The organism is Neptunicoccus cionae, assembly GCF_014643735.1.
GTDB lineage: Bacteria > Pseudomonadota > Alphaproteobacteria > Rhodobacterales > Rhodobacteraceae > Amylibacter > Amylibacter cionae.
Genome location: NZ_BMKA01000002.1, coordinates 113,832 through 339,589 on the forward strand (window position 1 = coordinate 113,832; position 225,758 = coordinate 339,589).

Genomic DNA, 225,758 nt, shown 5'->3' on the forward strand with positions numbered 1-225,758 from the left:
CCTCGCCCATATCTTCCGCAGCGCGGCGCAGCTCATCAACGCAGAGATTCGAAAGATCCGCCACATCAGAGCCGCTGGTGCCCGCATAGATGGTTAACGCACCGGTATCGGCATAAGCCCCTGCCTGCGCATAAATCGTGTAACACAACCCGCGTTTTTCGCGGACCTCTTGGAACAGCCGGCTCGACATGCCCCCACCCAGCGCGAGCGAAAACACCTGTGCTGTGTAGATTTCATCATCCTTGTAACTGGCCGTTTCAAAGGCCAGCGCAAAATGGGCCTGCTCCAGATCCTTCACCACACGGTGTTCGCCACCCCGATAAAGTGCGGGTTGCAACAGCGTAGGCGCCCCGCCCCGTTCCATATGGCCAAAAGCCTCTTCCGCCAGTTTCACCAGTTGGTCGTGATCCACAGCACCCGCCGCTGACAGCACCATCTGTTCGGGGCGGTATTGTTCTTTTACGAAAGCTTGCAGATCCGCACGGGTAAAGGAACGCACCCGTTCCTCAGGCCCAAGGATCGTGCGACCGATGGGCTGGTCTGGGTAAGACACCTCTTGCAGCCAGTCAAAGATCACATCGTCCGGCGTGTCGAGCGACTGGCCGATTTCCTGCAGGATCACACCCCGTTCGATCTCTACCTCGGCCGGATCAAAGACCGAATTCAACACAATGTCGCTGATCACATCCATCGCGAGCGTAACATCGTTTTCCAGAACACGCACGTAATAGGCCGTCATCTCGCGGCTGGTATAGGCGTTGATGTACCCGCCCACGTCCTCAATCGCCTCGGCAATTTGGAGGGAGTTACGCTTTTTCGTGCCCTTAAAGGCCATGTGCTCCAGAAAATGGGCGATGCCATTTTGCTCGGGCCGTTCATGCCGCCCGCCTGCGCCAACCCAAATCCCCAAAGACGCTGATTTCAGCCCTGGCATATGTTCGGTAACAACGCGGAATCCGTTGGAGAGTGTGTGTATTTCTACGGTCAACCCGCAATCCTTTCTCGAATAACAGCCTCAACAGCTGCCAAATCGCCTGCGACCCGAGTGACACGTTCATCACGTTCAAACAGGTCTGCCATACGTGGTGGCAATGCCGGATGCTCACCGCAAGCCGCCTCAACCGCTGCCGGAAACTTGGCCGGATGGGCTGTGGCAAGGGTGATCATTGGCACGTCGCCTTGCATTTCATCCCCGATCTTGGCGCCAATGGCCGAATGGGGGCACAGAACTTCGCCTGTGCGTTCGTAATAATCCTTGATCGCCGCAGAGGTTTCGTCTTCCGAAACACGGCCTGAATCAAACTCGTCTGCCATCCGGCCGAGCGCACCTTGTGACAGCTTGAAGGACCCAACGTCTTTGAGCGCCTCAAACAACTGTGCGACGGCCTCTCCTTCGCGATCATACAGATCAAATACTAACCGTTCGTAATTAGAACTGACCTGAATATCCATCGAAGGGCTGATCGATGGCACAACACCCGTCTTGGAATGATCGCCCGATTGCAGCGTGCGGTGCAGGATGTCGTTCTGGTTCGTCGCAATCACCAGACGATCAATCGGCAGGCCCATGCGTTTGGCCACATAGCCCGCAAAGATATCGCCGAAGTTGCCCGTAGGCACCGTGAAGGACACTTTGCGATGGGGCGCACCCAGCGACACAGCGGAGGTAAAGTAATAAACCACCTGCGCCAGAACCCGCGCCCAGTTGATGCTGTTCACACCGGCGAGTTGCACGGAATCGCGGAAATCAAAATCGTTGAACATGTCTTTCAGCAGCGCCTGACAGGTATCGAAATCCCCGTCCACCGCCAGCGCATGAACGTTGTCTTCTACCGGCGTGGTCATCTGACGGCGCTGAACCTCAGAAACGCGACCGTGAGGGTACATGATAAACACATCCACCGCGTCCAAACCGCGAAATGCCTCAATCGCCGCCGATCCGGTGTCGCCACTGGTCGCACCAACAATCGTCACCCGATTGCCAGAGCGTTTCAGCGCGGCCTCGAACATCTGTCCGATCAGCTGCATCGCCACGTCTTTGAACGCCAGCGTCGGGCCGTGGAACAGCTCCAGCAGATAGTGGTTGCTGTCCAGTTGTACCAAGGGGCAGCGGGCATCGTGGCCAAAGCTGCTGTAGGCTTTGGCAATGATCTCGCGGAATTCTGCGTCACCGAAGGTGTCACCCACAAAAGGCTTCATCACTTCAAAGGCCACGTCCTCATAAGACTTGCCTGCAAACCCAGCGATCTGGTCTTCGCTCAGCGTTGGCCAGCTTTCAGGCACATACAAGCCGCCATCGCGCGCCAGTCCTGTCAGCATCGCTTCTTCAAATGTCAGCTCGGGTGCTTGCCCGCGTGTAGAGATATATTTCATGCCAGCCTTGCCTAAACCGTTTTCTGCCTGATGCGCCACAACAGGTAAGCTGTCATCCCGAACCAGACAACCGCTAATGAAAACCATGTGATCGCGTATTCGCGGTGATCATTAGGGATATTCACCGAAACGGGCAACGGGGTTACCGCATCATAAGCCACCCAAGCCCCGTCTTTGCGGTATTCCGCCGTCTCAACCACCACCATAAAAGGCAATACATCCAGCTTTTCCGCCAGCATCGGCAGATAGCGGGCGAACCAGATGTTCTTGTCGAGGTCGGGATCAGGGGTAAACGACTCATCATAATCGTCAGGATTAAGGATGTTCCCCACCACCCGAACCGGCCCCACAGGGCGTGGCGCATCCTTTTGCGCTTCTGGCACAAACCCGAGATCAAGCATGAAAGGTTTGCCGTTCCAGATCACTTCCTGCAGAATGCGGAACCCTGCCCCCGTGAATTTCAAAGACGTCAGCACATGGGCCTGCTTCTCCGTCAGCTCCCCCTCAAAGGTCACGCGGCGGTAATTGTCTTCTTCCAGCGGACCGCTTTCATGGAAGTAAGGCTCCAATGGTGCCGCCGCAGCAGACTTGCGCGCTTCTATCTGACCAATACGGTCCTCTTTCCACGCCAATCGGTCCAGTTGCCAGAACCCCAGCCACAACAAGGTCGCAACACCTGCGATACCGAACAGCAGGGGCAAAATCATCCGCGCGCTCATGCTTCAATGTTCTCCAAATACTCGGTTCAAACCGTCCGGCATTCCCAAACGGCAAAGGCGCGAACCTTACAGCCCGCGCCCTTTGTATCTCGCGCCCGTCCCCCTGTTTAGCGTTAAGCCTACAGGGCAACGGGGATAAGCCTCTGGTTACTGGCCCCAGATGTAGATTGCGGCAAACAGGAACAGCCAGACCACATCCACAAAGTGCCAGTACCAAGCTGCGGCCTCAAAGCCGACGTGGCGCTCTTGCGTGAAGTGACCTTTATAGGCCCGCACCAGACAAACAGCGAGGAAGATGGTCCCGATCACAACGTGGAAGCCGTGGAAGCCGGTCGCCATGAAGAAGTTCGCGCCGTAGATGTTGCCAGAGAAGCCAAAGGCTGCGTGGCTGTATTCATAGGCTTGGAAGATCGTGAACAGGATACCCAGCAGAACTGCGCCCCAGAGACCTTTTTTCAGACCGTCACGGTCGTTCTCATGGGCAATCGCGTGGTGCGCCCAAGTGGCCAGACACCCCGAACACAGCAGGATCAGCGTGTTGATCAGTGGCAGGTGCCAAGGGTCGAATGTCTCGATTCCCGCAGGCGGCCAGACGCCGTCCACAATCGGGGACATCGGACCCATCGGATACAGTGCGTGTTTGAAAAAGGACCAGAACCACGCCACGAAGAACATGACTTCGGACATGATGAACATGATCACGCCGTAACGCAGACCAATCACCACAACCGGTGTGTGATCTCCGACATGAGATTCATCCACAACTTCGGACCACCATGCGAACATCACATAAAGCACCATCACAAGGCCGATCAGGAAAACCCAAGGGAATGTGTGGTCGTTCATGTAGAACACAGCGCCAGCCAGCATGACAAAGGCGCCAAACGCGCCGGCCAGTGGCCAGATACTCGGGTTCAGAATGTGGTAGTCGTGGTTTTTTTCATGCGCCATGGTGGTTCGTCCCTATATTCGCATCTTGGGCTTTCCCGACTGGGCTGCGCTGCGGCCCTTCCGGAAATGCCGTTTTCAGGCATTGGTGTTGCTGGATAACGTGTTTGTGAAAGTGGTTCAACACAACAGGCTATCCCTAGTTAACTGTTTTCGCTTCATCCACCGCAAGAGCGGCTTGTTCTTGTTCGGGCAGATCGGCTACGTGGAATGTGTAGCTGAGCGTGATTGTCTTTGCGTATTTCGCTTCGCTGTCGTCCAGCATCTCGGGATCGACGTAGAAAGTCACTGGCATCATAACGGTTTCACCCGGTTGCAGGACTTGCATGGTGAAGCAGAAACATTCGATTTTGTTGAAGTAGTTACCGGTCGCATAGGGATAGACGTTATAGCTCGCACGGCCAGCAACAGGTTTGTCTGTGGGGTTATGCGCCTCATAAAATGCCAGTCCGGTTTCGCCGATCCGAACTTCCATTTCGTTTACGACAGGCTTGAAAGTCCAGGGCATGCCCCGCTCCAGAGAGCCGTCGAAACGGATTTTTACGGTTTTATCGAGAATGACATCGCTGTCAGCAGTGGCCACATTGGTCACGCCGCCCCAGCCTGTCACGCGGCAGAACCAGTCATAGAGCGGCACAGATGCAAACGACAGGCCGAGCATAAGAGCAACGATAGTGACCAGATTGAAGACCACTTTTTTGTTTTTTCCAGCGGGTTTTACCGGTTCGTCGCTCATTGATCTGCCTCCGTTTTGTTTATCTCGGGATCGATACTGTAGCGGATTGTATGGTCGTAGCCTTCCATACTCCCACCGCCAGCCATTTTCACGATGGTAATCGCAAACACCAGCGCGACAAAGCCGCCCAGAACGGCGCCCAGCAGCAAATTGGACCGCTTGCGGCGTCCGTGGAGGGGATGTTCCTTACCCAGCGCCATATCAGAAAACCACCGGAAGTTGGGGCATAAAGGCAAAGCCGCGCAGGGCTGCATCCACCAGAAGAGCTGCGAAATGCACGAAAAGATAGACCAGCGACAGCCGGAAGAACTTGCGTTCGTCGGCGTATTTATCAGACTCCGCAGCGGCGTCTTCACGGCGCCACAAACCGAACGCGCCCCGCAGGAACATAGCGTTCAGTACCAGCGCCACAGCTAGATAGACCGGCCCACCAATGGACGTGAACGCGGTGCCCAGCGCCACCAGCGCCAGAACGACTGTGTAGCCCAAGATATTGTTGCGGGTCACGCGGGTGCCGTGGGTCACGGTCAGCATTGGCACGCCAGCCTTGGTGTAATCGTCGTTCATAAACAGCGACAGCGCCCAGAAATGCGGCGGCGTCCACACAAAGATCAGCGCGAACATCATGATGCTTTCGATGGAAACACCACCGGTCGCCACGGCCCAGCCCACCATCGGAGGGAAAGCGCCAGCCGCGCCGCCAATCACGATGTTCTGCGGCGTCGAACGCTTCAAGAACATGGTGTAGACCACAGCGTAAAAGAAGATCGTGAAAGCAAGCAGACCCGCTGCGAAGAAATTCGCGGTCAGCGCCAGCATCCCGACGGCCAGAACCGACAGCCACAGCCCCATGATCATGGCATTCTTCGGGGTCACACGCCCGTCAGGGACGGGACGTTTAACGGTGCGTTTCATCACCGCATCAATATCCGCGTCCCACCACATGTTCAGCGCACCCGAGGCCCCTGCCCCCAGCGCAATAAACAGAATGGACGCAAAACCGATAATCGGGTTCACCCCAACTGGGGCGACCAGCAGGCCGACAGCCGCAGTGAAGACCACCAGCGACATCACGCGCGGCTTCAGCAGCGCGAAGTAATCGTCGAACTGGGCATCCTGGCCAAAATCATTCACGGTTGCATCGCTCATGGGGTTTCCACCGGCTTTGAGTTAAACGGGACTTGCGGATGCAAGCGGCTTATTCAGCCGCCTGCGCATCCTGAACCATTTTCATGTTCAGGTCCGCTACTGTTACAGCGCTCGGGGTGCCGGCGTATTCTTCAATCGCGCCTTCCAGCCAGGCATCGTAATCCGCTTGGGACACAGCCTTAACCGTGATGGGCATGTAAGAGTGGTCTTTACCGCAGAGTTCGGAACACTGGCCGAAGTACACGCCTTCTTTGCCTTCATCCACTTCGAACCACAACTGCGCCAGACGACCAGGCACCGCATCCTGCTTCACACCGAAGGCCGGAATGGTCCAGGAGTGGATCACATCCGCGCCGGTAACTTGAACAACAACGGTTTTGCCTGTCGGGATCACAACAGATGTGTCTGTTGCCAGCAGGTATTCGTCGTCTTCAAAACCGTTTTCTGCCAATTCTTCACGAGGCAGCATGAAGCTGTCAAAGCCGAAATCGTGGTCTACATATTCATGGGTCCAGTACCACTGGTTGCCTGTAGCCTTGATGGTGATGTCCGCTTCGGGAATTTCCTGTTGCTTGAAAAGCAGTGTCAGGGATGGCGGGATGATCGCAATCAGAACGAGGATCGGCACCACGGTCCAGGCAACTTCCAGAAGGGAGTTATGGGTAAAGGTCGCAGGAACCTTGTTCCGCTTTTCGTTATAACGAAACAGGCAGTACAGCAGAAGAGCTGTCACAAACACGGAGATGATTGTGATGATCCAAAGCAGGAATGTGTCCATCCAGATCACATCACGCATAAGCTCTGTGGCCGGTTGTTGAAAGTTCAAGCCATCCTGTTCCGGCTTGCCAAGTGTTGGCAGGTCCGGCAGTGCATTTTGCGCCATCGCAGCGCCGGAGGCCATCAGACCGCCAAGAGTTACACCGATTTTCTTCAATGTGGCCACAGTTTGCATATGATCCAGTCCTATTCTGATCGGCCCAATCGCCGGTCGGGATTCGCACACCAATAGGCATAGCAGAATCCCCTGTTGTCTCCTGCGCCCTAAAAACAATATTACAGTCTAAAGGACAAGCGCTCTCTTTGCGGCATACCGCCGCTTGGGAACCTGACCAAAACATAGAAGGAAAACCCGCTTTGGCCAAGGATCACGCCCCGTTTCGCCCGTTCGAGACGCAAATTGACGAAAATGCCGCACTCGCTGTGTTGAAATCTGCAACTGACGGGGCCGATGACGGCGAGATTTTTCTGGAGCGTATGCGCTCGGAAAATCTGGTGTTTGATGACAACCGCCTGAAAAATGCCAGTTACGATGCCTCTGAGGGCTTTGGACTGCGCGCGGTAAAAGGGGAAACCACCGGGTACGCCCATTCCACGCAAATGACCGAGGCAGCCCTGAAGCGTGCCGCTGAGACCGTGCGGCTGGCTGTTGGCACCGGCGGCGCGACATTGGCAGCCGCGCCACAGGCCACCAACCAGCGGCTTTATACGGACAGTGATCCGATGGGCGATGCGGAATTTTCACTGAAGGTTGAAACCCTGAGAGAGATCGACGCCTTCACGCGGGATCTCGACCCTCGTGTGGTTCAGGTTTCGGCGTCTATGTCAGCAAGTCTGCAAGAAGTGGAAATTCTGCGCCCCGAGGGCATCCGCCTGCGCGATGTGCGCCCCATGACAAGGCTGAACGTCTCGGTGATCGTTGATCAGAACGGGCGGCGCGAAAGCGGTTCGGCTGGCGGTGGCGGTCGCTATGGCCTGTCAGCCTTGATGGACCCAACCAGCTGGAAGGCCACCGCAAAAGAGGCGCTGCGCATCGCGCTGGTCAACCTAGAGGCCGAGGCCGCCCCAGCGGGTAAATTCGATGTTGTGCTTGGGCCGGGCTGGCCCGGTATCCTGTTACACGAAGCGATTGGCCACGGGTTGGAAGGGGATTTCAACCGCAAGAAATCCTCGGCCTTTGCAGGATTGATGGGGCAGCGGATCGCGGCCAAAGGCGTGACGGTACTGGACGATGGCACCCTGCCCGACCGCCGCGGCTCTATCAGTTTTGACGATGAGGGCACCCAAAGCGGGCGCAATGTTCTGATCGAAGATGGTATTCTGGTCGGCTACATGCAGGACCGCCAGAACGCACGGCTGATGGGTGTGGAACCAACGGGTAACGGTCGCCGCCAAAGCTATGCCCACGCGCCAATGCCGCGCATGACCAACACCTATATGTTAGGCGGCACGATCAAACCCGGTGATATCGTGGCCGATCTGAAAGATGGTATCCACGCTGTCGGCTTTGGCGGTGGGCAAGTAGACATCACCAACGGCAAGTTCGTTTTCTCCTGCACCGAAGCCTATCGCGTGAAAAACGGTGTTGTCGGTGCGCCTGTTAAGGGGGCCACGCTGATCGGCGACGGGGCGACTGCGTTGCAGCAAATCCGTGCCATTGGCGATGATATGGCGCTTGATCCGGGCATGGGCAATTGCGGGAAAGCCGGTCAATGGGTGCCTGTTGGCGTCGGCCAGCCGAGCCTGCTGATCGGTGGCCTGACCGTTGGGGGGAGTGCCGTTTAAAGACGGCCGAGAGAATTACGGCTAAGGGGGCTGCCGCCCCCTCGGCTGCGCCTCACCCCGCGGATATTTTAAGAAAATGGAAATGGGGTCGCGTTGCTTCATGGGTTGTTAACTTTCGGGTGGCAGCCTGAAGCCATGAATAACCCCCGTGTGATTCCGTTAGAACAGACTGACAGGCTCGACTGGTTGCGCCTGATCCGTAGCAGGCGGGTCGGTCCGGTGACGTTTTATCGACTACTGGGTGAACACGGGACCGCCGCTGCCGCCCTTGAAGCCCTACCCGGCATCGCGGCAGAGGCCGGTGTGCGGGACTATATCCCCTTCAGTCACAAAGCGGCCTATGACGAGATGGCCGCGGGCAGTGCGATGGGCCTGCGGATGGTGTGCTTTAACGAAACGGACTATCCGCAAGCCCTGCGCCAGATGCCCGATCCACCGCCGGTTCTTTGGCTGCGGGGGAATATCGCGCTGTGTCAAACGCCTGCAATTGCCATCGTCGGCGCGCGAAATGCGTCCAGCCTTGGCACCCGTATGGCGCGTTTGCTGGCGCGGGATCTGGGGGAAGCGGGTTATACCATTGTGTCCGGCATGGCGCGGGGGATTGATGCGGCGGCCCATGATGCAGCCCTGCCGACGGGAACACTCGCGGTTCAGGCGGGCGGGATTGATGTGATTTACCCAAAGGAAAACACCAGTCTGTTTGAAGAGATCGCGAAGGTTGGGCTGTGCCTGTCAGAACATCCCTTGGGGTTGGTGCCACAAGCACGGCATTTCCCGCAGCGCAACCGGATAATTGCCGGACTGGCCGAGGCAACGCTGGTGGTTGAAGGCGCGCTGCGCTCCGGATCGTTGATCACGGCACGGGATGCGGGAGATTTGGGGCGCGAGGTCATGGCCGTTCCGGGCAGCCCGATGGACGCCCGCGCTGCTGGCTGCAACGCGCTGATCCGTGACGGCGCCTGTCTGATCCGATCCGCGCAGGATGTGATCGATGCGCTGCAGCGGCCAACCCCGCCGGATACGGCATCGCGCGGCGAAGCCGTATCGCCAGCGCCCCCGCCGGAGCAAATCGGCAAGCGCATTCTTGATTTGCTGGGGCCAAATGCCGTGGCAGAGGATTGCCTGATCCGCGATCTCGGCCTGTCAGCGGCGCACCTTACCCCCGTCCTGACCCGACTTGAGCTGGAAGGTAAGATATTGCGACATGCAGGCGGGTTTGTGGCCCTCGCGGGGTGAATGGCGCCACCCGCTATTTGACAAGCCTGAAGCGTTCAAAACCACAAACCGCAAACCAAATGCGCGACCCCCATTGACAACACTGCCCCCCGCAACACATTTTCCGCACGCCTCAGATCGGGCAGCACCTATACTGATTCACAGGAAATAATATGCCAGTTGTCGTCGTCGAATCTCCGGCTAAGGCCAAGACAATAAACAAATATCTGGGCGATAACTTTACCGTTCTGGCGTCTTACGGACACGTGCGCGACCTGCCTCCGAAGGATGGTTCTGTCGACACTGACAACGATTTTGAGATGAAATGGGAAGTCGCGAGCGACAGCCAGAAGCATATTCGTGCCATCGCAGAAGCCCTGAAGGGTGACGACGAACTGATCCTCGCGACCGACCCCGATCGCGAAGGAGAAGCGATCAGCTGGCATCTGGAAGAGGCGTTGAAGAAGCGCAAGGCAATCAAGAAGTCCACCAAGGTAGAGCGGGTTGTTTTCAACGCGATCACCAAAGATGCGGTGACGACTGCGATGAAAAATCCCCGTCAGGTGGATATGGAACTGGTGGAGGCTTACCTCGCCCGTCGTGCTCTGGATTATCTGGTCGGTTTTAACCTGTCGCCGGTGCTGTGGCGCAAACTTCCCGGCGCGAAATCGGCAGGCCGCGTGCAATCGGTATGCCTGCGTCTGATTGTTGAGCGTGAGATGGAAATCGAGGCGTTTAAGGCGCGCGAATACTGGACAGTGAAGGCGATCCTATCCACCCCGCGCGGTCAGGAATTTGAAGCTCGGCTAACGGTTCTGGGCGGCAAGAAGCTTGACAAATTCGACATTGAAACCTCTGAAGCTGCTGAAATCGCGGTCGCGGCGATCAATTCCCGCGATCTGTCGGTCGCCAGTGTTGAGGCGAAACCCGCCAGCCGTAATCCTTCACCGCCCTTCATGACATCCACCCTGCAACAGGAAGCCAGCCGCAAGTTCGGCATGGGCGCACGGGCCGCAATGTCCACGGCGCAGCGGCTTTATGAAGCGGGTTACATCACCTATATGCGTACCGACGGGATCGACATGGCCCCCGAAGCCGTGACTGCCGCGCGCAAGACCATCGGCAGCCTGTTCGGGGACAAATACGTTCCCGAAAAACCCCGTGTTTACAAGAACAAAGCCAAGAATGCGCAGGAGGCCCACGAATGTATTCGCCCCACGGATATGGACGTGACGCCGGAAAGCCTGTCCCGTCTTGAGGCGGACCAGCGCAAGCTTTATGACCTGATTTGGAAGCGCACCATCGCCAGCCAGATGGAAGCGGCGCGGATGGAACGCACTGTGGTGGAAATCGCCTCGCAGGACGGTCAGGTCGGGCTGCGCGCTAATGGTCAGGTTGTGCTGTTTGACGGCTTTCTTAAGGTTTACGAAGAAGGCCGCGATGATGTCGCCGACGGTCAGGTGGTGGATGATGACGACAAGCGTCTGCCCCAGATTGCCCAAGGGGATGAGACCAAGAAATCCTCCGTCACACCGGAACGGCACCACACGCAACCACCGCCCCGCTATACAGAGGCTACGCTGGTCAAGCGGATGGAGGAACTGGGCATCGGGCGGCCGTCTACCTACGCCAGTATCGTGACCACGATCCAGACCCGCGAATATGTGCGGAAAGACAAGAACCGCCTGATTCCAGAGGATAAAGGCCGTCTTGTGATCGCCTTTCTTGAAAACTATTTCCGTCAGTATGTGGGGTACAACTTTACCGCGCAACTGGAAGACGAGCTGGATGATATCTCTGGCGGGCGCGAGGATTACAAAGCCGTGCTGTCCCGTTTCTGGCGTGATTTCTCGGCAGCGGTGGCAGAAACGGCGGATCTGCGGATCACCGAAGTCCTGGAAAAAATCAACGAGGTGCTCGCTCCGCATTTGTTCCCCGCGAATGAAGACGGTTCCGATCCCCGCATTTGTAAGGCCTGCGGTAACGGCAAGCTTTCAATGCGCACGGCCCGTTCCGGCGGCGCTTTTATCGGGTGTTCGAACTATCCCGAATGCCGCTACACCCGTCCGATTTCCGGCGAGGTTGAAGGTGGCGACATTGCAGGGCCGGACGGCAAGCAGCTTGGTTTTGACGATGACGGAGAGCCGATCACCCTGCGCTCCGGCCGTTTTGGCCCCTATGTGCAGCGCGGCGAAGCGACGGAAGAAGTTCCTAAGCCGCCACGGTCCTCTATCCCTAAAGGTACGGATCTGAGCGCAGTTGACCTCAAACTCGCGCTTGACCTGCTGTCCTTGCCCCGCTTTGTCGGAACCCATCCGGATGGTGGCGATATTACAGCGGCCATCGGGCGGTTTGGTCCTTATGTGATGTGGCAGATGCCGCTGGAAGAGGGCAAGAAAACCGCGCGCAAAATCTATGCCAACATGAAAGACCCCACCGAGGTGTTTACCATCGGCATGAACCGCGCTGTTGAGCTTATCGCCGAAAAGGCGGCCAAAGGCGGGCGCGGTGCGGCGGCTGAACCCCTTAAAGAGTTGGGCGAACACCCTGAACACGGCGGCGCAATCAACGTGATGGACGGGCGTTACGGCCCTTATGTGAAATGGGAAAAGGTTAACGCTACGCTGCCAAAAGAGATGGAGCCTACCCAGATCACCTTGGAAGAGGCTGTCGCGCTGGTGGATGCCAAGGCAGCGACCAAAGGTAAGAAAAAAGCTGCGCCGAAGAAGAAGGCAGCTGCGAAAAAAACGGCGGCCAAGAAGCCGGCAGCCAAAAAGGCAGCGGCGAAAAAGCCTGCGGCTAAGAAAACGGCAGCTAAAAAGGCCCCAGCCAAGAAAGCTGCTGAAGACAAGCCAGCGGAATAACTAAAAAGCCCTGCGCCGATGGTGCAGGGCTTTGCAATTCTTGGTGACACTGCTTGATCAAGAACCGCAGAGCGTCTCCTCCGATCTAAGGTTTCTATGGTTCGCCTGTCTTAGCGAACGGGCCGCATGTCATGGGCAGAAGCCAAGTAAGGGTTAAAATCTGCCCAAAATAGAAATCTGCCCAGTCATGGCGTTGTCAAGACATCGTATGTCGCCGCCGCAGCTATTTCGTCGCCCGATCCATTCCCGCTGCGAGGCGCGCACGCTATCCTTTTGACTGCTTCGAGCGAGAGCAGCGGCATAGGATTTGGCCACATCCCGGTCGCGCCGTGACAACCTAGCATCAGAGCAGATACCTTTTTCGGCGGGAGAAGACGCTCTGTCGCAATCGAAACTTGGCCCTGTCGCTAAAACTTTACCTCGATCCCAACCGTGCCCATGCAATCGGCGAAGCTGAACAATAAGTTCAGCAGAGGGTTGGCCCGTCACCCTTTTACCCATATCGCGTTGGAAGGCGCTGATAGCGGTCGACGTTCCCGGCCCCATTACGCCGTCAACAGAACCGACTTCCGCACGGTATCCCATATCAGCCAGTAAACCTTGAACTTGTATGATTTCACTCTGCGTCACCGACTGGGCTGTGATTGGTGTTGAAAGCGCAAGGAATAGGAACATCGCAATCGCACGCATCTTTAACCTCTATAGAAAATCCATTCGGAGCCTGATAATCCTAGGGTACCACAAAAACTTAACCGCGCCAAACAACTGAACGGTTCCGAGGGAACTTGATGGTCTAGCACCCTGCCCTCAATGCCGGAAATTTGGAAATTCGACGGCTCGAAGCGTGCATCTAGCGCCGCTAAATGGCTCGTCACCTTGCCAACAGCGGGTTGGCCGGAAAATGCACCACGACTTAAAAAGCCCTGCGTCGATGGTGCAGGGCTTTTTTACAGGTGGTTTACCAAATTCAGCGCGGTTGCCGCTAATCGTTGAGACTGTTCACCGCTGCGACGAACGCGTCGCCTCGCTTCTCGAAACTGGAGTATTGGTCAAAACTGGCGCAGGCTGGTGCCAGTAGCACCACATCGCCGGCCTCGGCATCTGCGGCGGCACGGGCGACGGCCTGTTCCATGGTTCCGCAGATTTCAAAGGGATAACCGTCGAGCTGTTCCGCGAATTCTTCAGCCGCGTCTCCGATCAGATAGGCTTTGCGCAAGCGATCGAATTGGGGTTTCAGGGCCGCAATGCCGCCGTCTTTCGCCTGCCCGCCTGCAATCCAGCGGATGTTTTTGAACGCCAGAAGCGCCTTTTCAGCCGCATCCGTATTTGTGGCTTTACTGTCATTCACATAAAGCGCGCCGCCTTTTTCCGCGATGATCTGGCAGCGGTGCGGCAAGCCGCCGTAACTGGCCAGATGGGTTTCCACCACACGCGGTGCCAGACCGATGGACCGGCAGGCCGCATAGGCGGCACAGGCGTTCTGGTGGTTGTGCGCACCGGGAAGACCGCGCATGTTACGCAGATCAATCGACGCCACCTGTCGGCCCTTGCGCCATTCCGCAAGAAAGCCTTTGCGCGCGAAGACAGACCAGTCGTCCCCTTGTAGTTTGCGCCCCGATGATATGCGGATCACAGGTTCTCCGCTGTTCTGCGTCTCGCGCAATTGGGCGGCAAGATAGCGGCCCTCGACTTCGTCCACACCGATGATGGACCGATCCGGTCCGCCAGCGGTGAACAACCGTGACTTGGCGGCGAAATAGCCCCCCGGACCGCCGTGACGGTCCAAGTGATCGGGGCTGAGATTCATGAAAATTGCGATATCCGGCGCCAGAGAACGGGCCAATTCGGTCTGATAGCTAGACAATTCCAACACTGTGATCTGTCCGTCCGATGCCGGTTCCAAATCCAGAACTCCGCGCCCGATATTGCCGCCCATTTGCACGTCGCGGCCCGCTTCCTGCAAAATATGGTGGATCAGCGCCGTGGTTGTGGACTTGCCGTTAGATCCTGTCACGCAGATCACGCGGGGCAGAATGTCAAAGCCGTCCCACTCCGGCGTGCCATAGCTGCGAAAGAACAGGCCCACGTCATTGTCCACCACAGCGCCCATGTCCCACGCCTTCGCGATCACCGGATGGGGGGCGGGATAGAGATGCGGGATGCCGGGCGATGTGATCAGGCAGCCGATCCCGTCCCAATTGCGATCCTTGCTGAGGTCCGCCACCAGAAAGCCCTCGACGCGGGCGCGGTCCTGCGCATCCTCGTTATCGTCCCAACAAACCGGCACCGCACCACCCGCCGCGAGCGCCCGCGCTGTGGCCAAACCGGAGCGTCCCAAGCCCAGAACACCGACCGAATGGCCTTCATACCCACGAACTGGAATCATGTCTTGGTCCTCTTACGCAGCGCTTTGGCGGCGGTTCATTTATTGTTTATTTGGCGGGCATTTCGCCCCCTACCAGCCGGAATCTTAGCGGATTTTCAGCGTTGCCAGCCCGATCAGTGCAAGGATCAGGGAAATGATCCAGAAGCGGATTACGATTTGCGGCTCGGCCCAGCCCCGTTTTTCAAAATGGTGGTGGATCGGTGCCATCAGGAACACCCGTTTACCGGTCTTTTTGAAGTATAATACTTGAATAATTACGGACATTGCTTCGACCACGAACAAGCCACCGACAATCCCAAGGACGATTTCGTGCTTGATGCTGACCGCAATCGCGCCCAGCGCGCCGCCCAAAGCCAGCGATCCCGTATCGCCCATAAACACCGCCGCAGGGGGCGCGTTATACCACAAAAAGCCGAGCCCGCCGCCAATCAACGCCGAGGTAAAGATCAACAGTTCGCCAGTGCCCGGAACGTAATGTACGTCCAGATATTCGGTGAAATCCGTGCGCCCCACCACATAGGCGATCACGCCCAAAGTGGCTGCGCAGATCATCACCGGCATAATCGCCAACCCGTCGAGCCCGTCCGTCAGGTTCACCGCGTTTGCCGCACCGACAATCGTAATCATAGCGAAAGGGAAGTAGAACAGCCCCGCCCCGATCAGCGCATCCTTAAACACCGGCAGCGCGATCTGCCCTGACAGGTCTTGCGGGTGCAGCGTGGCCACATAAACCGAAGCGATCAATGCAATCACAAACCCAAGCGCCAGTCGCGCCTTGCTGGAAAAGCCCGCAACCGTTTGTTTTGTAACCTTTAAGTAGTCGTCCATGAACCCGATCAGCGCAAAGCCGATGGTCACAAGCAGAACCGCCCAGACATAGCCGTTGTCACTGCGCGCCCAAAGCAGCGTGCTAAGCGTCATGGTGCCAAGGATCAGCACTCCGCCCATTGTCGGCGTTCCCGCTTTTTCCAGAAGATGGCTTTCAGGACCGTCCTCACGGATCGGCTGCCCCTTCTTTTGACGCAGCTTCAGATAGTTGATCAGCGGCTGCCCGAACAGAAAGCTGAGAATCAGTGCAGTGAAAAAGGCACCCCCTGCCCGGAAGGTGATATACCGGAACAGGTTAAAAAAGTCGCCACCATCACTGTACTGGCTTAGAAAATACAACATTAAACGCTACCGCCTTATTTTTCTGTTGTCTGGCCCAGCGCTTTGATCGCTGTTACAACCTGCCCCACTTTGGACCCTAGCGAGCCCTTTACCATAGCTACGTCGCCGGAATCCAGCAGCCTATTAACCCGTGCTGCCATAAGGTCTGCGGTGGCAAAATGCTGCCCGCGTTTGTGATCCGGCAGGGTTTCGTGGAGCGCTGCCATAAGCGGGCCGCTGGTGTGAACCGTGTCGATCCGCGCAACTGCGGGATGATCGGCCAGATCGCTGTGCAACTGCTGCTCTTGCGGGCCGAGTTCCAGCATATCGCCGAGCATGGCGATCCGCCGCCCGCCTTCAGGTTGACTGTCAGCCAGAACAGACAGCGCTGCCGCCACGGAGGTCGGATTGGCGTTGTAACTCTCGTCGATCAGTTCCATCACGCCGCCCGTGTCGCTGCGGGTCACGGTGAAACGCTGGCCCCGCCCGCTGGGCGCGTGCCACTGGGCGAGTGCAAGCATAGACTGTGCGGGATCGGCGCCGACCGCTTGCACAGCCCCCAAAACCGCCAGCGCGTTCATTGCCAGATGGTGACCGGGCGCGCCGAGTTTGAACAGGATTTCCTGCCCGTCGAGCAGTGCTTCCACCGTTGTCACAGTTTCCGTCGTGCGGGCCGCAACCAGCCGCAGATCCGCCTGATCGCTTTCGCCAAACAGCCGCACACGCGCACCCTTAGCCGCGTTCAGCAGGATCGGAAGCGTGGGAATGTCCCCGTTCAACACCGCCACCCCAGATGCGCCAAGCCCTTCAAAAATCTCGGCTTTTGCCTGTGCGATTTGTTCAACGCTGTCAAACGCCGCCATATGAACGGCTGCCACCGTGGTGATCACCGCGACATCAAGCTGCGCCATGCGGGACAGCGGGCCGATTTCGCCCGGATGGTTCATGCCGATTTCGATCACGGCGAAATCCGTATCCTGCGGCATCCGCGCGAGCGTCAGCGGCACGCCCCAGTGGTTGTTGAAACTGCGCACCGCGGCGTGTACCCTACCCTGTGGCGCAAGCGCGCTGCGCAACATTTCCTTGGTGCCGGTTTTACCAACCGAACCGGTCACGCCGATCACTTTGGCGGCGGTGCGGGCGCGTGCCGCCTGCCCCAAATCCTCAAGCGCTTGCAAAACATCCGGCACGATCAGAAGTGGCGCATCTTCGGGGACGTTTTCGGGGCGATGCGTCACCAGCGCCGCTGCTGCACCGGTTTTCAGGGCTTGCGCGACAAAGTCATGGCCGTCCCGCACGTCTTTCAGGGCGACGAACAGATCACCCTGTTCCAACTCGCGCGTATCAATAGACACTCCCCCCACGACCCAATCGCGGGTGGTTTGCCCCCCTGTTGCGGCGGCGGCATCCTGACTGGTCCACAAGGTTTTCATGCGCCCAACCCGTCCAAAGCGTGGACTGCCACGCTGGCCTGTTCCACATCGTCAAAGGGCAACACATCATCGCCGATGGTCTGTCCGGTTTCATGGCCCTTACCGGCAATCAAAAGCGCATCACCCGGTTGCAGCGCATCGACGCCTGCGAGGATAGCATGGGCGCGGTCGCCGATCTCGGTCGCCTCGGGGCATTCCGCTAGCACCATGCGCCGGATCAGGGCGGGATCTTCGCTGCGGGGGTTGTCGTCAGTGACAAAGACAACATCAGCGTTGTCCCGTGCCGCTGCCCCCATCAAGGGCCGTTTGGCTGTGTCGCGATCCCCTCCTGCGCCAAAGACCACAATCAACCGCCCAAGAACATGGGGCCGCAGTGCCTTTAGCGCGGTTTTTAGAGCATCCGGAGTGTGGGCGTAATCCACAAAAACCGACGCGCCGTTGTCCCGCGTCGCGGCAAGTTGCATCCGCCCTGGCACAGTTTGCAGTTCCGGCAGGCAGCGGAAGACTTCTGCACTTTGCGCGCCGCAAGCAATGGCAAGAGCCGCCGCTGTCAGCACATTTTGCGCCTGAAATCCGCCAATCAGGTTAAGCCGCGCGGTATGAACCTCGCCGTTCCACGAAAAACGAACCTCTTGTCCGGTGGCATCAAAACGCCCCGCAAGGATCTGCATATCCCCCTGCCCCGTGCCGAGGGTCACAACATCCTGCCCGCGCGCTGTGGCTATATCTACAAGTGCCGCGCCCTTAGGATCGTCGATATTGATAACGGCAGAGCCTTCGGGTGGCAGCACCCGCGCAAACAGTCCAGCCTTGGCGTTGAAATACGCCTCAAAGGTTTCGTGATAGTCCAGATGATCCTGCGTGAAATTTGTGAAAGCAGCCGCCGTGAGCCAGACCCCGTCAAGGCGGCGCTGGTCGAGCCCGTGGCTCGACGCTTCCATCGCAGCATGGGTGATGCATTCGGATTCCAGTGTCTTCAGCAGTTTGTGCAGGGTCACAGGTTCAGGGGTGGTGTGGCTCATCGCGGCGGTGTAAGCGCCCTCTACCCCTGTGGTGCCAAAGTTAACGCCCTGGAGACCAAGAAGCTCCCAAATCTGGCGCGTGAAGTTCGCAACGGAGGTCTTGCCGTTGGTCCCCGTAACAGCCACCATCGTTGCTGGCTGTGCGCCGTAAAAGCGGGCCGCTGACAGCGCAAGTGCGCGGCGGGGATCGTCAGAGACAACCACCGGAATGCTAATTTCACCCACGTCGTCCAAAGCAATTTCATAGCCTTCTGCATCCGTCAGGATCGCAGCAGCCCCCATGCGCAGAGCGTATTGCACAAAAGCCCCGCCATGAACCGCAGATCCCGGCATCGCGGCGAACAGATCACCCGGCTTGCAGTTGCGGCTGTCCACACAGATGCCGCTGATCTGTGCATCCGTTTTCGTACCGTGTGTCGCTGTCAGGCCCAGTTTTTGCAGGGGTATTGCGGTCATGACAGCGTCTCCTTTTGCGTGGTCAGTTTCCTGACGCGGTGTATTGAAGATTTCCCGCCGACGCAACATTAGGGCGCAGACCCAATACCGGCATAATCCGCGCAACGAGTTCGGCTGCGACCGGCACAACAGTCCACCCCGCCGTGCGACGTTCTTCGCCGTGGGCCTTGATCGAGGGTTCGTCGAGCGTCACCACCATCACATATTGCGGATCACTTGCAGGGAAAACGCTGGCGAAGGTAGAGATCACCTTCTTTTTGTAATAACCGCCGCCCGGTTTGGGTTTGTCCGCACTGCCGGTTTTACCAGCGACCTCGTATCCTTTCACCTCCCCGAAAGAGGCAGTACCCCGTGTCACCACAGCGCGTAGCATCTTAACCAGCTTGGCCGAAGTGTCTTCGGAAATCACCTGCTCGCGGCTGGGGGGCACGCCGTCCCGCTTCAGTAGGGTCGGTGTAATCATGTAACCGCCGTTACCCATAGCCGCATAAGCCGCCGCCAGATGCAGCGGCGTTGCCGCGATACCGTGACCATAAGAAATCGTCATGGTCGACAGCTCTGACCAGCGGGGCGGCAGCAGCGGTTTCGCGTTGCGTGCTTCTGGCAATTCGACAGTCGCAACATCGAAGAAACCCAGCTTTTGCAGCATTTGTTGCTGTGCCTGTGTGCCAGCTGCCATTGCCATCCGCGCCGTGCCGATGTTGGACGATTTCACAATAATATCCGTCACTGACAGTTGCTTGCCATAATCGTGAAAGTCGCGAATGCGGAATTTCCCCCAGCGCAGCGGGCCACGGGTGTCGATCATGGTATTTTCATTGGCTAGACCGTTCTCTAGACTGATCCCTGCCGCAAAAATCTTGAAGGTGGAGCCGAGTTCATAAACGCCCTGACTGGCACGGTTGAACAGCGGGCTGTCGGATTGGTCGCCCTTGGTCAGAACGCGGGGGCGGTTGTTGGGGTCAAAATCAGGCAGGGACGCCATCGAGAGGATTTCCCCTGTGTGGATGTCCATCAGGATCGCCGCAGCGCCTTTGGCCCCCATCAGGTTCATCCCGCCCGCCAGCACTTCGCGCATGGCGGATTGGGCGGTCAGGTCGATGGACAGCGCAAGTGGCTGGCCTTCCCGCGCCGGATCGCGCAGGGTTTCATCGAAATAACGCTCCACTCCGGCAACACCGATCACTTCGGCGGCGTTTACGCCTTCCTTGCCAAAACTTGCACCGCCCAAGATGTGGGCAGCCAGCTTACCGTTGGGGTATAGTCGCATCTCACGTGGGCCGAACAGAAGGCCCGGCTCGCCCAGATCATGCACTGCCTGCTGTTGTTCCGGGCTGATTTTCTTCTTTATCCACAAGAACTTACGCTTTCCAGTGAAATCCTTGGTCAGACGTTCCAGATCAAGATCGGGGAAGACGCTGACCAGACCTTTGGCCGCTTCCACAGGATCCACCATCAACGGCGGCTGGGCGTAAAGCGCAGTGGTGGCCAGATTGGTGGCAAGCACCTCTCCGTTGCGATCAACGATATCGGCGCGCTGGTTCGCGATCTGGGGAATGGATGCGGTGGACACCGGCTCGGACGGTTCAGAGGCCGAAAGCGTGCCCATGCGAATACCCACGGTCATAAAAGACACAAAGAAAAAGATGCCAAGGATCAACAGACGGCTTTCCGCACGGCGGCGCATCTTCATCTGGGTTTTGACATTGCGAAGGGCCCGTTCGTGGGCCTCGATCATATCGGGATCTTCACCCTTTTCACGGGCGTCGAGGACTCGGGCGAGCGGGCGTAGGGGCGTTCTCATTACGGGAATTCCTTGTCCGGTCCGGGAGTCGGCACGCTGCTTGTTGAAATCGGGTTCACCAGTTCATTTGCTTCGATCTCAACTTGTGGATAGGCCACCAGTTCAACTTCGGCGAAATGCTCTGGCAACAGCGGCACCAACCCCAGTTCACCAAAGTTCAAATCCACCAGATCGCGCAGACGGTTGGGGCGGTTCAGATAGGCCCATTCCGCCTTTAGCACTGAAATCGTTTCCCGCTCATGGGCAATCTGGCGCTGCAATTCGGCGACACGGCGCAGGCTGGCCTGTGTGCGGTAATTTTCCTTGTAGGCCCAATAAGCGACGCTAATCACCACGCCACAACAGATCATATAGAGAAATGTCTTCATCGACTTACACTCTTTAAACTTAACCTTGGCAGGCCGAGACCTGCAAAATCCACATCCCCCACAGGGGCATCGGTACGCCGCGCCAGACGCAGTTTGGCAGAACGGGATCGCGGATTTTCGGCCAATTCGTCTTTGTCTGCAGTCACTGCTTTACGGCCCATCACCTCAAAACGGGGCGCGTCAGTTTCCGCCTCTGGTGCCCAGCGGTTGCCCTTGGGGTTCAGACCACCGCGCGCAGCCAAAAACCGCTTCACAATCCGGTCTTCAAGGGAATGGAAGGTCACGACCGCCAGAACACCACCCTCGGCCAAAACCGACTCTGCCGCATACAGTCCGCGCACCAGCTGACCCAGCTCGTCATTCACGGCGATGCGCAACGCCTGAAAGGTGCGCGTGGCGGGATGGGCCTGACCGGGTTTGCCCTTGGGTAAGGTGGATTCGATAACAGCCACAAGCTGAAAGGTTGTTTTGATCGGTGCCGTCTTACGTGCAGCCACAACCGCTTTGGCGATCCGGCGCGAAGCGCGTTCTTCGCCGTATTGAAAGAAAATATCGGCCAATTCTGCCTCGGAAGCGGTGTTAACCACATCGGCGGCGGTTTCTCCAGACTGGCTCATCCGCATGTCGAGCGGGCCGTCCTTCTGGAAAGAAAAGCCACGTTCCGCCTGATCGATCTGCATGGAAGAAACGCCAATATCCAGCACAACACCGTCCATATCAGCGGGGACCAGACTGTCCATCTCGCCGAAGGTGCCTTCCACCAGCTGCAACCGGTCGCCATAGGTGCCCGCCCAAGCTGCCGCCCGCTCAAACACTTCGGGATCGCGGTCAATCGCATAGACCTGATCTGCACCGGCATCGAGAAACGCGCGGGTGTAACCGCCAGCCCCGAAGGTGCCATCGACCCAGCGCCCCTGCATTGGCGCGACCGCTTTCAAAATAGGGGTCAGCAACACGGGAATATGCGGGGAAGCAGTAGGCTCGTCCTGTTCCATCTCCGCGATTACCCCTCTGCCGTTTCCATATCCAACAGGATCAGAGGATCAAAGTCCTCGTCCTCGTCGTCCATCCAGTCTTCCAACGACGCTGCATGCGCGTCATAGGCAGAAGGCTCCCAAATCTGGAAGGTATCGCCCGTAGCCACAAAAGTCGCTTCCTTGGTAATGCCGATTTTGGAACGCAGCTTTGGGGACAAAACCAACCGTCCCGTTTCATCCACGCTCAGCTGCACGGACTGGCCCGAAAACATATGCTCCAACGCGCGTCGGCGTTTTGACCCGCGAGGCAGTGCAGCGATCTTGTCGTCCACTTCCTCCATAGAGGTCATCGTATAGCCTTCGATAAAATTGCGGGCTTTGCCGCCGTAGACCAGAACCAGATTGGGATGCAATCCCTCGGTCCAGTCCGGATCACCTTCTTCAAGCACACGACGAAAGGCCGCAGGGATCGAAACCCTGCCCTTGGCGTCCACTTTATGGACACTCTCGCCTCTGAACCGTCGTGCCACGAAGGGCGCTCCTTCTGTCCGTTGCCCTTGAAAATCAGGGGCTTAAAATGATAACGGCGAACCAAGCTGCTGCCACTGCTTGATCCGCCGCCCTCGTCCCGATTATGGGCCGCCCGACTGTGGTGCCACCTTTGGGGGGTGTCTGCTCGCATTCCACGTCGGATCTCATGTTCGATGTAGCTGGGCGCCTGTATGAAACCTGGTTTGGTCTAGCGGGATCTTAATGTCCCTTTTTCGTTCCCAACCTCATCTTGCAGTTAGGTATTACATGGGAATTTATGGAAACCAAGCCCTTTTTATGGGAACACTTGGTCGCCGCGAGGCTGCACCAGCAAATTTCGCCTTATTCCCGCCAAGATTCATCACAATTTTAGCCTTATTAGTTTCAGTCGAACTTTTGGACACAAGATGTGGTATGTGAAAAAACTTTGTTTTTCTGACGAATTGAAGCGAAAGCGCCACAGCACAAAATAGAACATACTGAGAACATTAGAAAACAGGCCGGAAATTGCGATTCGAAACGGCGAGTCTGCGAGATTTTTCCATCATATATATGGATCAGACCAATTCGGACCATAAAGTCCCATGAACGGGTCATTTCAAAGCAGGATAATATCGCGGATGGCCTGTAAGCCGGATTTTGTCCCGGGGTTGCCCCCTTAGACGACCATTCATCTGGGCCTGCTGTTGCCAACAGGCTCTTGCAACCAACCCGAACCTGCTAGGGCAAAAGCGGCCCCGGATGTTGCCATCCACGCGGTCCCTATTTGGTTTTGCTCCAGGCGGGGCTTGCCATGCCAGTGATGTTACCACCACCGCGGTGGGCTCTTACCCCACCGTTTCACCGTTACCCGTGCAAGCACGGGCAGTCTTTTCTCTGTGGCGCTTTCCCTCGGGTTTCCCCGGGCGGGCGTTACCCGCCGCCTTTGCTTTTTGGAGTCCGGACTTTCCTCACTAACGTGCAGCCGTCCAGCCATCCGCGAAACCTTTCTCTAGCGCCCCATGCCCCCCGAGGTCAACGGCCTGACACGGCCATTCTTGCGCCAGCCGTACCATCAAACCCACATCAAGCGCATCGAGCGGACCAGAGTGGAACGGGCGGAACCGCAGGCGAAAGGCCGACAGGATGATTTCCCAGCTTTGCGGCGTATCATCTGCCGCACGGTATCCAAAGTAAAACGCCGCCGCGCGAAAGGTTGACCAATCCGCAGAGCACTGTGCCGGATAGGGCCAGACCGACAGCCCCCGCTGCGCCAGATCCTGCCAGTCAAAATAGGGACCTGGATCAATTTTGCGACCCGGTGCAAGATCAGAATGGCCGATCACCCGTTCTGGCGGGATGTTGTGCCGGTGAAGTATGGAGGACAGAAGCTCCCGCAGTGCAACCATCTGCGGTTCGGGGAAATGCGGGGTGTCGCTGTCCGGGCCGCGATTAACGATTTCGATACCTATGGAATGGGAATTAACGTCCTTGACCCAGCCCCACTGCCCTGCCCCTGCATGCCAGGCGCGGTCCGTTTCAGCCACAAGCTGTGTCACCGCCCCCGCTTCATCTATGACATAATGGGCCGAAACCTCGGCCTGTGGATCGCACAGCCGGTCAATTGCCGCCTGTGCTGTTTCCATGCCGGTATAATGGAGAACCACCGTATCCGGCCCGAGCCCGTGCCGCCGCGCGCTAAAATTCGCGGAGCTGCGGGTCGCGTAAGGCATTAGCTTGGCAGCAGGTTGCGATAGAGATCGGGGTTCCAGCTACAGGCAAACCCGTCACCATCAGGGTCAAGATTGCTGCGGTCCCGTTCCGGGCCACCTGCTTCCAAGAACCGGCGCTGTGCTGCATCGGGATCATTCCGGTAACGGCTACAACTCGACATGCTGCTGCTGGAGCGTTTGTAGGTGCGCGCGCCAACGGCTTGCTTTTGCGAAATCGCATAAGCTGCCAGATTCACATCCGTGCGCCGTTGGGGCAGCGGTTCTGGGTCAACGACAGTATAGGACTGGCGCAGGGCGGCCAGTTTGGCGGCATCCGATGCAATCGATTCCTGCTCTACCACCGCCTGAAAGTCCTGCGTGTTTGAAATGCCGCTGGGCCGGTTTTCTGGCGCGGAGGGCGTTGAGCCATCGCTTCCAGGAAGTTGCACCGCATCACCACCGTTTTCGGCTGCTGTCAAACGCTCACGTTCGGTTTGAAGCGCGATAGGATCGGGGGTGATATTGTCGAAATACTGGTCCTGATCATTGGGGGATTGCGTCGTACACCCCGCCACAAGACCTGCCGCCAAAACCGTAACTACAAAACTGCGCATCTTACTTCCTTTGTGTGTAGCCTTGAAAACTTACCACCATTTATCCGCCTTGGAAACAAAACCCGCGGATTGCTCCAGCGCGTAAGCGGTGTTCAGCATATCCGCTTCTTCCCACGGCTTCCCGATCAGTTGCAGCCCGAGCGGCAACCCCTGAGAGTCCAGACCTGTTGGCACTGAAACGCCCGGCAGGCCGGCAAGGTTCACCGTCACGGTGAAGACATCGTTCAGGTACATTTTCACCGGATCCGCATCCGCCATTTCGCCCAGCCCGAAAGCTGCTGAAGGGGTAGCAGGCGTCAGGATCGCATCCACACCGCTGGCGTAAACATCCTCAAAGTCTTTCTTGATCAAGGTGCGCACACGCTGTGCACGGCGGTAATATGCGTCATAAAAACCGGCTGACAATACATAGGCCCCGATCATGATACGGCGCTGCACCTCGGGGCCAAAGCCCTCGGCGCGGGTGCGGGCGTACATTTCGTGGATGCCTTCGCCTTTTTGCAACTTGGCGCGGTGCCCGTAGCGCACGCCGTCATAGCGGGCGAGGTTGGAAGAAGCTTCAGCAGGTGCCAGCACGTAGTAGGCTGGCAGCGCGTATTTGGTGTGGGGCAGGGACACATCGACGATTTCCGCGCCTGCATCGCGCAGCATGTCCGCGCCGTCATTCCAAAGTTTTTCGATTTCAGCGGGCATCCCGTCCAGACGGTATTCTTTCGGAATGCCGATCTTTTTACCGCGAATATCCCCTGTCAGGGCAGCCTCAAAGTCCGGCACGGCAAGATCCGCGCTGGTGCTGTCTTTGGCGTCATGTCCGGCAATCGCATTCAGGAAAATCGCGCTGTCGCGCACGGTTTTCGTCATCGGACCCGCCTGATCCAGCGAGGAGGCAAAAGCAATGATACCCCAGCGGGACACACGGCCATAGGTGGGTTTCACACCAACAATACCGGTAAAGGCCGCTGGCTGGCGGATCGAACCGCCAGTGTCCGTGCCGGTCGCAGCCAGACACAAATCGCCAGACACAGCCGCCGCCGAACCGCCCGAGGACCCACCCGGTGTCAGCGCCGCATCGGACCCCTGGCGGCGCCAAGGATTAACCGCCGCACCATAGGCACTGGTTTCATTCGACGAACCCATGGCGAATTCGTCCATGTTCAGCTTGCCCAGCATCACCGCACCGGACTCCCACAGTTTAGTGGTCACGGTGCTTTCGTATTCCGGTTTGAACCCTGCAAGAATGTTCGACGCCGCCTGACTTTCTACACCTTTGGTGCAGAACAAATCCTTAATGCCAAGCGGAATGCCACACAGGTCAGGTGCTTCGCCCTGCCCCAGACGTTCATCTGCCGCTTTGGCCTGTTCCAGCGCCATATCCGGTGTTTTCACAGAATAGGCGTTCAGCGCGTCGCCACCCGCAACAGCGGCGTTACAGGCTTCGGTCAGTTCAACGGCAGAAATTTCCTTGCTGCGCAGCTTGTCGCGTGCGTCCGCAATGGTCAGGGTGTTCAATCCGCTCATGTCTTACTCCACAACCTTGGGCACTGCAAAAAAGCCCTCGCGCGCATCTGGCGCATTGGCCAGAATTTTATCCTGCTGGCTGCCGTCTGTCACCACATCGGTGCGGCGCTTCAAGCGCATTGGTGTCACGGATGTCATCGGCTCCACACCGTCAACGTCCACTTCGTTCAATTGTTCCATAAAGCCGAGGATACCGTTCAGCTCTCCGGCCAGCGCATCAAGCTGGTCTTCGGGAACTTCGATACGGGCCAGATGCGCCACTTTGCGCGCGGTGTCTTTATCAATGGACATTGGGGTCATCCACTTTCTGTGTCACGGATATTTCAGGGCGAACCTTTATCCCCGCATCAGGTTCAAGACAACCCGTCAATCCAAAGGACACGGGTTCTTTGCGCCATATGCCTTATAATAATGCAGGCTGTGCTCCCCCTAGCCCCGCCGCCCCGCGAAAAAGCCGCGCAAAAGCGCAGCGGAGGCCGCTTCCTGAAGGCCATCATAAACGTCGGGGCTGTGGTGGCACTGGGGGTGGTCAAAGATGCGCGGACCCTGCGCCACACCACCGGATTTCGGATCCGCCGCACCGTAGTAAAGCCGCGCGATCCGTGCGTTTGAAATGGCTGCTGCGCACATAGGACAGGGTTCCAACGTGACATAAAGGTCCGCCCCCGACAGACGTTCGCTCGACTCGGCGGAGCAAGCCTCGCGGATCACCAGCATTTCGGCATGGGCGGTCGGATCGTTAAGCTCCCTCGTGCGGTTGCCCGCACGGGCCAGCACCACGCCCCCCCGCACCAGAACCGCGCCGACCGGGACCTCGCCGCGGGCGGCTGCCGCCTGCGCCTCTGCCAGCGCGACATCCATATAAGACGTAAACTCCATTCCCCTGCCATAGCGTGGCGGGTTCCCTTGGACAAGCACGCCGATCCGCCCTATAGCGGGGCCATGAGCAATGAAATCACAGCCGAAGGCGAGCGTATCGCCAAATTCCTGTCCCGTGCAGGCGTCGCCTCCCGTCGGGAAATCGAACGGATGATCGAGGCCGGTCGCATCACCCTAAACGGTGAACCGCTGACCACACCTGCGATCAAGGTCACGGAAAAGGACCGGATTACCGTGGACGGCAAGCCCGTGGCCGAAAGAGAACCTGCGCGTTTGTGGCTTTATAACAAGCCCACAGGTCTGGTTACTTCGGCGCGGGATGAAAAAGGGCGCAAGACCGTTTTTGACGACCTGCCAGAGTCCCTGCCCCGCGTCATGTCTGTTGGACGGCTTGATCTCAATTCCGAGGGTCTGTTGCTGCTGACCAATGACGGAGAGGTCAAACGCAAGCTGGAGTTGCCATCCACCGGATGGGTGCGCAAGTATCGCGTGCGGGTGAAAGGCGCGCCAACGCCCGAGTTGCTTGAACCGCTGCGCAAAGGCGTGACGGTGGACGGCGAACGCTTCCAGCCGATGGAAATTAACATCGACAAACAGCAGGGCGCGAATGCGTGGCTTACGATTGCCTTGCGCGAAGGCAAGAACCGCGAAATTCGTCGCGCGGTGGAAACCGTTGGTCTTACGGTGAACCGGCTGATCCGCATTTCCTACGGGCCATTCCAGCTGAAAACGCTGGGCAGCGGCGAGGTCGAGGAAGTGCGCGCCAAGGTTTTGCGCGACCAACTCGGGATGGAAACGCCCGAAACCTTTGCCAAGAAGAAAGAGACACGGCGCGTTTCGCGCAACGTGAAGTCCGGTCTCAAACCAGCAGGTGGCAAACCCTCCGGCCCGCGACAAGGCACCCCCAAATCAGGCGGTAAAAACGTGTCGCGCAAACCGCGTCGTTAACCGGTATCAAAGCTTAACTTCACCACTACGCGCCGGTTACAAAGCACTGGGCCCGCTTCCCGCAGCGTGGTGGTCGTCTTATTCGCTAAGCGAGATATTTCCGGCCATTTGCCGGCCATCCACACCGTCTACCATCTCAAATTCGATTGGCTGGTTGTTCTCTAAGGTTTGCAATCCAGACGCCTGAACCTGCGAAATATGTACAAAAATGTCCTTACCGCCGCCTTCAGGTTCGATAAATCCGTACCCTTTATCGGCGTTGAACCACTTGACCATTCCTTTGGCCATTGCTGTATTCCCTTCATATTCACCCGCAACACTTTGCTGCGGTTCCCCCGCAGCGCCTGCAAAAGGCGCGTCTGAACATAAATTGCAGCCCATGAGCGCTATTTTATGACGCTACGTCATAACAGCTTAGCCCAAGCTGCGATTTCTGCAAAACATAAAAGAACAGGCAAATTCAGGCGGTTAATCAGGGCATTCTCGCAGCGCACGCCCGTCCACCCTGTCCGCCCCCCGAAAGAGTGTTGCAAAACCTTTCGGGGAACCAACCGTTATCAGGATCGTTATAGTTAGGATGCGCGACTGCTTGCCCTGCGCGGGCGGGTTGCGTTAAATGCAGATAAAAATCATTTTACCTTCAGGGGGACATACCGCGATGGCAGAACTGCTGACCTTTGAGAATCTGGCAAATCTGGGGGTGCTTATCTTCCTTCAGGCCGTGCTTGGTTTTGACAACCTTCTTTACATCTCGATTGAAAGCCAGCGGGCGCCGAAAGAGCATCAGAAATCCGTGCGGTTCTGGGGTATTATCATTGCGGTGGTGCTGCGTGTTATCCTTCTGTTTACCATGATCCAGCTGATCGATGCGCTGAAAGACCCGTTCTATATTTTCGATTATCCGGGCATCATTACCGGCGGCGTGAACTTCTCTACGGTGGTGTTCATCTTTGGAGGCGTGTTCATCATGTATACCGCCTTCAAGGAAATCACCCACATGCTTTCGGTCCACGAGCTGGGCCATGAGGGGGGCAAGAAAGATGCAAAATCGGCGCGTCAGGTTGTGATGCTGATCGTTATGATGAACCTGATATTCAGCTTTGATTCCATCCTGTCGGCTCTCGCCATCACTGACGTTTTCCCTGTGCTGGCAATTGCGATTCTCAGCTCCGGTCTGGCCATGTTGTTGCTGGCGGACGGCGTAACTACATTTTTGCAGAAGAACCGTATGTACGAAGTGCTCGGTCTGTTTATCCTGCTGATTGTCGGGGTCGTTCTGTTGGGTGAAGCCGGTCCCGCCGCAGCCCACGCGATGCACAACGACGATCTGCAAATCCGCGTGTTTGGTTATGCTTTGTTGCCTATGTCCAAGACTACATTCTACTTTTCTGTTGTGGTGTTGGTTCTGGTTGAAATCGTGCAAACCGGATACCAACGCAAACTGGCAACAGAGCGTCAGAAGGGCGGCCATTAAATCAAACCCTGATCCGGCATATCAGTGCCGGCTTTAGCGGCAACAGGGGCAGTTTTCCGCCGATAAAGCGGGGCTGCCCCTGCTATCTAACGGAAAAACCAGCGCAAAAGCCTAGTAACCGCAGCCCTGCCCTCATATATTGGACACACACAGAGATATGAGCGGGACCAACACCGTCTTAACGGGGGAAACATGTCTGCACCAACCTTGCAGTGGCTATCATATATCGTACTTTGTTTCGCGATCCTGACGGTGTCCCTCGGCAGTTTGGGAAGCCTGTCCTGATGGCGCAGAAATTTGGTGGCACCCACAGCCCCGCAGGAAGCCCGAACAATGCTGACCCTGCGTCCCCCCCCTCAAACAAATTCCGTGGCCGAAAGGTTCACAAGTCGGACATGCGCTCCAAGCTGCTGTTCGTTCTTCCCCTGCCCTTGCTGTTCTCGGGCATCGGTGAGATGCGTGCCCAAAATGCTGGCGGGATGCTGGCCGAACTTGGTGCGCTGGTAATTCTGCTGTTGGCTGCTTGGCTGTTGCGGGACGGCCTGCGGGCGCAAGAGGCTTACAACAGCCGCAAAATTGCCCGCCCCCCCGCCATTCCACGCAAAATTTTCGCCAGCGGCCTGACCGGCATCGGCGTTTTCATCGCTGCCGCTTTTGGCATGAACGCTGGCCTGCCCGCAGCGCTGGTTTATGCGATCATCGCAACAGGTGCCCATGTGTTCAGCTTTGGCATTGATCCCCTGCGCAAAAAGGGCATGGAGGGCATGTCCGATTTCGAAACAGAGCGGGTCGCCAAAGCCGTCGACAAGGCCGAAATTCTGCTGTCCGAGACCATTGCCGCCGCGCGGCGCATCGGGGATCGTGGGATCGAACGGCGGGTGGACACACTCGCGGCATCCGTGCGCGATATGTTCCGCACTGTCGAAGACGATCCCCGTGATCTGTCCGGCGCACGCAAGTTTCTTGGCGTCTATTTGCGCGGCGCACGGGACGCGACCCTGAAATATGCAGACCTCGCCAGCAAAACCAGCGATGCGGACGCCAAAGCAAAATACGAATCCTTGCTTAGCGATCTGGAAGCCAGCTTTAATACCCAACGTGAAACGATGATGTTGGACAACCGCACCGACCTTGATGTGGAAATCGAAGTTCTGCGCGACCGACTGAAACAAGAAGGCCTGAAGGCCAGTTAACAGGAGACCCCCTATGTCCAACATCCGCGATAAGGCTGAAAGCTCGTTGAAAGATGTAGAAGAAGTCAACGCCGTGGTCCTGCCCGAACCAAGCAACGAACTGATCGTTGTGTCCGACGTGGCACCGGACCTGCAAAAATCCATCAAGTCGCGGATGGATGAAATCAACATGGACAACACCCAGTCTATTATTGAATTTGGCACCAAAGCGCAGGCGGAACTCCAAGAGATCAGTCAGGAAATGCTGTCGGGCGTGCGCAACAAGGACGTTGGTCCTGCCGGTGAATCCCTGCGCAACATGGTCTCTTCCATTCGCGGTTTCTCTATCGACGAACTGAACCCCAACCGCAAACTGTCGTGGTGGGAAAAGCTGTTGGGCCGCACCGCGCCTATCGCAAAGTTCATGGCAAAATACGAAGACGTTCAAGGCCAGATCGACAGGATCACGGATGAGCTTCTCGACCACGAACATGTGCTGCTTAAGGACATCAAATCGCTCGACAAGTTGTATGGCAAAACGCTCGCCTTTTATGACGAACTGGCGCTTTATATCGCTGCGGGTGAAGAAAAGCTGAAGGAACTGGACGGTAAAATCATTCCAGCCAAAGAAAAAGAGGTTGAAAAAGCCTCTAAGGATAAGGGCGTTTTGCGCGCACAGGAGCTGCGCGATCTGCGCTCCGCACGGGACGATCTGGAACGTCGTGTGCATGATCTGAAACTGACCCGTCAGGTGACAATGCAGTCCCTGCCCTCTATCCGGCTGGTGCAGGAAAACGACAAATCACTGGTAACAAAGATCAATTCCACGCTGGTGAACACGGTTCCGCTCTGGGAAACGCAACTGGCGCAGGCGGTGACGATCCACCGCTCCCGCGAGGCTGCGGAAACCGTGCGGCAGGCCAATGATCTGACCAACGAATTGCTGGAAAGCAACGCCGCCAATCTGCAACAGGCCAATCGCGAGGTGCGCAAGCAGATGGAGCGGGGCGTGTTTGACATTGAAAGCATCAAGAAGGCCAATCAGTACCTGATCGACACCATCGAAGAAAGCCTGACCATTGCCGATGAAGGCAAGGCCAAACGGGCCGAAGCAGAAAAGGAATTGGTCACAATGGAAGCGGAGCTGAAAAGCACCCTTGCCGCGGCCAAGGCGAAATCCACCGGAACCGGCGATACCATCGGCACCAGCACCGATTCATAATCGCAGGACAGGGTAAGCCATTCAGATATGAAACTATCGCGATTCTTCCTACTGGCCACCCTTTTCGGGGCAGGGTGTGACGTGGCAACAGCCCCGCCGCCACCCGAACCTGCGCCTGCTCCAAAGCCCAAACCGGCCGAACCGGCAGTGTCTGAAGAAAGCAAACGCATCGCTGCCTATTACGCATCCGTTCAGGCGCGATTGCTGGCACAGGGCAAACTGCGACAGGATTTCAATCCGCCTGATGCGCCATTCAACGCCGATACGCTTGTGCGCAACTTTGAAAAAGTGGCGCTTTACGATGAATACACCAATCAAGAGGGCGTGTTTATCGAAGAGCAAACGTCCTCCTACCTGCGTCGTTGGCAAAAACCTGTGCGGGTCGGTCTGCATTTTGGCAAGTCCGTCACGTCCGCCCAACGCCGTGAAGACCGCAAGTTTGTCAGCGCCTACGCCGCCCGTCTGGCCGGTCTGACCGGGCTGAACATTCGGCTGACCAGCCTGAAGAACGCGAACTTCGTGATGCTGTTCTTGAACCGCGACGAACAAAAAGTCGAACCGGCCATGCTCGCCCCGGATGTGCCCCAGCTTTTGCCTTCGATTGTGCGGGAAATCGAAACCAGCCCGCGCAATATTTTCTGTGTCGCCTATGCGCTGTCCAATGCAGACAATCCGACAGATTATTCCGGCGCGGTCATTCTGGTGAAGGCTGAACACAGCGACGTTATGCGCAAATCCTGCATCGAAGAAGAAATGACCCAAGCACTGGGACTGGCCAATGACGACCCCACCGTGCGCCCGTCAATCTTTAACGACGACGAGGAATTTGCCCTGTTAACGCGCCATGATGAAATTTTGCTGAAAATGCTATACGATCCCCGACTGCGGGTTGGAATGACACCGGAACGGGCCCGCCCGCTGCTGCATTCCGTGGCCGAGGACGCATTGAAGCAAAGCCATATTTAACTGGAGACTGACCTATGGGTATTTTTGACTTTCTGACCGGCGAATTTATCGACGTTATCCACTGGACCGACGACACTCGGGACACGATGGTCTGGCGGTTTGAGCGGGAAGGCCATGAAATCAAATATGGCGCAAAGCTGACGGTGCGCGAAGGTCAGGCGGCGGTGATGGTCCATGAAGGGCAGCTGGCAGATGTGTTCCAGCCCGGTCTTTACATGTTGGAAACCAACAACATGCCGATCATGACGACCCTGCAATACTGGGATCACGGCTTTGAAAGCCCGTTCAAATCGGAAATCTACTTTGTTAACACAACCCGCTTTACCGATCTGAAATGGGGCACCAAAAACCCGATCATCTGCCGCGATCCGGAATTTGGTCCGGTGCGTCTGCGCGCCTATGGCACCTATGAAATCAAAGTCTCTGATCCGGCGCGGTTTATGTCCGAAATTGTCGGCACTGACGGCGAATTTACCATGGACGAAATCAGTTACCAGATTCGCAATATCATCACTTCTGAATTTTCCGCAGCGATTGCCGGTTCCGGTATTCCCGTGCTCGACATGGCGGCAAATACGCTTGATCTGGGCAAACTGCTGGCAAAGAAAATCGCCCCTGCACTGGCCGAATACGGGCTGGAACTGCCCGGTCTTTACATCGAAAACATCTCCCTCCCCCCCAAAGTGGAAGAAGCACTCGACAAGCGGACCTCTATGGGGCTGGCGGGTGATTTGGACCAGTTCATGAAATACTCCGCCGCCGAAGCCATGAGCAATCCGGCATCTGCGGCTGGCGGGTCAATGGCCGCTGGTATGGGGGCCGGCATGGGTATGGCTATGGCGCAGCAGATGCAGGCGCAACAGGCAGCAGCCGGCCCTTGGGGCGCACGCCCTGCCGCGGCCGCCCCCGCTGCCCCACCACCCCCACCTGTGGAAAAGGTCTGGCATACCGCTACCAACGGAGAAACCAGCGGGCCTTACTCGCGCGCAACACTGGGCCGGATGGCCGCTGATGGCAGCCTAAGCCGCGACACACATGTTTGGACTGCGGGGCAAGACGGGTGGAAACGCGCCTCAGAGGTTATGGAACTGGCCCAACTGTTCACCATCATGCCTCCGCCACCGCCTCCCGCAGACTGATCCGCTAAGACAGAGGCATCATGGACCCTGCATCCCCCGCACCAACAGAACACCGCTTTCCCTGCCATACCTGTGGCTCGGACATGCGGTTTGCGCCCGGAACCGGACAGTTGATCTGCGACCATTGCGGCGCAACAGAGGAGATAACCCCGCCCCAGTCCGGCTTAGCGATCAATGAACAGGATTTCCAACAGGCACTGCGCGCGCAACTGCCCGCCGCCGAGACCGAGGAAATCCGCACCGTCACCTGCGAAAACTGCGGGGCACAGGTCGAGTTTGACAGCAAGACCCACGCCGCAGAATGCCTTTTCTGCGCCACGCCCATCGTCACAGACACTGGATCACAGCGCCAGATCAAACCCCGTGCTCTGGTGCCCTTCGCCCTGACAGAACCACAGGCAAGGGAACGGATGACAGAATGGCTCGGCTCTTTGTGGTTTGCACCGAACGGCCTGCAGGAATACGCCCGCAAAGGGCGCGCAATGCAGGGGATTTACATTCCTTACTGGACCTATGACGCCGACACCAAATCGAACTACAGCGGGGCGCGAGGCGATGTTTACTATGTGACCCAACGGGTTCAGGTGAAACGCAACGGCAAGATGGTGACGGAAACGCGGCAGGTTCCCAAAACCCGCTGGACGCCAACGGCAGGTCGGGTGGCCCGCTTCTTTGACGATGTGTTGGTGCTCGGCTCTAAATCCTTACCAAAAACCTACACGGATGCGCTCGCCCCGTGGGATCTGTCTGCGCTAGAACCTTACGACCCGCAATTCCTTGCGGGTTTTCGGGCCGAAAGCTACACTGTCAAGCTCGATGAAGGCTATGCTGAAGCCCGCACCTATATGGACCGGATGATCCTGCGGGATGTGAAATTTGATATCGGCGGCGACAAGCAGCGGGTGACAAGCGTGGATACGTCGGTCAGCGATGTGACCTTCAAACATGTGCTCCTGCCGATTTGGATGGCGGCCTATAAATACCGCGGGAACACTTATCGCTTTGTTGTGAATGGCCAGACCGGAACAGTGCGCGGAGAGCGGCCCTACTCCAAGATCAAGATTGCCATTGCAGTGATCATCGGGCTGATTATCGCGGCGGCAGCTGGCGCTTATTTCGCGGCAAACGGCTGATCCATGTTTCCAATTCGCGATCACAATCCGTCCCGCCGCTCACCATTTGTCACCTATATTCTTCTGGCTACAAATATCCTTATCTTCCTCGCTTATTATCCAGCCGCCAGTGGAGATGACTACGCGCTTGCTGCGGTCTGGCAGGATTGGGCCACGATCCCGCGCAATGTCAGTTCTGGGGCTGATCTGCACACAATCTTTACATCTATGTTTCTGCACGGCGGCTGGATGCATCTGGCGGGCAATATGCTGTTCCTTTGGATCTTCGGCGACAATATGGAAGATGCATTCGGCCATTTGAAGTTTCTTGGATTTTACCTGCTTTGTGGCGTTGCCGCTGATTTGTTGCAGGTGGTTGCCGATCCCTATTCCCCCGTTCCGGTTGTCGGAGCGTCCGGAGCGATCGCCGGGGTGCTTGGCGGATACCTTTTGCTGTATCCCCGTGCGCGGGTCGATGTGGTGGTGATCTTTATTATCTTCTTCAAAACCTTTGCACTGCGCGCATGGATCGTGCTGGGCGCGTGGCTGGCATTTCAACTGTTCGGCGGGCTCTCGACCCCGGCAGATGGCGGTGGTGTGGCTTATTGGGCACATGCGGGCGGCTTCGTTGCGGGGGTTGCACTTAGCCTGCCCTATTGGCTGTCCCGAGGCGGACCGCAGTTTTGGTCCGCCACACAAGGGCACCCGCCCCACCCGCCGACACCGACACCTCTGGTGCGCTCTCGCGTGCCTGTAGTGCGCCGCAAAGGGCGATAGACGCAGCGCGCATAACCTAATGGGTCAACCACCAGCGATCCGACGCGGTTTAGAGAGTCCCGACATGAAGACACCAGTCAGGCACGAAAAAACGCCCTGCGCAATACAGGGCGTTTTTCAATAAAGTCAAAAGCTTACGCTAGGTCAGCTTAGGCTGCTTTCGCAGCTTGCTGGCGCTCGCTTTCTTCACGGCTCAGCGCGACAGAGGTGCGCACACCCCGATCCACGAACTCCATCATGCCTTTGACGCAGCGCTCTGTCGGTTCGATACCGGCGCACATCAGCACTTCACGGCCATCGCGAGAGCGGGCCCAACGGGCGATGGAATCCACGCCGTTTCCGTATTTCTTATCGTCCGCAATGGCATCATCCAGAGCGGCGAGTACAACAGCAGCGAAAAGCTTCTGCGAGCGTTTTCCCTGGTCGTTATTGATAGCAGTCTCATCAACGTAATCGAACATCACGTCCTCTTTACTTTTTTGTTTTACCGGCTGTTAACGCAATATGGCGTTTCTGTGACGATTCGATAGGCCCGCAAACGCAAGAGAGCCATGCAGTAGGCACATACCTATCGAAGCACCCGTATCGCACCAATCACCACCGTACTGCGGGTTGAATTGCGCATTGGCACAATATATAGGCTTGGGGGTCCAAAAATCAACCGCGCAAAGGGTAAAATGCATGCCAAAAATCAATGGCAACGAGATCAAGCCGGGAAATATCCTGGAACACAACGGCGGCCTGTGGATCGCGGTCAAAGTGGACCATGTGAAACCCGGCAAGGGTGGCGCGTTTGCCCAGGTTGAAATGAAGAACCTGCGCAACGGCTCCAAACTGAACGAACGGTTCCGCTCTGCCGACAAAGTAGAGAAAGTCCGGCTGGATCAGAAAGACCAGCAGTTTCTTTATGAAACCGATGGAATGTTGGTGTTCATGGATATGGAAACCTACGAGCAGATCGAACTGCCCGCAGATATTCTGGGCGACCGCCGCCCGTTCCTGCAAGACGGCATGACGATCCAGATCGAATACTACGAAGCCGAGGCGATTTCTGCGGCCCTGCCCCAAAAAGTGACCTGCACTGTGGTTGAGACCGAGCCTGCAGTCAAAGGCCAGACAGCGGCAAACAGCTTTAAACCGGCAGTGCTCGACAATGGCGTGCGCGTTATGGTGCCACCATTTGTGGGGCAGGACGAAGCCATCGTAGTTAACACAGAAACTATGGAATATGCCGAGCGGGCTTAACCAGGCAGCAATATCGGGAATCTGCAATTTATAGTAGAGTAAAGGGTCCGAAATTCGGGCCCTTTTACATGCTCATTCTTGGAAATGTATAGAAACGTTAAAAACTTCGCAGTTTTTTGACGAACTATTCACGGGATAGTTAACAAGATATAAGTTACCTTAAGTTAACGACGCGGTGTCGTTGTATTTGAGTACCTATACCTTTTCAAAGATAGGGGCGGCTCTCCCGGAGCTGCCCCTATTCTTTTGTGCCCGCAGACGAGCAGACGCAGTTTCGCTGCGCGCCTTCACAAAACGAAAAAAGCCACGACGGATCGCGGCTTTTTCACAAAAGAAGGTCCGATCAATTACTTGATCTTGCCTTCTTTATACTCGACGTGCTTGCGCGCGACGGGGTCATATTTTTTCACGACCATCTTTTCAGTCATAGTGCGCGAATTTTTCTTGGTCACGTAGAAGTGGCCGGTGTCCGCTGTGGAATTCAGGCGGATTTTGATCGTGGTTGGCTTAGCCATCTGATATCTCCTCGGCAGGCAGCGCTGCGAAATCTCGAATTGGCCTTCTACACCACTCCCACCCCCTGTCAACCCAAACAGAGGCAACAAGAGAGGGGAAATCTGGTTTTCTGTATCTTAGGTTAAGTTCAGACCTGAAATTGGCTCTTTTACCCACCTAACACTGTAGAAACCGGAGGCTGGTCCGACGCTTGAAGGGGCATAAACTTTAAGCGGAGATGAGTACTCCGGCGGTAGAATCGGATATTTATCTGCCAGAAGAAATTGCGAGCAGAAAAAAGAAACGCCCTGATCCGCGAGAACCAAAGCGCCTTCTATTTTGCGGCCATCGGCCTGTGAAACTAAACCGCGCCCGTACTATTACCGAGTGTGGTTAATTTACCTTTAAGCCATCCCGCCAGCCACAAGACGGGCGGCGATCGTTGCATATGCTTCGGCCTGAGGCGAATCCGTAGCCGCAATAGGCGTGCCACCGTCACCAGCCAAACGGATGTCGATATTGAGAGGGATCTCCCCCAGGAATGGCAGACCAAGCCGCTCTGCCTCGGAGGCTGCGCCGCCGTGACCAAAGAGGTGTTCTTCATGGCCGCAGTTGGGACAGATATAGGTCGACATATTCTCGATCATGCCAAGCACGGGCGTTTTCGTCTTTTCGAACATGTTCAGCGCCTTGCGCGCGTCCAGCAGCGCCACGTCTTGTGGGGTGGACACCACGATCGCGCCCGTCACCTTGGCCTTTTGCGCAAGCGTCAGTTGCACATCCCCTGTACCGGGCGGCAGATCGACGATCAGCACGTCGAGTTCGCCCCACTCCACCTGCCCCAGCATCTGTTGCAGCGCCCCCATAAGCATCGGCCCGCGCCAGACCACGGCTTGATCCTCTTCCAGCATCAGGCCGATGGACATGATTGTTACGCCGTGATTCTTCAGCGGGATGATGGTTTTGCCGTCAGGCGAGCTGGGCCGTTTGTTCACCCCCATCATGCGGGGTTGGGACGGCCCGTAGATATCTGCATCAAGCAGCCCCACACGCCGCCCCTGCCGCGCCAGTGCCACGGCGAGATTGCTGGACACTGTGGATTTCCCGACACCGCCCTTGCCCGAGGCAATCGCCAGAATGCGGTCCACCCCTGCCACCGGCGCCTGATCTGCGCTTGGCTTCGGGTGGCCACCGATTTTCAGCTGTGGCGGTTCTTTGGATTGGGGCGCTGATTGCGCGGGGCCGTGGGCTGTCAGCAGCACAGAGGCCTTTTCTACGCCATCAAGCCCCGCCACGATCTTTTCCGCAGCCTGACGCAGCGGTTCCATCGTCGGGCCCAGTTCCGGTGGAACCTCCAGCACAAAACGGACCGTTGTGCCTTCGATCGACAGCGCGCGCACATAATCGGCGCTGACAACATCGCGCCCGTCCTGAAGCTTCAGGGCCTTCAGCGCCTCGAGAATTTCTGCTTGTGTCGCGGCCATAGTGCTATTCCTCTGTTCTGCGGTTGCGCTTGTGCGCCATTCGACCTTAACTTGTCCATCACAGACAAAAGGGCAAGAGGCATCCGTCAAAAGCGGTGTTTGAAACGGCATGGATATACTTTCTACCGCAATGTCGTTAATCTTGTCCGCCGACCGCGACCTGTTTGCGATTATTACGTTGTCTCTACAGGTGAGCTTCACAGCAACGTTGATTGCATCACTGGTTGCCATTCCCGCCGGAGCCGCGCTTGCCATTCTGCGATTTCCGGGGCGGCGGCTGTTGCTGGTCGTCTCAACCGCTTTTATGGCGCTGCCCCCAGTGGTTGTCGGACTGGCGGTTTATCTGCTGTTGTCTCGTTCCGGCCCGCTTGGTCCGCTTGGGCTGTTGTTCACACCCACGGCAATGATCGTAGCGCAAAGCATTCTGATCCTGCCGATTGTACTGTCCCTGACCCATCAGGCGGTTGAACCCCTGTTGCGGGATTACGGCGGGCTGTTTGCTGCGCTCGACACGCCGCGACGCTTACAGGTGCGTACGCTGATCTGGGACGCGCGTTTTGCGGTGGCGGTGGCAGTGCTGGCGGGGTTTGGCCGTGCACTGGCCGAAGTGGGGGCTGTGATTGTTGTCGGGGGTAACATCAACGGGCTGACCCGCGTGATGACCACGACGATTGCGCTGGAGACATCCAAGGGGAACTTGACGCTGGCGCTGGCGCTGGGGTTGGTGCTGATCACTATCGCCTTTGGAATTAACCTGTTGATACACGCGGTTGCCCGACGGGGTGAAGTCTATCAGATGGTGCGCAAATGATCCGGTTGCAGATTGATCAGGCGAGCCTGACGTTTAAAGGCACGCGCAGGCTTGGCCCCCTTGATCTGGATCTGGAACTGTCAGGGATCACTGCGGTGCTTGGGCCGAATGGCGCGGGCAAGTCGTTGTTCTTGTCGCTGTGTCACGGCACATTGCTGCCGGATCGCGGTGCGGTGCGCTGGCAGGGGCAACCTGCACGGGACAGCCGTGCGGCGCGGGGGGTCATGTTGCAATCCCCTGTGGTGCTGCGCCGATCCGTGGCGGGCAATATCGAGTTCGCCTTGCAATCGCGCGGGCTGCCCCGGCAGGTGCGGCGCGAGCGGGTGGAACATGCGCTGATCGCTGCAAGGCTGGAGGATCGCGCCCACGCCCCCGCCGCCACCTTGTCAGGGGGGGAGCTGCGGCGGATGAGCTTTGCCCGCGCCCTTGTCACCGCACCCCGCGCCTTGGTGTTGGACGAGCCCTTTGCGGGGCTTGATCCTGCGGCCAGTCAGGTGATGGAAGCGATGATTATCGAGGCCGCTGCCGCCACGCCGGTTCTGCTGTCCAACCACGATCTGGTCCAGACCCGCCGGATTGCACGACAGGTTCTGTTCTTTTCCAAAGGGCAGATGCTGGAGCACGCAAGTACTGTTGCGTTCTTCGCCGACCCGCAAAGCGGCGTGGCACAAGCCTTTCTTCAAAGCCAGTTGCTTTAGCTTTCGTATGCTATTTTCGGCCCCGCCAAAAGCCATGCAAAAACTGCATAGCGGGGTTGAACAAACGGGTCTTTCCCATCGGCCATTCAAACCCTAGATAAGCCTCAACGCTTCGGTGAGCTTTGAAAACTTGCAGTTCCTCCCAATCCACGAAAGTGGGCAGTTTTTACAAAGTTCCCAAGCTGTCAGCCGGTATCGGCTGAACCAACGGATCGCCTTTTCCTCCCTGTTGGGGCGGTCCGAAGAATAACGGCGGTGCGCCCTCCCTCGCACCGCCGTTTATTTTTTGAAAAGACATCCATGCGTTCAACGCATAGCGGTTTTGACCAAATGCGGTCTACTCCGAGGGGCCTGAATGATTAGGTTCCGCTTAAGAACATAAACGATAGACACACAACGCCGGAAAGGATCTTCCAATGGCTTCGATCACTACGAACACAACCACACGTGACACATTCTTCGCAAACCTGCGCGCATCTGTTGCAGACGCTTTCCGCTCTGCTGTTCAAATGCGTCAGTACCGTGCGACTGTGACACAATTGTCCGCTCTGTCCACACGTGAACTGGACGATCTGGGCATCGCCCGTTGCGAAATCAAATCGGTTTCCCGCACAGCGGTTTACGGCATATAAGAACGCTCCCTTCCGAGGGAAATGAAAAAAGGCGCTGCGGTCGATCCGCAGCGCCTTTTTGTTTGTCCGCCAGATTGATCGGCGCGTTTAAAACGGGATGTCATCTGCACTGGTGACAAAGCTAGCGACAACCTTTTTCACGCCGGCCTTCTCAAAGGCGACCTCCAGTTTGTCCCCTTCAATACCTGTCACAGCACCATAGCCGAACTTTTGATGGAACACGCGGTCTCCAAGATTGTGAAGCGGGATCGCCTTGCTGTCGATCACCAGCCCCTTGGCCTCGCGCGGTTGAGACGTGCCACGCTGGGCAGAGCGCGCCTGCATCCGCTTCCAGCCCGGTGAATTATAGGCATCCGCACGGCCTGCCTTCTCCATCAGATCAGAGCCTTTGCTGACCCCGTCAAACGTCTGACTGCTGGCCGCAGCCCCGAATCCGCCACCGTACAGGCCGGGCGGTGTCAGCACATCCACGTGCTGTTCCGGCAATTCGTCAATAAAGCGGCTCGGCAGTGACGATTGCCACTGGCCGAACACACGCCGGTTTGCGGCAAAGCTGATGGTGCAAAATGCCTCGGCGCGGGTGATTCCCACATAGGCAAGTCGGCGTTCTTCTTCGACCCCTTTGAGGCCGGTTTCATCCATAGAGCGTTGGGACGGGAACAGGCCGTCTTCCCAGCCCGGTAGGAACACCACTGGAAATTCCAGCCCTTTGGCCGCGTGAAGGGTCATGATGCTGACCTTTTCCACGTCGTCTTCCTGTTCGTTTTCCATAATCAGGCTCACGTGTTCCAGAAAGCCTTGCAGGTTTTCGAACTCTTCCAGCGCCTTCACCAGCTCTTTGAGGTTTTCCAGACGACCCGGTGCTTCGGGAGTTTTGTCGTTGCGCCAGTGGTCGGTGTATCCCGATTCTTCGAGCATCTGCTCGGCGATTTCGATGTGGCTGGTCTTATCCTCGCGGATCAGGGCGGACCAGCGGTCAAACCCTTCGGCCAGTTCACGCAAAGCGGCGCGGGCTTTGGCGGACAATCCCCCTTGGGACACGACGATTCGCGCCCCTTCCAGCAAGCTGACACCGTTTTCACGGGCGGCCATCTGGATGGTTTGTTGGGCCTTGTCGCCGATCCCCCGCTTAGGCGTGTTCACAATCCGCTCAAACGCGAGCGCGTCGTCAGGGCTGACCGCCACGCGGAAATAGGCCATCGCATCGCGGATTTCCATGCGTTCATAGAATCGCGGTCCGCCAATGACGCGGTAGGGCAGACCGATGGTCAGGAAACGGTCTTCAAAGGCGCGCATCTGATGGGAGGCACGCACAAGGATCGCCATGCGTTCGGGGCTGATCGGGTCATGCCCCCGCGTGCCACGCTGGAAATTCTCGATCTCTTCACCGATCCAGCGGGCCTCTTCCTCACCGTCCCAATGACCGATGAGGCGGACTTTCTCGCCCTCGGGCTGGTCGGTCCAAAGCGTTTTCCCAAGGCGATTTTCATTGCCTTTGATGACGCCCGAAGCCGCCCCCAAAATATGGGGCGTCGAGCGGTAGTTTTGTTCCAGCCGGACAGTTTTCGCGCCCGGAAAATCCTTTTCAAACCGCAAAATGTTGCCAACTTCGGCCCCGCGCCAGCCATAGATCGACTGGTCGTCATCCCCGACACAGCAAATGTTCTTATGCTCTGCCGCCAGTAGACGCAGCCACAGGTATTGGGCCACGTTGGTATCCTGATACTCGTCCACCAGAATATAGCGGAACCAGTGCTGGTATTTGGCCAGAACATCGGGGTATTTCTGGAAGATCACCACCATATGCAGCAGCAGATCGCCAAAATCACAGGCATTCAGCACCTTCAGGCGATTCTGATACGCCTCATAAAGATCGCTGCCCTTGTTGTTGAAGGCCCCTGCTTCGGCGCCTGGAACCTTGTCCGGTGTCAAAGCACGGTTTTTCCAGCCGTCAATCAACCCTGCCAGCATCCGCGCGGGCCAGCGTTTGTCGTCAATGTGTTCGGCCTGAATAAGCTGTTTTAACAGACGTATCTGGTCGTCCGTATCCAGAATGGTGAAGTTGCTTTTCAGCCCCACCAGTTCGGCATGGCGGCGCAGCAGTTTGACGCAAAGACTGTGGAAGGTGCCAAGCCACGGCATGCCTTCGACCATTTCCCCCAGCAATCCGCCGACGCGGTTCTTCATTTCCCTCGCGGCCTTGTTGGTGAAGGTCACTGCCAGAATCTGGTTCGGCTGTGCCCGTCCCGTGTGCATCAGATAGGCAATCCGCGCTGTCAGCGCCTTGGTCTTGCCCGTTCCGGCACCGGCCAGCATCAAAACCGGCCCGTCCAGCGTTTCAACAGCGTCCCTTTGGGCCGGATTTAACCCGTCCAGATAGGGCGCAGGACGCGCTGCCATAGCACGCTGCGACAAAGGAACGGCGGCGGCTGCCTCAAAGGCGTCTGATTCTTCCCAATTGCTCATGTCTGTATTCTAGCCCCATCCACGCCCGAGTTAAAGCGCGTGTTCTCAAAATGTTCCAACCACTTGAAGTTCGCTTCAAAATGTCTCCGCAAACTAAATTACCGCTTTTGTTGCACCGCAGCATTTTCCACGCTACGCATTTGTCACAAAAAGCCGGATATGATCCAGGCCAGCCCCAACAAGGACCAAGCCCAGATGAAAAACTTCTCCAAGATCCTGATTGCCAACCGCGGTGAAATTGCCATTCGCATCATGCGTGCTGCAAATGAAATGGGAAAGCGGACGGTGGCCGTTTATGCGGAGGAAGATAAGCTGGGGTTGCACAGGTTCAAGGCGGATGAAGCCTATAAAATCGGGGAAGGTCTTGGCCCTGTTGCCGCCTATCTGTCGATTGAGGAAATCATCCGCGTCGCCAAGATGTGCGGCGCTGACGCGATCCATCCGGGCTATGGGCTGCTGTCAGAGAACCCTGATTTTGTTGATGCCTGCACAGATGCGGGAATTACCTTTATCGGCCCCAAGGCGAAAACCATGCGCCAGCTTGGGGATAAAGCCAGCGCGCGGCGGGTTGCGATCGAGGCCGACGTGCCGGTGGTTCCGGCCACTGACGTCCTGCCTGACGATATGGACGAGGTCCACCGCATGGCCGCAGAAGTGGGCTATCCCTTTATGCTGAAGGCAAGCTGGGGTGGCGGCGGTCGCGGGATGCGCCCGATCATGTCACCGGACGAACTGGAAGAAAAAGTGCTGGAAGGCAGGCGCGAGGCTGAAGCCGCTTTCGGCAACGGTGAGGGCTATCTTGAACGCCTTGTGCAGCGCGCGCGCCACGTAGAGGTTCAAATCCTTGGCGACCAGCACGGTGAGATTTATCACTTGTGGGAGCGGGATTGTTCGGTCCAGCGGCGCAACCAGAAGGTCGTCGAACGCGCCCCTGCCCCTTATCTGTCCCAAGAACAGCGCGAGCAGCTTTGTGCCTTGGGCCGCAAAATCTGCGCCCATGTGGGGTATGAATGTGCTGGTACTGTCGAATTCCTGATGGATATGGACACGCAGGAGTTCTTCTTCATCGAGGTAAACCCCCGCGTTCAGGTGGAACACACCGTCACCGAGGAAGTCACCGGCATTGATATTGTGCGCAGCCAGATCAAGATTGCCGAGGGCGCTACATTGGCCGAAGCCACCGGTGTTGCCAGTCAAGTGGACGTGCAACTGCGCGGCCATGCCATGCAGTGCCGTGTGACAACCGAAGACCCGCAGAACAACTTTATCCCCGATTACGGCCGCATCACCGCCTATCGCGGCGCGACCGGCATGGGGATTCGTCTGGATGGCGGCACCGCCTACTCCGGAGCGGTGATCACGCGCTATTACGATTCTCTGCTGGAAAAAGTCACCGCATGGGCGCCGACCCCGACCGAGACGATCGCCCGTATGGACCGCGCCCTGCGGGAGTTCCGTATTCGCGGTGTGTCCACAAACATTGCTTTCGTGGAAAACCTGCTGAAACACCCGACGTTTCTGGACAACAGCTATACCACTAAATTCATCGACTCCACGCCCGAGCTGTTCCGCTTCAAAAAACGCCGTGATCGCGCGACGAAAATCCTGACCTATGTGGCCGACATTACCGTAAACGGTCATCCCGATGTCGAAGGCCGCCCTAAACCTGCCGCCACCGCCAAGGCACCTAAACCACCGGCGAACCGCGCCGATGCGCCTGCCTATGGCACCCGCAACCTGCTCGAAGACAAAGGTGCGCAGGCTGTTGTGGACTGGCTGGGTGAACAAAAACAACTGCTGCTGACCGACACCACAATGCGTGACGGGCACCAGTCCTTGTTGGCGACGCGGATGCGGTCCCACGATATGATCGCCGTGGCCGAAGCCTATTCCCACAACCTGCCCCAATTGTTCAGCATGGAGTGCTGGGGCGGTGCGACCTTTGATGTGGCCTACCGCTTTTTACAGGAATGCCCGTGGCAGCGGCTGCGCGACCTGCGCGCCCGTATGCCTAACCTGATGACGCAGATGCTGCTTCGGGCCAGCAACGGTGTGGGCTACACCAACTATCCTGACAATGTGGTGCAGGAATTTGTCCGTCAGGCCGCAGAAACCGGCGTTGATGTGTTCCGCGTGTTTGACAGCCTGAACTGGGTGGAAAACATGCGCGTTGCAATGGACGCTGTGGTGGAAAGCGGCAAGATTTGCGAAGGCACCATCTGTTATACTGGCGATATTCTGGATGCGGACCGCGCCAAATACGACCTGAATTACTACGTCAACATGGGCAAGGACCTGAAAGCTGCGGGCGCGCACTTGATTGGCCTGAAAGATATGGCTGGTCTGTTAAAACCTGCTGCAGCCCGTGTTCTGGTCAAGGCCCTGAAGGAAGAAGTTGGCCTGCCGATCCATTTCCACACGCACGATACCTCGGGCATTGCGGGGGCGACAGTGCTCGCCGCCGCCGAAGCCGGTGTCGATGCGGTTGATGCGGCAATGGATGCATTTTCCGGTGGCACCTCTCAGCCCTGTCTCGGGTCCATCGTCGAGGCTTTGCGCCACACCGACCGCGACACCGGACTGGACATCAAGGCCGTACGTGAGATTTCGGATTACTGGGAAGGGGTTCGCGGCCAATATGCGGCGTTTGAATCCGGTCTTATGTCCCCTGCGTCTGAAGTGTACCTGCATGAAATGCCCGGTGGTCAGTTTACCAACCTTAAAGCGCAAGCGCGTTCCCTCGGGCTGGAGGACCGCTGGCACGAGGTCGCCCAGACCTACGCGGATGTGAACCAGATGTTCGGGGATATCGTGAAAGTCACGCCGAGCTCCAAGGTGGTTGGCGATATGGCGTTGATGATGGTCAGCCAGAACCTGACCCGCGCCGAGGTGGAAAGCCCGAAAACAGATGTGGCCTTCCCTGACAGCGTTGTCGATATGATGCGCGGCAATCTTGGCCAGCCTCCGGGGGGCTTCCCGCCAAAACTGCAGGCCAAGATCCTGAAAGGCGACACCCCTGCCACCACTCGTCCGGGGGCGCATATGCCGCCCGTAGATCTGGACGAAGCCCGTACAGAACTGTCCTCTGAACTGGAAGGCTATGGGGTGGATGGTGAAGACCTGAACGGCTATCTGATGTACCCCAAGGTCTTCCTTGATTACATGGGACGGCACCGCACCTATGGTCCTGTGCGCACCTTGCCCACCAAAACCTTTTTCTACGGGATGGAACCGGGAGAACAGATCAGCGCCGAGATTGATCCGGGCAAGACGCTGGAAATCCGTCTGCAGGCTGTCGGGGAAACCGATGAAGGCGGCGAGGCCCGTGTGTTCTTTGAACTCAACGGCCAGCCCCGCACCGTGCGTGTCACCGACCGCAAAGCGGCTGCAACGTCCGCGAAACGGGCCAAAGCCGAGGCCGGAAACCCCGCCCATATCGGCGCACCGATGCCCGGTGTGATCTCTTCTGTGGTGGTCAGTACTGGACAGAAGGTGAAATCGGGCGATATGTTACTGACTATTGAAGCCATGAAAATGGAAACTGGTATTTACGCCGAAATGGACGGCACCATCAAAGCCATTCACGCGCCGGCCGGATCACAGGTTGACGCAAAAGACCTTTTGATCGAATTCGAGACCTGACCTTATGCAAAAACTTCTGGCCTTCACAGACATTCACATGAAATCCGAAGGCCAGAAGATTATCGGGCTAGATCCGTTCGCACAGTTTGAACGGGCGCTGGCTCACGGCTTGCGTCACCACCCCGAAGCAGAGCGGATTATCCTGATGGGTGATCTCGCCGATACCGGCGCCCCAGAAGAATACGACCGTGTGCAGGAAATTCTGCAAGACATAGAAACACCCGTCACCCTGATGGCAGGCAATCACGATGTGCGCGATACGCTTGTGCAAAAGATGCCACAGGCTGTTTGTGACGCCGCGGGCTTCCTTCAAACAAGCCACAGCTATGGCACCGTGCGGGTGTTGACGCTCGACACGCTGTTCGGGCCTCCTGCGGTCTCCTACGCCCATTTCGGGGCCTATTGTGACCAGCGGTTTGCGTGGCTGACAGAGCAACTGTCAGAGGCGAAGCAAGCAGGGCAGTGGGTCGCGCTGTTCTCCCATCATCCGCCGTTTCGGGTGGGCTTTAAGGGCATGGACCAGATCCGTATGCGTGACGATGCACGGATGCTGAAAGTGCTGAAAGGATCGGGCGTTTCTGTGCATCTGATCTGCGGCCATATCCACCGCACCATTTCCGGAAACTGGGACGGATTCGGCTTTTCCATGTTGAAAAGCACCTGCCACCAGATGCCTTTGGCAATTGATACTACCGAGATGACGCTTGGCACAACGGAACCCGCGGCCTACGGGGTGATCCTGCTGACAGATGATGGAATCATCGTACACTCCGAAGACTTCGATCTGGTGCAAGAGACCCTGAACACTCACACCGAAACCCCTGTCGCCTAGCGTTTTCACCTAAATGGTTTTTTTTCGTTTTTTGTTCACTTTCCCCTTGTGCAGACTCGCTGTTTCTCGTTATACGCTGCCACACGAAAAGGACGCGGGCGTAGCTCAGGGGTAGAGCATAACCTTGCCAAGGTTAGGGTCGAGAGTTCGAATCTCTTCGCCCGCTCCAATTCGTTTCCTGCCTCGGCAGGATGAGACAAAGGCCACCTTCGGGTGGCCTTTTGTGTTTCTGAACTTCAGTTTTTTCCTCTTGTGCAGGGTCACGGTTTCTCGTTATACGCTGCCACACGAATAGGATGCGGGCGTAGCTCAGGGGTAGAGCATAACCTTGCCAAGGTTAGGGTCGAGAGTTCGAATCTCTTCGCCCGCTCCAATTCGTTTCCTGTTTCGGCAGGATGAAACAAAGGCCACCTTCGGGTGGCCTTTTGTGTTTCCGGCATCCGGTGGTCTCGCATGTAAACAACAAAGGCCGCCTGCGGGATCACAGGCGGCCTTGGCGCGTGTTTAGCGGTGCGGTGGGCAGGTCAGCCCGAAATCACCTTAGGCAGCCATGTCACGATCTGGGGGAACAGGAACAGGCAGGCAATCGCCACGATCTGTAAGAAAACAAACGGCAGGATGCCTTTGTAAATCGCCGAGGTCGGTAGACCGTCCGGCGCCACTCCGCGCAAGTAGAACAACGCAAAGCCGAAGGGCGGGGTCAGGAAGGAGGTTTGCAGATTAACCCCCACCAGCACGCCCAACCAGATCGGGTCCACATCCAGCGCCAGCAGGATCGGCGCGGTGATCGGGATCACGATAAAGATGATCTCAAACGTGTCGAGGATGAAGCCGAGCACAAACATGATCGCCATTACCACAGCCACCGCCATCAGCGTACCACCGGGCAGGTTTGACAGGAATTCGTGCACCAGATCATCCCCGCCCATCAGGCGGAAGACGATAGAAAACACCGAAGCCCCAAGCAGAATCACAAACACCATACTGGTGATTGTTGCCGCAGAAACAACCGTATCGCGCAGCACCGCAAAGGACAGTCGCCAGCGCAGTGCCGCCAGCACCATCGCGCCCACAGCCCCGACAGAGGCCGCTTCCGTCGGGGTGGCAATACCGCCCAGAATGGAACCGAGCACCGCCATAATCAGCAGGAACGGCGGCACCAGCGCGACGAACACCTCGCGCATCAAACCACGTTTTTCCTCCTCGGACACTGGCATTGCCGGACAGCTTTTCGGGTCAGTGAACGCCTTGAACGCCACATACCCCATATACAGCCCAACCAACAGCATACCGGGCAGCAGTGCGCCGGCAAACAGATCCCCGACAGACACAGGCGTGGGCGCGAAATTGCCCTTGGCCATCTGCACCTGACTGTTGATGCCAGACAGCATATCGCCCATGAAAATCAACACGGTAGAGGGCGGGATAATCTGGCCGAGCGTACCGCTCGCACAGATCACACCGGTGGCGAGTTTCGGATCGTACCCCGCACGCAACATAGCTGGTAACGAGATCAGACCCATTGTCACCACGGTCGCCCCCACAACCCCTGTGGACGCCGCCAGCATCGCGCCGACGATCACCACCGAAAAGCCAAGCCCGCCGCGCAGGGAACCAAACAGCTTGCCCATGGTCAGAAGCAATTGCTCTGCGATATTGGACCGCTCCAGCATGACGCCCATAAAGATGAACAGCGGCACCGCCACCAGAACCTCATTCGTCATGAAACCGATATAGCGGTTGGGCAAAGAGCCAAAGTTGCTGGGGTCGAACACCCCGAACATCATCCCCGCAAGCCCGAACAGCAAAGAGACCCCTGCCAGAGTAAAAGCCACGGGAAACCCGAGCAGCAGGAAGCCGATAATGCCAAAGAACATCAACCCCGAGAGGAGCTCGCCGATAAGTACTGGATCCATTGGAAGTCTTTCTTACACGTCTGGGGTTTCGGCTGTGGCTGCACCATAGCGGATCTGGGGAGGCACAAGTTCGGGCCGCCCGCCAAGCACGAGTATCGAGCGCACAGCCATTGCCACACCCTGAAGCGCAAGCAAGACCGCGAACCCGATGATAAAGCTTTTAAGGATGAACAAACCGGGCATACCACCCACATTGGCCGAGGATTCGTGATACCCCCATGACCGGGTGACAAAAGGCATGCTGTAAGCGTAAACGACCCAAGTGAAGGGCAGCAGGAACAACACGACGCCGATCAAATCAACAAGCGCTTTGGTGCGGATTTTTGCAGGGCGGTAGAATATATCCACCCGTACGTGGTCATTCCGAAGCAAGGCGAATCCTGCAACCGCTGTGAACATTGCGCCGTTCAGCCAGATATACAGATCCTGCAACCAGACATAGCTGACCGCGAAAACATACCGCTGGACCACGACCGTGAAACAGACCACAACAATGCCAAGGGATAGCCAGGAGAATACTTTCCCCAAACCGTTGTTTATATGGCAGATGATGCCGGCACATAGCGCTAAGAATTGCATGTTTGACGCCTCCTCTTTCGCTGCCTTTTCCATGCTGACGCGGGGTGATGCAAGACTGCAATCGACAGGAAAATCCGTTTTCGCCCGAAAAATGCAGCATCCACGCGCAGAAAAATGCGTTTTTGACAGGTTTTGACCGGCCTTCCCGCCTGTCTGCCCCCGTTATAAAAAACACCCGCCAGCGGAAACCGGCGGGTGTCGGTTTAAAACCGGATGTACGGGGCGGAATTTTGGCAACGCCCGCCCCGATTTGATCATCAGATTTTGAAGTATTTTTCCCGTGCGTTTACGAAAGCACCATCTGTGGTCTTGGAGCGCTGACGAAGGATGTTGAGCGATTCAATGAAGCTCTCGGCGGTCTTTTTCACCAGCGCATCATCAGAATCCCGCAAACCGGCCATGATCTCGCTTGCCGCTTCAGCACCGGCCTCAAGGATTTCCTCGGGGAACTGGCGAATGTTTACGTCGTGCTCGTTGCCCAGAGTCTGCAGCGCACGTGGATCATTGGCGTAGAAATCAGAAGCAACCTGATCGTATTCTGCCTGACAGACATCGCGTACGATGGCTTGCAGGTCTTCGGGCAGCGCCTGATATTTTTTCTTGTCCACAACCAGTTCGGTGGCCAGACCCGGTTCTACGAAGCTTGGGAAATAGTAGTTTTTGGCGACCTGATGGAACCCAAGCGCGAGATCGTTGTAAGGGCCAACAAATTCAGCCGCATCCAGCGTACCCGATTGCAGCGCCTGAAAGATTTCGCCAGCCGCCATGTTCGTCACAGTCGCGCCGAGTTTTTCCCAAACACGCCCGCCAAGCCCCGGTGTGCGGAAGCGCAGGCCGGATACGGAATCAACGCCGGTCAGTTCGTTCTTGAACCAGCCGCCAGCCTGTGTACCGGTGTCGCCGGACAGGAAACCCTGAACGCCGAACTGGTCATAAATTTCGTCCCAGATTTCCTGACCGCCCATGTAACGGACCCAAGCTGTCAGTTCGCGGGAAGTCATGCCGTAAGGCACGCCGGTGAAGAAAGACAGCGCAGGAGATTTGTTCTGCCAGTAGTAAGCAGCGCCGTGGCTCATCTCTGCGGCACCGTCGATTACGGCATCAAGGCTTTGAAGTGGTGGGACCAGTTCACCTGCAGAATAGACTTTGATCGTCAGACGACCACCAGAAGCTGCGGTAATCCGGTCTGCAAGACGCTGCGCGCCCACACCCAGCCCCGGAAAGTTTTTAGGCCATGTTGTGACCATGCGCCATGTGATGTTGCCGTCAGCAACCGCAGGTGCAGCCAGAGTAGAGGCCGCAGCACCCACGCCCAGCACACCGGCTTTAGAAATAAAAGAACGACGATCCATAAGAGATCTCCTTTGGTATTGGTTACGCACTCCACAGCACCCGACACGCGGCCCGACCCTGCGACTTACCGAATTTCGGGGTATTGGCAAAATTGGCAGGTATTGTCCATGCCAATAGTCAAGCCACACCATGGGGTTTGATGCAGATAACATGTTACGTATAATACAGCGTCTTTTCCAACGCTTAGCACCAAAAAAACCGCACCCCAATCGAGTTCGGAGCAGTCCTAGCTGTGCGAAGTTACCGGTGCCGGACCTGGTTTGCCTGCCGCGTCAAACCGACCGGATCGGCTTCAGCGCTGGCAGCATCATGGCCAAAATCACGAGAAAGTTTGCGTGTGAAAGCCAGAAGTTTGGTGGTTGTTTCGCCCTTGGGTTCAAGATCAACCATCCCCGTCGGCCCAATAGCCGTTACACATAATTGCAAAGCACCGGTGTGATCAAAAACCGGTGCTGCTATGGCGGAAACGCCGGGAATTGGCATGTCTTGCGTGATCGCATAGCCTGCCGCTTTTGTTTCAGCCACTGCTTTTTCATAGGCTGCCTCATCAATCTCAAACAGGGCGCGGCGGCGAAAATCCTCGTCTGCCATTTCCCGTTCGATCACAGGGGCCGTCACAGAGGACGGCAGAAAGGCGGCAAACGCGCGCCCGGTGGCTGTGACTGTCATATTATAGACGCCGCCCACCTGCACGTTCGCATGTATCCGCGCCGCGTATTCCTGAACGTAGGTAATTGTCGGACCTTGCGCGCCCCACACAGCAACGGACACCATCAGCCCAAGGCTGTCGACCAGATCAGCAACCCGTGCAATCGTGTCGCGATAGGCATTCTGTCCGCGCAACCGTGCCAGCCCGATATGAAGCGCGAACGGACCGAGTTGATAGGTCCCCCGAGCTGTCTGTTCGACCATCTCCATCGCTCGAAAGCTGACCAGATAAGGGTGAAGCTGCGCTGGCGCCACTCCCATCAGTTCTGCGAGATCCCGCAACTTGATCGGTCCCTGCGCATTGGCCAGTTCCCGCAGAATACGCCCTCCCGTTTCAATAGATTGCACACCCCGTGAGGCAGGTCCGGATTGGGTGGGTTTGGGCATGATCAGGCCTTGTTTAGCAGGGCCGATCTCATCCGGCCAATTGAGCCTTATTATACATAAAAAACATGGCGTCCAAAAGAATTGGTAGCACATTCAAATACATGACGAAGCGTTCCACGGCCCGTACCGCCCAACTGCGCAATCTGATCTGGCAGCGGCCCCGATTTAACGGTCCCGCGGCCTTAAATCAGAGAATTCGTGCAGCAGATCCAGCAATTGTTCCATCTTTTCCGGCTTGAAGCGCTGTTCGATCTCTCCGTAAATCTGGTTCGAGGCCTCTACGCATTCTGCCATCAGATCGTGAGCCTTTTGCGTTGCCCGCACCCAAGACCGGCGCGAATCACGCAGATCACGCTTGCGCTCGACCATGCCGCTCTCTTCCAGAACTTGCAAAATCCGGGTGACACTTGGCATGTGCATGGCCGTTGCTTCGGTCAAGCTACTGATATCAATACGATCATTCTCTGCAACGACCCGCATCACGCGCCATTGCTGTTCGGTGAACCCGATTTCAGTCAACTTTGGCCGCCAGTAATACAGCAAAGTTTCCCGCGCGCGGGCCAGAAGGATTGGCAGTGTTCTATTCATAGGCTTCAACCCAGCCAAGGCATTTCGATCCTGCATGATCGTCAAACCTTCTATGAAGGCGCCAGCATCATTCGTATTCAACAAATCGACGCAATTAGCCTTTTCGTATCAATGACTTGCTTCGTGAGGGATATTAAAATTCAATTGAACAAAAAGGTAAGTAATGCTTCACATGATAACAAACAGTTGAAAAAACGCAAACTTTTTCGCGCCAGAACCTTATTTTATTAGCCCTACTGCACGTTCCCACACGGGGGACCAGAAACCACACCCGCCAGAAAACGGCGGTAAATGATTTACAAATAGCCCCCGCCAGCTAGATTCCCCCTATCAGTAAAGGGAACACTATGAAACGACGTGAATTTATAGCTGGTACAATTGCCGTTGGGGCCTACGCCGCAAGCCCGGCTTTTGCCTATGACAATACGATTGCCAACGAGCCTCCGATTCCAGATGTGCTTGCTCCGCGGGTAGTGAACATCAAAGGCGGTGCGCCAGGGGAAGTCCACGTGGTGCCGGACCATTACTCGCTTTATCTTATGTTAGAGGACAACAAGGCGATCCGCTACTATGTCGGAGTTGGCCGCGATGCCCTTTACGAAAGCGGCAGCTTTTTCGTGGGGGCCAAGAAGAAATGGCCAAGCTGGACGCCAACCCCCGACATGATCAAGCGCGATCCAAAGTCCTACAAACGGTTTGAAGACGGAATGCCAGGCGGACCGAGCAATCCCTTGGGCGCGCGCGCGCTTTATCTGTTTTATCCGGGTCGTGGTGACAGCTTCCTGCGCATCCACGGCACCAACAAACCCAAGACTATCGGACTGGATGTTTCAAACGGCTGCGCCCGTCTGGTGAACGCGCATATGGTTGATCTTTACCAGCGTGTGCAGATGAAATCCAAAGTGGTGTTGCACCCCAAGGGGCTTTATCCAAAGAAACCCATCGGTTCTGACGTGACCAGCTAAATAGCGACTTCAACACGAAAAAAGGCGCGCGAGGATGTCTCCCCGCGCGCCTTTTTCTTTGCGTGATACAGATTAGCTCTCTTGGGGCAGTACCCGCAGGCCCAGCTCGCGCAGTTGTTCGTTAGTCGGCTCGGATGGTCCGCCCAGCATCAGGTCTTCGGCCCGCTGGTTCATCGGGAACATGATGACCTGACGAATGTTGCTTTCGTCCGCCAGCAGCATCACCAGACGGTCGATCCCTGTGGCGCAACCACCGTGGGGCGGGGCACCGTAGGTGAAGGCGTTGACCATACCGCCGAAACGCTTGTCCACTTCTTCCGCAGGATAACCGGCGATTTCAAAGGCTTTGTACATGATTTCCGGTTTGTGGTTCCGGATCGCGCCCGAGATAAGCTCGTATCCGTTACAGGCCAGATCGTACTGGTAGCCGAGAATATCGAGCGGGTCTTTGTTCTCAAAATCCGCCATTCCGCCTTGTGGCATGGAGAACGGGTTGTGCGAGAAATCAAGTTCGCCGGTTTCTTCGTCTTTTTCATACATCGGGAAATCGACGATCCAGCAGAACTCGAACTTGTCTTTGTCGGTCAGGCCCAGTTCTTCGCCGATCACGTTACGCGCACGACCTGCAACACCTTCAAAGGCGCTAGGCTTGCCGCCAAGGAAGAAGGCCGCATCGCCCACGCCAAGGCCAAGCTGCTCGCGAATGGCTTCAGTGCGTTCGGGGCCGATGTTTTTGGCTAGTGGCCCTGCGGCCTCCATGCCTTCGCCCTGATCGCGCCAGAAGATGTAGCCCATACCCGGCAGGCCCTCTTGCTGGGCGAATTTGTTCATCCGGTCGCAGAACTTGCGGCTGCCGCCCGTGGGGGCAGGAATAGCGCGGACTTCTGTGCCTTCGTTTTCCAACAGGGACGCGAAAATCTTGAAACCGGAACCGGCGAAATGTTCAGACACAACTTGCATCTTGATCGGGTTCCGCAGGTCCGGCTTGTCAGAGCCATACCACAGCGCAGCATCCTTATAGCTGATCTGCGGCCACTCCTGATTGACGGGACGGCCTTTGCCGAATTCTTCCATCACACCTTTCAGAACGGGTTCGATCGTGTCGAATACATCCTGTTGGCTGACAAAGGACATTTCCATATCCAACTGGTAAAAGTCGGTTGGCGAGCGGTCGGCGCGGGGGTCTTCGTCGCGGAAACACGGTGCGATCTGGAAGTATTTATCAAATCCCGCAACCATGATCAGTTGTTTGAACTGCTGGGGCGCCTGGGGCAATGCGTAGAATTTACCCGGATGCAGACGGCTTGGCACGAGAAAGTCACGCGCGCCTTCGGGGCTGCTGGCGGTGATGATCGGGGTCTGAAATTCGTTGAACCCCTGCCCTTCCATACGCTTGCGGATCGAAGACACCACGTTGGAGCGCAGCATGATGTTGTCATGGAGGCTTTCGCGGCGCAGGTCGATGAAGCGGTATTTCAGACGGGTTTCTTCGGGGTATTCCTGATCGCCAAACACCGGCAGCGGCAGTTCGGCTGCTTCGCCCAAAACCTCCATATCGCGGATGAACACTTCGACTTCACCGGTCGGCAGCTTGGGGTTCACCAGCTCGGGAGAGCGTGCCATGACGGTGCCGTCGATACGGATCACCCATTCGGAGCGTACTTTTTCGATGTCTTTGAACACGGGGCTGTCGGGATCGGCCAGAACCTGTGTTATGCCGTAATGGTCCCGCAGATCGATGAACAGGATGCCGCCGTGATCGCGCACACGGTGGACCCACCCCGAGAGCCGCACGGTATCACCCACGTTCGACGCGTTTAATTCGGAACAGGTGTGGCTGCGATAGGCGTGCATTTGGATATCCTTCAGGCGTCTTTGTACAGGGGTTTAATCACTCTGCGCATTGACCGTGTCAAAGCCCAGTTGTCAAGGGAACCTTGGGGTTTTGCCCTGAAATCCCCGCAAAACCTTGCAATTCCCGTCCAATCTGGCGATCCTGCCCCTATGTCACAAAAACGAACCCCGACCGAGTTGTTGGAAGGCGCCTATAAGATCGAAACCCCGCAGGATTCTGTCGAGTATTATCAGGATTTTGCCGATCACTATGACGCAGAATTTGCACAGAAGCTTGGCTACGTGTACCCGCGGATCATCGCTGATCATTACCGCAAGGCAGCAACGCCATTTGACCGTCCGGTGGCAGACATCGGCTGTGGCACAGGATTGGTCGCTGAGGCCATAAACCTGCCCCGCGCTGAAATTGAAGGTTTTGATATTTCACCCGAAATGCTGGAACGGGCACGGCAAAAGGGGCTTTATGGCGGTTTGCATCGGGTGGATCTAACACAGCCTCTGATCCCGCCGCAGACCCTATTCGGGGCGGTGGTCTCGGCGGGGGCATTCACCCACGGACATCTTGGGCCGGAACCATTGGAAAACCTGTTGGCATTGGCACAAACGGACGCATTATTCTGCATTGGCGTGAACGCGCAGCACTATAGGGACAAAGGGTTCGCAGCGGTTCTTGCACGTTTGCGAAAACAAGGCCGGATCAGTGCGCCGAAGCTGAAAAACGTGCCGATCTATTCTGACCCCGACAGCGCCCATGGTGCGGATACGGCACAGGTCCTGCTGTATCGAAAGCGCTAGGCGCTACACCAATACGGCAGGGATTAATCCGCGCAGGGAGTTGCCCACAAAGATCTCTGCCCCTTGCAAATCTTGCGGTGTAAGCAGCGCCTCTTGCGCGCGCCCAGTGTCGAGCAATTCCTGCCGCAACACGCCTGCCAGCAGACCGCTGGAAAGGGGTGGCGTCAGCAGCACCCCGTCCCGCCCCACAAACAGATTGGTGATGGTCCCTTCGCACAGATGCCCGTTTTCGTTCAAGAAAATCAGCTCCTCCACATCGTCGGGCATCTTGGCTCGCACCCTGTCATAGACCGCCCTGTTAGAAGTTTTCACCTGCAACCAAGGATCATCCGAACGCAGCACCACATCGCTGATCCCGACCCGCCAGACCTGTGGCGGTGTGGTCAGCTCGCTGGTGCTGACCCCGATGCGCCCGTCCAGATCAATCGTCATACGCACCCGTGCAGGCAGCATATCGACCGCGGTGCCAAGACTGTGCAGCGCCTCCCCCCGATCGAAAGGTATATCTAGCCGCGCACAGGTGGCTTCGGCGCGATCCATATGCAGACCGAGACGTGCAAATCCGTCTTTTGGCGAATAGCCGAGCGTTTCGATGACTACCAAACCGGCGGGAGCAAGGTCGCGTAACGTGCCTTCCATAGGGCCTCCTCATATTCTGACGGGGCGGTGCTGTCGTAAACGACGCCGCCCCCTACATTCAGGCGCGCCGTGCCGTCTTCGGCCAGCGACAGGGTGCGGATGGCCACGTTGAACGCCGCCGCGCCATCCGGTGCGATCCAGCCGATAGAGCCGCAATAAATATCGCGGGGGCTGTGCTCCAGATCGTTAATCACTTCCATCGCGCGGATTTTCGGCGCGCCGGTGATTGATCCACAGGGAAACAGGGCCGTGAAAAGATCAAACAGCCCCACATCGCGGCGCATCTGCGCGGTTACGAGTGATGTCATTTGATGGACGGTGGCATAGCTTTCGACGGTAAACAGCTCTGGCACCTTGACCGTGCCAAGCTCGGCTACGCGGCTGATATCATTGCGCAAAAGATCAACGATCATCAGGTTTTCAGCGCGGTTCTTTGCGTCATTCGCCAAAAACGCCTTCAACTCTGCGTCCTCGGCCTCGGTCTTGCCGCGCGGCACTGTGCCTTTCATCGGGCGGGTGGAAATCCGGCCCGTATCATCCACGCGGAAGAACAGTTCGGGGGAGCGTGAAACAATCGCATCCCCGACGCCGAGGTTAACAATCCCGCCGTAATTCACCGGCTGCACCCGTGCGAGCGCGCCGTACAACCCTTCGGGTGTGCCAGACCATTTCGCCCGCATCGGAAAGGTCAGGTTGGTCTGATAAAAATCACCCGAACGGATGTATTCTGCCACCTGATCAAACGCACGAGCATAGGTGTCCCCGTCCCACAACGGCTCAGGCGCGCTGAGCCTTGCGCGGGGTTCATCCGTAAGCGCTTTTTCAAGAACCGCAGCAGTTGCGGCTTCATCTGGTCCGTCGAACACCCCGAAACACAGCAAGGGCGCGCGGCGGGTGTCTGGCAGGCGTGCGGCGAGTTTGGGTTCCAGCACATAGCCCAGTTCATAACTTGCAAATCCCGCGAGCCAGCGCCCCGCGTCTTTGGCCGCCTGAAGCGCTGCGAAAGCGGCTGGCACCTCTTCTGGCGTATAAGCCACAATCAGTTCTTCAGGACACGCAAAAGCCTGCGCCCTGTTGTCAGGGCCGAAATCCACCAGAATGTAGGGCGTCTCAGTCATTCCATTGCCATAGCGCAGGCATCAGGGTTTGGGAACAGGCACAAGCGACCGGTCAGGACACCAATCCGGTCTCTTTCAACATGCCGCGCCGTTTGGCTTCGTAATAGTAGCCGCGCGAATACCATTTCACCGCTGTTGCGTGATCCCCGTCAGACAGCAACCAAGCGCCGCGCAGGTATTTGACCGCATATTGCAGATTGGTATCTGCATCCAGCAAATCGGACGGTTTCCCCCGAAACCCCATAGTGCGCGCAGTTGCGGGCAGGATTTGCATCAGCCCGTAGTAAGGACCATTGCGGGCATAAGGGCGGTGGGTGCTTTCGCGAATGATCTGACGTTGGACCAGCGCCACAGGCACATCGTAATAGTTCGCCCATTTCACGATCAGCTTGCGCAACGCGGGGGTTTCGTTCGGGTATAGCGGTCTGGTGTTCGCGGTAGATACCTGTGCCCGCGCCGTCTTTGCTTCACGCCCCCGGCCACAACCTGCCAAGCCCACAGCTATAAGCCCGATAGCCGTTCTTCTGGAAAACTTATCCAATGTCGCCCCCATGTGCAGCGTTTTACGTTTTTTGCTGTGTATCATCACAGGGGCGGTGGGACAGAACTAAATCAAAGTACGAGCACGAACCCGCTCAGGCGAATCCAGATGGGGGGTCGCGCAGAATTGCAGAAGGTGCAGATCATCCCCGACCATCTCAAATTTATGTACAGAAGTATGGGCAATGCGCAGGAACACCTCGGATTTGCGCCGGATGTCCAGATCCAGTGCCACCGCCATCAGGGTTGCAATCACGCCGGTAGAGCTGACCACTATCACGCGATCCTCGGCCTGTGCAATATTGCGCACCGCGCCAAGTATCCGCCCGCGAAAATCCGCATAGCTTTCCAGATCGTCACCCACTTCGGCGCGGGACCACGCGCCAAGCACCTCTGCCACATGGGTCTGGAATTCTTCCTGACTGGTGGGGGTGGCCAACCCGTGCGAGGTTTCAAGCACACCCGCGAGACCGAAATAATCCATCTCGTTCAGGCGTGCGTCGGTCTGGTAATCCACACCGTCCAACCCCATCGACAGGCCGGTCTGCATTTGCCGGCGCATGGTGCCGGTTACAACGCGATCAAAGGCATGATCCGCGTCCAGATGTTCCCCCAGCCAGCGGGCCTGCTGGTGTCCCAAATCCGACAGGTTGTCGTAACTCGCTTCGTCTTTCGCACCCGTCTGCGCCTGTCCGTGGCGCACCATTATAATCTCTGCCATTCTACCCTGCCTTTTACTTATGCAGCTTCTTGCCAAATTAGCAGCGACACCACAACCAATTCCCCTTGAACCGCCTGCCTTGTGGACTATAACCACGACAATTTGCAATCGCCCCCCGAATCCACAGTGCAAGGCTGCGCCGTGATGACGGGCGGGCCAAGCCTTGGGGCCGTCCATGCCAAAAAGAACCGATATCGACACCGTAATGATCATCGGAGCCGGGCCTATTATTATTGGTCAGGCCTGCGAGTTCGACTATTCCGGCGCACAAGCCTGTAAAGCCCTGCGCGAGGAAGGCTACCGCGTTGTGCTCGTCAACTCCAACCCCGCAACCATCATGACCGACCCGAATATGGCAGATGCCACTTATATCGAGCCGATCACACCGGACGTTGTGGCCAAAATCATCGAACGTGAAACGACTGCGCGTCCGGATGAAAAGCTGGTGCTGCTGCCGACGATGGGCGGACAGACCGGCCTGAACACGGCGCTGGCGCTGGACGAGGACGGCACGCTGGAGAAATTCGGGATCGAGCTGATCGGCGCGGACCGCAAAGCGATCGAGATGGCCGAGGACCGCAAACTGTTCCGCGAAGCGATGGACCGGCTTGGCATTGAAAACCCCCGCGCCACCATCGCCGAAAGCATGGAAGAAGCCATGGCGGCGATTGACGATGTGGGCCTGCCCGCGATCATCCGTCCTGCCTTTACCATGGGCGGCACTGGCGGTGGCATTGCTTACAATCGCAAGGACTACGAAGAAATCTGCGCCAGCGGGCTGGATGCCTCCCCGACCAGCCAGATCCTGATCGACGAGAGCCTGCTGGGCTGGAAGGAATTTGAAATGGAAGTGGTCCGCGACAAAGCGGATAACGCCATTATCGTTTGTGCCATTGAAAACGTGGACCCGATGGGGGTTCACACCGGGGATTCCATCACTGTGGCCCCTGCCCTGACCTTGACCGACAAGGAATACCAGATGATGCGGACCCACAGCATTAACGTGCTGCGGGAAATCGGCGTGGAAACCGGCGGATCGAACGTGCAGTGGTCGGTGAACCCTGCGGATGGCCGTATGGTTGTGATTGAAATGAATCCGCGTGTGTCCCGCTCTTCGGCGCTGGCGTCCAAGGCGACAGGTTTTCCGATTGCCAAGGTCGCTGCCAAACTGGCCGTAGGCTACACGCTGGACGAGCTGGACAATGACATCACCAAGGTGACTCCCGCTTCGTTTGAGCCTTCTATCGATTATGTTGTCACCAAGATCCCACGCTTTGCCTTTGAAAAATTTCCGGGCGCCGAAGCAACTCTGACCACAGCGATGAAATCCGTCGGAGAGGTCATGTCCATTGGCCGCTCCATCCACGAGAGCATGCAAAAAGCGCTGACCTCTATGGAAACCGGTCTGACCGGCTTTGATGATCTGGCGATTGACGGCTGCCCGCCGCTTGACACTTGTGTGCGTGAAGACGACCCCGACCAAAGCCTGCCTTTCATCCTGCGCGGTGCCAATGCAGACGACCAGACCGCAATCGACAAATCCGTGACCCGCGCGCTGGCGCTGCAAACGCCTGACCGGATGCGCACCATTGCCCAAGCCATGCGTTATGGTTTTTCCGACGATGAAATAAACGAAATCACCAGCTTTGACCCGTGGTTTCTGGAACGCATTCGCGAAATCATTGCCATTGAAAAGGACATCCTTGTCAACGGCTTGCCAGAAACGGCCAAGGGCCTGCGCCGCCTGAAGATGTTCGGCTTTACGGATGCACGCCTTGCCAAACTTTCAGGGCAGAGCGAACGGGACGTTCGGATCAACCGCACCACACTCGGTGTGACGGCTGTGTTCAAACGCATCGACACCTGCGCTGCCGAGTTTGAGGCGCAAACCCCCTATATGTACTCCACCTACGAAATGGACGCGATGGGAGAGGTCGAATGCGAAGCCCGCCCGACCAACCGCAAGAAAGTGGTCATTCTGGGGGGCGGTCCGAACCGGATCGGCCAAGGTATCGAGTTCGATTACTGCTGCTGTCACGCCTGTTACGCGCTAACGGATGCGGGCTATGAAACCATTATGGTGAACTGTAACCCTGAAACGGTTTCCACGGACTATGACACATCGGATCGTCTGTATTTCGAACCGCTGACGCTGGAACATGTTCTGGAAATCCTGCGGGTTGAACAGGAAAACGGCACCCTTCACGGTGTGATTGTGCAGTTCGGCGGGCAGACCCCACTGAAACTGGCCAATGCCCTGGAAGAGGAAGGCATCCCGATCCTTGGCACCACACCGGACGCGATTGATCTGGCCGAAGACCGTGAACGCTTCCAGAAACTGTTGGAAGACCTGAAGCTGAAGCAACCCCATAACGGCATCGCCAGCACCGCTGAGCAAGCCTTCGAGATTGCCAAGGATGTCGGCTTTCCGCTTGTGATCCGGCCTTCCTATGTTCTGGGCGGACGCGGCATGGAAATCGTGCGTGATACGGCCCATCTGGAACGCTACATCAACGAAGCGGTGGAAGTATCCGGCGACAGCCCTGTGCTGCTCGACAGCTACCTCTCCGGCGCGGTTGAGGTGGACGTAGATGCACTGTGCGACGGCGAGACTGTCCATGTGGCGGGCATCATGCAGCACATCGAGGAAGCGGGCGTACACTCCGGTGACAGCGCCTGTTCGCTGCCGCCCTACTCGCTTGGGCAGGGCATCATCGACGAATTGAAACGCCAGTCCACAGATATGGCACTTGCGTTGAATGTTGTGGGCCTGATGAACGTGCAATTCGCGATCAAAAACGGTGAGATCTTCATTCTGGAAGTGAACCCCCGCGCCTCGCGCACCGTGCCGTTTGTGGCCAAAGCGGTGAATTCCCCCATTGCCGCAATCGCTGCGCGGGTGATGGCCGGCGAGAAACTGGGTAACTTCGATCTGAAAGACCCACAAACCAAACACTTCGCGGTGAAAGAGGCCGTGCTGCCCTTCGCCCGCTTCCCGGGTGTGGACACGCTGCTTGGCCCAGAAATGCGCTCTACCGGTGAGGTAATGGGCTTGGATAAATCGTTTGATCGTGCCTTCCTGAAAGCACAGATGGGCGCTGGTCACACGCTGCCTTCGGACGGGACCGTGTTCATCTCGATCAAAGACGAGGATAAGACCCCGCAAATGATCGAAGCCGCGCAAATCCTGAAAGAAGCCGGCTTTGACATCGTCGCGACGCGGGGAACTGCGGCGTTTCTGGAGGAGGCTGGGATTGCGGCCGAGGTTGTTAACAAAGTCTATGAAGGCCGCCCCAACGTGGTGGACCGCCTCAGCAACGGCGATATTAATCTTGTGTTCAATACAACCGAAGGTGCTGACTCCATTCAGGACAGTCGCGCGATTCGATCCGAAGCGCTTTATGGCAAAATTGTGTACAACACGACCGCAGCCGCCAGTTACGCAGCCGCCCGCGCCATCCGCAATATCCGCGAAGGTGATCTGGAAGTCTCTCCACTCCAGAACTACTAAACACCTGTAAATAAAAGACATTCACGCCTCGCGACACTCTCGCGGGGCGTGTTTTTTTGTGCGGTTACCCAACCCCAAATCATTTTCCTTGCAATATTTCTGCCACATTTCGAACAAAATACGCGCACATTTCAAAATTTGCAGGTAGTTTTACGTATATAGAACCGCTCAACGTAGGAGAGTATCATGCAAACCTCAGAAACCAGTGTTTCGATGATCAAAGATCTGTCGGAAATGCAAATAGCCCATGACATCCGCAGACAAGTCTTTGTGATTGAAGGAGAAGAATCCGAAGACGTGGAGTTCGACGGCAACGATTTCTGCGCCGCACATCTGTTGGCATACTGGAAAGGCGAACCCGTCGGCACCATGCGTCTGAGAATTGTATCAGGCAGCGAAGGCGGCACCATAATTTGGGAACGTATGGCTATTCTGAAAGACGCCCGCGAGCGTAATCCCTGGATTTTTAGAGCCTTGATGAACAGCGCGCGCCACTATACTGATATTATGGGGCTGAAAAATGTAATCGGAATCGTCGAGAACCCGAAACTTATGCGATTCTGGCAGATTTACGGTGGCAAAGAAACCGGAGAAGAACCGTTGGAATTCCGCGGGCACACCTATCGCCCAATCCGCCTGACCATCCAGCGGGACGAACCGCAGGAAGAACTGACATTGCGTCAGGCGATTATGGCGGTTCCCGAGGTCTTTGATGAGACAAGGAAGAATACGTGACAGTAAGCTTCGCCCTATTGATGGAGCGGCTCTGGCAGTCGGACAGTCCCGAGACCACTCGGGACATTATCCTCAGCCTCGGCTTTAACGGACTGGTTTTCCAGCGCTGGTCGCCCGACTATATAGAGAACTGGGAAGGCCGGATTGCCGGGGGTTTTCTAGAGCACTACTACGGCGCCCAGCTTGACCAACACTGCCCTATCGCCAAAGCCATCCACACGTGGTCTCGCAGCTATACCTTCGGGGAGGCCCGCAGCCAGCCCGGAGCGGATACAGAGAACGCACAGCGAGTGGAACGGCTGTTCCAACAGTTCGGGATGAATGACGGGGTTGTGCTGCTTACAGGGCAAAACCACCTGCGCTCCTCGGTTATTCTGACGAACGCTAACAGTGTGGAGGAAGACTTTGAAAAGCTCGGCGGCATGTTGTATTTCGCAGCTGATAAGTTGACCCGTCAACTGCGCCCTGGCCACCCCCTGCTGACCCACGTGCCACGGGAAAACCCGACCCTGTCGGACATGCAGACGAAAATCCTGCAAATGCAGATCGACCATCCAGAGCTTAGCAAAAACGAGATGGCACTTGCCTTGGGGCTTTCCCCTAAGACGCTTCATGCGCACCACAAGAAGATCGCCAAGAAGAATGGCGTGACGACTTTTGCCGGTGCAGTAATCAAGAAATTGAAAGAGTCCTGACACCTCCCGACCTACGCGGGAGGTGTGGACGCAAAAACCCCGGCTGACTTTGCGGGCAGCCGGGGTTTTAATACTCGCACACTCGCTACAAACCGGATCACGCTCAGCGACAAACGCGATGGAGCGGCGTTATCGGCCGCCCGAAAACTGGATCAGGTGCAGGCTTTGATCAGACCTACGATTTGATTCTTAACCGCCTCGTTCGGGATCTGGTTAATCTGTGTGGCCAATTCGATGGTGCGTGTAGAGATCTCTTCGATTTCCTGCCCCTCACCACCGTCAGCGCCATCAAAGAAGTAGGAAATCTGAACGCCAAGCGCTTGGGACACTTCCCAAAGACGGCTGGCGCTGATGCGGTTAATCCCGCGCTCGTACTTCTGAAGCTGCTGAAAGCTGATACCTAGCATTTCGCTGAGCTTTTGCTGGCTGATACCACGGGATGCCCGTGTCAGGCGGATCTTCGTACCAACGTGAACGTCTACTGGATGAGGCATATTCGGCTCCTAAAACTGCGATTACCCCTGTGGGGATCACACAAACTGTTAAAGATTAGCCGAGGGTCGCTGCCGACGGAGCGCCGTTGTGATTGAGTTCACTTGGCGGTGTATAACGACAGGTTTAAACTGAGCGCTCTCAAAAATCAATAATTAATATGAAAATTATGCAACCCAAGATAGCTTATCCATTAAGTTGTTACAAAGCAGGGTTAAGCAATGCTCCGGTTGCATACGTCGAACAGCTCAACCATTCCGCTTCCCTACGCCCCCCCATCGGACCTGCCCGCGCTGTGCGATCCGAAGAAAGGCATACGTGTCAATACTCTCAAAAGTATAGGACGCGAAATAATCAAAAACCCTTTAATAACATGACGTAACTCGAAAAATCACACTTACTCAATAGGTTGAATACGTTAACCCCTGCGCAACCGGAATTTCACTAACCTCCCGTGATGCAAAAGCTGCCAGGTCTCGCAAACTCGATTCCGAACGGGTGCGATCCCGATAAAAAGGCACCCGAATCTTGCCGATGCCGTGGAAGGATTATGGCGGCAGTGCGGCGGAAAATTACTACCTTAAGGGGTCATTGGACACAGTATGGACACAGTTCCGCTTCCGCTTTGGAAACAAAGCCAGAAGAAATTAATTTGAAAGAATTTTTTTTTGACGCGCGGCCGGTCCTCACGCGGAAAAAAATCAGGCCAAACGAATCTCTTGAACCGCCCCTGTCTGCGGGTAAAAGTCCGGTCATGGCAAAACTATACTTCCACTATTCGACCATGAATGCCGGCAAATCCACGGCGCTTTTGCAGGCATCACATAATTACCGCGAACGGGGGATGGAGACCTATCTTTTAACCGCCCGCTTTGATGATCGCAGCGGTGCCGGTGAGATCGGTTCGCGCATCGGGATTTCCGCCAAAGCGGACGGGTTTGACGGCAACAGTGATCTGTTTGACATGATCGAAAAGCGGATGAAGAGCAGCACGCTTTCCTGCGTATTCATCGACGAGTCGCAGTTCCTGTCTTACGATCAGGTCTGGCAACTGGCCCGCGCGGTGGATGATTTGAACATTCCGGTGATGTGCTACGGGTTACGGGTGGATTTTCTGGGCAAACTCTTCCCCGGCTCTGCCGCGTTGCTGGCGATGGCCGATGAAATGCGCGAAGTGCGCACCATTTGTTACTGCGGGAAGAAAGCGACGATGGTTGTGCGGCAGGATGGCGATGGCAATGTCATCACCGAAGGCGCGCAGGTGCAGATCGGCGGGAACGAAACCTACGTTTCCCTGTGCCGTCGTCACTGGCGCGAAGCCACCGGAGAGCGTTTCCCCCTGTAAACCGGCCTATCAGAGACATAACCCCGTCATCCAGCGCAAATTCACACCAATCAAACGCAAAAAAACGGCCCCGATCCGTCGGAGCCGTCTGATTACTTAATCGCGCGGGCAGATGCCCTTAAGCGGCAGCAGTTGCCTTGGCGATTTCTTTCTTTACTTTCAGCGCAGCGTCCGAAAGTTCCACGTCTTTGGCTTTGGCCATGAACGCATCCAGACCACCACGGTGATCAACAGTGCGCAGGGCAGCCGCAGAGATACGGAATTTGAAAGACCGGCCCAATGTATCGCTGGTCAGCGTCACATCGTTCAGGTTTGGCAAAAACCGGCGACGGGTTCTGTTTTTGGCGTGGCTGACATTGTTGCCAGACATTGGGCCTTTGCTTGTAAACTCACAACGACGAGACATCGCGTATATCCTTACTCTCTTGTCGCGCGCCCCGAGTGGCCTGCGCTGACATTTGAAATTCGAGCCGCTTCTTTAGGCGCGATTGTCCGCCCCGTCAAGGGCAGCACGCGATCTAACAGCAGTTGGGTTCGTTTGGGGCTTTTGCGCCCGAAATACAACCTTTATCCGACCTGATTTGAAGATTTTAATGCCAAAAGCACTTCTGCTGCCGCTGCATCAGGGCTAAGGCTGCCATTCGTAACCTTTTCGCGCAGTTCTGACTGTAGTTTTTGCAAGGCTTCGTCCTGATCGAGCTGCGCCAGAATACCCCTACGAATCTCATCCTGAAACCAGATCTCTGCCTGACGCGCGCGATTCGCGTCAAATGCGCCGTCTTCCTTGCGCCAGTCGGTCAGCGTCCGGATCTCGCTCCAGACCTGCTCCAGCCCCTCCTCTTCCAGCGCGGAAACCGTCATCGCCTTGGGAAAGCCTTTGGGGTCTTGCGGGCGTTTGCGCAGCAGACGCAGGGCACCGGCGTAATCGGCACAGGTGCGCACGGCGGTTGGTTTCAGATCACCGTCCGCCTTGTTCACCAGAATAAGGTCGGCAATCTCCATAATGCCCCGCTTCACGCCTTGTAGCTCATCCCCCCCCGCAGGGGCGAGCAGCAGCAAAAACAGATCAGTCATATCCGCGACCATCACTTCGGACTGGCCAACCCCCACGGTTTCCACCAGCACCACGTCAAAACCGGCGGCTTCGCACAGGGTGATCGCCTCGCGGGTGCGCCGCGCCACGCCGCCCAGCGCAGCGCTTGACGGAGAGGGGCGGATGAAAGCGTTCGGGTGGCGGGACAGGTTATCCATACGGGTTTTATCCCCCAAGATCGAACCGCCGGAGCGTTTGGAGGAGGGATCAACGGCCAGCACCGCAACCTTCAACCCCTGCTCTACCAGCATCATGCCGAAGCTTTCGGTGAAAGTGGATTTCCCCACGCCCGGTGTGCCAGACAGCCCGATGCGCAGCGCAGAGCGGCCCTTTTGTGTCAACCGGTCAATCAGTTCCACCGCCTGTGCGCGGTGATCCGCCCGTGTGCTCTCAACCAGAGTGATCGCACGGGCCAAAATCCGCCGATCCCCGTTAAGGATCGACTCTACCATTGCGGCATCGACTTGCATCACGTTGAAAACACTCCATCTTATCGGCGTCGCGCCTATTCTGGCAGAATTTTGCGCATTCCGCCGCCCCCAGTTTCCACAAGTCTTAGTCAATCTTAAACCTGTGGGAAAGCCAGCCACCGAAAAAAACGGGATCTCTTTATGCGTCTGCTCCTTACGACCCTCGCCCTGCTGAACAGCACAGGATTTACCTATGCGGGGGATATTGACCAGACGTTCGGGTTTTATGTGGCGGGATTAAAAGCTGGCACCATACGGCTTATTGGAACCGAACCGGCGCTGGGGGAGGACGGGCCTTACACACTGCACGGCACGCTGACACCGACCAGTATCATGCGGCGGTTCCATGATGTCGGGTATGACGGGCGCGTCGACGGTGCGGTTTCGGATGGCCAGTTTGTGCCGCAAAATTACGAAGGGCAGAGCCGTTCTGAAAGCAGGCAGACCGACGTTCAGCTTACCTACAAAGACAGCCGACCGCAGGTGGTGCGCTATGCGCCGGAACGCGGATCCCACCCCTACGATATTGATCCTGCTGCGCAAAACGACGCGGTTGATCCGCTGACCGCCGCCCATATGCTGCTGCGGGACCAGCGCGGGGCTGATCTGTGTGACCGGACTCTGGACCTGTTTGACGGGCGCAGACTGTCCCGTTTGGAGGTGGATGCCCCCATCCACAATGGCGCAAAGGCCATTTGTGAAGGCCGTTACACGCGGGTTGCGGGATTTTCGCCAGAAGATATGCAAGAACAGGTGAACTTTCCGATTACACTTGTATACATCAAGGGCGATGCAGACCTTTATACTCTCTCCTTCTTTAAAACCGACACCACTTTCGGCCCGGCCGAGGCTGCCCGAAGGTAGCACGCCATGACCCGTCTACCGATTGAAGACGCCCTGCCGGAACTGGCAGAGGCGCTGGAAGCACGCGGGCTGGCAGTGTTACAGGCCCCCCCCGGTGCGGGGAAAACCACGCGGGTGCCGTTGTTTCTGCTGGAACGAGGGCTGGTAGAGGGACGTGTCCTGATGCTGGAACCCCGCCGCCTTGCCGCCCGCGCTGCTGCTGAACGGATGGCGCAAACGCTGGGCGAGCCTGTCGGGCAGAGCGTTGGCTACCGGATGCGGGGCGACAGCAAGGTCGGGCCACAGACCCGAATCGAGGTGATCACCGAGGGCATTTTGATGCGGGTGATCCAGAATGACCCCGAACTGTCCGGCGTCGGTTGCATCATCTTTGACGAATTTCACGAACGCAGCTTGCAGGCAGACACCGGACTGGCCTTTGCTTTGGAAATCCGCGAGGCACTGCGCCCCGATCTGGTATTGATCGCCATGTCAGCAACGCTGGATGCGGCCCCCGTGGCGACCCTGATGGGGAATGCGCCGCTGGTCACATCTGAAGGGCGCGGCTATCCGGTGGAAACCCGCCATCTGGCGGAGCCGTGGAACCGACCAAACCGGCGCGGGCCACGGTTTGAAGAGGCCGCCGCAGATCTGATCCGTCAGGCCGCTGGCGAGACCGCCGGCGGTATACTGGCCTTCCTTCCGGGCGAAGGGGAAATCCGCCGTGTGCAAAGCCTGCTTCAGGGCAAACTGCCAGCGGGGAGCAACCTGCGCCCACTGTATGGTGCCCTGCCCTTTGCCGAACAACGCCGCGCCGTTCTGCCCGATCAAGAGGGCTGCAAAATTGTGCTGGCGACCTCAATCGCGGAAACCTCGCTGACCATTCAGGATGTCTCGGTCGTGGTAGATGGCGGACGGGCGCGGCGCGCGCGGTTTGATGCAGGGTCCGGCATGTCGCGGCTGGTGACAGAGCGTGTGACCAAGGCGGAAGCCACACAGCGGCAGGGCCGCGCCGGACGGGTTGCGGCTGGTATTTGCTACAAGCTTTGGACCAAAGGGGAAGAAGGCGGCTTTGCGCCCTTCCCGCTGCCTGAAATCCTGTCCGCCGATATTACCAATCTGGTGCTGGAACTGGCGGCATGGGGCACCAGCACCCCGACAGAGCTGCCGTTTCTGGATCAACCGCGCAGCAGTGACGTGGAGCGATCACAAGAGCTGTTACGCGGGCTCGGCGCGCTTGATCCTGCGAACAGGATCACGGATCACGGCCGCGCCCTGCTGCGCCATCCGCTGCATGTGCGTCTGGCCCATATGCTGGAGCAAGGCGGGCCGGATGCGGCGATACTGGCCGCGCTTCTGGAAAACCGCGACCCCCTGCCCCGCACCGCACCAAGCGACCTGTCGTTGCGCCTTGAAGCCATCCGCGATCCGCGCCGGTTTGCGGACAGCCACCCCTATCAGGCCAATACGGCGGCGGTGAAGACCATCAAAGCCGAGGCGAAACGCCTGCGCGGCGGAACCGCTCCGCTGTCGGCGACAGAAACGCTCGCACTCGCGTATCCCGACCGGATCGGACTGCGGCGCAAAGGCGATGCGCCGCGTTTTGTGCTGTCTGGCGGCAAGGGTGCTGTGTTCAGCGAGGATGATTCAACCGGCGCGACCCGTCTTGCGGTGATCCCGTCACTGGACGGCGACGGACGCGAGGCCCGCGTGCGCATGGCGCTGCCCCTGACACAGGGCGAGCTTGCCACTGTTTATGGCGAGCAGTTCGAGACACGCCACCTGTGTGAATGGTCCAAGCGGGAACGGCGCGTGCTTGCCCGCAAGCATCTGTGTTTCGGGGCGTTGGTTCTGGAAGATCAAAACTGGAAGGATTGTCCGGCGGATGCCTCAAGCGCGGCGATGTGTGAGGGGGTTGGAGATCTCGGGCTTGGCTGCCTGCCCTGGAGCCAGCCCGCGACCCTGTTCCGCGCCCGTGCCGAATGGCTGCGCGGTCAGGGCCACGAGATGCCGGACCTGTCGGATGCAGGGCTGCTGGCGGGGTTGAACGACTGGCTCGAACCGCACCTTGGCGGGATTCGCACCCCTGATGGTCTGCGCGGGCTGGACCTGCATATGATCCTGCGCAACCAACTGGATTGGGGGGCTTTGCAGATGCTCGACCAGCTTGCACCGGCGAGCATTACGGCACCGACCGGCACCAAACTGCCAATCGATTACGGCGCGCCCCAACCCAAGGTATCCGTGCGATTACAAGAACTGTTCGGGATGACGACTCACCCCACCGCAGGCCCCAAGCGCATCCCCCTGCTGATCGAACTGCTGTCACCGGCGCGGCGTGCTGTTCAGACCACAGCGGATCTGCCCGGCTTCTGGAAAAGTTCTTATGCCGATGTGCGCAAAGATATGCGCGGGCGGTATCCAAGACACCCGTGGCCAGAAGACCCGACACAAGCAGAGCCGACACGGCGAGTGAAACCACGGGGCTAAGGCGCGCTGCGGGCCGGCATCATCAGGCACTTATCGTGTTGTTATTTAAGCCGGAAATGAATTAACATACTGCATATATGAAGCTTCATTTAAGAAGCTTCATATATGACGCGTCTTGTATGACGCTTCATATTTGCAGGGTGATAACACCACAGACAGGCCGCCTCCGCCCGAGCCGCAATCCCGTCCTGCGGCGCTGTACGACTTGCCAGCCCCCTCTACGGCGCACCCTCCTTACTGGGGCGAAGTTGCAACAACCCTGTGCTTTCAGGGCACCTACCCTTCGCGAATCTCTTTCCCTCTCCGTGTCTGTGCTATCACTTGGTCAAAAAACGATACGGAGCAGTACCGTGACTCATATTGACCGCAAATTCTTGCGCCTGCGCAGAACGCCCTTGCCGCCTGCACGTTTTACTCTTGTGGCAACGGCCAAGAACGAAGGCCCCTATCTATTAGAATGGGTCGCCTACCACCGCTCGATCGGCTTTAACGACATTATCATCTTTCAGAACGACTCCGAAGATTATACCGGCAAGATTCTCACCTGCCTCGATGAAATCGGCGCCGTGCGCTATCGTTACAATCAGGCCAAGCGCGGTGGCCACCAGATTGCGGCTTACAATCGCAGCGTCCGGCACACCGAATACCAGTCTGCTGACTGGGCGATGGCGCTTGATCTGGACGAATTTCTTGTAATCAAAACCGGTGACGGCACCCTGCCCGCACTGCTGTCCGCCGCGCCGAATTTCCACCGGATGCTGATTAACTGGAAACTGTTCGGCAGTTCGGGCATCGACACCATCCAGAGTGGCCTCATTACCGACCGGTATTCGCTGGCCGAGAAGGACAGTTTTATCAACAAATACGTCCAGCCCTACAAGACCTTGTTCAAGCGGGATGCTTTCCTGCGGCCCGGCGTTCACAAGCCAAGCAAGTTTCTGCTGGATGAAGAGATGATCACCGTGAACGGCTCGGGCCTTGGCGATGACGCTTTTGAAATCCGCAACTTTCAGTCCAATGATCCTGGTCTGCGCAGCCTTGCGCAGGTGAACCATTATATCGTGAAGGACCCGCAAAGTTTTGTCCTGAAATCGGCGAAGGGCAGCGCCCATCAGGCCAACCGTGATGTTGGTGAAGCCTATTGGGCAAAGCGTAACAAGAACCACGAACCCGACCACAGCATTCGCGCCAACCGCCCTCGTTTGATCCGTGAGATGAAGCGCCTTAACAACCTCTCCGGCGGTCGTCTGCGCGCCCTGACCGATCAGGCGGTGGCCTATCACCGCGAAAAATTCGACACGGTGCGCAGCGATCCGGATTTCGCCAAGCTCTACGATTTTTGCACCACCCGTAGCGGAGTAAAGCCCCCTGAACCTCGCCGAATTACCAACTTCCCAATCAAAGGCGTGCAACTGACCACCGGTTTGAAGAAAACCGATTACGGCGGGTTTCGGATACTCAACATCAAAGGCCGTCGCGCCTGCTGATCCGGCCTTAGGCAGCTTTCGCCCTGCTCGTCCCATCGGGAAGGCTGGCTAGCGGGCGGTTTGCCCGCTGGCCGGCCCAAACCGCCCCTAGCACAATCGCGGCACCTGCGAACTGCACCGGCGAGAGCGACTGGCCGAGCCACACCCAACCGAGCACAACAGCGGTCAAAGGGCTCATCATCCCGAGCATGGAGACAGCCGCCGGTTCCAGCCGCGCAACCCCGCGGAACCACAGCGCATAGGTCGCCGCAGCCCCCACCAGTCCAAGCCACGCCAGTCCTGCGAGGTTCGTTGCGCTCAACGGTGGCAGCGGCGGTTCAACCAGCACAGCAATCGGCAGCAAGATCAGCCCGCCCGCCGTCAGTTGCCATGCTGTAAAGCTTAGCGCGGTCACCGGTGGCTGCCATCTCCGGCTGAGTACCGTACCCGCCGCCATCGACGCAGCGCCACCCAGCCCGGCGGCAACGCCGATCGGGTCCAGACGCGCTTCTGGGCCGATCAACAACAGTGCAACGCCCACAGCCCCCACCGCCGCAGCAGCAACCGCGCCGCTTTGAATTGGCGTCCCAAGCCACCCCCGCGCCATCAGGATGACCATCATCGCTTGAAGCGCCCCGAGCGTGGCCGCGACGCCGCCTGGCAACCGGTAGGCCGCAACGAACAAAAGCACCCAGAAAACCGAGAAGTTCAAACTTCCCAACAGAAAGCTCCGCGCGAGCCAGTCACGCGGCGGCAGGCACCGGGTTAATGCCAGCAGAAGAACCCCCGCAGGCAGGGCGCGCAGCACCGCGAGCGTAACGGGATACCCCGCAGGCAGAGCCTCGGTCGTGATAAGATAGGTGCTGCCCCAGATCGCAGGGGCAAGTGCTGTGAGCACAATATCGCTAGGGCGTGACATGGTGTGTTTCCTTTTTTGGTCAGGGAGCCGGCCCGTAAAAATCACTTGATCTGGCGGGCCGGCATGAGTGCGACCAAGTCGCGGCGCTTCTTTAGGCGGCCTGTTCCTGTATCCTTGACGCCGTTAATCGCGCAGCGATTTCAGCCACATGAGCCCCTTGAAAGCGGGCTCCGGCAAGGTCGGTTTCGTTCGGGCGACGTGAACCGTCGGCCCCTGCAATTGTGCCTGCACCATAGGGCGCGCCACCGACAATTTCCGTCGCCGAGGTCTGTCCAGCAAAGCTGTAAGGCATCCCTGCAATCAGCATACCAAAATGCTGTAATGGAATTTGAGTAGACAGCAGTGTCGCTTCATGCCCGCCGTGCTGCGACCCGGTCGAGGTGAACACGCCAGCCACCTTTCCCACCAGCGCGTTGCGAGCCCAAAGCCCCCCCGCTTGATCGAGAAAGGTTTTCATCTGCCCTGCCATCATGCCAAACAATGTGGGCGTGCCAAACAGGATGGCATCATAGCTTTCCAAATCGGCAGGACTGGCCAGCGGTGTATCATCCGCCAAAAATCCTGCTTTTTCGCGCACGGCTTCCGGTACGGTTTCGGGCACACGGCGCAAATCGACATGGGTTCCGGCGATGCTGCGGGCGCCTTCAGCTTCGGCTTCGGCCAAGGCGCGTACGTGGCCGTAACTGGAATAATACAGAACAAGAACTCGGGTCATGGTATCCTCATGGGGCTTAGGTTTCATTGCCCTAAAGATGCCGTTTGACGCGCGCAGGATTAACCGCCTCCCGTTCACTTCATTCTTTACGCCCGTTGAAGAATGTCACACAGACAGCGCTTTGCGCAGATATTCCAGAAACGCTGTGACCCGCGCATCCATGCCCAAACGGGATGTAGTGATGGCGAAAATCTCGGGGGCTGGCAGCTCCCATTCAGGGAGAACCCGAACGAGATCTCCGCGTTGCTCTGCTTCACGGGATACAAAATCCGGTAGGGTCCCGATCCCATAGCCCGCCACCAACAAATCCCGCAATACAAGGCTGTTGCCCACCCGCACAGCCGGTTGCACTTCTATTTTCTGGCTCCCGTCAGCTCCGCTGAGGTTCCAGTCCGTCAGATGATCTGCCAGCAGAAAACCAACCACCCTATGGGCTGTTATATCCTCGGGGGCGTGAATGGGCGCAGCTTGTTCCAGATAGGCTGGGGCCGCAAACACCCTTTGCCGCGTGGTGCCGATCTTGCGGGCCACCAATGCGGAATCGGGCATGGCAGACCGGATGCGAATTGATACGTCAAAGCCACCCTCCACCATGTCTACGACCCTGTCATCCAAAGACAAGGTCAGCCCTAAATCGGGATAGGCAGCCAGAAAATCGGGCAGGAAGGGTGCGATCACCGTTTGCCCGAATGAGCTGGAGGCATTCACCCGCAAATGCCCCTGCACTGCCCCTGCCCCTTCGCGAATCCGATTTTCCACGCCGGTGACAGCGTTCAGAATGCCAGAAGCTTCGTCATAGTAAAGCCGCCCCGCATCGGTCAGCGACATGGACCGGGTGGTGCGGGTCAACAGGGTGCAGCCAAGGCTTTGTTCCAGCAGCTTCACCTCGCGGGATAAAAGCGCAGGCGATACACCCAGATCATCCGCTGCGCGCGCAAAGCTGCCCCGCTCTACGATGCGTCGGAAAGCCTGCATCACCGATAGTTTGTCCATCGTCTACCATCCTGACCTGTTTGACGGCACAGTATACCGGAACCTTGCCGCAGGTCACGATAGATCAGGGGGTCACGGGGCGGCGATGTTCGCGCGCAGCCAGTCCGCAGATCACGATGATCACCGTGCCGATGACTTCCCGCAAGGTCGGGACTTCGGAAAAGATGAAATACCCCGCTGCCAGCGCAAAGAATATCCGCGTGTAGGGAAATGTGGCCAGTGCCGAGACTTCGCCAAACCTGTAGGCTTCAACCGTGAACAGCATCCCCACAGTGGCAAGAATTCCTGCGGCTGACAGGATCACAATATCCCCAAGCGCGAGCGCGGTCCACCCAGCCACTGCTCCGGGCAGGGTGCCTATGGTTGCCACCAGACCGATCCAGAACATGATCGTCGCTGTGTGCTCTGTGCGTGCCAGCACCCTGTTCTGAAAGATCAGGATTGCCGCCGCCAAGGCAGAGCCAAGCCCCAACAGCACACCGGTTTCAAGGGTGAAACCAGTGACGCCGCTGGCAAGGATCACCCCAAAGAACCCCAATGCGGTTGTCAGTTTGCGCGTCCGGTTGATCTTTTCGCCCAGCAACAACGGTGCCAGCCCTACAACGAACAATGAGGTGGTGAAGGTCAGCGTAGAGGCAAGCGCAAGGTCCAGCTTTTGAAAGCTTGCATAATAAAGCCACCAGCAGACCAGACTGGTCAGCCCCCGCACCAGTAGCCTACCCCAGCGTTCCGACAGATAAAGTGCGGGACTTTTCCAGCCGATCCAAAGCGCCACAATGACAAGCTGGCAAAAGGAACGGAAGAAGATGATCTGCGCGAACGGCACCTCTGGCGACAAGAAGCGCAGCACCACGACATCCGCAGAAAACAGGGCAGCTGCGGCCACCAAAAGCGCCGCGCCGTATCTGTTATTTGCGCCCCCCGCACCCGTCACGCGCGGCGGTACGCAGAATACTGCGCAGGGGAGGTTTTTGCGATTTCACGCAGGATTTGCACCCAAGACGCCAGACCGTCCGGTATTGACGACAGGCGAAAGAACTCGTTCGGGGCGTGAAAGTTTTCGTCCGACAGGGCAAAGGAAAACATCACTGTATCCAGCCCCAGCAGACGCGAAACGATTTCGGTCAACGGCAAGGATGCACCGATACGTACCTTCAACGGGGTCTCGCCCGATGTATGTTCAAGCGCGGCAACCGCAGCTGCGAGCAGCGGATGACCGGCTGGCACCGCATAAGCACCGCCCTGCCCCCGCTCGCCGCTAATTTCCAATGTGGCCGTAGCAGGCAGGTTGGCGCGAAGGTGGTTGATCACCGCCTCTTTCGCTGACTGCGGGTCTTGTCCGGGCACCAGTCGCATGGTCAGTTTGGCAAAAGCCTCGTTCGGGATCACAGTTTTGGAACCAGCCCCGATATACCCGCCCCACATACCATTCACATCTACGGTCGGGCGCATCCAGAGGCGTTCCAGACTGCTGTAGCCTGCCTCTCCGCTGGGCTTTGCACCAATTGCTGAAAAGGTTGCACCCTCGTCAAATGGAATCGCGTCGATCTCTGCGCGCTCTGCCTCTGTCGGAGCGACCACACCGTCGTAGAACCCTTCGGCTGCGATATGTCCGTCCGCGTCATGCAAACTTGCGATCAGGGACGACAGCACATGCAGCGGATTCGCAACAATGCCACCATAACGACCAGAATGCAGGTCCTGCGCCGCAGTTTGCACCCGCACCTCAAAACCGGTGTTCCCGCGCGATCCCACATTCAGCGCCACCAGATCGGGCCGCCACCGCGCGCCGTCCGCTGACAGCACCGCATCGGCCTGTAACAGATCCCGATGCGTTTCTAAAATAGCAGGCAACGAAGGCGAACCGGTTTCCTCTTCTCCTTCGATCAGCAGCTTCACGTTCACCGGCAGTTTGCCATCCACCGCAATAAACGCAGCGAGGGACTCAAGCGCGATCAGCATTGGTGCTTTGTCATCCGAAATGCCCCGCCCATAAAGCCGACCGTCCCGCTCCACAGCTTCGAAGGGGGGCGTTTCCCATTTTTCCAAAGGGTCAGCAGGCTGCACATCGTAATGGGCATAAATTAGAATCGTTGGTTTTCCGGGCGCTTCCAAACGCTCTCCATAAAGCGCGGGCTGGCCGCTGCCGTCCGGGGGCGTCAGCCGTTGGCGGTTCTGAAACCCCATCTCTGCCAGCCGCGTTTCCAGCAGGTTGCGGGCGTCTTCCATACCCTCTGCCATCGCAGGATCAGCCCCGACCGATGGGCAGGCCACAAGGGTTTTCAGCGTTTCGATCAAGCGGGGTTGCTGATCCAGCGCATGGTTCAGAACGGAATCTTTCATGGGGTCTCTCTTTAGGTTACGCCGCCATCGACGCTTAGGATCTGACCGCTAAGCCAGCCTGCGCCTGATCCGGTCAGGAAGGCGGCGGCGGCAGCGATGTCTTCGGGGGTGCCAAGCTTGCGGGTGTGTATCCGGTTCACCAGTTGCGCCTGTCCTTCCGGCCCGAAAGCCTCCCATTGGCGCTGGGTGGCGGGGTTGGACAGGATGAAACCGGGGGCGATGGAATTTACCGTGATCCCGTGTTGGCCGAGTTCGAGGCTAAGCTGTTTCGTGAGCCCCACCAGCGCATGTTTTGCGGCTGTATAGGCATGGATACCTGTCAGGCTTGGGCGCAGCCCTGCACCCGAACTGATGGTCACGATCCGCCCCCAGCCCGTGGTTTTCATCGCTGGAACAAGGGCCTGAGACAGGTAAAGCGTCGCATCCACATTCACCGCGAAAATCCGGTGCCAGTCCGCAGGTTGCACGTCTTCCAGTGAAGACCCCACCTGATTGCACACGCCGCCAGCGGCGTTCACCAGAATATCAGGCGCCCCGTGATCCGTCGTGATTTTCTCCACCATTTCGTGCACTGAAGCGGGGTCTGTCAGGTCTGAGGCGACAGCTGGCAGGCCCAGCTGCTCAGCCGAAAGGTCCAGCCCGTCGCCTGCCAGATCAGTGACAATAACCGATACGCCATCACTGGCAAGACGGGCTGCAATCGCGGCACCGATGCCCCCGACAACACCAGTGATCAAGGCTACACGGGCGGTCATGCCAGCACCTTTGTCAGTTCGTGGAAGGTGCCGCGGGACATCTCCCGACGACCGTCTTCTATGTCGTGGATCAGCTCTACCAGACGGCGCAGCAACGGGGTATCGATCCCGTGTTTCGCAGCAATTTGTGCCACGGCACCCACCTGCGGGTCCACTTCGGTCTTACGCTTTCGCACAGCAAGATCGCGATAGATTCCCGTGTGGGTCTTGGCGGTTTTGGAGTTGAACTCCGCCAGATCAGCAAGGCTTTGGAGCGCCGCTGCATCGCCCGCGTCCGGCATGAATGCGGCCGGCTCAAAACCGTTGAACGGCTTGGGATCAACCCCTTCTGCCACAGCTGTCAACATGACCTCCCGTGCCAGCCCCATCAACGCAGGGCCGCGTGCAGGGTCTGCGAAGTTCTCGGTCATACTGTCGGGCGTCAGCGCTGTGGCAAACAGCATGGCCCCATAGCCAAGCTTGCCCCAGAGATAGGCCCAGATATCATCTGTCAGCACCGCATCGGGTTCGAATATCTGTAACAGCTCATACATGTCCTGCGTGCGGGGGCGTAGGCTGTTATCGATCTCGCCCACCACCACAGCGCCGCGGTTGCCAAACAGAATGCGGCCCGCGCCGATCCAGTCCGCACCGTAATTGACAAAGGCACCCATGGTGCGGTCAGCACCAACATGCCGTGCGATTGTGTGCTCGTTCAACCCGTTCTGAGCTGACAGAACATACCCGTCAGCCGCCAAATGGGGCTTGAGTTGTTCCAGCGCGGCCTCGCTCGCTTGGGCTTTCACTGCCAGAACGATGCGGCTGTAGCTGCCTTCCAACTGGTCCGGCGTCACGCAAGGCACCACTTGTGTAAAGGTCTCTACCGGCCCTTCAATGGACAAACCCTTGGTGGAACAAGCCGTCACATGTTCGGGCACAATATCCACCATCAACACGGGCACACCGGCCCGCGCCCAATAGGCGCCTAGTATGCCTCCAATTGCGCCGGCACCCCAGATCAGAACCGGTTCAGTCATTCTTCAGCTCCGCCCAAGGCCCTTCCAGTGCTGCACGGGTTTCCGCAACGCCGATGTCCCAGATCGCCTGCATTTCATCATCCGGTCGTTGCCAGCGTCCGCCAAACGAGCCGTCACCCAGCATGTTTCGAACCTCTGCGGGCGGAGAAACCTTCATCTGCACCATATCCACGCCCGGCTTTTCGCCCTCCGGTGCTGCTGCATGGGCAAGACGGGTCCACGGAAAATTCTCCATCCAGTTTGCATGAGAGCCCGTCGGATCGGTTTCCTGAATTTTCGCCCATGTTTGGGGCGCGTTCCACCAGTTGTGGAATTTGATCGAAATATCGCCGTATTCCGACAGCAACTCTTGCGCCAGCGCTCCCACCGGATTGTTGCCCCCGTGACCGTTCACGATCAGGATCTGGCGAAAACCGGATCGGCGCAACGAGGCTACAATATCGCGCACAACCGACATCAAGGTTTCCACCCGCAGGCAAATCGTTCCCGGATACGCATTGAAATAGGGCGCCAGACCATAGGGCATGACCGGAAACACCGGAATCCCCAAGGGCGCGGCTGCGTCCGTCGCAACTTTCTCCGCCAGAATCATATCCACGCAGAGGGACAACTGAGCGTGTTGCTCGGTCGATCCGATGGGCAGGATACAGCGCGGATCTTTAGCCGCCGCCGCCTCAACATCGCGCCAGTTCATATCGGCCACATTCATCGCATTTCTCCTTTAGCATTTTTAGTGGAGTCTGTTGCTCCGGTTTGGGGCAGATCATCCGCCCAGTCTTCGGCCCCGACGACGACTTTGGACATTAATTCGAACAGGATTTGCCGCTCTCCCTTGGACAGGGGGGTCAGCATCTTTTCTTCATAGGATTCGAAAACGGACACGGTTTCATTGAACAGTTTGCGGCCTTTATCGGACAGGCGCAGTGCTTGGCGGCGACCACCGCCGGGCGCTTTACTGCGTTCTTCCAGTAGCCCCATCATCTCCAGCCGTTTGACGGCTCTGCTGAGGGTGTTTTTGGGAAAACCTGAAGTGCGCGAAATATCCCGTGCGCTACCGCCATCGGCCAAAGCCAGCGAATAGATCACGACGTACTCGTGGCGTTTTAACCCGTAAGTGTCCTGAATCCAGGCATAAAGGGGCGTATTATAGAGCAGCGAAAGGTAGTTAATCCTAAAACTGAACGGGCACGGATTTTGCCATAACTTCGCGTCCAGCATATCCGGCAGGTCATCTGAATCCTGTGTGATTTCAGAAGTGCCGTTCTTTTGTTCAGAAGCGCCGCTTGGAGCTGACATAATTTAAATAATCCCTCAATGCACCTAACTAAGTTCCAAATTGAACTTGACTACGATGTTAACTCACCACATTGTGAGAATACAAGTTCCAAATGGAACACCGAACTAAATAAATCTTCGGATGGGGCACAACGCACCTATCCTCCAACGGGAAGGGAAAACGATGATATTTAAGAAGTTCCTTGCACCTCTTGCGGTCACGATTGGCCTGACTGCGGCTACCGCTGCATCAGCCCAAACGCTGACGATGGGTGTGCGCGGCGGACCGGAATCAATGGATCCGCATTTCTCCGCGCTTGGCTCTCATGCGGAAGCGGCCAAGCACATCTTTGACACCCTTGTCTGGTCGGGCACCGACCTGCAAATCGAACCGGGACTGGCCACCAGCTGGACACCCGTGGACGAAGACACATGGGAATTCAAGCTGCGCGAAGGCGTGAAATTCCATGACGGTTCGGATTTCGACGCAGAAGACGTCAAATTCTCGATCGAGCGTATTCCGGTTGTGACAGGCCCGACAACCACAGCGATCTATGTGCGCCGTGTTGCTGGTGTAGACATCATTGACCCCCACACGATCCACATCCACACAGACGGTCAGGCGGCAACCTTGCCAAACGATTTCATCCGTCTGTTCATCGTTTCTTCCGAGGCGGCGGCCGATTACTCCACGCCTGAAACCGCAGCGGGCGGCTTTAACTCCGGTGCTGCGACAATCGGGACCGGCCCTTACAAATACGTAAGCTGGGAGCCGAAAGGCGATCTCGTGCTAGAGCGCAACGATGACTACTGGCGCGGTGAAGGTGCTTGGGAAAAGGTGATCCGCAAGGAAATCCCAAACGACAGTTCCCGCCTTGCAGCGCTCAAAGCCGGTCAGGTTGATGTGATCAACTATGTCTCCTCTGTTGATTATCTCGCGCTGGAACGGGATTCCAGTGTTGATGCGATCAAAGGTGACAGCGTTTACGTGATGAACCTGCAACTCGACCAACGGGAAAAGACACCTCTGGTGCGGGCCAAAGACGGTTCCGAACTGGCGGAGAACCCGCTGCGTGATCTGAAGGTGCGGCAGGCCATCGACCTTGCAATCGACCGTGAAACCATGGTGGATATCGTACTTGAAGGTCTTGGCAAACCAGCCAACCAGATGATGCCTCCGGGGTTCTTTGGGTCCAGCGAAGACATCCCCATGCCTGCATACGACCCTGCAAAAGCCAAGAAAATGCTGGCGGATGCCGGTTATCCCGAAGGGTTCGAGGTTGACCTTTATTGCACAAGCGACCGGTTGCCCGGTGATGGTGCGATCTGTCAGGGTTTGGGCCAGATGTTGACCCAAGTGGGCATCAACACCAACGTCAACGCAGTGTCTAAAACCGTATATTTCCCTGCACAAGCACGTTTGGAATACTCTATGTTCATGAACGGCTGGGGCACACTGACAGGCGAAGCGTCTTACACGCTTGGCGGGTTGGCGCACTCCAATAATCCTGACGTGAAACTGGGCGCGTTCAACCGCATTGCCTACAAAAACGACGATGTGGATCAACTGCTGCAAACCGGTGCAACCATGATGGACGCAGACGAGCGCCGCGCGACTTACGAAGAAGCAATGGAAAAGGTTATGGCCGACAAAGCCTATATCTCTTTGGTGCAACTTCAGTCTGTTTGGGGTGCCAAAGCGGGTTCGGTGGAATTCACCCCGCGCTTTGACGAAGACACACTGGCGTTCTTTATCAAACCGGCGAATTGATCGTCTAACGTGACACAAGGCCGGGCAGCAGAGATGCCGCCCGGCCTTTGCTTGGCCCAAAGGGAGCACCCATGCTCGGCTTCATCATCCAACGTTTTTTGCAGGCCATCGTCGTTATGGCTGTGATGTCGGTCATCGTATTTTGCGGTGTATATGCCATCGGCAATCCCATCGACATCGTTATCCCGCCAGAGGCCACACAGGAAATTCGCGAAGCGGCGATCCGGCGGCTCGGGCTCGACCTGCCGCTCTACAAACAATATTTCATCTTCATGGCCAATCTGCTGCAAGGGGATCTCGGACGCTCCTTCGTTTACAATGTGCCCGTGCTTGAACTGATCGGAGGCCGCCTGCCCGCAACGCTGGAGCTGGTTCTGATCTCGGTCATCTCGGCAACAGTTCTGGGGGTCAGCCTTGGTGTCTATGCAGGCTATCGCCCTGAAAGCTGGATCTCCAAAACCATCATGGGCGTGTCTGTGCTCGGGTTTTCTGTGCCCTCCTTCTGGGTTGGCCTGATCCTTATTCTGTTCTTTGCGGTACACCTTGGCTGGCTGCCCGCAGGTGGTCGCGGTGAAACGGTGGAAATCTGGGGCGTGGCGTGGTCTTTCCCCACGCTTGACGGTCTGTCCCATATCGTGCTGCCCGCCGTTAATCTGGCGCTGTTCAAACTGGCGATGATGATCCGTCTGGCCCGTGCCGGAACCCGAGAAATCATGTTGACCGACACAATCAAATTCGCCCGTGCTGCGGGTATTTCCGAGGGCACGATCCTGCGCCGCCACCTGTTGAAACTGATCTCCATTCCGATCCTCACAGTCTTCGGACTCGAGCTTGGCTCAACCCTTGCCTTTGCAGTTGTGACCGAAACGATCTTTTCGTGGCCCGGCGTAGGCAAGTTGATCATCGACAGTATCGGCGTTCTGGACCGCCCTGTCATGGTGGCTTACCTGATCCTTGTTGCTTTCCTTTTCGTAACCATCAACTTCGTGATTGATCTGGTCTTTGCCCTGATTGATCCGCGCGTGCGTCAAGGGGCGACATCATGAAAAACGCAAGCACTCCGCTCGGTCGGTTCTGGGCCGAATTCCGCGAAAACCGGGTCGCTGTTGTGGCGCTGGCGGTTGTGGTCCTGCTGATGCTTCTGGCGCTGTTCGCCGCCTTTGTGTCACCGCAAAACCCTTATGACATGGCCAACCTGTCTTTAATGGACAGCCGCCGCCCGCCGGGATTTGTCGGTTCAGGAGGCTACACCCATTTGCTGGGGACCGATCCGCAAGGGCGCGACCTTCTGTCTGCGATTTTCTACGGCCTGCGCATCTCGATCCAGATCGGACTTGCTGCGGGTATCGTGTCGCTCAGCCTTGGGACGACCCTTGGCATTCTTGCGGCTTACGTCGGTGGACGGGTTGAAACGCTGATCATGCGGGCTGTGGACCTTCAACTGTCCTTTCCGGCCATCCTGCTGGCGCTGGTGATTGTCGCGTTGCTCGGCCAAGGGAAGGCGCAACTGATCGGGGCGCTGGTTGCTGCGCAATACGCCTATTTTGCCCGCACCGCTTATGGCGCGGCCAAGGCGGAACGGGGTAAGGATTATATCGAAGCCGCCCTTGCAACCCCGATGAGCGGCCGTCTGGTGGTGCTGCGCCACTTGCTGCCAAACTGCACCCCGCCGCTGATCGTAGTGGCCACCGTGCAAATCGCGAACTCCATCTCGCTTGAGGCAACGCTCAGCTTTCTGGGGCTGGGGCTGCCTGTGACCGAACCTTCGCTTGGAATGCTGATCTCCAACGGCTTTCCCTACATGATGAGCGGACGTTACTGGATCTCTTTCTACCCCGGTGTGGCGCTGATCATCTTGATCGTCGCGATTAACCTTGTCGGCGACCAGATCCGCGACCAATTCAATCCGAGGCTTCGCAAATGACCACCCCAGTACTCAGTGTTAAAGACCTAAAGACCCACTTTTTCACTCGCGCAGGCGTGGTGAAGGCGGTTGACGGTATTTCATTCGATCTGGCCGAGGGCGAGATCATGGGGCTGGTTGGTGAAAGCGGATCGGGCAAGACCGTGACCGGATTTTCCCTGCTGGGACTGGTCGATGCACCGGGTCGGATTGTGGAAGGCTCGGTCAAGTTGAAGGGGACGGAACTGACGACGCTTTCAACCGGTGAACTACGCAGCCGTCGCGGTCGTGACATTTCGATGATCTTTCAGGACCCAATCGCAACGCTTAACCCGATGTTAACCATTGGCCAGCAGATGCGCATGGCGATTGATGCCCATGAACGGCTTGGCGCGCGGGCGTCCGAAGCGCGCGCAGCGGAGCTGTTGACCCAAGTCGGCATCCCGTCCGCCAAAGAGCGTCTGCGCGCCTACCCCCACGAATTTTCCGGCGGGATGCGCCAGCGCGTGGCCATCGCCATTGCCCTGCTGCACCGCCCAGCGGTGATCGTTGCAGACGAACCAACCACAGCGCTTGATGTTTCAATACAGGCGCAAATCCTGTTCCAGATGCGTGATCTGGCACGGGAAACCGGAACCGCAATGGTCTGGATCAGCCATGATCTGGCTGTGGTCTCCAGTCTCGCGAGCAAACTGGCGGTGATGTATGCGGGCCGGATCGTGGAACAAGGCCCCACCGCGACCCTGCTGCGCGATCCCCGTCATCCTTATACGGCAGGGCTGATCGCCTCCCTGCCGGCAATGGCAGCCCCGGGCACTCCGTTGACGCAGATACCCGGCACGACACCGTCTCTGCTCTCCCTGCCCGAGGGCTGCCCCTTTGCACCGCGCTGCGACCGCGCCACCGACACCTGTAAAACGGACCCGAGCATGACCCACCAAGACAATCGCGGCTGGCGCTGTTTTCACCCTGTCACCCGCACAGCAGAGGTGCCCGCATGAGCCCTTTTCTTAGCATAGATGATGTGTCCCGCCTGTTTGGTCCAAACCTGACCACCGGCGAAAAGATCGCCGCAAAACTGGGCAGCAAGGTTGAAACCCGCTCTGTGCGCGCGGTGTCGGATGTTACCCTATCGGTGCGCAAAGGCGAAACTTTGGGTCTGGTCGGAGAATCCGGTTGCGGGAAATCCACACTTGGTCGGTTGATCGCAGGCATCCTGCCGCCCACAACCGGCAGCGTAACAATTGACGGCAAACCGGTGATGGAAAAAGGCACCAAAGTAACAACCCGCGTGCAGACCGTGTTTCAAGACCCGTTTGCCAGCCTTGATCCCCGTATGAAAGTGGGTGACACCGTTGCGGAAGGCCCGATCGCCCACGGTCTGACCACCAAAGGACAGTCCCGCGATTACGTGGCCGGTTGGTTTGAAAGGGTCGGGCTTGATCCGGACTGGGCAGTCCGCTACCCACACCAGTTTTCCGGCGGCCAGCGCCAGCGGATTGCCATTGCCCGTGCTTTGGCGATGCAACCGGATGTTCTGATCTGCGACGAACCTGTTGCATCGCTTGACGTGTCCATTCAGGCGCAAATTATCAATCTGTTTCTGGAACTGACCCATGATCTGGAACTGACGTGTGTTTTCATTAGCCACGATCTGTCCGTGGTGCAGCATGTCAGTGACCGCGTGGCAGTGATGTATCTGGGCCGGATCGTAGAACTTGGCCCCGTGAACGAGGTTTTCGGCACCCCTGCCCACCCTTATACATCGGCGTTGTTTGGCAGTGTTCCCAAGCTGGTGCTGGATGCAGACGAACTCGTGCATTTTGAAACCATCGACGGCGAAGTCCCCTCGCCGCTTTCGCCCCCGTCCGGGTGTTATTATCATCCGCGCTGTCCGCTCGCGACAGAGCTGTGCAGCGGCCAGCAGCCCGCGACGCAAGGCGTGACCGAACTGCGGGCTGTGGCCTGTCATCATTTTGAACAGCAGCTTGCAAAATCCACTGCCTGACCCGAAAGCCACCCCAACATGACACAAGCCGCATTTTCCACCGCCGATTTGTTTGATGCGCAGCCTGACACCGTGCAAGTCTGCGAATTGCAATTCCGCTCTTTTGGTAAGCACAGCTGTTTTGCCGGTCCCTGCGTAACGCTGACAACATTCGAGGATCACCGTCCAGTACTGGAGGTACTGAAAACCCAAGGCGAAGGCCGTGTGCTGGTGGTGGACGGGCAAGGTTCGCTTAGGGTGGGATTGCTCGGCGACAGGCTGGCAGAAATTGCAGCTCAAACAGGCTGGGCCGGAGTGGTTATCAACGGCGCAGTGCGTGACAGCAGCGGCATTGACGCGCTTGGGATCGGGGTGAAAGCCCTTGGCACAACGGCACGGCGCGGCGCCGTGGAAGCGTCATCCACCACCGGCGAACCTTTGTCCATCGGCGGAGCGACCGTCACAGCAGAGGACTGGATTTATGCCGATCGCGACTGTGTTATCGTCGCACCGCACAAATTGGACATCCCCTAAAGCGCAAGATCTTCCATCAGCGCATCCTTGCTGTAAGCTGCCTTTTGCGCACTGCGCTTCACGCGCCCCTGTTCCATCACCACAAACGTATCCGCGATGCGATAGGCGAAATCGGCGTTCTGTTCGACCAGAACAATCGCCATTTCCCCCTGCCCCCGCAAGGTTTCCAGTGCGTCACCGATTTGCTGGATCACGTTGGGCTGGATGCCCTCGGTCGGTTCGTCCAACAACAGAACCTTCGGCTTGGAGATCAACGCGCGCGCAATGGCAAGCTGCTGCTGTTGCCCACCGGACAAATCCCCGCCACGGCGCTTTTGCATGTCTTTGAGCACGGGAAACAGATCAAAAATATAGTCGGGGATAAGGTGTTCTGCTTTTGGCAGGCAGGCGAACCCGGTCTCGAGGTTCTCAAGAACTGTCATCATCGGAAAGACCTCGCGCCCTTGGGGCACATAGGCAATCCCGGCATGGGCCGCCTGAAAAGCGGAGCCGAGAGTTACAGCATCCCCCGCCACCGCAACAGAGCCGCCGCCCAGCGGATGACGACCGGAGATCGCTTTCAGCAGGCTGGTTTTGCCCACCCCGTTATTGCCCATCACCGCCGTGATCTGCCCTACTTCAGCGCGCAGGCAGACATCAAAGAGGATCTGGCTCTGGCCATATTTCAGCGTAACATCTTGTACATCAAGCATGGGACCGTCCCAAATAAACATCAATTACTGTCTGGTTCGAGGTGACATGATCCAGACTCCCTTCGGCAAGGACAGACCCTTCGTGCAGCACCGTCACCTTGCAGTTCAAACGGCGGACAAACTCCATATCGTGTTCCACCACCACAACCGCGCGGGTTTTGGCCGCTTCGCGCAGAATATCGGTGGTCTTTTCCCGTTCCTCGGGCGTCATACCTGCGGCAGGTTCATCCACCAGCATCAAACGGGGTTCCTGTGCCAGCAGCATTCCGATCTCCAGCCATTGCTTTTGCCCGTGACTGAGCTCTCCAGCGCTGCGGGTCAGGCTGTCCGCCAACCCGATCTGTTCAGCCACGGCCTCAATCCTTGCCCCGTTTGCTTTGGTCTTTTTGTGCATCAGCACCGAAAACGGCCCGCGCGGGGTCTTGAGCGCCATCGCAAGGTTTTGCCGCACGGTTTGGGCCTCAAACACTGTAGGTTTCTGGAACTTGCGCCCGATCCCCTCGCGCGCGATCTGGCTTTCGGACATTCCCAGCAACGAGATATTCCGCTCCCCCCAAACCACAGTGCCTTCGTCAGGTTTGGTCTTACCTGTGACGATATCCATAAACGTAGTCTTGCCCGCCCCGTTCGGCCCGATAATTGCTCGCAATTCGGTCGGGGCGAAGTTGATCGACAGGTTATTGATGGCGCGGAACCCGTCGAATGTCACGCTGACGCCGTTCACTTCCAACAGCATGCTCATGACGGTTTCCTCACCAGATAATCAAACAAACCGCCGATGCCCTTGGGGAAGTACAAGGTGACAGCGACAAAGGACATGCCCAGCAGCACCAACCACCAGTCGGTCCATTGCACCGTGTAAAAACCCAGATTGATATTCGGGGCGCCACCACCGGTGAACCAGCTTGACAGAAGCGAGACAAACACCGCGCCGATCACCGCACCGTACAGTCGCCCGCGCCCGCCAATGGCCACCCAGACCGCCAGATAGATCGAGGCAATCGGCGCGACTTCGCCGGGGTTGATGATCCCTGCTTGCGGATAATACAGCGCACCGGCAATGCCTGCGGCAATGGCAGTGGTGGTGAAAATGAACAGTTTATAGCTTTCGACGTGATAGCCCAAAAACCGGACGCGGGCCTCGTTGTCGCGTATGCCCTTCACGATGCTGCCCATCTTGCCCGACACGATCCACGCAAAGCCGATATAGGCCGCGCCCAGCGCAAAGGCCGATGCGATAAAGAACGCAATCGACACTTTGGCCTGCGACGAATCCTCGAACCCCGGAATATTTTGCAGACCGGACAGGCCGTTATTCCCGCGCAACCCGCTGTCGTTCTGAAACAGATACAGCGCAAGCGCCAGCGTCATCGCCTGAGTAAGGATCGACAGGTAAACGCCCGTAACACGGCTGCGAAAGGCCAGCCAGCCGAAAACCAGCGCCAGCGCCCCCGGCACAAGGACCACCATCAGCAGTTGCACAAACAGATTGTCCGCAAAGGCCCAGATCAGTGGAAATTCCGAACTGCCGACCACGCCGAAAATCTGGTTGCCGATGGCATCTGAAATCTCGGCAGGCGTGGGCGGCAAGGGCTGGCTCGCAAGGCTGGTCATCACAATGCCTTCGGTGCGCGCGTACATCAGCCACATGCCGATGGCATAGCCGCCAATCCCGAAAAACGCGAAATGCCCGAGCGACAGAATCCCGCAATACCCCCAGACCACATCCATCGCGATGGCCACCAGCGACAGGCACAGGGTCTTGCCCAGCGTTTTAACAAAGGACGTGGAAATCAGCCCCACGCCGGTCACTTCCGACAATAGCGTCACCGCGATTGTGAAGATCGCCAGCAGCGCGATGAAGATCAGCACCGAAGGGTTTTGGGACAGGAAGGTTTTGCGCATGATTTAATCCGCCGCAGCACGACCCTTGAGGGCAACAATACCCTTGGGCCGGAATTGAATGAAGAGAATGATAAAGAGGATCATATAGGTCTGCGCCGCCAGCGTGTTTGAAGGGTTCAACCATTCGATCCCTTTTTGCAGGAAACCGATCAGCGATGCCCCCGCCAGCGTGCCCCAGACATTGCCTACACCGCCTACGACCACGGTCATGAAGCTTTGCACAATGTAATCCGCACCCATTTCAGATGTGACTTTGGCATAAAGCCCGATGGCCACCCCCGCGATCCCTGCGATCCCGGAGCCGAGCCCGAAGGTCATCATGTTGATCCGGTCGGGATTGATCCCCATTGATGCCGCCATGCCGGGGTTTTGCGTCACGGCCCGCACTTCCAGCCCCAGCCTTGTGCGTTTCAGAACGAAGAGGATCACCATCAAAAACAGCAATGCCAGTACAAAGATCGCAATGCGGATGTAGCTGATCGCAATCACATCGTTGAACACCAACGCACCGTCCAGCCACTCGGGCGAGGTCAGCGGCCGCGCCTGTGTGCCAAAGATGTTCTTGGCCAGTTGTTGCAACGCGATGGAAATCCCGAAGGTCGCCAAAAGCGTTTCCAGCGGTCGGTGGTAAAGGTGCCGGATCACCAGCCGCTCCATCGCGACCCCAGCGGCAAAAGTAATGGCAAAGGCCAGTGGTAGGGCGACAATGATCGACACGGTGTAATCGGGCACAAACTGCTGCACCACATAACCGGTGTAAGCCCCCATCATGATGAACTCGCCGTGGGCCATGTTGATAACCCCCATCACACCGAAGGTAATGGCAAGTCCGATGGCCGCCAGAAAGTAGATCGAGGCGAGCGACAGCGCATCAAGCCCGAGATCAACCGTCTGGCTGAGCGCGACACTGGTTTCAATTCCGTTCAGCGCCAAACGCGCGGCATCGGTGATGGCCGCGTCATTCTCGGTATATTCAAGATAGAACTTATGGGCAGCCACAGCTTTGGCTTGGGCATCATCGCTGACACGCACCGGCACTGTCCCGTCCTGTGCCAGCTGGTCATAGGCCCGCGCGCGCATTTCATCGGTGCCAAGTTCGGCCACCGGCACGCCGCCAACACGCCCACCGTCCATATGGGTTAACAAAGCATCGCGGATCGCGTCCTTGGTCACACGCGCAGGTGCAAGTTTTGCCGCCACCAGACGTGTGTAAGCTTCTGCTACAGAAATATCTTCGCCAATTGTCAACACTTTGGCAATGTTCGCGCCTTCTGGCAGGGTCTTGGCGACAGCGGGGTCAGCCGCCAGAATGGTATTGAGCACTGCACGGGTGTCTACGGACAGATCACCGGACAGCCCTTTAATCGCTTCGATCCGGTCCTGCGGTGTTTCGCCAAAAGTGGCCACCAGCATACCGGCGAGGCGTTGTTTCACTGCCTTAAGGTCGGCATCAGCCTCCCCCGCCACAGAGGCCTGCAACGGGCCAAGCTGGCTTGCGTCCATGCTGCGGGCGATGGAATCCACCGCCGATCGACGTTTGTTTATATCGGGATCGGACAGCTGGAACCGAACCAGCGCATCGCCGATTGCACGACGCACCCCGCCGTTCGGGCGCACCTTTTGCAGCTCTTGCGTGCCAGCCGCCAGCCTATCGCCACTGTCGAGGTCTTGTAGTTGCACCTCTCCCGAACTGTCCAGCCTGCGAAAGAATATCCCGTCGCTCTCACGGCGTACAATTTCGCGGTCGCGCCATGCTTCCAGAAAGGGCAGCGCTTGGGGCAGTCCGCTTGCGACCAGATCATCCAGCACTACGCTGACACTGCTGCGGGACGGCTTGGCAACCTCCGCGGCGTGGGTCTGCAAAATGTCCTGCAAGGATTGGGCGTAAACGATCGAGGACAGCAGCAGCCAGAAGGACACAGCTAGTGAGAGCAGTCGCAACATAAGAAAGGGGCCGATCTTTAGGGGCACAAGTCATCAGGGGCGCAGGATAAACCCGCGCCCCTGAACGCAATGCTTAGTAGTTAGAGGTCATCTGAACACAGGTCTTGGTCTCTGTGTTGTACATACCGCAGCCAAGCTCTTTCCAGTCAGAGGTCAGAACCGCAGATTCAGGCAGGAAGTCTGTCCAGGCATCGCCCGGCACTTCTTCGGTCTGGCTTACAATATCGAACTGGCCGTCAGCAGTGATCTCACCAATCAGAACAGGTTTCGCCAGATGGTGGTTTGGTAACATAACAGCCGTGCCGCCTGTCAGGTTCGCAAATTCCTGCCCGTACATCGCCTCGCGCACTGCATCTACATCTGTGGTTCCGGCCTTTTTGACCGCATTCACCCACATGTTAAAGCCAATGTAATGGGCCTCCATCGGATCGTTCGTTACACGCTCTTCGCCCATCTTGGCTTTCCACGCAGCAACCCATTTTTCGTTCGCTTCGGATTCTGCGGACTGAAAGTAGTTCCACGCCGCCAAATGCCCGACCAGATCAGACGTATCCAGACCGGACAGTTCTTCTTCCCCGACAGAGAAAGCAACAACCGGCAGATCATCGGCAGAAACGCCCGCCGCGGCCAATTCTTTATAAAACCCGATATTCGCATCCCCGTTGATGGTAGAGATCACACCAACCTGTTTACCATCCGCACCAAGTGCGACCACGTCCGCAACGATCGTCGCCCAGTCAGAATGCCCAAACGGCGTGTAGTTCACAAAGATGTCTTCCTCTGCGATGCCCTTGGACTTCAGGTAGGATTCCAGAATGTTGTTGGTTGTGCGCGGGTAAACATAATCCGTGCCGAGCAACGCGAATTTCTCAACGCCAAGTTCTTCAAGGAAGTAATCGGTCGCAGGAATCGCCTGCTGGTTCGGCGCCGCACCCGTGTAAAACACGTTTTTAGAGCTTTCCTCGCCCTCATATTGGACCGGATAGAACATCAAACCGTTCAGTTCCTCCAAAACTGGCAGCGCGGATTTGCGGCTGACCGACGTCCAGCTGCCAAAGATCACATCGACTTCATTCACTGTCAGCAGCTCGCGTGCTTTTTCCGCAAACAATGGCCAGTCAGAGGCCGGATCAACCACCACGGTTTCGATCTCGCAATCCAGCAAACCACCGGCTGCGTTCTGGGTTTCCACCAGCAGTTCCATAGTATCTTTTAGCGTGGTTTCAGAAATCGCCATCGTACCGGACAAAGAGTGCAAAACGCCGACTTTAATAGGATCGGCGCATTCAGCAGCAGCAAGGGAGGTGGAGCCGAGCAAAGCCGCCAAAACCACACCAGAAGTTTTATAAGTCATCAAAGTAATTCCCCGTTTTCGCCGCGGGTCGCCGTAAAGGCGCCTGCGCCCCTTTCCAACGGTGGACCAACCCAATAGGTTGGACCCGCAACAGTTGTGTTGTGGTCGTGTGGCGGGAAAAATCTGCCAGGATAGCCCGTCACGCGACGCCCGAGTCATTCGGGCATTCACAGCACATGCCGCAACGCAGCAAATGGCTAGAAATTAATCCATACGAAATCTGCCCTCACGGCCATTGCCCATTTATTCCGCAAAACACAGGTACACTGCCCGTTTTTCCTACAACTCATATCTGGGTGAAACGAAGGTGGCTCCTCAGATGCCCCCTTCCCCCAAGGGAAAGCGCTTCACCTTCTGTGCCCCTTCCCCTAAACCTTACCTATGAATCTGATAGCTTTGCGTTCCCCCGAATTTCGACTCTATTTTATTGGTGCCGTGGCTAATGTGAACGCCATGTGGATTGCGCGGATTATATTGGGGTGGTTGGCGTGGGACATCACCCACAGTGCGCAGTTTGTCGGAATTGTCGCCGCTTGTTCGCTGGTGCCGACCCTTGTGACTGGCCCTTTCTTTGGCGTTTTGGTGGATCGCGCGGATGTGCGTAAGGCAGCGTATTGCACCAACATTTCAATGATCCTGTGCATTGGCGGCTTGTTGTCCCTTCAGGCGAGCGGAATGGTATCACAGACTACGCTGGTACTGGTGTCGCTGGCGATTGGCACTGTGACAGCGGCCCACCATCCGGTGCGCCTGTCCCTTGGTCCGCGTCTGGTGGAAAAGAAGCATGTGTCGTCGGTGGTTGCGCTCTCGGCTTTGAACTTCAACCTTGCGCGACTGATCAGTCCTGCTGTTGGCGGTATTCTAATTGATGTCGTTGGGATTACCGTCGCGCTCGTCATCACTGTCGTTATGTTCTTGCCCAATCTGGCGGTTCTGTTTCGTCTGCATCCCCGTGCGCTTGAAAAACACGGGGCGGAACCGTTTACCACCGCGATGGCGACAGGGCTGCGCTACATCCGGCAACGCCGGGTTATTGTGGTGATCCTGCTGTCCACGACCGTCTTTTCCATTGCCCTGCGCGGGGTGCTGGAGGTGCTGCCCATCGTGGCTGACGGCGCGTTCGGGCGGGGGGCTGTCGGGCTTGGGCAGCTTGGCTCTGCGGTTGGGGCTGGCGCGTTGTGCTCGGCAGTTTACAAAACACTCCACAATAGCGCGCGTCCTGCAAACACCGATGCTCTTTCGCCGTTCAACCTCGGGGTGGCCACTGCGGGTTTGGTGGCAATCGGGTTGATCGGGAACACTGATACATGGGCTGTGGCACTGGCCTGTGCAGCCGTTCTAGGGGCAAGCGGCACCTATTTCGGCGTCACAATGCAATCCCTGATCCAGACGGATCTGCCCGATGATATGCGCGGGCGGGTTATGTCGATCTGGGTGGTTGTGGGGCTTGGGTCTACCGCGCTCGGGGCGTTTGTGCTGGGAGCGCTGGCCGATATTATCGGGCTGTCCCTGTCGAGCGCCGGTATGGCCGTTTTCGGGTTCATCACCTTGATGTCCCTATCGCTTTATATCCATCGGGACGCAAAGTAACAGGACGACCGGCAGGCCAGCGCAACACGCCCGCCTGCCGGATTAATTCTGCGCTTAGACAGCTACCAGCGTCACTTGATCCGCTGTCAGCCCAGCCCCGCCGTTCACCACAGCCACCGCAGCGCCGTTGACGAGAACAGTAGCACCCGAGCCGTCTTCGAGGTCTTCGACCTCTACAAGCGGGACGCCTGCATCCGCGTCATAGTCGATGAAGAGCCCATCTTCATCCGCGACGAAATCCTTGATCACCGCGGCGGTTTCGATGTCCTCGCGTACATCGATTGCAAAGCCGTCACTGCCATCACCACCGGTCGCGCTGTCACCGTCCTGAAGAATAATCAGATCGTCGCCCTCGCCCCCGAAAAGCGCATCCGCAGCACCGTCATTCAGTATCAGATCAAAGCCGGTCACGCCTGCCTCGGCAGCTGCCAGATCAAAGCTTGCGCCGGTGATCAAGTCATTGCCATTGCCGCCGTAGATTTCGTCCTGACCGCCTTCGCCGTAGAGAACATCATCACCGTCCGCGCCGTGCATAAAGTCGGCACCTGCGCCGCCCAGCAGATCATCATCACCAATGCCGCCGCGCAGTTCATCTTCGCCAAAGCCGCCAAAGAGCGTATCGTTGCCTGCGTTGCCGTAAATTAGATCATCGCCCTCGTTACCCGACAATTCGTCCCAGCCGTTATCACCGTAAACTGTGTCATCGTCCGCGCCACCGCTGATCAGATCGCCGTGCTCGCCGCCAAACAGCGTATCATTCTCTGTACCGCCGGAAATATCGTCCGCACCGTCACCACCATAGACCAGATCAGCCCCTTGACCGCCTGTCATCAGGTCATCCCCCGCCCCGCCGTAGGCAATGTCGCGGTATTCGCCCATGCGCAGCGTATCGTCTCCGTCATTACCGTAGAGCACATCCTGCCCCCAGCCGCCGTCGATCGAATCGTCGCCGTCACCACCCGTAATCAGATCGTTTCCGGTGCCGCCCCGCACTTCGTCGTCGCCGCCCAGCATATCCGCCGTGTCATCGCCACCGTTCAGGATAGCCCGTTCGTCCGCGTCAGTGCCTTCAAATTCGTTGTCATCATCATCGCCAATGTAAATCGTCGGCTCGTCGATGGTTGGCTCTTCCATACTTGCGTTGTTGTCATCATCGTCATCACGGATTTCATCAACCCCCCAGATAACAGCGCCCAGTCCTACCAAAGACAATAAAACAATCTCGATCATAACCTATTCATCTCCAAATCGCCAAAAATTGGCGTTACGCACACTCTGTTGCCCCTGACCGCAACCAGATGCGGCCAAGCTAAAGGTTAACAAGTTTTGGATCAAAGGAACACAAATTCGACACAATCCCGCCTCTTTCCAACCAAAAAAAGGCGTTTAGGCGGGGCAACTGTTTCTCATGCTCAAACAATACCACGATAGCTAGGTCATTGTTTTCATTGCACCCGGCCGATGTCGAATCAACCCGCCGGACAACAAAAGAGGGGGAGCCTGCGCTCCCCCTGAGTTATGTATTCAGGCTATTGATTTTCCGCTCGATCGGTTGCCTGCGCCTGAAGCCTTAGGGGGCAGCGCACCGCCCCCTGTCTGAATAACCTAGCTACATCCCGAGGTTGCGCCGCAGGTGTTGCACTTCATGCAGGTGCCGTTGCGCACCAGAGTGTAGTTGCCGCAATCCCCGCAGGCATCGCCTTCATAACCCTGCATTTTTGCCTTGGCGCGATCGTCCATCTGAAGCGGAGCCGCCGCGACTGCTGCGGGTGCGACCGGCGCCGGAGCGGGTTGCTCTGCAAAGCCGCCACCCACAGAAACCTTTGACTGGGCAGCGCCGAACAGGCCGGTCTGACTGCCTTGCAGGACCATCAGTTCCTGTGGCATCCGGTGCCGGTGATAACCCGGAGACACCACCTGTTTCAGCATGGCAACCGCATCATCGGACGCCGGACGCACGTTGCTGGTGCCTTCTTCCACGCCGCGACCCAGATCGTCAAACGATGTGCCTTGTGGTTTCACATGGGCCAGATCGGTGCGGTCGAGATAGGACACGGCCAGTTCACGGAAGATGTAATCCAGAATAGAAGTCGCATTCTTGATGCTGTCGTTGCCCTGCACCATGCCCGCCGGTTCAAAGCGGGTGAATGTGAAGGCATCGACAAATTCATCCAGCGGCACACCGTATTGGAGACCAACCGACACCGCGATGGCGAAGTTGTTCATCATGGCGCGGAAGCCCGCCCCTTCCTTGTGCATGTCGATAAAGATTTCGCCCAGATTGCCGTCTTCATATTCGCCGGTGCGCAGGTAAACCTTATGCCCGCCAACAGTGGCCTTCTGGGTATAGCCCTTGCGCCGTTCCGGCAGCTTCGCCCGCGCTTGTGCCACTTCCTTGATGATCACTTTCTCAACGATTTTTTCTGCCAGTATCTGCGCCCGCTCCCCTGCTGGGGCTTCGGCCAGTGTCTCTTCGAGATCCTCGTCGTCTTCGATCAGCGCGGCGGACAGCGGCTGGCTCAGCTTGGAACCGTCCCGATAAAGCGCGTTTGCTTTCACACCCAAAGACCAGCTCAGCTCATAGGCTTTCTGGCAATCCTCGATGGTTGCATCGTTCGGCATGTTGATCGTCTTGGAGATCGCACCAGAGATGAACGATTGCGCCGCAGCCATCATGGTGATGTGGCTGTTCACCGACAGATACCGTTTGCCGATCTTGCCGCAGGGGTTGGCGCAGTCAAAGACGGACAGGTGCTCGTCCTTCAGGAAGGGCGCGCCTTCCAGTGTCATCGTGCCGCAAACGTGGTTGTTGGCCGCTTCGATCTGTTTCTTGCTAAAGCCAAGATGCGTCAGCAGATCAAAGGACGGATCGTTCAACTGCGCCTCTGGAATGCCGAGCGTGCCGGAGCAGAACTCGGTCCCAAGCGTCCACTGGTTGAACACAAAGCGAATGTCAAAGGCGGTGGGCAGTGCGGCCTCTACCTTTTTCAGCTCCTCAGGGCCAAAGCCGTGACCCGTAAGAGAGGTGTGGTTAATGTCCGGCGCGTGGCCCATCGAACCGTGGCCCACCGCATAGGACACGATTTCCTCTACTTTTGCAGTGCTATAGCCCAGTTTCACCAGCGCAGCCGGAACAGACTGGTTGATAATCTTGAAGTAACCGCCACCGGCCAGTTTCTTGAACTTCACCAGCGCGAAGTCAGGTTCAATCCCTGTGGTGTCACAATCCATCACCAGACCGATGGTGCCGGTGGGGGCAATCACGGACACTTGCGCGTTGCGGTATCCGTGCTTTTCACCCAGCGCCACAGCCTCTTCCCAAACGGTTTTTGACAGGGCAGACAGTTCTTCATCAGGACAGTTTGCATGATCCAGTGGCACAGGTGTCACATCCAGAGCGTCATAGCCCTCAGTCGCCCCTTGCGCTGCAAGCGCGTGGTTACGCATGACCCGCAGCATGTGATCGGCATTCTTGGCATGACCGGGAAATGCGCCCAGCTCTTTGGCCATTTCCGCAGATGTCGCATAAGCCACACCCGTCATCACGGCGGTCAGCGCGGCACACATGGCGCGGCCTTCGTCGGAGTCGTAGGAATAGCCCATGTTCATCAGCAAACCGCCAATATTGGCATAGCCCAGACCCAGCGTGCGGAACTTGTAGGACCGTTCCGCGATTTCCTTGGACGGGAATTGCGCCATCAGTACACTGATTTCCAGCGTCATCGTCCACAGGCGGGAGGCGTGCATGTAGGATGCCGCATCGAATTTGCCATCCGTGTAGAACTTCAACAGGTTCATGGACGCAAGGTTACAGGCCGTGTCATCAAGGAACATGTATTCCGAGCAAGGGTTCGAACCACGGATCGCGCCATCTTCGGGGCAGGTGTGCCACTGGTTGATCGTGTCGTGATACTGAACACCCGGATCGGCGCAGGCCCAAGCGGCGTGCCCGATATCTTCCCACAGTTCCCGTGCGCTGACAGTTTCAGCCACTTCGCCGTCGGTGCGGCGCAGCAGTTCCCAAGGCTGGTCGTTTTCGGCCGCTTTCAGAAATGCGTTGGTGACGCGGACCGAGTTGTTGGAGTTCTGTCCGGCAACAGTGCCGTAGGCTTCGGAATCCCAGTCGGTGTCGTAAGTCGGGAATTCGATACTCTCAAACCCTTGCCGTGCATATTGCAGCACGCGGTTGATGTAGGTTTCGGGAATACGGGCTTTCTTGGCGGATTTGATCGCGCCTTTCAGTCCGGCATTGGCTTTGGGATCAAATGCCCCCTCTTCGGACCCGTCCCAAGCACGGATCGCGCCGAAAATCTCGTTCAGTTTATCTTCGTGCATCTTGGAACCGGCGACGAGGGAAGCAACCTTTTGTTCCTCGCGTACTTTCCAATTAATGAAATCACTGATGTCGGGATGATCCATATCGCAGATCACCATCTTGGCCGCACGACGTGTGGTGCCACCCGATTTAATTGCGCCGGCGGCTCTGTCCCCGATCTTCAAAAAGGACATAAGTCCCGAGGATTTGCCGCCGCCGCCCAGTGGCTCTGAAGCACTTCGCAGGGAGGAGAAGTTTGTACCCGTGCCCGAGCCGTATTTGAACAACCGCGCTTCGCGGACCCACAGGTCCATAATCCCGCCCTCGTTCACCAGATCGTCGGAAACGGACTGAATGAAACAAGCGTGGGGTTGCGGGTGTTCATAGGCTGACTTCGACTTGGTCAGCTTGCCGGTCTTATAATCTACGTAATGGTGCCCTTGGCTTGGACCATCAATGCCATAGGCCCAGTGCAGACCGGTGTTAAACCATTGCGGGCTGTTGGGGGCTGCCATTTGATTGGCCAACATGAACCGCATTTCATCGTAATAGGCGCGTGCGTCTGATTCTGTATCAAACATGCCGCCCTTCCAGCCCCAATAGGCCCAAGCGCCTGCCAGACGGTCAAAGACCTGCTTGGCCGAAGTTTCACCGTCATACCCGCCAGAAGCCTTTGCCGCAGCGTCCGCCGCCGGAACAGAACGCCATAGAAATTCAGGAACGCCCTTTTCCTGCACCTTCTCCAGCTTTGCTGCCAGACCCGCCTTGCGGAAATATTTCTGCGCAATCACATCCGCCGCCACCTGGCTCCAGTTTTGGGGCACTTCCACGGCTTCTAATGCAAAAACAACAGTCCCGTCTGGGTTCCGGATTTCCGAGGTTGTCGTGTGGAATGCTATATCCGCATAAGCATCGTGGTTTTCTTTGGTGAATCGACGGTCGATCTTCATTTCTGCCCCTAAGCGTATCTTGTCGTTAAAACGTAATCGGAACGGCAAAGGCCCTCCCCTAAATGTCTCTGCTACCGATTACTGCACAAATTTGGCCCCTATGACGTGCCACTAAATGTTGTGGTGTCATCAGGAACTTCACACAAACTGTACGATGCTCACGACTCCGTCAACAAAACTTTTTAAGAAAAATCGGGAAAAATATGTTGACCGAACAGATATTGATTCATCGCTTCAACAGGGCGGAAACAACTCACATTCGAGCCCTAAGATAACCACGCCGGAACAAAGAGAAAAACCGAATACGCAGAAATCGCAGAGGCGATTTATGCACAGAATCAACGCTGGGACGAAAGTGCCACGCAGGGCACACCACGTGCTGCGCGGACATATGTAGCGCTTTGAGGTTTTACAGATACAATGTTTGCGATGACATTCTTAGCGCGTAAACAGCGTGCAAGATCGAGGGACTTACGCAGAAAATCCAAATTGCGGATGGAAAAAATCCCGACCGCCGGAGAAGTCTCCGGCGGGTCGTCATATTCAAATATGAGGGATTTTACTGGTCGGGGCGGCGAGATTCGAACTCACGACCCCCTGTACCCAAAACAGGTGCGCTACCAGGCTGCGCCACGCCCCGATCCAGTGAGATGCGATTTACACTGGCCCATCGGGATTGGAAACCCCAAAAATGAAGTGTTTTGAATTCAGTTTCAATTACAGGGCCAGATCGGGTCAGAATCGCCAAAAGCAGTGTGTCTCATCTCGGCGCCAACCGGCACGCCAAGCTTTGTGGACAAGCCGCCGTTCACCTCAAGCACAGCAAGGATATCGTCGCCACCGGGGATGGTTTCCAGACTGCCGGGAACAGCATTTTCGTGGATGTTCTGCACCACCCCGTGTCGATCAAGAAAAATCATATCGAGCGGGATAAGCGTATTTTTCATCCAGAAAGAAACGCTCAGCGGTTTTTCATAGATAAACAGCATCCCACCATATCGCGGCAGGGATTCGCGAAACATCAGACCGCGGGCGCGGTCTTCAAAGGTATCTGCGATTTCGACGTTGAACCGGACAGAGCCACCGTCCCAGCGCAAATCAACTGCGCCCTGTTCACAAGCGGCCTGTGCAGCGCCAGTAGCGCAAACAAACGCGATGAGAGCACCCTTAAGCGTCTTGCGATGCTTCGTAATCCCATGCCCGCACTTCGATTGCCATGCGGCCACGCGGCCCCTGAGCGGTGCGCACACAAATTGCTTCACCTTGTGCCAGTTCTGCCAAACCATAAGCCCTTAAAACCTCCATGTGGACAAACACATCTTCTGTGCTGCCAAAGAGGTTAACAAAACCAAAGCCCTTAACTTTGTCAAACCACTTTACCCGTGACGGAGTCAAAGGTTCGTCAGATTGCAAGGTCGAAAGATCAATCCCCAGTTCGGGAACACCGCGCAGAACCACATCGCTTTCGGCATCGGGTAAATCAAGCTGGAGTATCTCCACAGCCTGCAATCCCCGCGCGCTTTCGGCGACCTCTACATCGATCCGCGTGCCTTCCACAACGGAGCTGTGACCGTGATTACGCAAAACATTCGCATGCAGCAGAATATCGCGCCCGCCCTCATCATCGGTGATGAAACCAAAGCCTTTAGTGCTGTCAAACCATTTTACGTTGCCGGTTTTAATCAAGATTATTCACTCCACCCTCTGTTGAGCATTGTAATACATGGCAGGTCAAACTCAAGAAATTATGACCTTGCGGTCTATGTTCCTGTTTGCCCGTCCCAACAGAGCCGTCCCTTTTTTATAATTTGAACCAATAGCAGTTGCCCCGTCATGGATTGAGTCTGCTTGTAGCCCATTGCGTTTCTTGTTCTGTTTTACGCCACACAAATCGATCATGCAGCCGGTCGGCGCCATCGCACCAGAATTCTATTTCTACAGGTTTGATCCGGAACCCGCCCCAAAACGGGGGCCGTTCCGGGTTTTCGCCCAGCTTTTTAGTCAGCTCTTCTGCCCTATTCACCAAAGTCTGGCGGCTGTCCAGTGGCGAAGACTGGTCACTTGCCCAAGCGCCGATGCGGCTAAAGACAGAGCGGCTTAGGAAATAGGCGTCGGATTCTGCATCGGAAACAGGTGTGACCGTACCCCGCACCCGTATCTGGCGGCGCAGGCTTTTCCAGTGCATCACGAATGCGGCTTTGCCGGTGCTATCCAACTCTGCGGCTTTGGCGCTGGTATAGTTGGTAAAAAAGACAAAACTATCGGATTGGATCTCTTTCAACAGCACCATACGAACATTCGGTAACCCAGCGTCATCCACAGTCGCAAGAGCCACTGCGTTCGGATCATTCGCTTCCGTCTCCATCGCCTCGGCCAACCAGTTGCGCGCGATTTCGAAGGGATCGTCCCCCGCGAATACCCCCTGCCGGTCCGACGATAAATCGTTGGGTTTCATGTCATCATAGCCTGTCTTTTTCGTGCCGTTCCCGGTCGGCCCACTTACCCCACAATATTTTTACTTGCAAAGCAAGTGCCTGAATCCCCAAAGATTCGCACCAGACGGTAAAAATGTGACAGTGAATTTGGGAAAGCTGCCAAACGGTATCAGCTGGCGGTCTAAGTCTCAAACCCCAGACTTGCGGCTTGCCTAGCCATGCCTTAAACGTGAATGACCGCAATACCTGCAAGGAACAAGGCAATGACTTCTGGAATAATGCAAGGCAAACGGGGCCTCATCATGGGCGTCGCAAACGACAAATCAATTGCATGGGGCATTGCGAAAGCCTGCCACGAACAAGGCGCAGAACTTGCGTTCTCCTATCAAGGGGAAGCCTTGGGCAAACGGGTTAAACCGCTGGCAGAAAGCGTTGGCTCTGATCTGGTACTGGAATGTGACGTAACAAACGGCGCTTCTATGGATGCGCTGTTCACCACGCTTCAGGACAAATGGGGCAAACTGGACTTTGTTGTCCACGCCATCGGCTTTTCCGACAAAAACGAACTGCGTGGCCGTTATGTGGACACCAGCATCGAAAACTTCCGGATGACGATGGATATTTCCGTCTATTCGTTCACCGCTGTCGCCCAGCGCGCAGAACAGCTGATGCCTGACGGTGGTGCTTTGCTGACGCTGACCTATTATGGCGCGGAAATGGTGATGCCCCATTACAATGTGATGGGTATCGCCAAGGCCGGTCTGGAAGCATCGGTCAAATATCTGGCAATGGATCTTGGCCCGAAAAACATCCGCGTGAATGCGCTGTCTGCTGGTCCGATCAAAACACTGGCCGCTTCTGGCATCGGTGATTTCCGCTACATCCTGAAGTGGAACGAACTGAACTCTCCGCTGCGCCGCAATGTGACCACCGACGATGTGGGCAAATCCGGCATGTATCTGTGTTCCGAACTGGCCTCCGGTGTGACGGGTGAAAACCATCACGTTGACGCGGGGTATCATGTGGTCGGGATGAAGGCCGAAGACGCCCCTGATATTGATGTGGTCACAGGGCGCAAGTAACGCGCCCCGACCGAAAAGAACTTTGGCGTTTCGATTGTCGCAAAGCTTCGATCGAAACGCCTGAACAGGTCCTAGACCTCGTCAAATCCCTGATAGAACCGGTTCCATGTTGGCGAGATCAGGATTTCGTTCACACAGACGTGGGCGGGCATCTCTGCCACGTAGCGCACGGTTTCCGCCAGATCATCCACCTGCAACATGCGATCCATCTCCGCCTGTGAGGGCGGCACGGGGCGATCCTTTAGGATGTCGGTGGCGATCTCTCCTGGCATTATCACCGTGGATCGAATCCCGTTGCCGCCTTCTTCGCAATTGATCGTTTCACTCAGCGCGACGACCCCATGTTTGGTTGCGGTATAAGCAGCCCCGGTAAGTCGCCCGACATAGCGACCAGCCCAACTGGACACGATCATCACCAGCCCGTCGCCACGCGCGCGCATCTGCGGAAGGACAGCGTGGATCGGGTAATAGACACCGTTCAGGTTTACGTTGACGACCTTGTCCCAATCCCCGCTCCCCAGTTTATCCAAGGATCGGTTGGGCACGTTCAATCCGGCACTGGCAAGCAGAATATCCACGCGTCCGATGTCAGCGGCAGCCTGTTCAACCGCCTTGGCATCCGCCATATCCACTGCCACAGCACGGGCTTTGCCACCTTTCGCGGTGATCTGCGCGACCACCTCTTCCAGCTTGTTGGCACGGCGCCCCGATACGATCACCTCGGCGCCCCGTTCGGCCAGCAACAGGGCTGATCCTGCGCCGATTCCTGTTCCGCCGCCGGTGATCCAGACCCGTTTTCCGGTAAGTGATGACATGACGTTCCCTCCTGCTAAGCATTACGCCTGCAGGATGGGCACGCCGTGGTCGATTGTAAAATTCTATTCGGTTGAACCCTACGTCAAACAGCCCCGCCAAGCGATTTGCAGGCGGTTCGGGCAAGATCGGTAATCCGGCCCCAATCACCCGCCGCCACAGCATCCTTTGGCGCGACCCAGCTTCCACCAACACAGACGACATTTGGCAGTTTCAGATAGCTGGCCGCGTTATCGGGGGACACGCCGCCAGTGGGACAGAACGTGATCTGGGGCAATGGGGACGCCAGCGAGCCGAGCGCTTTGGCACCGCCTGCGGCTTCCGCGGGAAAGAACTTCTGCGTGGTATAACCCCGTTCCAGCAGGCGCATGGCTTCAGTTGCGGTGGCCGCGCCAGCCAGGAGTGGCAGGCCTTCGACTTCGCAAGCGTCAATCAGCGCATCTGTGGCACCGGGGGAGACGCCGAATTTGGCACCGGCAGCTTTGGCGTTTTTCACGTCCTGCGCCGTCAGCAGCGTTCCCGCCCCGACAATCCCGCCTTCGACCTCGGCCATTGCTGCGATCACATCCAGCGCGGCTTTGGTGCGCAGGGTAACTTCCAACACGGGAAGGCCACCCGCCACCAGCGCCTGACCGAGTGCCGCGGCTGTGTCAGCAGATTCCACCAGCAGCACAGGGATAACAGGTGCTGTGTTGCAGATTTCCAGTGTTTGAGCGCTCGCGCTTTTTGCGTCTATTGTCATGGCTCAGGCCTCCTCAAAATTGAATACAGTTGCCCCGTCACGGGCCGCGCCGACATTCTGGCGGAAGGCAGCGAACAGCTCGCGCCCCAGTCCGACCTCATTGCTGTCGAGTTCCGGATGGGTGATCGCACGTTCAAAGATGCTAGCATCCTGCGCGTCGAGATGGCCGTTTTCGGCATCCACAGTCACAATGTCACCGTCCTGAAGAAAGGCCAGCGGTCCGCCGTCCAGCGCTTCGGGGCTGACGTGAATGGCCGCGGGCACCTTACCAGAGGCCCCCGACATGCGCCCGTCACTGACCAGCGCCACCTTAATCCCGCGGTCCTGAAGGACCGACAGACAAGGCGTCAGCCCGTGCAGTTCCGGCATACCGTTGGCTTTTGGCCCCTGATAGCGCACCACGACAACCACATCGGACGTGAACTCTCCGGCACGAAAGGCTGCAAGCACAGCTTCTTGCGTGTGAAACACCCGTACGGGGGCTGTCAGAACACGGCGTTCCGGTGCAACGGCAGAAGTTTTCATAACGCCCCGCCCCAGATTGCCCGACAGGTTCGACAGACCGCCCGTGGCTTGGAATGGTTCTTTTGTGGTGGCGACAATCTTGTCATTCAGAGAGGCTTGCACCCCGTCGTGCCAATCCAGCGCGCCATTCACCAGTTTTGGGTCTTTGGTGTAGCGTTCCAGCCCCTGCCCCATCACCGTCAGCGTATCGTCATGCAGTAGACCCGCGTTCAGCAGCTCACTGATGACCAGCCCCAGACCGCCCGCCGCATGGAAGTGGTTCACATCCGCCAGCCCGTTTGGATAAATCCGCGTCAGCAGCGGCACCACTTGGGACAAATCGGCAAAATCCTCCCAGTCGAGCACAATGCCAGACGCCCGCGCCATTGCGATGAGGTGGATCAACAGATTGGTAGACCCGCCTGTGGCCATCAACCCGACAATTCCGTTCACATAGGCTTTCTCATCGAGCACTTGGGACACAGGGGTATAGGCGTTGCCAAGGTCGCTCAGCCCAAGGGCAATGCGGGTGCCTTCACGAGTTAACGCTTCGCGCAGCGGCGTGTTCGGCGCGACAAAACTGGAACCGGGCAGATGCAGCCCCATGAATTCCATCAGCATCTGGTTGGTGTTGGCCGTGCCGTAAAATGTGCAGGTACCCGCACTATGATAGCTGGCCATTTCCGCCGCCATCAGCGCATCGCGGTCACATTTGCCCTCGGCAAACTCTTTGCGCACCCGCGCTTTGTCATCATTGGCCAGTCCGCTTGGCATAGGTCCGGCTGGCAGGAACACCGCCGGGATATGACCGAATCGCGCGGCGGCAATCACTAGACCGGGCACGATCTTGTCACACACACCAAGGTAAATCGAACTGTCGAACACGTTATGAGACAGGCCGATCGCTGCAGACATGGCAATCGCATCGCGGGAAAACAGCGACAGCTCCATCCCTGTCTGCCCTTGCGTGATCCCGTCACACATGGCCGGAACACCCGCAGCTACCTGTGCAGTGCCACCTGCCGCCCGTGCCGTGTCCTTGATCAGATCGGGATAGGCCTGAAACGGCTGATGGGCTGACAGCATATCGTTATAGGCGGTCACAATCCCAATATTCGGGCCACGTTGTTCCACCATATCGGATTGATCCTGCCCCATCGCCGCATAGGCATGGGCCTGATTACCACAAGACAAATGCGCCCGCTTCGGCCCGTCAGAGCGGGCCTGCTCCATCTGGCGCAAATAGGCCGAACGGCTGCGTTCGGATTTTTTAGCGATCCGTGATGTGACCTCTGTCAAAGTACCTATGACTGACATGGGTGCCTCCCTCTCTTGTCGCAAAAGATATTCTTTAAACTTACGTTAGCGATAACGTAGTGCAATTACTCCCGCAAAACAAGCCTCAAAACTCGCCCTTTCCAAAGGATCACGCGCCATAGTATCAATCATGCACAACATTCAGAAAAAACGAGTCTCTTGCCCATGTCAGAAAACCGTCTCCCGCACGAAAAAGGATTTCATATCTCCTGGGATCAGATCCACCGCGACAGCCGCGCTTTGGCGTGGCGTCTGGACGGTCACGGACCGGATGACGGGGCATGGCGCGCAGTTGTCGCCATCACACGCGGCGGCATGGCCCCCGCAATGATTGCAGCGCGGGAACTGGATATCCGCACGGTGGATACGATTTCCATCAAATCATATGACCACCAATCCCAATCCGAAGCCCGCGTGCTGAAAAAGCCGGACGACAAACTGATGGGCGACGGCACTGGCATCCTGATCATCGACGATCTGGTAGACAGCGGCAAAACGCTGGAAGTGGTGCGGGAACTTTATCCCAACGCCCATTTCGCCACCGTTTACGCAAAACCCAAAGGCCGTCCGCAGGTGGATACTTTCATTACGGAGGTGTCTCAGGATACGTGGATTTTCTTCCCTTGGGATATGGCGTTGCAATACGTTGAACCTTACCGGGGCAACTGAATGGCGCGTAAATCCAACACGCTGGCGCCTGAAACGCTGGCCGCGCAAGCCTTGCGCCACATAGATCCCGTTTCCGGCAGTGTGGTGCCGCCGATGGTGGCAACCTCCACCTTTGCGCGGGATGAAAACTACGACCTGCGCGAGGGCTATGTCTATGCCCGTTACGGCAGCCCGACTACGGCCCACGCGGAAGAGATTATTGCCACTTTAGAAGGCGCGGATGAAAGCCTGCTGCTGAATTCCGGCATGTCGGCATCCGTGGCGGTGGTCGAATCCCTGCCCCCGAATGCCCATGTCGTGGCGCAATCCATGATGTACCACGTCGGCCTGCACTGGCTGGAACGTCAGGCCCAGCGCGGTGTGATCCGCAAGGACCTGTTCCCTGCCGGTGATCTTCACGCGCTGAAAGCTGCGCTGATACCGGGGGAGACCAAACTGGTCTGGATCGAAACCCCCGCGAATGGCGATTGGTCAATTACCGATATTGCTGCTGCTGCCGAACTCGCCCACAGTGTCGGGGCCGTGTTGATGGTGGACAGCACCGCCGCTCCGCCCTGCACAACGAAACCGCTTGATCTGGGTGCGGACATCTCTTTCCACTCGGCCACCAAATACATGGGCGGGCATTCCGATTTCACCGCTGGTGTTTTGTCCGCACGCAAAGATATGCCGCTCTGGGATGAAATCCGCGAGGTGCGCAGCTTTCAGGGCACAATCCTGCCCGCATTTGAGGCATGGCTGCTGATCCGCAGTCTGCGCAGCCTTCATATCCGCTACGAAGCCTGCAGCCGCAATGCGATGGCGTTTGCGCGGCATTTCGCAGCCCATAAAGATATTGAAGCGGTGCTTTACCCCGGTCTGCCCGATCATCCCGGCCACGATGTGGCTGCGCGGCAAATGAAGAACGGTTTTGGCGGTATGATGTCGATCCGCGTTAACGGCAGCGCCCGTCGCGCGTTTGAGATGGCCAAACGCACCGAAGTCTTTATTCCCGCCACCTCTCTGGGCGGCGTCGAAAGCCTGATCGAACACCGCCGCACGGTCGCGGGGGCTGACAGTGGCATCCCCGAAAATCTGCTGCGGATTTCCATCGGGATCGAACATATCGACGACTTGATTGCAGATTTCGAACAGGCGCTCGCCGCCACCAGCTAACACCCCAAACCGCCGCAGAGGAAATCCCTGCGCCAGATTATAGAAGGACATACTATGCCAGAAGTTACACGCGCCCACGGAAATGGCCGGATGAGCCAGATCGTCACCCACGGCGACACGATTTATCTTGCCGGACAGGTCGGCACCGCCGGTGCATCTGTGACTCAGCAAACGCAGGACATTCTCGACAAGATCGACGCCCTGCTGGCAGAGGCCGGATCGGACAAAACCAAAATCTTGCAAGCGATCATCTGGATGGATGACATGGCAGATTTTGCGGAAATGAACGCGGTTTGGGATGCATGGGTGCCACAGGGCAACGAACCCGCCCGCGCCGCCGGCTCTGCCCATCTTGCGACACCGGACTATAAAGTAGAGATCATCATCACAGCGGCGAAGTGATCCCCGCGTAAGAAACGCGCCTCCCGCACATGCGCGGGAGGCGCACCTAAAGCTTAGACCGCTTTTCGCGCCCTCAGCGCTGCGGAGATCGTCCCGTCATCGAGATAATCCAGCTCCCCGCCAATCGGAACACCCTGCGCCAGAGAGGTCACAGAGACTCCTGCCTCTTCCAACTGTTCGGCGATGTAGTGAGCCGTGGTCTGCCCGTCCACGGTGGCATTCAACGCAAGGATCACTTCGGTGATTTCCTCGTCCAGCACACGGCGGATCAGGGCGGGAATACGCAGTTCTTCCGGTCCGACCCCATCCAGTGCAGACAATGACCCGCCGAGTACGTGATAGCGCCCCTTGAACACACCTGAACGATCCATCGCCCAAAGATCGGCCACATCTTCCACAACACAGATTTGCCCGTTGGAGCGGCGTGTATCTTCGCAAATGTCACAGCGGTCCCGCGTGCCGATATTGCCGCAGACCAAACACTCCCGCGCGGTGGCAGCCACTGCAAACATGGCATCCGCCAGCGGGGTCAGCAACAAAGCCCGTTTCTTGATCAGATGCAACACCGCACGACGGGCCGAGCGCGGTCCCATGCCGGGCAGCTTCGCCATCAGGGCGATCAGCCCGTCAATGTCCTGGTTCTTACTGTCCAAGCCCGTCTCCATCCATTTTCGTCAAATATCCCCCGCGGAGCGATCCCGAACCCGCCGGAATCGCGCCCTTGTCAGGGGATTAACCACCCGACCGGATCAGAAGGGCAGCTTCATACCTTCGGGCAGGTTCAGCCCTTCGGTCACTTTGCCCATCTCCGCCTGCGCGGTTTCTGCGGCGCGGGCCTGACCGTCCTTGATCGCGGCAACGATCAGGTCTTCGACCACCTCTTTGTCGTCAGCAACAAACAGACTCGGGTCGATATTGATGCCTTTGACATCGCCCTTGGCTGTCACAGTGACCTTCACCATTCCGGCACCGGCTTCACCCTCGACGGTGATTTCATCCAGCTTGGCTTGTGCTTCGGCCATCTTGCCTTGCATTTCCTGTGCCTGTTTCATGATCTTGGCCATATCGCCAAGTCCACCTAAACCCTTCAGCATTGCTTTACTCCTGCAAATTCGATCCGCCTCTCATTACCCTGCATCGCAGCGCGTCACAAGATAAGCTCTAAGGTAAGACTTTTACGGCTGGTTCAAGACCTCGTGCCGATGTTGCGCACAAATCGCGCCGCCCAGATCATCGCCGCACTGCCCGCCAGAACAGCCGCCAGCGCCTGCCCGTAAACCACACCGGGGGCCGCCAGCCATTGCCCCATCAGCACGCAGCACGGAAAGATCAGCACACCGTCCCGCAGCCAGTTGCACGCGGTGGAATAGATCGGCCGCCCCAGATTGTTAAACGCCGCATTGGACACAAACAGCGCCCCGGTGAACATATAGCCCCCTGCCCCGATCAGCATAAAGGCCATCAGCACTTCGGCAGCGGTGCCTTCCAGCCCGAACAGTTGGGCGACAGGGTTGCGCAGCAGGGCAAGGATGCTCCAACTGATCAGCGTATAGAGCGCGCAGAACTTCAGCGCATCGCGATAGGTTTGTTGCACCCGCTCGAATTGCCCCGCCCCGTAATTCTGCCCGATAATCCCGCCAATCGCCCCCGAGAGCGAGAATATCCCGCCAAAGGCCAGCACCGCCAGACGGCTGACAACGGCCCAGCCCGCAACGGCCGCATCGCCGTAGGCGCTGATCACTTTGGTCAGGATGTAGTTACCAAAGGGCGTGGATAACTGGGTCATCACCGCTGGAACGGCTATCATCAGAAAGGGACGCAGCAACTGGCGCATCACTGTGCGGTTGACTGGACCAACCATGTCATAGACGTGGATCACGAACCAGACGGACAGCGCAGCCGACAATCCGCGAGAGATCACGATCCCCCAAGCAGCGCCTTCAAATCCCATATCCAGCCCGATGATAAGTACCGGATCAATCACCATCGCCATCAGCCCCGCGGACATTGTCACCGCCATAGACCGCACCGCATCCCCGATAGAGCGCAGCACCGCCGAGCCAACCATCCCAAGCGCCATGAACGGCAGGCTTGGCACGCTGATCGAAAGGAACCGCGCCGCATCCGCCTGTGTCTGGCCTTCCGCCCCGGCAAAGGCAAGGATCTCAAAGCGGTAGACCAGAACCAGCGTCGCCATGACTACCTGAAACACGAACGTGAAGATCGCCGCGCTGGTGGTTTGCTGTCGGGCCAGTTCGGTATTGCCCTGCCCGATAGATTTGGACACCAGCGCCATGCTTGCGATCATCAACCCAATGCCGGTGGAGATGGTAAAGAACTGGATCGTCCACGCAAAGCCGAGCGCTGCCACCAACCCCTGATCGCCCAGTGTGCTGACCCAGAACAGCGTGGCCACATCCACAAGGAACATGAACACCAGCCCCAGCGATCCGGTTAGGGTCATAACAACCACATGACGCATAATCGATCCTGTCAGAAAGCGTGCTTTTTTGTCCGGCTCTGCTGCCGGTATTTCCGTGTCTGTTCCAGCCATTTATTCTGCTGCCTCCGCAGGTAATATTGTACGCGCAAAGACGGTTTCATACCCCATGCGCGGGTGGCGGGGGATCATCAGGGACAGGATAAGCGACAGCACCGCCACGGAGGCCGCAAAGATGAACACCGCCGCAGGGGATTGCAGCCACAGATACCCCAGCATCGCAGGCAAAAGCACCGCGCCGATGTGGTTAATCGTAAAAGCCACCGCCGCTGTGGGGGCAATATCCGACGGATGGGCGATCTTCTGGAAATAGGTCTTCTGCGCAAAGGCCAACGCAAAGAAAAGATGGTCGATCACATAAAGCGCCGCTGCCACCAGCACGCCCCAGCCGAACATATAGATGCCGCCATAGGCACAAAACACCAGAATGAGCCCGACATATTCAAAGACAAGCGCATTGCGCTCTCCCATCTTTGACACAAAACGGCCCATCAGCGGGGCAAAGATCATGTTCGCGACATAGTTGATCAGGAACAGGGCCGTGACCTCATGCACTTCAAAGCCGAAGCGTTCTACCATCATGAAGGCCGCGAAAACCATGAAAATCTGCCGCCTCGCCCCCGCCGCCGCTTGCAGGCTGTAATACAGCCAATAGCGTTTGCGGAAGATCATCTTGTTGTGCTGTTTGTGGGGGGCCTCAAATGTGGGATAGGCAAACCAGCAGAACGCCGTCATCACCACAGCCACACCGCCGCCAATCATATAGATGGTGTTGTAGTCCCAGCCCAGAACCTTCCAGACCAGCACAATCGCACCATACGCCAGCAGAGAGGCCGCCGACCCGATGGCCACCATCCAGCCCAGCACTTGGGGCGCACGGTCCTTGCTGATCCATTGCAGCTCCAGCGACATTTTCACGGTTTCATAGTAATGGAACCCGATAGAGCCGATCATAGTGGTCACCATCAGCCCCAGAAAGCTGGGAAACCAAGCAGTGACAGCTACGGCGATTCCCAGTGCAAACAGAGAGACCACCGCCAGAACCTGTTCGCGCACGAACCATAGCACGTAGATCACGCCGATTGCCAAAAAGCCCGGAATCTCGCGGATGGAGTGGAGCCAGCCGATATTGGACCCGTCGAACTGCGCCACCTCGATCACAAAATTATTCAGCAGCGCCAGCCACGTAGAAAAGGCCAACGGCATGACAAAGGCCATAAGCCCCAGCAGGACAACAGGCCGCCGCCAAAGCGGCAGTTCGTGGGCGTCTGCGATTTTCACGGCTGTCTTTTGCATGGGTAAATCCTCTCCCAACCGCGCGGGTCGGGCCAGTAATTTGCCCATACCAAAACGGTTCCGCATATCCAATGACGGGAAAACGGGGATAATGCCAGACAAAAAGCCTTAGATACCGGAATTACGCGGGGACGATCTCGCCCGCTTCCAGCCGCACCATACGGTCCATCCTTGCGGCCAGTTCCAGATTATGGGTCGCGATCAGAGCGGCCATGCCCGACGCACGCACCAGTTCCATCAGGGCCGCAAACACCGTGTCAGACGTGTTCGGATCAAGGTTTCCCGTCGGCTCATCCGCGAGCAAAACCCGCGGTTTATTGGCGAGCGCACGGCAAAACGCGACCCGTTGCTGTTCACCGCCCGACAGCTCGCCGGGGCGGTGGCTGGCGCGGTCTTTCAGACCCACACGATCAAGGAGTTCCTGTGCGTGTTTCTCTGCCTCGGCGCGGCTTACACCGTTGGCCAGTTGCGGCAGCACCACGTTTTCAAGTCCGGTAAATTCCTGCAACAGGTGGTGAAACTGATAGACAAACCCCACATCCTGCCGCCGCAGCCGCGTGCGCGCGCGATCCCCGCCGCCAACAGGTTTACCGCCGATCTTCACTTCGCCGGTATCAGGCGTATCCAGCAGCCCCGCAATGTGCAGCAGCGTTGATTTGCCAGCACCAGACGGGGCAACCATCGCCACCACTTCACCTTCGGCCAATTCCAGATCAACGCCGTTCAACACACGGACTTCGGTAGGTTTACCAAGGTTATAGCCCTTGGTGATCCCGCTCAACTGAAGTGCTTTATTCATAGCGAAGGGCCTCAACATATAGGCAAACTGGTTTGCCTGATCTGCTTGTGATCTGGCGGTTCGATCGTTCCAGACGAGACAGTTTATTCATAACGCAGCGCCTCAACCGGGTTCATACGGGCGGCGCGTCTGGCGGGGAAATAGGTCGCGCCAAAGGCCAGCCCGAGGGACAGAATCACAGCGCTCGCCACATCGCCGAGTTGCAGTTCTGCAGGAAGGGTGGAGAGCATCCGCACCGAAGGATCCCAGACACCGCCACCGGCAACCAGATTAACGAAGTTGAAGATCGGGTCGATGTAGATCGCGAACAAACACCCGAGGATCACCCCGAGGATCGTGCCCACAACGCCGATAGACGCGCCGCAGATGAAAAACACCCGCAGGATTGATCCCTGCGTCAGCCCCATCGTGCGCAAAATACCCACATCGCGTCCCTTGTTCTTTACCAACATGATCAGGCCGGAGACGATATTCATCGAGGCGATCAGCACCAGGATGGACAGAATAATAAACATGATGTTGTCCTCCATCTCTAGCGCGCGCAGAAAGCCGCCGCTGGCGTTTTTCCATGTCCAGACCAGCGTATTTTCTCCGGAAGCCGCCATAAGCGGCTCTACCATTCTGCCGACATCGTCCGGGTTTTCGACCTGAACCTCGAATTCATCGACGACACCGTCGCGATTAAAATAAATCTGCGCCTCGCTCATCGGCATATAGACGCGGGTGCGGTCGATGTCATAGCGCCCCACCCCGAAAATATAAACCACCTCATAGGCGCTGACCCGCGGGCTGGTGCCAAAGGCGGTTTTAATCCCGTCCGGTGAGATCAGCGTGATCTTATCCCCAAGCGCCAGATCCAGTTCCCGCGCGATGCCAAGCCCGATGGCGACACCTTTGTTGAAATTCTCAAGATTGCCCAGCTGGGTTTCAGGGTTTACCACAAGGGGTATCGTCTTGATGTCCTCAAACCGTTCGCCAAACACCTCAACCCCTGTGTTGCGCCCGTTGGCCGAGGCCATGACCTGCCCCTTGACCACAGGTGCCACCCGCACAACGCCTTCGACCGCGCGCAGGTTTTCTGCAATCGGGTCAAAGTCGGAAAAGGTGCGCACGGTGCGGTTGTTCTCGTCCAGATGGGGCGAAACATAGACCGTAGCATGGGCATTTGCGCCAAGAATCGTGTTGGTAAATTCGGTGCGGAATCCGCTGCGCACGGCCATTGTTGCAATCAACGCAAAGACCGCCAGAGTGATCCCGATCAGGGAAATCCACGTCATCACCGAAACGCCACCCTCGCGGCGTTTGGCCCGCAGGTAGCGCCACGCGATCAGCCATTCAAACGGCGCGAAAGGGGGTGTTGTTCTCATGGTGTTACCTCTGTCAGAGGGCGTTTACGGCGGCGCATCAACAGGCCCAATCCGCGCAACAGGCCGAACCCTGCAAAGAACCCGCCCATAGCGAACAGAAAACCGTCAATCGTCAGCGGAACAGCGGGGCGAAAATCCTGCCATGCGCGGGCCGCGATCCCCTGATCCGAAAACCGCGACACATGGCTTAGCCGCTCAAACGGGCCTGCGCCGTTAAGCACGGCCAGATCCGCCTGCAACCCGTCGAGCCGCGCAAAGGTACGGCGCATATCGTTCTGGCGCGCCTTCTGAAATGCGTTGCCTGTCATGGACTCCAGCGCTTCATAGCGGGTCAGACCGACGTTCTGCGCACTTTTGTCAAAATCCGCAGCCACCAGTCGCAGTTCATCCACAGCACCGCCGAGACGCTGCACATATTGTTGCGTGTATTCAGGGAATTGCGATGCGGCGACCAAAAGGATCACCCCACCTCCCACGTTTAGTATCTGCCCCATGGGACCGCCTGTATCAAGCGCCCGCGTAAATGTCCTTTACCCGTGCCACTGCTTCTGCTGGTGTCATTTCCGTGCTTTCCCCCGTCTTACGCGAGGTGAGTTCGACGACACCATTTTTCAAACCTCTGGGGCCTACTGTAATACGCCAAGGCAAACCAATCAAATCCATTGTTGCGAATTTGCCCCCTGCCCGTTCCTTACGGTCATCGTAAAGCGGTTCCAATCCGGCAGCGGTAAGCTCTTTGTAAAGCTGTTCGCAGGCCGCATCAGCTTCTTCGTCACCCTGTTTCAGGTTCACAATACCCGCGTGATAGGGTGTGACGCCTTCGGGCCAGATGATGCCTTTATCGTCGTGGCTGGCCTCAATGATCGCGCCAAGCAGTCGGGACACGCCAATACCGTGGCTGCCCATGTGAACCGCAACAGGCTTGCCGTCCGGTCCCTGAACTTTGGCGTTCATCGCATCGGAGTATTTGGTGCCGAAGTAGAAAATCTGTCCGACTTCAATGCCCCGCGCGGTGCGGCGGCGTTCCTCGGGAACCTCATTAAACACAGCTTCGTCGTGGGTTTCATCCGTGCGGGCGTATTTGGTGGTGAACTCTTCCATGATGGACTGGCATTGCGCTTTGTCATCAAAATCAATCTCGCGGTCGCCAAAGGTCAGATCCGTGACGGCGCTGTCATAGAAGACCTCGGATTCACCGGTATCCGCCAGTACGAGGAATTCATGGGTGTCATCGCCCCCAATCGGGCCGGAATCCGCACGCATCGGGATCGCTTGCAGGCCCATACGCTCATAGGTGCGCAGATAGCTGACCAGATGACGGTTGTAGGCATGCAGCGCGTCTTCCTTGGTCAGGTCAAAATTATACCCGTCTTTCATATAAAACTCGCGGCCCCGCATCACCCCAAAGCGCGGACGGCGTTCGTCGCGGAATTTCCATTGAATCTGATAGAGCGTTAGGGGCAGGTCTTTGTAGCTGCTGACATGAGAGCGGAAAATATCGGTGATCAGTTCCTCGGCGGTGGGCGTGAACAGCATATCGCGGTCGTGACGGTCCTTGATGCGCAGCATTTCCTCGCCGTAGTCGTCATATCGCCCGCTTTCACGCCACAGGTCCGCGGACTGGATGGTCGGCATCAGCATCGGCATATGGCCCGCTTTCTGCTGTTCTTCATGCACAATATCTTCGATTTTGCGCAGAACCTTAAAGCCCATCGGCAACCACGAATAAATCCCGGCGCTCGATTGCTTGATCATACCGGCGCGCAGCATAAGGCGGTGGCTGACGATCGCGGCTTCGGCCGGATCTTCTTTCAGAACGGGCAGGAAATAACGGGACATGCGCATGGGATAGGCTCCAACTTCTCTTTGGCTATTGCTCTAGGCCAAACTGCAATGGGGTGCAACATGCGCTGCACCCGCAAGGGCCACGCCGGACAGCACGCCCGCTACCTTAAATTGAATCGTTGCCAGCACAGGACAATCTGCTTAGGGTTTACCGTATTTCAAGCAGTTTTTATTGAGGTCATCATGAATATGACGACAAAATCCCTTCTGGTTTGCCTGTCCGTATTCTTCGCAGGCTGCGCCGGAATTGATCGCGGCATCTTCGCACCGCCACAGGCCAGCCACGCGCTTATGCAGCCTATCGGCTTCCTTGACGTCCGCTTTTTCGGCGACACCGCACCGGACAGTCTGGACGACGAGGTGGACACCTTCGCCCAGCGCCTGCGCGCAGTGCGCCGCGAAGGGGACGGGTTGCATATTCTCGCCCTGTCAGGGGGCGGCCCGAACGGCGCTTTTGGTGCTGGTGTCATGAAAGGTTGGAGCGCCTCGGGCACCCGTCCCGAATTTGACATCGTCACTGGCATCTCCACCGGATCAATCATCGCACCTTTCGCGTTCCTTGGCCCCGATTATGACGACCAGATCGGCGAGTTTTACAAGACAGCCAGAACAGACGCGCTGGTGCGTAAACGGTTTCTTGCCGGCATTTTTGGCGGCGGTTCGCTTTACTCGACAGCACCTTTGAAACGGGTGATCGACTCTGTTGTCACCCCCGAATTTGTCGGCGCACTGGCGGATGAATATGCTCGCGGGCGGTTGCTGCTGATTGGCACCACAAACATGGACGCCGAACGCCCTGTGGTTTGGAACGTCACCGAAATCGCCAGCTATCGCAGCGAGGATGCCCGCGCCCTGATCCGAGATGTGATCCTTGCTTCTGCTTCCATCCCGATCATGTTCACGCCGGTCCGCTTTAACGTGACCGATGGCACCGAAGACTTCACCGAGCTTCACGCAGACGGCGGGCTGACACAGGAAATCTTTACCTACTCCCCCGAATTGCCAGTGCGCAGCTATCTGCGCCGTGCGGGGCTCGCCCATCGTGACAACAGGGTTTGGGTGATCCACAACAACCTGATCAACCCTGTCTATCAGCCCCAGAAAACCGGACTGCGCCACATCGGAGAGCGCACCCTGTCCACCCTGATCAAAAGCCAAAGCGTCGGGGACCTACAGCGCATTGCAGCCCTTGCAAAGCGTGACGGATTTTCCCTGCGCGCGATGATCATGCCCGCCCGTTTCACCGATAAATCCCGCGAGCTGTTCGACCCCGCCTATATGACCCGCCTCTATGCAGTGGGCGAAGCGATGGGCCGTCAGCCAAGCTCTTGGGGGCGCAAACTCGAAAGCCTGTTCGAGCGGGACAGACGCGAAGGCGAAGCGGCGATTGCCGCCATAAACGCGGTGCAGGTGCAACTTGAAAGCCAGTGACTAGCCTTCAGTCGCGCGGTTGCGGCTGTGGTGTTTCATCCCGTTGATCTGCGCCCATAATACCGCCGCGAAAATCAGCACCCCCCCTGTGAGGGTGGCGGCAGGGGGTGTTTCAGATAGAATTAGGAACGCCAGAACAGGGGCCAGCGGTGTTTCAAGCGCGCCGATCAAGGCCACCTCGGCGGCTGGAATGCGCCGCGCGCCTTCCAGCATCAGCACCGAAGCCGCTGCAAAGACCGCGCCAAAGGCCACCAGTATCCACCGCTCTTGCGTGCTGACCGTAACCGGATCGGTAAACATCAGCGCGAAGGGCAGCAACAGCATCGCTGACAGGGCAGACGGTAAAGCCGCAGGTGTTTGCGGCCAGCGGCGGTAAATCAGGAAAGATGCGGACATCATTAGCGTCATCCAGAATGCCAAAAGATCGCCCGCCAGACCACCTCCCTGCACGCTGCCGCCCGCCAAAATGCCAACCCCTGCCGCCGTAGCAATGCTGGCAATGACAACCCTGCGGCTTGGCCGTTCCCCCAACATCACCCACGCCAGCGCCGCTGTCACAAAAGGTGCCGTTGCCCAGATCAGGGCAACATTTGCCACGCTCGACAGTTTAAAGGCGGGGATAAATGCCGCCGTGCCGGATGCCATCAGCACAGTGGCCAGCCACGCTGGCGGGCGCATCATTTTCCATTCCCGTCGCAGCCCCTCCGTCAGAAGCAGATAGATAAACGTGAACCCTGTGGCCGCCAGACCGCGCCAGAAGATCACGCTCCAAGCATCCGCATCGACTCCGCGTGTGAAAATACCCGCACTGGCCCAGATCAGGGCAGAGAAAGTAACGAGCATAACCCCAAGCGTGTAGTGTCGATCCATTGCATTAATCCTTTTGCGAATACCCCTGTCTCGCACAACACTCCTGACATGTATCTGTCAGGAGTGTTGTGCTAACGTCGGGCAAAGACAGGAAAGCCGATGGCCCGATCCAGCAGAATGTTCGAAATTATCCAGTTGCTCCGCTCCGCTCGGGAGCCTCTGACAGCGCAGCATCTTGCCAAGGCGCTGGAAGTGACGCCCCGCACGGTCTACCGCGATGTTGCCAGCTTGCAGGCCATGCGGGTGCCCATCGAAGGCGCGGCGGGAGTCGGGTATGTGATGCGGTCCGGCTTTGATCTGCCGCCGCTGAATTTCGACGTGGAGGAAGCCGAAGCCATAACAGTCGGCCTGTCGATGATCGCGCGCACTGGGGATAAAGCGCTCGGGCGGGCGGCGGCGCGGGCTGCGGCAAAGATATCCCAAGCCACGCCGCTCAGTGAAACCCTGCTGTCGTCATCATGGGGGGCAGAGGCACCCAACGGCATTGATCTATCAGACATCCGCCGCGCCATTCGCGAAGAGGAAAAGCTGCGGATCGAATACCTTGATGGTGACAATGCGGCCACGCAGCGTATCATCCTGCCCCTGTCGATCATCTATTACGCCGAGGCCATCGTGCTGCCCGCGTGGTGCGAATTACGGCAGGATTTCAGACACTTCAGGGCAGACCGGCTTCAGCGTCAGCCCGAACCCTGTGGCCGTTTCACAGGCCGCTCCGGAACGTTGCGGCAACAATGGGCCGCGCACCACGCCCGAGATTTATAGGCGTGATATACAAGCGTGCGGGCGCTCGGTTACTTTCAACTCTCGATCAAACGGCTTTCCAGCCCCATAGAGCGGGCGAGCTCTGCCAGACGGGTCTCTACCACCTCGCCGCCAAACGCGGCAATCTTGGCGGGGAGGTGCAGTTCAAGCGTGCCTTCCCCCTGAACCAGTTTGGCACGGCGCAAAACGGTCCGGTCCCCGCCCGCCAGTGACGCACCAAGCCGCATCGCCTTTCCGATGATTTGCGCCCCCTTGTACTGTTCGTCGTTCAACAGCGGTCGTAGCGCTTTGTATTTATCCAGTTTGCCACTTTTGCGGTAGCGGTGCAGCAGCGCCATCGCCAGCAACACGCGCCCGGTATGATCGAGGCCCCCAAGATTGCCCCGCGAAGCATTATCAAAGCATTCCTCGGCACGGGAGCTCGGGTCAGAGCGCCAGCTGACATCGTGTAGCAAGGCCGCTGCCAGCGTAATCCGTTCCCAGCGGTCGGGATCGGGCAGAAGGGGCAGTATCCAACGGGCGAGTTCCGCACCGAATCCCGGAAAACGTGCCGACGTGCGCTCGCTGAACAGGCAGGCCTCTATTAACGGATCGCGGGCGCGCAGGTCTTCGGGCATCTGTTCATACAGCAACCCTTCGCGCAGACCATAACTGGAAATCGCAACCTCTTTGGGATCAAACACATCCACCAGATGCCGCAGCACGCGGGCTGCCATCGGCACCAATGTCAGGCGGTCTACACTGGTGCTCGACAGCGCGCGGAATTCGTCCAGCGTGGCGGTTTCGATCCAGTCCAGCGTTTCCGCCAGACGTCTGCGCGACAGTTTATATTCATGCAATACCTGCAACGGATAGTCCCGCCGCGCCATATCCAGCTTGGCAATAGCGCGGTAAGAGCCGCCGACCAGAAACAGCGTCGGATAGTCCTTGGACATCGTCTTGCGTAGATCGTGCAGCGTGTCACGGATATGGGTGTCGAGATCCCCTTCCACCCCCGCAAGACGCAATGGTGCAAGCGGGGATGTCAGACGCTCTCCGATTTCGCCGCTGTTAAGTTCAACCAGCTCCATCGACGCCCCGCCAATGTCACTGACCAGCCCGTCGGCCCCCGGCCAGCCAAGCAGAACACCCTGCGCGGACAGGCGGGCCTCTTCTACGCCGCTGGCAACGGTGACTTCGATGCCGGTCTTTGCCAACACCTCTGTGCAAAAGGCAGGGCCGTCCTCTGCCTCGCGCACGGCGGCGGTGGCAACGGTTGTCAGCGATTGCACCTTGAAGCTTTTGGCAAGGGCGGCAAACCGGATCATCGCGGACAGGGCGCGTGCGCGGCCTTCGGGATTCAGCTTTCCGGTTTCAGACATGCCTTTGCCAAGGCCGCACATCACCTTTTCGTTGTAAAAATACGCCGGAGACCGCGCCGCGCCATCAAACACCACCATGCGGACAGAGTTCGAGCCCACGTCGATCACCCCAACCCGTTCAAGTGCTGCAAATTTGGTTGTGATTTTCACGCGTCGTTCCCCCTAAACCGCCCCCGTCCCTGCCGTTGCGCAGGTTTAGGTTTCATCGCTGTGCATCAGTTCCGGCACGTCCTTTGCCCCGACAGAACCGCGCCCTGACAAGGACGGATTCTCCATAAAGAAGCGGTGACAGTTGAACCGTTTGTCACCCTCTTCATCGGGCTCCCGCAGATAGCTGCCATCGGGTTGCAGCACCCATGAATTCGCCCGATCCGCCATATTGGCGGCCATGATCTGGCTCATGATTTGGGCGTGGACGGTCTTGTTGGTGATCTCCACCAGCGATTCTACACGGTGGTTCAGGTTGCGCCCCATCCAGTCCGCCGAGGACATGAAAACGCGCGCCTTTTTGTCCGGCAGGCCATAGCCGTTGCCAAAGCAGACAATCCGCGAATGTTCCAGAAACCGTCCGACGATAGATTTAACCCGCACATTTTCCGAAAGCCCTTTGATCCCGGGCCGCAACCCGCAAATGCCCCGCACCACAAGGTCGATTTTCACGCCAGCCTGACTGGCCGTGTAAAGCGCATCAATCACATCCCCGTCGATCAGCGCGTTCATTTTGGCCCAGATCACCCCCGGCTTGCCGTCTTTGACCGCCTCCACCTCATTGTGGATCATGGCCAGAAGATCCCGCTTCAAAAACATCGGCGAGACAGAGAGCTGTTGCAGCCCTTCAGGTTCCACATAGCCGGAGATAAAGTTAAAAACCTTGGTCGCGTCGTGGCCAAGCTGTTTGTTGCAGGTAAAGAATGACAGATCGGTATAGAACCGCGCGGTGATCGGGTGATAGTTGCCGGTGCCAAAATGGGTATAGGTGACCAGCTCTGCCCCCTCGCGCCGCACAACGGTAGACAGTTTCGCATGGGTTTTGAGGTCTAGAAATCCGTAAACCACATGAGCGCCTGCGCGCTCCAACCGGCGGGACTGGCGGATATTGGCGGCTTCATCGAAACGCGCCTTCAGTTCCACCAGCGCTGTGACAGATTTACCTTCCTCGGCGGCTTCGCAAAGCGCCTCCACGATAGAGCTTTCGTTTGATGTCCGGTAAAGCGTCTGTTTGATCGCCACCACAGCCGGATCGCGGGCCGCTTGGCGCAGGAAATCCACGACAATGTCGAAGGTTTCATAAGGGTGATGCAGCAGCATATCCTTTTGACGGATGGCGGCGAAAATATCCCCTTCAAAATCCTGCACCCGCTCTGGCACGCGGGGTTTGAAGGCGGGCCACTGCAAATCCTTGCGGGTGTCCAGAATAAGCGCGCCGAGATCGGACACGCCCAGCAAACCCTCCACCTCTATCGCTTCATCAGAGGTCAGGCCCAGCGCCCCGAAAATCACATCCCGCAGGGCCGAAGGCGCACCCGCTGAAATGGTCATACGGATCACCTCGCCGCGGCGGCGGCGTTTCAGGGCGATCTCAAACTCGCGCAGCAGGTCTTCGGCTTCGTCTTCCAGTTCCAGATCACTGTCGCGCAACAGGCGAAAGGCGCAATGCCCGTCCACTGTGTACCCCGGAAACAACTGGTCGATGAACTTCAGCAGCACCTCTTCCAGCATGATCAGCCGCTGGGTGCCCCCCGGACCGTCTGGCAGCGGAATGAATCGTTGCACCTGTGCGGGAATGGGCAGAAGCGACTGCAACACACGCTTGTCCTTCTTGCGTTTCAGTTGCAGCGCCAGCGTCAAACCGGTGTTCGGGATAAAGGGAAACGGGTGTGCCGGATCAATCGCCAGCGGTGTCAGGATCGGGAAAATCTGATCCACGAACACCTGCTTAAGGTAATCGCGATCGGCATCGTCCAGTTCGGTGCGCACCAGAATGTCGATGCCGACCTTTTCCATCTCCGCAATCAGCGCGACCCAGACTTCTTGCTGGACGTGCATCAAATGGCGCGCTTCCGCGTCGATCTGCACCAGCTGTTCCTTTGGCGTACGGCCGTCCAGCGCCGGTGTCTCTATGCCGTTACGTTCCAGTTCCCGCAGGCCAGCGACCCGCACGGAATAGAACTCGTCCAGATTGGTGCCGGAAATCGACAGCATCCTGACCCGCTCCAGCAATGGCAGACGGGGGTTCTGCGCCTCTTCCAGCACACGCCAGTTGAATTGCAGCCAGCTTAGCTCGCGGTTGAAGAAACGGTCTCTGCTGTTCTTATCAAGCAATGGCAGATCAAGCGGTTCTGGCGCAGGATTACGCAAAAAATCCGATTGCACCGTCCGTTCGACGGGTTGATCCGGCAAGTTGCCATCCATCACGGTCTCTCCTCTAGGCGGCGCAGGATTTCTGTCACCATACGGGGGCCAACGGGCCGTTTGCGTTGCAAAGAAAGGCGGTCCAACTCCCCCACAAGCGCGCGGATACCGGCAAACGAGCGTTCCGCGCGGCGCAGGATCATATCCACCACTCCGGGTTCCATCAAAAGCTGGCGATCCGCGCAAAGTTTCAGCAGCACTGCCGCCAAAAGCGTGTCATCGGGCGCACCAAGCTGCACAAGCTGGCTGCCTTCAATCCGGCTGGCGAGATCAGGCAGCGAAATTCCCCAACTGCGCGGCACCCCGCGCCCTGTCATCAACAGCGGATACCCGCCCTGCGCCATCAGGTTGTGTAAGTGGAACAAAGCTGCCTCCTGCGTCCGGTCCCCTGCGATTGCGGGCAGGTTTTCGACACACAAAGGCCCCCGCGCCAGTTGGGCCGCGTCCCGAACATCCCGCGCCTGCACAACAGTGGCTCCGGCAATATCGGCCCAGATGCGCCCCAGATGGGACTTTCCCGCCCCTTCAGGTCCGCTCAGCACCAGTTTGCCAAGGGGCCACTGGCGCCAGTCCTCAATCGCTGCGACCGCCAGACTGTTGGCCGGAGAGGTAAAGAAATCGTCCCGCCCGAACGCCGTGACCACCGGCAGATCAAAGACCAGTTGTTCAGCCATCGGCCTGCTCCTCTTCGGCGAGCCCTTTGTACAGGCGACCGTCCAAATACTGGCCAACACCGAAGCGGAAAAACACACCCAGACAGGCCGCAACCGGAACCGCGATCAACATGCCGGTGAACCCCATGAATGACCCGAATGCAGACAGCGCAAACATCAACCAGACCGGATGCAAGCCTACCGAACGGCCCACCAGTTTGGGCGTCAGGAAATTGCCCTCTATCATCTGCCCCGCAATGAAGATCGCCAGCACGGCGGCAATCCAGATCGGCGTGTCCCAGAACTGAAACAACGCCAGTCCGATGGACAGCGCCCCGCCGATGATGGAACCGACATAGGGAATAAACGTCAGCAGCCCAGCAATCAGGCCGACGACAATGCCAAACTGCAAACCGACGGCCATCAAAGCGACTGCGTAAAACGTGCCGAGAATAGCGCAAACCGTCAGCTGCCCGCGCACAAATCCTGCCAGCACATTATCCACCTGCCGCGCCAGATAGCGCACGGTTTCCAAATGGTCGCGGGGCACCCAACTGTCGATGGTGGCCACCATCCGGTCCCAGTCGAGCAGCATATAAAACGCCACGACAGGTGCCACGACGATAAAGATTGCCACATCCACTATGGTAAAGGCCGAGGCCAGCACAGCATTGGCCAGTTCCCCACCCTTGGAGCGGATGAACTCCACCAGCGTGCCCAGACCCTGACGCACGGCAGATGTCTCGTCGAAAAACTCGGGAAAGCGGGTCGAAATGAAATCCTGCAGCTTGCTCACATATTCGGGCAAGGCCGTCACAAATGCCGCCGTCTGTTTCACCAGCAACGGACCAAGTACGACCACCAGCACCAGAATCACCAACATCGCCATCAGGGTGATCAGCGTCGTCGCCAGTGCGCGTGATGCCCCCGCCCGTTCCAGCCGGTCCGCCACAGGATCAAGGAAATATGCGATGGTCATACCGGTAATAAAGGGCAACAGGACATTACCCAGCAGCCACATAGCCACCAGAACCAGCACCAGTCCGATCCCCCAGTACCGCACCTGCTCATTTGCACTTAAGGCCATGTAAGCTCCACCAAATTCCGAAATTCTTTTTAACCCAAGACTGTAACAATAACAATTCATCCGCCACAGGTCTTGCGCAAGGGTTCATACACAGGATAGCCCTTATACGGAACAAACAAAGGCCCTGATATGCCCAAAACCCGTGTTGCCCTAGAAATCGGCCATGGCACGTCCTTGCGCCGTGCCGATTATACCGCTGCCGCCCGCCGCGCGATCCAGAACGCGCTGTGGCGTAATTCCCTGACGGTGGCCCCAGCGTTCGGCTTTCCCAAGGAAGCTATGATCGTGGATGTGGACATTGCCGTGCAGCAGCCAGATCAGGTTGACACCGATTCTCTGAAAGAGATGTTTCCCTACGGCCAGATCACGATTGGCGCGTCCCACGGTGGGCTCGACATCGCCAAACCCGATGGCGCAGGGATTACCGTCATCGCCAACGCAGCCATCGTGGTTTCTTTTGATATGGAGCGGGCATGACACAGAACACCCCAACCAATGACAGCCGCATTATACTTGAAACCGGCATCGGCACGGATCTTTACGGCAAGGATTACACCAAGGCCGCCATCCGCGCGGTAAATGACGCGATCCGTCATTCCTCGCTGACGATGTTCACCGAACTGGGGCTGGATCATCAAAACATGACAGTCGCCGTGACCATCGGCGTGCAAGAACCAGACCAACTCGACACGGATCGGATCGCCGCAGAACTGCCCCGCGGCAATGCCAAGGCCACAGCCGTCAAAGGTGGGCAGAACATCCCGTCACCCGATGGCAGCACTGCCAGCGTGATCGCCACCGCCGCGATAGAGGCCTATTACCCCATCAACCCGACCGACTGGAAGCTGAGCAAGACGGACTAACCCCCGCTCTTTTTGGTTCAAATATCCCCGCGCGGAGCGCTTAAAACCCTGACAAACGATCAGACGAATTGCTCTCGGATCAGACGCTCTTCCAGACCGTGGCCCGGATCAAACAGCAAACGGTGGGTGATTTCCGGTGCGATGGCGATTTCGACCCACTCCACTTCCCGCGCCTCGTTGCCGTCAGCCACCGCCTGCACAGGGCGCTTTTCCATCTCTAGCACTTCAAAGCGAACCTTGGCTTTCATCGGCAGCAAAGCCCCGCGCCAGCGGCGGGGGCGAAAGGCGGCCATCGCTGTCAGGGCGAGGATTTGGGCATCAATCGGCAGGATCGGGCCGTGGGCGGAGTAGTTATACGCGGTTGACCCCGCCGGGGTCGCCAGCAGCGCCCCGTCGCAAACCAGTTCGGGCAGCCGTTCCTTGCCATCCACCAAAATCCGCAGCTTGGCGGCTTGGGGACCGTGGCGGAGCAAGGATACCTCGTTGATCGCCAGCGCCTCGATTTCGGTACCATCCACACAATGGGCCCGCATCCGCAACGGATGGATCACGGCCTCTTCTGCCTCGGCCAGACGGTCGGTCAGACCTTCGGGTGCAAACGTATTCATCAGAAAACCGACCGTCCCGCGGTTCATCCCGTAGACCGGCGCGCGCAGCCCTTGGGTCTGGTGCAGCACCGACAGCATAAAACCGTCCCCGCCAAGTGCCACGATCAGGTCCGCCTGCACCGGCGGCACATCGCCATAGCGCATTACCAGCACGGCGCGCGCCTCCTGTGCGGTCTCTACCTGACTGGCCAGAAAACATATTTTCTTATACTGCATCCAAAGCGCCCCGCTTGGTCCTTCATTGGTCGTTTGGACAGTTTCACCGCCCCTAAGGTCCGGCGCAAGGGAAATCCCCCGCTTGCCGCAGTGTTATTCCAGCGCGGAAAAGGCGAAAAACGACCATTCCGCGACAGTTTGCGCCTTTTCTTTTCACACGATTCCCCGTACCTGCGTCCGCAATTGGCAGTCACACGTCGCATATGGATCAGCCAGAGCACATCGCGTGGACTACCCGTACCGCATCGGCAAGACCAACAAAGGATCATCCCCTATGACAACCGTCCGCGACGCAGGATTTTTCACCGAGTCCCTTTCCACCCGTGATCCCGAACTGTTCGGTTCAATCACTGACGAACTCGGCCGCCAACGGGACGAGATCGAACTGATCGCTTCCGAAAACATCGTCTCCAAGGCAGTGATGGAAGCCCAAGGTTCGGTGATGACAAACAAATACGCCGAAGGCTATCCCGGACGCCGCTATTATGGCGGGTGCCAATATGTAGACGTGGCAGAGAACCTTGCCATTGATCGCGCCAAACAACTGTTCGGCTGTGATTTTGCGAACGTTCAGCCCAATTCCGGCAGTCAGGCGAACCAAGGCGTGTTTCAGGCGCTGCTGACACCGGGCGATACCATTCTTGGCATGTCCCTGGATGCGGGCGGCCACCTGACCCACGGCGCCAAGCCGAACCAGTCCGGCAAATGGTTTAACGCCATTCAATACGGCGTGCGCAAGGAAGACAACTTGCTGGACTACGATCAGGTTCAGTCCCTCGCGAATGAGCACAAACCCAAGATGATCATCGCCGGTGGTTCCGCCATCCCGCGCCAGATCGACTTTGCCAAAATGCGCGAGATTGCGGACAGCGTTGGTGCGTACCTGATGGTGGACATGGCCCACTTTGCCGGTCTGGTTGCAGGCGGCGAGCATCCCTCCCCCTTCCCCCACGCCCATGTGGCCACAACAACCACCCACAAGACCCTGCGCGGTCCACGCGGTGGCATGATCCTCACCAACGACGAGGCTATTGCGAAGAAGGTAAACTCTGCCATTTTCCCCGGCATTCAGGGTGGCCCGCTGATGCACGTCATCGCCGGTAAAGCCGTTGCCTTCGGTGAGGCTCTGCGCCCCGAATTCAAATCCTATCAAAAGCAGGTCGTTGCCAATGCCAAGGCGCTGGCCGACCAGTTGATGAAGGGCGGGCTCGACATTGTAACCGGCGGCACTGACACTCACGTGATGCTGGTGGACCTGCGCCCTAAAGGCGTGACCGGCAACATCACCGACAAGGCGCTGGGCCGTGCCCATATCACCACCAACAAGAACGGTATCCCGTTTGACCCTGAAAAGCCGACCGTGACCTCGGGCATCCGCCTTGGCACACCGGCAGGCACCACGCGGGGCTTTGCTGAGGCCGAGTTCCGCGAGATCGGGGATATGATCATCGAAGTTGTCGACGGTCTGGCCGCCAACGGCGAAGACGGTAACGCAGAAGTCGAAGCCTCCGTGCGTGCCAAAGTGGCCGACCTGTGCAAACGCTTCCCGCTTTACGAAGACCTTTAAGCACAGAACTGCCCAACAGCAGCCGCGATTTACACCGCCCCCCTGTCCGGGGGCGGTTTTTTTTGTGCAAGTATTTAAACACTTCGGTGACATGCAGGGTTTAAGCCTGCATTATCTGGCCCGCGACTTGCACGGCCCTGCCCTTTTGCCTATCGTCCTGACTATTCAGATTGGTGCGACCATCGGTTCGCGCTATGATCCAAGGACTTTAATTTATGTCTGACGCTCAATTCGAGGTGACAGTTGCTGTGATCTGCGCGGATATTTCGGGCAGCACAGCGCTTTACGATAAGGTCGGCAACCGGAAGGCCCGCGCCCAGATCGACGGATGCCTGACTATATTGCAAGACGTGATCAGTGAACACGGCGGAGAGTTCATCCACTCGCGCGGCGATGATGTATTGTGCATCTTTGAAGATCCGAACAATGCGCTTGATACCATGCAGGCAATGCTAGCCCGTACACGGGACGGGGCGCTATCTGTGCATATCGGGCTGGACTTCGGCCCTGCCATCCGCACGCGTAATGACATCTTCGGGGATTGCGTTAATGTGGCCGCCCGTCTGTCAGGACTTGCCAACCCCAAGGAAGCCTTGTGCAGCCGCACGCTGTTCAAAGAGATCTCGCCCGAGGGCCGTGCAGAACTCCACTATTTTGACAGTCGCAAGCTGCGTGGGAAGGCCCGCGCCGAGAATATCTACCGCTATGCCGATGTCACCGTTGCAAGCAGCACGCAGGTCTCCTTCGGCGCGGCGCCCAACACGGACCTGCCGCACGCCCCCCGCGATGGCACAGAGCAACTTTCGGCCCTGATCGCTTATGACGGCAGTGTCGCTGAATGCACCCAAGAGCGCGAAGTCACTGTGGGACGCGCCGAAACCTGCGATCTGGTTCTGCCCCGCCAATGGGTGTCCCGCCGTCACATCATCATCGAAATGCGCAAGGATCACGCCTACCTGCGGGATGTCAGCTCTAACGGAACCTATGTTTGTTTGCCAGGACAGGACCCGATCCTGCTGCGCCGCGAAACTATGGCGCTGCCGGGCAAGTGCATTTTATCGCCGACCAAGCACCCCGAGTCCGAAGATGCCCTTTCCGTGACTTGCCAACTGCACCATCTGGCCCAGCTTAAACCCGCATAGGGTTCGCTCTGCTGCACTCCCCCAACAAAGGACAATCCATTGTTCCGCTTTCTCGTCGCCGTTTTCCTGACACTCCTGCCACTTAGCGTGGCCGCTCAAGAGGTCATTCCCCTTAAGAACACCGGCGGTCTGCATTCGGCCTATGTTGTGCCGCGCAATGATTTCAATCGCGTGGATGTGCAGGTACTGGTGCTCTCAGGCAGCTATGACGATCCGGTTGTTTCTGGAACAGCCCATTTCCTTGAACACCTCGCGGCGTTCTCTGCGGACACCTATGTGCTGCGTCAACCCCGCGAGAGGGATCTTTTCGCCAAAACATCCGCAGTTGCGACGATTTACACCAATTCGGGGCATCCCGCGGAAATCGACCGACTGATGAAACTGTCCCGCGCCCTGCTCGACACGCCGGAATTACCCGAGGATTTTCTGCAAAGTGAAAAGAACATCGTAGAGCGGGAAACATTCCTGCGCGAACGTCAGTTTCCCACCCGCTGGCTGCGCCGCAAAGCGCTGCAAAACCTCTATGGTTCCACCCGTGGACGGGCCAATGACATCATCGCGGATGTGCCCAAGCTCAGCCTAGAGGCCGCGCTGGACTTTCATGCCAAACACTACGTGCCGTCCAACATCATGTTGATCATTTCGGGCAACATCCCGCCCGAACTTGCGGAAAAGAAGGTAGCGGAATATTTCGGGGATACAAAAGCGTCCGAGCCGCCGGAAAAGTGGTGGCTAAACGAAAAGCCTGCGCCCGGATTGCGCAAGATCGAGCGGCTGTCTTCCAACCGGCTTTATGATGACACGCTGGTCTATTCCAAATTCGTTCAATACCCCGTCGAAGACACCAGCATCGACTTGCAGGGGGAGTTCTTTATCGGCGTTTCCATCTTTGAAAGCCGCATCCGCGAGGCGTTGATTTTCAACAGTTTTAATATCCAATCGGTGAACACCAGCTTTTTTCTGGCCAAAAACGGCGATATGGAAATGGTATCCTTTCTGGTCCCGATGCCGGGTGTAAGTTTTGAACAGGCGATGGAGGAGTTTGAAAGCACCATCGCAACTTTGCTCGACACACCACCGGACGCGCAGGAAATCGAAACCGCCCGCAAACGCAATGCTGCCCATGCTATTTCCGCCGCGCGACGTCCTGATGACTTTTTGTCTTTCCTTGAAAACGTCGGTTCTGACGGGTTGCCGCCGATCTCTCCGGGCACCTACGCCGAGCTGATCGAAAGCACCAGTGACGCAGAGGTTCTGGGCTTCTTGAAATCCCTGATCGCACCCGCCCCTGTCTCTGCCATTTTTGCCTCAAAGGAGGGTTAAGATGTTGTTGCGCGCCCTTACCCTGCTGACTGTCTCCCTGCTTTTGCCGCTGATGGCACGGGCCGAACTGATTGCCGGATCATCAGACCCGAAAATCGCCCAACTGACACCGATGCGCAACGGGCTGTCCGCGATCACGCTTGTCTGGGCGATCCCCGATCTTGCCATGAACCGCGTGCTGTCCCTGAACGCGGGGCTGTCCACCGCCATCAGCAGCGGCACCGCAGAGATGTCAGCCTTTGAGGCCGAAACCTACCGCGAAGTGAATGGAATTTCGCTTGGCATCTCCACCCAGCCGACAGACATAGCCCTAACCCTGACCGCGCCCCATGCCGCCTTTCCCGATGCGCTAGCCCATCTGAACGCCCTCTTGGTTAATCCGGCGTTTTCGCAGGATTGGTACAAGCGCCAGTCTCTGCTTTTGGCCCCCGTGAAAGTCACGAAGAACCGCCGCCCATCCCATGTGATCAACGTGCTGGCGGATTACGTCCGATTTCCGGTGGCAACGGACGGAACCGATACGTCGCAGGCGGACTATGTCTTTGGATTGCCCCACCAGATCATCATCCGCACGCAGGAACGCGATCCTTCGCCGCTAATCCAGACCGCTATCAACGGGCTTCCCCTGCGCAATGCGCCGGTCCCGTCGGATCACGCGCCCAAGGAACCGGCCTCGCTGCCCAAGGGGATCATCTTTGCTCCTGATTCGGATGGGCAGGAAACCCTGATCATTGCCGTGCACCACAGCCTGTTTGACACACCGGAACAGCAGGTTAGGGCCAATCTGCTGATGGATTACATGGGCGCCAATCAGGGGTCCGAGATGTTCCGCATCATCCGGCAGGAAATGCGCGCAGCCTATGATCCGGCCTCTGTGTTTCGTCAAACCGCACGCGATCACGCGCTGCTCGCGCTTAGTGCGACGGTATCGACGCCGGAATGGCCAGCGGTGTTAGAAACCATTCGCACTATCTATGAGACCACCCGCGCGGGTGACGTGGGCGCGCAAGGTCTGGCCAATAATCACCGCCGCCTGCTGCGCGGGTTTGAGTATAAATTCGCGACCAACCCGTCTTGGTCCGCAATGCAATTCCTGTTTGAATACCCCGATGGCACAACGGGGGACGTGCAAATCCCGCTGTTTTCCGCACTGGTAAAGGCCAAACTGGATGAGGTCGCAAAACAAGGGGCTGACAGCCTACCGCCGTTTTCGGATTACCTTATCGTTCTGATCGGCGGCACATTGCCTCCAAGCGCAGAGATGCAGAGTGATGGATACTGTGAGCTGTCCCTTTCGCAGCCCCTGCGCCGGTGTCTGGAACAAATGAACGCCGCGCAGCAATAAGACGGGCTAAACCCCCACGACCCGCCGCACCATTGCAACGTAGCTCTGCACTACAGTTTCGCGGTCAAGCCTTCCGCCTTCACGGTACCATGTGTTCACGCCGGTCAGCATTGCCAGCACGGCGAGTGTTGTCAGTTTGGGATCGCCCAGCCCTTCGCCCCCGCAGGCCACCAGAATATTTTCGAGCACCTGCTCGTATTCCGCCCGCATGGCCTCGATCTGCGCGAAATTTTCCGGCGTCAGGTTGCGCAACTCCATGTAGGAGATGAACACCGCATCCGCCCGATCCAGATGGTGCAGGATATGAAAGCGCACGAAACTGTCCAACCGCGCCAGCGGCGCGGCACCAGCGTCCACCTCCTCCCAAGTGGCCAGAAGCTCCTCCATATGGAACTGCATCAACTCGAACAGCAGGCTTTGCTTGTCTGGCGTATAACGATAGAGCGCACCGGCCTGCACGCCCACTTCCGCCGCAATCTGGCGCATGGATACCGCCGCAAACCCGTGCTGTGCGAAAAGCCGCAGGGCGGCGGCCCGCACCAGTGGTCCGGTTTTCTGTGAACTGGAGCCGGATGTCCGCGCCATGTGTTGTCCCTGCCCTTGATTGTCGCCCTATACTGCCCCCAAAAGAAATGAACACCTGTTTAATTGCAAGCCCAAAGGCGGCAACCGCGGACCATTGCCCTGCCTGCCGGTTTTCCATAAACTCCGTCCAGCACAAAACCGGAGCCGACCTTGATGCGCCTGATCCTTCTTCTGACCGCCGCACTGGCGCTGGCAGCCTGTTCGATCAAATCGAACCGGCCCGATTACCAGTACCCGAACGGATCCGATGCAACAGGCGCCGACTGGCCCGAACTGGCCGTAACCTCAGAGCTCGCCGCAGCCGGACAAGGCGTCACGCAAACGGCTAAGGACAATCAGGCCGCAACCGAAAGGCTCGCCGTACGCGCGCGCGCGCTGCGTGCGCGCGCTGCCCGCCTGCAACGGGACGTTGCCAATTGACCCCCGTCGGGGACCGGATCAGATTGCACCCTATGCGCCCTTGGGCTAACAGGGGTCGAAACCCGCAGTATTCACCCGTTTTTCAAAGGTAGATCCCATGTCCACCACACTCCGTCTCGGCATTGCCGGACTTGGAACCGTCGGTTCCGGCGTCATCAAGATTGTTCAGCAGAATGCAGCCCTTCTAACGGCGCGCAGCGGCTGCACGATTGAAGTGGCAGCGGTCAGCGCCCGCTCCCGCGGGAAAGACCGTGGCGTGGATCTCTCTGCCTACGACTGGGAAGATGATCCGACCAAGCTGGCACAGCGGGATGATGTGGATGTCTACGTCGAACTGATGGGCGGCGAAGACGGTCCGGCCAAAGCCTCGGTTGAGGCGGCACTGGCGGCGGGTAAACACGTTGTCACCGCCAACAAGGCGCTGCTGGCCCACCACGGCCACGCGCTGGCGACTGCGGCAGAGGAAAACAACCTGAACCTGCGGTTTGAAGCCGCTGTTGCCGGTGGCATTCCGGTGATCAAAGCCCTGACCGAAGGTCTGGCAGGCAACAACATCACCCGCATCATGGGCGTGATGAACGGCACCTGTAACTACATCCTGACGCGGATGGAAAACGCCGGCCTGCCCTACGACGAGGTCTTTGAAGAAGCCAATCAGCTCGGCTTTCTTGAGGCGGACCCGAACCTTGATGTGGGCGGCATTGATGCGGCCCATAAACTGGTACTGCTGTCTTCCATAGCCTATGGCACGCAGGTCGACTTTCCCGCTGCGGAATTGCAAGGGATCGGTGAGATCTCTATCGACGATATCCGCGCTGCCAGTGATATGGGCTACCGGATCAAACTGCTCGGTCTCAGCCAAATGACGGAAAACGGGCTGGAACAAACCATGCAACCCTGTCTGGTGCCGTATAACTCGCCGCTGGGCCAGCTTGAGGGTGGCACCAACATGATCGTGATCGAAGGCGATAGCGTCGGCCAGATCGTCCTGCGCGGCGCAGGTGCGGGTGAAGGCCCGACAGCCAGTGCCGTGATGGGCGATGTGATGGACATTGCGCGGGGGATCACCCTGCCGGTCTTTGGCACCCCTGCCGCGCAACTGGTGGACACGCCTGCTGCCCGCTCCCAAGCGCCTTCGGCCTATTACATTCGCACCAGCCTGCGGGATGCCCCCGGTGTGCTGGCCAATATTGCCCGCGCTCTGGGCGACGCGAACGTATCCATAGATCGCCTGCGCCAGCAGAACCACGACGGGGACAGCGCCCCTGTGCTGATCGTCACCCACCCCTGCAAACCATCGGATGTGGAAGCGGCAATCGAGGGCATCAAAGCCACAGGCGACGCCACTAGCGAGCCGATTGCCCTGAAGATCGTCGAAGTCTAGGCAAACAGGCCTGCCGGAACGCAACACGGGTTCCGGCTTCCATTTTCTTAAAATGTCCAAAGAAAAACCCCGCAGCTTTCACTGCGGGGTTTTTTGTATCTTTGTGCCAGAGTCAGACCCCGTATCGAGGCCTATCCGACAGTCAGGTCAGTGCAGCTTTTCGCCCACGTCCTTGATAGAAGCGTCGATCAGCGCGCCTGCGTCTTTTGCAGACATGCCTTTCGCGATTACATCGCTGGCCGCAGCAACCGCAACTGCGATTGCACGATCCCGCACGTCCTTGATCGCGGCAGCTTGCGCCGATGCGATCTGGTCCTCGGCACCTTGCAGACGACGGGCGATAGAGACTTTGATGTCTTCTTTCGCCTGTTCGGCAGCGCGGCTGGCCTCGGCTTTGGCGGTTTCAACAATGTGGTCGGCCTGTTCGGACACTTCCTGTTGCTTGCGCTCGTAAGTGGCCAGAATGCTCTGGGCTTCTTCGCGCAGCGCACGGGCTTCATCCAGTTCGGACTGGATTTCAGTCGCACGATTGTCCAGCAGACCGGCAACCTTACCAGGCACCTTCAGATAGATCAGCACGCCGATGAAGATCACAAATGCGATTGTGACAACAAAGTTGGTGTTGGCCAGGCTGAAGAATGGGCCGCTGGCGGCATAAGCAGGTGCAGTTGTCAGTGCAAGAGCTGCGAGAGTGTTGAGAATTTTCATAGTCGTCACCCTTTCAACCGTGCAGAAACAGCCGCTTTGACCGCAGTTTTATCCGCTGCTGTCGGCATAACCTTGGCAACGATGGCTTCGGCCGTGTCATTAGCAACTTCTTCGATCGCGCCCAAAGCGGAGTCGCGAATCTCTTTGATTGCAGTTTCGGATTCCGCTGATTTCGCAGCGATTTCCGCGTCTGCTTTCGCCATTGCCACATCCACATCTTTCTGGATTTCGGCACGGGTCGCTTCGACGATAGCCTGCGCTTCGGCACGGGCATCAACCAGTGCTTTGTTATACGCAGCCTCTGCCTCGACAGCTTTGGCTTTCATTTGCTCGGCTTTGTCCAGATCGCTCTGGATGGCGCCATGCCGTTCCGCAAGAACCGAAGCGATACGCGGAAGCGCAACGCGGCTCATAACGAAATAGATGACCACCAAAGTAACCAACAACCAGAAAATCTGGTTCGGGAAAGTCGAGAAGTCCAGCTGCGGCATACCTTGGGCATGCTCGGTTGCAGCTCCGTTTGTTTCAGTTGCCATGGCAACCTCCGTTCAGCTTAAGAACCAAAGGGCGGGCCGAATGGCCCAACCCTTACGTACTTCGGTTCGGTTGGCTTAAACGGCAAACATCAGCAGCAGCGCAACGAGGAACGAAAAGATCCCCAGAGCTTCGGCAAACGCGATACCAATGAACATGGTCGCTGTTTGGCCAGCAGCCGCAGCAGGGTTACGCAGAGCGCCGGACAGGTAGTTGCCAACAACGTTCCCCACACCGATGGCTGCGCCACCCATGCCAACACTTGCCAAGCCTGCGCCAAGGAATGCACCCATTTGTGCCAGATCGCCTTCGATTGCCATTTTTTTTCTCCTTAAGATTCTAATGACGTAGATAGTTTACTCGGACTTAGTGCGACGGATGCAGAGCATCTTTGAGGTATACACAAGTCAGAATGGTGAACACGTAAGCCTGAATACAGACCACGAGCGTTTCCAGCGCATAGATCGCAACGATCGCGCCGATTGCAGCAGGGGAGATGAAGGTCACAACAGCGAACCCTGCGAAAACTTTGATAACAGCGTGTCCCGCCATCATGTTCCCCGCCAGACGAATGGAGTGGCTGACCGGACGCACGAAATAAGAAATCACTTCGATCAGTGCGAGGATCGGACGCAGCGCCAGAGGGGCGGCAGAAACCCAGAACAGGGACAGGAAGGCAGTGCCGTTTTTAACGAAGCCCAGAACTGTAACAGCTACGAACACGATCATGGCGAGCGTTGCGGTTACTGCGATGTGGCTCGTTGTGGTGAAAGACGCCGGCAGCAAGCCGACAACGTTTGCCACAAGGATAAAGATGAACAGCGAGAAGATGTACGGGAAGTACTTCAGGCCGTCTTTACCGGTGATGTCTTCAACCATCTTATAGATGAACACATAGATAACTTCGGCAATGGACTGGCTGCGGCTTGGCACAATTGCGCGGCCCCGTGTGCCGAGAACCATCAGCGCGATGGCGCACAAGACGGTGATCCCCAGCCACAAGGTGGCGTTGGTGATTGTGAACATGCCGATGTCGCCACCGCCAAACAGCGGCTTAACCACAAACTGATCCATTGGATGGATGGCGAGCTCAAGCTCCTGTTCGACTGCATCACTTTCAATTGCCACGGTCTCGTGTCCTCTTATCGGGCGGAACCCTTATGGTCCCGAATTAACTGTCGTGCGTTTCCGCGTTCTTTTTAGTGATCTCTTCGGCGGATCGCATCATTGCGCGTACCCCACCGGCGAAACCCAGCATCGTAAATATGACCAGAAAAACCGGCATCGTATCGAAGGCACGATCCAATCCGTATCCCAGCCCGAAACCCAGCAGCAAACCCACCACCAGTTCCGTAACCATCCGCCATCCGGCTTGCGCCTGACTGAGGTGATGCTCTTGCACCGGTGCAGGCTCCGTCGCCTTTCTCCGTGCTTTCAGCTTCTCCTCAAGGGCGTTCAACCTGTCGGGGTCAGGGCCATCTGACATGTGCCGAGCCTCCTTCATCCTTGGTAAAAACGCCGCTTTGGACAGTTGCGCGGAAAATAGCAGGGGTTCAAACAGAGTCAACGGGAATAACATTTGCCAAGCTATTGAAAAAGCTTGTTTTTCACGGATGTCGCAGCGGGCCAATAAACGCAAAACACGGATTCAGCGCCTTTTCGCTTATTCAACGTTTTGGTTGAATAACGAAATATGGCTCAACGGGTGCGCCAGGCTTCGCTCTCGGACAGCATCCAGTCCCGAAACACTTTCACTGCTCTACGCCGCGCGGCGGTGGCGTTTGTCAGCAGGTAATATCCCCCCGACTGCACCCCCACATCAGAGAGTTTGATCAACCGTCCGGCCTCTACCTCGACCGAAGTTAGCTCTGCCGACATCAAAATCGCTCCCAACCCCGATATCGCCGCTTCAATCCCAAGCACCGCATCAAGGGGCGTGGACAGGTTCAGCGGTCTGTCCGGAACAACGCCTGCTGTACGGAACCACATCGGCCAGAGCAATCCGGTATGTTCCTGTATCAAATGCTGACGCGCCAGCACTGCCAGATCAAGACTATCCGGGTCCAGATCAGCAAATCCGGGTTTGGCATAGGGATAGACCGGTGCACGGCTGATTTCGTCATAGGCTGATACGTCCACCCCTTCGCTGACATAGCGCAGCGCCATGTCGCAATCGTGGTTCGCCACATTGGCCAGCCGGTCCGTGACGGTCAGGGTAATCCGCACCTCCGGATGCAGCGCGGCGAACCGGCCCATGCGGGGGATCAGCCATTTTTGCGCAATAGAAGGTTCGCAGCTCAGGATCACCTGCCCTGCCGGAATATCGGTCAACCCGTCTGTTGCCTCTGCGATGGCATCAAACGCCGGAGCGATCCGTTCGAGATACCACTGCCCGTTCGGCGTCAGCTCTACCCCGCGTGCAACCGTGCGGAACAGCGCCACGTCCAAGCGTTTCTCCAATCCCCGCACATGGCGACTGATGGCAGAATGGGACACGTTCAGCTCTTGTGCTGCGCGGGTGAAACTGTTCAGCCGCGCAGCGGATTCAAACGCGCGCAGGGCATTCAGGGGAGGAAGAGTTCGAGCCATAGCGGACACGTGACTTTTTTGCACAGTACCTGTCAAGTAAAGCCGTTTGTCCGAACGGCGTAAAGCCCCCAGATTAGACCCAACGCAACTGATCCACCCGAAAGGGGATGAAAATGGCCCTGATTGAAACACACCCGTCCCGCAAACTACGCGCAGCCCTGCACAGCACGCCGGATGCCCTGCGCGGCAGTTCAAATTTCCTTAACGCCCTGCCCCTGATCGGACGGCTCCGCGCCGTCGCAACTGAGGCACGCCGGTTGAACCATCTGCGCCAAATGCCAGAGCATTTGCTGCGGGATATCGGAATGGACGACGGGGATATCGCGCAACTCCGTCCAACGGCGTTCACCTCTGATATGGACGATTCCGACAGCCTGCGCTTACGGTAACACCGCATCCTTAGCGGGCGGTGCAGCGAGACCCCGTTGCATCGCCCCGCACACCGCACCGATCGCAAGGATCACCGCTGCGGCGACCAGCCCGTAGCCAATGTTATCGAACGCATCCCCGATCAGCCCCGCCGCATAAGGGCCGATACACTGCCCCACCGCGAACATCACTGTATAAAGGCTCATCAATCGCCCCCAGGTTTCGGGTGGATTGTTCTGGCGAATGAAGCTTGTCACCGAAGTGGGTGGCATAAACACGGTCAGACCAAACAGGGCCGAGGACACCAGCAAGCCAGCCAGTGTCGGAAACACCACCGGCAAAATGATCGCCACTGCGACACAGCCGTTGGTCAACGCCAATGGCACGCCGGACTGGAACCGCCCGATTACGCCGCGCCATAAGAATGAAGACAGCAGCGTTCCGATCCCCACAATCGACCAGACCGCCGAGACCATCCAAGGCCCAGCCCCAAGGCTGCGCATCCACGCGCTTAGAAACGTCAGATAGACGATATATCCAACGGCAAACATAAAGTAGCCCGCGATTTCAAACCCCATACTGCGCAAAGGCGGTGCCGGTGCATCCGCCGCCCCGCGCATCGGCGTATTCAATTGCCGCGCCGCCCAAAGCGATAAGGGCGTCATCACAACGCTGGCCACACCCATGGACAACCACGCGACCGGCCATGACCCTGCACCATGATAGGCAAACAACGGCGGAAAGGTCACCGCAGCAAGCACCATACCAAGCCCACCGCCCCCAAAGGTCAGCGCGATGGCCATCGCATTGCGGCGCTGGTCCGCGCCAAACAGGTTGGACGCCAGCGCACCGGCAGAAATGAACACGGGCGCTGCAAACACGCCGCTGGCAAAACGCCAGAAGGACAGCATCCAGAAATCCCGCGTTAGCCCACTCGCCACTAAAGTAAGTGTCGTCAGCACCACGCCCCAAGCGAACAAACGTTCCTGCGCAAAACGGCGGAACAGGACAACCGACACGACCGCGCTAAGAAGATAGCCCAGCGCATTTGCCGTGTTAATCCACCCCGCCTGCGCAAATCCCCACCCGAGATCATCCTGCATGGACGGCAGGATCAACCCGTAAGCAAACCGCGCAAAACCACTGGTGATGCAGCAACCAAAGGCCAGCCCCGCCAAAATCCACAGCGCCTGCGCCCTACTGTATTCCTGCTGCTGCATCTGCGTCCTTCTTGACACCGCGTTGTTACCGCTCCTGGCGGAAACGGGTGCCTCTACGGGGCGGCTTTGACACACCACCGGCAAAACACTGCGCTGTGATCATCCATTCAGCTGCAACATCACCGTGGGCGTGCAGATCCGTGTCTTTCCAATGGCGCGTCTGCGTCACCGTTTGCGCAAAGCCGAGCGCCGATCCCGTGATAACATTGTCCGAAACATCTTCGCCAAAGGTCCAGACCTCCCCGCTTGGCGCGGTGAGTTTCAGGCAAGGCATCGTGATCGGCACCGGTTTTCCCCGCACGGTAAAGCTCCACCCGAAGGTATTCACCCCAAGCACGACAATATTGCGGATGCGGTCCGTTTCCTGACGTTTGACGCCCAAAAGATCGAAAACTTCGTGCCCATGGGCCCAAGTCTCCATCTGCCGCGCGGTGATGCTGGACCGCGCGCTCATGCTGGGCCCCGCCCAGCGCACACGGGTTTTGGGATCGGCCGCGGCATAGGCATTCGCCAGCACGTCACAACCCTGCCGCCACGCCTGAAACAGCGCCTCGCCCTTCAGCCCGTCCAGCCAAGGATACTGCGCCTCGACCATCGTAGCACCTTTGGCCATCCGCGCCGCGATCTCTCCAAAAAACGCATCAAACCCATCGCCGTCCCGTAAGGACAGCTCAGCTGCGTGGTTGAACATGTGCAAATGGCCAAGCACATCGTCAATCGTCCAGCCCTTGAACTGGGTTGGCGTAAAAAACGCATCTTCGCTGAGCGGGGTTAACACCTTTGCGAGAGCCACGCATTCCGCGCGGAAATCTTCTGCCTGTTGCATGGGGACTTGCTCCTTGGGATCGCCGGTAAATTGCGCCGCGTTATGCGAACTGTCCAGACCGGTTGCGCGTCTTTCCTGCGAGATCGAGAAATCGTGAGCAGTCATCTCGCCATAACCAGCGGTAACAGCTTTTCACGCTGATCGTCCCCTATCGGTGTCGGCTTGTGACCCTCGGATGTCACGTGCACATGCACAAACCGCCCGTCCGCCGCTGACTCTTGTGCGTCTTCGCGGAACAGGCCGATCTGCCAGACCACGGAAGACCCGCCCAGCCGTTCGATCCGCAGCCCCGCCTGTATCATCTCAGGAAACATCAGATCCCCGTGATAGCGACAACCGGTTTCGGCCACGATAAAAGCTGTTTCCGCGCCAAAGGTCAGCAACCCCTGTTCGATAAGCCACCCGTTCACCGCTGTGTCAAACAACTGATAATGCACCGCGTTGTTCATGTGGCCGTAAAGATCATTATCATTCCAACGGGTCTGAACCGGACGGAACAGGGAATATTCGGATCGCAAACTCGGGGGGATACGTGCCATCTGACGAACCTCTGCTCAATACCAATCTACCGCGCTGCTCTGCATGGGATTTCTCCGCCAGAACAGGCGCGCATTCGGGATCAGTGTCCCCTCTATCGCCCGCCCGTGCAAGCCTACAAACCCGCCGGAACACTACGTCACGGCGGCTTTACAACGCCAGATAAAGCGGGTTCACTTCATACGAAATTAATGGGAGCGGGCCTCGCCCGGAGGAAACATGATCGAAAAAGCACTTGAACTTCAGTCGTCGAAAATTGGCACAGAAACCGGTCTGTCCGACTGGGTTACGATTGATCAGGACCGGATTGATACCTTTGCCGAAGTGACGGAAGACCCCCAATGGATTCACACCGATCCCGAACGCGCGGCGAAGGAAACGCCATTTGGCGGCTCTATCGCGCACGGGTTTCTAACCCTGTCGATGGCCTCGAAATTTGCGATCGACACAGACGACGATCTGCCGGGACAAGTGATGGGCATCAACTACGGCCTGAACAAGGTGCGTTTTTTGAACCCTGTCTGCGCCGGAGACCAGATTCGCGGACGGTTCGTGCTGAAATCCGTCACACAAAAATCCCCGACGCAACTGCTGTCGGAAAACACACTGACCATTGAAATCAAGGGCAAGGACACCCCCGCCCTGATCGCCCAATGGCTGGGCATGGCTGTCTTCGAAGCCTGAACACCGCAACCAACAGCGCCACCGGCCAATCCCCGCCGGTGGTACACCCGTATTATTTGCCTTTCGATGCGATCTTACCTACCCTGCGGCAAGCGTTTTCAGACAGGCCGCGCCGATGCCCCCGATTGATCCAACACAGCAAGACAGTCTTGACCGTTTCCTGACCGCACAAGCGCCGGTCTATGATACGGTGCTGTCCGAACTGCGCGCAGGTCGCAAGGAAACCCACTGGATGTGGTTTATTTTCCCCCAACTGCGGGGCTTGGGACATAGCACCACCGCAGATTACTTCGGCCTGAAGGACATTGCCGAAGCCCGTGCCTATCTCGCCCATGAAACGCTTGGTGCGCGGTTGCGTCAGTGCAGCGGTGTGCTGCTGACAACGGGTGACAAAACGGCCTATCAGGTGTTCGGCTCCCCCGATGACCTTAAACTCTGCTCGTGCATGACCCTGTTTGCCTCACTCGCTGAAACCAACTCCCCTTTTGACGAAGTCCTGCGCAAGTACTTCCCGAACCGCAGTCCAGCCCCCGTTACAACGGGCGGATAAGCGCCGGAAATCCCGCTGCTCGGCTCTTTTTGGGTCAAATATCCAATACTGCCGCATCCAAAACCCTTTTCTTTGCGGATAAAAACCCCCTATACCGCCGGAATGAGCCAGAACCCTCCCAGCCTCCGCCCCGATCTTGCCCCGCAAGCCCGTTTCTCCGATGCCCCACGCGACGGCCAGCCGAAAATCGGCATGGTCTCTCTGGGCTGTCCGAAAGCGCTGGTGGATTCCGAACGCATCCTGACCAGACTGCGGGCCGAGGGCTATGCCATTTCGCCGGATTACTCCGGTGCGGAAGCGGTGATCGTAAACACCTGCGGGTTTCTGGATTCCGCCAAAGCCGAGAGCCTTGAGGCCATTGGTGAAGCGTTGAACGAGAACGGCAAGGTAATCGTAACGGGCTGTCTTGGTGCTGAAGAAGACTACATCCGCGGCACCCACCCGAGCGTTCTGGCGGTGACAGGCCCACACCAATACGAACAAGTGCTGGATGCGGTTCACACCGCCGTGCCGCCCAGCCCCGATCCGTTTATTGATCTGCTGCCGGCGCAAAACGTGTCCCTGACCCCGCGCCATTACAGTTACCTCAAAATTTCCGAGGGCTGTAACCACAAATGCAAATTCTGCATCATTCCTGATATGCGCGGGCGTCTGGCGTCCCGCCCCGCCCATGCCATCCTGCGCGAAGCGGAAAAGCTGGTGGATGCGGGGGTGAAGGAACTGCTGGTGATTTCGCAGGATACCTCCGCCTACGGGCTGGACCGCCGCCACGATATGAACCCGTGGAAAGATGGTGAGGTGCGCTCTCATATTACTGACCTGACCCGTGAACTCGGCCAGCTTGGCGCTTGGGTGCGGCTGCATTATGTCTATCCCTACCCGTTTGTGCGCGACCTGATCCCGATCATGGCGGACCCGAGCAATGGCGTGCTGCCCTATCTTGATATTCCGTTCCAACACTCCCACCCTGATGTGCTCAAACGCATGGCGCGCCCTGCGGCCAGTGCGAAAACGCTGGACGAGATCGCGGCGTGGCGGGCCACCTGCCCCGACATCACCCTGCGCTCCACGTTTATTGTCGGCTACCCCGGTGAAACCGAGGCCGAGTTTCAGCACCTGCTGGATTGGCTGGACGAGGCGCAACTGGATCGGGTCGGCTGTTTCCAGTACGAAAACGTAGACGGCGCACGTTCAAACGCGCTGCCCGATCATGTGCCGGACGAGGTAAAGCAAGATCGCTGGAACCGCTTCATGGAGAAATCCCAAGCGATTTCCGAAGCGAAACTGGAAGCCAAAGTCGGCAAAACGATGCAAGTCATTGTGGACAGCGTAGAAGAAGACGGCGCCACCTGCCGCACCATGTCCGACGCACCCGAGATCGACGGCAACCTGTTCATCGACGAAGGCTTTGAGGGGCTGAGTGCGGGTGATCTGGTGACAGTCGAGGTGGACGAGGCGTCAGAGTATGACTTGTGGGGGAAGGTTTTGTGAAGTCTGGTTGGGTTTATGCACTGTACTCAAATCAGTCTCCTTTAATCAAAATAGGCTTGACAACAACATCACCTGCAAAGCGAATAAGAGAGATCAACTGCAGTAAAAACTACGGCCCGTTGGGACCGTGGTTACAACTGGATGTGCGTCAGGTCAAAGATACACGCGGTATAGAAAAAACACTGCACAGGCAACTAAATCATTACGCTCACAAAGATGTGCCTACCGCATCCGAGCTTTTTGAGATTTCGCCTAATCAAGCAAGAGAGGCACTATTGCAGATTCCTGCCTCTGAGCTCCTCGCACCTTTGCCTATTACAAATCTAAATCTTGAACCCGATTTCGTTGCATACCTAATTGCACTTTTCAGGAATTCGGGCATTGAAAATTTTCGGGATATTCAAGAGAGTTGGACTTTCTCACTCTTTCCTAAGACCGATGGCGGCAGGTTCTTCACCTTAAACATAGATAAACACGAGGTAGCATTTAGTCGTCCCATCGCAAGCGAACCGCCTCTCGTTCATCATGAAATTGTTGTAGATCACATGGTCCTGAAAGACCGTGATCTAAAGAACTGGGTTAGAGAAAACGGCGGTTTAATAAAAAAAACTCAATATAAATCTAGCTGGGGCAATGCCAGTACATTGGTGTTCCAATCCACATTTGATCAAGCGCGCACCTTATTTCAATTTCCAGGTTTTCGGCGGGCGTTGATTGCGTATTGGTATGAAGCCTTATTACGGATGCAAGATAGGGGAACTCGGAGCTTTTTTGCGAAAAACCACAACTACGATGCTGTTAGCGAAATTTTCCGACATATGTCCGAAGCGCACTCCTTTCGAGCAAGGCTAGAAAATTAGAAACAAGCCCCGCGCCCGACCTCGGGTGGGCGCGTCTCACAACGCTCACCTCAAGAACCACCGTTGCAAAGCGCCCTCCCGTGGGGGAGGTCGGGCGCGGGGCGTCCTTCCGGACGCCCCTATCACTGTGGATTACGTAACCCAAACAGCAAAAGGGGCGCCAGTTGACGCCCCTCCCCTACACTTTGTGCACTTAACCTAAATCTGAACGCGCCTTAGTGGCGGCTCAGGAAATCATCTACTTCGCGCTCGGCTTCTTCTTTGGACTTGCCGTATTTGGACTGGATTTTACCTTCCAGCGCACGGCGGTCGCCGTTTACTTCTGCGACTTCATCATCAGTCAGATCGCCCCACTCGGATTGAATCTTACCGGAATATTCTTTCCACTTACCTTTAACTTGGTCCCAATTCATACCGTATCCTTTCTTCTTTCTGTGCCGCCAGCCTATCTGACCGCACCGGTTGCTCTGGCAAAGGAACGCATGGATGCGCAAAAGGGTTCCGGCAGGTCGCGCAAATTGTGAAATAGGTCGAATAAATTGCATCACGCCCCCGTTTCCCGTAGCACAACTGCAAAGAAACTTGAAAACCGACAGGACGCTGCTTTGACCGACACATCCACCGCCCCTTCCGAGACCTTTGAATCCACCGCCGCCAGTTTTGGCGGACGACTACAAGCCGCGCGCGAAGCCAAAGGGCTGACCGTTCAGGGCCTGAGCGAGAAACTCGGCGTGCAACCCGAGTCGATCGAGATGTGGGAAAGCGAAGAAGATTCGCCCCGCTCCAACCGTATCCAAATGCTGGCCGGTCTGCTGAATGTATCTATTGTCTGGCTGATCAACGGCGAAAGCAACGGCACCAGTCACATCGAAGACACCTTTGACCGGCCCGTTGCAATCAACGACGCACTGGGCGAGATTTCGCAGTTAAAGGACACATTATCCGGGGCGCTTGAGAAACTGGAACAGCTTGAAACCCGCCTGCAAGAGGCAGATCACTAAGTCAGCCCCCCTGATGACGGCAATTTTCGGCTCACACACACGTGAATTGCTCGAATCTTCCTTGGGCGCGTCCTATCTGTTAGGACAGCGTAAACCAAACAATAGAGTTCGAGCCATGACACATCAAAATCGCCGCACTTTCATCACAGCCGCCCTAGCCACGTTGAGCGCGCCATCCTTGCTGCGTGCGCAAGATGCCAGCGCCCTGAACCCTTTGGTGCAGCGCAATGTCTCTGGCTTCGTCGCACAAGATTGGCGTGATCATTTCAGCGCGTTGGACCGGGTGTCGATTGTATGTGACACCAACTCGCGCTCGTTGCACTATTGGAACCCAGTTGGAAACGATTATCGGATTTATCCAACATCAGTGCCGCAAACGAACGAGCTGACGAAGCGCGGCTACACCAAAGTTGTTCGCAAGAAAGTCGGCCCGACATGGACCCCGACCGTCAACATGCGCAAACGGGACCCGAGCCTGCCTGCGTTCATGCCAGCGGGTGAAGGCAATCCCCTTGGCACACACGCCATGTATCTAAGCTGGCCTGCCTATCTGATCCACGGCACCCATGACACCCGCAAGATCGGGCGTCAGTCCTCATCGGGCTGCATCGGGTTGTTCAACTACATGATTGAAGAGCTGTTCACGATCACACCTGTAGGTGCGCAAGTCCGCGTCATCTAATCTGGCACCCGCCAGTGGAAATCGTCATTGCCCGGCCAGCCCACTGTGGCTAGGCTGGGCTTATGATGTTGTACCGCCTTATCGTATTCCTGCTGGCCGCCTTCTACTGGCTGGAGCTGTTCCGGCATCTGGACCCTACTGCCTTCGGTTGGCAGTTCCGTTACCTCACCATATGGACGCTGACCGCCAATCTGTTGGTCTCGGCCCAGATGCTGCGGCTTAGTCTTGGCCGGACTACGGCGCGGTGGGAAAGCTTTGTATCGCTTGTGGTGGTGATGAATATGGCCGTGGTGGTGCAATACTGGCGGCTGTATTTCATGGACCCCGCCAATGTAACCAGCGGTGACGGTCCGATCTGGTGGAAAGAGTATTACCTGCATCTGACAGGTCCGATCCTGATGTGGATCGATGCGTTCTTTCTGCTTGGCGTATTTTCACGGCTAAAGCCTGTGTTTGTCGCGGTTCTGGCGCTGGGATTTGCCTATCCTTTGTGGGCAGAACTGCTGGTGCATCCTTTGAATGATGCCCCTGTCGGCAGTGTTACGGCAGGATTGCCTTACCCGTTCCTCAACAACATGGAATTCAGCGGACGACTGGTGTTTTACATAGGCGTCACTGCGGTGAATTTTGTTTTCGTCCTTGTCGGCTGGACTATCGCACGGGCGGTTGCTGCGGTCAGCGCGCGGTAGCACCGGCGCGGGCATCCATGTAAGCGCGCACGCAGCTTTGTACGTGGCGGAAGCGATCGCCGCCCAGATGCACACCGCCGTACCAGCGGGTCACGACGACAACCTCTCCGATGATTTTGTCCCGTTCCAGCATGCGCAGAATGACCATGCCAGCACCGCTCTCGCCATCGTCATTCTTGACCTGTGTGCCGTCGGGCAGGATCACCGCCCAGGTGTTGTGGGTGGCTTTCGCGAACTTCTTTTTCCGGCAAAGCGCTTTGACAAAAGCCGTGGCGCTGGCACGGTCCTGCACGGTCCCCCCGCTCACCGCGTATTTGGAGCCGCGATCTGTCAGCACATTTTCGATTTGTATCATTGCCGCTGTGGCCCCTGAAGGTTACGCTAAACTTATGTTTACCATTGAACACGATTTCGACGCCACCATCGTTACCCTGATCGACGACGGCGGACGCCCGTTGCAGGATGACATCACCATTGCCGCTTTCGCAAGTGTGGTGACTGTGGAGCAGTATAATCCGGATACCGACCGGACCGATAAAATCACTTTGTCGATGGCGCAGCTGCGCGATCTTCAGGCCGCGCTGGATTTACCTGAAGGCAGCTACCGCTTCGCCGAAAAAGAGTGATGCGCTGGTGGGGCCGCAGTCCGGCACAAGCTTTACCGAGTAATGGATAAGCACCGCTGCCCGTGCCTATTGGGGGTGGGGCGAGTACTGGATCAGTAAGTATTTCCACTTAAAAATCAGGATGACCCTGCATTTAAGAAGCTTCATTTATGAAGCGTCTTGTAACACGCGTCTTATATGAAGCTTCATATAAGACGCTTCATATAAGACGCTTCATATTTGCAGGGTGAAAACCGGCTTTATCCTTTAAATTCAAGGCATGCGTCCCCTCGCGTTTTCAACCGGGACGTATTTCCATTATCCCCTCAGATCGGCTCGATAACGTTAACCCCACCCACAAATTTGGCCGCTTCTTGCATAACGCCGCGACGCAGCGTAAACACGTTTCAATTGCAACGAGGAGTCCCCAATGGGTAAGATATACAACTCCGCAGCAGAGGCACTCGACGGCCTACTGTTTGACGGAATGCTCATCGCGGCAGGTGGCTTTGGCCTCTGCGGTATCCCTGAAAACCTGATTAGCGCAATTAAGGATGCTGGCACCAAAGACCTGACCGTCGCCTCCAACAATGCAGGCGTAGACGATTTCGGTCTTGGCGTGCTTTTGCAAACCCGTCAGGTGAAAAAGATGATTTCATCCTATGTGGGCGAAAACGACGAGTTTATGCGCCAGTATTTGTCCGGCGAGTTGGAACTGGAGTTCAACCCTCAAGGCACATTGGCCGAGCGCATGCGCGCGGCAGGCTGCGGCATCCCCGGCTTTTACACAAAAACCGGCGTGGGCACCGTGATTGCCGAGGGCAAGGAAGTTAAAAACTTCAACGGTCAGGATTACATTCTCGAAGAAGGCATCTTTGCCGATCTGGCGATTGTCAAAGCTTGGAAAGCGGATGATACCGGCAATCTGGTGTTCCGCAAAACGGCCCGTAACTTTAACCCGCCAGCGGCCATGTGCGGCAAGACCTGTGTGGTCGAGGTTGAGGAAATCGTTCCGCGCGGATCTATTGATCCTGACCACATTCACCTGCCCGGCATATATGTGCATCGCATCGTTCAGGGCGATCACGAAAAACGTATCGAACAGCGCACTGTGCGCCAGCGCGAGGAGGCTTGAACCATGGCTTGGGACAGAAACCAAATGGCCGAACGGGCCGCAGATGAACTGCAAGACGGCTGGTATGTGAACCTTGGCATCGGCATCCCGACTCTGGTGGCGAACTACGTGGGCGACAAAGACATCACCCTGCAATCGGAAAACGGAATGCTGGGCATGGGTCCCTTCCCGTTTGACGGCGACGAAGACCCTGATCTGATCAACGCAGGCAAGCAGACAATCACCGAATTGTCCCGCACCGCCTATTTTGACAGCGCCACGTCCTTTGGCATGATCCGTGGCGGCAAAATCGCAGCCGCGATCCTTGGCGCGATGGAAGTGGCCGAAAACGGCGATCTGGCCAACTGGATGATTCCGGGCAAGCTGGTTAAAGGCATGGGCGGCGCGATGGATCTGGTGGCCGGTGTTGGCAAAGTGATTGTGATTATGGATCACGCCAACAAGAAAGGCGAAAGCAAGCTGCTGAAAGAATGCACCCTGCCACTGACAGGCAAGGGCGTTGTGGACCGCATCATCACCAATCTGGGTGTGTTTGACGTGGTCGAAGGCGGTCTGAAGCTGGTTGAAATGGCCGACGGTGTCACCCGCGAGGAAATCGACTCTCTGACAGAGGCAACGTTGGTCAACTGATCCGCCAGTCTGAAAGTTACCTCAAAGGCCCCGACCTCGCTCGGGGCCTTTTCTTTTGCCCGCGCAAGCACCACAAATATGCAACAGTCATGACCCTTGCGCGCCACACTCTGGCCCGAATCCGGCGCTATCTGATAGCCAACGCGGCATAAGACAGACCGCCCGAGGCAGAGACAATGACACCCGCAATGAACGGCGCGCATCCATATCGCTCCACCCTGATCGTTCTGGCGATTTTCTTGGGTTGCGGTGTGCTGGCCTTCGCGACCGCATCGGGTGAGGACATCTGGCACCAGATCACCCTGCTCTCCCTGACACAGATTGGCATCCTTCTGGCTTTGTCGCTGGTCAATTACACGTTCCGCGCACTTCGCTGGTTCCTTTACGGTCGCGCCCTTGGGCTGGACCTTGGTGTGCTGCAAGTGCTGCGGCATTATCTCGGTGGCTTTGCCCTGACCATGACGCCAGGGCGTCTGGGAGAATTGGTGCGCGTGCGCTGGATCAACCGCGAAACCGGCGCCAGTGTGGAACGCACGGCACCTTTGGTGCTTGTGGATCGTGCGGCTGATCTCGCCTCCTCCGGCCTGTTGCTGGCGGCTGCGATGCTGGTTATGGCGGGTGGGATTAGCGGGGGCATTCCCGTTGCCATCATCGCCATCCTCGCAGCAATCGTCGCGACCCGCCCTACCCTGTTCCGCTGGTGCGTTACCATGCTGTTCAAGCTGATCGGACGCAAGCCGCGCCTGTTTGCCCGCGCCCGCCGCGCGGCGCAATCGCTGAAACCTTTCTCCCAACCGGCCATCGCGCTGCCCGCCTTTGCGCTGGGGTTTCTCGGCTGGTTTGCAGAAGGTTACGCCTTTTATCTGCTCTTGGACTGGATGGGCGCCAGCCTGCCTGTCTGGACCTGTGTCGGCATCTTTGTTTTTGCCATGATGACCGGCGGCGCCACCGGATTGCCCGGCGGCGTAGGCGGTGCCGAAGCCGCAATGCTTGCGCTTCTCTCATTGCAAGGCGTGCCGTTGGAAATCGCGCTGCCTGCCACTGCTATCATCCGCATTACAACGCTCTGGTTCGCGATCGGACTGGGTGTTCTGATCTTCCCGATCGCCGAAACCGCTGCCGCACGGAGGCCACATGCGCTGGAAAACCGCTGAACTGACCGGCTGGGGCCGTGTATTAACCGGAAAGGCCGAACTGGCCCGTCCGGAGAAACCGGCTGCCCTGTCGCAAATCCTAAAGAAGAGCCCCGCGCCTGCCATCGGCGCGCAGCGCTCTTACGGGGATGCGGCGGTAAACGGCAACGGTCGCGCCATCGACATGACCCGACTGGACCGATTTATCAGCTTTGATCCTGAAACAGGTATTCTTCACGCCGAAGCGGGCTGTTCCATCACCGATATGCTGGACACATTCGCCCCCCAAGGCTGGATGCCTGCGGTCATGCCGGGCACAGGATTTGCCACGCTCGGCGGGTGTATTGCCCACGATGTTCACGGCAAGAACCACCATAAGGCAGGAACCTTCGGTCAGCATGTCGTAGCGGTTGACCTTATGGGGGCGGATGGCAGCACCAAAACCATCACCCCTGAAAGCGATCCGGCCCTGTTCAAAGCCACAATCGGCGGCTTGGGCCAGACCGGCGCCATCGTGTCAGCTAAAATCAAAATGATCCCCTGTTCCTCCCGCTTGATACAAGTGGACGAACGCCGCGCTGCCAATCTGGTAGAGTTCATGGAGATGCTAAAGGCTTCAAACGCGACGTATTGTGTCGGCTGGATCGACGGCACGGCCAACGGCCAAAGCCTCGGGCGTGGCATTCTGGAAGAGGCAGAGCTGACCAGCTCAAACATGGCCCCGAAACGGCGCAAGCCGCGCAAAGTGCCGTTCAACGCGCCGAAATTCGCACTCTCGCCGCCCACAGTGCGCCTGTTCAACCGGATGTATTTCAACCGCATCCCGAAACAGGGGCGTGGCGTGTTGCGCAGCCTGAAGGATTTCTTTTTCCCGCTCGACAAAATCCACGACTGGAACAAACTCTACGGCAAACGCGGCTTTCACCAGTTCCAATGCGTCCTGCCCGATGAAACAGCCGAGCGCACCCTGCGCGACATGTTGCGCCTGATTGCCGATGCGGGACTTGCCTCGCCACTTGCCGTACTGAAACGCACGGGCGCGGGACGGGCGGGGCTCCTCTCCTTCCCGATGGAAGGTTTCACGCTGGCGCTGGATTTTCCCAACAGCGAAAAATCCCGTGCGCTGGTGGCCCAACTAAACGCACTGGCCGCCGAAGCCGGAGGCCGCATTTATTTCGCCAAAGACAGTCTGGCCACCGCGGCGCAGGCCCGTCAGATGTATCCCGAACTGGCGGAATGGCAGAAAACCGTTGAGGCAGCCGATCCGGAAGGCGCCTTCAAAACCGATCTTATCCGCCGCCTGAAACTGAGGACTCCCGCATGAGCCAGACTTGGATAATACTTGGCGCTGGTTCGGCTATGGGCCGCGCGTTCGCCCGCAAAGCGGCCACACAAGGGGCGCATCTGGTGCTTGCCGCACGGGATCAGGATGATCTTGACCGGACCGCTGCGGATTGTCTTGCACGGGGCGCAGCTTCGGCGGCGGCTGTGCTGTTTGACGTGCGCAAACCAGAAAGCTTCGCGCCGATCTATGACGCCGCCAAAGCCAATGACGGTATCATCAACACCGCCGTTTTCGTTGGTTCCATGGCGCCGCAAGATGATGTTGATGCAGACCCGAATGTGGGTGATCTGACGATACAGGACAGCTTTACCGGACCTGTCAATTTCCTTCACGGGCTCGCCCCAATTATGGAAGCGCGCAAAGGCGGCACAGTTCTGGGGATCGGATCGGTTGCAGGGGATCGCGGCCGGATCGGGAATTACATTTACGGTGCAGCAAAGGCCGGTTTCCACACCTATCTGTCTGGCCTGCGCAACCGTCTGAACCGCAGCGGCGGACATGTTGTCACCGTGAAACCGGGGTTTGTGGACACGGCGATGACTTGGGGGATTGAAGGCATGTTCCTTGTCGCCAGCCCCGAACAGATCGCTCAGGACTTATGGACCGCCCATGAAAAGCGTAAAAACACGCTCTATACGCCGTTCTTCTGGCGCTACATCATGGCGATTATCAAATCCATCCCCGAGCCGATCTTCAAGAAACTGTCGGTTTGAAACGGTTCACGTCTCAGACAATTTTCCCTGCGGCGTAGAACATGATCAGGACCGTGACAGCGATGATTGCGACACCGGATTTATCGCGCATGGCAAAAACAATCGGGTCGTAATCCTGCTTCCCCTGCCAACCCAGCAGCACCATACGGATCTGCCACAGCGCAAGCGGGATAATCGCTAGGCGCAGCATCCAGATATCCTGATAGAGCGTCGCCGCCGTGCCGCTGAACGTATACATCAGGAACACCAGCAGCGAAAAGAACACGCCAAGGCCTGCGACATTCACCAGATCCTCCCGGTCCGATTTGCGATAGCCGCGTCCGGGCACTTTGCCGTCCGATTTCGCAAGGGTCAGTTCGGTCAACCGCTTCACACAACCAAGCGCAAGGAAGGTTGGAAAGATAAGGCCCACCAGCCAGCCCGACGCAGTAACCTGCGCGGCAAGCCCGCCCGCGATCACCCGCAGAGTATAAAGCGCAGCAAGGGTCGCAATATCGACCCAGCGCATTTTCTTAAGCTTCAGTGAATAAGACAGCGACAGCAGCATATAGAGCGCGATCACCCCCAACAGCGCCCAGCCGATGATATACCCGACCCCAAGCGCAAACACCCCAAGCGCAAAGCTCATCAGCATGGCATCCGGAATCCGTGCGTTGCCAGACGCGAGCGGTCTGAATTGTTTTTTCGGATGCTGGCGATCCGCTTCCAGATCCAGCAGGTCATTCACGATATAAATGGACGAAGCCGCTGCCGAAAAAGCGGCAATCGCCAAAATCACACGCATGATCGACAAGGGATCAACGGAATGGGCGGCAATCAGGGGCAGGAACAACAGCGCGTTCTTGACCCACTGGTGGGGCCGCAACCCCATCGCCAGAGAGCGGCGAGACCATGACTTCTTGACCTGAACAACCTCGACACCGTCCGCTTTCAACTGGCGGACGACCGAAGGGTGACGTCCGACAACAATCGCCTCGCCCGCCGAACGCCATACCTTGGAATCCAGTTTCTGATCCCCGGCATAGGCATATTGCCCTTCCCCGAAACGTGCATTCAAGGCAGCTGCCTTGGCTTCCCCTTTCAGGTTTACCGCGCCGTCCGATCCGATGTGATCCCCTTCCACCCCGTGGTAATCGGCCAACCGCTGCACCAATGTCGTGTCGCTGGCAGAGGCAAAGATCACCTCGCGTCCCTCGGCACGGGCTTCTTCCATATAGGCCTGAATATCCGGATTAACCGGAAGCAGTTCCACATTTACATCCGCCAGCTCGGTAATCTCCCGTTTCAGGCGAGCGCGGTCGTTGAAATGGCTGAACACGGTTTTGATGGTTTTCAGGGGTTGTTTGCCCAAGGCAAGCCAGAATCCCTCAAACAGCATATCGGTCTTTAGAAACGTCCCGTCGATATCTACGGCAAGCGGTCTTTTATTGGTCATTTACTGGCTCTTGTTTTAAAGACGCATCCGTCTGTCACGTATTTTGGCGGCGTCATACACAGGCTGCGGGCGACTTGCCATGCCGCGACCACTTTGGGCACATAGGCGCGGGTTTCGGGATAGGGTGGCACGCCGAGGTGTTTCTTAACCGCGTTCTCTCCGGCGTTGTAACCGGCAAGGGCGAGCAACGGATCCCGGTCAAATTCGTTCAGCAACCAGTCCAGATAAGCCGAACCGCCTTTAATATTCTGCGCAGGATCGGTGCTGTCGGTCACATTAAACCGCGCAGCCGTATCAGGGATCAGCTGCATCAACCCCACAGCCCCTGCCCCGCTGATGGCATCGGCACGCCCGGCCGACTCTACGCCAATCACTGCCAGCACAAACGCAGGCGAGACATTCTTACCCAAAGTGGCCAGCAAGATATTACCGCCGTATTTATCCGCCAGCGACTGCATATGCCCGATATTGGGAGACAGGCGCGCGGAGTGGCCGGGATTTTTGCTCAGGCTATGCAGCGCTTTTTCCAGCCGCCCCGAAGCCGCTGCTGTCATTAGAGGCGAGTTATCGTCCCAGAACCAGTCTTGCAGATCCGTAGGCTTTACCGTGGCAATCGCAATTTCGGCTGTTTCTTCGGTCGCTTTGGCTTTCTGGTTTTCCATCTTTTCGCGGTGGAGACGTTTATAATAGTCTTCTTCAGGGGAGATCTGCACATTGATGCGCTTGCCCGAGGACTTTCCGGGTACGCCCACCTTCTTGAATGTGATGCCCTGCGCGCCTGCTGGCGGGGCGTGTGCTCCGGCTATAAGGACTGCTCCGGCCAAACACACCGCTTTGAATGCGGAATTACCTGTCACTGCTCTGCTCTTTTGGTTTTGTTTTCCTAGGAATCGCAAAAAAGCGGCAGCAAAGCTAGGAGATTGTGTGTTTGAACTGTGGCTTTTTTGCCGAAAACCCCCTGAAGCCGCGCAGAAATCCGCCGATCTCAAAATTAATTTCACAAGTAAAGTATCAGAAAATAAGGGAATTTCACGCTTCGTTGATAAAATGTTAAAATCTTAGAAATTCCAAGTTTATGCGCCAAACTGTGGTCACATTTCCCAGTATAAATAGCTTCATAGACACGACGGGCCGAGCATTGACGAGAACGCTCCCCCAGTTAACCGGGTCTAAGAGAAAAACTTAAATGTGACCTTGGAGGGTTCAAAAATGAAACTGTTTAAATTTGCTAAAGACGAAGACGGCGCTGTAACTGTAGACTGGGTTGTTCTGACAGCCGCACTGGTACTGGTTGGTGGCGTTGTTGTAACAGCGATCCGCGGCGGCATGGAAGACCTGGCCTCCGACATCAACACCCAGCTGTCCGCGACTTCCGTATCGTAAGCTGACTGATGCTGTAGCGAAGGGCCATCGGCCCTTCGCTCTCCACCGCGCCAAGCGGCAGCAAAACAAAAAGATTTGTATGCCGCGAACGATCATTGATCGGGTCGCGCTTTTTTTTGGTGGAACAGTTCAGATGGTCACGGGGTGCGCCAAACGATACTCCTGAACAATAGCTTAAGCGGCTGCCTGCACGTCAACGCGCGCTGCCACGGGACGCAACTCAACCGAATAAATGAGTTCAATCGAGTAATCAGATACAAGAAGAGCGGGTGAAGAACATGCGTATGGTTTTTGCATTAGTGCTAATTATGGGGGTCGCTATCGCTGGTGGCGCCGTTTACATGGCGATGGAGCGTTTCAATCAGTATGAAGCAGCTCTCGCACAGAAAAACACGCCAAAAGTCCAGAAGATCGACCTGAAGACTGTCTATGTCGCAGCGAACGAACTGGAATACGGCAAACCGCTGACAGAAGAAGACGTGAAAGCAGTAGAATTTCCGTTGGCAGCCGTTCCGGAAAATTCATTTTCCGAACTGGAAGCCCTGATCGGCAACGAAGAAGACGACGAGTTCCGCACAGTGCTGCGTACAATGGAACCGGGCGAGGCAATTCTCGCCTCTAAAGTGACTCGCCTTGGCGAAGATGCCGGCGTGTCTTCCCGCCTGAAGAAAGGGATGCGCGCCTTTGCGATCCGCGTGGACGTGGCCTCCGGTGTATCCGGATTCCTGCGTCCTGGTGACAAAGTTGACGTTTACTGGACCGGTAAGACCGAAAAGGAAACCGTCACGAAGCTGATCCTGAACGGGCTGGAACTGATCGCGATTGACCAGCAAGCTGATGCAACCCGCAACCGCCCGACTGTTGCGCGGACTGTTACCGTTGCCGCCAATGTGAAAACCATTGCGGCACTGGTTCAAGCGCAGTCCACCGGTAAGTTGCTGTTGTCCCTGCGTGGCATCGACGATGAATCAACTTCCGAACAGATCGAGATCACCAAAGACGATCTGCTGGGCCGCGAACAGATCAAACTGGTCGAAAAGGAAATCTGCACCATCAAAACCCGCCGTGGCGCAGAAGTGATCGAAATTCCGATCCCCTGCTCCAACTGATCCTACAGATTCTCGATTGCACCAGATTGACGGGCGCCACGGCGCCCGTCTTGCTGTGAAATCAAGGGGCCGACTGTGACACTGTTGCCCTGTTTCAACATACACTGCCCCTTACAAAATATTGAATCTTGATAATAAATTCCATTTGGCGCAGTGTGCTCGGTAATAATCGGGCATCAAAGACCCAGATCAAAGCAGTAGTGGTTCAGAGAGGCAGGATCACATGAGTATCAAAAACCTGTTAACAGCAGGCCTGTTGGGCGTATGCGCAACCGGCTTTATCGCACCACCCGCAGCAGCGCAAAATGTGCTGAAAATCATGCGTGGCGCGACGACAAGCAGTATTAAAGTATCCGTAAACCGTGCCATTGTCATGGAATCCGACCAGCCCTTTGCAGAACTATCAGTGGCCAATCCGGGCATCGCGGACATCGCGACGCTGTCGGATAGGACCATTTATGTTCTGGGAAAATCGCCTGGTCGCACAACTTTGACCCTGTTGGCTGCGGACGGAAAGCTGATCACTAACGTAGATGTGCATGTGTCCCCCGATCTGGCGGAATTCAAAGAGCGCCTGCGTGAGATCCTTCCGCGCGAACCCATCGAAGTGCGCACCGCCAATGACGGCATCGTGCTTTCGGGTCGTGTGTCAGGCAAACAGAAACTGGCCCGTGCGCTGGATCTGGCTGAACGCTATGCACCGGAACGTGTCACTAACCTGATGACAGTCGGTGGCTCGCAGCAAGTTATGCTGAAGGTACGCTTTGCAGAAATGCAACGCAGTGTTGCAAAAAACCTGTCCGCCAGTATCGGCGTGGATATTACGGGCAACAGCCCGATTGCCCAGATTGGCACCGGATCTCTGCTTCAAACTCCGACTACGACGGGTGTCGGGGTCGCGACCACCGGTCAACAGGGTGCGTTCTCTCTGGGGTTCTCCTCGGGTGATCTTGCGATTAACCTGATGCTGGAGGCACTGGAAACCAAAGGTTTGGTCCGCACCCTTGCTGAACCGAACCTCGTTGCGATTTCGGGTAACGAGGCAAGCTTTCTTGCCGGTGGCGAGTTCCCCGTCCCCGTTGCGGACGGCGACGGCATCACAATTGAATACAAACCCTTTGGTATTGAACTGAAATTCAAGCCCATCGTGGTAGACGGCGACCTGATCAACCTGACTATTGAAAGCGCGGTGTCCGAACTGGACCCGACCCAGTCTATCACGGTCAGCGGTTCGGTCATTCCAGCCTTCTCCAAGCGTGAGGCAACCACTGTTGTGGAAATGCGCGACGGGCAGAGCATGTCTATTGCAGGTCTGCTGCAGGACAACTTCTCTGATGCGGCATCCCAAGTGCCCTGGCTCGGGGATGTACCGATCCTTGGCGCCCTGTTTCGCAGCGCCAATTACTCCCGCGATCAAAGTGAGCTGGTTGTGATCGTTACGCCACACCTTGTTACTCCGGTGAATGGCGACAGCCTCAGCCTGCCAACGGACCGCGTGAAAATCCCCAACGAAAGCGAATTGTTCCTCTTGGGCAATGTCACCGGCAATCGTAAAGGCAAAACCGTGAAACGAGCCACTGGAACCGTGTCCTCCCAGGACTTCACTGGTTCCTACGGCTATGTGATGGAGTAAGGCACATGAAAACGGTATCAATCACATCCTCCGCTGTTGTGGCTCTCCTGCTCGCCGGTTGTTCGGTTACTGACAATTCTTTCGCTTATATCGGGCCGGAAGCAGGGTCCGAGATCAACGACAGCAGTCTCGGAGTCTCAACCGCCCACAACGTCGCGGTTCTCTCGGGAGAGTTGGGCACATTGACGGCTAACCTGACGCGCAAATTCGCAGCAGAAGCACCGGCACAGATCAATTTCGCCTTTAATTCCGCAGCTTTGGACGCAACCGCCCAAAGCCAGCTGCGCCGTCAGGCACAGTGGATCAAGGCGCACCCCCAGATCGTGTTCCGCGTTTATGGGCACACAGATAAGGTTGGTTCGAACGCCTACAATCGTCGCCTTGGCAAACAACGGGCCGTTGCCGCTGTGAACTATCTGGTGAGCCAGGGCGTTGACCGGCACAAGGTCCAGGCCGTTGCCTCCTTTGGGGAAACCCGCCCTGTCGTGCTGACCGAAGCCCCGAACCGGGCAAACCGGCGCACAGTGACAGAAGTGTACGGTTTTGCGCGCAAAGGCAGGGCTTCGGATCTGGACGGAAAATACGCCAAATATGTCTACGATCAGTATATTTCGACAACTTACACGACCGAAGACACTAAAGAATAACAGCTTACAGCTTCTCCGGTGCGGGCAATGGTTTCATTAAAATTGCCCGCATCAAACAAATTATTACCACAATTTTAATATATTTCCGATGTGAAGAGTGGGCGCATTACGCGCGTGAAAAACAAGCGGGGAAAGTCCCGCATTTGGGTGGACCGAGGGTATGAGCGCCGAGACAGAACTAAAGAACGCGGATAAGGTGATCGCCTGCGCTATCGCACGTGACATTGAAGCGTTCGATCTTCTTATCGAAGATATGGAGACCGAATTCGACGAGAATTGGGGCGCCCTGACGTTTGAAGCCGCCGAGGCTGCCTTAAATTCGGATATAGGAAAAGACCTGAAACTTGTCACCGTTGCGGTCGACAAGGAGGATGAACAGGATCTGACACCTGTCGCTAATGCAATCCGTGCGGCCAGCGACCGCGGCATTAAGGTGATCCTTGTCCCCAACGAGCTGAACACAGTTGCATTGCACCAGCTGATGCGCATGGGTTGCGATGATTTTGCACCCTACCCGCTGCCCGAAGGGGCGCTGCATGATGCGATTGATCGCATTTCGAACGTCCCAGTCCCCCCGCCCGCCGCACCTGCCGGCGTTGCCATGCCGCCCGCCGATACAACACGCAGCGGAATCGTGTTGCCGGTCTACGGGTTGGGTGGTGGTGTCGGTGCGACCACTTTCGCGGCCAATCTGGCTTGGGAGCTGCAGAAAATTAGTGAGAATGAGAATAAAAAGGTTTGTATTCTCGATTTCGATTTCCAGTACGGCGCGGTATCCACTTATCTGGACGTTCCCCGCTCTGAAGCAGTGTTCGAGTTTCTATCCGATGCCGCAGCGACAGATGCCACTGGTTTGCAACAAGCTATGACCGCCTATAAAGACCGGCTCGACGTGCTCTCGTCCCCTATTGATGCACTGCCGCTAGAATTTGTTGAACCAGACGGCATACAAAACATTCTGACCTTGGCAAAATCAAGCTATGACTTTGTAATCGTTGATGTTCCCCAAGCACTCGTCAGCTGGTCCGAGGTCGTTCTGGAAGAAGCGCAACTTTACTTCGGTGTGCTCGAACTCGACATGCGCTGCGCTCAGAATGCACTGCGCTTCGTGCGGACGCTCAAGGCCGAAGATCTGCCATTTGAGAAGGTGCAATTTGCGCTCAACCGTGCCCCGAAATTTACCGATATGTCTGGTAAACAGCGGGTGAAACGCATGGCCGAAAGTCTTGAAATCGAATTCCGTTACCACCTCCCTGACGGCGGTAAACCGGTGTCAAATGCCGGGGATGAAGGCATCCCGCTGGCAGAACTCGCCGCAAAAAATCCGCTCCGTAAGGAAATATTCAAGATCGCCAAGACAATATCCGAACTCGTAAAAGACGACGCCCAATAACGGGGAGTAGAAGATGTTCAAAAGATACAAAAAGCCGGACGCAAAGCCGGCACCGATGGACGCCAGTGAAGCACCGGAAACGGTTGAAGCACCATTGACGCCTACGCCCGAGCCGGTGGCCGCCAAAGCGCCGCCCAAAGCTGCGCCTGCTGCAAAAGCCAAGTCGGACAACCTCAGCCGTGAGGAGCGTCGCGCCCAGAAATTGATGGATGTGCGTCTGGATATGCACACGCGGTTGCTGGAAAACCTGAACCTCGGCGCGATCGAGAGCGCCTCTGAAGCAGATCTGCGCCGCGAAATCTCGGCTATTTGTTCGGACGGGCTCCAAGAAATGGGATTGGTGCTGTCAAAAGAGGAACGCACCAATCTTAACAACGAAATGTACGACGAGGTCACGGGCCTCGGCCCGCTTGAGCCGCTTTTGAAGGACGAGGATATCGCCGATATCCTGATCAACGGCCCCAAGCAGATATTCATCGAGAAAAACGGCAAACTGTCGCTGTCGCGGGTGGTTTTTCGGGATGACAAACATCTGCTGCGTGTGATCGATAAAATTGTATCCGCTGTGGGGCGCCGTGTCGATGAATCAAACCCCTATGTGGATGCCCGCTTGCTTGACGGCTCTCGCTTCAACGCGATGGTGCCACCGATTGCGATCGACGGGGCGCTGGTCTCGATCCGGAAGTTTAAGAAAGACAAGCTCGGCATCGACGATCTGGTTAAATTTGGCGCATTCACCGATGGAATGGCCGCCTATTTGCAAGCGGCCGTGGCCTGTCGCCTGAACATCATCGTCTCGGGCGGTACGGGGTCGGGTAAAACCACCACGCTGAACGCTTTGTCGAGCTTTATCGCCAATGACGAACGTGTCGCCACGATTGAGGATACGGCGGAACTTCAGCTGCAACAACAACACCTTGCACGGATGGAGACCCGCCCGCCGAATGTTGAAGGCAAAGGCGAAGTAGACGCCCGCGCCTGTCTGAAAAACGCCCTGCGGATGCGCCCGGACCGGATTATTGTGGGGGAAACCCGCGGCGATGAGGTGATCGACATGCTTCAGGCCATGAACACTGGCCACGATGGGTCCATGACGACGATCCACGCCAACTCCGCAAGAGATGCGGTTGCGCGTTTGGAGAACATGATCGCCATGACAGGGGTGGAAATGCCCCTGCGCGCAATGCGCTCGCAGATTGCTTCGGCGGTGAATCTGATCGTGCAGGCGAAACGTCTTCAGGACGGCTCGCGCCGGATGGTTTCCATCACGGAAGTGGCCGGCATGGAAGGGGATGTGATCTCCTTGCAGGAAATCTTCCGATACGAAATCGAAGGCACCGGAAAAGACGGAAAACTTATCGGGGACTTTACCCCGACGGGACTGCGCTCTCTCTATTCGGACCGCTTTAAGCAGTGGGGCTATGATTTGCCCTCCAGCATCTATTCTCCGCGCCGCCAAACCGCCGCGCAATAAGGAACCGTTATTATGGGTACACAGGCAGTTATCTATCTTCTGATCTTCGTCGGCGTTGTTCTGATCGTCGAGGGTATCTACCTTGTGACCTTTGGCAAATCCATCAAGCTGAACAGCCGCGTGAACCGCCGGTTGGCGATGATGGAAACCGGTAAGGCGCAGGAAGAGGTGTTTGAGGCACTGCGCAAAGAGCGGGACCAGCATCTGTCCGGCCTGAAACTGCCGATTATGTCCATTCTTAGCCATAAGGCACAGCAGGCGAACATCGCGTTCTCGCCGTCCGCGCTGATTATGGTCATGATCCTTGTTGCCGCACTCAGCTTTGGCGGCCTGACCTATTTCACTGAAACCGGTCTGGTATTACGCTGTATTCTGTCTGTTCTCATTGGCGGGGGCGGCGTCTATTTCTGGCTGAGCGGCAAAGCCAAAAAACGTATGGCCGCGTTTGAAGAACAACTTCCCGATGCGGTGGACTTGATCGTGCGCTCCCTGCGTGTGGGCCACCCGTTTTCCAATGCTATCAACATTGTAGCCAATGAAATGCCCGATCCGATCGGCTCTGAATTTGGCATGATCGTTGATGAAACCGCCTATGGTGCGGATATCGCCGCGGCGCTGAACAACATGGCGGAACGAATTGACGTGCCCGACCTGCGCTTTCTGACTGTTGCTGTGGCCATTCAGGCCAAAGCCGGTGGTAATCTGGCAGAGGTTCTCGACGGGCTGTCCAAAGTGATCCGTTCCCGCTTTAAACTGTTCCGCCGTGTGAATGCCATCACCGCCGAGGCAAAATGGTCCGGTATGTTCCTGTCCGGCTTCCCGCTCGCCGCGCTTGGCGGGGTGAATGTCATGAATCCAACCTATTATGATGCGGTGAAGCCTACCGAATACTATATGCCCGCCGCAATTGCCGTGTTTGTGATGCTTGCCATTAACGTTTTGGTCATGCGTCACATGGTAAATATTAAGGTATAGGAGCCGTCAGATGCTTGATCAGTTCAATACATACCTTGTAGAAATCCTCGGTCCCGCCGGTCCGTTCATCGCGATGGGCGTGCTTGGCATTTTTTGCATTGTTATGACCCTGCCCTTCCTTCTGACCAAGAAAGAAGACCCGTTCGACCGCCTTGCCGGATCAGCGGTGCGCAACCCAACCCCGAAACGGGGCTCTGGGGATCAGCCAAAACTGGAACTGCGGGAAAAGCAGAAAGGGCCGAATCTCGACAAGTTTGCTGCCTATCTGGAACCACAGGACCAACAGGAGTTTTCAGACCGGCGCCTGAAGCTTATCCAAGCCGGGTATCGAACGAAGGGCGCGGTGCGGACGTTCCACTTTCTGCAACTTGTTCTCGGGCTGGCGGGGCTTCTGCTTGGGACTGTCTACACCTTCCTTCTTACCGGCGGCACATCTGATCTGAAATGGCTTGCGATCCAGACACTTGGTCCGGGTTTTGTCGGTTACTACGCACCGATCTATTGGGTCGAGAAACGCCGTGGAACCCGTCAGGAAGAAATCCTAAACGGATTTCCTGACTCGCTCGATCTGATGCTGGTCTGCATTGAGGCTGGCCAATCGCTTGATCAGGCTGTGCAGCGTGTAGCGAAGGAAATCGCACCGTCCGCCCCTGCCCTGTCAGAGGAATTTACCATCGTCGCAAATGAAATGCGCGCCGGTAAGGAGCGCCCAGTGGTTCTGCGCGACATGGCTGAACGCTGTGATTGTCAGGATATTTCAGCATTTGTTACCGTGATGATTCAGTCTGCAACATTCGGGACATCCCTTGGTGAAGCCTTGCGGGTATATGCCTCTGAAATGCGGGACAAACGTGTGACCCGCGCCGAGGAAAAGGCGAACAAGCTGCCGACCAAAATGACACTCTGCACCATGATGTTCACGGTGCCTCCTCTTCTCGTAATTATGGTGGGACCTTCGGTCTTTGATATCTATGTTCACATGGTTCAAAAATAATCAGGCCACACTGGCAGCATTAAGCGCAACAGTCGCACTTGGCGCCTGTTCCAGTATGGGCACGGTCGAGTCCCGCTCCCTTGCAGTGGTCCATGAAGGACTGAAAGCGCCCGCAGGAACAGAGATAGTTACCGAGGCTGTGGATGGACTAACCGTGGGGCATCGTCTGATGGCCTCAAAAGAGTATGAGCTGGCGTTGAAAGCCTACACTCGGGCGGCGTCTGAAACAGGTCTGAATGCGGATGTGCTTAGCGCACTTGGATCGGCCAATATGCACTTGGGACGTTTGCATCACGCCAATGAACTGTTGCAACTTGCTGTGAATAAAGATCCCGAATTCGTGCCGGCCTGGAATAATCTGGGTGTCGTCCTAATGTCCCAGGGCGAATACGCTGAGGCAAAGCGTGTCTTTCAGCTCGCATATGGTCTAGATAACGGCAATTCTGAAGAAATTCGCAAAAATTTGACCAAAGTTATCGCAATTATGGATAACTCAGAGTATTCTTCTCCTAATATAAATAACGACTTCGAGTTGGTGAGGCGGGGCAACGGCAAATATCTGCTGCTATCCACATCAAACTCGGGCTAAAACGAGCAGTACAGGAACAGACCCATGGGCAATCCACTAATGGGCACACTCGCAATCGCCGGCTTGCTGGCACTTGGCGCATGTGCAGACAATGGCGACGCATCAAAAGCTGCGGATCTTGATCCTACAAGCGTCGTTGATGCAACCGATCTTAACGATATTATGCTGACGGTGGCAGATCCGAACGAAGCCGTTGAATATTTTCGCAGCTCCCTGACAAAAGCCCCTGACCGGATCGAATTCCGCCGCGGCCTGGCCCAGTCCCTGATCCGTGCCAAACGCGCGGCAGAGGCCGTTCCCGTTTTTGAAAAACTGGTGGACTCCAAGGAAGGTACAGATCAGGACCGGATCGATTTCGCTGACGCCCTGATCCGCACCAATGACTGGAAAGGCGCCGAAGCCCAGTTGAATCAGGTGCCCCCCACTGTCGAAACCTACAAGCGCTACCGTCTGGAAGCGATGATTGCGGACAGCCAGAAGAAATGGAAAAAAGCCGACAGTTTTTACGAAATCGCAAGTGGGCTGACCACAAAACCGTCCAATGTGATGAACAACTGGGGTTATTCGAAAATGGCCCGCGGCGATTACAAAGGCGCGGAAAAGCTGTTTGTTCAGGCCATTACCTATGATCGCAAACTTTTCACCGCCAAGAACAATCTGATGCTCGCGCGGGCTGCGCAGAAGAACTACAGCCTGCCCGTCGTCCCGATGAGCGAAACGGAAAAGGCCCAAATGCTCTACACTGCCGGTTTGTCCGCAGTAAAACAGGGCGATACTGACATCGGGCGCGGCCTGCTTGAAGACGCAATTGACGCCCATCCACGCCACTTTGAAGAGGCCGTCCGCAGTCTGGAAGCGCTGACACGGACAATCAAAAGCTGATGGAAAACCCGTTGGACCCGACAGTGGTTCTTCTGCTGATCGCGCTGCCCTTTTGCATTTGGGCCGCGATAAGCGATCTGCGCTACATGAAGATTTACAACAAGACGACGCTGGGTCTGTTTCTTGCCTTCGCTGTGGTCGGTTTGTTGATATTCCCGCTTGATCTGTACGCTCTGCGCATCGCGCAAGCCGCGTTAATGCTGGCCGTTGGTTTTTTGTTAACGGCTTTCGGCTACATGGGCGGGGGCGATAGCAAATTTATCGCGGCTATGGCGCCATTCATCGCGCTTGGGGATGCGACTATGTTCCTTATGCTGTTAGCAGCTCTGTCGCTGTTGACCGTTGCACTGCACCGTGGGATCGGCGCTATCGGGGTCTTCAAACCCTATCTGGCAGGGTGGAAATCCTGGCAGGTGGGCGGAAAATTCCCTTATGGCGTCACGCTCAGCACGTCGCTGGCCTGTTATCTGTTGCTACAGGCGGGTATCGGCTCCTGATGGCTACTGTTTTTGAAGTAAGATAAACAGATCGTTTCGCGCGATTTCGCGAAATGAAAGATCGGGGCTTTGCTCGATTGCGTTAAGGATCATGCGGCGCACCCCCTGCCCCATCGGACACAGGGGCACAACCAGAAAATCAGCCGCATCAAACCCTGCCGTCCCCCCGTAATACCACGGGGCACCGCCTTGCAGGGGTGCCGTACCCGAAAACAACCACAGTCCGTTAACCCAGTCCGCGTAAAGCACCTCTGCCCCATTGGTCTGGGGGAAGCGGTCCAGCCGCGCGCCGGTCTCGGCCAGATCATTCAGCAGGCCGGTAATTTTCTGACACGCAGGCAGGGTTTCCCCATTCAAAGTCGCCGATGCGGTTTCGCTTTTAGAAAAGCCGCTCAATGGACGCTCCCCCCTGACGTCCTGAGTGACTGCACTTCGGAACCGCAAATCACTCGTGTCCGCATCGTGCAACACCGCAGCGAACCGGTCCGGCTTCAGGCTATTGTGGATCAGAAGAGATTGAAACTGCGTTATTAACAAGGGCGCACCCAATGCAAACAGCAAGACCGAAACGCTATGCAGCGCCTTTTGCAGCGGCCAACCGAAACGGTTGTAAAGTGTTACGTTCCGCGCGTACACCATCACGATCAACCCCGCGATCACCAGCCAATGTGGATCGTTCTGCCAATTCTGATGCGCGATCAACATCCACCCGACCGCCAGCACCAACAGCACAAGCGCCTCGGGCGATTTCCGCGCCTGACGCAGAAAAAGGATGGCCACGAGAACGGCAAGATTACCGACAATCTGGGACGGAGCCAGCAGCATCAGTGGCAACGGCGCACCAGGTTGCCCCCGCGCCCCCGATTGCGCAACATAGAGCAGGTCGGCGACATATCCTTGCCAATAAGCCACAGCGCCGAACGGAAATGTCACAGCAACCAGCACCACCAACGCCCACATCACCCCGAACCCGAGCATCCGTAGCTGTCCTCGCACCAAAAGGGCGACGATCAGCGCCGGAAGAATAAACACGGCAAATGGCGCCTTGGTCAGCGTCAAAAACGCCACACCAATCCCAAGTATCAATGACTCCGCCCAAACCGCTTTCAAACCGAAATGGTGAGGCGGCAGAACCGCCATAACCACCAGCAATCCGGTCACAGCCCAGCACCAGTTGTTGTAATACATAGAGACGGTAACCGTCGGCTCCACCCCGCCATGCACCAGCGCCAGCAACTGCACCAGAAACACGCCTCCAAAAGCAAGCGCACCTGCAGGTGAGAATCGTGTGATCCCCACAAAATAGACCGCCGGAAGGCAGATTAACCCAATGAACACCGGGGCATATGCAAATGCTGCGCCCAGACCGAAGCCGGCATTCATTAACCAAACAATCGGCTGAAACGCCAAAACTCCGAGCGGGGTGAGAAAATCGTGATGTGGCAGATCCCCTGCCTGCATGCGCAGTACGATTTGCGCCATATGGATCGCATCCCCATCAAAGCTGAGGATCAGAACCGCACCATCATTCACCCGCATCAAAGCAAGCCACGCAAGCAGCCCGATCAGGAATAAGGCATACCAAACCCAGAATAAATTTCGCACCATTGCCCCCGGGCTGTTGCCTGTTTCAGACAAGTTAAATCAAACCGTCCCGATCCGCAAAATCAAATACAGTTTTTGTTTACCCATTCAGGGTAGTCAGAGTAGGCTCGATCCATAAAAAACATAAAGCAGTGGTGTTGATATGAACATGCAGGCGCGTACTTTGCATCCGCCCAAGATTCCAATGTCAGTGGCGGCAACGGGGCTTAATCCTGTCTTCGCGCGGGATATTTTAATTAAGACGATGTTTCGTAAAAACGTCTCGACCCCGGGTGAGGTGGAACAAACGCTGTGCTGCTCTACGCCTGTAGCGCTTGAGTTGATTGAGATGGCGCGCAGCCAGAACATGCTGGAAGTGACCGGAAAATCCGGCACGGAACTGCGCTATCAGATGTCCGAAAGTGGTAAATCCCGTGCGCTTGATGCCTTGGCACAATCCGAATACTTTGGTGCCCTGCCAATCCCGCTTGATGATTACCGTGAACAGGTCAAATTGCAATCTGTGGCGGACGTGGGGATTACCCAAGAAGCGCTCGAAAATTCAATGGGCCACTTGATTATACCTGACGGGTTGCTCACCCAACTTGGCCCTGCGGTAAATTCCGGCAAGTCGATCCTGATGTACGGCCCACCCGGAAATGGTAAATCTTCTATTTCCAACGGCATACGGGATGCTCTCGGGGATAAAATTTTTGTGCCCAAAGTACTGGAATATTCCGGTCAGGTGATTTCGGTCTACGATCCGATCGTGCACGGTCACGCACAAGAAAGCGCCGCGGACCCGAACTCTCTGCGGCGCACAGGGATGCAGTTCGACAACCGCTATGTCCTGTGCAACCGGCCTTCGGTTATCACCGGCGGCGAACTAACGCTTAGCATGCTGGAATTGAACTACAACGCCAACTCCAAAACCTATCAGGCGCCCCTGCAACTGAAGGCAACCGGCGGCGTTTTCATCGTGGATGACCTTGGCCGCCAATCCGAACCGCCACAGGCACTGATCAACCGATGGATTGTCCCGATGGAAGGCGGGGAGGATATCTTGTCCCTGCAATCGGGGGAAAAATTCCTCGTCCCATTCGACACGCTGGTGATTTTTTCGACCAACTTCCACCCTGCCGAAATTTTTGACGGTGCCGCGCTGCGCCGAATTTACTACAAGGTGTTGGTGGACCGCCCGACCCGTGACCAAATGATCCAGATTTACGCGCTGGTGTCCAAGGCGATGAAAATGCCGCTGGACGAACAGGTTCTGATCCACCTGTTTTCCAAACTCTACCCACAGGTCGACAACACTTATGCGGCCTATCATGCGCCTTTCCTGTTCACCCAGATGAAATCCATCTGCGATTACGAAGGCCGCCCCCACAAAATGGCAATTGATCTTGTCGAACGGGCTTGGGCCAACTTGTTTGTGGCGGAATCTGTTGTCGAACACTGATCGAGCAGCCACGCGGCTGAAGACAGTTGTTGCAGGCTGTGGCCGCATGGGGGAACCCATGTTGGCCGCCCTATGTGCCGCCGGATTTGATGCAACCGGATTTGATATCCGTGACCCTTCGCACTACGAAACCCACAGCTACACCATCGCAAACGACCCGTCGAAGCTGCCTGCCGAAACGGAAATTCTGATCAGCGTCGTGCGCGATATCGCCCAGACCGAGGCTCTCCTCTTCACCGACCAAGCCTTGCTAAACCGCCTGCCTGCGCTGACCCATGTGGTGATCTCCTCCACCCTGTCGCCGCGCTATATTACAGCCCTTAAAGATCGTATCCCCTGCACCTTGATTGACGCGCCCATGTCCGGCGCCGCAATCGCTGCACAAGAGGCGCGCCTTTCCTTCATGCTCGGCGGTGGTGATCTGGATATCGCACACCTCATGCCGCTGTTCTCGGCCATGGGCGCCCATTTCCATCATATGGGCGGTACAGGTGCCGGTATGTCGGCCAAGGTTCTCAACAACCTGCTGGCTGCCACCAACACAGCAACAACGCGGTTGGTGTTGGATTGGGCGGATGCCGCACAAATAGACGAACGGAAACTTCTCGACCTGATCCATACCTCATCAGGCCAGAACTGGCTCGCCTCCGGCTTTGAAAACATCGAATTCGCCCGCGACGGCTTTGCCGACGACAACACCATCGGCATCCTGAAAAAAGACGTCGAAAGCGCGTTGGACGCCGCCCCAGACGGCGCCGATACCAGCCTGCCGGAAACCGTGATCCGCCACATCCGCGCCTTGAAACCCCGCCCAAGCTGACAGCGCTTCTTCTGGCTCTAAATATCCGCGGGGGTCGGGGGGCAGCCAGCCCCCTTTGCAACCCTGCAACCGCGCGCTACCTCTAGACAATGAACACCCTTCCGCAAAATTTTCAGGACTGGTTTGCAACCCGTGGCTGGCAAATCCACCCCCACCAGCAGCAGCTTCTGGATCGCGCCGATGCGCCTGCAACCCTGCTGATTGCACCAACCGGGGGCGGCAAAACCCTCGCCGGGTTCCTGCCGACCTTGATTGCGCTGGCAGAGGACCCGAAGGATGGGCTGCATACGCTTTATGTTTCTCCGCTCAAGGCGCTGGCCGCAGACATCCGCCGCAATTTGCAAACCCCGATTGAAGCGCTCGACCTGCCCATACGGGTAGAGGATCGCACCGGCGACACCTCTCAAACCAAACGCAAAAGGCAGCGTGCCGATCCGCCCCATATCCTTCTGACCACACCGGAATCGCTCGCTATTTTGCTGTCTTATCCGGACGCACCCAAGATCTTTGCGGGATTACAAAGGGTTGTGGTGGATGAGATCCACGCGCTCGCCGAAAGCAAGCGGGGCGACCAATTGATGCTCTGCCTGTCCCGCCTGCAATCGCTCTGCCCTGATATGCGACGTGTCGGCCTGTCAGCAACCGTCGAAGATCCTCCCGCGCTCGGCCGGTTTCTGGTACCCAACCCGCTCCCTTGCGAGATCATAAAGGCCGATCCAGGCCCCGAACCCGACATAACGATCCTGCACAGCGAAACCCCGCCCCCTTGGGCTGGTGCGGGGGCGGCCTATGCGGTCAATGACGTGCTGAAGCTGGTGGAAGGAGCAAATACCACGTTGATCTTCATCAACACCCGCGCGCAGGCAGAAATCTTTTTCCGCGCGCTTTGGGCTGCCAACGATCAGTCCCTGCCCATTGCCCTACATCACGGATCGCTCGCTCGAGAAGCACGGGACAAGGTAGAGGCCGCGATGGTCGCGGGCAGTCTGCGCGGGGTGGTCTGTACCGGCACGCTTGATCTAGGGATTGACTGGGGCGATGTGGATCTGGTGATTCAAGTGGGCGCGCCCAAGAATATCAAACGGCTAGTGCAACGGATCGGGCGGTCCAACCACCGCTATAACGCCCCGTCCCGCGCGGTGATCGTGCCTGCCAACCGGTTTGAGGTGCTCGAAGCGCAAGCCGCACTAGAAGCCGTGCGCGAGAACACCCTCGACGGTGAACCCCGCGCCAAAGGACCGCGCGATGTGGTTTGCCAGCACATTCTTCTACGCGCCTGCGCCGGTCCATTCGACGCCACTGCGCTGTATCATGAGGTGAGACAGGCCGGTCCCTACGGGGAACTTAGCCGACCCGATTTTGATGCTTGTCTGGAATTCTGCGCCACGGGGGGCTACGCGCTCAGGGCGTATGACCGGTGGCAGCGTTTGATGCTTAATCCGGACGGTCTGTGGCAATTGCGCGATGCTCGCAGCGCCCAAAGCATCCGGATGAATGTCGGTACGATTGTCGACACTGAAACACTGAACGTGAGGTGGCGCGGTCGAGGCGGCGCACCATTGGGAGAGATCGAAGAAGGCTTTGCAGCAACCCTGACGGAAGGCGATACTTTTCTAATTGGCGGACAGGTGGTGCGGTACGAGGGCCTGCGCGAGATGACGGTGCAGGTTACCAAAGGCCGCAAGGAGCCCCGCATCGCCACATTTGCCGGCACCAAATTTGCCACGTCCACCCTGCTTTCGACCCGTGTGATTGCACTGCTGAACAGCGGTGATTGGTCGGCCTTGCCTGAACACACGCGCAGATGGCTGGAGATACAGCAACAGGTGTCGATGCTGCCCAAACCGGGGCGAATGCTGGTGGAAAGCTACTGGCGGGACACGCGGGCCTACACCTGTTTCTATGGGTTTGCGGGCCGTAACGCCTTGCAAACACTAGGGCTTCTGGTGACAAAGCGGATGGAACTTGCCGGATTGCATCCGATCGGATTTGTCGCAACCGATTACGCGTTGTTGATCTGGGGGCTGGATGCGGTGGAGGACCCTGCCGCCCTGCTGTCGCCCGAGGACTTGCGCGACGGATTGGAAGGCTGGCTTGCCAATAACGCCGTGATGAAACGCAGCTTTCGCAACGTGGCCACGATTGCAGGGCTGATCGTTAAAAACCTGCCAGGGAAACGCAAAACCGGTCGGCAGGCGACGTTTTCTTCAGATATTCTTTACGATACGCTGCTTAAATACGATCCAGACCATCTGTTGTTGCAGATCACCCGCGCCGAGGCGATGGGCGGGCTGGTTGATTTTGGCCGGATCGAAGAAATGCTGACCCGTGTGCAAGGACGGATTGATCATGTGAAGGCACCCCATGTCACGCCGCTTAGCGCGCCGATGCTGCTGGAGGTGGGCAAGGTACCGATCTACGGCGCTGCAATTGATCGCGCGGCAGCGATTGAAGCCGCTGAACTGATGCGAGAGGCGGGGTTGGAGTGATTTGACTTGATTTCCCGCCCAAGGAATAGCATGACGCCGCGATGCACGGCTATTCTTTCAATTTGGACCGGATCACCCTGACAGCGCTCGCCTCTGGTTTGCTCTGGTGGCAGGAGCGACGCTTGCTTTGTGTGTCCGATCTTCACCTCGGAAAATCGGACCGCATGGCCCGACGGGGCGGGGCGTTGCTCCCCCCTTATGAAAACCGCGAGACGTTGGACCGGCTTGCACAGGCGATAGATGCGCTCGACCCGCTCAGCGTGATCTGCCTTGGGGACAGTTTTGACGACGACGCCGGACAGAACGCACTGGAACCCGAAGATCACGCGCAACTGACCATGATGATGGCCGGCCGGCGCTGGATCTGGCTGGAAGGCAATCACGATCCCGGACCTGTTAACCTTGGCGGCACACATATGTCGGAATATAAAACCGGACCGTTGGTGTTTCGACATATCGCGAAATCTGGCGCACGAGCCGAGATTTCTGGCCATTATCATCCCAAAGCAAGCCTGCGTATGAAAGCGGGCCGCATGTCACGCCCGTGTTTCCTGATTGACGACAGCCGCGTAATTCTGCCTGCTTTCGGGGCGTATACCGGCGGCTTGCGCTGCAATGATCCGGTGTTCGAACCGCTGATGTCCACCAAAGCTGTCGCGGTCCTAACGGGCACGCAAGCGTTGCCTTTGCCAATGCCGCGAGCTTAATCGCAGCATAAAAAACTTGATGGAAGTGTGAAGCGCCCTACATCTTCTATACCGGCGCAGTAAAACCGGTCATGCAGCAGGATTGTAATCCGAGTATTCAAGCGCAACAGTACGCGTGGCCTGCTCTGAAAAGTGATTTGAGTAAAAACGCGGCGCCGGCCCAAAACCGGCGTCGCGTTTCATTTTCAAGCGTTCAAGCCGTCAGCCCGTCGGGTTCATCCAGCCCGTTGGCTCGACAACAGGCCGTTACAGTATTGGCCAACAGACAGGCAATAGTCATCGGACCCACACCACCCGGAACAGGGGTGATCGCCCCGGCTTTTTCAACAGCAGAGGCAAAATCCACATCGCCAACCAGTTTGGTTTTACCCTCTTTTTCCGGATGCGGTATGCGGTTTATGCCCACGTCAATCACGGTGGCACCATCTTTGATCCACTCCCCCGTCACCATTTCAGGCCGCCCGACCGCCGCGACGACGATGTCCGCGGTCCGGCACAACGCCTCTATGTCCTTGGTGCGGGAATGGGCAATCGTGACGGTGCAACTGTCCTTTAGCAACAGATTCGCCATCGGTTTGCCCACGATATTGGACCGTCCAACGACCACTGCGTTTAGCCCCGAAAGGCTGCCGTGATGATCGCGCAGCATCATCAAACAGCCAAGCGGCGTGCAAGGCACCATAGACTTTTGCCCCGTGCTCAGCCGTCCGACGTTAGAAATGTGAAACCCGTCAACGTCCTTTTCCGGCACGATAGAGTTGATCACCAACTCCTCGTTGAGGTGATCCGGCAAGGGAAGCTGGCACAGGATACCATGCACTGCCGGATCCTCGTTCAACTGGTTGATCAGCGCGAGAAGATCCGCTTCGGATGTGTCCGCCGGCAGCTTATGCTCGTACGAATTCATCCCCACTTCCAATGTGGATTTACCTTTGTTGCGGACGTAAACTTCAGAAGCCGCATCTTGACCGACCAGCACCACAGCAAGGCCCGGCGTCACATCGTGATCTGCCTTCAACCGCGTCACATGCTCTGCCACCTTGGCCCGAACAGAGGCCGCAAATTCTTTCCCGTCGATAATTTTCCCAGTCACCCTATGGCCCTTCTACGTCTTTAAAATACCCTGACCGGAGGCACCGCCCCCGGCCAGAACTGGTTCGCCTTCGCCGGAACATACTCCGGCGGGATCGATTAGAACAAGCCCTCGATCTGGCCGGCCTCGTTCAGGTGGATGTTCTCGGCACTGGGCACCCGCGGCAGGCCTGGCATGGTCATGATCTCTCCGCAGACCACAACAACAAAGCCCGCACCCGCGCTCAGTCGCACCTCACGGACCGGCACCGAATGGCCTGTCGGCGCGCCGCGCAGGTTCGGATCAGTCGAAAAGGAATATTGGGTTTTAGCCATACAAACCGGCAGATTCCCATAGCCCTGCTCTTCCCAAAGGCGCAGTTGGTCGCGTATTTTCTGGTCGGCGAGCACTTCATCTGCACGATAAATTCTCTTTGCGACGGTCTCGATCTTTTCAAACAGAGGCATCTCATCACCGTATAGCGGCGCGAACTGGGAGGCACCGCTTTCGGCAATCTCTGCCACGCGGGTCGCCAGCGCCTCGGAGCCTTTGGAACCGAACTCCCAATGCTGTGAAACGATCGCTTCAGAACCCTGCGCCGCCACATAGTCCTTCACCGCCTGCACTTCTGCATCCGTGTCCGTGACAAAGTGGTTAATAGCGACCACTACAGGCACACCAAAGCTTTTGAGGTTACTGATGTGGCGACCGAGGTTCGGGCAGCCAGCGTTCACCGCATCCACGTTTTCCGCGCCAAGATCGGCTTTGGCAATGCCACCGTTCATCTTCATCGCGCGCACCGTGGCGACCAGCACAACACAATCCGGTGCCAGACCCGCCTTGCGGCACTTGATGTTGAGAAACTTCTCGGCCCCGAGATCCGCACCAAATCCAGCTTCCGTCACAACAAAGTCAGCCAGCTTCAGGGCCGTTGTCGTCGCCATTACAGAGTTGCAACCGTGGGCGATATTGGCAAACGGGCCGCCGTGTACGAAAGCCGGATTGTTTTCCAGCGTCTGCACCAGATTGGGTTGCATCGCATCCTTCAGCAGTACAGTCATCGCGCCGTCCGCTTTGATATCACGGCAGTAAACCGGCGTACGGTCGCGGCGGTAGGCCACAATCATATTGCCCAAACGCTCCTGCAAATCCGACAGATTGCGCGCCAGACAGAGGATCGCCATCACTTCGGACGCGACCGTAATGTCAAAACCCGCCTCACGCGGGAAACCGTTGGCAACACCGCCCAGAGAGGCCGTTATTTGACGCAAAGCGCGGTCATTCATATCCACAACGCGGCGCCAGACAACGCGGCGCACGTCGATCTCAAGGTCGTTGCCCCAATAGATGTGGTTGTCGATCATCGCCGAAAGCAACGAGTGGGCAGAAGTAATTGCGTGGAAATCCCCCGTAAAGTGCAGGTTCATATCTTCCATCGGCACGATCTGGGCATAGCCGCCGCCCGCAGCACCGCCCTTCATACCAAAGTTTGGACCAAGGGAGGCCTCGCGGATACAAACGCAGGCATTTTTGCCGATCCGGTTCAGACCGTCGCCCAGCCCAACGGTCGTGGTGGTTTTACCTTCGCCCGCAGGTGTTGGATTGATGGCAGTCACCAGCACCAGCTTGCCGTCTTTGCGATCCTGAACAGAATCGATGAAAGACTGGCTGACCTTGGCCTTGTCGTGACCGAACGGCAGCAAATCATCTGTGCCGATCCCCAATTTCGCGCCGATCTCCTGGATCGGTAGTTTCGACGCCTCCCGCGCGATTTCGATGTCGGTCTTGTAAGCCATTTTCACTCTTCCCTGTGGGTGTTGGTCTTTCTGTGTCACATCGATAATTAATGCCGAAAAATGCCCCCCCGAACCCAGAGCAAATACGACACAATCCAACCCGTAATCGCCGCCTGTACCGATTCACGCTGATCGTAGGGCAGATTCCGTGGGTCCGCGCGGTATCAGGCTTCCAGCGACCAGTGCCGCTGATTGGGAATATGAAGCGTGAACCGGTCGCCGACCTTTAGCGGGCCTTCCCGTTCCACCCACGCTGTGACCCCGCGCCGATCGGTGGCGGCTGTCTTGAACATTTTTCCCTTTCCCGGATATCGGGGCTCCAATTCTTCTTTGCCGGGGAAGATGCAGGGGCGGTTTTCCATATCGACCACAAGGGTTGTGCCCGCTTCGTTTTGCAATCGGGATGAGGGCGGGATGAAAGTAAAGTCCGGTGAGCCTCGTACCATGATGCTCGCCCCGAGCCATGCGGGATCGATGCTATCCAGTCCAATTTCGGCGGCAATCAGCTCCAATTCCTCTGCGCTAACGATAGAGAGCTGGCGGGCGTTGCGGATTTCTGTCCCTCTGGCGTGTTGTGACAAGACGCGGGAACACGACGGGCGCGTCAGCCCTGCATGGCATTCCCCATCGATACCTGCAAAACCTGCAAAAACTTCGACCTTCGGGTCCGAAACAAGGGCCGCTTCCCGATCCGGCACCACCCCGAGGTAGACGATTTCGCAGCTATGTTTCGTGGGTTTCAAAGCGGGCATTGGACGACTTCCTTAACAGTGTTCTTGCACACCCGCGCCATGCGGAACGGTTTAAGATGTTAGACCTCAGCCCCGCGCAAAAGAAAAGACCCGCGCACAGCACAGGTCTTTAAATATTTCTTCCAAGATCACTTCCTTTAGGAAGCCAGTCCTTAGACCGGATCAGGTTCCATGTCCCCTTTAGGAGGATTCTTCGGCTTCTTCGTTTTCGGAACAGCCGCGACACTGGGTGAATTTCCGCCAGTATCAGTATCATCGTCATCATCCGAACCACGGTTCAGTGGCTCCCCAGCAATGACTTTCTTAATCTCGGCACCGGTCAGGGTTTCGTATTCCAACAGGCCTTGCGCCATGTTTTCCAGCTGGTCCGCATGATCGGTCAGGATTTGCTTCGCCCGTTCATAGCCTTCATCCACCAGCTTGCGCACTTCGGCGTCAATGATTTCTTGCGTATCCGGACCGGCATTCACCCCACCACCCTGCGGGCCAAGGTAGGTGTCCTGACGATTTGCATAGTCGATGTTGCCAAGCTTCTCTGACATACCGAACTGAGTCACCATCGCACGAGCAATCCGTGTGACCTGTTGAATGTCGGAAGACGCCCCAGAGGTTACATTTTCTTCCCCGAAGATCAGTTCTTCCGCAACCTTACCCCCCATCGCCATAGCGATCTGGGATTTGTACTTGGTTTTGGTGACGGACAGCTGATCCCGCTCTGGCAAAGACAGGACCAGACCCAATGCTCGGCCCCGTGGAATAATGGTCGCTTTGTGGATCGGATCATGCTGCGGCACGTTCAATCCAACAATGGCGTGACCCGCTTCGTGATAGGCGGTCAGCTTTTTCTCATCCTCGGACATTACCATAGAGCGGCGTTCTGCACCCATCATGACCTTGTCTTTGGCGTTTTCAAAATCTTCCATCGTCAGGTAACGTTTGCCACTGCGGGCTGCCATCAAAGCAGATTCGTTGACGAGGTTCGCCAGATCAGCACCGGAAAATCCCGGTGTTCCGCGGGCAATAATGCGCAGGTCCACATCCGGCCCCAGAGGAGTCTTGCGCGCGTGAACTTCAAGGATTTTTTTCCGTCCGTTGATATCCGGATTTGGCACCTGAACCTGACGGTCAAAACGGCCCGGACGCAGCAGCGCAGGGTCAAGAACGTCAGGACGGTTGGTCGCCGCTAGAAGGATCACACCTTCATTGGCCTCAAAGCCGTCCATTTCAACCAACAGCTGGTTCAACGTCTGCTCGCGCTCGTCATTGCCGCCGCCGTAACCGGCACCACGGTGACGACCAACAGCGTCAATTTCATCAATAAACACAATACAAGGCGCGTTCTTCTTGGCTTGTTCAAACATGTCACGGACACGGGACGCACCCACCCCCACGAACATTTCGACAAAGTCCGAACCGGAGATCGTGAAGAACGGCACACCGGCCTCCCCCGCGATTGCGCGTGCCAGCAAGGTTTTACCAGTCCCGGGAGGGCCAACAAGCAGCGCGCCCTTCGGGATTTTACCGCCCAAGCGGCTGAATTTCTGCGGGTCGCGCAGGAACTCAACGATCTCTTCCAACTCGTCCTTGGCTTCATCGATACCGGCTACATCATCAAAAGTGATCCGCCCGTGGCGTTCGTTCAGCAGCTTGGCCTTGGATTTACCAAAGCCCATCGCGCCACCACGTCCGCCGCCCTGCATCCGGTTCATAAAGAAGATCCAGACGCCGATCAGCACCAAAAACGGCAGCCACAGAGACATAGCCGAGAGGAAACCCGATTGTTCCTGCGCCTTTACGTTCACATTGACGCCGGCATCAATCATCTGGTCGGTCAGCTTGTCGGATTCCATCGCCGCGCGGGGCTGGATTGTCTGAAAGCGGGAGCCGTCCTTGTTCACAATGGTGATGAGTTCACCATCCATCTGCACTTCGGACACATTCCCTTTTTCAACGGACTGGATAAATTCGGAATAAGTGATCTGATTCTCATTGCCAGCGCTTTGCCCGTTGCTGAACATGTTGAACAAAGCAACGATCAGCAGAAACAGCACGACCCAAAAAGCCAGATTTTTGGTATTTCCCAAGGCGGTTCTCCTTAAGGCACTTTACGTGCCGAGTATTTAATAAAGTGTTACGTGAAACATATGTTTCCGCGTGGCGTTTTCAATGCGTCACAATGGTTGCATAAAAACTTTCCGTTCCATTCCGCAGCCAACACTTGCAGTCAGGGTTTTTATCGACAAAGGGCGCCGACTTCAATTCGTTATTATACCATAAAGACGGCGAGGCGAGGATTGCATTCCTGCTTTCGGCAGTTTCACGCCACTCCGGACGCAGCAAAATGCCGTCTTTTCCCAATGGGCGCCAGTTTCCGGCCGCTTTATCGCAAGCAAACCGGCTGTCAAAAACCCCTGCCGCACCGTCACAATTCTGCATCGCGGCGACCTCTCGGGTGATCTCCGCCCCTTCTGCTCTGTCAGGCGTCAACAGACACCCCGACAAGCTGTGCGCCTGCCCGCTGTGACAGGCCACGAGCGCCCGTTTCAATGCGTTTAGGCGGGGACGGTAGGGTGCGGCGGAGACCCAGCGCAAACAATGGGCAAAAAGGCGCAGGCGGATCTCTTCGGGCTCATTAAAAAGCGCCTTAACATCCAACCGGACAGAGCCAATCTCTCGGGGGGTCGCAATGCGGCGGAGAGCGGTCTCACTGACCTGTTCCAAAGCGGCCCTGGTAGATTGCAAGCGGGATGCCGTATCGGCCAAAACCTCAACACCCAGACCAATTTCGCCGAGCATCTCCAGCGCGTTACGCATTTTCACACGATCAAACCGGATGTCCCGATTGCTGGGATCTTCGGCCCAAGCGATTTGGCGATCCCGTAGTAGGTCCCGCAGGGATTCGCGGTGCATCTCCAGCACGGGCCTCAGCCACAACACGCCGTCTTTTCTGCGTTGGGGTAATATTCCGGCCAGCCCGTCCACGCCGCTGCCCCGCTTCAGCCGCAGCAGAAAGGTTTCGGCCTGATCTTCTCTGGTGTGACCTGTCGCCACTCCGGCCAACCCGTGGCACCGTGCCCAGCCTGCGATCAACTGCTGTCGCGCCTGCCGTGCGTTGTCTTGCAAGTTGCCACTTTTGGGATGGTTCTGCCACAACAGTGTCTTATGCGGGATGCACATTTTTTTACACAACAACGATACCGCCTGCGCCTCGGCTGCGGACTCTGCCCGTAATCCGTGATCAACTGTTACGCTATATAAAGGGCGCCCCAACGGTTTGGCCCACTCTGCCATCAAAACAAGCAGAGCAAGCGAATCGCCTCCACCGGACACCGCCACGCCAAGCGGCCCGTCCGGTACCGTATCCATGTATTGAAGGAACGTCTGCGTCATAGCAGGCGCCGCTGGTTCAGGAACACCCTATGGCACTGCGACTGGTCTGTGCTTCACCCACAATAGAGGCGGCGGGATAGCGGATCGGGACTTCTGCCAGCATCAGGCAGGCCTCTTCCTGTTGGCCCAATTCCTTCAGGCTCAGCCCTAAACGATAAAGCGCTTCGGGTGCTTTGGTGCCTTCCGGTGCGCCGCTAAAGCTCTCAAGGAAACTGCGCGCCGCCCCGTCCCAGTTGCTTTGAGCGGCCAGTGCCGCGCCTTTCCAGTAATGGGCCTCACCTGTTAGCGGCCCCCCCGGAAAATTAGAGATCAACGTATCAAACTGCGCGGCTGCGCTGGCATAGTCCTGAGACTCGTAAGCTGCCATAGCTTGCTGAAACGTGTTCTGTTCGGTGCTGGTGGTCCCGCTTGTCTCACCGGTTTGGGTGCCACCGCCCGTGGAAACCGGTGTGCGCGGTCGGGTTGAAATCTTCCCCCCCAGCGGAGCGGTCCGGTCAAGCGCGCTTACATCACAGTTTGCTTCCAGCTCGCACAGGCGGAACTCCAGGTCGCCGATCCGGTTCGTGCCGTCATTGACAATGCTTTCAATCCAGAACTGTTTTTCCTCAATCGCACCGGTCAGACGCCGCATTTCGGCTTCCAGTGCATCTATCCGCTGCAAGGCAGGGGCATTGCTACTGCTTTGAGTCGCCGCCCCAGTTGTGGACAACTCCCGTTTCATCGACACGACATCCGCATAGAGGAACTCCAGCTCCTGCCGGATATCTGCCAGCGTTTCACCGTCCTGCGCCTGCGCGCCCAGAGGTGTCAGAACCGCCGCTACCAAGATTGCCCGCAAAATCCGCATCTTCAATGTTCCCCAAATACTCATGAACGCGCCGTCTGCAAAGTTTCGCAAACGGCGCAAATTCCAGTCCGATTTAGCTGGTCAGCCCAGTCGCCACCAAAGTGACGGCGCGACGGTTCTTGGACCAACATTCCTCATTCGAGCAAATCGCCAGCGGGCGTTCCTTGCCGTAAGTCACAGTGTCAATCCGGCTTTCCGCGACACCACGACTAACGAGATAATCCCGCACAGAGTTGGCACGACGGGCCCCCAGCGCAAGGTTATATTCCCGCGTTCCGGTTTCGTCCGCATGACCTTCAATCGTGATCGAATAGGTGCCGTTTTGTTGCAACCAGTTCGCCTGAGCATCCAGTGTTTGCGTCGCAACCCCTGTCAGCGTGTGTTGGTCTACCAGAAACAGCACCCGATCCCCGATGGTCTGGTTGAAATAAGCCACAGACGCGGGGTCGTTCACTCCGGCACCTACGCCGTTTGCATTGGCATTCGCACCGCTGTAACCGGTATCATCTCCGGTTTTAGGGCGCATGTCACAGGCCGCGAGAGCGGTCACACAGGCCAGCATCAGGCCGATTTTCGTCATTTTCATCTGCTCATCCTTTCGTTCATCAGCGTCTCGGGCGCTTTGGAACCGCGTTAAATTCACTGCATCTATAGCAGTTCTTCTACCTTATGGGAAACACCCTGTCACCTACTCCAACAGGCCCGACCATGCCGGATCGGACGCAAACGTCGGAGTTGCGATCTTGCGCAGGTTCTGCCCTGTCACATCCATTGAAAACAGCGCCGGAGCACCGCTTTCCCCTTGGGTTTCACGGAAGAACATGATCACGCGCCCGTTGGGCGACCAAGTTGGACCCTCATCAAGGAACGATCCGGTCAACAGTTTTTCCTGACTGCCATCCGTGCGCATCACGCCAATGTGAAACCGCCCACCACTGATGTTGGTAAAGGCAATCAGGTCGCCGCGTGGAGACCAGACAGGCGTGCCGTAGCGACCCGGACCAAAGCTGATCCGCTTGGCCTCGCCGCCGGTGGCGGGCATGACGTAAATTTGCTGGCCACCCCCACGGTCGCTTTCAAAGACAATTTGGCTGCCGTCAGGGCTAAAGCTGGGCGCGGTTTCAATCGCGGGGGAGTTGGTCAGTTGGGTTTTCTGGCCAGTCGCAATATCAAAGGTATAAATGTCAGAATTACCCCCGTTGCTAAGCGACATGATCACTTTGCGACCATCAGGGCTGAAGCGCGGGGCGAAGGTCATGTCCTTGCCAGCCGCGTCAAGAGCGCGGCGCGACAGTGTGTCCACGTTCATCAAGAACACCTGCGGCACCCCGGTTTCATAGGTGGTGTAAATGATTTCTCGCGCGTTGGGCGAAAATCGTGGCGCGAGAACAATATCTTCGCTCCCGGTCAAATAGCGCACATTCGCGCCGTCATAATCCATCACCGCCACCCGCTTCTTGCGGTCATTCTTTGGGCCTTCCTCGGCAATATAAGCGACGCGGCTGTCGAAATAGGGGTCTTCACCGGTCAGGCGGCTATAGATCACATCGGCGACCTTATGGCTCATCCGGCGCCAGCTTTGACTGCTGGCGGCGAATTGCACGCCTTCCAATTGTTCCTGACCAAACACGTCAAACAAGCGGAATTTCACAACCATTTGGTTGTTCTCGGTCAGGCTGACAGCCCCTGTTACCAAAGCCTGCGCATTGATCGCCTTCCAGTCGGAGAACTGCGCCGGTGCATTGAAATTGGTGATGGTGCCGATATGGGCGCTGGCCGGAATGGCGCGGAACAATCCGGTGTTAACCAGATCAGCGGTCACAACATCGGTCAACTGCTGGGCAAAAGACTGTGCGCCTGCGTTTTCAGCCACAAATGTGGGGATCGCGATTGGCATCGGCTCGATCACACCTTCGGTAATCTCGATCCGCAGCGGGCCGTTGCCTTGGGCCTGACCCTGCAGCGGAGCCACAACCGTCATTGCCAGAATGCAAAGCTTCAAAAACTGTTTCATTATCTCACCGCCATGTTTTGGGGGTTAAAGACGACTTCGATTTGCCGCCACTGTTCGTATTTGTCTTGGGGCAGGTCATAAGGCGCACAGCGGATCAATGCCCGCCGCCCTGCCTCATATGCCTGCTGAACCAAACCCTGCGGGGTGCCGGATGGTTCAATCAATTTCGGATTTCCGACCAGTTTACCATCCTGAGACAGCTCTACCGACAGGGTTACAACCAGATCAGCCGCGCCCTGCACGCCAACAGGCGGTGCCCAGCACTGTTGAACGGCAAGCACGAGCGCCCCTTTTTCCCGACCGGTCAGAGGCGGTCCGCTTGGCTTGGCGGCGGCCTCTGCTGCGGCTTCGGCGGCAGCGGCTTGAACCGCTTCTTCAATGGCACGGGCCTGCGCGTCTTTGGCTGCCTGATCTGATATCGCTTTATCCGCTTCGGCCTGTTTCGCCTGTTCCTGCTCCGCCGCTTTGCGCGCTGCATCCTTGGCAGCTTGCGCACGGGCAACAATATCGGAAGGGCGGCCCTTGGGGCGTGCGGATTTGATCGGCGCGGCAGAATTCGGGTCCTGCTCTGCCTCGGTCACGATCTCGGTCGTGCTTTTCTTCGGAGCGACTTCTTCTTTTGTCTCTTCGGGTTCTGCCACGTCTTCGCTTGGCGTGGTCGATTCCACTGCCTCTGCACCGGTTTCCGCATCTGTCGGTGGCTCCGGAGAGACCTTGTTATCAATGCGTGGTGCAGGCCGTGGTTTAGGCCGCAATAATGCCAAACGATCCGGCGAGACCTGACCGCTGGTGTCCGTATCAGAGACCTGCGCATCCGGTGTCACAACCGTATTGCCAGTTGCTTCCTGCGTCTGATCGGCTGTCTCTGTGCTTTCAACAGGCGGCTCTGGCGGGGTTTCGACCACAGGTTCTGGGGGCGTGTCCGGTTCTACCGCTTCGGCCAGATCAGGCGCTTCGGGCGGTGTGTCGGTTTCTGGCGGCGTTTGTGTTTCCTGAACCGGCGGCTCTTCAACCGGTTGTTCCACCTGTGGTGCATCAACTGACGCAGACGGTTCTTCCGAAAGGCTCGGCAGGGATTGCGAAGGTTCGTCCAGTTGCGGGGACGGCGCGCTCGACATCAGGCTGTCGAACTCTGTGCTGGTGATGATCGACACTTCGGAAATCTGGATTGCATTGCTTTCGTCGCTGTCAAACAACGGGCCGCCAAACGCCGCCAGCCCCAACAAGACGCCGTGCAATCCGATTGATATTTTGGTGCCGGTCTCCACGGAACGCCCCTATTGCTCCGCCGGTGCGTCGGTCCCGTCCAGCCGCGGTCCACCCGCATCTGTGACAAGTCCGATATTGCGGAAACCGCCTGCATTTAGCGCGCCCATAATCTCCATTACGCTGGAATAGGGCACCGCCCCGTCCGCGCGTAGAAACACCTTGTCGTCCTGACGCTCTGCCGCAATAGCCCGCATCTTAGCCACCAGATCAGCGCGGTTGATTTCAGAGTTTTGCAACATCAACGTCCCGTCCGCAGCAATCGCCAGCGCCAGCGGCTCTTCTTCCTCGGTCGGTAGCGGCTGGGCTGCAGTCTTGGGCAGCTCAATCGGTACGCCAACGGTCAACAGCGGTGCTGCCACCATAAAGATAATCAGCAGCACCAGCATCACATCCACAAAGGGTGTGACGTTGATTTCCGCCATCGGCTTGCTTTTCCCGTGGCTGCGACGGCCCTTGCGACCTCCTCCGCCACTTCTGTCTACGACACCGGCCCCCATGATCAGCTATCCAACTGGCGGGACAGGATCGTGGCAAATTCGTCGGCGAAACTGTCAAAGCCGCTGATAATCCGGTCGGAGTCCGTGCTCAACTTGTTGTAAAAGATAACGGCTGGAATAGCGGCCAGCAGGCCCAGCGCGGTCGCAACCAGCGCCTCGGCAATACCGGGGGCCACAACCGCCAGATTGGTATTCTGCTGGATGGCGATTTCTTCAAAGGCGTTCTTGATGCCCCAAACCGTGCCGAACAGCCCGACAAACGGCGCAATAGCCCCGACTGTCGCCAGAAAGGTCAACCCGTTGTTCAGTTTCTCGCTCTCGCGGTTGATGGCCACATCCATGCTGCGGTCAATCCGCGCCTGCGCCCCTGCGATCAGATTACCGTCACTGCGATGGGAACGACGCCACTCTACCATACCAGCCGCGAAAATCCGTTCCGCCGCACCCGATGGCTCCGGTCCGAGCCGGTCAAACAACTCGTCCAGTGGATCACCGGACCAAAAAGCCCGATCAAACGTCTCAGAGTCACGACGGGCAATCCGGTAGTTGATGAACTTCTGGATAATGATCCCCCAGCTCCAGATGCTGGCAAAGATCAGGATCAGCATCACAAGCTTCACCGTGAATGTTGCGCGAAGGAACAGCGCAAGCATCGAGAAATCGACCTCTTGCACTGCGGCGAGTGTTTCAGTTTCCATGTGTCCGCCCGACTATGTTACGTCTTTATACCAAGACTGCCTGATGCCACTGTTTGCCAGTGGCGTGATTGTTGTAGCAAACATAATCAGGCGGCGCGGAAAAAACCATATTTCATTGCACGATCGGCAGTGAAATGTACGTCAGAGCCCCAGACTTGCGCGAATTTCTGCCGGAAGCCGAACAACGCGGCCCGCTGCATTCATGCAAATCACTGTAATTTTTGAGGAAAACAACATCTCTTCGCCCCGCATCACGTCTTGCTCAAACAGCAGCTTGGCACCGGACAATTGTTGCAGTTTTGTAGCAATGATCAGGGCATCATCCAGTTTGGCTGGCCGCAGGTAGGTGGCATCCACATGGCGCACCGCAAAGACCAGCCCTGCGCCCTCTTTCAGGGCCATCTGGTCCAGCCCCGCCTCGCGCACCATAGTAGAGCGCGCGCGTTCAATGAACTTGAGGTAATTGGCGTAATAAACGATGCCCGCCAGATCCGTGTCTTCATAATAAACACGGACCGGAAACTCATGCACCATCTTCAATGTCCTGCACCAGTTTACTCGCACGGGCCGATAGACGCAGCGCATGGCTCGGGTCTTCGGTGGCGGCGGGCAACATCGGATCATAGGCCGCCCGCACAATGGCGGCGTACTCCGGCTTTACGATACACAGATTGTTGCTTTTGATGATCGCGATCGGGGATTCATCGGCAAACGCCCCTTCGCTCCATGTCAGCAGAGACTGGAAGGTCTCGCTCGTGCCAAGGGTCTGCAACGACATCTCCTCGGTCGCGGCATCCACGCGGATCAGCACGATGCACAGTTGCACAGCCCCTTCCTTGTCGAACCCGAAGGACCGGTAACGGCTTGCCCCCTGCTCCTCAAGCGAGGTCATCAGCCGGTTAAAATTCGGCAACAGCTTGTCGAGATTTGGCACCGCAGCCAGTTCGGACCAACTCCGGCAAAAGAACCACATGAAATTCGCACCAAGTTCGGGATCGGTTTCTGCCAACACCCCCCCTGTAATGCCAACCGTCTGGGCAATCGCCTCTTTCAGATGGGGCAGGCTGTCATCGCCCACACCAAAGACTACCGGCGCCAGCGGCCGTCCCCAACGGGCAAAGCGATAAGTGGTATCCGAAGCGGTAAACAAAGGGGCGGGGTTCTGGGTGATCGTGCTCATGCCAGTCCTTCTAACGGATTCGAAATCCGGCTGCACCCTTCAATGTTCCAGAAATACTCTGAACGCCTAGCCGCCGAACAATTCCCCCTGCGGACCACGCTTTGGCGCATCAAGCCCCAGATGCGCCCAAGCCTTGGCCGCCAGCATCCGCCCGCGCGGGGTGCGCTGGATCAGACCCTGCTGCAACAGATAGGGCTCGATCACTTCTTCAATGGCATCTCGCGCCTCGCTCAGTGCGGCACACATGGTTTCCACGCCCACCGGCCCGCCGGCAAAATTCTCGGCAATCATACGCAAATAGCGCCGGTCCGCATTATCAAGCCCCAGATGATCCACCCCAAGCCGCGTCAACGACCGATCCGCCAGTTGTTGCGTCACCGTTCCGTCGCTTTCCACCACAGCAAAATCCACCACACGGCGCAGCAAACGTCCTGCAATCCGTGGCGTTCCACGGGCACGGCGCGCGATTTCCATCGCCCCATCGGGCGTTGCGTTGGCGCCCATCAGCCGTGCGCCCCGCTCGACAATAGAACACAACTCCGGCACGGTATAAAACTCCAGCCGTGTCGGAATGCCAAACCGGTCCCGTAGCGGCGTCGTCAGCAAACCGAGCCGCGTTGTCGCCCCGACCAGCGTAAAGGGCTGCAAATCAATCCGCACCGTGCGCGCCGCCGGACCTTCACCGATCACCAGATCCAGTTCGAAATCTTCCAACGCAGGATAGAGCACTTCTTCTACGACGGGGTTCAACCTGTGAATCTCATCAATAAACAGTACATCCCGCGCGTCCAGATTGGTCAGGATTGCCGCCAGATCCCCCGCCTTGGCCAGAACCGGCCCGCTGGTCATACGGAAGTTCACCCCCAACTCGCGGCTGACAATCTGCGCAAGAGTCGTTTTGCCCAATCCCGGTGGCCCATAGAACAACGTGTGATCCATCGCCTGCCCACGCATCTTGGCGCTTTCGATAAAGACCTTCAGGTTGGCACGCGCCTCCGCCTGCCCTGTGAACTCGTCCAAGGATTGGGGCCGCAACGCACGGTCCATATCCTCGGGCCGCGCATCAGGGCGCAAAGTTGGGTCTGGCTCGTTCACACAGCTCTCCAATCGTACAAAGACATCATTTCAATGTTCCCCAAATACTCCCGCCGGAGGCGCTCAGGCATTGTAAGCCAGCGCGCCACAGCACCTACCCTTTCGGAGCAAGCAACCGCAAGGCCGCCTTGATCAGCGCACCGCTGTCCGCTTCGGGCAAATCCCCTGCCGCTTGCGCCACCGCTACGGCTGCATCGCCGTGTCCGTACCCAAGGTTCACCAGCGCAGACAGCGCATCCGCCTGCGCCCCCGCAGAGGCCGCTCCGGCAGACACCGCTGCCACAGGGGCAGCAGGCGCCGTTATGGCCACAGGCGCTTCAATCACTACGGAGTCATCCGCCTGCACCTGCTCTGATCCTTGCGCCCCCATTGCAATCACGCTGGCTGCCTTGTCTTTCAGCTCTACCACGATGCGCTGCGCCAGTTTCGGCCCCACACCGGGCGCGGCTTTGACGGCGGCTACATCACCAAGGGTGATGGCGCGGCTGACGCCTTCAACACCCAAGGTTCCGGCAATGGCCAGTCCCACTTTGGCACCCACGCCCTGCACACTGGTCAGCAACCGGTGCCATTCCTTTTCGGCCAGCGTCAGAAACCCGAAAAGTTGCAAGTTGTCCTCGCGCACCAGAAGATCCGTATAGAGCGCCACAACGCCGCCCTTGGGGGGAACCGCCGTTAAGGTACGTTCCGAACAGTAGACAAGATAGCCGACCCCCTGCACGTCCACCAGAACGTGATCTGTCGCCTTATAGTCTACCCGACCTGTTATCTTGCCGATCATGCGGCCCCCTTTCGCGTTTCCGCCTTGGCGAGCGCTGCATCAAGCCGCCCCGAGAATTGTGCATGATGTGCGTGGCACAGGGCAATCGCCAGCGCATCCGCTGCATCCGGCCCAACCGGATCAACCCCGCCAAGCTGCATCTTCACCATATGAAGCACCTGCTTTTTATCTGCATGGCCAACACCGACCACGACTTTCTTAACCGCGTTGGGCGCGTATTCCGCTACCTCAAGCCCGAATTGCGCTGGCACCAGCAGACAGATACCGCGCGCCTGCCCCAGCTTGAGCGTTCCAGCCCCGTCTTTATTCACAAACGTATTCTCAACTGCCGAGGTGGTCGGCTGGTGTCGCCGAATGACCTCTTCAAGCTGGCTGTGCAGGCTGAGCAACCGCTGTGCCAGTGGTCCGCCCGATGTGGATTTACAGATACCGTTGGCCACATGGGACACCCGCGTGCCAGCCACATCTACGATTCCCCAACCCAGATTGCGTAAGCCCGGATCGATCCCGATAACGCGCATTGCTGCCCTGCCTTGTCATTGCTCTTGTTGTTCTTTTTTCAAGCCGTAGCACGAAACAAGAACATCCGCCAAGCAGAATACGCAGGAGCGAGGCGGTGATGATTCGTAGAGTAAAAGCATCTAACGGGGCTGCGAGGCGTTTTTGAACGCCGTAAAGTCGGTATCAGACATCGGCCAAAGCAACCCCCTGTGACGAACAAGACACGAAATGCGCCGTTGCCTTGTCGGGACTGTACAACAGCAAAACTGTTGCAAATCGGAGCGCTTTTTCACTTGTTCTAAAAACGACATTTCACCCCGAAAACGGGCCTTTTTTAGCCCCTCATAACTCAAAAGCGACATCGCGTTTAAGCTATGCAAAACAGGCAGTTCAGCTATGCGATTTTGATATTTGAAAGCGCTGAAAACCCCGCCTATTTGGGGTTCAAACGAACCGACGCGCTGCGTCAAACACTTACAAGGAAAAGTATCATGGCCCTGGCTTCCAACACTTACGTGGCTCCTTTCGGCGCCATTGCAACCCACACTGTAGTTGCTCGCATCGAAGCTGCATTCTCCGCAGTTGTAGAGTGGAACACAAAGCGCAAGACAACAAAGATTTTGTCCCAACTGTCCGATCGTGAACTGAACGACATCGGCCTGATCCGTGGCGATCTGGACAACATCCCGACACGCTTCTGAGCGTAGGAATAAAGCGGCGCAATTTCCTCCCTGTTGTGCGCTGCTTTCCAACGGCTTTTGTGCCGTAAATGAAAAAGACCGCTGCCCTCCCTCAGCGGTCTTTTTTGTGTCTGGTGGTCCGATTACCCACAAAAAAGGGCGCACCCGCCACGGGCCGCCCTTGCAACTGGTCATCGCTGGATCTGATTACAGGAAGTTGCTTTCCACATAAGCCAACACCGGATCACGCCCGAGCAGCTTTGCCGCGATCTTGGAGCCATCGGTCCCTGATGCAAGCTGCGCAACCTTGGCCTCGTATCCTTGGGGGCCGAGCTCCTGTATCATCACAACCTTAGTGACGGTCACAGTGCCGTAGAACATCGCCATGCACAGTGCCGTTCGCGCCAATGGAATATGGACCTTGCGCCGGGGACGCTGCAACCACTTGCGCCAGAGCGTCGGTTTAAAGTCCGGATCAACGCGGGCTACTCGTTTCTGAAAGGTTTTTCTGTCCTCGGTCATAACACACATATCCCAACTATAGGTTAGAGATTACCCAGTCCAGACACATGGAGGCTGAGTATCGTGCAGTTTGCATCCCGAGCCCTTACACGTTCGCAAATACACACGAACCCCCTAAGATAATCGACGGGAAACCTGAGACTGTTTTGCCTCAACCACGGCGATGCAAACTGCTTAGGTAAAATTAGACGCGAATTGGGGCGAAATCTGGGCAGATTAAGGCTTCTTCTGCAAACACAGCGTTGACCATTCGCCAACAATCAGATGGTCCACCAGATCAAAGCCCTGCGCGGTGTAGGCCGCTTTTACATCGTCTGCCTGCTCGTTCAGAAGGCCCGACAGGATCACATGACCGCCCGTTTCACAGCTTTTTCCCATATCAGGAGCCAGCGCAATGAGCGGGCCTTTCAATATGTTAGCAAAGATCAGATCGTATGGCGCCTTTTCCCGCAGCCGGTCGTGTTCAAAGCCGGCGCATGTGACAATTTCCACACGGCCATTCAGATCGTTGCAGGTCACATTGGCTGCTGCGGTGTCTGTGGCGACCTCGTCGATGTCGCTTGCCAGCACAACGCCCTGCCATATTTTAGCAGCCGCCATTGCCAGAACAGCAGTGCCACAACCCACATCCACCACGTTCTTGCCACGGAATCCTTTGGTGTCGAGATCATGGAGCGCCTGCAGGCATCCCTGTGTGGTTCCGTGGTGGCCAGTGCCAAAGGCCATCGCTGCCTCAATCAGCAGGGGCACGCAATCTTCTGGCACCTGATCGGCGTCGTGGCTGCCGTACAAAAAGAACCGCCCCGCACGGATCGGGGCCAATTCGCGGCGCACATGGGCGACCCAATCGGTTTCCGGCAGTTCAGAGATTGCAAAGGGTTTCGCATCATGGGCCGCAGCCAGCAGAGACAGGGCAATATCGTCAGGTTGCTCGATGAAATACGCACCCACTTCCCATGTGCCGGTGCCGTCTTCCACCTCGAACACACCAACGCCGGTGGGTTCGGGGATCAGATCCTCGCAGGCTTCTGCTAGGGCTTCGGCGCGGGATTTGTCTCTGAGTGTGGTCAGGGCGGTAAATGTCGGCATTTTGCAGGCTCCAATCGTTGTGTTCCGATTAGGTAAGTGCAGCCGCATCGTCAAGCGTCATGCCCGGATGCCCTGCAAATCATGGGCAAAACTTGCCCCTGAAACGGAAAGGCCGGATGCAGTTCCCCGCGTCCGGCCTTCTGAACATGTGGTCCGTCGAGCGCGCGTTAGGCACCCACGCCAATCGGACAAGTCACACCTGTGCCACCAATCCCGCAATAGCCCGACGGATTTTTTGCCAGATACTGCTGGTGGTAGTCCTCGGCATAGTAAAATTCGGGCGCGGGCAGGATTTCTGTCGTGATCATGCCAAAACCCTTTTCCCGCAACCGTGGCTGGAACGCCTCGCGGGAGGCTTCGGCCTGTGCCTGCTGTGCGTCCGAGAACGTATAAATGCCGCTGCGATACTGGGTGCCGCGATCATTGCCCTGCGCCATGCCTTGGGTCGGGTCATGGCCTTCCCAGAACACGGTAAGCAGTTGTTCATAGCTGATAACCGACGGGTCATAGATCACGCGCACGACTTCGTTATGGCCGGTCTGTCCGCTGCAAACTTCTTCATAAGTTGCGTTCGGGGTCGATCCGCCCGCATAGCCTACCATTGTGGACCAGACGCCATCGAGCTTCCAGAATATGCGCTCCACGCCCCAGAAACAGCCCATGCCAAAGATTGCTTCTTCGAAACCTTCTGGGATCGGCCCTTTCAACGGACGCCCGTTCACAAAGTGCATCTCTGCGGTCGGCAGTTCGTTCGCACGACCCGGCAGACAGTCTGTGGCGGCGGGAATGGTGGTTGGCTTTGACGAAAACAGCATGGCAAATCTCCTGATGTGTACCGTTCAAGATAGGGCCGCGCAGGGGGAGTTTCCAGCCTCCTGCACAGCCCCGTGACAAGGTTTAGGCGTTTTCTGCCGGTTCCAGTTTGTCCTGCGTGCGGGTTTCAAAATCCGACGCATCGTGACGCTCGCGCAGTTGCTCTTCCAGCGGACCGAAGGCACGGTTGACCATGCGGCCCCGTTGCACGGCTGGGCGATCCGCAATGGCCTTTTGCCAGCGCTGGACGTTTTTATAGCTGTCTACTTGCAGGAATTCCCCCGCTTCGTAGATCTTGCCCTGCGCCAGTACACCGTACCACGCCCAGTTCGCCATATCCGCGATGGAATAATCCGCACCGCCGAGATATTCGGATTCGCCCAAACGACGATCCAGCACATCAAGCTGACGCTTCACTTCCATAGAGAAGCGGTTGATCGGGTATTCGAACTTTTCAGGTGCATAGGCGTAGAAATGGCCAAACCCGCCGCCAAGATAAGGCGCGGATCCCATTTGCCAGAACAACCACGACAGGGTTTCAGTCCGTGCCACTGGATCGGATGGCAGGAACGCCCCAAATTTTTCCGCCAGATACAGCAGGATCGCACCGCTTTCAAACACGCGGGTCGGTGTGTCGGTGGAGTGATCCATCAGCGCCGGAATTTTGGAGTTGGGGTTCACGTCGACAAAACCGCTGCCGAATTGGTCGCCTTCCCCGATGTTGATCAGCCAAGCATCGTATTCCGCACCGGTATGACCCGCAGCGAGCAGTTCTTCCAGCATGACAGTGACTTTGACGCCATTCGGTGTCGCCAGAGAGTAAAGCTGCAACGGGTGTTTGCCGACCTGCAATTCCTTATCGTGGGTCGGTCCTGCAATCGGACGATTGATGCTGGCAAACTTGCCGCCGCTTTCGGAATCCCATTCCCAGACTTTGGGTGGTACATATTCTTCAGACATATTCTATTCCTTCAATTTCGCGTTGGCGCTTAACCTAGTGTGGCGCTGCGTGAAGGGCAAAGCCCATTTCCGTGACGCAAGGTTTCGTGAACAGGATCACTTGGCTGGCAAGGGTTGCGCCCGTTCTACGATGCGGGCCAGAACCGAAGCTCCGGTTGGGCTGGCTTCATCGTTGAAGTCGTATTTCGTGTGATGCAGGTAGGCGCTGTCGCCGTTGCCTATATAGAAGTAGGCACCGGGGACTTCTTCCAGCATAAAGGAAAAATCCTCCGCGCCCATTGTCGGGGCAATGGCGCGCGCAACGCGGGCCTCTCCGACGACTTCGGCGGCAACGTCGCAGGCGAATTCGGTTTTGGCAGGATCGTTGATGGTGGCAGGGTAGCCGTAATTGTAATCGAGCCGCGCCGTTCCCCCCATCATCTCTGCGGTGCTGTGAACAATCGCTTTCATTCGCTCCACCACCAGCGCCTGCACGTCCTTATCAAAGGTGCGCACTGTTCCGGCCAGCATGGCGGTTTCGGGGACCACATTGTGGGTCGTGCCGGAATGGATCTGCGTCAGGGACAGCACCACCGTCTTGATCGGATCGACGTTGCGCGTCACGATAGATTGCAGGTTCTGGTACATATTCACTGCGATCATCACCGGATCGACTGATTCATGGGGACTGGCCGCGTGGCCGCCTGAGCCATTGATATGAATTTCAAAGTCATCCGCCGCCGCAAGTAAAGGTCCGGTGCAGGTTTCAATAGTGCCGACAGGGGATTTGGGCAGGGAGTGTTGGCCGAAGACCTGTGAAATGTTGAAGCGTTCGATTAACCCGTCCTCGACCATGAACCGCGCCCCGCCTGACCCTTCTTCGCCAGGTTGAAAGATCAGCGCCACGCGCCCTGAAAACTTGCGGGTTTCCGCCAGATAGCGGGCCGCGCCCAGCAACATGGTTGTATGGCCGTCATGGCCACAGGCGTGCATCATGCCCTCGACCGTGCTGGCATAAGGCAGTCCGGTTTCTTCGGGCATCGGCAGCGCATCCATATCCGCGCGCAAGCCAATGGTCGGCCCCTCACCCTGCCCGTTGATAATGCCAACCACACCGCTGACCCCGATCTGTTCGTGGATTTCATCCACACCGAACGCCCGCAGCTTTTCCACAACAAAGGCGGCGGTTTGGTGACAGTCCATGTCCAGTTCGGGATGGGCATGCAAATGCTGCCGCCATTCCTTCATGTCTTCGAAATATTCTGCAATGCGGTTGATCACGGCCATGGATTCTGGTCTCCTTTTGGGCGGACTATCAGGAACCCCGAAGCATGAGTAAAGACCAATCCGCCTCTCAATCCCTTTGTCTTGATCCAAACGGCGGTCTGCCCCGCTTGTTGGAAATCATGGCCCGTCTTCGGGACCGTGAAACCGGCTGCCCTTGGGACATTGAGCAAACTTACGAATCAATTGTGCCGTACACGATTGAAGAAGCCTATGAGGTGGCCGATGCCATCGCGCTCGGGGATATGGCAGAGCTGGAGGGCGAACTGGGCGATCTGCTGTTGCAGGTGGTCTATTACACCCAGATGGGGGCGGAGGACGGGCATTTTACTTTTGAAACCGTCACGAAAAAGATCGCTGACAAGATGATCCACCGCCACCCTCATGTGTTCGGAGAGGAAAGCCGCGATAAATCCGCAGCGCAGCAGACCGCCGATTGGGAAAAGATCAAAGCGGCAGAGCGTGCAGCGAAAGGGCAGACAAAGGCCCGCACGCTTGACGGGGTGGCAGGCAACCTGCCTGCGCTGACCCGCGCTGTGAAGTTGCAAAAACGTGCGGCCCGTGTGGGGTTTGACTGGCCGGAGACGACGCAGGTGCTCGACAAGATCACGGAAGAAGCTGGCGAACTGGTCGAAGCGGTGGACACCTTGCCCCGTGACAAACAGGTAGAGGAATTTGGCGATCTGATGTTCGTGATGGCCAATCTTGCCCGACATCTGGACATCGACCCCGAAGAAGCCCTGCGCGCGGCCAACCGCAAATTTACCAGACGGTTCGAGTTTATAGAGGACGCGCTGGAAGACGCAGGCAAGACGCCGCACGATTCTGATCTGGCAGAAATGGACGGACTGTGGAATGCGGCCAAGGTCGCGGAACGCGCAGCGGGGTAATCGCAGCGACTGTTAGAACAGGCGGGCGAAGAAAACGGCGCTCATGCTAAGGCCGACGGCGATGACAATGGCACGCACGGCGGACTTGGGCAGGATGCGGGCCACCGGCGCACCAGCATAGCCGCCGATGGTTGCGGCCACCATCATCACGATGGCTTGGGGCCATTCCACCAAGCCACTGATCGCAAAGGCGGCAACGGAAATCGCCGACAATGCGAAGGACAGGCCGTTTTTCAGCCCGTTCATTTCATGGATGTTGGTCATCCCCCAAAGCGAGAACAGCGCCAGCAACACGATCCCCAACCCGCCATTAAAATACCCGCCGTACACGCTGACCAGAAACAGCCCCGCTGCGCCAAACGGTGTCACCGCGCGGGCCTTGCGGGCTGCCCAATCGCGGATGGTATCGCCAAACCAGAACGCCAGCGTCGCGGCGAGCAGCAGGAATGGCACAACCACGGCAAACGCCTCGTTTGAGGAAACCACCAGCAGCAGCGCCCCGACCAGACCGCCAGCCAGTGTTATCACAGTCAAACGAACCATCTGGCGCCGGTCGAACGCCTTCAGTTCGTCTTTGAACCCCACAGCCCCAGCCAGATACCCCGGAAACACCGCCACCGCAGAGGTTGCATTGGCCACAACAGGCGGCACGCCTGTAAAGGCCAGCGCAGGAAACGTCAGAAACGTGCCGCCACCGGCAATGGTGTTCAACACGCCAGCACCAAAGGCGGCTACGATCAGGAGAATATAGTCAGTCATGCCCCTTGCTTAGACCCAAACCCCCCGTCGTGCCAGTTGATTTATCCACACTGAACCGGACAGTCTCCGAGGGCGGTAAATAAATTCCGACAATTTCAGTCACCCATTGACCCGACTAATTTAGTCGTATTAAGAGGAGCCACCGAAACTAAGACAGGATTCGAACCTATGAGATTTATCAGCGCCCTTGCAGCCACAGCTGCCACCCTCACCAGCGCCCCAGCCATTGCAGACGTTACCGTCTATTCTTATCGCCAACCTGAACTGGTTTCCCCTTTGCTGGAAGCCTTCACAAAAGAGACCGGCGTTGAAACAAACCTCGTGTTTCTAAACAAAGGCATGATCGAAAAACTTCAGGCCGAGGGCGACCGCTCCCCTGCTGATCTGGTGATGACCGTTGATATTTCCCGCCTGCAAGCCCTGGTGGACGCCGGTGTGACACAGCCGGTTCATTCCGAAACGCTGGATGCAAATATCCCTGCCGAATTCCGCCACGCAGACGGCGAGTGGTTCGGCCTGACATCGCGCGCACGGATCGTTTACGCGTCCAAAGATCGGGTGAAAGACGGCGAAGTTACCACATACGAAGATCTGGCATCGGACAAATGGGAAGGCCGCATCTGTATCCGCTCTGGAACCAATGCCTATAACCTCGCACTGGTTTCCGCCATGATCGCCCATCACGGCGAAGAGGATACTAAAACATGGCTGGAAGGTGTTAAATCCAACCTCGCACGCAAACCTTCGGGCAATGACCGTGGGCAGGTAAAAGCGATCCACGCTGGCGAATGCGACATTTCGCTCGGCAACACCTACTATATGAAGAAGATGCTGGAGGAACCTGACCAAAAAGCCTGGGCCGATTCCGTGCGCATCGTGTTTCCGAAATTCGAAGACGGCGGCACCCACGTGAACCTGTCCGGTGTGGCCCTGACCAAAGCGGCCCCGAATAAGGAAGAAGCGATCCAACTGATGGAATGGCTGTCTTCTGAAACTGCGCAGGAAATCTATGCGCAGGTGAATGGGGAATACCCGTTGAAAGAAGGCTCCGAGGCGTCCGAACTGGTGCAAAGCTGGGGCGGCTTCACAGCGGACAACAAACCGCTTGGCGAAATCGCAAAACTGCGCCCGACCTCGCTGAAGCTGGTTGAAACGGTTGATTTCGACGGCTAATAGCCCGCGACATCGCAATCCACTAAGAAGCGTCCTCTTTTGCAAGGGGGCGCTTTTTCTTTCTGCGCAGTTGGTAGGGCGGTGTTACCTGCGCCTGCGGGCCAACTCGCGGTAAAGCGCTGGCGGGGAAACGCCGATCTGTTCGGCCACCAAGATCCACCCTCCCTTGGCCGGCTCACCCCGCGCCAACGCAAGCACGGGAGCGTCTTTAAAAAGATGTATCCACTTAGACATGATAGAGATCATATGGCTAAACCACTTACTTAGGATAACCTGTAGTGGTACCTTGAAGGGAAAGTGAACATGCGAATGAAGCGACTACTTGTAACACTTGTGTGGTTCGGGGGCGCTGCATTTGCAATCGCTCAAACCGATCACACAGGTCATACAGGCCATACTGATGGTATGGCTCATTCTTCCGACCAAAAGAGCGGTTCCAACTCCACCGCGCTATTGAGCGAGCCGGGCCAAGGGGCCTTTGCAGCGCTCTCGGAAGTGGTGCATGTTCTGGAGGCGGACCCGAACACCGATTGGACCAAAGTTGATCTGACGGGGCTGAGGGCGCATTTGCTTGATATGGACCGGCTTGTTACCGACACCATAGTTGCAGAAACCAGCCTCGCGAATGGGCTTCACGCTGTTGCAACCGGCGATGCAGACACGATCGCTGCGCTTCAGCGCATGGTCCCTGCCCACGCGGCGGAACTGGCCCGCGATGAACACTGGACGATCAGAGTGGATCAGACAGACAGCGGTGTAGAACTGCGTGTGACAGCCGACGATCCCGCTACGATTGCACGGATTAAGGGGCTCGGTTTTTTCGGGTTGATGGCAAGCAAGGACCACCATCGCGCCCATCACCTTAGGATGGCGTTGGGTCAGGATGCCCATAAACACTAACCGACAGCCTGTTAGGAACTCTGTGCCCAAGTTTTATCAGCGACCACCGTGACGGGATCACCTATTACAAAAAGGGGCGCTTTTTCTTTTCACGCGGCTGGTCTAAAGCTATGGCATGACACGTAAAATCATAATCGACACAGACCCGGGACAGGATGATGCGGTTGCCATCCTGCTCGCGCTCGCCAGTCCCGAACTTGAAGTCCTCGGCATCACTGCGGTGGCGGGGAATGTTCCTCTGGCCCTGACCGAACTGAACACCCGCAAGGTGGTAGAACTGGCGGGGCGCCCCGATATTCCGGTGTTTGCGGGCTGTGATGCGCCGCTTGACCGTCCGCTGGTCACAGCCGAACACGTCCACGGGCGCACTGGGCTGGACGGGCCAACCCTGCCCGATCCACAGATCCCCTTGCAGGCCAAACACGGGGTGGATTTCATCATCGACACCCTGCGCAGCTCCAAAGACGTGACGCTCTGCCCGCTGGGACCGCTGACCAATATCGCAGCCGCCCTGACCCAAGCGCCGGACATCAAACAGAACATCCAAGAGATAGTTCTGATGGGCGGCGGTTTCTTTGAGGGGGGCAACATCACGCCTGCGGCAGAGTTCAACATCTACGTGGACCCAACGGCCGCTGATATTGTGCTGCGCTCCGGCGTTCCGGTGACGATGCTGCCGCTTGATTGCACCCATCAGGCGCTGACCACCGCCCCGCGGGTTGCAGCCTTTCGCGCCTTGCCCAACCGCGCCGGACCTGTGGTGGCAGAGCTGACCGATTTCTTTGAGCGCTACGACAAAGAGAAATACGGATCTGACGGTGCGCCGCTGCATGACCCCTGCGTGATTGCCTATCTGCTGCGCCCCGACCTGTTCAACAGCCGCTTTATCAACGTCGAGGTGGAAACCATTTCCAAACTGACGCTTGGAGCAACTGTCGCGGACTGGTGGCGTGTTACGGACCGTCCCCCAAACGTAACTTACGTAAAAGACGTGGACGCCGACGGCTTTTTTGATCTGCTGGTCGAACGGATTGGCACGCTCTGACTATCGGGCCCGTGCGGGGATTGCCTGCACGGGATTACCGTTTGCGCGGCTTGTAGTTGATCAACACGATCCCCGCGCTCACCAGCACCAACGCCGCTACGATCCAGACGGTAATCGTCTCTCTCAACATCAGCCAGCCGAGCAATACGCCGAAGAGCGGTGCGAGAAAACCGAAGCTGGCCATATCGGACGCTGGGTATTTGGACAGCACCCAAAACCAAGTGGAAAAGCCGAAGCCTACAACCACAACAGCCTGAAACGTTAACACGCCCCAATGAAAGGGTTCCAACGCGCGCACCTGATCCCCTATCAGAAACGCCACCGGGATCAACACGATAGCCGAGACCACAAGCTGGTAAAGCAGCTGCATTTCGGGGACTGAGCGGTTCAACGGGGTGACGCGGGCCACCAGCCCGACCCCAGCCCAAATCATCGCCCCTGCGATGCAAAAAATATCGCCAAGCAATTCGTTCTCGCCGCCTTCCCGCCCCCACATAGCGACAACAACACCTGTCACCGCCAGAACCAGACCTATAATTTTGTTGCGGGTTAAACGTTCTTCTTTGATCAGGAAATGGGCACCAAGGGTCATCCAGACCGGCATGGTGTAAAACAGCACAGACACCCGCGCGACAGAGGAATAATCTATAGCCAGAAACAGCATAAGAAATTCCAGCGCGAACAGGACACCCGCAATCACCCCCCAATTCAGGCTGCCATCGCGGATGGTTAATTTGCGGCGGAACAACAGCGCAAGCGCCAGAACCGGTATTACGGCGATTGCGCTGCGCAATCCGGCCTGTAGCGCGGGATGCATGCCTTGGGCCACGATCTTAACTAAAACCTGATTAAGCCCGAGCAACAGGGAAACCCCGACCAACAGGCTGGCGCCGAGCGCGTCGACACGATCTTTCTTTTCCACGAGAACCTCTCCGCGATAAATCCCTGCGCGTTTTCAAAACACCTCATCATGCAACGAGTCGCTTGGCAATTCGCAAAAGCCGCGAATCCCGAACAAGCGGGTGTGGGGGGTGGAAACGTCCCGTCACTTGCTGTGATCACAAAAACTGCAGCACCCCATGCTAACCCTGCGTAAATAACTGGCAGTGCCCTTCAGTTTTGCCCCGTGAAGACGCAACCCTAGCGCAAGAGCCTTATTTTCAAGGAAAACTGCCTTTCCATTTATGCATACCCCCTTTGCGTAGAGATGCGTTGTATCCAAGCGGGGGAATTCATATTGTTGCATTGCAGCAAGAAATTCTGCGCTGCAGCAAAAACGAAGGAAAGTCGAAATGTCGATCTCTAGCACACACAATGACACAGCACTCGGCGACCTGAAGCACAAGTTCGCCTCTGCGTTTCAAACGATCGCCGAGAGCTGGAACACGTACCGCCGCAAACGTCAGGCGTACACAACAACTTTTGCCGAGCTCGCAGGCCTCTCCGCCCGTGACCTCGCAGACCTCGGGTTCTCCCGTGGAGACATCAGACGGGTCGCTCGTGAAGCGGCAGAAATGGTTTAAGACAATGAAAACGATTACATACGATAACATCTCTGAATCCGGCTTCGCAGCTGTTCGGACACGCACAACAGAAGTACTTGCCTCCGGTTGGTCCGCATTCACAGCACGGACTTCCGCGTCCCTGCTGCGCCTGCAAACCTCGCGGATGATCTCTGCCCTCCAAGGCATGAGCAACGAGCAATTGGACCTGATCGGCATTAAACGCGCTGACATTCCGGCCTACGCACACAAGCTGGTCGTTGAAGAAAACTAATTCGAATAGGCGCCTGTCCTTTCAGGCACCTGATACAAAACGGTCGTTCCTCCCAGATCCCGTTTCGTAAAGATACCGGCCCTTCTACCCTCCTCCCAGAGGGGCCGGTATTAAAACACAACCGAATACCGCGCGGTCGTTCCTCCCAGATCCCGCATGGTACAGACGCCGGTCCCTCTACCTCCTCCCAGAGGGACCGGTGTTCAAATATAACCGAATACCGCGCGGTCGTTCCTCCCAGATCCCGCTTGGTACAGACACCGGTCCCTCTACCTCCTCCCAGAGGGACCGGTGTCACTCCTCCCTAGTCCCATTATCTACTGAAGCGCGCGTTCCCACAGACTGCGTTAATAACTTCCGTCCGGTTCTTTCGAATGCTACATGCTTGGGACAACCAACAGGAACCGGCCTTATGAACGAACTTCAGATTGCATCCTTGCTTATCGTCCTTGCAGGGGTGTTCGGCGCGATTAACTACCTGTTTTTCAAATTACCCTCTGCCATCGGCATAATGATCGTCGCCTTGCTGGCCTCTCTCGCGATCATGGGGGTGGATGCGTTTTATCCCGCTTTGCAAATCCGTGACACGGTGCGCAGTTTTGTGATTGATCTGGAATTTTCCTCTGCGCTTCTGGAAGGTATGCTTGGGTTGCTGCTGTTTGCGGGGGCACTGCATGTCAAGATCGGCGATCTGCGCCAGCAAGCTTGGGTCGTTATGCTTATGGCGACGATTGGCGTCGGCCTGTCCACGGCAATTGTAGGGGGCACTGTCGCCTACGCGCTTGGCGTGCCATTGATGATTGCACTGGTGTTCGGGGCGTTGATTTCCCCGACTGATCCGGTTGCCGTTCTGGGTGTTCTGCGCGCGGCCAATTTGCGCAAGGAATTGGAGACTAAAATAGCGGGGGAAAGCCTGTTTAACGACGGCGTGGCCTATGTCGTTTTTCTGATCCTTGTTGGTCTCGCCTTTCCCACCGGCGGCGATTCTCATGGCACCACACTTGCCGGGGCGTTTCAGTTGTTCGGGCAGGAAGCCTTTGGCGGCGCGGCCCTTGGCGGTATCCTTGGCTACCTGACGTTCGCTGTAATGCGACGGATTGATGACTATCCGCTAGAAGTGCTTTTGTCCCTTGGTCTTGCCTTTGGCGGCTATCAGCTCGCCACTTATTTCCACCTCTCCGGTCCAATTTTTGCGGTGGTTGCCGGATTGTTCATCGGAGACGTTGGCGTGAAATACGGTATGAGCGAGGAAACCCGCAAATATCTTGATGCGTTCTGGTCGCTGATCGACGAGATCCTCAATGCGATCCTGTTCCTACTGATCGGTGTCGAAGTCTTTGCCGTCGCGTTCAACATGGACGCACTCTGGGCCGGTTTGCTGGCGATCGTTGTGGCATTGGTGGCACGTCTCGTGGCTGTCTCTGTGCCGATCCTGATGATCAAACCGTTCAAAACCTTCCCCCGCGATGTAATCCCGATCATGACATGGGGCGGGTTGAAAGGCGGCATTTCCGTAGCGCTTGTGCTGACCCTGCCGGACACAGAATGGAAGCCGCTGTTGTTGTCCATGACTTACATGGTGGTGCTGTTCAGCATCATCATTCAGGGCCTGACGATCGCGCCGCTGGCCCGTCGTCTGGGCCGCCAGCCGGATCTGCTGTAAACTAGAACGCTGTCAGACTGCAATATGCGACACAAGAATAGACGCGCCCATAAGGATTAGCGCCGCGCCGGCACAGGTGCCCGCTGCGCGTCCGAACCGTTTCCCCAGTAAATGGCCCAGCATAACACCTGCTGTTGATGCAACTGTCGTTGTCAGCCCGATTGCAATGGCAACCAGCACAATATTGACGTTCAACAGTGCAAGCGTAATCCCGACCACCATTGCATCCAGTGACGTGCCAATCGCAGACAGCACCACGGCCCCGCGGCTGCGTGGCATATGCGCTACCGAACCATCGCAAGCAGGCTGATACCACGATTGGAAAGCCATACGCGCGCCAACACCCCCCAGAAGTACAAAAGCGACCCAGTGATCGATCGCCGCAACATAGCTGACGGCCGCCAATCCTATGACCCAACCGATTATCGGTGTCGCCATTTCCACCAGCCCGAAGATCATGCCCGTTTGCAAAGCCGCAGCGAAACCGCGCCGATCCGCAGCAGCGCCCTGTCCGAGCGAAACCACAAAAGCATCCATCGAAAGGCCGACCGCCAGCAATCCCAGTGCAACAGGTGTCATGATAGCTCCAAGTTGGCTCAGGCCGACCCAATGGCGAAATTCTATTTTTTTGTCAACAATATCAATTGTATATGAGAATGATACGCAACTACAGTTAGCCTTCCTGGCTTTCGCCGGACGCTCGAGATCCGCCCTTTTTTGAAGCACTGCGAACGTTAACAGGGTTGCACCAAGCGCCATGGCCGCTAAAACCCCTCACAACAAGAGGGACTCGGCCATGATACCACCCACAATCATAGAGCGATGCGAGGCTGCGGGCCTGCGCATGACTGAACAGCGCCGCGTGATTGCCCGTGTCCTTCAGAATTGCGACGACCACCCCGATGTGGAAGAACTCTACGCCCGCGCCTCAGAGGTTGATGCCGGTATCTCTATTGCCACGGTCTATCGGACGGTGAAACTGTTCGAAGAATCGGGCATACTGGAGCGTCTGGAGTTTGGCGATGGCCGTGCGCGTTATGAAGATGCAGAGCGGGACCACCATGATCATCTGATTGACCTGCATTCCGGTGAAGTTATCGAATTTGTCGATCCCGAAATCGAAGAACTACAGGAGCGGATCGCAGCCAAGCTCGGCTATGATCTTCGCGGCCACAAAATGGAACTTTACGGCGTTCCCCGCGATACTGGGAAAGAACGGTCAGAAAAGTGATATTCGCCCCCCAAAGCGACACATTGCGCGCGATCCTGATGATGATCCTGTCCATGGCAGCATTTGCTGCGACGGATATGTTTGTCAAACTGGCCTCCCTGACGCTGCCCCCGTCACAGGTGATGTTTTCTATGGGGATTGGCGGCACCATTCTGTTTGGGCTTTTGACCAAGGCCAGCGGCACGCCGGTTCTGTCGCGGCGCATCCTGCATCCCGCGATCCTTAGCCGCGGCGTTGCGGAAATCATCGCCGCTTGCGGTTTTCTGATGGCGCTGACCATCCTACCGTTCTCTACGGCTTCCTCCATCCTGCAAGTCACCCCGCTGCTCGTCACGCTTGGCGCGGCGCTGTTTCTGCGGGAAACTGTAAGCTGGCGACGCTGGAGTGCGATCTTCATCGGGATGAGCGGCGTTCTAATCATCCTCAACCCTTTCGCAGAAACAACCGAGGCCCACCCTGCCTTGTTTTCCACCGGCTCTTTGCTAGCGATTATTGGCGTGTTCGGCCTTGCGGGGCGTGATCTATCCACACGTTTCATTCCCAAAGACGTGCCCAACCTGCAAGCCTCTACGTGGGGGTTCTTCACCGTTGCGATCGCCGGAGTGATCCTGTCATTGTTCAGCACGCAGTGGCAGATGCCGAACCTGCTGACGTGGGGCTATATTTGCGGTCTGGTTGCCTTTTCAGGGATCGGCTATTTCGCGATCACCTCGGCCATGCGCATCGGGGATATATCTGCCGTGGCCCCGTTCCGCTATTCCCGTATCATTTTTGCCTTCACCCTGTCCGTTATTGTCTTTGACGAGGTGTTGACCCTTCAAACCCTGTTTGGCGCCGCAGTGATCGTGGCGGCCGGACTCTATGTCTGGCTGCGCGAACGCCGATTGGCCCGCGCCATCCCCCCTGAAACCGTAGCGGCATAAGCCACATGCCCTGCTAACTGAACGAACTAAAAAGAGGAATTTGACATGACCGCAATTATCGAAATCACCGGACGCGAGATCCTCGACAGCCGGGGCAATCCCACTGTTGAAGTAGACATTCTGCTGGAAGACGGCACTTGGGGCCGCGCAGCTGTGCCTTCGGGGGCTTCCACTGGGGCCCATGAAGCTGTTGAGCTGCGGGACGGTGACAAAGACCGCTACCTTGGCAAGGGTGTCCTGAAAGCCGTTGAAGCCGTAAACGGTGAAATTGCCGAGGCGCTGCTGGGCGTAGATTCCACGCGCCAGTTGGTCATCGACAATATCATGATTGATCTGGACGGCACCGAAAACAAATCCCGCCTTGGCGCAAACGCCATTCTGGGTGTTTCTATGGCCGTTGCCAAAGCTGCCGCGCAAACGCTGAACCAATCGCTGTACCGTTACATCGGCGGCACATCTTCCCGTTGGTTGCCGGTTCCGATGATGAACATCATCAACGGCGGCGAACATGCGGACAACCCGATCGACATTCAGGAATTCATGATCATGCCGGTTTCTGCACCCAATGTGCGCGAAGCCGTCCGCATGGGCGCCGAAGTGTTCCACACCCTGAAGAAAGAGCTGTCCGAAGCGGGTCATAACACAGGTGTTGGCGATGAGGGCGGGTTTGCCCCGAACCTCAGTTCCACCACAGACGCGCTGGATTTCATCATGAAATCCGTCGAAAAAGCCGGTTATAAACCGGGTGAGGACATCTACCTCGCGCTGGATTGTGCGGCATCCGAATATTACGAAAATGGCCTCTACAACTTCAAAGGCGAAGGCAAAAAGCTCTCCTCTGGCGAGAATGCCGAATACCTTGAAAATCTGGTGAACAACTACCCGATCATCTCTATCGAAGACGGTATGGACGAAGATGACTGGGACGGTTGGAAGACCCTGACCGACAAAATCGGCGACCGCTGCCAACTGGTGGGCGACGACCTGTTTGTCACCAACACCAAACGTCTGGCCCGTGGCATTGATGACGGCTGCGCGAACTCTATCCTTGTGAAAGTGAACCAGATCGGCACGCTGACCGAAACGCTGGAAGCCGTGGATATGGCCACCCGCAACGGGTTCACATCTGTCATGTCACATCGCTCCGGCGAAACCGAGGATGCCACCATCGCCGATCTCGCAGTGGCAACAAACTGCGGCCAAATCAAAACCGGCTCTTTGGCCCGTTCAGACCGGCTCGCGAAATATAACCAACTGATCCGCATCGAAGAAATGCTGGGCGACGTGGCGCAATACGCTGGCAAATCCGTCCTGCGCGGCTGATCTAACGCCGCTAAAAAACCAGGAAACCGGGCCATCGCGCCCGGTTTCTTATTGGCGCGTTTTGGCGGGTGTGGGCGTTCTATCCTCCCAGACCATCCGATGGTGCGCAATTTACGTGCTGCTGCGCGCGATCACGTCGGCAAAACGCCTAAATAGCTGGACGGCGCGCCACGTAACCGATATGAAATCCGCTACAAGAATGAAGGTGCAGTCATGGCCGATCCGGAACATCCGCAGATTTACCTTATTACCCCCCCGCAGTTTGAGCTTTCAGCCTTCTCGTCAGAGCTGAGCCGAATGCTCGACAGTTTTGCGGTGGCCTGCGTGCGCCTGCGCTGTGCCTCGGAGGCGGCAGCGGATATTGGCCGTGCCGCCGACAACCTGCGCGAAGTCTGTCACACCCGCGATGTGCCGCTGGTGGTGGAAAATCACGGCAAAATTGCATCCGTGCACGGGTTGGACGGGGTACACCTGACGGACGGGCCGAGACAGGTCCGCGACATGCGCAAATTGCTGGGCGACGATGCGATTGTCGGCAGCTTCTGCGAGAACTCCCGCCACATCGGGATGGCCGCGGGCGAGGCCGGAGCCGATTACATCGCCTTTGGTCCATTGGCCGAAAACCCGCTCTCCGTGTCCGATCCAGTGGATTTTGACACGTTCGAATGGTGGTCCGAGATGATCGAGATACCGGTTGTTGCGGAAGGGGCGATCTCGCTCGATCTGGCCGCGCAACTGGCACCTGTTACGGATTTCTTCGCGTTCGGTCCCGAAGTCTGGTCCGCTGAGAACGGGCCCGATGCAGCGCTGAAAGCCTACCTAGAGCGGATCATGTAAGCCACTGCGCACAGCCGTTTCACACAACCGCGCCATATCCTTGCGACATTTCACCGTGGCGGCCTGTATCGGCGGGTGAAACACCGCCTCAATCCGGCCCTGACGCCGCTGGGCCAGCACGCGAAACAGGTCCGGCGCAAAGGCTGTATCCCCCCACCATCCGTAAAATCGCGGATCTTCCCCGTCAGGCGCGATGTAATTCAGTGTGACCGGTTGCACCCAAAGGCGATCTTTCAGATCCGGCTCAATGAAGGCGGCGAACAAGGTAGAGCGAAACGGCAGCACTCGTTGTCCGTCCGTGCTGGTGCCTTCGGGAAAGAACAACAGCCGATGCCCCTGTACGATATAGTCCTTCACAAGGTTTGTGTGCCGTGCAGCATGGCTGGTGCGCCGTTCGATAAAAATCGTACCGACAGAGCGGGCAATTATCCCGATCAACGGCCAGTGCTGCACTTCGGCCTTAGCCACAAACAGCACTTCCTGCACGGCGTTCAGCGTAAATATATCAAGCCACGAGCAATGATTCGCCACCACTGCGCCGCCGTACTGCATGGGGGAGCCTTTGGGGATCACCGGCAGGCCGATCACTCGCAAGACACCGCGGCAGGCAAGCCCGACGCACCACTGCGCAGCCGCTGCGAACCCCAGAACGCGTAACAAAACCATCGGCCCCATCAGCCCGAAAATTATAACTGCCATCGCCGCAACGCGTAAAATGCAGCGGAGCCAGCCCATTATCCCAAAGGGTTTTACCACGGGGCGGCTGCCATCATCCCATGTGGTCATGCAGCGCGCCCTCGCAACAGTTGCGCCCGTTGTTTGGCGGGAATCCTCTGCTGATCCAGCACGAGGCACACATCAATCGTGTTAAAGTCCCGATCCACATAGGCACCTTGCCCGACCCAACCACCCAACCGGATATAGCTTTTGATCAGCGCCGGTATCTGACGCACGGCGACAAGCGGATCGATGTCCCCTGCCGCGACTATATCCATCCCGACGCAACAAGCTTCACGGGCCCTCACTCGCAGCGATGGCGGCGCAAGATGTTTATGGTGCAGATAGGACAGACCCTGCGCGTAATCATGCGGGTCTGTTCCGGCAAAAGAGGCGACCCCGAACAGCAGTTCAATCCGGTTGCGCAGCACATAATCCGCCACCCCCTGCCACAAAAGATGCAGTGCAATACCGTTGCGATAGGCCGGATCGATGCAACTGCGCCCCAGCTCTACTGCAGCGCGTTCCGACCGGATGATCGGGCCAAGGTCATATTCCTGCGCCCCGTAAAACCCCTGCCCCTGCGCCGCGGTTTCACTGCGCATCATGCGATAGGCGCCCACAACATTGTTTTCGGAATCCTCAATTCTGGTGTCGATCAGAAGGAGATGGTCAAAGTAAGGATCAAAGGCGTCTACTTCGCGGTTGGCAACGTCCCCGTCAAAGGCCGGGCGCGCACCCATTTCCTCTACGAACACGCGGTACCGAAGCCGTTGGGCCGCGGCGCGTTCCTGTTCCGTCTCTGCCAGCTTCAGCACAAAATGCGACGTGTTCACGATCATCTATGGCCCTCCCGACCAATTAAGGAAATATTAACCCAATCGGCATAATTTCGTCGTCAGACTGCAATTCAGGAATAAAACTTGAAAACTCAACTGAAAGTAGCATACTCATTCTACAGCACGCCAGCTACACTGGCTCTAGGGCCACATGGTCGCCATTGATTACAACTTTGCCGACCTCTTCAAAGTTGACGGTTATTTTGCCGTCTACAACAGATTGAACCTGCCCCAGCCCCCATTCGGGGTGTTCGGGACTGCGCACCAACTGTCCGGGCGTCAGAAATTCAATCATGGAAAGCCTTTTGTTAAGCCTATTGGTGATGCCTATGTATGACACTTCCGATGACATTACAGCCCTAATCAGCGCCAGAATATGCCACGACCTTGCCAGCCCTCTGGGCGCGATTGCCAACGGCGTCGAACTTCTGGAACTGTCCGGCGTCGCCGATATACCAGAGGCGGTGTTACTCTCTGATAGTGTAAATTGCGCGACGGCGCGGATGGCGTTCATCCGTCTTGCTTACGGATTTGCGAACAGCCAGTCCAAGATGGCCCCGTCACAAGCCCAGCAGTTGCTGTCCGGAAATTTTGCAGATCGCAAGATTGCAATTCAATGGCGGGTGTCGCAAGACATGCCGAAACCACTGGCTAAACTTCTGTTTTTATTGGTGCAGTGCTGCGAAACCGCCCTGCCCTACGGCGGCGAAATCCAGCTTCACCAAAGGGGCGAAGTGTTCGACCTGCACACCAACGCCAAAGAGGTCCGTCATGATCCGGCCCTGTGGGGATGTCTGGCACCCGATGCTGCGCGACCAACGGTAACGTCAGCCCTGGTGCATTTTGAATTGGCACGGCTTCAATCCGGAAAACTTGGACGGGACATCAGCGTCCGGTTCAGCGACACGACACTCGACATGACCATCGAATAAAGACTGACGTTTCAGCCCACCTCGACAGGCACCAGACCTTTGCGGAAGCGCCGCATGTTCGCCTGATACCCCTCGGCGGATCTGGTCAACATGGCTTGCGCCGCCGCGTCCAGTTCGCGCACAACCTTACCAGGTGCGCCCATGACCAAAGAATTGTCAGGAATGACTTTATTCTCGGTGATTAATGCGTTGGCACCGATCAGGCAGTTATTGCCGATTACCGCGCCGTTCAATACGGTGGCGCCCATGCCGATCAAGGAATTATCCCCAATGGTACAACCGTGCAGCATCGCCTTATGCCCGATGGTGCAATTCTTTCCAATCGTCAGCGGATAGCCCATATCTGTATGCAGTACGGAGTTTTCCTGAATGTTGGAGCCTTCCCCCAGCAAAATCAGTTCGTTATCCCCGCGCAGCACCGCCCCGAACCAGACCGAAGCACCGGTTTCCACCCGCACACGGCCCATCAACTGGGCGCTTGGCGCAATCCAGTAGTCTCCGTCAGGCGCCAGTTCCGGCGCGATTCCGTCCAGTTCGTAGATCATAGCATCGCCTCACATTCTGCGTTCAATTTGCGCACCCGTTCCACCAAACCCGGTTGACGATCCCGCCGCAAGCGTTCAGCTGTCACAATAGAGCGCAACTGGGTTTCGCAGGCTTCCAGATCTTCATTCACCAGCACATAGTCGTATTCTGGCCAGTGGCTTATCTCGTCCCGCGCCTTGGACATCCGGTTGTTCACCACTTCCGCACTGTCCTGACCGCGGGCATTCAGCCGGCTTTCCAGTTCCTCGATTGAGGGGGGCAGCAAGAAAATTGACACCACGTTATCCCGCAAACTAGAAGCACGAATCTGCTGCCCCCCTTGCCAGTCCACATCGAATAACACGTCTTGCCCCATCGCAACCGCTGCGGCCACGGGGGCGAGTGGAGAACCGTAGTGATTGCCGAAAACCTCGGCGTGCTCCAGCATTTCACCTTCCGCAACCATCCGAAGGAACTCATCTTGGGATTTAAAGTAGTAATCTTTGCCCTCAACCTCTTGGGGGCGCATCGGGCGGGTGGTGGCAGAGACCGAAAAGTCAATCGCGGGGTCTTTGGCCAGAAGCCGTTTGGCCAATGTGGATTTTCCCGCACCCGACGGCGATGAGATGATGATCAAAAGCCCGGATCGTATCTGTTCAGACATGGTTACTCCACATTTTGCACCTGCTCGCGCATCTGGTCGATAACAGCTTTCAGGTCAAGCCCGATCCCAGTCAGATCCGTGTAATTCGCTTTGGAACACAGGGTATTGGCCTCGCGGTTGAATTCCTGCGTTAGGAAATCGAACTTGCGTCCGATAGGACCGTCCTGCGCCAGCAAATCGCGCGCGGCGGCTACATGGGCTTGCAACCGGTCGAGCTCTTCAGAAACATCCGCTTTCACCGCAAGAACGGCGAGTTCCTGTTCCAACCGCTGTTCGTCCACCGCATCAGTGGTTCCAAGGACGCGGGCGAGGTTCATTCGCATGGTTTCCGCCACATGATCCCGCCGCCCGTCAAGCACATCGCCCGCCTGCCGACACAGCCCGTCGATCTGGTCGATCTGCTGTTTCAAAAGCTCGGCCAGTGCCGCGCCTTCGGCCCCTCGCGCCTGTGCAAATGCCGCGAGCGCAGTTTCAAAATCCTGCTTCACCGGTTCAATCACAGCCCCGAGGGGATCGGTCTCTGCTTCAACAGTGCCAAATACACCCGGCAGCGCAAGAATTGCCGCGATATTTAGCGGTGCCACTTCCACCTTGGCTTCATGGGTCGCGATTCTGGCAGCCTCAAGCGCCCGTTCCAGACCTTCCGGATTAAGCTGCGCAACGCGGGCAGCGCTGGTACGTTTCATCCGCAGGCCAACCGTGATCGTGCCCCGCTTGCAAATCGCGGCAATCTGTTTACGCGCCACAGCTTCGAGCCCGTCAAACCCTTCGGCAAGCCGCACCCGCACATCCAATCCACGTCCGTTAACACTGCGGATTTCCCAAGCCCAAGACACTGCGCCACTGCTACCATTGGCCGACGCGAAGGCCGTCATAGAATTAACCATAAAAGAAAATTTGCCTCACTTTTGAATCGATTGTGTGCCAGATAGTCGGCGAGGGGACTGTTAAAAAATCCTTATCAAAATACACTACGGTTCTCAACAAATGCGTTCAAACTGCGCAGGGGTTATTAATGCGATATCATATTTCCAAGTTAGGGACGGGCGATGCTGACGTGCTGCATCTGGCTCGCAAGTCTGCAGATATACAGCATCCCGTCATCCTTGACGTTTTTGATCACTGGGAAGTGTTGCGTGCCGGGCGCCTCGCACCACTGCGATCGGAATTGGACCCACGCAAGATCAGCCATGTCATCGACCATGTGTTCGTTCTGGAGTATAAAAGCCCCCTTGATGTAAGGTTCCGGCTCGCTGGTATGGCCCTGTGTAAGTTGCTGGGCATGGAACTGCGCGGTATGCCTGCACGGGCATTGTTCGGTATTGGCCACCGCGACGAATTGGGCCGCGTGCTGGATGATATTGTGACAGCACCGAAGATTATCGAATTGGTTTTAAAATCTCCTTCTCAAGGGGCACCGGAACTGGGTGCGCGTATGCTTTTGTTACCCATGCAAAGTGTAGAAGGGCAGTATTCGCGGATATTGGGCTGTCTGGTATCAGACGATCCGGCGCTTCAGGTTCCGGCGCGGTTTGACATTACAAAGGTCAACACAACCCGAATCGTAGGTGCGATGGCCCCGTCACGCCCCCGCGGAAAGGGGCATGAGCCAACGCGCAATCCGGCACAGACCGCCCACAGCGTACCGCAGACGCCAAATGCGTTTCAGGAGCCGCCCTTGTGTTTTGAAAGCCTTCGCAAACCGGAAGCTGGCACCAAATCTGCCACCCGACGTCTGGCAGCAGGGAAACCCTACCTGCGATTGATTAAGGATGGGTAAACGAAACCGGTGAGTTCTGACCCCACCAATAAAAAACGCGGCCCCGAAGTGCCGCGTTTTTCAATTTTCACAATGCGCGCAGGGTTAGATTGCCTGACGCTGCGCCTCAACCCGCTCTTCCAGCTCTCCGGCGACCAAAAACGCCAGTTCCAGCGCTTGGGATGCGTTAAGCCGCGGATCACATGCCGTGTGGTAGCGATCTGACAGGTCTTCATCCGTCACCGCCCGAACACCACCGGTGCACTCGGTTACATCCTTACCGGTCATTTCAAAGTGTACGCCGCCGGGCACCGAACCTTCTGCCTTGTGGATGCCGAAGAACTCCCTCACTTCGCGCAGAATGCTGTCGAAGGGACGGGTTTTGTAACCGGAGGACGACTTGATCGTGTTGCCGTGCATCGGATCGCAGGACCAAACCACATTGGCCCCTTCTTCGCGCACAGTTTTAATCAGGCGCGGCAGGTGATCCCCCACGGAACCGGCACCGAACCGGGCGATCAGTGTCAGACGGCCCTCTTCGTTTTCCGGGTTCAGCTTGGCCATCAGAACCTTCAGGTCTTCAGCCGTTGTGGTTGGGCCGCATTTCAGACCAATCGGATTTTGCACGCCGCGACAGAACTCTACGTGGGCGCCATCTGGCTGGCGGGTGCGATCACCGATCCAGATCATATGGCCAGAGCCGGCAACCGGCAGGCCGCTGGTGGAGTCGATCCGGCACAGTGCCTCTTCGTATTCCAGCAACAAGGCTTCGTGGCTGGTATAGAAGTTCACTGTATGCAGCGAGGATGTGTTGTCAGATGTAACACCAGCCGCTGTCATAAAGTCCAGACTGTCGGAAATCCGGTTGGCCAGTTGTGTGTATTTCTCGGCCGCCCCTGCCGCATTGGCGAAGCCGAGGTTCCATTCGTGAACACGGTGGATATCGGCAAAACCGCCCATAGAGAACGCGCGCAGCAGGTTCAGGGACGCCGCAGCCTGCGTGTAAGCTTGCAACATTCGGTCCGGATTAGGAATGCGGGAGTCCGCTGTGAAGTCGATATCGTTGATAATGTCGCCGCGGTAGGACGGCAGTTCCACGCCATCAATCGTTTCCGTGCCAGCAGAGCGGGGTTTGGCGAACTGGCCGGCAACGCGGCCCACTTTCACCACAGGAACCTTGGCACCATAAGTCAGCACCACCGCCATTTGCAGCATCACTTTATAGGTGTCGCGCAACATGTCGGCGTTGAATTCCGCAAAGCTCTCGGCGCAGTCACCGCCTTGCAGCAGGAATGCTTCCCCACGGGAAACAGCAGCCAGTTTCGCCTTCAGCGAACGGGCCTCGCCCGCAAAAACCAGCGGTGGATAGCTGGACAACCGGTTCTCCACTGCGTGCAGTGCAGCCGCGTCGGTATAGTCCGGCATCTGAATCCGCTCTTTGGAACGCCAGTCAGATTTTTTCCAAGCCGAAGTCATCGGGTCTCTCCTTGGTGGGGTATCGGAATTCCGGTCATACAACAGGCCCCGCCCTTTGGCCAGAACTCCAATCGCAGGATCAGCGGCGAATGGCGCTTTTTGGCAGTTTTGAAAAAGCGATCCAACGATAACGTTAACCCCTTGTGGCAATTTTGCAAAAAACTACAAGTTGAACCCGACCCAAACTGCCCAAGTGATTCGGGCCTATCGATCGTTGCTGCCATGCCATCTGCCAAACAGACCCCAGCCGAAACCAAGACTCGCAACTACGTTTTTCTATTGCTAGACCAGTTTTCGCTGGTGCCATTTTCCACGGCGCTGGATGCCTTGCGCATTGCAAACCGCTTTGACAAACGGCTGCGCTACAGCTGGCACATTGTTTCTGCGGATGGTGCGCCGGTCGCCTGTTCTAATGGCACGAAAATCATGCCGGATTCCGGACTGGAGGACGTCGCGCGGGAAGACACCGTGATGATTTGTGGCGGGCTGGAAATCGACCGCACCTCGACCAAGCCGGTGATGAACTGGCTGCGGCGGGAGGCGCGCAAGGGGGTGTCGATCGGCGGGCTGTGTACCGGTGCGCACACAATGGCCAAGGCCGGATTGCTCGACGGTAAGAAATGTACGATCCACTGGGAAAACTACGACAGTTTCACCGAAGAATTCGACGAGGTAGAGCTGTATAAGTCGGTCTATATGATTGACGGAAACCGGTTTACATCGGCGGGCGGGACGTCCTCGCTCGATCTGATGCTGAAACTGATGGCAACACGCGATGGCGAGGATATTGCCAACTGGGTGGCGGACCAGTGTTTGCACACCAACATCCGCAGCGAGCGGGACGAACAGCGCCTGTCCATTCCAACACGTATCGGCGTGCGGCATCCAAAGCTGTCTACAGTGATCCAGATGATGGAAAGCAATATCGAAGAGCCGGTGAGCCCCTCTGTTCTGGCGCAGGACGTGGGCATGTCCACCCGCCAGTTGGAGCGTCTGTTCAGCCGTTACCTTAGCCGCTCTCCGAAGCGGTATTATATGGAGTTGCGTCTGCAAAAGGCGCGTAATTTGCTGATGCAGACTGAAATGTCGGTGATTAACGTGGCGCTCGCTTGCGGGTTTGCATCGCCGTCGCATTTTTCCAAATGCTACCGCGCGCAATACGACACCACGCCCTACCGCGAACGGGGCTCACAAGCTTCGCGCAATCCCGACCTCAAACCTATCGACTGATCCGGAACAATCCGCCGCGATCCACGCTCAGGAACCAGATAGACCCGTCGGGCGCCTGGCGGATGTCTCGCACCCGTCCGGTTTCGCGGGACTTCAACTGCTCCCCCGCAGAGAGTTTCGCGCCGGAGCGGTCCAGCCTTGCGATGTGATCGAACTTCAGCGATCCAACAAAGATATCGCCTTTCCATTCCGGAAACATTTGCCCCGAATAGATCATCATGCCTGATGGTGCGATGGAAGGGTCCCAGTAAAAGGCCGGTTGTTCCATGCCTTCTTTGGTGGTGCCTTGGCCAATCTTCCCGCCGGAATAGTGCTCGCCGTAGGAAATGACCGGCCAACCGTAGTTTGCGCCCCGTTTCACACGGTTCACCTCATCCCCGCCCTTGGCTCCGTGTTCCACCACCCAAAGCTGCCCCGACGGGTCAAGCGCGGCACCCTGTGCGTTGCGGTGGCCGTAGGACCAGATTTCGGGCAAAGCGTTTTTGGTGCCGGTGAAGGGATTAGAGTTCGGCACCCCGCCGCTGCGGGCCACGCGAATGACCGATCCGTTGTGCATCGACAAATCCTGCGCCAATGGGCGGTTGCCCCGCTCCCCCACGGTCACGAACAATGTGCCGTCGTCCGCTTCAACCACGCGCGATCCGAAGTGCCGCCCGCCGCGGTTGCCCGGTTTCATCTCAAACAGCACGCGAACATCCGTCAGCGCGGCGGATTGCGCATCAAACCGCGCCACAGCGAGTGCCGTGCCCGCCCCGCCGGATTGGGATTTCGCATAGGTCAGAAACAGCTCGCCGCTTTGTGCAAAATCCCGTGCAAGCACCACATCCAGCAACCCGCCCTGCCCCTTGGCATAGACTTTCGGCACGCCGGAGACGCGGGTCTTGCCCCCTTTACCGTTAAACAACCACAGCCGTCCCTTACGCTCTGTCACAAGAAACTGCCTGTTTGGCAGAATCGCCACCGCCCAAGGCTCGTCCAGCCCTTTGGCAAGTTGCGTCACCTGCAGCGACCCGAGCGAGGATGCCACGGTTTGCGCAAGCGCCGCACCGGAAGAAAAGCAAAGCATTACCGCCATTAACATCAACTTCATTACAAAAACTCCTCTTCGGTGGTTACTATGTTACTTGCTGCAAATCCGGCGTGGGACAAGGGTGCCATTTGACCCTTGATCAAGCAAGGATACCCTTGCATTTAGTACCATAGTCACTAGTGTCCCTGCCTATTATTCATGCAGGGAGAGAACACATGAAAAAACTACTGCTCGCATCAGCCGCCACAGTTGCGCTGGCCGGAACCGCCTTTGGCGAAGCCCATGGCGACGTTAAACTGGGCGTAATCCTCGGCTTCACAGGCCCGATTGAATCGCTCACACCCGCAATGGCAGCTGGTGCAGAACAGGCGATGGCCGAAGTGTCTGAATCCGGTAAATTCATGGGCGGCAAGTCCATCATGCCCGTCCGCGCAGACAGCACATGCGTTGACTCCGCTGCTGCCAGCGCCGCTGCCGAGCGCCTGATCACATCTGACGGTGTGTCCGGTATCGTTGGCGCGGACTGTTCCGGTGTGACAACCGCAATCCTGACCAATGTTGCTGTTGCAAACGGCATGGTAATGATTTCACCGTCCGCGACTTCACCTGCCCTGTCCGACGTTGACGACAACGGCCTGTTCTTCCGCACATCCCCATCCGACGCCCGTCAGGGGCAGGTGATGACCGAAGTGATCATGGACCGCGATATCAAATCCGTTGCGATCACCTACACCAACAACGACTACGGCAAAGGTCTTGCCGATGCGTTCCAGTCTTCTTTTGAAGCAGCCGGTGGCACTGTGACCATCTCCGCTGCCCATGAAGACGGCAAGGCAGACTATTCCGCAGAAGTTGGCGCACTGGCCGCAGGTGGTGGCGATGCTCTGGTGGTTGTCGGTTATCTCGACCAAGGTGGTAAGGGCGTGATTGAAGCCTCGCTTGACTCTGGTGCGTTTGAAACATTCGTTCTGTCCGACGGTATGGTTGGCGACAGCCTGCCAGCAGCCATTGGCGAAGACCTGAACGGTTCCTTTGGTCAGGCACCGGGCACAGACAGCGAAGGCGCTGCCATGCTGAACGATCTGATGGCTGATGTGGACGCATCCGCGCCATATGTTGCAGAATCCTATGATGCCGCAGCCCTGATCGCACTGGCGATGCAAGCTGCCGATTCTACTGATCCTTCCGCTTACAAGGAAAAGATCATGGAAGTTGCCAACGCACCGGGCGAAAAAATCATGCCGGGTGAACTGGGCAAAGCGCTGGAGATCATCGCAAACGGCGGTGACGTTGATTATGTCGGCGGCTCCAATGTGGAATTGATCGGCAGCGGCGAAAGTGCTGGCAGCTACCGCGAGATCGAGATCAAGGACGGCGCGCTGTCCACGGTCGGCTTCCGCTAATCGCTCATTGACGCATTTAAGCAGCCCGCAATCCATATTGCGGGCTGCTTTTTTAGATCGGCACACACACCATGATCAAAGTTGAAAATCTGGCGAAGCGGTTCGGCGGCTTTTACGCTGTGAACAACGCTTCGCTTGAAATCGCCAAAGGCTCCATCACGGGCCTGATCGGCCCGAATGGCGCGGGCAAAACCACACTCTTTAACGTGATTGCAGGGGTTCACCAGCCCAGCGCCGGACGGGTGCTGCTGGATGGAGAGGACATTACCGGCCTCCCCCCGCATTCGCTGTTTGACCGCGGCTTGCTGCGGACCTTCCAGATCGCCCACGAGTTTTCCACCATGACCGTGCGCGAGAACCTGATGATGGTTCCCCCCGATCAGGCGGGCGAACGACTGTGGGACGCTTGGTTCAAACCGGCCCTCGTGCGCAGTCAGGAAGCCGAAATTCGCAAGAAGGCGGATGAGGTGATCGAGTTTCTGGAAATTTCCCATGTGGCGGATGAACTGGCAGGTAATCTGTCCGGTGGTCAGAAAAAGCTGCTGGAACTGGGCCGCACCATGATGGTCGATGCCAAGATCGTTTTTCTGGACGAAGTAGGCGCCGGTGTGAACCGCACGCTGCTGAACACAATCGGCGATGCAATTCTGCGCCTGAACAAGGAACGGGGCTATACCTTCTGTATGATCGAACACGATATGGATTTCATCGGCCGTCTGTGTGATCCGGTGATCGTTATGGCCGAAGGCACCGTTCTGGCCGAAGGCTCCATCGACGAAATCAAGGCCAACGAGCAGGTAATCGAAGCCTATCTCGGCACCGGCCTGAAGAATAAGCCGCAGGTGAGCGCATGAGCTATCTTTCAGCCAGCAACATGACCGGCGGTTATGGCCGGGGGGCGGACATCCTGCACGATTGCACGATTGAGGCCGCGGAAGGCGAAATCGCCGTGATCGTAGGTCCCAATGGCGCGGGCAAATCCACCGCCATGAAAGCCGTCTTTGGCATGTTGAACCTGCGACAGGGCAGTGTGACGCTGGATGGGGAGGACATCACCCATCTGACACCCCAAGACCGCGTTGCGAAAGGCATGGCGTTTGTGCCTCAGACGTCCAACGTGTTCCCGTCTATGAGCGTGGAAGAAAACCTTGAAATGGGGGCCTTCCTGCGCCGTGACAACATCACTGGCACGATGGAGCAGATCTATGATCTGTTCCCGATCCTCAAGGAAAAGCGCCGCCAGAACGCCGGAGAGCTGTCGGGCGGTCAACGCCAGCAAGTGGCTGTTGGCCGTGCGCTGATGACCCAACCCAAGCTGCTGATGCTCGACGAGCCGACTGCGGGTGTGTCGCCCATCGTGATGGACGAGTTGTTCGACCGCATTATCGAGGTCGCGCGCACCGGCATTTCCATCCTGATGGTGGAACAGAATGCCCGTCAGGCGCTGAACATCGCCGACAAAGGGTACGTTCTGGTACAAGGGCGCAACCGGTTCACCGACACCGGCGAGGCGCTGATGAACGATCCCGAAGTCCGCAAAAGCTTTTTGGGGGGATGATGCGCAGCACTGTCCCGCCCCGCTCTGCGGCCCGCCCTCTCTTTTCCGGAACATCGGTGACGCCCGTCCGTTCCGCCAGCCATCAGAAAGCTCTGTCATGGAACTCCTGAACGCCTTCATTCTATTGTCGAATTTCGTGCTGGTGCCTGCCATCGCCTATGGCTCCCAACTTGCGCTCGGGGCGCTGGGGGTTACGGTGATCTACGGTATCCTGCGCTTCTCCAACTTCGCCCACGGGGACACTATGGCCTTCGGGGCTATGGTGACGATCCTGTTTACGTGGTGGTTCCAGTCTATGGGCATCAGTATCCACCCGCTGCCTACGGCCCTGCTGGCGCTGCCTTTTGGTATCCTGTTCTGTATCGGCTTCGTGCTGGCGACAGACCGTGTAATCTATCGCTTCTACCGCCGCCAGAAAGCCGCGCCAGTGATCTTTCTCATCGCCTCTATGGGGGTGATGTTTGTGACCAACGGTATCGTGCGCTTTATCATCGGGCCGAACGACCAGCAGTTTGCCGATGGCGAACGGTTCATCATCAAAGCCCGTACCTTCAAGAAAATGACCGGCCTTGCAGAAGGGCTGTCCTTCAAGGTGTCCCAGGGCATCACGGTTGTAACCGCCATTCTGGTGGTGATTGCGCTGTTCTGGTTCCTCAACCGCACCCGCACGGGCAAATCCATGCGGGCCTATTCCGACAACGAAGATCTGGCCCTGTTGTCCGGCATCAACCCTGACAAAGTGGTTATGGTCGCATGGATCATCGCTGCCACGCTCGCCACGATTGCAGGGACACTCTACGGGTTGGATAAATCCTTCAAACCTTTCACCTATCTGCAACTGCTGCTGCCGATCTTTGCGGCGGCGATTGTCGGGGGGCTCGGTTCCCCCATCGGGGCAATTGCGGGGGGCTTTGTGATCGCCTTTTCGGAAATCATGGTCACCTACGCCTATAAAAAATTCATCGCCTATCTGGTCCCCGAAAGCTGGGAGCCTGATACGCTGGTGCAACTTCTGTCCACGGATTACAAATTCGCGGTCAGCTTTATGATCCTGCTGCTGGTGCTGCTGTTCCGACCCACAGGTATCTTTGCGGGGAAATCGGTATGATTGTTACACTTCTCGGACTCGCCTGTTTTGCGCTGCTTGTGGTCTCACTCGCCCCCCGTCTGGTGGGCCTATCACCCTTACCGGACCGGATCAGGAACGTATCGCTGTTTGCGATCATGGCGCTTTTGATTACCATCGTTGGTCTGATCCAAAGCTGGAATGTCGCGCTGGCGTTGTTGAACCTGTGCCTGATCTCTTCGATCATGGCGCTTGGGGTCAATATCCAGTGGGGCTATGCTGGCCTGCTGAACGTTGGGATCATGGGCTTCGCCGCACTTGGCGGTGTGGCTGCTGTACTGATCTCGGCTGATCCGGTGGCGGACGCATGGGCCGCCGGAGCCTTGGGGATTTTCGTGTCGTTTATCCTCGCTGTGGTCACGGTTATGGCCACCGTTTATGCCTATCGGAATATGGCCCCCTCTATGGCCCGCAATCTGGCACTGTTTGCCATTATCGTCATCGGCCTGATTGCGATCCGTTACTTTTACGGACCGGCAAAAGACGCGATCGAGGACGTTAACCCTGCCTCCGAAGGCTATCTCGGCGGGCTGGGACTGCCGATCATTCTGGCATGGCCCGTAGGCGGTGTTCTGGCCGGTCTGGCCGCTTGGGTCATTGGCAAAACCGCCCTTGGCCTGCGCTCTGACTATCTGGCGATTGCGACACTGGGGATTGCCGAAATCATCGTGGCGATCATCAAGCACGAGGATTGGCTGACACGGGGCGTCAAGAACGTCTCTGGCCTGCCACGTCCCGTGCCCTATGAGATCGACCTCCAGCAATCCCAGTGGTTCGTGGACATTGCAACCCGTCTGGGACAAGACCCCGCGCTGTCGTCTTCGGTGTTTGTGAAACTCTGCTACGCGGTCCTGTTTACTGTGGTCCTGCTGGCGGTGCTCTGGCTGTCGGAACGGGCGCTCAATTCGCCGTGGGGGCGGATGATGCGCGCGATCCGCGACAACGAAGTCTCGGCGAATGCGATGGGCAAGGACGTGGTCGCACGCCACCTTCAGGTCTTTGTGCTCGGCTCTATCGTTGTGGGGATTGCGGGCGCGATGCTGACAACGCTCGACGGACAACTTACCCCCGGCGCGTACCAGCCGTTGCGCTATACCTTCCTGATCTGGGTCATGGTGATCCTTGGCGGATCCGGTAACAACTGGGGCGCGGTTCTGGGTGGTTTTGTGGTCTGGTTCTTCTGGATTCAGGCAGAGCCTATCGGTTCGTGGTTGATGCAAACCCTGACCGCTGGCATGGCCGAGGACAACGCCCTGCGGGTCCATCTGCTCAACAGCACCGCCCATATGCGTCTGATGACAATGGGGATTATTCTGCTGCTGGTCCTGCGGTTCAGCCCACGCGGCCTGATCCCCGAGAAATAGCAGACACCCTTAACGCCAGAGGGCTGTTCCGGCCCTCTGGCGCTCCGCTGGCGTTCACGACAAAACCTGTCGCAAACCGGTTTGCCAAATACGACAAACCCGTCCAGCCTGATCCCGTCCACCACGCGGGAGTTCCAATATGAAAACCACCACTCGGGTCTGTGTCATCGGCGGCGGCGTTGTCGGCTGTTCGGTGCTCTATCACCTCACCAAGCTTGGCTGGTCCGACGTGATGCTGCTGGAACGCTCCGAACTGACCTCCGGCTCCACATGGCACGCAGCAGGCGGGTTTCACACGCTGAACGGCGACACCAACATGGCCGCACTGCAAGGCTATACCATCCGCCTGTATAAGGAACTGGAGGCGCTGACCGGCATGTCCTGCGGATTGCATCATGTGGGTGGCGTTACACTGGCCGACACGCCAGAGCGGATGGATATGCTGCTCGCAGAGCGGGCAAAACACCGCTACATGGGGCTGGAAACGGAAATCATCACCCCCGACGAGATCGCCAAAATTGCCCCCGTCACCAACACCAAAGGCATCATCGGCGGACTTTACGATCCGCTCGACGGGCACCTTGACCCATCTGGCACCACCCACGCCTATGCCAAGGCAGCACGGATGGGCGGCGCCACGATAGAGACCCACTGCATGGTGCGCGAAACCAACCAACGTGCGGATGGCACGTGGGATGTGGTGACGGACAAAGGCACAATCCACGCGGAACATATCGTTAATGCGGCGGGGCTATGGGCGCGGGAAGTGGGCGCGATGGCGGGGGTTTACCTGCCGCTGCACCCGATGGAGCACCAGTATCTTGTAACCGAGACCATCCCGATGATTTCTGAAATCATCGACAGCGGCGGCGAGCACCCCCATGTGATGGACCCCGCAGGCGAAAGCTATCTGCGGCAGGAAGGCCGTGGCCTGTGTATCGGCTTTTACGAACAACCCTGCCGCCCTTGGGCCGTTGATGGCACATCATGGGACTTTGGCCATGAACTGCTGCCCGATGATTTCGACAAGATCGAAGACAGCATCGCCTTCGCCTACAAACGCTTTCCGGTACTGGAAACCGCTGGCGTGAAATCCGTGATCCACGGCCCCTTCACCTTTGCCCCTGACGGCAACCCGCTGGTGGGACCGATCACCGGACTGCGCAACTACTGGTCCGCTTGCGGTGTCATGGCTGGCTTTTCCCAAGGCGGCGGTGTTGGCCTGATGTTGGCACAATGGATGGTGGAAGGGGAAACCGAACGGGATGTCTACGCCATGGACGTCGCCCGCTTCGGGGACTGGATCACACCGGGATACACACGGCCAAAAGTGGTCGAAAACTACCAGAAACGCTTCTCTGTGTCTTACCCGAACGAGGAACTCCCCGCCGCGCGCCCATTCCAGACCACACCAGCCTACAGCATCTGGGACGCCCAAAACGCTGTCTTTGGCGCGCAATACGGTATGGAAGTGGTCAATTACTTCGCACCCGAAGGCGAACCCCGTTTTGAAACACCCAGCTTCCGGCGCTCCAACGCATGGAACGCCACCGCCGCCGAGGTTCGGGCAGTGCGCGAAGCGGTCGGCATTAACGAAATTCACAACTTCGGGAAATATATCGTCTCTGGCACAGACGCACGCAGCTGGCTGAACCGGATCATGGCAGGGCGCATCCCGAAACAGGGGCGCATATCCCTGACGCCGATGCTGTCGCATAAGGGCAAACTGCTGGGGGATTTCACCGTTACCTGCCTATCAGAAACCCGTTTCCAACTTACGGCGAGCTTCGGGATGCAGGCGATCCACATGCGCTGGTTCCTTCAGCATCTTTCAGGCGATGTGCAAATCAAAAACGTCTCCACCCGCCGCATCGGTTTCCAGATTGCAGGCCCGAACGCGCGCGAACTGCTGTCCCGTTGCACCCGCGCGGATGTCTCAAACGAGGCGTTTCGGTTCATGGATGCCAAACACCTGTCGGTCGGCCTGTGCGATGCATTGGTCCAGCGGGTCAGCTATACCGGCGATCTGGGATACGAAATCTACGTGGACGCAGACAGCCAGCACGCGCTTTACCAGACGCTCGCAACCGCAGGCGCGGACCTCGGGCTGAAACCATTTGGGATGCGGGCGATGATGTCGCTCCGGCTCGACCGGTTTTTCGGATCTTGGAACGCAGAGTTTTCACCCGATTACACCCCGGCGGAAACCGGCATGGACCGTTTCATGTCCTACGACAAATCCGCTGACTTCATCGGAAAAGCCGCAGCACTGGCAGAGCGCGCAAGTGGCCCATCCCGCAAACTCTGCACCTTTGAGGTGGACGCTTCAGACGCCGATGTGAACGCTTACGAACCGATCTGGCTCAATGGCGAAGTCATCGGCTTTTGCACCTCCGGCGGCTATTCCCACCACGCGCAGAAATCCATCGCATTCGGCTTTGTCCCGAGCGGCCAAATCACCAAAGACCTGAACGTCGAAATAGAAATCCTCGGCCAGATGCGCCCCGCACGCCGGATCACCACGCAGCTTTTTGATCCCGAAATGGCCAGAATGCGCGGCTGACCCCATTTTCTCAAAATATCCGCGCCGCAGGCAATCCTAACCGACCCGCACGATATGCCCTGTCTTTGGATCGGCCCGCCCCGCAGCCAGATCCGCGAAAGGCTGCATCGCCTCTCCAAGACCATCGTGCTGTTCCAGCGTCAACCAGCGCGCGGCATCCGCCACGATCTGCGCCGTTGCCTCTGTGATCTTGCCCTCAATCACGCCCTTCCCCCAATCCGCTTTGCGCTTGGCAATCTGGGCGGGCGCGAAAAAGAACTGCGGCTTTGGTCCGGCGAGCCCGTCGGGTTTGGCAAACTGGTCCCAATGGCTCAGCCCGACTGCGCTTGAGTGTTTTAATACCCCGTCGAGCCGTTGATGCAGCGCCTGTTTCACCGCCGCATTGCCCGCCATATCCACATAAACCGAATCCACTTGCTTCAGGTGATCCACCTCGTCGTAGGTTAGGACCGCATCACAAAAGCCCAACTCTTTGACGAATGCCGCATTGCCGGCGCCCGTCAGCCCGACCACCTTGTAAGGCCGATCCACCAGTTCTGCCAGAAACGCACACAGCCCGAGACCCGTCTTGGACGAGGCCGAGCCGACAATGATCTGTTCTGCCCCGAACCAGTTGTTGTCAGACAGCCAGTCAAACAACAGATAGGACGTGGCGATCAGCGGTTGCATCAGCGCCTGATAGGGATCGGAAGCCGCCGCAGGGCCGACACGGGAATAAAGATTGTAAA

The 225,758-nt window shown here is 57.1% G+C and carries 220 protein-coding genes, 3 tRNA genes, 1 other RNA gene and 1 pseudogene (2 of these 225 cut by a window edge); 99 read left to right on the plus strand and 126 right to left on the minus strand.

Annotation, left to right across the window (positions count from 1 at the left end):
• The 8 genes from IEX10_RS05730 to coxB all read right to left on the minus strand — a co-directional run.
• Positions 1–988, minus strand: the 5' portion of a protein-coding gene (locus IEX10_RS05730; RefSeq protein WP_188671907.1) for a M16 family metallopeptidase. It extends 278 nt beyond the left edge of the window; only the first 988 of its 1,266 coding nucleotides appear in the window; the start codon lies at positions 986–988; the stop codon falls past the left edge of the window.
• Positions 985–2,373, minus strand: coding sequence for a threonine synthase (gene thrC, locus IEX10_RS05735; RefSeq protein ID WP_188671909.1), 1,389 nt, complete (start codon positions 2,371–2,373; stop codon positions 985–987). Before thrC ends, IEX10_RS05730 begins: the two co-directional genes overlap by 4 nt.
• 11 nt (positions 2,374–2,384) lie before the next feature.
• Complete coding sequence (locus tag IEX10_RS05740) at positions 2,385–3,080, minus strand: SURF1 family protein (protein ID WP_229678445.1); 696 nt, start codon at positions 3,078–3,080, stop codon at positions 2,385–2,387.
• Positions 3,081–3,239: 159 nt separating this feature from the next.
• Positions 3,240–4,043 carry a cytochrome c oxidase subunit 3 gene (locus IEX10_RS05745; RefSeq protein ID WP_188671915.1) on the minus strand — a complete coding sequence of 268 codons (804 nt, stop codon included), beginning with the start codon at positions 4,041–4,043 and terminating at the stop codon, positions 3,240–3,242.
• Positions 4,044–4,179: 136 nt separating this feature from the next.
• Complete coding sequence (locus IEX10_RS05750; RefSeq protein ID WP_188671917.1) at positions 4,180–4,776, minus strand: cytochrome c oxidase assembly protein; 597 nt, start codon at positions 4,774–4,776, stop codon at positions 4,180–4,182.
• Positions 4,773–4,976, minus strand: coding sequence for a cytochrome c oxidase system small membrane protein (locus tag IEX10_RS05755; protein WP_188671919.1), 204 nt, complete (start codon positions 4,974–4,976; stop codon positions 4,773–4,775). The genes IEX10_RS05750 and IEX10_RS05755 overlap by 4 nt, the downstream gene beginning before the upstream one ends.
• A 1-nt stretch (position 4,977) precedes the next feature.
• Positions 4,978–5,925: a heme o synthase gene (gene cyoE / locus IEX10_RS05760; protein WP_188671921.1), complete on the minus strand. Its 948-nt coding sequence runs from the start codon at positions 5,923–5,925 to the stop codon at positions 4,978–4,980.
• A 49-nt stretch (positions 5,926–5,974) separates the two neighbouring features.
• Positions 5,975–6,877, minus strand: coding sequence for a cytochrome c oxidase subunit II (gene coxB / locus IEX10_RS05765; RefSeq protein ID WP_373287426.1), 903 nt, complete (start codon positions 6,875–6,877; stop codon positions 5,975–5,977).
• 182 nt (positions 6,878–7,059) lie between these two features.
• On the opposite strand from coxB, the gene tldD reads away from it, so the two are divergent.
• From tldD to topA, 3 genes are all read left to right on the plus strand, one after another.
• The gene (gene tldD, locus IEX10_RS05770) at positions 7,060–8,487 is read left to right on the plus strand and encodes a metalloprotease TldD (RefSeq protein WP_188671923.1); all 1,428 of its coding nucleotides are present in this window, start codon (positions 7,060–7,062) and stop codon (positions 8,485–8,487) included.
• A gap of 135 nt (positions 8,488–8,622) precedes the next feature.
• On the plus strand, positions 8,623–9,723 hold the full coding sequence (gene dprA / locus IEX10_RS05775; RefSeq protein WP_188671924.1) for a DNA-processing protein DprA: 1,101 nt from the start codon (positions 8,623–8,625) through the stop codon (positions 9,721–9,723).
• Positions 9,724–9,875: 152 nt separating this feature from the next.
• A complete protein-coding gene (topA, locus tag IEX10_RS05780; RefSeq protein ID WP_188671926.1) occupies positions 9,876–12,566 on the plus strand; it encodes a type I DNA topoisomerase in 2,691 nt (896 codons plus the stop codon).
• A gap of 153 nt (positions 12,567–12,719) precedes the next feature.
• Here topA and IEX10_RS05785 read toward each other — a convergent pair whose 3' ends face one another.
• The 15 genes and pseudogenes from IEX10_RS05785 to IEX10_RS05855 all read right to left on the minus strand — a co-directional run bounded on the left by IEX10_RS05785 (position 12,720) and on the right by IEX10_RS05855 (position 27,394).
• Entirely contained in the window at positions 12,720–13,256 is a 537-nt protein-coding gene (locus IEX10_RS05785; protein WP_188671929.1) for a peptidoglycan-binding protein, read from the minus strand.
• A gap of 292 nt (positions 13,257–13,548) precedes the next feature.
• A complete protein-coding gene (gene murD, locus IEX10_RS05790; RefSeq protein WP_188671931.1) occupies positions 13,549–14,952 on the minus strand; it encodes a UDP-N-acetylmuramoyl-L-alanine--D-glutamate ligase in 1,404 nt (467 codons plus the stop codon).
• 84 nt (positions 14,953–15,036) lie between these two features.
• The gene (mraY, locus tag IEX10_RS05795) at positions 15,037–16,122 is read right to left on the minus strand and encodes a phospho-N-acetylmuramoyl-pentapeptide-transferase (RefSeq protein ID WP_188671934.1); all 1,086 of its coding nucleotides are present in this window, start codon (positions 16,120–16,122) and stop codon (positions 15,037–15,039) included.
• A gap of 14 nt (positions 16,123–16,136) precedes the next feature.
• The gene (locus IEX10_RS05800) at positions 16,137–17,534 is read right to left on the minus strand and encodes a UDP-N-acetylmuramoyl-tripeptide--D-alanyl-D-alanine ligase (protein ID WP_188671937.1); all 1,398 of its coding nucleotides are present in this window, start codon (positions 17,532–17,534) and stop codon (positions 16,137–16,139) included.
• Positions 17,531–19,012: a UDP-N-acetylmuramoyl-L-alanyl-D-glutamate--2,6-diaminopimelate ligase gene (locus IEX10_RS05805; RefSeq protein WP_188671940.1), complete on the minus strand. Its 1,482-nt coding sequence runs from the start codon at positions 19,010–19,012 to the stop codon at positions 17,531–17,533. The genes IEX10_RS05800 and IEX10_RS05805 overlap by 4 nt, the downstream gene beginning before the upstream one ends.
• Before the next feature lie 22 nt (positions 19,013–19,034).
• Entirely contained in the window at positions 19,035–20,816 is a 1,782-nt protein-coding gene (locus IEX10_RS05810) for a peptidoglycan D,D-transpeptidase FtsI family protein (RefSeq protein ID WP_188671943.1), read from the minus strand.
• The gene (gene ftsL, locus IEX10_RS05815; RefSeq protein ID WP_188671946.1) at positions 20,816–21,184 is read right to left on the minus strand and encodes a cell division protein FtsL; all 369 of its coding nucleotides are present in this window, start codon (positions 21,182–21,184) and stop codon (positions 20,816–20,818) included. Before ftsL ends, IEX10_RS05810 begins: the two co-directional genes overlap by 1 nt.
• Positions 21,181–22,179 carry a 16S rRNA (cytosine(1402)-N(4))-methyltransferase RsmH gene (gene rsmH, locus IEX10_RS05820; protein ID WP_188671949.1) on the minus strand — a complete coding sequence of 333 codons (999 nt, stop codon included), beginning with the start codon at positions 22,177–22,179 and terminating at the stop codon, positions 21,181–21,183. Before rsmH ends, ftsL begins: the two co-directional genes overlap by 4 nt.
• Positions 22,180–22,187: 8 nt before the next feature.
• Positions 22,188–22,691, minus strand: coding sequence for a division/cell wall cluster transcriptional repressor MraZ (mraZ, locus tag IEX10_RS05825; protein WP_188671952.1), 504 nt, complete (start codon positions 22,689–22,691; stop codon positions 22,188–22,190).
• Between the two features lie 613 nt (positions 22,692–23,304).
• Positions 23,305–23,672: RNase P RNA component class A (gene rnpB, locus IEX10_RS05830), an RNA gene on the minus strand.
• Positions 23,673–23,978: 306 nt separating this feature from the next.
• Positions 23,979–24,404 (minus strand): annotated as a pseudogene (locus IEX10_RS20255) (N-acetylmuramoyl-L-alanine amidase); the annotation flags it as partial.
• A complete protein-coding gene (locus IEX10_RS05840) occupies positions 24,404–24,997 on the minus strand; it encodes a hypothetical protein (RefSeq protein ID WP_188671955.1) in 594 nt (197 codons plus the stop codon). The gene IEX10_RS05840 and the pseudogene IEX10_RS20255, both read right to left, overlap by 1 nt.
• 30 nt (positions 24,998–25,027) lie before the next feature.
• Positions 25,028–26,515 carry an Asp-tRNA(Asn)/Glu-tRNA(Gln) amidotransferase subunit GatA gene (gene gatA / locus IEX10_RS05845; RefSeq protein ID WP_188671956.1) on the minus strand — a complete coding sequence of 496 codons (1,488 nt, stop codon included), beginning with the start codon at positions 26,513–26,515 and terminating at the stop codon, positions 25,028–25,030.
• Between the two features lie 3 nt (positions 26,516–26,518).
• Positions 26,519–26,806 carry an Asp-tRNA(Asn)/Glu-tRNA(Gln) amidotransferase subunit GatC gene (gatC, locus tag IEX10_RS05850; protein ID WP_188671959.1) on the minus strand — a complete coding sequence of 96 codons (288 nt, stop codon included), beginning with the start codon at positions 26,804–26,806 and terminating at the stop codon, positions 26,519–26,521.
• A gap of 138 nt (positions 26,807–26,944) precedes the next feature.
• On the minus strand, positions 26,945–27,394 hold the full coding sequence (locus IEX10_RS05855) for a nucleoside deaminase (protein WP_188671962.1): 450 nt from the start codon (positions 27,392–27,394) through the stop codon (positions 26,945–26,947).
• A 63-nt stretch (positions 27,395–27,457) separates the two neighbouring features.
• Between IEX10_RS05855 and IEX10_RS05860 the strand changes: the two genes are divergently transcribed.
• A complete protein-coding gene (locus tag IEX10_RS05860; protein WP_188671964.1) occupies positions 27,458–28,342 on the plus strand; it encodes a pseudouridine synthase in 885 nt (294 codons plus the stop codon).
• 78 nt (positions 28,343–28,420) lie between these two features.
• On the opposite strand, the gene IEX10_RS05865 is transcribed toward IEX10_RS05860, so the two are convergent.
• The gene (locus IEX10_RS05865) at positions 28,421–28,630 is read right to left on the minus strand and encodes a cold-shock protein (protein WP_188671967.1); all 210 of its coding nucleotides are present in this window, start codon (positions 28,628–28,630) and stop codon (positions 28,421–28,423) included.
• Positions 28,631–29,000: 370 nt separating this feature from the next.
• Here IEX10_RS05865 and IEX10_RS05870 point away from each other — a divergent pair, with 370 nt between their 5' ends.
• From IEX10_RS05870 to IEX10_RS05900, 7 genes are all read left to right on the plus strand, one after another.
• Positions 29,001–29,816: a TerC family protein gene (locus IEX10_RS05870; protein ID WP_188671970.1), complete on the plus strand. Its 816-nt coding sequence runs from the start codon at positions 29,001–29,003 to the stop codon at positions 29,814–29,816.
• Between the two features lie 284 nt (positions 29,817–30,100).
• On the plus strand, positions 30,101–31,009 hold the full coding sequence (locus tag IEX10_RS05875) for a 5-bromo-4-chloroindolyl phosphate hydrolysis family protein (RefSeq protein WP_188671973.1): 909 nt from the start codon (positions 30,101–30,103) through the stop codon (positions 31,007–31,009).
• 13 nt (positions 31,010–31,022) lie between these two features.
• On the plus strand, positions 31,023–32,210 hold the full coding sequence (locus tag IEX10_RS05880; RefSeq protein WP_188671976.1) for a toxic anion resistance protein: 1,188 nt from the start codon (positions 31,023–31,025) through the stop codon (positions 32,208–32,210).
• A gap of 27 nt (positions 32,211–32,237) precedes the next feature.
• Positions 32,238–33,176, plus strand: coding sequence for a DUF2927 domain-containing protein (locus tag IEX10_RS05885; RefSeq protein ID WP_188671979.1), 939 nt, complete (start codon positions 32,238–32,240; stop codon positions 33,174–33,176).
• Positions 33,177–33,190: 14 nt separating this feature from the next.
• Entirely contained in the window at positions 33,191–34,315 is a 1,125-nt protein-coding gene (locus IEX10_RS05890; RefSeq protein ID WP_188671982.1) for an SPFH domain-containing protein, read from the plus strand.
• Positions 34,316–34,335: 20 nt separating this feature from the next.
• Positions 34,336–35,448 (plus strand): TFIIB-type zinc finger domain-containing protein, encoded by a 1,113-nt coding sequence (locus IEX10_RS05895; RefSeq protein WP_188671985.1) that lies wholly within the window; start codon positions 34,336–34,338, stop codon positions 35,446–35,448.
• Positions 35,449–35,451: 3 nt separating this feature from the next.
• Positions 35,452–36,204: a rhomboid family intramembrane serine protease gene (locus tag IEX10_RS05900; protein ID WP_188671988.1), complete on the plus strand. Its 753-nt coding sequence runs from the start codon at positions 35,452–35,454 to the stop codon at positions 36,202–36,204.
• Positions 36,205–36,353: 149 nt separating this feature from the next.
• Here IEX10_RS05900 and IEX10_RS05905 read toward each other — a convergent pair whose 3' ends face one another.
• A complete protein-coding gene (locus tag IEX10_RS05905; protein ID WP_069300302.1) occupies positions 36,354–36,665 on the minus strand; it encodes a DUF6280 family protein in 312 nt (103 codons plus the stop codon).
• A gap of 220 nt (positions 36,666–36,885) precedes the next feature.
• Between IEX10_RS05905 and efp the strand changes: the two genes are divergently transcribed.
• The gene (gene efp, locus IEX10_RS05910; RefSeq protein ID WP_101654606.1) at positions 36,886–37,449 is read left to right on the plus strand and encodes an elongation factor P; all 564 of its coding nucleotides are present in this window, start codon (positions 36,886–36,888) and stop codon (positions 37,447–37,449) included.
• A 347-nt stretch (positions 37,450–37,796) separates the two neighbouring features.
• On the opposite strand, the gene rpmG is transcribed toward efp, so the two are convergent.
• Positions 37,797–37,964: a 50S ribosomal protein L33 gene (gene rpmG / locus IEX10_RS05915; RefSeq protein WP_069300304.1), complete on the minus strand. Its 168-nt coding sequence runs from the start codon at positions 37,962–37,964 to the stop codon at positions 37,797–37,799.
• Positions 37,965–38,348: 384 nt separating this feature from the next.
• Positions 38,349–39,428, minus strand: a complete 1,080-nt coding sequence (locus IEX10_RS05920) for an Mrp/NBP35 family ATP-binding protein (RefSeq protein ID WP_188671991.1) — start codon at positions 39,426–39,428, stop codon at positions 38,349–38,351.
• Between the two features lie 109 nt (positions 39,429–39,537).
• Between IEX10_RS05920 and IEX10_RS05925 the strand changes: the two genes are divergently transcribed.
• From IEX10_RS05925 to IEX10_RS19970, 3 genes are all read left to right on the plus strand, one after another.
• On the plus strand, positions 39,538–40,239 hold the full coding sequence (locus IEX10_RS05925) for an ABC transporter permease (RefSeq protein WP_188671994.1): 702 nt from the start codon (positions 39,538–39,540) through the stop codon (positions 40,237–40,239).
• Positions 40,236–40,937 carry an ATP-binding cassette domain-containing protein gene (locus IEX10_RS05930; protein WP_188671997.1) on the plus strand — a complete coding sequence of 234 codons (702 nt, stop codon included), beginning with the start codon at positions 40,236–40,238 and terminating at the stop codon, positions 40,935–40,937. The genes IEX10_RS05925 and IEX10_RS05930 overlap by 4 nt, the downstream gene beginning before the upstream one ends.
• Before the next feature lie 416 nt (positions 40,938–41,353).
• Positions 41,354–41,569 (plus strand): DUF1127 domain-containing protein, encoded by a 216-nt coding sequence (locus IEX10_RS19970; RefSeq protein WP_229678446.1) that lies wholly within the window; start codon positions 41,354–41,356, stop codon positions 41,567–41,569.
• Positions 41,570–41,656: 87 nt separating this feature from the next.
• Here the strand turns inward: IEX10_RS19970 and IEX10_RS05940 are convergent, their stop codons facing one another.
• Entirely contained in the window at positions 41,657–44,035 is a 2,379-nt protein-coding gene (locus IEX10_RS05940) for an ATP-dependent helicase (RefSeq protein ID WP_188671999.1), read from the minus strand.
• A gap of 195 nt (positions 44,036–44,230) precedes the next feature.
• Here IEX10_RS05940 and IEX10_RS05945 point away from each other — a divergent pair, with 195 nt between their 5' ends.
• The 4 genes from IEX10_RS05945 to IEX10_RS05960 all read left to right on the plus strand — a co-directional run bounded on the left by IEX10_RS05945 (position 44,231) and on the right by IEX10_RS05960 (position 48,882).
• A complete protein-coding gene (locus tag IEX10_RS05945) occupies positions 44,231–47,677 on the plus strand; it encodes a pyruvate carboxylase (RefSeq protein ID WP_188672002.1) in 3,447 nt (1,148 codons plus the stop codon).
• Positions 47,678–47,681: 4 nt separating this feature from the next.
• Positions 47,682–48,509 (plus strand): metallophosphoesterase, encoded by an 828-nt coding sequence (locus tag IEX10_RS05950; RefSeq protein ID WP_188672005.1) that lies wholly within the window; start codon positions 47,682–47,684, stop codon positions 48,507–48,509.
• Between the two features lie 94 nt (positions 48,510–48,603).
• Positions 48,604–48,678: transfer RNA gene (locus IEX10_RS05955), tRNA-Gly, on the plus strand.
• Positions 48,679–48,807: 129 nt separating this feature from the next.
• Positions 48,808–48,882 (plus strand) — tRNA-Gly (locus tag IEX10_RS05960).
• Positions 48,883–49,033: 151 nt separating this feature from the next.
• Here the strand turns inward: IEX10_RS05960 and IEX10_RS05965 are convergent.
• The 5 genes from IEX10_RS05965 to hpaR all read right to left on the minus strand — a co-directional run bounded on the left by IEX10_RS05965 (position 49,034) and on the right by hpaR (position 54,040).
• Positions 49,034–50,425 carry a TRAP transporter large permease gene (locus IEX10_RS05965; protein WP_188672008.1) on the minus strand — a complete coding sequence of 464 codons (1,392 nt, stop codon included), beginning with the start codon at positions 50,423–50,425 and terminating at the stop codon, positions 49,034–49,036.
• 12 nt (positions 50,426–50,437) lie between these two features.
• A complete protein-coding gene (locus tag IEX10_RS05970; RefSeq protein WP_188672011.1) occupies positions 50,438–51,004 on the minus strand; it encodes a TRAP transporter small permease subunit in 567 nt (188 codons plus the stop codon).
• A gap of 257 nt (positions 51,005–51,261) precedes the next feature.
• Complete coding sequence (locus IEX10_RS05975; RefSeq protein ID WP_188672014.1) at positions 51,262–52,356, minus strand: TRAP transporter substrate-binding protein; 1,095 nt, start codon at positions 52,354–52,356, stop codon at positions 51,262–51,264.
• A gap of 241 nt (positions 52,357–52,597) precedes the next feature.
• Positions 52,598–53,452 carry an IclR family transcriptional regulator gene (locus IEX10_RS05980; RefSeq protein ID WP_188672017.1) on the minus strand — a complete coding sequence of 285 codons (855 nt, stop codon included), beginning with the start codon at positions 53,450–53,452 and terminating at the stop codon, positions 52,598–52,600.
• 165 nt (positions 53,453–53,617) lie between these two features.
• Entirely contained in the window at positions 53,618–54,040 is a 423-nt protein-coding gene (hpaR, locus tag IEX10_RS05985) for a homoprotocatechuate degradation operon regulator HpaR (protein ID WP_188672020.1), read from the minus strand.
• 347 nt (positions 54,041–54,387) lie between these two features.
• Here hpaR and IEX10_RS05990 point away from each other — a divergent pair, with 347 nt between their 5' ends.
• Positions 54,388–55,005, plus strand: coding sequence for a L,D-transpeptidase (locus tag IEX10_RS05990; protein ID WP_188672023.1), 618 nt, complete (start codon positions 54,388–54,390; stop codon positions 55,003–55,005).
• Positions 55,006–55,077: 72 nt separating this feature from the next.
• Here the strand turns inward: IEX10_RS05990 and aspS are convergent, their stop codons facing one another.
• Complete coding sequence (aspS, locus tag IEX10_RS05995) at positions 55,078–56,859, minus strand: aspartate--tRNA ligase (RefSeq protein WP_188672025.1); 1,782 nt, start codon at positions 56,857–56,859, stop codon at positions 55,078–55,080.
• Positions 56,860–57,009: 150 nt separating this feature from the next.
• On the opposite strand from aspS, the gene IEX10_RS06000 reads away from it, so the two are divergent.
• On the plus strand, positions 57,010–57,654 hold the full coding sequence (locus tag IEX10_RS06000; protein ID WP_188672027.1) for a class I SAM-dependent DNA methyltransferase: 645 nt from the start codon (positions 57,010–57,012) through the stop codon (positions 57,652–57,654).
• 3 nt (positions 57,655–57,657) lie between these two features.
• On the opposite strand, the gene IEX10_RS06005 is transcribed toward IEX10_RS06000, so the two are convergent.
• From IEX10_RS06005 to IEX10_RS06020, 4 genes are read right to left on the minus strand one after another with little or no spacing between them, the layout of a single operon-like run.
• On the minus strand, positions 57,658–58,293 hold the full coding sequence (locus tag IEX10_RS06005) for an aminotransferase class IV family protein (protein ID WP_188672029.1): 636 nt from the start codon (positions 58,291–58,293) through the stop codon (positions 57,658–57,660).
• A complete protein-coding gene (locus tag IEX10_RS06010; protein ID WP_188672031.1) occupies positions 58,251–59,411 on the minus strand; it encodes an aminodeoxychorismate synthase component I in 1,161 nt (386 codons plus the stop codon). The genes IEX10_RS06005 and IEX10_RS06010 overlap by 43 nt, the downstream gene beginning before the upstream one ends.
• 52 nt (positions 59,412–59,463) lie before the next feature.
• Positions 59,464–59,997, minus strand: a complete 534-nt coding sequence (locus IEX10_RS06015) for a lytic transglycosylase domain-containing protein (RefSeq protein WP_229678447.1) — start codon at positions 59,995–59,997, stop codon at positions 59,464–59,466.
• A gap of 21 nt (positions 59,998–60,018) precedes the next feature.
• A complete protein-coding gene (locus IEX10_RS06020) occupies positions 60,019–60,672 on the minus strand; it encodes a histidine phosphatase family protein (RefSeq protein WP_188672034.1) in 654 nt (217 codons plus the stop codon).
• Positions 60,673–60,847: 175 nt separating this feature from the next.
• Between IEX10_RS06020 and carB the strand changes: the two genes are divergently transcribed.
• The 3 genes from carB to IEX10_RS06035 all read left to right on the plus strand — a co-directional run bounded on the left by carB (position 60,848) and on the right by IEX10_RS06035 (position 65,613).
• Positions 60,848–64,183: a carbamoyl-phosphate synthase large subunit gene (gene carB, locus IEX10_RS06025; protein WP_188672035.1), complete on the plus strand. Its 3,336-nt coding sequence runs from the start codon at positions 60,848–60,850 to the stop codon at positions 64,181–64,183.
• A gap of 186 nt (positions 64,184–64,369) precedes the next feature.
• Entirely contained in the window at positions 64,370–64,918 is a 549-nt protein-coding gene (locus tag IEX10_RS06030) for a GNAT family N-acetyltransferase (RefSeq protein WP_101654585.1), read from the plus strand.
• On the plus strand, positions 64,915–65,613 hold the full coding sequence (locus IEX10_RS06035) for a helix-turn-helix transcriptional regulator (protein ID WP_188672038.1): 699 nt from the start codon (positions 64,915–64,917) through the stop codon (positions 65,611–65,613). The genes IEX10_RS06030 and IEX10_RS06035 overlap by 4 nt, the downstream gene beginning before the upstream one ends.
• A 152-nt stretch (positions 65,614–65,765) precedes the next feature.
• Here the strand turns inward: IEX10_RS06035 and IEX10_RS06040 are convergent, their stop codons facing one another.
• Positions 65,766–66,107: a helix-turn-helix domain-containing protein gene (locus IEX10_RS06040; protein ID WP_188672041.1), complete on the minus strand. Its 342-nt coding sequence runs from the start codon at positions 66,105–66,107 to the stop codon at positions 65,766–65,768.
• A 752-nt stretch (positions 66,108–66,859) separates the two neighbouring features.
• Here IEX10_RS06040 and IEX10_RS06045 point away from each other — a divergent pair.
• Positions 66,860–67,450 (plus strand): thymidine kinase, encoded by a 591-nt coding sequence (locus IEX10_RS06045; protein WP_188672044.1) that lies wholly within the window; start codon positions 66,860–66,862, stop codon positions 67,448–67,450.
• Positions 67,451–67,568: 118 nt separating this feature from the next.
• Here IEX10_RS06045 and rpmB read toward each other — a convergent pair whose 3' ends face one another.
• Both rpmB and meaB read right to left on the minus strand, forming a co-directional pair.
• Complete coding sequence (rpmB, locus tag IEX10_RS06050) at positions 67,569–67,856, minus strand: 50S ribosomal protein L28 (protein WP_188672047.1); 288 nt, start codon at positions 67,854–67,856, stop codon at positions 67,569–67,571.
• 161 nt (positions 67,857–68,017) lie between these two features.
• Complete coding sequence (meaB, locus tag IEX10_RS06055; protein WP_188674551.1) at positions 68,018–69,013, minus strand: methylmalonyl Co-A mutase-associated GTPase MeaB; 996 nt, start codon at positions 69,011–69,013, stop codon at positions 68,018–68,020.
• A gap of 141 nt (positions 69,014–69,154) precedes the next feature.
• Between meaB and IEX10_RS06060 the strand changes: the two genes are divergently transcribed.
• The 3 genes from IEX10_RS06060 to IEX10_RS06070 all read left to right on the plus strand — a co-directional run bounded on the left by IEX10_RS06060 (position 69,155) and on the right by IEX10_RS06070 (position 73,833).
• Positions 69,155–69,877 carry a DUF3108 domain-containing protein gene (locus IEX10_RS06060; RefSeq protein ID WP_188672050.1) on the plus strand — a complete coding sequence of 241 codons (723 nt, stop codon included), beginning with the start codon at positions 69,155–69,157 and terminating at the stop codon, positions 69,875–69,877.
• Between the two features lie 6 nt (positions 69,878–69,883).
• The gene (hrpB, locus tag IEX10_RS06065; protein WP_188672051.1) at positions 69,884–72,346 is read left to right on the plus strand and encodes an ATP-dependent helicase HrpB; all 2,463 of its coding nucleotides are present in this window, start codon (positions 69,884–69,886) and stop codon (positions 72,344–72,346) included.
• Positions 72,347–72,696: 350 nt separating this feature from the next.
• Positions 72,697–73,833 carry a glycosyltransferase family 2 protein gene (locus IEX10_RS06070; protein ID WP_188672054.1) on the plus strand — a complete coding sequence of 379 codons (1,137 nt, stop codon included), beginning with the start codon at positions 72,697–72,699 and terminating at the stop codon, positions 73,831–73,833.
• Positions 73,834–73,840: 7 nt separating this feature from the next.
• On the opposite strand, the gene IEX10_RS06075 is transcribed toward IEX10_RS06070, so the two are convergent.
• From IEX10_RS06075 to IEX10_RS06115, 9 genes are all read right to left on the minus strand, one after another.
• Entirely contained in the window at positions 73,841–74,731 is an 891-nt protein-coding gene (locus tag IEX10_RS06075; protein WP_188672057.1) for an EamA family transporter, read from the minus strand.
• 91 nt (positions 74,732–74,822) lie between these two features.
• Complete coding sequence (gene wrbA, locus IEX10_RS06080) at positions 74,823–75,446, minus strand: NAD(P)H:quinone oxidoreductase (RefSeq protein ID WP_188672060.1); 624 nt, start codon at positions 75,444–75,446, stop codon at positions 74,823–74,825.
• 105 nt (positions 75,447–75,551) lie between these two features.
• The gene (locus IEX10_RS06085) at positions 75,552–76,439 is read right to left on the minus strand and encodes a LysR family transcriptional regulator (protein ID WP_188672062.1); all 888 of its coding nucleotides are present in this window, start codon (positions 76,437–76,439) and stop codon (positions 75,552–75,554) included.
• A 64-nt stretch (positions 76,440–76,503) separates the two neighbouring features.
• The gene (locus tag IEX10_RS06090) at positions 76,504–77,373 is read right to left on the minus strand and encodes a DMT family transporter (RefSeq protein WP_188672066.1); all 870 of its coding nucleotides are present in this window, start codon (positions 77,371–77,373) and stop codon (positions 76,504–76,506) included.
• Positions 77,370–78,782 carry a M20/M25/M40 family metallo-hydrolase gene (locus IEX10_RS06095; RefSeq protein ID WP_188672069.1) on the minus strand — a complete coding sequence of 471 codons (1,413 nt, stop codon included), beginning with the start codon at positions 78,780–78,782 and terminating at the stop codon, positions 77,370–77,372. Before IEX10_RS06095 ends, IEX10_RS06090 begins: the two co-directional genes overlap by 4 nt.
• A gap of 11 nt (positions 78,783–78,793) precedes the next feature.
• Entirely contained in the window at positions 78,794–79,537 is a 744-nt protein-coding gene (locus tag IEX10_RS06100) for an SDR family NAD(P)-dependent oxidoreductase (RefSeq protein WP_188672072.1), read from the minus strand.
• Positions 79,534–80,553 carry a ketopantoate reductase family protein gene (locus IEX10_RS06105; RefSeq protein ID WP_188672075.1) on the minus strand — a complete coding sequence of 340 codons (1,020 nt, stop codon included), beginning with the start codon at positions 80,551–80,553 and terminating at the stop codon, positions 79,534–79,536. Before IEX10_RS06105 ends, IEX10_RS06100 begins: the two co-directional genes overlap by 4 nt.
• Positions 80,546–81,262 carry a creatininase family protein gene (locus tag IEX10_RS06110; protein WP_188672078.1) on the minus strand — a complete coding sequence of 239 codons (717 nt, stop codon included), beginning with the start codon at positions 81,260–81,262 and terminating at the stop codon, positions 80,546–80,548. Before IEX10_RS06110 ends, IEX10_RS06105 begins: the two co-directional genes overlap by 8 nt.
• Entirely contained in the window at positions 81,259–81,849 is a 591-nt protein-coding gene (locus tag IEX10_RS06115; RefSeq protein ID WP_188672081.1) for a MarR family winged helix-turn-helix transcriptional regulator, read from the minus strand. Before IEX10_RS06115 ends, IEX10_RS06110 begins: the two co-directional genes overlap by 4 nt.
• Positions 81,850–82,012: 163 nt before the next feature.
• On the opposite strand from IEX10_RS06115, the gene IEX10_RS06120 reads away from it, so the two are divergent.
• The 6 genes from IEX10_RS06120 (at position 82,013) to rraA (ending at position 88,023) form a co-directional block, all read left to right on the plus strand.
• Positions 82,013–83,599, plus strand: a complete 1,587-nt coding sequence (locus tag IEX10_RS06120) for an ABC transporter substrate-binding protein (RefSeq protein ID WP_229678449.1) — start codon at positions 82,013–82,015, stop codon at positions 83,597–83,599.
• A gap of 71 nt (positions 83,600–83,670) precedes the next feature.
• Complete coding sequence (locus IEX10_RS06125) at positions 83,671–84,645, plus strand: ABC transporter permease (protein ID WP_188672087.1); 975 nt, start codon at positions 83,671–83,673, stop codon at positions 84,643–84,645.
• Entirely contained in the window at positions 84,642–85,523 is an 882-nt protein-coding gene (locus IEX10_RS06130; protein ID WP_188672090.1) for an ABC transporter permease, read from the plus strand. Before IEX10_RS06125 ends, IEX10_RS06130 begins: the two co-directional genes overlap by 4 nt.
• The gene (locus IEX10_RS06135; protein ID WP_188672093.1) at positions 85,520–86,503 is read left to right on the plus strand and encodes an ABC transporter ATP-binding protein; all 984 of its coding nucleotides are present in this window, start codon (positions 85,520–85,522) and stop codon (positions 86,501–86,503) included. The genes IEX10_RS06130 and IEX10_RS06135 overlap by 4 nt, the downstream gene beginning before the upstream one ends.
• Positions 86,500–87,510 carry an ABC transporter ATP-binding protein gene (locus tag IEX10_RS06140; protein WP_188672097.1) on the plus strand — a complete coding sequence of 337 codons (1,011 nt, stop codon included), beginning with the start codon at positions 86,500–86,502 and terminating at the stop codon, positions 87,508–87,510. Before IEX10_RS06135 ends, IEX10_RS06140 begins: the two co-directional genes overlap by 4 nt.
• An 18-nt stretch (positions 87,511–87,528) precedes the next feature.
• Positions 87,529–88,023, plus strand: a complete 495-nt coding sequence (gene rraA / locus IEX10_RS06145; protein WP_188672100.1) for a ribonuclease E activity regulator RraA — start codon at positions 87,529–87,531, stop codon at positions 88,021–88,023.
• Here the strand turns inward: rraA and urtE are convergent.
• The 5 genes from urtE to urtA form a co-directional block, all read right to left on the minus strand.
• Positions 88,020–88,715 carry an urea ABC transporter ATP-binding subunit UrtE gene (urtE, locus tag IEX10_RS06150; protein WP_188672103.1) on the minus strand — a complete coding sequence of 232 codons (696 nt, stop codon included), beginning with the start codon at positions 88,713–88,715 and terminating at the stop codon, positions 88,020–88,022. The genes rraA and urtE overlap by 4 nt on opposite strands.
• Entirely contained in the window at positions 88,708–89,457 is a 750-nt protein-coding gene (gene urtD / locus IEX10_RS06155) for an urea ABC transporter ATP-binding protein UrtD (RefSeq protein WP_188672106.1), read from the minus strand. The genes urtE and urtD overlap by 8 nt, the downstream gene beginning before the upstream one ends.
• Positions 89,454–90,620, minus strand: a complete 1,167-nt coding sequence (urtC, locus tag IEX10_RS06160) for an urea ABC transporter permease subunit UrtC (protein WP_188672109.1) — start codon at positions 90,618–90,620, stop codon at positions 89,454–89,456. The genes urtD and urtC overlap by 4 nt, the downstream gene beginning before the upstream one ends.
• 3 nt (positions 90,621–90,623) lie before the next feature.
• Positions 90,624–92,564, minus strand: coding sequence for an urea ABC transporter permease subunit UrtB (gene urtB / locus IEX10_RS06165; protein WP_188672112.1), 1,941 nt, complete (start codon positions 92,562–92,564; stop codon positions 90,624–90,626).
• Between the two features lie 73 nt (positions 92,565–92,637).
• The gene (urtA, locus tag IEX10_RS06170; protein WP_188672114.1) at positions 92,638–93,918 is read right to left on the minus strand and encodes an urea ABC transporter substrate-binding protein; all 1,281 of its coding nucleotides are present in this window, start codon (positions 93,916–93,918) and stop codon (positions 92,638–92,640) included.
• A 381-nt stretch (positions 93,919–94,299) separates the two neighbouring features.
• Here urtA and IEX10_RS06175 point away from each other — a divergent pair, with 381 nt between their 5' ends.
• Positions 94,300–95,508, plus strand: coding sequence for an MFS transporter (locus IEX10_RS06175; protein ID WP_268237032.1), 1,209 nt, complete (start codon positions 94,300–94,302; stop codon positions 95,506–95,508).
• 54 nt (positions 95,509–95,562) lie between these two features.
• On the opposite strand, the gene IEX10_RS06180 is transcribed toward IEX10_RS06175, so the two are convergent.
• From IEX10_RS06180 to pdxH, 6 genes are all read right to left on the minus strand, one after another.
• A complete protein-coding gene (locus IEX10_RS06180) occupies positions 95,563–96,738 on the minus strand; it encodes a calcium-binding protein (protein WP_188672120.1) in 1,176 nt (391 codons plus the stop codon).
• A gap of 375 nt (positions 96,739–97,113) precedes the next feature.
• On the minus strand, positions 97,114–100,773 hold the full coding sequence (locus tag IEX10_RS06185) for a vitamin B12-dependent ribonucleotide reductase (protein WP_188672123.1): 3,660 nt from the start codon (positions 100,771–100,773) through the stop codon (positions 97,114–97,116).
• A 563-nt stretch (positions 100,774–101,336) separates the two neighbouring features.
• Positions 101,337–101,413: transfer RNA gene (locus IEX10_RS06190), tRNA-Pro, on the minus strand.
• A 73-nt stretch (positions 101,414–101,486) separates the two neighbouring features.
• Positions 101,487–101,870 (minus strand): DUF192 domain-containing protein, encoded by a 384-nt coding sequence (locus IEX10_RS06195; RefSeq protein WP_308420686.1) that lies wholly within the window; start codon positions 101,868–101,870, stop codon positions 101,487–101,489.
• A gap of 70 nt (positions 101,871–101,940) precedes the next feature.
• Positions 101,941–102,459, minus strand: a complete 519-nt coding sequence (locus tag IEX10_RS06200) for a cold-shock protein (protein WP_229678450.1) — start codon at positions 102,457–102,459, stop codon at positions 101,941–101,943.
• A gap of 145 nt (positions 102,460–102,604) precedes the next feature.
• Positions 102,605–103,228, minus strand: a complete 624-nt coding sequence (pdxH, locus tag IEX10_RS06205; protein WP_188672128.1) for a pyridoxamine 5'-phosphate oxidase — start codon at positions 103,226–103,228, stop codon at positions 102,605–102,607.
• A 243-nt stretch (positions 103,229–103,471) separates the two neighbouring features.
• Between pdxH and fabI the strand changes: the two genes are divergently transcribed.
• On the plus strand, positions 103,472–104,290 hold the full coding sequence (gene fabI / locus IEX10_RS06210; RefSeq protein ID WP_188672131.1) for an enoyl-ACP reductase FabI: 819 nt from the start codon (positions 103,472–103,474) through the stop codon (positions 104,288–104,290).
• 71 nt (positions 104,291–104,361) lie between these two features.
• On the opposite strand, the gene IEX10_RS06215 is transcribed toward fabI, so the two are convergent.
• The 3 genes from IEX10_RS06215 to edd all read right to left on the minus strand — a co-directional run bounded on the left by IEX10_RS06215 (position 104,362) and on the right by edd (position 107,666).
• Positions 104,362–105,105 carry an SDR family oxidoreductase gene (locus tag IEX10_RS06215; protein WP_188672134.1) on the minus strand — a complete coding sequence of 248 codons (744 nt, stop codon included), beginning with the start codon at positions 105,103–105,105 and terminating at the stop codon, positions 104,362–104,364.
• Positions 105,106–105,188: 83 nt separating this feature from the next.
• Positions 105,189–105,845 carry a bifunctional 4-hydroxy-2-oxoglutarate aldolase/2-dehydro-3-deoxy-phosphogluconate aldolase gene (gene eda / locus IEX10_RS06220; RefSeq protein WP_188672137.1) on the minus strand — a complete coding sequence of 219 codons (657 nt, stop codon included), beginning with the start codon at positions 105,843–105,845 and terminating at the stop codon, positions 105,189–105,191.
• A gap of 3 nt (positions 105,846–105,848) precedes the next feature.
• A complete protein-coding gene (edd, locus tag IEX10_RS06225; RefSeq protein WP_188672140.1) occupies positions 105,849–107,666 on the minus strand; it encodes a phosphogluconate dehydratase in 1,818 nt (605 codons plus the stop codon).
• Between the two features lie 165 nt (positions 107,667–107,831).
• On the opposite strand from edd, the gene gpt reads away from it, so the two are divergent.
• From gpt to IEX10_RS06240, 3 genes are read left to right on the plus strand one after another with little or no spacing between them, the layout of a single operon-like run.
• On the plus strand, positions 107,832–108,335 hold the full coding sequence (gpt, locus tag IEX10_RS06230; RefSeq protein WP_188672143.1) for a xanthine phosphoribosyltransferase: 504 nt from the start codon (positions 107,832–107,834) through the stop codon (positions 108,333–108,335).
• Positions 108,336–109,490: a trans-sulfuration enzyme family protein gene (locus IEX10_RS06235; RefSeq protein WP_188672146.1), complete on the plus strand. Its 1,155-nt coding sequence runs from the start codon at positions 108,336–108,338 to the stop codon at positions 109,488–109,490. It begins immediately after the preceding gene.
• 54 nt (positions 109,491–109,544) lie between these two features.
• Complete coding sequence (locus IEX10_RS06240) at positions 109,545–109,892, plus strand: RidA family protein (protein ID WP_188672149.1); 348 nt, start codon at positions 109,545–109,547, stop codon at positions 109,890–109,892.
• Between the two features lie 53 nt (positions 109,893–109,945).
• Here IEX10_RS06240 and recR read toward each other — a convergent pair whose 3' ends face one another.
• From recR to proS, 8 genes are all read right to left on the minus strand, one after another.
• Complete coding sequence (gene recR, locus IEX10_RS06245; RefSeq protein WP_268237033.1) at positions 109,946–110,545, minus strand: recombination mediator RecR; 600 nt, start codon at positions 110,543–110,545, stop codon at positions 109,946–109,948.
• Positions 110,546–110,641: 96 nt separating this feature from the next.
• The gene (locus IEX10_RS06250; RefSeq protein ID WP_188672155.1) at positions 110,642–110,986 is read right to left on the minus strand and encodes a YbaB/EbfC family nucleoid-associated protein; all 345 of its coding nucleotides are present in this window, start codon (positions 110,984–110,986) and stop codon (positions 110,642–110,644) included.
• 92 nt (positions 110,987–111,078) lie between these two features.
• A complete protein-coding gene (locus IEX10_RS06255) occupies positions 111,079–112,446 on the minus strand; it encodes an MATE family efflux transporter (protein WP_229678451.1) in 1,368 nt (455 codons plus the stop codon).
• Complete coding sequence (locus IEX10_RS06260) at positions 112,447–113,688, minus strand: MFS transporter (RefSeq protein WP_188672159.1); 1,242 nt, start codon at positions 113,686–113,688, stop codon at positions 112,447–112,449. It abuts the gene before it with no gap.
• A 121-nt stretch (positions 113,689–113,809) separates the two neighbouring features.
• Complete coding sequence (locus IEX10_RS06265; RefSeq protein WP_188672162.1) at positions 113,810–114,487, minus strand: ABC transporter ATP-binding protein; 678 nt, start codon at positions 114,485–114,487, stop codon at positions 113,810–113,812.
• 83 nt (positions 114,488–114,570) lie between these two features.
• Complete coding sequence (locus IEX10_RS06270; RefSeq protein WP_188672166.1) at positions 114,571–115,854, minus strand: lipoprotein-releasing ABC transporter permease subunit; 1,284 nt, start codon at positions 115,852–115,854, stop codon at positions 114,571–114,573.
• Complete coding sequence (locus IEX10_RS06275; RefSeq protein ID WP_188672169.1) at positions 115,851–116,348, minus strand: DUF2937 family protein; 498 nt, start codon at positions 116,346–116,348, stop codon at positions 115,851–115,853. Before IEX10_RS06275 ends, IEX10_RS06270 begins: the two co-directional genes overlap by 4 nt.
• Before the next feature lie 13 nt (positions 116,349–116,361).
• Complete coding sequence (gene proS, locus IEX10_RS06280; protein WP_188672172.1) at positions 116,362–117,699, minus strand: proline--tRNA ligase; 1,338 nt, start codon at positions 117,697–117,699, stop codon at positions 116,362–116,364.
• Between the two features lie 183 nt (positions 117,700–117,882).
• Between proS and IEX10_RS06285 the strand changes: the two genes are divergently transcribed.
• Positions 117,883–119,130, plus strand: a complete 1,248-nt coding sequence (locus IEX10_RS06285; RefSeq protein WP_188672174.1) for a patatin-like phospholipase family protein — start codon at positions 117,883–117,885, stop codon at positions 119,128–119,130.
• On the opposite strand, the gene IEX10_RS06290 is transcribed toward IEX10_RS06285, so the two are convergent.
• Positions 119,131–120,000, minus strand: a complete 870-nt coding sequence (locus IEX10_RS06290) for a DMT family transporter (protein ID WP_188672176.1) — start codon at positions 119,998–120,000, stop codon at positions 119,131–119,133. It lies immediately after the preceding gene.
• A 99-nt stretch (positions 120,001–120,099) separates the two neighbouring features.
• Here IEX10_RS06290 and IEX10_RS06295 point away from each other — a divergent pair, with 99 nt between their 5' ends.
• Positions 120,100–120,765 carry a helix-turn-helix transcriptional regulator gene (locus tag IEX10_RS06295; RefSeq protein WP_188672178.1) on the plus strand — a complete coding sequence of 222 codons (666 nt, stop codon included), beginning with the start codon at positions 120,100–120,102 and terminating at the stop codon, positions 120,763–120,765.
• Between the two features lie 35 nt (positions 120,766–120,800).
• Here the strand turns inward: IEX10_RS06295 and IEX10_RS06300 are convergent, their stop codons facing one another.
• Genes IEX10_RS06300 through IEX10_RS06315 form a run of 4 tightly spaced genes read right to left on the minus strand, consistent with a single transcriptional unit; the run spans position 120,801 to position 126,278 of the window.
• Complete coding sequence (locus IEX10_RS06300) at positions 120,801–122,276, minus strand: Ppx/GppA family phosphatase (protein ID WP_229678452.1); 1,476 nt, start codon at positions 122,274–122,276, stop codon at positions 120,801–120,803.
• A gap of 45 nt (positions 122,277–122,321) precedes the next feature.
• Positions 122,322–124,538: an RNA degradosome polyphosphate kinase gene (locus IEX10_RS06305; protein WP_188672180.1), complete on the minus strand. Its 2,217-nt coding sequence runs from the start codon at positions 124,536–124,538 to the stop codon at positions 122,322–122,324.
• On the minus strand, positions 124,538–125,212 hold the full coding sequence (locus IEX10_RS06310; protein ID WP_188672182.1) for a P-loop NTPase family protein: 675 nt from the start codon (positions 125,210–125,212) through the stop codon (positions 124,538–124,540). Before IEX10_RS06310 ends, IEX10_RS06305 begins: the two co-directional genes overlap by 1 nt.
• Positions 125,205–126,278 (minus strand): AI-2E family transporter, encoded by a 1,074-nt coding sequence (locus IEX10_RS06315; RefSeq protein ID WP_188672184.1) that lies wholly within the window; start codon positions 126,276–126,278, stop codon positions 125,205–125,207. The genes IEX10_RS06310 and IEX10_RS06315 overlap by 8 nt, the downstream gene beginning before the upstream one ends.
• Positions 126,279–126,407: 129 nt before the next feature.
• Here IEX10_RS06315 and IEX10_RS06320 point away from each other — a divergent pair, with 129 nt between their 5' ends.
• Positions 126,408–126,755: a Lin0512 family protein gene (locus tag IEX10_RS06320; protein ID WP_188672186.1), complete on the plus strand. Its 348-nt coding sequence runs from the start codon at positions 126,408–126,410 to the stop codon at positions 126,753–126,755.
• Entirely contained in the window at positions 126,752–127,141 is a 390-nt protein-coding gene (locus tag IEX10_RS06325) for a Lin0512 family protein (RefSeq protein WP_188672189.1), read from the plus strand. The genes IEX10_RS06320 and IEX10_RS06325 overlap by 4 nt, the downstream gene beginning before the upstream one ends.
• A 59-nt stretch (positions 127,142–127,200) precedes the next feature.
• On the opposite strand, the gene IEX10_RS06330 is transcribed toward IEX10_RS06325, so the two are convergent.
• A complete protein-coding gene (locus IEX10_RS06330; protein ID WP_188672192.1) occupies positions 127,201–127,965 on the minus strand; it encodes an NAD kinase in 765 nt (254 codons plus the stop codon).
• A gap of 274 nt (positions 127,966–128,239) precedes the next feature.
• Here IEX10_RS06330 and glyA point away from each other — a divergent pair, with 274 nt between their 5' ends.
• From glyA to IEX10_RS06350, 4 genes are all read left to right on the plus strand, one after another.
• Positions 128,240–129,532, plus strand: coding sequence for a serine hydroxymethyltransferase (glyA, locus tag IEX10_RS06335; RefSeq protein ID WP_188672195.1), 1,293 nt, complete (start codon positions 128,240–128,242; stop codon positions 129,530–129,532).
• Positions 129,533–129,747: 215 nt separating this feature from the next.
• The gene (locus tag IEX10_RS06340) at positions 129,748–130,674 is read left to right on the plus strand and encodes an adenylate/guanylate cyclase domain-containing protein (RefSeq protein ID WP_188672197.1); all 927 of its coding nucleotides are present in this window, start codon (positions 129,748–129,750) and stop codon (positions 130,672–130,674) included.
• A 39-nt stretch (positions 130,675–130,713) separates the two neighbouring features.
• Positions 130,714–131,997, plus strand: coding sequence for a M16 family metallopeptidase (locus IEX10_RS06345; RefSeq protein ID WP_188672200.1), 1,284 nt, complete (start codon positions 130,714–130,716; stop codon positions 131,995–131,997).
• Position 131,998: 1 nt separating this feature from the next.
• Positions 131,999–133,342 (plus strand): insulinase family protein, encoded by a 1,344-nt coding sequence (locus tag IEX10_RS06350; protein WP_188672203.1) that lies wholly within the window; start codon positions 131,999–132,001, stop codon positions 133,340–133,342.
• Positions 133,343–133,348: 6 nt separating this feature from the next.
• Here the strand turns inward: IEX10_RS06350 and IEX10_RS06355 are convergent, their stop codons facing one another.
• Positions 133,349–133,927 (minus strand): TetR/AcrR family transcriptional regulator, encoded by a 579-nt coding sequence (locus tag IEX10_RS06355; protein WP_188672206.1) that lies wholly within the window; start codon positions 133,925–133,927, stop codon positions 133,349–133,351.
• A 153-nt stretch (positions 133,928–134,080) separates the two neighbouring features.
• Between IEX10_RS06355 and IEX10_RS06360 the strand changes: the two genes are divergently transcribed.
• Positions 134,081–134,347, plus strand: a complete 267-nt coding sequence (locus IEX10_RS06360) for a hypothetical protein (protein ID WP_188672208.1) — start codon at positions 134,081–134,083, stop codon at positions 134,345–134,347.
• 97 nt (positions 134,348–134,444) lie between these two features.
• Entirely contained in the window at positions 134,445–135,731 is a 1,287-nt protein-coding gene (locus tag IEX10_RS06365; RefSeq protein WP_188672211.1) for a homoserine dehydrogenase, read from the plus strand.
• A 147-nt stretch (positions 135,732–135,878) separates the two neighbouring features.
• On the opposite strand, the gene IEX10_RS06370 is transcribed toward IEX10_RS06365, so the two are convergent.
• The 6 genes from IEX10_RS06370 to IEX10_RS06395 form a co-directional block, all read right to left on the minus strand.
• Positions 135,879–136,439 carry a F0F1 ATP synthase subunit B gene (locus tag IEX10_RS06370; RefSeq protein ID WP_188672214.1) on the minus strand — a complete coding sequence of 187 codons (561 nt, stop codon included), beginning with the start codon at positions 136,437–136,439 and terminating at the stop codon, positions 135,879–135,881.
• A gap of 5 nt (positions 136,440–136,444) precedes the next feature.
• Positions 136,445–136,975, minus strand: coding sequence for a F0F1 ATP synthase subunit B' (locus IEX10_RS06375; protein WP_188672217.1), 531 nt, complete (start codon positions 136,973–136,975; stop codon positions 136,445–136,447).
• A gap of 75 nt (positions 136,976–137,050) precedes the next feature.
• Positions 137,051–137,287, minus strand: a complete 237-nt coding sequence (locus IEX10_RS06380) for a F0F1 ATP synthase subunit C (protein ID WP_069300419.1) — start codon at positions 137,285–137,287, stop codon at positions 137,051–137,053.
• A gap of 52 nt (positions 137,288–137,339) precedes the next feature.
• Complete coding sequence (locus IEX10_RS06385; RefSeq protein WP_268237034.1) at positions 137,340–138,101, minus strand: F0F1 ATP synthase subunit A; 762 nt, start codon at positions 138,099–138,101, stop codon at positions 137,340–137,342.
• Positions 138,102–138,144: 43 nt separating this feature from the next.
• A complete protein-coding gene (locus tag IEX10_RS06390) occupies positions 138,145–138,459 on the minus strand; it encodes an AtpZ/AtpI family protein (protein WP_188672218.1) in 315 nt (104 codons plus the stop codon).
• A gap of 212 nt (positions 138,460–138,671) precedes the next feature.
• Positions 138,672–139,562: a LysR substrate-binding domain-containing protein gene (locus IEX10_RS06395; protein WP_188672220.1), complete on the minus strand. Its 891-nt coding sequence runs from the start codon at positions 139,560–139,562 to the stop codon at positions 138,672–138,674.
• A gap of 113 nt (positions 139,563–139,675) precedes the next feature.
• Between IEX10_RS06395 and IEX10_RS06400 the strand changes: the two genes are divergently transcribed.
• A complete protein-coding gene (locus IEX10_RS06400; RefSeq protein ID WP_188672222.1) occupies positions 139,676–139,951 on the plus strand; it encodes a hypothetical protein in 276 nt (91 codons plus the stop codon).
• Here IEX10_RS06400 and IEX10_RS06405 read toward each other — a convergent pair.
• The 3 genes from IEX10_RS06405 to IEX10_RS06415 are packed head-to-tail and all read right to left on the minus strand — an operon-like array spanning position 139,943 to position 142,516.
• A complete protein-coding gene (locus IEX10_RS06405; protein WP_188672224.1) occupies positions 139,943–141,151 on the minus strand; it encodes a YbfB/YjiJ family MFS transporter in 1,209 nt (402 codons plus the stop codon). The genes IEX10_RS06400 and IEX10_RS06405 overlap by 9 nt on opposite strands.
• A gap of 25 nt (positions 141,152–141,176) precedes the next feature.
• Positions 141,177–142,082 (minus strand): TIGR03084 family metal-binding protein, encoded by a 906-nt coding sequence (locus IEX10_RS06410; RefSeq protein WP_308420687.1) that lies wholly within the window; start codon positions 142,080–142,082, stop codon positions 141,177–141,179.
• Positions 142,079–142,516, minus strand: coding sequence for an acyl-CoA thioesterase (locus IEX10_RS06415; protein WP_188672226.1), 438 nt, complete (start codon positions 142,514–142,516; stop codon positions 142,079–142,081). Before IEX10_RS06415 ends, IEX10_RS06410 begins: the two co-directional genes overlap by 4 nt.
• Positions 142,517–142,733: 217 nt before the next feature.
• On the opposite strand from IEX10_RS06415, the gene IEX10_RS06420 reads away from it, so the two are divergent.
• The 4 genes from IEX10_RS06420 to IEX10_RS06435 all read left to right on the plus strand — a co-directional run bounded on the left by IEX10_RS06420 (position 142,734) and on the right by IEX10_RS06435 (position 146,099).
• Entirely contained in the window at positions 142,734–143,198 is a 465-nt protein-coding gene (locus IEX10_RS06420; protein WP_188672227.1) for a MaoC family dehydratase, read from the plus strand.
• A gap of 115 nt (positions 143,199–143,313) precedes the next feature.
• Positions 143,314–143,748, plus strand: coding sequence for a DUF1810 domain-containing protein (locus IEX10_RS06425; RefSeq protein ID WP_188672229.1), 435 nt, complete (start codon positions 143,314–143,316; stop codon positions 143,746–143,748).
• A gap of 102 nt (positions 143,749–143,850) precedes the next feature.
• A complete protein-coding gene (gene rimO / locus IEX10_RS06430; protein ID WP_188672231.1) occupies positions 143,851–145,239 on the plus strand; it encodes a 30S ribosomal protein S12 methylthiotransferase RimO in 1,389 nt (462 codons plus the stop codon).
• Positions 145,236–146,099: a GIY-YIG nuclease family protein gene (locus IEX10_RS06435; protein ID WP_188672234.1), complete on the plus strand. Its 864-nt coding sequence runs from the start codon at positions 145,236–145,238 to the stop codon at positions 146,097–146,099. The genes rimO and IEX10_RS06435 overlap by 4 nt, the downstream gene beginning before the upstream one ends.
• Before the next feature lie 215 nt (positions 146,100–146,314).
• Here the strand turns inward: IEX10_RS06435 and IEX10_RS06440 are convergent, their stop codons facing one another.
• A complete protein-coding gene (locus IEX10_RS06440; RefSeq protein WP_188672236.1) occupies positions 146,315–146,512 on the minus strand; it encodes a CsbD family protein in 198 nt (65 codons plus the stop codon).
• Between the two features lie 192 nt (positions 146,513–146,704).
• Between IEX10_RS06440 and IEX10_RS06445 the strand changes: the two genes are divergently transcribed.
• From IEX10_RS06445 to IEX10_RS06455, 3 genes are all read left to right on the plus strand, one after another.
• Entirely contained in the window at positions 146,705–147,100 is a 396-nt protein-coding gene (locus tag IEX10_RS06445; RefSeq protein ID WP_188672239.1) for a helix-turn-helix domain-containing protein, read from the plus strand.
• 115 nt (positions 147,101–147,215) lie between these two features.
• Positions 147,216–147,782 (plus strand): L,D-transpeptidase, encoded by a 567-nt coding sequence (locus IEX10_RS06450; protein WP_188672242.1) that lies wholly within the window; start codon positions 147,216–147,218, stop codon positions 147,780–147,782.
• A 62-nt stretch (positions 147,783–147,844) separates the two neighbouring features.
• The gene (locus IEX10_RS06455; protein WP_188672245.1) at positions 147,845–148,471 is read left to right on the plus strand and encodes an androgen-induced gene 1 family protein; all 627 of its coding nucleotides are present in this window, start codon (positions 147,845–147,847) and stop codon (positions 148,469–148,471) included.
• Here IEX10_RS06455 and IEX10_RS06460 read toward each other — a convergent pair.
• Positions 148,458–148,826 carry a YigZ family protein gene (locus tag IEX10_RS06460; protein ID WP_188672249.1) on the minus strand — a complete coding sequence of 123 codons (369 nt, stop codon included), beginning with the start codon at positions 148,824–148,826 and terminating at the stop codon, positions 148,458–148,460. The two genes, IEX10_RS06455 and IEX10_RS06460, sit on opposite strands and share 14 nt — an antisense overlap.
• 34 nt (positions 148,827–148,860) lie before the next feature.
• Here IEX10_RS06460 and IEX10_RS06465 point away from each other — a divergent pair, with 34 nt between their 5' ends.
• The 6 genes from IEX10_RS06465 (at position 148,861) to IEX10_RS06490 (ending at position 154,032) form a co-directional block, all read left to right on the plus strand.
• Positions 148,861–149,097 carry a DUF8831 family protein gene (locus IEX10_RS06465; RefSeq protein ID WP_188672252.1) on the plus strand — a complete coding sequence of 79 codons (237 nt, stop codon included), beginning with the start codon at positions 148,861–148,863 and terminating at the stop codon, positions 149,095–149,097.
• A 409-nt stretch (positions 149,098–149,506) separates the two neighbouring features.
• The gene (locus IEX10_RS06470) at positions 149,507–150,211 is read left to right on the plus strand and encodes a CoA transferase subunit A (RefSeq protein WP_188672254.1); all 705 of its coding nucleotides are present in this window, start codon (positions 149,507–149,509) and stop codon (positions 150,209–150,211) included.
• Positions 150,212–150,214: 3 nt separating this feature from the next.
• Positions 150,215–150,841, plus strand: coding sequence for a 3-oxoacid CoA-transferase subunit B (locus IEX10_RS06475; RefSeq protein ID WP_188672257.1), 627 nt, complete (start codon positions 150,215–150,217; stop codon positions 150,839–150,841).
• A 176-nt stretch (positions 150,842–151,017) separates the two neighbouring features.
• Positions 151,018–151,995 carry a lysylphosphatidylglycerol synthase transmembrane domain-containing protein gene (locus IEX10_RS06480; RefSeq protein ID WP_229678453.1) on the plus strand — a complete coding sequence of 326 codons (978 nt, stop codon included), beginning with the start codon at positions 151,018–151,020 and terminating at the stop codon, positions 151,993–151,995.
• Entirely contained in the window at positions 151,976–153,298 is a 1,323-nt protein-coding gene (locus IEX10_RS06485; RefSeq protein WP_188672260.1) for an FAD-binding protein, read from the plus strand. The genes IEX10_RS06480 and IEX10_RS06485 overlap by 20 nt, the downstream gene beginning before the upstream one ends.
• Positions 153,295–154,032: an SDR family NAD(P)-dependent oxidoreductase gene (locus IEX10_RS06490; RefSeq protein WP_188672263.1), complete on the plus strand. Its 738-nt coding sequence runs from the start codon at positions 153,295–153,297 to the stop codon at positions 154,030–154,032. The genes IEX10_RS06485 and IEX10_RS06490 overlap by 4 nt, the downstream gene beginning before the upstream one ends.
• Before the next feature lie 13 nt (positions 154,033–154,045).
• On the opposite strand, the gene IEX10_RS06495 is transcribed toward IEX10_RS06490, so the two are convergent.
• Together IEX10_RS06495 and IEX10_RS06500 are read right to left on the minus strand one after the other, a co-directional pair.
• The gene (locus IEX10_RS06495) at positions 154,046–155,467 is read right to left on the minus strand and encodes a UbiA family prenyltransferase (protein WP_188672266.1); all 1,422 of its coding nucleotides are present in this window, start codon (positions 155,465–155,467) and stop codon (positions 154,046–154,048) included.
• Entirely contained in the window at positions 155,464–156,324 is an 861-nt protein-coding gene (locus IEX10_RS06500; protein ID WP_229678454.1) for a lytic transglycosylase domain-containing protein, read from the minus strand. Before IEX10_RS06500 ends, IEX10_RS06495 begins: the two co-directional genes overlap by 4 nt.
• Positions 156,325–156,676: 352 nt before the next feature.
• On the opposite strand from IEX10_RS06500, the gene IEX10_RS06505 reads away from it, so the two are divergent.
• The 11 genes from IEX10_RS06505 to IEX10_RS06555 all read left to right on the plus strand — a co-directional run bounded on the left by IEX10_RS06505 (position 156,677) and on the right by IEX10_RS06555 (position 167,043).
• Positions 156,677–156,850 carry a hypothetical protein gene (locus IEX10_RS06505; RefSeq protein WP_172827912.1) on the plus strand — a complete coding sequence of 58 codons (174 nt, stop codon included), beginning with the start codon at positions 156,677–156,679 and terminating at the stop codon, positions 156,848–156,850.
• A 284-nt stretch (positions 156,851–157,134) separates the two neighbouring features.
• Positions 157,135–157,959: a Flp pilus assembly protein CpaB gene (gene cpaB, locus IEX10_RS06510; RefSeq protein WP_308420688.1), complete on the plus strand. Its 825-nt coding sequence runs from the start codon at positions 157,135–157,137 to the stop codon at positions 157,957–157,959.
• Positions 157,960–158,182: 223 nt separating this feature from the next.
• Positions 158,183–159,592: a type II and III secretion system protein family protein gene (locus IEX10_RS06515; protein WP_188672271.1), complete on the plus strand. Its 1,410-nt coding sequence runs from the start codon at positions 158,183–158,185 to the stop codon at positions 159,590–159,592.
• 5 nt (positions 159,593–159,597) lie between these two features.
• Complete coding sequence (locus IEX10_RS06520) at positions 159,598–160,239, plus strand: OmpA family protein (protein WP_188672273.1); 642 nt, start codon at positions 159,598–159,600, stop codon at positions 160,237–160,239.
• Positions 160,240–160,399: 160 nt separating this feature from the next.
• A complete protein-coding gene (locus IEX10_RS06525; protein ID WP_188672276.1) occupies positions 160,400–161,632 on the plus strand; it encodes a CpaE/TadZ family protein in 1,233 nt (410 codons plus the stop codon).
• Positions 161,633–161,645: 13 nt separating this feature from the next.
• On the plus strand, positions 161,646–163,106 hold the full coding sequence (locus tag IEX10_RS06530) for a TadA family conjugal transfer-associated ATPase (protein ID WP_188672279.1): 1,461 nt from the start codon (positions 161,646–161,648) through the stop codon (positions 163,104–163,106).
• Positions 163,107–163,118: 12 nt separating this feature from the next.
• Positions 163,119–164,081, plus strand: coding sequence for a type II secretion system F family protein (locus IEX10_RS06535; RefSeq protein WP_188672282.1), 963 nt, complete (start codon positions 163,119–163,121; stop codon positions 164,079–164,081).
• Between the two features lie 10 nt (positions 164,082–164,091).
• Positions 164,092–165,075 carry a type II secretion system F family protein gene (locus IEX10_RS06540; RefSeq protein WP_188672285.1) on the plus strand — a complete coding sequence of 328 codons (984 nt, stop codon included), beginning with the start codon at positions 164,092–164,094 and terminating at the stop codon, positions 165,073–165,075.
• A complete protein-coding gene (locus IEX10_RS06545) occupies positions 165,053–165,664 on the plus strand; it encodes a tetratricopeptide repeat protein (protein WP_188672288.1) in 612 nt (203 codons plus the stop codon). Before IEX10_RS06540 ends, IEX10_RS06545 begins: the two co-directional genes overlap by 23 nt.
• Positions 165,665–165,688: 24 nt before the next feature.
• A complete protein-coding gene (locus tag IEX10_RS06550; protein WP_188672291.1) occupies positions 165,689–166,546 on the plus strand; it encodes a tetratricopeptide repeat protein in 858 nt (285 codons plus the stop codon).
• On the plus strand, positions 166,546–167,043 hold the full coding sequence (locus IEX10_RS06555) for an A24 family peptidase (protein ID WP_188672294.1): 498 nt from the start codon (positions 166,546–166,548) through the stop codon (positions 167,041–167,043). The genes IEX10_RS06550 and IEX10_RS06555 overlap by 1 nt, the downstream gene beginning before the upstream one ends.
• Positions 167,044–167,046: 3 nt before the next feature.
• Here the strand turns inward: IEX10_RS06555 and IEX10_RS06560 are convergent, their stop codons facing one another.
• Positions 167,047–168,651, minus strand: coding sequence for a hypothetical protein (locus tag IEX10_RS06560; protein ID WP_188672297.1), 1,605 nt, complete (start codon positions 168,649–168,651; stop codon positions 167,047–167,049).
• 139 nt (positions 168,652–168,790) lie between these two features.
• Between IEX10_RS06560 and IEX10_RS06565 the strand changes: the two genes are divergently transcribed.
• From IEX10_RS06565 to pdeM, 4 genes are all read left to right on the plus strand, one after another.
• Positions 168,791–170,089, plus strand: a complete 1,299-nt coding sequence (locus IEX10_RS06565) for a DUF8689 domain-containing protein (protein WP_188672300.1) — start codon at positions 168,791–168,793, stop codon at positions 170,087–170,089.
• Positions 170,090–170,147: 58 nt separating this feature from the next.
• The gene (locus IEX10_RS06570; protein WP_229678455.1) at positions 170,148–170,909 is read left to right on the plus strand and encodes an NAD(P)-dependent oxidoreductase; all 762 of its coding nucleotides are present in this window, start codon (positions 170,148–170,150) and stop codon (positions 170,907–170,909) included.
• Between the two features lie 89 nt (positions 170,910–170,998).
• Positions 170,999–173,398, plus strand: a complete 2,400-nt coding sequence (locus IEX10_RS06575) for a ligase-associated DNA damage response DEXH box helicase (RefSeq protein WP_188672304.1) — start codon at positions 170,999–171,001, stop codon at positions 173,396–173,398.
• A 41-nt stretch (positions 173,399–173,439) separates the two neighbouring features.
• Positions 173,440–174,105 carry a ligase-associated DNA damage response endonuclease PdeM gene (gene pdeM, locus IEX10_RS06580; protein WP_188672307.1) on the plus strand — a complete coding sequence of 222 codons (666 nt, stop codon included), beginning with the start codon at positions 173,440–173,442 and terminating at the stop codon, positions 174,103–174,105.
• 193 nt (positions 174,106–174,298) lie between these two features.
• On the opposite strand, the gene folD is transcribed toward pdeM, so the two are convergent.
• The 16 genes from folD to ruvC form a co-directional block, all read right to left on the minus strand.
• The gene (folD, locus tag IEX10_RS06585) at positions 174,299–175,198 is read right to left on the minus strand and encodes a bifunctional methylenetetrahydrofolate dehydrogenase/methenyltetrahydrofolate cyclohydrolase FolD (RefSeq protein ID WP_188672310.1); all 900 of its coding nucleotides are present in this window, start codon (positions 175,196–175,198) and stop codon (positions 174,299–174,301) included.
• Between the two features lie 98 nt (positions 175,199–175,296).
• On the minus strand, positions 175,297–176,973 hold the full coding sequence (locus IEX10_RS06590) for a formate--tetrahydrofolate ligase (protein WP_188672312.1): 1,677 nt from the start codon (positions 176,971–176,973) through the stop codon (positions 175,297–175,299).
• A 164-nt stretch (positions 176,974–177,137) separates the two neighbouring features.
• Positions 177,138–177,725 carry an MOSC domain-containing protein gene (locus IEX10_RS06595; protein ID WP_188672315.1) on the minus strand — a complete coding sequence of 196 codons (588 nt, stop codon included), beginning with the start codon at positions 177,723–177,725 and terminating at the stop codon, positions 177,138–177,140.
• Between the two features lie 152 nt (positions 177,726–177,877).
• On the minus strand, positions 177,878–179,809 hold the full coding sequence (ftsH, locus tag IEX10_RS06600) for an ATP-dependent zinc metalloprotease FtsH (RefSeq protein ID WP_188672316.1): 1,932 nt from the start codon (positions 179,807–179,809) through the stop codon (positions 177,878–177,880).
• 79 nt (positions 179,810–179,888) lie between these two features.
• A complete protein-coding gene (gene tilS / locus IEX10_RS06605) occupies positions 179,889–181,115 on the minus strand; it encodes a tRNA lysidine(34) synthetase TilS (RefSeq protein WP_188672319.1) in 1,227 nt (408 codons plus the stop codon).
• Positions 181,116–181,131: 16 nt separating this feature from the next.
• Positions 181,132–181,986, minus strand: a complete 855-nt coding sequence (ybgF, locus tag IEX10_RS06610; RefSeq protein ID WP_229678456.1) for a tol-pal system protein YbgF — start codon at positions 181,984–181,986, stop codon at positions 181,132–181,134.
• 49 nt (positions 181,987–182,035) lie between these two features.
• On the minus strand, positions 182,036–182,548 hold the full coding sequence (gene pal, locus IEX10_RS06615) for a peptidoglycan-associated lipoprotein Pal (RefSeq protein ID WP_188672322.1): 513 nt from the start codon (positions 182,546–182,548) through the stop codon (positions 182,036–182,038).
• A 102-nt stretch (positions 182,549–182,650) separates the two neighbouring features.
• Positions 182,651–183,976 (minus strand): Tol-Pal system beta propeller repeat protein TolB, encoded by a 1,326-nt coding sequence (gene tolB / locus IEX10_RS06620; protein WP_188672325.1) that lies wholly within the window; start codon positions 183,974–183,976, stop codon positions 182,651–182,653.
• Positions 183,976–185,244: a cell envelope integrity protein TolA gene (gene tolA / locus IEX10_RS06625; RefSeq protein ID WP_188672328.1), complete on the minus strand. Its 1,269-nt coding sequence runs from the start codon at positions 185,242–185,244 to the stop codon at positions 183,976–183,978. Before tolA ends, tolB begins: the two co-directional genes overlap by 1 nt.
• A 9-nt stretch (positions 185,245–185,253) precedes the next feature.
• Complete coding sequence (gene tolR, locus IEX10_RS06630; RefSeq protein WP_188672331.1) at positions 185,254–185,742, minus strand: protein TolR; 489 nt, start codon at positions 185,740–185,742, stop codon at positions 185,254–185,256.
• Positions 185,743–185,744: 2 nt separating this feature from the next.
• Positions 185,745–186,440 (minus strand): protein TolQ, encoded by a 696-nt coding sequence (gene tolQ / locus IEX10_RS06635; protein WP_188672334.1) that lies wholly within the window; start codon positions 186,438–186,440, stop codon positions 185,745–185,747.
• A gap of 141 nt (positions 186,441–186,581) precedes the next feature.
• A complete protein-coding gene (ybgC, locus tag IEX10_RS06640; protein WP_188672337.1) occupies positions 186,582–186,974 on the minus strand; it encodes a tol-pal system-associated acyl-CoA thioesterase in 393 nt (130 codons plus the stop codon).
• Positions 186,964–187,620, minus strand: coding sequence for a hypothetical protein (locus tag IEX10_RS06645; protein ID WP_188672339.1), 657 nt, complete (start codon positions 187,618–187,620; stop codon positions 186,964–186,966). Before IEX10_RS06645 ends, ybgC begins: the two co-directional genes overlap by 11 nt.
• 66 nt (positions 187,621–187,686) lie before the next feature.
• Positions 187,687–188,715, minus strand: a complete 1,029-nt coding sequence (ruvB, locus tag IEX10_RS06650) for a Holliday junction branch migration DNA helicase RuvB (RefSeq protein WP_188672342.1) — start codon at positions 188,713–188,715, stop codon at positions 187,687–187,689.
• Positions 188,716–188,809: 94 nt separating this feature from the next.
• Positions 188,810–189,496, minus strand: coding sequence for a Holliday junction branch migration protein RuvA (ruvA, locus tag IEX10_RS06655; RefSeq protein WP_188672344.1), 687 nt, complete (start codon positions 189,494–189,496; stop codon positions 188,810–188,812).
• Entirely contained in the window at positions 189,493–190,017 is a 525-nt protein-coding gene (gene ruvC / locus IEX10_RS06660) for a crossover junction endodeoxyribonuclease RuvC (RefSeq protein ID WP_188672347.1), read from the minus strand. Before ruvC ends, ruvA begins: the two co-directional genes overlap by 4 nt.
• Positions 190,018–190,488: 471 nt before the next feature.
• Here ruvC and IEX10_RS06665 point away from each other — a divergent pair, with 471 nt between their 5' ends.
• On the plus strand, positions 190,489–190,698 hold the full coding sequence (locus tag IEX10_RS06665; RefSeq protein ID WP_188672350.1) for a DUF1127 domain-containing protein: 210 nt from the start codon (positions 190,489–190,491) through the stop codon (positions 190,696–190,698).
• A 186-nt stretch (positions 190,699–190,884) separates the two neighbouring features.
• On the opposite strand, the gene IEX10_RS06670 is transcribed toward IEX10_RS06665, so the two are convergent.
• The 5 genes from IEX10_RS06670 to IEX10_RS06690 all read right to left on the minus strand — a co-directional run bounded on the left by IEX10_RS06670 (position 190,885) and on the right by IEX10_RS06690 (position 195,327).
• The gene (locus tag IEX10_RS06670) at positions 190,885–191,199 is read right to left on the minus strand and encodes a hypothetical protein (RefSeq protein WP_188672353.1); all 315 of its coding nucleotides are present in this window, start codon (positions 191,197–191,199) and stop codon (positions 190,885–190,887) included.
• A gap of 216 nt (positions 191,200–191,415) precedes the next feature.
• Positions 191,416–192,288, minus strand: a complete 873-nt coding sequence (locus IEX10_RS06675; protein ID WP_188672356.1) for a 50S ribosomal protein L11 methyltransferase — start codon at positions 192,286–192,288, stop codon at positions 191,416–191,418.
• Positions 192,289–192,455: 167 nt separating this feature from the next.
• Positions 192,456–193,103: a peptide-methionine (S)-S-oxide reductase MsrA gene (msrA, locus tag IEX10_RS06680; RefSeq protein ID WP_188672359.1), complete on the minus strand. Its 648-nt coding sequence runs from the start codon at positions 193,101–193,103 to the stop codon at positions 192,456–192,458.
• An 82-nt stretch (positions 193,104–193,185) separates the two neighbouring features.
• Positions 193,186–194,061: a glutathione-dependent disulfide-bond oxidoreductase gene (gene yghU, locus IEX10_RS06685; RefSeq protein WP_188672362.1), complete on the minus strand. Its 876-nt coding sequence runs from the start codon at positions 194,059–194,061 to the stop codon at positions 193,186–193,188.
• Between the two features lie 96 nt (positions 194,062–194,157).
• Positions 194,158–195,327, minus strand: a complete 1,170-nt coding sequence (locus IEX10_RS06690; RefSeq protein WP_188672364.1) for a M20 aminoacylase family protein — start codon at positions 195,325–195,327, stop codon at positions 194,158–194,160.
• Positions 195,328–195,371: 44 nt separating this feature from the next.
• Here IEX10_RS06690 and mazG point away from each other — a divergent pair, with 44 nt between their 5' ends.
• Positions 195,372–196,214, plus strand: a complete 843-nt coding sequence (mazG, locus tag IEX10_RS06695) for a nucleoside triphosphate pyrophosphohydrolase (protein ID WP_188672367.1) — start codon at positions 195,372–195,374, stop codon at positions 196,212–196,214.
• 12 nt (positions 196,215–196,226) lie between these two features.
• On the opposite strand, the gene IEX10_RS06700 is transcribed toward mazG, so the two are convergent.
• The gene (locus tag IEX10_RS06700) at positions 196,227–196,973 is read right to left on the minus strand and encodes a sulfite exporter TauE/SafE family protein (RefSeq protein WP_188672370.1); all 747 of its coding nucleotides are present in this window, start codon (positions 196,971–196,973) and stop codon (positions 196,227–196,229) included.
• Between the two features lie 168 nt (positions 196,974–197,141).
• Here IEX10_RS06700 and IEX10_RS06705 point away from each other — a divergent pair, with 168 nt between their 5' ends.
• The 3 genes from IEX10_RS06705 to IEX10_RS06715 all read left to right on the plus strand — a co-directional run bounded on the left by IEX10_RS06705 (position 197,142) and on the right by IEX10_RS06715 (position 200,091).
• Entirely contained in the window at positions 197,142–198,146 is a 1,005-nt protein-coding gene (locus IEX10_RS06705) for a Fe(3+) ABC transporter substrate-binding protein (protein ID WP_188672373.1), read from the plus strand.
• A 309-nt stretch (positions 198,147–198,455) separates the two neighbouring features.
• Entirely contained in the window at positions 198,456–199,046 is a 591-nt protein-coding gene (locus tag IEX10_RS06710) for a hypothetical protein (RefSeq protein ID WP_188672376.1), read from the plus strand.
• 115 nt (positions 199,047–199,161) lie between these two features.
• Complete coding sequence (locus IEX10_RS06715) at positions 199,162–200,091, plus strand: nucleoside hydrolase (RefSeq protein ID WP_188672379.1); 930 nt, start codon at positions 199,162–199,164, stop codon at positions 200,089–200,091.
• Positions 200,092–200,125: 34 nt separating this feature from the next.
• Here IEX10_RS06715 and IEX10_RS06720 read toward each other — a convergent pair whose 3' ends face one another.
• Complete coding sequence (locus IEX10_RS06720) at positions 200,126–201,013, minus strand: DMT family transporter (RefSeq protein WP_188672382.1); 888 nt, start codon at positions 201,011–201,013, stop codon at positions 200,126–200,128.
• Positions 201,014–201,383: 370 nt separating this feature from the next.
• Here IEX10_RS06720 and IEX10_RS06725 point away from each other — a divergent pair, with 370 nt between their 5' ends.
• The 3 genes from IEX10_RS06725 to IEX10_RS06735 all read left to right on the plus strand — a co-directional run bounded on the left by IEX10_RS06725 (position 201,384) and on the right by IEX10_RS06735 (position 203,530).
• Positions 201,384–201,614 (plus strand): DUF1127 domain-containing protein, encoded by a 231-nt coding sequence (locus IEX10_RS06725; RefSeq protein ID WP_188672386.1) that lies wholly within the window; start codon positions 201,384–201,386, stop codon positions 201,612–201,614.
• 4 nt (positions 201,615–201,618) lie between these two features.
• On the plus strand, positions 201,619–201,867 hold the full coding sequence (locus IEX10_RS06730) for a DUF1127 domain-containing protein (protein WP_188672391.1): 249 nt from the start codon (positions 201,619–201,621) through the stop codon (positions 201,865–201,867).
• Positions 201,868–202,279: 412 nt separating this feature from the next.
• The gene (locus IEX10_RS06735) at positions 202,280–203,530 is read left to right on the plus strand and encodes a cation:proton antiporter (protein ID WP_188672394.1); all 1,251 of its coding nucleotides are present in this window, start codon (positions 202,280–202,282) and stop codon (positions 203,528–203,530) included.
• A gap of 12 nt (positions 203,531–203,542) precedes the next feature.
• Here IEX10_RS06735 and IEX10_RS06740 read toward each other — a convergent pair whose 3' ends face one another.
• Positions 203,543–204,109, minus strand: coding sequence for a manganese efflux pump MntP (locus IEX10_RS06740; RefSeq protein WP_188672396.1), 567 nt, complete (start codon positions 204,107–204,109; stop codon positions 203,543–203,545).
• Positions 204,110–204,329: 220 nt separating this feature from the next.
• Between IEX10_RS06740 and IEX10_RS06745 the strand changes: the two genes are divergently transcribed.
• The 4 genes from IEX10_RS06745 (at position 204,330) to IEX10_RS06760 (ending at position 207,844) form a co-directional block, all read left to right on the plus strand.
• Positions 204,330–204,761: a Fur family transcriptional regulator gene (locus IEX10_RS06745; protein ID WP_188674574.1), complete on the plus strand. Its 432-nt coding sequence runs from the start codon at positions 204,330–204,332 to the stop codon at positions 204,759–204,761.
• Complete coding sequence (locus IEX10_RS06750) at positions 204,758–205,684, plus strand: DMT family transporter (protein WP_188672398.1); 927 nt, start codon at positions 204,758–204,760, stop codon at positions 205,682–205,684. Before IEX10_RS06745 ends, IEX10_RS06750 begins: the two co-directional genes overlap by 4 nt.
• Positions 205,685–205,729: 45 nt before the next feature.
• Complete coding sequence (eno, locus tag IEX10_RS06755) at positions 205,730–207,007, plus strand: phosphopyruvate hydratase (protein ID WP_188672401.1); 1,278 nt, start codon at positions 205,730–205,732, stop codon at positions 207,005–207,007.
• Between the two features lie 213 nt (positions 207,008–207,220).
• A complete protein-coding gene (locus tag IEX10_RS06760) occupies positions 207,221–207,844 on the plus strand; it encodes a thiamine phosphate synthase (protein ID WP_188672403.1) in 624 nt (207 codons plus the stop codon).
• Here IEX10_RS06760 and olsA read toward each other — a convergent pair.
• From olsA to IEX10_RS06775, 3 genes are all read right to left on the minus strand, one after another.
• Positions 207,827–208,630: a lyso-ornithine lipid O-acyltransferase gene (gene olsA, locus IEX10_RS06765; protein WP_188672406.1), complete on the minus strand. Its 804-nt coding sequence runs from the start codon at positions 208,628–208,630 to the stop codon at positions 207,827–207,829. The genes IEX10_RS06760 and olsA overlap by 18 nt on opposite strands.
• Positions 208,627–209,403 carry a GNAT family N-acetyltransferase gene (locus IEX10_RS06770; RefSeq protein WP_188672409.1) on the minus strand — a complete coding sequence of 259 codons (777 nt, stop codon included), beginning with the start codon at positions 209,401–209,403 and terminating at the stop codon, positions 208,627–208,629. Before IEX10_RS06770 ends, olsA begins: the two co-directional genes overlap by 4 nt.
• A gap of 127 nt (positions 209,404–209,530) precedes the next feature.
• The gene (locus tag IEX10_RS06775; protein WP_188672412.1) at positions 209,531–209,695 is read right to left on the minus strand and encodes a DUF3553 domain-containing protein; all 165 of its coding nucleotides are present in this window, start codon (positions 209,693–209,695) and stop codon (positions 209,531–209,533) included.
• Between the two features lie 34 nt (positions 209,696–209,729).
• Here IEX10_RS06775 and IEX10_RS06780 point away from each other — a divergent pair, with 34 nt between their 5' ends.
• Entirely contained in the window at positions 209,730–210,332 is a 603-nt protein-coding gene (locus IEX10_RS06780) for a histidine phosphotransferase family protein (RefSeq protein ID WP_188672414.1), read from the plus strand.
• Between the two features lie 11 nt (positions 210,333–210,343).
• On the opposite strand, the gene IEX10_RS06785 is transcribed toward IEX10_RS06780, so the two are convergent.
• The 3 genes from IEX10_RS06785 to IEX10_RS06795 are packed head-to-tail and all read right to left on the minus strand — an operon-like array spanning position 210,344 to position 212,396.
• A complete protein-coding gene (locus IEX10_RS06785) occupies positions 210,344–210,877 on the minus strand; it encodes a gamma carbonic anhydrase family protein (RefSeq protein WP_188672417.1) in 534 nt (177 codons plus the stop codon).
• Positions 210,874–211,521: a guanylate kinase gene (gmk, locus tag IEX10_RS06790; protein ID WP_188672420.1), complete on the minus strand. Its 648-nt coding sequence runs from the start codon at positions 211,519–211,521 to the stop codon at positions 210,874–210,876. The genes IEX10_RS06785 and gmk overlap by 4 nt, the downstream gene beginning before the upstream one ends.
• A 2-nt stretch (positions 211,522–211,523) precedes the next feature.
• Positions 211,524–212,396: a YicC/YloC family endoribonuclease gene (locus tag IEX10_RS06795; RefSeq protein WP_229678457.1), complete on the minus strand. Its 873-nt coding sequence runs from the start codon at positions 212,394–212,396 to the stop codon at positions 211,524–211,526.
• Positions 212,397–212,536: 140 nt separating this feature from the next.
• Between IEX10_RS06795 and IEX10_RS06800 the strand changes: the two genes are divergently transcribed.
• A complete protein-coding gene (locus tag IEX10_RS06800) occupies positions 212,537–213,301 on the plus strand; it encodes a PAS domain-containing protein (RefSeq protein WP_188672426.1) in 765 nt (254 codons plus the stop codon).
• A gap of 84 nt (positions 213,302–213,385) precedes the next feature.
• Here the strand turns inward: IEX10_RS06800 and IEX10_RS06805 are convergent, their stop codons facing one another.
• Positions 213,386–214,756 (minus strand): class II 3-deoxy-7-phosphoheptulonate synthase, encoded by a 1,371-nt coding sequence (locus IEX10_RS06805; RefSeq protein ID WP_188672429.1) that lies wholly within the window; start codon positions 214,754–214,756, stop codon positions 213,386–213,388.
• A 222-nt stretch (positions 214,757–214,978) separates the two neighbouring features.
• On the opposite strand from IEX10_RS06805, the gene IEX10_RS06810 reads away from it, so the two are divergent.
• Entirely contained in the window at positions 214,979–215,986 is a 1,008-nt protein-coding gene (locus IEX10_RS06810; RefSeq protein WP_188672432.1) for a GlxA family transcriptional regulator, read from the plus strand.
• On the opposite strand, the gene IEX10_RS06815 is transcribed toward IEX10_RS06810, so the two are convergent.
• Positions 215,976–217,076, minus strand: a complete 1,101-nt coding sequence (locus IEX10_RS06815; RefSeq protein ID WP_188672435.1) for a PQQ-dependent sugar dehydrogenase — start codon at positions 217,074–217,076, stop codon at positions 215,976–215,978. The two genes, IEX10_RS06810 and IEX10_RS06815, sit on opposite strands and share 11 nt — an antisense overlap.
• A 155-nt stretch (positions 217,077–217,231) precedes the next feature.
• Here IEX10_RS06815 and IEX10_RS06820 point away from each other — a divergent pair, with 155 nt between their 5' ends.
• From IEX10_RS06820 to IEX10_RS06845, 6 genes are all read left to right on the plus strand, one after another.
• Entirely contained in the window at positions 217,232–218,419 is a 1,188-nt protein-coding gene (locus tag IEX10_RS06820) for an ABC transporter substrate-binding protein (RefSeq protein WP_188672438.1), read from the plus strand.
• A gap of 71 nt (positions 218,420–218,490) precedes the next feature.
• Complete coding sequence (locus IEX10_RS06825; RefSeq protein WP_188672440.1) at positions 218,491–219,273, plus strand: ABC transporter ATP-binding protein; 783 nt, start codon at positions 218,491–218,493, stop codon at positions 219,271–219,273.
• Positions 219,270–219,977: an ABC transporter ATP-binding protein gene (locus IEX10_RS06830; protein WP_188672444.1), complete on the plus strand. Its 708-nt coding sequence runs from the start codon at positions 219,270–219,272 to the stop codon at positions 219,975–219,977. Before IEX10_RS06825 ends, IEX10_RS06830 begins: the two co-directional genes overlap by 4 nt.
• Before the next feature lie 97 nt (positions 219,978–220,074).
• Entirely contained in the window at positions 220,075–221,085 is a 1,011-nt protein-coding gene (locus IEX10_RS06835) for a branched-chain amino acid ABC transporter permease (RefSeq protein WP_188672446.1), read from the plus strand.
• A 116-nt stretch (positions 221,086–221,201) separates the two neighbouring features.
• Complete coding sequence (locus IEX10_RS06840) at positions 221,202–222,467, plus strand: branched-chain amino acid ABC transporter permease (RefSeq protein WP_229678517.1); 1,266 nt, start codon at positions 221,202–221,204, stop codon at positions 222,465–222,467.
• Between the two features lie 139 nt (positions 222,468–222,606).
• Positions 222,607–225,030, plus strand: a complete 2,424-nt coding sequence (locus IEX10_RS06845) for a GcvT family protein (protein ID WP_188672452.1) — start codon at positions 222,607–222,609, stop codon at positions 225,028–225,030.
• 36 nt (positions 225,031–225,066) lie between these two features.
• Here IEX10_RS06845 and IEX10_RS06850 read toward each other — a convergent pair whose 3' ends face one another.
• Positions 225,067–225,758, minus strand: partial view of a DUF2855 family protein gene (locus IEX10_RS06850; protein WP_188672455.1) — the 3' portion only. It continues 382 nt past the right edge of the window; the window shows 692 of its 1,074 coding nt (coding positions 383–1,074); its start codon lies beyond the right edge, outside the window; it ends in the stop codon at positions 225,067–225,069.

What these genes read in the sequence shown, in the direction of transcription:
- thrC (WP_188671909.1), bottom strand. Translation starts at nt 2,373, where the DNA reads ATGAAATATATCTCTACACGCGGGCAAGCACCCGAGCTGACATTTGAA.
- IEX10_RS05740 (WP_229678445.1), bottom strand. Translation starts at nt 3,080, where the DNA reads ATGATTTTGCCCCTGCTGTTCGGTATCGCAGGTGTTGCGACCTTGTTG.
- IEX10_RS05745 (WP_188671915.1), bottom strand. Translation starts at nt 4,043, where the DNA reads ATGGCGCATGAAAAAAACCACGACTACCACATTCTGAACCCGAGTATC.
- IEX10_RS05750 (WP_188671917.1), bottom strand. Translation starts at nt 4,776, where the DNA reads ATGAGCGACGAACCGGTAAAACCCGCTGGAAAAAACAAAAAAGTGGTC.
- IEX10_RS05755 (WP_188671919.1), bottom strand. Translation starts at nt 4,976, where the DNA reads ATGGCGCTGGGTAAGGAACATCCCCTCCACGGACGCCGCAAGCGGTCC.
- cyoE (WP_188671921.1), bottom strand. Translation starts at nt 5,925, where the DNA reads ATGAGCGATGCAACCGTGAATGATTTTGGCCAGGATGCCCAGTTCGAC.
- coxB (WP_373287426.1), bottom strand. Translation starts at nt 6,877, where the DNA reads ATGCAAACTGTGGCCACATTGAAGAAAATCGGTGTAACTCTTGGCGGT.
- dprA (WP_188671924.1), top strand. Translation starts at nt 8,623, where the DNA reads ATGAATAACCCCCGTGTGATTCCGTTAGAACAGACTGACAGGCTCGAC.
- topA (WP_188671926.1), top strand. Translation starts at nt 9,876, where the DNA reads ATGCCAGTTGTCGTCGTCGAATCTCCGGCTAAGGCCAAGACAATAAAC.
- IEX10_RS05785 (WP_188671929.1), bottom strand. Translation starts at nt 13,256, where the DNA reads ATGCGTGCGATTGCGATGTTCCTATTCCTTGCGCTTTCAACACCAATC.
- murD (WP_188671931.1), bottom strand. Translation starts at nt 14,952, where the DNA reads ATGATTCCAGTTCGTGGGTATGAAGGCCATTCGGTCGGTGTTCTGGGC.
- mraY (WP_188671934.1), bottom strand. Translation starts at nt 16,122, where the DNA reads ATGTTGTATTTTCTAAGCCAGTACAGTGATGGTGGCGACTTTTTTAAC.
- IEX10_RS05800 (WP_188671937.1), bottom strand. Translation starts at nt 17,534, where the DNA reads ATGAAAACCTTGTGGACCAGTCAGGATGCCGCCGCCGCAACAGGGGGG.
- IEX10_RS05805 (WP_188671940.1), bottom strand. Translation starts at nt 19,012, where the DNA reads ATGACCGCAATACCCCTGCAAAAACTGGGCCTGACAGCGACACACGGT.
- IEX10_RS05810 (WP_188671943.1), bottom strand. Translation starts at nt 20,816, where the DNA reads ATGAGAACGCCCCTACGCCCGCTCGCCCGAGTCCTCGACGCCCGTGAA.
- ftsL (WP_188671946.1), bottom strand. Translation starts at nt 21,184, where the DNA reads ATGAAGACATTTCTCTATATGATCTGTTGTGGCGTGGTGATTAGCGTC.
- rsmH (WP_188671949.1), bottom strand. Translation starts at nt 22,179, where the DNA reads ATGGAACAGGACGAGCCTACTGCTTCCCCGCATATTCCCGTGTTGCTG.
- IEX10_RS05840 (WP_188671955.1), bottom strand. Translation starts at nt 24,997, where the DNA reads ATGCGCAGTTTTGTAGTTACGGTTTTGGCGGCAGGTCTTGTGGCGGGG.
- gatA (WP_188671956.1), bottom strand. Translation starts at nt 26,515, where the DNA reads ATGAGCGGATTGAACACCCTGACCATTGCGGACGCACGCGACAAGCTG.
- gatC (WP_188671959.1), bottom strand. Translation starts at nt 26,806, where the DNA reads ATGTCCATTGATAAAGACACCGCGCGCAAAGTGGCGCATCTGGCCCGT.
- IEX10_RS05855 (WP_188671962.1), bottom strand. Translation starts at nt 27,394, where the DNA reads ATGGAGTTTACGTCTTATATGGATGTCGCGCTGGCAGAGGCGCAGGCG.
- IEX10_RS05860 (WP_188671964.1), top strand. Translation starts at nt 27,458, where the DNA reads ATGAGCAATGAAATCACAGCCGAAGGCGAGCGTATCGCCAAATTCCTG.
- IEX10_RS05865 (WP_188671967.1), bottom strand. Translation starts at nt 28,630, where the DNA reads ATGGCCAAAGGAATGGTCAAGTGGTTCAACGCCGATAAAGGGTACGGA.
- IEX10_RS05870 (WP_188671970.1), top strand. Translation starts at nt 29,001, where the DNA reads ATGGCAGAACTGCTGACCTTTGAGAATCTGGCAAATCTGGGGGTGCTT.
- IEX10_RS05875 (WP_188671973.1), top strand. Translation starts at nt 30,101, where the DNA reads ATGGCGCAGAAATTTGGTGGCACCCACAGCCCCGCAGGAAGCCCGAAC.
- IEX10_RS05880 (WP_188671976.1), top strand. Translation starts at nt 31,023, where the DNA reads ATGTCCAACATCCGCGATAAGGCTGAAAGCTCGTTGAAAGATGTAGAA.
- IEX10_RS05885 (WP_188671979.1), top strand. Translation starts at nt 32,238, where the DNA reads ATGAAACTATCGCGATTCTTCCTACTGGCCACCCTTTTCGGGGCAGGG.
- IEX10_RS05890 (WP_188671982.1), top strand. Translation starts at nt 33,191, where the DNA reads ATGGGTATTTTTGACTTTCTGACCGGCGAATTTATCGACGTTATCCAC.
- IEX10_RS05895 (WP_188671985.1), top strand. Translation starts at nt 34,336, where the DNA reads ATGGACCCTGCATCCCCCGCACCAACAGAACACCGCTTTCCCTGCCAT.
- IEX10_RS05900 (WP_188671988.1), top strand. Translation starts at nt 35,452, where the DNA reads ATGTTTCCAATTCGCGATCACAATCCGTCCCGCCGCTCACCATTTGTC.
- IEX10_RS05905 (WP_069300302.1), bottom strand. Translation starts at nt 36,665, where the DNA reads ATGTTCGATTACGTTGATGAGACTGCTATCAATAACGACCAGGGAAAA.
- efp (WP_101654606.1), top strand. Translation starts at nt 36,886, where the DNA reads ATGCCAAAAATCAATGGCAACGAGATCAAGCCGGGAAATATCCTGGAA.
- rpmG (WP_069300304.1), bottom strand. Translation starts at nt 37,964, where the DNA reads ATGGCTAAGCCAACCACGATCAAAATCCGCCTGAATTCCACAGCGGAC.
- IEX10_RS05920 (WP_188671991.1), bottom strand. Translation starts at nt 39,428, where the DNA reads ATGGCCGCGACACAAGCAGAAATTCTCGAGGCGCTGAAGGCCCTGAAG.
- IEX10_RS05925 (WP_188671994.1), top strand. Translation starts at nt 39,538, where the DNA reads ATGGATATACTTTCTACCGCAATGTCGTTAATCTTGTCCGCCGACCGC.
- IEX10_RS05930 (WP_188671997.1), top strand. Translation starts at nt 40,236, where the DNA reads ATGATCCGGTTGCAGATTGATCAGGCGAGCCTGACGTTTAAAGGCACG.
- IEX10_RS19970 (WP_229678446.1), top strand. Translation starts at nt 41,354, where the DNA reads ATGGCTTCGATCACTACGAACACAACCACACGTGACACATTCTTCGCA.
- IEX10_RS05940 (WP_188671999.1), bottom strand. Translation starts at nt 44,035, where the DNA reads ATGAGCAATTGGGAAGAATCAGACGCCTTTGAGGCAGCCGCCGCCGTT.
- IEX10_RS05945 (WP_188672002.1), top strand. Translation starts at nt 44,231, where the DNA reads ATGAAAAACTTCTCCAAGATCCTGATTGCCAACCGCGGTGAAATTGCC.
- IEX10_RS05950 (WP_188672005.1), top strand. Translation starts at nt 47,682, where the DNA reads ATGCAAAAACTTCTGGCCTTCACAGACATTCACATGAAATCCGAAGGC.
- IEX10_RS05965 (WP_188672008.1), bottom strand. Translation starts at nt 50,425, where the DNA reads ATGGATCCAGTACTTATCGGCGAGCTCCTCTCGGGGTTGATGTTCTTT.
- IEX10_RS05970 (WP_188672011.1), bottom strand. Translation starts at nt 51,004, where the DNA reads ATGCAATTCTTAGCGCTATGTGCCGGCATCATCTGCCATATAAACAAC.
- IEX10_RS05975 (WP_188672014.1), bottom strand. Translation starts at nt 52,356, where the DNA reads ATGGATCGTCGTTCTTTTATTTCTAAAGCCGGTGTGCTGGGCGTGGGT.
- IEX10_RS05980 (WP_188672017.1), bottom strand. Translation starts at nt 53,452, where the DNA reads ATGCCCAAACCCACCCAATCCGGACCTGCCTCACGGGGTGTGCAATCT.
- hpaR (WP_188672020.1), bottom strand. Translation starts at nt 54,040, where the DNA reads ATGAATAGAACACTGCCAATCCTTCTGGCCCGCGCGCGGGAAACTTTG.
- IEX10_RS05990 (WP_188672023.1), top strand. Translation starts at nt 54,388, where the DNA reads ATGAAACGACGTGAATTTATAGCTGGTACAATTGCCGTTGGGGCCTAC.
- aspS (WP_188672025.1), bottom strand. Translation starts at nt 56,859, where the DNA reads ATGCACGCCTATCGCAGCCACACCTGTTCCGAATTAAACGCGTCGAAC.
- IEX10_RS06000 (WP_188672027.1), top strand. Translation starts at nt 57,010, where the DNA reads ATGTCACAAAAACGAACCCCGACCGAGTTGTTGGAAGGCGCCTATAAG.
- IEX10_RS06005 (WP_188672029.1), bottom strand. Translation starts at nt 58,293, where the DNA reads ATGGAAGGCACGTTACGCGACCTTGCTCCCGCCGGTTTGGTAGTCATC.
- IEX10_RS06010 (WP_188672031.1), bottom strand. Translation starts at nt 59,411, where the DNA reads ATGACTGAGACGCCCTACATTCTGGTGGATTTCGGCCCTGACAACAGG.
- IEX10_RS06015 (WP_229678447.1), bottom strand. Translation starts at nt 59,997, where the DNA reads ATGATACACAGCAAAAAACGTAAAACGCTGCACATGGGGGCGACATTG.
- IEX10_RS06020 (WP_188672034.1), bottom strand. Translation starts at nt 60,672, where the DNA reads ATGGCAGAGATTATAATGGTGCGCCACGGACAGGCGCAGACGGGTGCG.
- carB (WP_188672035.1), top strand. Translation starts at nt 60,848, where the DNA reads ATGCCAAAAAGAACCGATATCGACACCGTAATGATCATCGGAGCCGGG.
- IEX10_RS06030 (WP_101654585.1), top strand. Translation starts at nt 64,370, where the DNA reads ATGCAAACCTCAGAAACCAGTGTTTCGATGATCAAAGATCTGTCGGAA.
- IEX10_RS06040 (WP_188672041.1), bottom strand. Translation starts at nt 66,107, where the DNA reads ATGCCTCATCCAGTAGACGTTCACGTTGGTACGAAGATCCGCCTGACA.
- IEX10_RS06045 (WP_188672044.1), top strand. Translation starts at nt 66,860, where the DNA reads ATGGCAAAACTATACTTCCACTATTCGACCATGAATGCCGGCAAATCC.
- rpmB (WP_188672047.1), bottom strand. Translation starts at nt 67,856, where the DNA reads ATGTCTCGTCGTTGTGAGTTTACAAGCAAAGGCCCAATGTCTGGCAAC.
- meaB (WP_188674551.1), bottom strand. Translation starts at nt 69,013, where the DNA reads ATGCAAGTCGATGCCGCAATGGTAGAGTCGATCCTTAACGGGGATCGG.
- IEX10_RS06060 (WP_188672050.1), top strand. Translation starts at nt 69,155, where the DNA reads ATGCGTCTGCTCCTTACGACCCTCGCCCTGCTGAACAGCACAGGATTT.
- hrpB (WP_188672051.1), top strand. Translation starts at nt 69,884, where the DNA reads ATGACCCGTCTACCGATTGAAGACGCCCTGCCGGAACTGGCAGAGGCG.
- IEX10_RS06075 (WP_188672057.1), bottom strand. Translation starts at nt 74,731, where the DNA reads ATGTCACGCCCTAGCGATATTGTGCTCACAGCACTTGCCCCTGCGATC.
- wrbA (WP_188672060.1), bottom strand. Translation starts at nt 75,446, where the DNA reads ATGACCCGAGTTCTTGTTCTGTATTATTCCAGTTACGGCCACGTACGC.
- IEX10_RS06085 (WP_188672062.1), bottom strand. Translation starts at nt 76,439, where the DNA reads ATGGACAAACTATCGGTGATGCAGGCTTTCCGACGCATCGTAGAGCGG.
- IEX10_RS06095 (WP_188672069.1), bottom strand. Translation starts at nt 78,782, where the DNA reads ATGAAAGATTCCGTTCTGAACCATGCGCTGGATCAGCAACCCCGCTTG.
- IEX10_RS06100 (WP_188672072.1), bottom strand. Translation starts at nt 79,537, where the DNA reads ATGACCGCCCGTGTAGCCTTGATCACTGGTGTTGTCGGGGGCATCGGT.
- IEX10_RS06105 (WP_188672075.1), bottom strand. Translation starts at nt 80,553, where the DNA reads ATGACTGAACCGGTTCTGATCTGGGGTGCCGGCGCAATTGGAGGCATA.
- IEX10_RS06110 (WP_188672078.1), bottom strand. Translation starts at nt 81,262, where the DNA reads ATGAATGTGGCCGATATGAACTGGCGCGATGTTGAGGCGGCGGCGGCT.
- IEX10_RS06115 (WP_188672081.1), bottom strand. Translation starts at nt 81,849, where the DNA reads ATGTCAGCTCCAAGCGGCGCTTCTGAACAAAAGAACGGCACTTCTGAA.
- IEX10_RS06120 (WP_229678449.1), top strand. Translation starts at nt 82,013, where the DNA reads ATGATATTTAAGAAGTTCCTTGCACCTCTTGCGGTCACGATTGGCCTG.
- IEX10_RS06125 (WP_188672087.1), top strand. Translation starts at nt 83,671, where the DNA reads ATGCTCGGCTTCATCATCCAACGTTTTTTGCAGGCCATCGTCGTTATG.
- IEX10_RS06130 (WP_188672090.1), top strand. Translation starts at nt 84,642, where the DNA reads ATGAAAAACGCAAGCACTCCGCTCGGTCGGTTCTGGGCCGAATTCCGC.
- IEX10_RS06135 (WP_188672093.1), top strand. Translation starts at nt 85,520, where the DNA reads ATGACCACCCCAGTACTCAGTGTTAAAGACCTAAAGACCCACTTTTTC.
- IEX10_RS06140 (WP_188672097.1), top strand. Translation starts at nt 86,500, where the DNA reads ATGAGCCCTTTTCTTAGCATAGATGATGTGTCCCGCCTGTTTGGTCCA.
- rraA (WP_188672100.1), top strand. Translation starts at nt 87,529, where the DNA reads ATGACACAAGCCGCATTTTCCACCGCCGATTTGTTTGATGCGCAGCCT.
- urtE (WP_188672103.1), bottom strand. Translation starts at nt 88,715, where the DNA reads ATGCTTGATGTACAAGATGTTACGCTGAAATATGGCCAGAGCCAGATC.
- urtD (WP_188672106.1), bottom strand. Translation starts at nt 89,457, where the DNA reads ATGAGCATGCTGTTGGAAGTGAACGGCGTCAGCGTGACATTCGACGGG.
- urtC (WP_188672109.1), bottom strand. Translation starts at nt 90,620, where the DNA reads ATGCGCAAAACCTTCCTGTCCCAAAACCCTTCGGTGCTGATCTTCATC.
- urtB (WP_188672112.1), bottom strand. Translation starts at nt 92,564, where the DNA reads ATGTTGCGACTGCTCTCACTAGCTGTGTCCTTCTGGCTGCTGCTGTCC.
- urtA (WP_188672114.1), bottom strand. Translation starts at nt 93,918, where the DNA reads ATGACTTATAAAACTTCTGGTGTGGTTTTGGCGGCTTTGCTCGGCTCC.
- IEX10_RS06175 (WP_268237032.1), top strand. Translation starts at nt 94,300, where the DNA reads ATGAATCTGATAGCTTTGCGTTCCCCCGAATTTCGACTCTATTTTATT.
- IEX10_RS06180 (WP_188672120.1), bottom strand. Translation starts at nt 96,738, where the DNA reads ATGATCGAGATTGTTTTATTGTCTTTGGTAGGACTGGGCGCTGTTATC.
- IEX10_RS06185 (WP_188672123.1), bottom strand. Translation starts at nt 100,773, where the DNA reads ATGAAGATCGACCGTCGATTCACCAAAGAAAACCACGATGCTTATGCG.
- pdxH (WP_188672128.1), bottom strand. Translation starts at nt 103,228, where the DNA reads ATGAAACCCAACGATTTATCGTCGGACCGGCAGGGGGTATTCGCGGGG.
- fabI (WP_188672131.1), top strand. Translation starts at nt 103,472, where the DNA reads ATGACTTCTGGAATAATGCAAGGCAAACGGGGCCTCATCATGGGCGTC.
- IEX10_RS06215 (WP_188672134.1), bottom strand. Translation starts at nt 105,105, where the DNA reads ATGTCATCACTTACCGGAAAACGGGTCTGGATCACCGGCGGCGGAACA.
- eda (WP_188672137.1), bottom strand. Translation starts at nt 105,845, where the DNA reads ATGACAATAGACGCAAAAAGCGCGAGCGCTCAAACACTGGAAATCTGC.
- edd (WP_188672140.1), bottom strand. Translation starts at nt 107,666, where the DNA reads ATGTCAGTCATAGGTACTTTGACAGAGGTCACATCACGGATCGCTAAA.
- gpt (WP_188672143.1), top strand. Translation starts at nt 107,832, where the DNA reads ATGTCAGAAAACCGTCTCCCGCACGAAAAAGGATTTCATATCTCCTGG.
- IEX10_RS06235 (WP_188672146.1), top strand. Translation starts at nt 108,336, where the DNA reads ATGGCGCGTAAATCCAACACGCTGGCGCCTGAAACGCTGGCCGCGCAA.
- IEX10_RS06240 (WP_188672149.1), top strand. Translation starts at nt 109,545, where the DNA reads ATGCCAGAAGTTACACGCGCCCACGGAAATGGCCGGATGAGCCAGATC.
- IEX10_RS06250 (WP_188672155.1), bottom strand. Translation starts at nt 110,986, where the DNA reads ATGCTGAAGGGTTTAGGTGGACTTGGCGATATGGCCAAGATCATGAAA.
- IEX10_RS06255 (WP_229678451.1), bottom strand. Translation starts at nt 112,446, where the DNA reads ATGGCTGGAACAGACACGGAAATACCGGCAGCAGAGCCGGACAAAAAA.
- IEX10_RS06260 (WP_188672159.1), bottom strand. Translation starts at nt 113,688, where the DNA reads ATGCAAAAGACAGCCGTGAAAATCGCAGACGCCCACGAACTGCCGCTT.
- IEX10_RS06265 (WP_188672162.1), bottom strand. Translation starts at nt 114,487, where the DNA reads ATGAATAAAGCACTTCAGTTGAGCGGGATCACCAAGGGCTATAACCTT.
- IEX10_RS06270 (WP_188672166.1), bottom strand. Translation starts at nt 115,854, where the DNA reads ATGAGAACAACACCCCCTTTCGCGCCGTTTGAATGGCTGATCGCGTGG.
- IEX10_RS06275 (WP_188672169.1), bottom strand. Translation starts at nt 116,348, where the DNA reads ATGGGGCAGATACTAAACGTGGGAGGTGGGGTGATCCTTTTGGTCGCC.
- proS (WP_188672172.1), bottom strand. Translation starts at nt 117,699, where the DNA reads ATGCGCATGTCCCGTTATTTCCTGCCCGTTCTGAAAGAAGATCCGGCC.
- IEX10_RS06285 (WP_188672174.1), top strand. Translation starts at nt 117,883, where the DNA reads ATGAATATGACGACAAAATCCCTTCTGGTTTGCCTGTCCGTATTCTTC.
- IEX10_RS06290 (WP_188672176.1), bottom strand. Translation starts at nt 120,000, where the DNA reads ATGGATCGACACTACACGCTTGGGGTTATGCTCGTTACTTTCTCTGCC.
- IEX10_RS06295 (WP_188672178.1), top strand. Translation starts at nt 120,100, where the DNA reads ATGGCCCGATCCAGCAGAATGTTCGAAATTATCCAGTTGCTCCGCTCC.
- IEX10_RS06305 (WP_188672180.1), bottom strand. Translation starts at nt 124,538, where the DNA reads ATGGATGGCAACTTGCCGGATCAACCCGTCGAACGGACGGTGCAATCG.
- IEX10_RS06310 (WP_188672182.1), bottom strand. Translation starts at nt 125,212, where the DNA reads ATGGCTGAACAACTGGTCTTTGATCTGCCGGTGGTCACGGCGTTCGGG.
- IEX10_RS06315 (WP_188672184.1), bottom strand. Translation starts at nt 126,278, where the DNA reads ATGGCCTTAAGTGCAAATGAGCAGGTGCGGTACTGGGGGATCGGACTG.
- IEX10_RS06320 (WP_188672186.1), top strand. Translation starts at nt 126,408, where the DNA reads ATGCCCAAAACCCGTGTTGCCCTAGAAATCGGCCATGGCACGTCCTTG.
- IEX10_RS06325 (WP_188672189.1), top strand. Translation starts at nt 126,752, where the DNA reads ATGACACAGAACACCCCAACCAATGACAGCCGCATTATACTTGAAACC.
- IEX10_RS06330 (WP_188672192.1), bottom strand. Translation starts at nt 127,965, where the DNA reads ATGCAGTATAAGAAAATATGTTTTCTGGCCAGTCAGGTAGAGACCGCA.
- glyA (WP_188672195.1), top strand. Translation starts at nt 128,240, where the DNA reads ATGACAACCGTCCGCGACGCAGGATTTTTCACCGAGTCCCTTTCCACC.
- IEX10_RS06340 (WP_188672197.1), top strand. Translation starts at nt 129,748, where the DNA reads ATGTCTGACGCTCAATTCGAGGTGACAGTTGCTGTGATCTGCGCGGAT.
- IEX10_RS06350 (WP_188672203.1), top strand. Translation starts at nt 131,999, where the DNA reads ATGTTGTTGCGCGCCCTTACCCTGCTGACTGTCTCCCTGCTTTTGCCG.
- IEX10_RS06355 (WP_188672206.1), bottom strand. Translation starts at nt 133,927, where the DNA reads ATGGCGCGGACATCCGGCTCCAGTTCACAGAAAACCGGACCACTGGTG.
- IEX10_RS06360 (WP_188672208.1), top strand. Translation starts at nt 134,081, where the DNA reads ATGCGCCTGATCCTTCTTCTGACCGCCGCACTGGCGCTGGCAGCCTGT.
- IEX10_RS06365 (WP_188672211.1), top strand. Translation starts at nt 134,445, where the DNA reads ATGTCCACCACACTCCGTCTCGGCATTGCCGGACTTGGAACCGTCGGT.
- IEX10_RS06370 (WP_188672214.1), bottom strand. Translation starts at nt 136,439, where the DNA reads ATGAAAATTCTCAACACTCTCGCAGCTCTTGCACTGACAACTGCACCT.
- IEX10_RS06375 (WP_188672217.1), bottom strand. Translation starts at nt 136,975, where the DNA reads ATGGCAACTGAAACAAACGGAGCTGCAACCGAGCATGCCCAAGGTATG.
- IEX10_RS06390 (WP_188672218.1), bottom strand. Translation starts at nt 138,459, where the DNA reads ATGTCAGATGGCCCTGACCCCGACAGGTTGAACGCCCTTGAGGAGAAG.
- IEX10_RS06395 (WP_188672220.1), bottom strand. Translation starts at nt 139,562, where the DNA reads ATGGCTCGAACTCTTCCTCCCCTGAATGCCCTGCGCGCGTTTGAATCC.
- IEX10_RS06400 (WP_188672222.1), top strand. Translation starts at nt 139,676, where the DNA reads ATGGCCCTGATTGAAACACACCCGTCCCGCAAACTACGCGCAGCCCTG.
- IEX10_RS06405 (WP_188672224.1), bottom strand. Translation starts at nt 141,151, where the DNA reads ATGCAGCAGCAGGAATACAGTAGGGCGCAGGCGCTGTGGATTTTGGCG.
- IEX10_RS06410 (WP_308420687.1), bottom strand. Translation starts at nt 142,082, where the DNA reads ATGACTGCTCACGATTTCTCGATCTCGCAGGAAAGACGCGCAACCGGT.
- IEX10_RS06415 (WP_188672226.1), bottom strand. Translation starts at nt 142,516, where the DNA reads ATGGCACGTATCCCCCCGAGTTTGCGATCCGAATATTCCCTGTTCCGT.
- IEX10_RS06420 (WP_188672227.1), top strand. Translation starts at nt 142,734, where the DNA reads ATGATCGAAAAAGCACTTGAACTTCAGTCGTCGAAAATTGGCACAGAA.
- IEX10_RS06425 (WP_188672229.1), top strand. Translation starts at nt 143,314, where the DNA reads ATGCCCCCGATTGATCCAACACAGCAAGACAGTCTTGACCGTTTCCTG.
- rimO (WP_188672231.1), top strand. Translation starts at nt 143,851, where the DNA reads ATGAGCCAGAACCCTCCCAGCCTCCGCCCCGATCTTGCCCCGCAAGCC.
- IEX10_RS06440 (WP_188672236.1), bottom strand. Translation starts at nt 146,512, where the DNA reads ATGAATTGGGACCAAGTTAAAGGTAAGTGGAAAGAATATTCCGGTAAG.
- IEX10_RS06450 (WP_188672242.1), top strand. Translation starts at nt 147,216, where the DNA reads ATGACACATCAAAATCGCCGCACTTTCATCACAGCCGCCCTAGCCACG.
- IEX10_RS06455 (WP_188672245.1), top strand. Translation starts at nt 147,845, where the DNA reads ATGATGTTGTACCGCCTTATCGTATTCCTGCTGGCCGCCTTCTACTGG.
- IEX10_RS06460 (WP_188672249.1), bottom strand. Translation starts at nt 148,826, where the DNA reads ATGATACAAATCGAAAATGTGCTGACAGATCGCGGCTCCAAATACGCG.
- IEX10_RS06465 (WP_188672252.1), top strand. Translation starts at nt 148,861, where the DNA reads ATGTTTACCATTGAACACGATTTCGACGCCACCATCGTTACCCTGATC.
- IEX10_RS06470 (WP_188672254.1), top strand. Translation starts at nt 149,507, where the DNA reads ATGGGTAAGATATACAACTCCGCAGCAGAGGCACTCGACGGCCTACTG.
- IEX10_RS06475 (WP_188672257.1), top strand. Translation starts at nt 150,215, where the DNA reads ATGGCTTGGGACAGAAACCAAATGGCCGAACGGGCCGCAGATGAACTG.
- IEX10_RS06480 (WP_229678453.1), top strand. Translation starts at nt 151,018, where the DNA reads ATGACACCCGCAATGAACGGCGCGCATCCATATCGCTCCACCCTGATC.
- IEX10_RS06485 (WP_188672260.1), top strand. Translation starts at nt 151,976, where the DNA reads ATGCGCTGGAAAACCGCTGAACTGACCGGCTGGGGCCGTGTATTAACC.
- IEX10_RS06490 (WP_188672263.1), top strand. Translation starts at nt 153,295, where the DNA reads ATGAGCCAGACTTGGATAATACTTGGCGCTGGTTCGGCTATGGGCCGC.
- IEX10_RS06495 (WP_188672266.1), bottom strand. Translation starts at nt 155,467, where the DNA reads ATGACCAATAAAAGACCGCTTGCCGTAGATATCGACGGGACGTTTCTA.
- IEX10_RS06505 (WP_172827912.1), top strand. Translation starts at nt 156,677, where the DNA reads ATGAAACTGTTTAAATTTGCTAAAGACGAAGACGGCGCTGTAACTGTA.
- cpaB (WP_308420688.1), top strand. Translation starts at nt 157,135, where the DNA reads ATGGTTTTTGCATTAGTGCTAATTATGGGGGTCGCTATCGCTGGTGGC.
- IEX10_RS06515 (WP_188672271.1), top strand. Translation starts at nt 158,183, where the DNA reads ATGAGTATCAAAAACCTGTTAACAGCAGGCCTGTTGGGCGTATGCGCA.
- IEX10_RS06520 (WP_188672273.1), top strand. Translation starts at nt 159,598, where the DNA reads ATGAAAACGGTATCAATCACATCCTCCGCTGTTGTGGCTCTCCTGCTC.
- IEX10_RS06525 (WP_188672276.1), top strand. Translation starts at nt 160,400, where the DNA reads ATGAGCGCCGAGACAGAACTAAAGAACGCGGATAAGGTGATCGCCTGC.
- IEX10_RS06530 (WP_188672279.1), top strand. Translation starts at nt 161,646, where the DNA reads ATGTTCAAAAGATACAAAAAGCCGGACGCAAAGCCGGCACCGATGGAC.
- IEX10_RS06535 (WP_188672282.1), top strand. Translation starts at nt 163,119, where the DNA reads ATGGGTACACAGGCAGTTATCTATCTTCTGATCTTCGTCGGCGTTGTT.
- IEX10_RS06540 (WP_188672285.1), top strand. Translation starts at nt 164,092, where the DNA reads ATGCTTGATCAGTTCAATACATACCTTGTAGAAATCCTCGGTCCCGCC.
- IEX10_RS06545 (WP_188672288.1), top strand. Translation starts at nt 165,053, where the DNA reads ATGTTCACATGGTTCAAAAATAATCAGGCCACACTGGCAGCATTAAGC.
- IEX10_RS06550 (WP_188672291.1), top strand. Translation starts at nt 165,689, where the DNA reads ATGGGCAATCCACTAATGGGCACACTCGCAATCGCCGGCTTGCTGGCA.
- IEX10_RS06555 (WP_188672294.1), top strand. Translation starts at nt 166,546, where the DNA reads ATGGAAAACCCGTTGGACCCGACAGTGGTTCTTCTGCTGATCGCGCTG.
- IEX10_RS06560 (WP_188672297.1), bottom strand. Translation starts at nt 168,651, where the DNA reads ATGGTGCGAAATTTATTCTGGGTTTGGTATGCCTTATTCCTGATCGGG.
- IEX10_RS06565 (WP_188672300.1), top strand. Translation starts at nt 168,791, where the DNA reads ATGAACATGCAGGCGCGTACTTTGCATCCGCCCAAGATTCCAATGTCA.
- IEX10_RS06570 (WP_229678455.1), top strand. Translation starts at nt 170,148, where the DNA reads ATGTTGGCCGCCCTATGTGCCGCCGGATTTGATGCAACCGGATTTGAT.
- IEX10_RS06575 (WP_188672304.1), top strand. Translation starts at nt 170,999, where the DNA reads ATGAACACCCTTCCGCAAAATTTTCAGGACTGGTTTGCAACCCGTGGC.
- pdeM (WP_188672307.1), top strand. Translation starts at nt 173,440, where the DNA reads ATGCACGGCTATTCTTTCAATTTGGACCGGATCACCCTGACAGCGCTC.
- IEX10_RS06590 (WP_188672312.1), bottom strand. Translation starts at nt 176,973, where the DNA reads ATGGCTTACAAGACCGACATCGAAATCGCGCGGGAGGCGTCGAAACTA.
- IEX10_RS06595 (WP_188672315.1), bottom strand. Translation starts at nt 177,725, where the DNA reads ATGCCCGCTTTGAAACCCACGAAACATAGCTGCGAAATCGTCTACCTC.
- tilS (WP_188672319.1), bottom strand. Translation starts at nt 181,115, where the DNA reads ATGACGCAGACGTTCCTTCAATACATGGATACGGTACCGGACGGGCCG.
- ybgF (WP_229678456.1), bottom strand. Translation starts at nt 181,986, where the DNA reads ATGAGTATTTGGGGAACATTGAAGATGCGGATTTTGCGGGCAATCTTG.
- pal (WP_188672322.1), bottom strand. Translation starts at nt 182,548, where the DNA reads ATGAAAATGACGAAAATCGGCCTGATGCTGGCCTGTGTGACCGCTCTC.
- tolB (WP_188672325.1), bottom strand. Translation starts at nt 183,976, where the DNA reads ATGAAACAGTTTTTGAAGCTTTGCATTCTGGCAATGACGGTTGTGGCT.
- tolR (WP_188672331.1), bottom strand. Translation starts at nt 185,742, where the DNA reads ATGGGGGCCGGTGTCGTAGACAGAAGTGGCGGAGGAGGTCGCAAGGGC.
- tolQ (WP_188672334.1), bottom strand. Translation starts at nt 186,440, where the DNA reads ATGGAAACTGAAACACTCGCCGCAGTGCAAGAGGTCGATTTCTCGATG.
- ybgC (WP_188672337.1), bottom strand. Translation starts at nt 186,974, where the DNA reads ATGGTGCATGAGTTTCCGGTCCGTGTTTATTATGAAGACACGGATCTG.
- IEX10_RS06645 (WP_188672339.1), bottom strand. Translation starts at nt 187,620, where the DNA reads ATGAGCACGATCACCCAGAACCCCGCCCCTTTGTTTACCGCTTCGGAT.
- ruvA (WP_188672344.1), bottom strand. Translation starts at nt 189,496, where the DNA reads ATGATCGGCAAGATAACAGGTCGGGTAGACTATAAGGCGACAGATCAC.
- ruvC (WP_188672347.1), bottom strand. Translation starts at nt 190,017, where the DNA reads ATGCGCGTTATCGGGATCGATCCGGGCTTACGCAATCTGGGTTGGGGA.
- IEX10_RS06665 (WP_188672350.1), top strand. Translation starts at nt 190,489, where the DNA reads ATGGCCCTGGCTTCCAACACTTACGTGGCTCCTTTCGGCGCCATTGCA.
- IEX10_RS06670 (WP_188672353.1), bottom strand. Translation starts at nt 191,199, where the DNA reads ATGACCGAGGACAGAAAAACCTTTCAGAAACGAGTAGCCCGCGTTGAT.
- IEX10_RS06675 (WP_188672356.1), bottom strand. Translation starts at nt 192,288, where the DNA reads ATGCCGACATTTACCGCCCTGACCACACTCAGAGACAAATCCCGCGCC.
- msrA (WP_188672359.1), bottom strand. Translation starts at nt 193,103, where the DNA reads ATGCTGTTTTCGTCAAAGCCAACCACCATTCCCGCCGCCACAGACTGT.
- yghU (WP_188672362.1), bottom strand. Translation starts at nt 194,061, where the DNA reads ATGTCTGAAGAATATGTACCACCCAAAGTCTGGGAATGGGATTCCGAA.
- IEX10_RS06690 (WP_188672364.1), bottom strand. Translation starts at nt 195,327, where the DNA reads ATGGCCGTGATCAACCGCATTGCAGAATATTTCGAAGACATGAAGGAA.
- mazG (WP_188672367.1), top strand. Translation starts at nt 195,372, where the DNA reads ATGAGTAAAGACCAATCCGCCTCTCAATCCCTTTGTCTTGATCCAAAC.
- IEX10_RS06700 (WP_188672370.1), bottom strand. Translation starts at nt 196,973, where the DNA reads ATGACTGACTATATTCTCCTGATCGTAGCCGCCTTTGGTGCTGGCGTG.
- IEX10_RS06705 (WP_188672373.1), top strand. Translation starts at nt 197,142, where the DNA reads ATGAGATTTATCAGCGCCCTTGCAGCCACAGCTGCCACCCTCACCAGC.
- IEX10_RS06710 (WP_188672376.1), top strand. Translation starts at nt 198,456, where the DNA reads ATGAAGCGACTACTTGTAACACTTGTGTGGTTCGGGGGCGCTGCATTT.
- IEX10_RS06715 (WP_188672379.1), top strand. Translation starts at nt 199,162, where the DNA reads ATGACACGTAAAATCATAATCGACACAGACCCGGGACAGGATGATGCG.
- IEX10_RS06725 (WP_188672386.1), top strand. Translation starts at nt 201,384, where the DNA reads ATGTCGATCTCTAGCACACACAATGACACAGCACTCGGCGACCTGAAG.
- IEX10_RS06730 (WP_188672391.1), top strand. Translation starts at nt 201,619, where the DNA reads ATGAAAACGATTACATACGATAACATCTCTGAATCCGGCTTCGCAGCT.
- IEX10_RS06735 (WP_188672394.1), top strand. Translation starts at nt 202,280, where the DNA reads ATGAACGAACTTCAGATTGCATCCTTGCTTATCGTCCTTGCAGGGGTG.
- IEX10_RS06740 (WP_188672396.1), bottom strand. Translation starts at nt 204,109, where the DNA reads ATGACACCTGTTGCACTGGGATTGCTGGCGGTCGGCCTTTCGATGGAT.
- eno (WP_188672401.1), top strand. Translation starts at nt 205,730, where the DNA reads ATGACCGCAATTATCGAAATCACCGGACGCGAGATCCTCGACAGCCGG.
- IEX10_RS06760 (WP_188672403.1), top strand. Translation starts at nt 207,221, where the DNA reads ATGGCCGATCCGGAACATCCGCAGATTTACCTTATTACCCCCCCGCAG.
- olsA (WP_188672406.1), bottom strand. Translation starts at nt 208,630, where the DNA reads ATGACCACATGGGATGATGGCAGCCGCCCCGTGGTAAAACCCTTTGGG.
- IEX10_RS06770 (WP_188672409.1), bottom strand. Translation starts at nt 209,403, where the DNA reads ATGATCGTGAACACGTCGCATTTTGTGCTGAAGCTGGCAGAGACGGAA.
- IEX10_RS06775 (WP_188672412.1), bottom strand. Translation starts at nt 209,695, where the DNA reads ATGATTGAATTTCTGACGCCCGGACAGTTGGTGCGCAGTCCCGAACAC.
- IEX10_RS06780 (WP_188672414.1), top strand. Translation starts at nt 209,730, where the DNA reads ATGTATGACACTTCCGATGACATTACAGCCCTAATCAGCGCCAGAATA.
- IEX10_RS06785 (WP_188672417.1), bottom strand. Translation starts at nt 210,877, where the DNA reads ATGATCTACGAACTGGACGGAATCGCGCCGGAACTGGCGCCTGACGGA.
- gmk (WP_188672420.1), bottom strand. Translation starts at nt 211,521, where the DNA reads ATGTCTGAACAGATACGATCCGGGCTTTTGATCATCATCTCATCGCCG.
- IEX10_RS06795 (WP_229678457.1), bottom strand. Translation starts at nt 212,396, where the DNA reads ATGACGGCCTTCGCGTCGGCCAATGGTAGCAGTGGCGCAGTGTCTTGG.
- IEX10_RS06800 (WP_188672426.1), top strand. Translation starts at nt 212,537, where the DNA reads ATGCGATATCATATTTCCAAGTTAGGGACGGGCGATGCTGACGTGCTG.
- IEX10_RS06805 (WP_188672429.1), bottom strand. Translation starts at nt 214,756, where the DNA reads ATGACTTCGGCTTGGAAAAAATCTGACTGGCGTTCCAAAGAGCGGATT.
- IEX10_RS06810 (WP_188672432.1), top strand. Translation starts at nt 214,979, where the DNA reads ATGCCATCTGCCAAACAGACCCCAGCCGAAACCAAGACTCGCAACTAC.
- IEX10_RS06815 (WP_188672435.1), bottom strand. Translation starts at nt 217,076, where the DNA reads ATGAAGTTGATGTTAATGGCGGTAATGCTTTGCTTTTCTTCCGGTGCG.
- IEX10_RS06820 (WP_188672438.1), top strand. Translation starts at nt 217,232, where the DNA reads ATGAAAAAACTACTGCTCGCATCAGCCGCCACAGTTGCGCTGGCCGGA.
- IEX10_RS06825 (WP_188672440.1), top strand. Translation starts at nt 218,491, where the DNA reads ATGATCAAAGTTGAAAATCTGGCGAAGCGGTTCGGCGGCTTTTACGCT.
- IEX10_RS06830 (WP_188672444.1), top strand. Translation starts at nt 219,270, where the DNA reads ATGAGCTATCTTTCAGCCAGCAACATGACCGGCGGTTATGGCCGGGGG.
- IEX10_RS06835 (WP_188672446.1), top strand. Translation starts at nt 220,075, where the DNA reads ATGGAACTCCTGAACGCCTTCATTCTATTGTCGAATTTCGTGCTGGTG.
- IEX10_RS06840 (WP_229678517.1), top strand. Translation starts at nt 221,202, where the DNA reads ATGGCGCTTTTGATTACCATCGTTGGTCTGATCCAAAGCTGGAATGTC.
- IEX10_RS06845 (WP_188672452.1), top strand. Translation starts at nt 222,607, where the DNA reads ATGAAAACCACCACTCGGGTCTGTGTCATCGGCGGCGGCGTTGTCGGC.